205 protein-coding genes, 1 tRNA gene and 12 pseudogenes (1 of these 218 only partly in view) are annotated in these 223,710 nt (G+C 72.4%); 103 read left to right on the top strand and 115 right to left on the bottom strand.

All coding sequences use genetic code 11. The annotated features are described in order from the left end of the window. A protein-coding gene (locus ACIGXP_RS13600; RefSeq protein WP_399767736.1) for a hypothetical protein crosses the window boundary here: on the bottom strand, positions 1-1,090 show its 5' portion. It extends 305 nt beyond the left edge of the window; the window shows 1,090 of its 1,395 coding nt (coding positions 1-1,090); its start codon is at positions 1,088-1,090; its stop codon lies beyond the left edge, outside the window. Next, positions 1,087-1,803, bottom strand: coding sequence for an FCD domain-containing protein (locus ACIGXP_RS13595; protein ID WP_363220667.1), 717 nt, complete (start codon positions 1,801-1,803; stop codon positions 1,087-1,089). Before ACIGXP_RS13595 ends, ACIGXP_RS13600 begins: the two co-directional genes overlap by 4 nt. Positions 1,804-1,959: 156 nt before the next feature. On the opposite strand from ACIGXP_RS13595, the gene ACIGXP_RS13590 reads away from it, so the two are divergent. From ACIGXP_RS13590 to ACIGXP_RS13580, 3 genes are read left to right on the top strand one after another with little or no spacing between them, the layout of a single operon-like run. Beyond that, positions 1,960-3,132, top strand: coding sequence for an NAD(P)/FAD-dependent oxidoreductase (locus ACIGXP_RS13590; RefSeq protein ID WP_399767733.1), 1,173 nt, complete (start codon positions 1,960-1,962; stop codon positions 3,130-3,132). Positions 3,133-3,153: 21 nt separating this feature from the next. Next, positions 3,154-4,551, top strand: a complete 1,398-nt coding sequence (locus tag ACIGXP_RS13585; RefSeq protein WP_399767730.1) for a 2-oxoadipate dioxygenase/decarboxylase family protein — start codon at positions 3,154-3,156, stop codon at positions 4,549-4,551. Between the two features lie 25 nt (positions 4,552-4,576). Next, entirely contained in the window at positions 4,577-6,112 is a 1,536-nt protein-coding gene (locus ACIGXP_RS13580; protein ID WP_399767727.1) for an aldehyde dehydrogenase family protein, read from the top strand. A 275-nt stretch (positions 6,113-6,387) separates the two neighbouring features. Here ACIGXP_RS13580 and ACIGXP_RS13575 read toward each other — a convergent pair whose 3' ends face one another. After that, positions 6,388-7,434, bottom strand: coding sequence for an aldo/keto reductase (locus tag ACIGXP_RS13575; RefSeq protein WP_363220910.1), 1,047 nt, complete (start codon positions 7,432-7,434; stop codon positions 6,388-6,390). Positions 7,435-7,540: 106 nt separating this feature from the next. Between ACIGXP_RS13575 and ACIGXP_RS13570 the strand changes: the two genes are divergently transcribed. After that, entirely contained in the window at positions 7,541-8,155 is a 615-nt protein-coding gene (locus tag ACIGXP_RS13570) for a TetR/AcrR family transcriptional regulator (RefSeq protein ID WP_399767723.1), read from the top strand. Positions 8,156-8,210: 55 nt separating this feature from the next. On the opposite strand, the gene ACIGXP_RS13565 is transcribed toward ACIGXP_RS13570, so the two are convergent. Both ACIGXP_RS13565 and ACIGXP_RS13560 read right to left on the bottom strand, forming a co-directional pair. Further along, on the bottom strand, positions 8,211-8,537 hold the full coding sequence (locus ACIGXP_RS13565; protein WP_399767720.1) for a hypothetical protein: 327 nt from the start codon (positions 8,535-8,537) through the stop codon (positions 8,211-8,213). Positions 8,538-8,681: 144 nt separating this feature from the next. After that, positions 8,682-9,818, bottom strand: a complete 1,137-nt coding sequence (locus tag ACIGXP_RS13560; protein WP_399767717.1) for a CapA family protein — start codon at positions 9,816-9,818, stop codon at positions 8,682-8,684. Between the two features lie 65 nt (positions 9,819-9,883). On the opposite strand from ACIGXP_RS13560, the gene ACIGXP_RS13555 reads away from it, so the two are divergent. The 3 genes from ACIGXP_RS13555 (at position 9,884) to ACIGXP_RS13545 (ending at position 11,624) form a co-directional block, all read left to right on the top strand. Beyond that, a complete protein-coding gene (locus ACIGXP_RS13555) occupies positions 9,884-10,342 on the top strand; it encodes a GNAT family N-acetyltransferase (protein WP_399767714.1) in 459 nt (152 codons plus the stop codon). A gap of 50 nt (positions 10,343-10,392) precedes the next feature. Continuing rightward, positions 10,393-10,905 (top strand): DUF2231 domain-containing protein, encoded by a 513-nt coding sequence (locus ACIGXP_RS13550; RefSeq protein WP_399767711.1) that lies wholly within the window; start codon positions 10,393-10,395, stop codon positions 10,903-10,905. Positions 10,906-11,165: 260 nt separating this feature from the next. Continuing rightward, the gene (locus tag ACIGXP_RS13545; protein WP_363220550.1) at positions 11,166-11,624 is read left to right on the top strand and encodes a cyclic nucleotide-binding domain-containing protein; all 459 of its coding nucleotides are present in this window, start codon (positions 11,166-11,168) and stop codon (positions 11,622-11,624) included. Between the two features lie 92 nt (positions 11,625-11,716). Here ACIGXP_RS13545 and ACIGXP_RS13540 read toward each other — a convergent pair whose 3' ends face one another. Beyond that, a complete protein-coding gene (locus ACIGXP_RS13540; RefSeq protein ID WP_399767709.1) occupies positions 11,717-13,435 on the bottom strand; it encodes a GAF domain-containing protein in 1,719 nt (572 codons plus the stop codon). A 397-nt stretch (positions 13,436-13,832) separates the two neighbouring features. Here ACIGXP_RS13540 and ACIGXP_RS13535 point away from each other — a divergent pair, with 397 nt between their 5' ends. Continuing rightward, positions 13,833-14,222, top strand: a complete 390-nt coding sequence (locus tag ACIGXP_RS13535; protein WP_399767706.1) for an STAS domain-containing protein — start codon at positions 13,833-13,835, stop codon at positions 14,220-14,222. Between the two features lie 105 nt (positions 14,223-14,327). On the opposite strand, the gene ACIGXP_RS13530 is transcribed toward ACIGXP_RS13535, so the two are convergent. Next, positions 14,328-15,200, bottom strand: coding sequence for a universal stress protein (locus ACIGXP_RS13530; RefSeq protein ID WP_399767703.1), 873 nt, complete (start codon positions 15,198-15,200; stop codon positions 14,328-14,330). A gap of 16 nt (positions 15,201-15,216) precedes the next feature. Next, positions 15,217-16,122, bottom strand: a complete 906-nt coding sequence (locus ACIGXP_RS13525; RefSeq protein ID WP_399767700.1) for a universal stress protein — start codon at positions 16,120-16,122, stop codon at positions 15,217-15,219. A gap of 310 nt (positions 16,123-16,432) precedes the next feature. Here ACIGXP_RS13525 and ACIGXP_RS13520 point away from each other — a divergent pair, with 310 nt between their 5' ends. Continuing rightward, positions 16,433-17,134, top strand: a complete 702-nt coding sequence (locus ACIGXP_RS13520; protein ID WP_399767697.1) for a response regulator — start codon at positions 16,433-16,435, stop codon at positions 17,132-17,134. A 324-nt stretch (positions 17,135-17,458) separates the two neighbouring features. Here the strand turns inward: ACIGXP_RS13520 and ACIGXP_RS13515 are convergent, their stop codons facing one another. The 7 genes and pseudogenes from ACIGXP_RS13515 to ACIGXP_RS13485 all read right to left on the bottom strand — a co-directional run bounded on the left by ACIGXP_RS13515 (position 17,459) and on the right by ACIGXP_RS13485 (position 26,957). Then, on the bottom strand, positions 17,459-18,352 hold the full coding sequence (locus tag ACIGXP_RS13515) for a universal stress protein (protein WP_399767694.1): 894 nt from the start codon (positions 18,350-18,352) through the stop codon (positions 17,459-17,461). 111 nt (positions 18,353-18,463) lie between these two features. Beyond that, entirely contained in the window at positions 18,464-19,330 is an 867-nt protein-coding gene (locus ACIGXP_RS13510; protein WP_399767691.1) for a winged helix-turn-helix transcriptional regulator, read from the bottom strand. A 91-nt stretch (positions 19,331-19,421) separates the two neighbouring features. Next, positions 19,422-22,169 (bottom strand): alkaline phosphatase family protein, encoded by a 2,748-nt coding sequence (locus tag ACIGXP_RS13505; protein WP_399767688.1) that lies wholly within the window; start codon positions 22,167-22,169, stop codon positions 19,422-19,424. A 4-nt stretch (positions 22,170-22,173) separates the two neighbouring features. Continuing rightward, a complete protein-coding gene (locus ACIGXP_RS13500; RefSeq protein WP_399767686.1) occupies positions 22,174-23,538 on the bottom strand; it encodes an ABC transporter permease in 1,365 nt (454 codons plus the stop codon). Beyond that, positions 23,535-24,518 (bottom strand): ABC transporter ATP-binding protein, encoded by a 984-nt coding sequence (locus ACIGXP_RS13495; protein ID WP_399767683.1) that lies wholly within the window; start codon positions 24,516-24,518, stop codon positions 23,535-23,537. The genes ACIGXP_RS13500 and ACIGXP_RS13495 overlap by 4 nt, the downstream gene beginning before the upstream one ends. Positions 24,519-24,762: 244 nt before the next feature. After that, positions 24,763-25,297 (bottom strand): annotated as a pseudogene (locus ACIGXP_RS13490) (asparaginase); the annotation flags it as partial. 250 nt (positions 25,298-25,547) lie between these two features. Continuing rightward, complete coding sequence (locus tag ACIGXP_RS13485; protein WP_399767680.1) at positions 25,548-26,957, bottom strand: hypothetical protein; 1,410 nt, start codon at positions 26,955-26,957, stop codon at positions 25,548-25,550. A 280-nt stretch (positions 26,958-27,237) separates the two neighbouring features. Between ACIGXP_RS13485 and ACIGXP_RS13480 the strand changes: the two genes are divergently transcribed. Continuing rightward, positions 27,238-28,146 (top strand): hypothetical protein, encoded by a 909-nt coding sequence (locus ACIGXP_RS13480; protein WP_399767678.1) that lies wholly within the window; start codon positions 27,238-27,240, stop codon positions 28,144-28,146. 46 nt (positions 28,147-28,192) lie between these two features. On the opposite strand, the gene ACIGXP_RS13475 is transcribed toward ACIGXP_RS13480, so the two are convergent. Beyond that, the gene (locus ACIGXP_RS13475; RefSeq protein ID WP_399767675.1) at positions 28,193-28,756 is read right to left on the bottom strand and encodes a hypothetical protein; all 564 of its coding nucleotides are present in this window, start codon (positions 28,754-28,756) and stop codon (positions 28,193-28,195) included. Between the two features lie 164 nt (positions 28,757-28,920). On the opposite strand from ACIGXP_RS13475, the gene ACIGXP_RS13470 reads away from it, so the two are divergent. Next, positions 28,921-29,934: an alpha/beta hydrolase gene (locus tag ACIGXP_RS13470; RefSeq protein ID WP_399767673.1), complete on the top strand. Its 1,014-nt coding sequence runs from the start codon at positions 28,921-28,923 to the stop codon at positions 29,932-29,934. A gap of 273 nt (positions 29,935-30,207) precedes the next feature. Here ACIGXP_RS13470 and ACIGXP_RS13465 read toward each other — a convergent pair whose 3' ends face one another. The 4 genes from ACIGXP_RS13465 to ACIGXP_RS13450 form a co-directional block, all read right to left on the bottom strand. After that, entirely contained in the window at positions 30,208-32,649 is a 2,442-nt protein-coding gene (locus tag ACIGXP_RS13465; RefSeq protein ID WP_399767671.1) for an FUSC family protein, read from the bottom strand. 108 nt (positions 32,650-32,757) lie between these two features. Continuing rightward, on the bottom strand, positions 32,758-33,615 hold the full coding sequence (locus tag ACIGXP_RS13460) for a biotin-dependent carboxyltransferase family protein (RefSeq protein WP_399767668.1): 858 nt from the start codon (positions 33,613-33,615) through the stop codon (positions 32,758-32,760). Then, the gene (locus tag ACIGXP_RS13455; protein WP_399767665.1) at positions 33,612-34,259 is read right to left on the bottom strand and encodes an allophanate hydrolase subunit 1; all 648 of its coding nucleotides are present in this window, start codon (positions 34,257-34,259) and stop codon (positions 33,612-33,614) included. The genes ACIGXP_RS13460 and ACIGXP_RS13455 overlap by 4 nt, the downstream gene beginning before the upstream one ends. A gap of 26 nt (positions 34,260-34,285) precedes the next feature. Further along, positions 34,286-35,035: a LamB/YcsF family protein gene (locus tag ACIGXP_RS13450; RefSeq protein WP_399767662.1), complete on the bottom strand. Its 750-nt coding sequence runs from the start codon at positions 35,033-35,035 to the stop codon at positions 34,286-34,288. Positions 35,036-35,205: 170 nt separating this feature from the next. Here ACIGXP_RS13450 and ACIGXP_RS13445 point away from each other — a divergent pair, with 170 nt between their 5' ends. The 3 genes from ACIGXP_RS13445 to pcp all read left to right on the top strand — a co-directional run bounded on the left by ACIGXP_RS13445 (position 35,206) and on the right by pcp (position 37,615). Then, the gene (locus tag ACIGXP_RS13445) at positions 35,206-35,925 is read left to right on the top strand and encodes a DUF969 domain-containing protein (protein WP_399767660.1); all 720 of its coding nucleotides are present in this window, start codon (positions 35,206-35,208) and stop codon (positions 35,923-35,925) included. Next, on the top strand, positions 35,922-36,896 hold the full coding sequence (locus ACIGXP_RS13440; protein ID WP_399767657.1) for a DUF979 domain-containing protein: 975 nt from the start codon (positions 35,922-35,924) through the stop codon (positions 36,894-36,896). Before ACIGXP_RS13445 ends, ACIGXP_RS13440 begins: the two co-directional genes overlap by 4 nt. Before the next feature lie 68 nt (positions 36,897-36,964). Then, complete coding sequence (pcp, locus tag ACIGXP_RS13435; RefSeq protein ID WP_399767654.1) at positions 36,965-37,615, top strand: pyroglutamyl-peptidase I; 651 nt, start codon at positions 36,965-36,967, stop codon at positions 37,613-37,615. Between the two features lie 269 nt (positions 37,616-37,884). Here pcp and ACIGXP_RS13430 read toward each other — a convergent pair whose 3' ends face one another. Together ACIGXP_RS13430 and ACIGXP_RS13425 are read right to left on the bottom strand one after the other, a co-directional pair. Continuing rightward, positions 37,885-38,901: an NADPH:quinone reductase gene (locus ACIGXP_RS13430; RefSeq protein ID WP_399767652.1), complete on the bottom strand. Its 1,017-nt coding sequence runs from the start codon at positions 38,899-38,901 to the stop codon at positions 37,885-37,887. 96 nt (positions 38,902-38,997) lie between these two features. Continuing rightward, on the bottom strand, positions 38,998-39,885 hold the full coding sequence (locus ACIGXP_RS13425) for an MBL fold metallo-hydrolase (RefSeq protein WP_399767649.1): 888 nt from the start codon (positions 39,883-39,885) through the stop codon (positions 38,998-39,000). A gap of 264 nt (positions 39,886-40,149) precedes the next feature. Between ACIGXP_RS13425 and ACIGXP_RS13420 the strand changes: the two are divergent. Both ACIGXP_RS13420 and ACIGXP_RS13415 read left to right on the top strand, forming a co-directional pair. After that, a pseudogene (locus ACIGXP_RS13420) lies at positions 40,150-40,305 on the top strand (hypothetical protein); the annotation flags it as partial. A 125-nt stretch (positions 40,306-40,430) separates the two neighbouring features. After that, on the top strand, positions 40,431-40,817 hold the full coding sequence (locus tag ACIGXP_RS13415) for a DUF2267 domain-containing protein (protein ID WP_399767646.1): 387 nt from the start codon (positions 40,431-40,433) through the stop codon (positions 40,815-40,817). 30 nt (positions 40,818-40,847) lie between these two features. Here the strand turns inward: ACIGXP_RS13415 and ACIGXP_RS13410 are convergent, their stop codons facing one another. From ACIGXP_RS13410 to ACIGXP_RS13365, 10 genes and pseudogenes are all read right to left on the bottom strand, one after another. Then, positions 40,848-41,552: a dienelactone hydrolase family protein gene (locus tag ACIGXP_RS13410; protein ID WP_399767643.1), complete on the bottom strand. Its 705-nt coding sequence runs from the start codon at positions 41,550-41,552 to the stop codon at positions 40,848-40,850. Positions 41,553-41,827: 275 nt separating this feature from the next. Next, positions 41,828-42,286 carry a PPOX class F420-dependent oxidoreductase gene (locus ACIGXP_RS13405; protein WP_399768410.1) on the bottom strand — a complete coding sequence of 153 codons (459 nt, stop codon included), beginning with the start codon at positions 42,284-42,286 and terminating at the stop codon, positions 41,828-41,830. Positions 42,287-42,383: 97 nt separating this feature from the next. Then, a complete protein-coding gene (locus ACIGXP_RS13400) occupies positions 42,384-42,869 on the bottom strand; it encodes an ATP-binding cassette domain-containing protein (protein WP_399767640.1) in 486 nt (161 codons plus the stop codon). Further along, positions 42,850-44,046 (bottom strand): ABC transporter transmembrane domain-containing protein, encoded by a 1,197-nt coding sequence (locus ACIGXP_RS13395; protein ID WP_399767637.1) that lies wholly within the window; start codon positions 44,044-44,046, stop codon positions 42,850-42,852. Before ACIGXP_RS13395 ends, ACIGXP_RS13400 begins: the two co-directional genes overlap by 20 nt. Beyond that, entirely contained in the window at positions 44,043-45,788 is a 1,746-nt protein-coding gene (gene cydD / locus ACIGXP_RS13390) for a thiol reductant ABC exporter subunit CydD (RefSeq protein WP_399767634.1), read from the bottom strand. Before cydD ends, ACIGXP_RS13395 begins: the two co-directional genes overlap by 4 nt. 196 nt (positions 45,789-45,984) lie before the next feature. Beyond that, positions 45,985-47,091, bottom strand: a pseudogene (locus tag ACIGXP_RS13385) (cytochrome ubiquinol oxidase subunit I); the annotation flags it as partial. Between the two features lie 262 nt (positions 47,092-47,353). Further along, complete coding sequence (locus ACIGXP_RS13380; RefSeq protein WP_399767631.1) at positions 47,354-49,540, bottom strand: MMPL family transporter; 2,187 nt, start codon at positions 49,538-49,540, stop codon at positions 47,354-47,356. A gap of 175 nt (positions 49,541-49,715) precedes the next feature. Next, positions 49,716-50,369, bottom strand: coding sequence for a maleylpyruvate isomerase N-terminal domain-containing protein (locus ACIGXP_RS13375; RefSeq protein WP_399767628.1), 654 nt, complete (start codon positions 50,367-50,369; stop codon positions 49,716-49,718). Between the two features lie 50 nt (positions 50,370-50,419). Then, complete coding sequence (locus ACIGXP_RS13370; RefSeq protein ID WP_399767625.1) at positions 50,420-50,785, bottom strand: 5-carboxymethyl-2-hydroxymuconate Delta-isomerase; 366 nt, start codon at positions 50,783-50,785, stop codon at positions 50,420-50,422. A gap of 94 nt (positions 50,786-50,879) precedes the next feature. Further along, on the bottom strand, positions 50,880-51,752 hold the full coding sequence (locus ACIGXP_RS13365) for an SGNH/GDSL hydrolase family protein (RefSeq protein WP_399767622.1): 873 nt from the start codon (positions 51,750-51,752) through the stop codon (positions 50,880-50,882). Between the two features lie 321 nt (positions 51,753-52,073). Here ACIGXP_RS13365 and ACIGXP_RS13360 point away from each other — a divergent pair, with 321 nt between their 5' ends. Together ACIGXP_RS13360 and ACIGXP_RS13355 are read left to right on the top strand one after the other, a co-directional pair. After that, positions 52,074-53,063 carry an NAD-dependent epimerase/dehydratase family protein gene (locus ACIGXP_RS13360; RefSeq protein WP_399767619.1) on the top strand — a complete coding sequence of 330 codons (990 nt, stop codon included), beginning with the start codon at positions 52,074-52,076 and terminating at the stop codon, positions 53,061-53,063. A gap of 85 nt (positions 53,064-53,148) precedes the next feature. Then, complete coding sequence (locus ACIGXP_RS13355; RefSeq protein WP_363217827.1) at positions 53,149-53,457, top strand: hypothetical protein; 309 nt, start codon at positions 53,149-53,151, stop codon at positions 53,455-53,457. Between the two features lie 4 nt (positions 53,458-53,461). On the opposite strand, the gene ACIGXP_RS13350 is transcribed toward ACIGXP_RS13355, so the two are convergent. Further along, the gene (locus ACIGXP_RS13350) at positions 53,462-54,574 is read right to left on the bottom strand and encodes a sensor histidine kinase (protein ID WP_399767616.1); all 1,113 of its coding nucleotides are present in this window, start codon (positions 54,572-54,574) and stop codon (positions 53,462-53,464) included. Between the two features lie 2 nt (positions 54,575-54,576). Then, positions 54,577-55,320: a response regulator transcription factor gene (locus tag ACIGXP_RS13345; protein ID WP_399767613.1), complete on the bottom strand. Its 744-nt coding sequence runs from the start codon at positions 55,318-55,320 to the stop codon at positions 54,577-54,579. A 111-nt stretch (positions 55,321-55,431) separates the two neighbouring features. Here ACIGXP_RS13345 and ACIGXP_RS13340 point away from each other — a divergent pair, with 111 nt between their 5' ends. Genes ACIGXP_RS13340 through ACIGXP_RS13330 form a run of 3 tightly spaced genes read left to right on the top strand, consistent with a single transcriptional unit; the run spans position 55,432 to position 57,487 of the window. Continuing rightward, complete coding sequence (locus tag ACIGXP_RS13340) at positions 55,432-56,124, top strand: glycosyltransferase family 2 protein (RefSeq protein ID WP_399767610.1); 693 nt, start codon at positions 55,432-55,434, stop codon at positions 56,122-56,124. Further along, the gene (locus tag ACIGXP_RS13335; RefSeq protein ID WP_399767607.1) at positions 56,121-56,735 is read left to right on the top strand and encodes a DUF2064 domain-containing protein; all 615 of its coding nucleotides are present in this window, start codon (positions 56,121-56,123) and stop codon (positions 56,733-56,735) included. The genes ACIGXP_RS13340 and ACIGXP_RS13335 overlap by 4 nt, the downstream gene beginning before the upstream one ends. After that, positions 56,735-57,487, top strand: a complete 753-nt coding sequence (locus ACIGXP_RS13330; protein WP_399767604.1) for a class I SAM-dependent methyltransferase — start codon at positions 56,735-56,737, stop codon at positions 57,485-57,487. The genes ACIGXP_RS13335 and ACIGXP_RS13330 overlap by 1 nt, the downstream gene beginning before the upstream one ends. Positions 57,488-57,800: 313 nt before the next feature. Here the strand turns inward: ACIGXP_RS13330 and ACIGXP_RS13325 are convergent, their stop codons facing one another. Continuing rightward, positions 57,801-59,036 (bottom strand): molybdopterin-dependent oxidoreductase, encoded by a 1,236-nt coding sequence (locus ACIGXP_RS13325; protein WP_399767601.1) that lies wholly within the window; start codon positions 59,034-59,036, stop codon positions 57,801-57,803. Between the two features lie 113 nt (positions 59,037-59,149). On the opposite strand from ACIGXP_RS13325, the gene ACIGXP_RS13320 reads away from it, so the two are divergent. Then, positions 59,150-60,625, top strand: coding sequence for a hypothetical protein (locus tag ACIGXP_RS13320; RefSeq protein WP_399767598.1), 1,476 nt, complete (start codon positions 59,150-59,152; stop codon positions 60,623-60,625). A 54-nt stretch (positions 60,626-60,679) separates the two neighbouring features. Here the strand turns inward: ACIGXP_RS13320 and ACIGXP_RS13315 are convergent, their stop codons facing one another. Next, positions 60,680-61,165: a DUF6083 domain-containing protein gene (locus ACIGXP_RS13315; RefSeq protein WP_399767595.1), complete on the bottom strand. Its 486-nt coding sequence runs from the start codon at positions 61,163-61,165 to the stop codon at positions 60,680-60,682. A 392-nt stretch (positions 61,166-61,557) separates the two neighbouring features. On the opposite strand from ACIGXP_RS13315, the gene ACIGXP_RS13310 reads away from it, so the two are divergent. Further along, positions 61,558-64,770, top strand: coding sequence for an amidohydrolase family protein (locus ACIGXP_RS13310; protein ID WP_399767592.1), 3,213 nt, complete (start codon positions 61,558-61,560; stop codon positions 64,768-64,770). On the opposite strand, the gene ACIGXP_RS13305 is transcribed toward ACIGXP_RS13310, so the two are convergent. Beyond that, positions 64,722-65,165 (bottom strand): DNA-binding protein, encoded by a 444-nt coding sequence (locus tag ACIGXP_RS13305; RefSeq protein ID WP_363218980.1) that lies wholly within the window; start codon positions 65,163-65,165, stop codon positions 64,722-64,724. The genes ACIGXP_RS13310 and ACIGXP_RS13305 overlap by 49 nt on opposite strands. A gap of 58 nt (positions 65,166-65,223) precedes the next feature. Continuing rightward, complete coding sequence (locus ACIGXP_RS13300) at positions 65,224-66,729, bottom strand: long-chain fatty acid--CoA ligase (RefSeq protein ID WP_399767589.1); 1,506 nt, start codon at positions 66,727-66,729, stop codon at positions 65,224-65,226. Between the two features lie 180 nt (positions 66,730-66,909). Between ACIGXP_RS13300 and ACIGXP_RS13295 the strand changes: the two genes are divergently transcribed. Continuing rightward, positions 66,910-68,076, top strand: coding sequence for a PucR family transcriptional regulator (locus ACIGXP_RS13295; protein WP_399767586.1), 1,167 nt, complete (start codon positions 66,910-66,912; stop codon positions 68,074-68,076). Positions 68,077-68,307: 231 nt separating this feature from the next. On the opposite strand, the gene ACIGXP_RS13290 is transcribed toward ACIGXP_RS13295, so the two are convergent. From ACIGXP_RS13290 to ACIGXP_RS13280, 3 genes and pseudogenes are all read right to left on the bottom strand, one after another. Then, positions 68,308-68,841 carry an NADPH-dependent FMN reductase gene (locus ACIGXP_RS13290; protein WP_399768408.1) on the bottom strand — a complete coding sequence of 178 codons (534 nt, stop codon included), beginning with the start codon at positions 68,839-68,841 and terminating at the stop codon, positions 68,308-68,310. A gap of 7 nt (positions 68,842-68,848) precedes the next feature. After that, a pseudogene (locus tag ACIGXP_RS13285) lies at positions 68,849-69,150 on the bottom strand (hypothetical protein); the annotation flags it as partial. Between the two features lie 161 nt (positions 69,151-69,311). After that, entirely contained in the window at positions 69,312-69,977 is a 666-nt protein-coding gene (locus ACIGXP_RS13280) for a ScbR family autoregulator-binding transcription factor (RefSeq protein ID WP_399767583.1), read from the bottom strand. Positions 69,978-70,174: 197 nt separating this feature from the next. Here ACIGXP_RS13280 and ACIGXP_RS13275 point away from each other — a divergent pair, with 197 nt between their 5' ends. Further along, complete coding sequence (locus ACIGXP_RS13275) at positions 70,175-71,164, top strand: TIGR01777 family oxidoreductase (RefSeq protein WP_399767580.1); 990 nt, start codon at positions 70,175-70,177, stop codon at positions 71,162-71,164. A 92-nt stretch (positions 71,165-71,256) separates the two neighbouring features. Here the strand turns inward: ACIGXP_RS13275 and ACIGXP_RS13270 are convergent, their stop codons facing one another. From ACIGXP_RS13270 to ACIGXP_RS13250, 5 genes are all read right to left on the bottom strand, one after another. Beyond that, positions 71,257-72,483 (bottom strand): MFS transporter, encoded by a 1,227-nt coding sequence (locus ACIGXP_RS13270; RefSeq protein WP_399767577.1) that lies wholly within the window; start codon positions 72,481-72,483, stop codon positions 71,257-71,259. Positions 72,484-72,672: 189 nt separating this feature from the next. Continuing rightward, a complete protein-coding gene (locus ACIGXP_RS13265) occupies positions 72,673-73,290 on the bottom strand; it encodes a sigma-70 family RNA polymerase sigma factor (RefSeq protein ID WP_399767574.1) in 618 nt (205 codons plus the stop codon). A 242-nt stretch (positions 73,291-73,532) separates the two neighbouring features. After that, entirely contained in the window at positions 73,533-74,219 is a 687-nt protein-coding gene (locus ACIGXP_RS13260; RefSeq protein ID WP_399767571.1) for a hypothetical protein, read from the bottom strand. Between the two features lie 175 nt (positions 74,220-74,394). Beyond that, positions 74,395-74,958, bottom strand: coding sequence for a copper chaperone PCu(A)C (locus ACIGXP_RS13255; protein WP_399767568.1), 564 nt, complete (start codon positions 74,956-74,958; stop codon positions 74,395-74,397). Then, positions 74,955-75,080 (bottom strand): hypothetical protein, encoded by a 126-nt coding sequence (locus ACIGXP_RS13250; protein ID WP_399767565.1) that lies wholly within the window; start codon positions 75,078-75,080, stop codon positions 74,955-74,957. The genes ACIGXP_RS13255 and ACIGXP_RS13250 overlap by 4 nt, the downstream gene beginning before the upstream one ends. A gap of 572 nt (positions 75,081-75,652) precedes the next feature. Between ACIGXP_RS13250 and ACIGXP_RS13245 the strand changes: the two genes are divergently transcribed. Both ACIGXP_RS13245 and ACIGXP_RS13240 read left to right on the top strand, forming a co-directional pair. Continuing rightward, positions 75,653-76,522, top strand: a complete 870-nt coding sequence (locus ACIGXP_RS13245) for a class II glutamine amidotransferase (protein ID WP_399767562.1) — start codon at positions 75,653-75,655, stop codon at positions 76,520-76,522. A gap of 66 nt (positions 76,523-76,588) precedes the next feature. Next, positions 76,589-76,822, top strand: a complete 234-nt coding sequence (locus ACIGXP_RS13240) for a hypothetical protein (RefSeq protein WP_363218970.1) — start codon at positions 76,589-76,591, stop codon at positions 76,820-76,822. A 42-nt stretch (positions 76,823-76,864) separates the two neighbouring features. Here ACIGXP_RS13240 and ACIGXP_RS13235 read toward each other — a convergent pair whose 3' ends face one another. Continuing rightward, positions 76,865-78,571 (bottom strand): LCP family protein, encoded by a 1,707-nt coding sequence (locus tag ACIGXP_RS13235; protein ID WP_399767558.1) that lies wholly within the window; start codon positions 78,569-78,571, stop codon positions 76,865-76,867. Between the two features lie 278 nt (positions 78,572-78,849). Continuing rightward, positions 78,850-79,212, bottom strand: a complete 363-nt coding sequence (locus ACIGXP_RS13230) for an ArsR/SmtB family transcription factor (protein WP_399767555.1) — start codon at positions 79,210-79,212, stop codon at positions 78,850-78,852. 370 nt (positions 79,213-79,582) lie between these two features. Here ACIGXP_RS13230 and ACIGXP_RS13225 point away from each other — a divergent pair, with 370 nt between their 5' ends. Further along, positions 79,583-79,993, top strand: a complete 411-nt coding sequence (locus ACIGXP_RS13225; protein ID WP_363219515.1) for a hypothetical protein — start codon at positions 79,583-79,585, stop codon at positions 79,991-79,993. A gap of 309 nt (positions 79,994-80,302) precedes the next feature. Here the strand turns inward: ACIGXP_RS13225 and ACIGXP_RS13220 are convergent, their stop codons facing one another. Continuing rightward, positions 80,303-80,905, bottom strand: coding sequence for a hypothetical protein (locus ACIGXP_RS13220; protein ID WP_399767552.1), 603 nt, complete (start codon positions 80,903-80,905; stop codon positions 80,303-80,305). A 353-nt stretch (positions 80,906-81,258) separates the two neighbouring features. On the opposite strand from ACIGXP_RS13220, the gene ACIGXP_RS13215 reads away from it, so the two are divergent. Continuing rightward, positions 81,259-81,777: a pyridoxamine 5'-phosphate oxidase family protein gene (locus ACIGXP_RS13215; RefSeq protein ID WP_399767549.1), complete on the top strand. Its 519-nt coding sequence runs from the start codon at positions 81,259-81,261 to the stop codon at positions 81,775-81,777. On the opposite strand, the gene ACIGXP_RS13210 is transcribed toward ACIGXP_RS13215, so the two are convergent. Together ACIGXP_RS13210 and ACIGXP_RS13205 are read right to left on the bottom strand one after the other, a co-directional pair. Then, positions 81,774-82,508: a TIGR03943 family putative permease subunit gene (locus ACIGXP_RS13210; protein ID WP_363219518.1), complete on the bottom strand. Its 735-nt coding sequence runs from the start codon at positions 82,506-82,508 to the stop codon at positions 81,774-81,776. The genes ACIGXP_RS13215 and ACIGXP_RS13210 overlap by 4 nt on opposite strands. Continuing rightward, on the bottom strand, positions 82,505-83,545 hold the full coding sequence (locus ACIGXP_RS13205; RefSeq protein ID WP_399767546.1) for a permease: 1,041 nt from the start codon (positions 83,543-83,545) through the stop codon (positions 82,505-82,507). The genes ACIGXP_RS13210 and ACIGXP_RS13205 overlap by 4 nt, the downstream gene beginning before the upstream one ends. Before the next feature lie 212 nt (positions 83,546-83,757). Between ACIGXP_RS13205 and ACIGXP_RS13200 the strand changes: the two genes are divergently transcribed. Then, positions 83,758-84,567, top strand: coding sequence for a serine hydrolase (locus ACIGXP_RS13200; RefSeq protein ID WP_399767543.1), 810 nt, complete (start codon positions 83,758-83,760; stop codon positions 84,565-84,567). Between the two features lie 13 nt (positions 84,568-84,580). Here the strand turns inward: ACIGXP_RS13200 and ACIGXP_RS13195 are convergent, their stop codons facing one another. Further along, the gene (locus ACIGXP_RS13195) at positions 84,581-86,137 is read right to left on the bottom strand and encodes a nitrilase-related carbon-nitrogen hydrolase (protein WP_399767540.1); all 1,557 of its coding nucleotides are present in this window, start codon (positions 86,135-86,137) and stop codon (positions 84,581-84,583) included. Between the two features lie 135 nt (positions 86,138-86,272). Here ACIGXP_RS13195 and ACIGXP_RS13190 point away from each other — a divergent pair, with 135 nt between their 5' ends. Together ACIGXP_RS13190 and ACIGXP_RS13185 are read left to right on the top strand one after the other, a co-directional pair. After that, complete coding sequence (locus ACIGXP_RS13190) at positions 86,273-87,499, top strand: sensor histidine kinase (protein ID WP_399767537.1); 1,227 nt, start codon at positions 86,273-86,275, stop codon at positions 87,497-87,499. Then, entirely contained in the window at positions 87,496-88,296 is an 801-nt protein-coding gene (locus ACIGXP_RS13185; RefSeq protein ID WP_399767534.1) for a response regulator, read from the top strand. The genes ACIGXP_RS13190 and ACIGXP_RS13185 overlap by 4 nt, the downstream gene beginning before the upstream one ends. A 61-nt stretch (positions 88,297-88,357) precedes the next feature. Here the strand turns inward: ACIGXP_RS13185 and ACIGXP_RS13180 are convergent, their stop codons facing one another. After that, positions 88,358-90,163, bottom strand: coding sequence for an alkaline phosphatase family protein (locus ACIGXP_RS13180; protein ID WP_399767531.1), 1,806 nt, complete (start codon positions 90,161-90,163; stop codon positions 88,358-88,360). Between the two features lie 247 nt (positions 90,164-90,410). Here ACIGXP_RS13180 and ACIGXP_RS13175 point away from each other — a divergent pair, with 247 nt between their 5' ends. Both ACIGXP_RS13175 and ACIGXP_RS13170 read left to right on the top strand, forming a co-directional pair. Further along, complete coding sequence (locus tag ACIGXP_RS13175) at positions 90,411-90,824, top strand: SRPBCC family protein (protein ID WP_363219525.1); 414 nt, start codon at positions 90,411-90,413, stop codon at positions 90,822-90,824. Between the two features lie 753 nt (positions 90,825-91,577). After that, the gene (locus ACIGXP_RS13170; RefSeq protein ID WP_399767528.1) at positions 91,578-91,889 is read left to right on the top strand and encodes a hypothetical protein; all 312 of its coding nucleotides are present in this window, start codon (positions 91,578-91,580) and stop codon (positions 91,887-91,889) included. 302 nt (positions 91,890-92,191) lie between these two features. Here ACIGXP_RS13170 and ACIGXP_RS13165 read toward each other — a convergent pair whose 3' ends face one another. Continuing rightward, complete coding sequence (locus ACIGXP_RS13165; protein ID WP_399767525.1) at positions 92,192-92,344, bottom strand: hypothetical protein; 153 nt, start codon at positions 92,342-92,344, stop codon at positions 92,192-92,194. 49 nt (positions 92,345-92,393) lie between these two features. Between ACIGXP_RS13165 and ACIGXP_RS13160 the strand changes: the two genes are divergently transcribed. The 14 genes and pseudogenes from ACIGXP_RS13160 (at position 92,394) to hypA (ending at position 103,369) form a co-directional block, all read left to right on the top strand. Continuing rightward, positions 92,394-93,083: a helix-turn-helix transcriptional regulator gene (locus tag ACIGXP_RS13160; protein ID WP_399767522.1), complete on the top strand. Its 690-nt coding sequence runs from the start codon at positions 92,394-92,396 to the stop codon at positions 93,081-93,083. Positions 93,084-93,114: 31 nt separating this feature from the next. After that, entirely contained in the window at positions 93,115-93,669 is a 555-nt protein-coding gene (locus tag ACIGXP_RS13155; protein WP_399767519.1) for a DUF3291 domain-containing protein, read from the top strand. Positions 93,670-93,796: 127 nt separating this feature from the next. Then, the gene (locus ACIGXP_RS13150; RefSeq protein ID WP_399767516.1) at positions 93,797-94,897 is read left to right on the top strand and encodes an aromatic acid exporter family protein; all 1,101 of its coding nucleotides are present in this window, start codon (positions 93,797-93,799) and stop codon (positions 94,895-94,897) included. Further along, the gene (locus ACIGXP_RS13145) at positions 94,894-96,084 is read left to right on the top strand and encodes a PP2C family protein-serine/threonine phosphatase (protein ID WP_399767513.1); all 1,191 of its coding nucleotides are present in this window, start codon (positions 94,894-94,896) and stop codon (positions 96,082-96,084) included. The genes ACIGXP_RS13150 and ACIGXP_RS13145 overlap by 4 nt, the downstream gene beginning before the upstream one ends. Before the next feature lie 10 nt (positions 96,085-96,094). Further along, a complete protein-coding gene (locus ACIGXP_RS13140; RefSeq protein ID WP_399767510.1) occupies positions 96,095-96,421 on the top strand; it encodes a LysR family transcriptional regulator in 327 nt (108 codons plus the stop codon). Beyond that, a pseudogene (locus ACIGXP_RS13135) lies at positions 96,318-96,593 on the top strand (LysR substrate-binding domain-containing protein); the annotation flags it as partial. The gene ACIGXP_RS13140 and the pseudogene ACIGXP_RS13135, both read left to right, overlap by 104 nt. Positions 96,594-96,824: 231 nt before the next feature. Continuing rightward, positions 96,825-98,384, top strand: coding sequence for a hypothetical protein (locus ACIGXP_RS13130; RefSeq protein WP_399767507.1), 1,560 nt, complete (start codon positions 96,825-96,827; stop codon positions 98,382-98,384). Between the two features lie 102 nt (positions 98,385-98,486). Next, positions 98,487-99,575 carry a hydrogenase expression protein HypE gene (locus tag ACIGXP_RS13125; RefSeq protein ID WP_399767504.1) on the top strand — a complete coding sequence of 363 codons (1,089 nt, stop codon included), beginning with the start codon at positions 98,487-98,489 and terminating at the stop codon, positions 99,573-99,575. Positions 99,576-99,638: 63 nt separating this feature from the next. Next, on the top strand, positions 99,639-101,432 hold the full coding sequence (locus ACIGXP_RS13120) for a nickel-dependent hydrogenase large subunit (RefSeq protein WP_399767501.1): 1,794 nt from the start codon (positions 99,639-99,641) through the stop codon (positions 101,430-101,432). Further along, a complete protein-coding gene (locus ACIGXP_RS13115) occupies positions 101,425-101,979 on the top strand; it encodes a NifU family protein (protein ID WP_363219672.1) in 555 nt (184 codons plus the stop codon). Before ACIGXP_RS13120 ends, ACIGXP_RS13115 begins: the two co-directional genes overlap by 8 nt. Next, a complete protein-coding gene (locus ACIGXP_RS13110) occupies positions 101,976-102,566 on the top strand; it encodes a DUF5947 family protein (RefSeq protein ID WP_399767497.1) in 591 nt (196 codons plus the stop codon). The genes ACIGXP_RS13115 and ACIGXP_RS13110 overlap by 4 nt, the downstream gene beginning before the upstream one ends. A 20-nt stretch (positions 102,567-102,586) precedes the next feature. Next, complete coding sequence (locus tag ACIGXP_RS13105; RefSeq protein WP_363219670.1) at positions 102,587-102,793, top strand: hypothetical protein; 207 nt, start codon at positions 102,587-102,589, stop codon at positions 102,791-102,793. Positions 102,794-102,843: 50 nt separating this feature from the next. Next, on the top strand, positions 102,844-103,005 hold the full coding sequence (locus ACIGXP_RS13100) for a hypothetical protein (RefSeq protein WP_363219669.1): 162 nt from the start codon (positions 102,844-102,846) through the stop codon (positions 103,003-103,005). Positions 103,006-103,012: 7 nt separating this feature from the next. After that, the gene (gene hypA / locus ACIGXP_RS13095; protein WP_399767494.1) at positions 103,013-103,369 is read left to right on the top strand and encodes a hydrogenase maturation nickel metallochaperone HypA; all 357 of its coding nucleotides are present in this window, start codon (positions 103,013-103,015) and stop codon (positions 103,367-103,369) included. Between the two features lie 30 nt (positions 103,370-103,399). On the opposite strand, the gene hypE is transcribed toward hypA, so the two are convergent. The 9 genes from hypE to ACIGXP_RS13050 all read right to left on the bottom strand — a co-directional run bounded on the left by hypE (position 103,400) and on the right by ACIGXP_RS13050 (position 112,655). Then, the gene (hypE, locus tag ACIGXP_RS13090) at positions 103,400-104,473 is read right to left on the bottom strand and encodes a hydrogenase expression/formation protein HypE (RefSeq protein ID WP_399767491.1); all 1,074 of its coding nucleotides are present in this window, start codon (positions 104,471-104,473) and stop codon (positions 103,400-103,402) included. After that, entirely contained in the window at positions 104,466-105,620 is a 1,155-nt protein-coding gene (hypD, locus tag ACIGXP_RS13085; protein WP_399767488.1) for a hydrogenase formation protein HypD, read from the bottom strand. The genes hypE and hypD overlap by 8 nt, the downstream gene beginning before the upstream one ends. After that, positions 105,617-105,907 (bottom strand): HypC/HybG/HupF family hydrogenase formation chaperone, encoded by a 291-nt coding sequence (locus tag ACIGXP_RS13080; RefSeq protein WP_363219665.1) that lies wholly within the window; start codon positions 105,905-105,907, stop codon positions 105,617-105,619. Before ACIGXP_RS13080 ends, hypD begins: the two co-directional genes overlap by 4 nt. 3 nt (positions 105,908-105,910) lie before the next feature. Beyond that, the gene (gene hypF, locus ACIGXP_RS13075; protein ID WP_399767485.1) at positions 105,911-108,259 is read right to left on the bottom strand and encodes a carbamoyltransferase HypF; all 2,349 of its coding nucleotides are present in this window, start codon (positions 108,257-108,259) and stop codon (positions 105,911-105,913) included. Continuing rightward, positions 108,256-108,978, bottom strand: coding sequence for a hydrogenase nickel incorporation protein HypB (hypB, locus tag ACIGXP_RS13070; protein ID WP_399767482.1), 723 nt, complete (start codon positions 108,976-108,978; stop codon positions 108,256-108,258). The genes hypF and hypB overlap by 4 nt, the downstream gene beginning before the upstream one ends. 73 nt (positions 108,979-109,051) lie before the next feature. Further along, the gene (locus ACIGXP_RS13065) at positions 109,052-109,618 is read right to left on the bottom strand and encodes a hydrogenase maturation protease (RefSeq protein WP_363219662.1); all 567 of its coding nucleotides are present in this window, start codon (positions 109,616-109,618) and stop codon (positions 109,052-109,054) included. Continuing rightward, on the bottom strand, positions 109,615-111,324 hold the full coding sequence (locus tag ACIGXP_RS13060) for an enoyl-CoA hydratase-related protein (RefSeq protein WP_399767478.1): 1,710 nt from the start codon (positions 111,322-111,324) through the stop codon (positions 109,615-109,617). Before ACIGXP_RS13060 ends, ACIGXP_RS13065 begins: the two co-directional genes overlap by 4 nt. Positions 111,325-111,390: 66 nt before the next feature. Next, the gene (locus ACIGXP_RS13055) at positions 111,391-111,759 is read right to left on the bottom strand and encodes a hypothetical protein (RefSeq protein ID WP_363219660.1); all 369 of its coding nucleotides are present in this window, start codon (positions 111,757-111,759) and stop codon (positions 111,391-111,393) included. A gap of 365 nt (positions 111,760-112,124) precedes the next feature. After that, positions 112,125-112,655 (bottom strand): hypothetical protein, encoded by a 531-nt coding sequence (locus ACIGXP_RS13050; protein ID WP_363219659.1) that lies wholly within the window; start codon positions 112,653-112,655, stop codon positions 112,125-112,127. Positions 112,656-113,116: 461 nt separating this feature from the next. Here ACIGXP_RS13050 and ACIGXP_RS13045 point away from each other — a divergent pair, with 461 nt between their 5' ends. Then, on the top strand, positions 113,117-113,617 hold the full coding sequence (locus ACIGXP_RS13045; RefSeq protein WP_399767474.1) for a DUF1360 domain-containing protein: 501 nt from the start codon (positions 113,117-113,119) through the stop codon (positions 113,615-113,617). A gap of 43 nt (positions 113,618-113,660) precedes the next feature. Here the strand turns inward: ACIGXP_RS13045 and ACIGXP_RS13040 are convergent, their stop codons facing one another. Then, on the bottom strand, positions 113,661-114,398 hold the full coding sequence (locus ACIGXP_RS13040) for an MgtC/SapB family protein (protein ID WP_363220803.1): 738 nt from the start codon (positions 114,396-114,398) through the stop codon (positions 113,661-113,663). Positions 114,399-114,633: 235 nt separating this feature from the next. Here ACIGXP_RS13040 and ACIGXP_RS13035 point away from each other — a divergent pair, with 235 nt between their 5' ends. From ACIGXP_RS13035 to ACIGXP_RS13025, 3 genes are all read left to right on the top strand, one after another. Next, a complete protein-coding gene (locus ACIGXP_RS13035; protein WP_399767470.1) occupies positions 114,634-115,083 on the top strand; it encodes a DUF2267 domain-containing protein in 450 nt (149 codons plus the stop codon). A 106-nt stretch (positions 115,084-115,189) separates the two neighbouring features. Further along, a complete protein-coding gene (locus tag ACIGXP_RS13030; protein WP_399767467.1) occupies positions 115,190-115,585 on the top strand; it encodes an ANTAR domain-containing protein in 396 nt (131 codons plus the stop codon). 377 nt (positions 115,586-115,962) lie between these two features. Next, entirely contained in the window at positions 115,963-117,129 is a 1,167-nt protein-coding gene (locus ACIGXP_RS13025) for an AI-2E family transporter (protein ID WP_399767464.1), read from the top strand. A 26-nt stretch (positions 117,130-117,155) separates the two neighbouring features. On the opposite strand, the gene ACIGXP_RS13020 is transcribed toward ACIGXP_RS13025, so the two are convergent. After that, complete coding sequence (locus ACIGXP_RS13020; protein WP_399767461.1) at positions 117,156-117,713, bottom strand: TetR/AcrR family transcriptional regulator; 558 nt, start codon at positions 117,711-117,713, stop codon at positions 117,156-117,158. Positions 117,714-117,798: 85 nt separating this feature from the next. Between ACIGXP_RS13020 and ACIGXP_RS13015 the strand changes: the two genes are divergently transcribed. The 3 genes from ACIGXP_RS13015 to ACIGXP_RS13005 all read left to right on the top strand — a co-directional run bounded on the left by ACIGXP_RS13015 (position 117,799) and on the right by ACIGXP_RS13005 (position 121,505). After that, positions 117,799-118,956 carry an FAD-dependent monooxygenase gene (locus tag ACIGXP_RS13015; protein ID WP_399767458.1) on the top strand — a complete coding sequence of 386 codons (1,158 nt, stop codon included), beginning with the start codon at positions 117,799-117,801 and terminating at the stop codon, positions 118,954-118,956. Between the two features lie 500 nt (positions 118,957-119,456). Further along, positions 119,457-120,599, top strand: coding sequence for an aromatic acid exporter family protein (locus tag ACIGXP_RS13010; RefSeq protein ID WP_399767455.1), 1,143 nt, complete (start codon positions 119,457-119,459; stop codon positions 120,597-120,599). 270 nt (positions 120,600-120,869) lie between these two features. Continuing rightward, positions 120,870-121,505, top strand: coding sequence for a LysE family transporter (locus tag ACIGXP_RS13005; RefSeq protein ID WP_399767452.1), 636 nt, complete (start codon positions 120,870-120,872; stop codon positions 121,503-121,505). On the opposite strand, the gene ACIGXP_RS13000 is transcribed toward ACIGXP_RS13005, so the two are convergent. Beyond that, on the bottom strand, positions 121,502-122,332 hold the full coding sequence (locus tag ACIGXP_RS13000) for an alpha/beta fold hydrolase (RefSeq protein WP_399767449.1): 831 nt from the start codon (positions 122,330-122,332) through the stop codon (positions 121,502-121,504). The two genes, ACIGXP_RS13005 and ACIGXP_RS13000, sit on opposite strands and share 4 nt — an antisense overlap. Before the next feature lie 57 nt (positions 122,333-122,389). Between ACIGXP_RS13000 and ACIGXP_RS12995 the strand changes: the two genes are divergently transcribed. Further along, positions 122,390-122,875 carry a MarR family winged helix-turn-helix transcriptional regulator gene (locus tag ACIGXP_RS12995; protein ID WP_399767446.1) on the top strand — a complete coding sequence of 162 codons (486 nt, stop codon included), beginning with the start codon at positions 122,390-122,392 and terminating at the stop codon, positions 122,873-122,875. 33 nt (positions 122,876-122,908) lie between these two features. Here the strand turns inward: ACIGXP_RS12995 and ACIGXP_RS12990 are convergent, their stop codons facing one another. From ACIGXP_RS12990 to ACIGXP_RS12975, 4 genes are all read right to left on the bottom strand, one after another. Next, positions 122,909-123,736 carry a lysozyme gene (locus ACIGXP_RS12990; RefSeq protein ID WP_399768406.1) on the bottom strand — a complete coding sequence of 276 codons (828 nt, stop codon included), beginning with the start codon at positions 123,734-123,736 and terminating at the stop codon, positions 122,909-122,911. A gap of 214 nt (positions 123,737-123,950) precedes the next feature. After that, the gene (locus tag ACIGXP_RS12985) at positions 123,951-125,804 is read right to left on the bottom strand and encodes a M1 family aminopeptidase (RefSeq protein ID WP_399767443.1); all 1,854 of its coding nucleotides are present in this window, start codon (positions 125,802-125,804) and stop codon (positions 123,951-123,953) included. A 229-nt stretch (positions 125,805-126,033) separates the two neighbouring features. After that, positions 126,034-126,690, bottom strand: a complete 657-nt coding sequence (locus ACIGXP_RS12980; protein ID WP_399767441.1) for a 1,4-alpha-glucan branching protein — start codon at positions 126,688-126,690, stop codon at positions 126,034-126,036. Between the two features lie 182 nt (positions 126,691-126,872). Further along, entirely contained in the window at positions 126,873-128,102 is a 1,230-nt protein-coding gene (locus ACIGXP_RS12975; RefSeq protein ID WP_399767438.1) for a hypothetical protein, read from the bottom strand. A gap of 320 nt (positions 128,103-128,422) precedes the next feature. Here ACIGXP_RS12975 and ACIGXP_RS12970 point away from each other — a divergent pair, with 320 nt between their 5' ends. Then, positions 128,423-128,677, top strand: a complete 255-nt coding sequence (locus tag ACIGXP_RS12970; RefSeq protein WP_399767435.1) for a DUF5133 domain-containing protein — start codon at positions 128,423-128,425, stop codon at positions 128,675-128,677. A gap of 326 nt (positions 128,678-129,003) precedes the next feature. Further along, positions 129,004-129,921: an SGNH/GDSL hydrolase family protein gene (locus ACIGXP_RS12965; RefSeq protein WP_399767432.1), complete on the top strand. Its 918-nt coding sequence runs from the start codon at positions 129,004-129,006 to the stop codon at positions 129,919-129,921. Positions 129,922-129,973: 52 nt separating this feature from the next. Here ACIGXP_RS12965 and pgm read toward each other — a convergent pair whose 3' ends face one another. Further along, on the bottom strand, positions 129,974-131,614 hold the full coding sequence (gene pgm, locus ACIGXP_RS12960) for a phosphoglucomutase (alpha-D-glucose-1,6-bisphosphate-dependent) (protein WP_363220418.1): 1,641 nt from the start codon (positions 131,612-131,614) through the stop codon (positions 129,974-129,976). A gap of 227 nt (positions 131,615-131,841) precedes the next feature. On the opposite strand from pgm, the gene ACIGXP_RS12955 reads away from it, so the two are divergent. Further along, positions 131,842-132,258, top strand: coding sequence for a DUF4328 domain-containing protein (locus tag ACIGXP_RS12955; RefSeq protein WP_399767428.1), 417 nt, complete (start codon positions 131,842-131,844; stop codon positions 132,256-132,258). 10 nt (positions 132,259-132,268) lie between these two features. On the opposite strand, the gene ACIGXP_RS12950 is transcribed toward ACIGXP_RS12955, so the two are convergent. Then, positions 132,269-133,105, bottom strand: a complete 837-nt coding sequence (locus ACIGXP_RS12950; RefSeq protein ID WP_399767426.1) for a chitosanase — start codon at positions 133,103-133,105, stop codon at positions 132,269-132,271. Positions 133,106-133,374: 269 nt separating this feature from the next. Here ACIGXP_RS12950 and ACIGXP_RS12945 point away from each other — a divergent pair, with 269 nt between their 5' ends. The 3 genes from ACIGXP_RS12945 (at position 133,375) to sph (ending at position 135,429) form a co-directional block, all read left to right on the top strand. Further along, the gene (locus tag ACIGXP_RS12945) at positions 133,375-133,557 is read left to right on the top strand and encodes a hypothetical protein (protein ID WP_399767424.1); all 183 of its coding nucleotides are present in this window, start codon (positions 133,375-133,377) and stop codon (positions 133,555-133,557) included. A gap of 81 nt (positions 133,558-133,638) precedes the next feature. After that, a complete protein-coding gene (locus ACIGXP_RS12940; protein ID WP_363219651.1) occupies positions 133,639-134,262 on the top strand; it encodes a DedA family protein in 624 nt (207 codons plus the stop codon). 183 nt (positions 134,263-134,445) lie between these two features. Beyond that, positions 134,446-135,429 carry a sphingomyelin phosphodiesterase gene (gene sph / locus ACIGXP_RS12935; RefSeq protein ID WP_399767421.1) on the top strand — a complete coding sequence of 328 codons (984 nt, stop codon included), beginning with the start codon at positions 134,446-134,448 and terminating at the stop codon, positions 135,427-135,429. Here sph and ACIGXP_RS12930 read toward each other — a convergent pair. Then, positions 135,426-137,078 (bottom strand): MFS transporter, encoded by a 1,653-nt coding sequence (locus ACIGXP_RS12930; RefSeq protein WP_399768404.1) that lies wholly within the window; start codon positions 137,076-137,078, stop codon positions 135,426-135,428. The genes sph and ACIGXP_RS12930 overlap by 4 nt on opposite strands. A gap of 152 nt (positions 137,079-137,230) precedes the next feature. Continuing rightward, positions 137,231-137,653, bottom strand: a complete 423-nt coding sequence (locus ACIGXP_RS12925; RefSeq protein WP_399767418.1) for a MarR family winged helix-turn-helix transcriptional regulator — start codon at positions 137,651-137,653, stop codon at positions 137,231-137,233. Positions 137,654-137,793: 140 nt separating this feature from the next. On the opposite strand from ACIGXP_RS12925, the gene ACIGXP_RS12920 reads away from it, so the two are divergent. Beyond that, positions 137,794-137,967, top strand: a complete 174-nt coding sequence (locus ACIGXP_RS12920) for a CsbD family protein (RefSeq protein WP_191873756.1) — start codon at positions 137,794-137,796, stop codon at positions 137,965-137,967. Between the two features lie 282 nt (positions 137,968-138,249). Then, positions 138,250-138,717 carry an ATP-binding protein gene (locus ACIGXP_RS12915; protein WP_399767415.1) on the top strand — a complete coding sequence of 156 codons (468 nt, stop codon included), beginning with the start codon at positions 138,250-138,252 and terminating at the stop codon, positions 138,715-138,717. Here ACIGXP_RS12915 and ACIGXP_RS12910 read toward each other — a convergent pair. From ACIGXP_RS12910 to ACIGXP_RS12895, 4 genes and pseudogenes are all read right to left on the bottom strand, one after another. After that, positions 138,704-141,052, bottom strand: a complete 2,349-nt coding sequence (locus ACIGXP_RS12910; protein WP_399768402.1) for a SpoIIE family protein phosphatase — start codon at positions 141,050-141,052, stop codon at positions 138,704-138,706. The genes ACIGXP_RS12915 and ACIGXP_RS12910 overlap by 14 nt on opposite strands. A 130-nt stretch (positions 141,053-141,182) precedes the next feature. Next, positions 141,183-145,445, bottom strand: a complete 4,263-nt coding sequence (locus ACIGXP_RS12905) for a HAMP domain-containing protein (protein WP_399767413.1) — start codon at positions 145,443-145,445, stop codon at positions 141,183-141,185. Between the two features lie 225 nt (positions 145,446-145,670). Continuing rightward, a pseudogene (locus tag ACIGXP_RS12900) lies at positions 145,671-146,825 on the bottom strand (thiamine pyrophosphate-dependent enzyme); the annotation flags it as partial. Positions 146,826-147,130: 305 nt separating this feature from the next. After that, positions 147,131-147,376: pseudogene (locus tag ACIGXP_RS12895) on the bottom strand (thiamine pyrophosphate-binding protein); the annotation flags it as partial. A 215-nt stretch (positions 147,377-147,591) separates the two neighbouring features. Between ACIGXP_RS12895 and ACIGXP_RS12890 the strand changes: the two are divergent. From ACIGXP_RS12890 to nrfD, 3 genes are read left to right on the top strand one after another with little or no spacing between them, the layout of a single operon-like run. Next, positions 147,592-149,226 (top strand): cytochrome bc complex cytochrome b subunit, encoded by a 1,635-nt coding sequence (locus tag ACIGXP_RS12890; protein ID WP_399768400.1) that lies wholly within the window; start codon positions 147,592-147,594, stop codon positions 149,224-149,226. A gap of 19 nt (positions 149,227-149,245) precedes the next feature. Beyond that, entirely contained in the window at positions 149,246-150,262 is a 1,017-nt protein-coding gene (locus ACIGXP_RS12885; protein WP_399767410.1) for a 4Fe-4S dicluster domain-containing protein, read from the top strand. Further along, positions 150,259-151,272: an NrfD/PsrC family molybdoenzyme membrane anchor subunit gene (nrfD, locus tag ACIGXP_RS12880; RefSeq protein ID WP_399767407.1), complete on the top strand. Its 1,014-nt coding sequence runs from the start codon at positions 150,259-150,261 to the stop codon at positions 151,270-151,272. Before ACIGXP_RS12885 ends, nrfD begins: the two co-directional genes overlap by 4 nt. A gap of 1 nt (position 151,273) precedes the next feature. On the opposite strand, the gene ACIGXP_RS12875 is transcribed toward nrfD, so the two are convergent. The 6 genes and pseudogenes from ACIGXP_RS12875 to ACIGXP_RS12850 form a co-directional block, all read right to left on the bottom strand. Then, positions 151,274-151,957 carry a haloacid dehalogenase type II gene (locus tag ACIGXP_RS12875; protein ID WP_399767404.1) on the bottom strand — a complete coding sequence of 228 codons (684 nt, stop codon included), beginning with the start codon at positions 151,955-151,957 and terminating at the stop codon, positions 151,274-151,276. Next, a complete protein-coding gene (locus ACIGXP_RS12870) occupies positions 151,947-152,468 on the bottom strand; it encodes a hypothetical protein (RefSeq protein ID WP_399767401.1) in 522 nt (173 codons plus the stop codon). Before ACIGXP_RS12870 ends, ACIGXP_RS12875 begins: the two co-directional genes overlap by 11 nt. Before the next feature lie 6 nt (positions 152,469-152,474). Next, positions 152,475-152,834 carry a hypothetical protein gene (locus ACIGXP_RS12865; protein ID WP_399767398.1) on the bottom strand — a complete coding sequence of 120 codons (360 nt, stop codon included), beginning with the start codon at positions 152,832-152,834 and terminating at the stop codon, positions 152,475-152,477. Then, on the bottom strand, positions 152,831-153,214 hold the full coding sequence (locus tag ACIGXP_RS12860) for a cbb3-type cytochrome c oxidase subunit I (protein ID WP_399768398.1): 384 nt from the start codon (positions 153,212-153,214) through the stop codon (positions 152,831-152,833). The genes ACIGXP_RS12865 and ACIGXP_RS12860 overlap by 4 nt, the downstream gene beginning before the upstream one ends. 111 nt (positions 153,215-153,325) lie before the next feature. After that, positions 153,326-154,289 (bottom strand): annotated as a pseudogene (locus ACIGXP_RS12855) (cbb3-type cytochrome c oxidase subunit I); the annotation flags it as partial. Beyond that, positions 154,286-154,912 (bottom strand): cytochrome c oxidase subunit II, encoded by a 627-nt coding sequence (locus ACIGXP_RS12850; protein ID WP_399767395.1) that lies wholly within the window; start codon positions 154,910-154,912, stop codon positions 154,286-154,288. The pseudogene ACIGXP_RS12855 and the gene ACIGXP_RS12850, both read right to left, overlap by 4 nt. Positions 154,913-155,180: 268 nt before the next feature. On the opposite strand from ACIGXP_RS12850, the gene fdh reads away from it, so the two are divergent. Beyond that, positions 155,181-158,441, top strand: a complete 3,261-nt coding sequence (fdh, locus tag ACIGXP_RS12845; RefSeq protein ID WP_399767392.1) for a formate dehydrogenase — start codon at positions 155,181-155,183, stop codon at positions 158,439-158,441. 1 nt (position 158,442) lies between these two features. Here fdh and selD read toward each other — a convergent pair whose 3' ends face one another. Beyond that, positions 158,443-159,462 (bottom strand): selenide, water dikinase SelD, encoded by a 1,020-nt coding sequence (gene selD / locus ACIGXP_RS12840; RefSeq protein ID WP_399767389.1) that lies wholly within the window; start codon positions 159,460-159,462, stop codon positions 158,443-158,445. Between the two features lie 36 nt (positions 159,463-159,498). Here selD and ACIGXP_RS12835 point away from each other — a divergent pair. Continuing rightward, positions 159,499-159,591: transfer RNA gene (locus ACIGXP_RS12835), tRNA-Sec, on the top strand. A 35-nt stretch (positions 159,592-159,626) separates the two neighbouring features. Here the strand turns inward: ACIGXP_RS12835 and ACIGXP_RS12830 are convergent. Then, positions 159,627-160,283 (bottom strand): annotated as a pseudogene (locus tag ACIGXP_RS12830) (SelB C-terminal domain-containing protein); the annotation flags it as partial. A gap of 70 nt (positions 160,284-160,353) precedes the next feature. Between ACIGXP_RS12830 and ACIGXP_RS12825 the strand changes: the two are divergent. Continuing rightward, positions 160,354-160,677: a hypothetical protein gene (locus ACIGXP_RS12825; protein WP_363219246.1), complete on the top strand. Its 324-nt coding sequence runs from the start codon at positions 160,354-160,356 to the stop codon at positions 160,675-160,677. 284 nt (positions 160,678-160,961) lie between these two features. Here the strand turns inward: ACIGXP_RS12825 and ACIGXP_RS12820 are convergent. Next, positions 160,962-161,435, bottom strand: a pseudogene (locus ACIGXP_RS12820) (GTP-binding protein); the annotation flags it as partial. Beyond that, positions 161,435-162,976: an L-seryl-tRNA(Sec) selenium transferase gene (gene selA / locus ACIGXP_RS12815; protein WP_399767386.1), complete on the bottom strand. Its 1,542-nt coding sequence runs from the start codon at positions 162,974-162,976 to the stop codon at positions 161,435-161,437. The gene selA and the pseudogene ACIGXP_RS12820, both read right to left, overlap by 1 nt. A 132-nt stretch (positions 162,977-163,108) precedes the next feature. On the opposite strand from selA, the gene ACIGXP_RS12810 reads away from it, so the two are divergent. After that, positions 163,109-163,456, top strand: a complete 348-nt coding sequence (locus ACIGXP_RS12810; RefSeq protein ID WP_399767384.1) for a hypothetical protein — start codon at positions 163,109-163,111, stop codon at positions 163,454-163,456. A gap of 71 nt (positions 163,457-163,527) precedes the next feature. On the opposite strand, the gene ACIGXP_RS12805 is transcribed toward ACIGXP_RS12810, so the two are convergent. The 4 genes from ACIGXP_RS12805 to ACIGXP_RS12790 all read right to left on the bottom strand — a co-directional run bounded on the left by ACIGXP_RS12805 (position 163,528) and on the right by ACIGXP_RS12790 (position 166,680). Then, a complete protein-coding gene (locus tag ACIGXP_RS12805) occupies positions 163,528-164,550 on the bottom strand; it encodes an MASE1 domain-containing protein (RefSeq protein WP_363219248.1) in 1,023 nt (340 codons plus the stop codon). A gap of 182 nt (positions 164,551-164,732) precedes the next feature. Next, complete coding sequence (locus ACIGXP_RS12800) at positions 164,733-165,557, bottom strand: PP2C family protein-serine/threonine phosphatase (RefSeq protein WP_399767381.1); 825 nt, start codon at positions 165,555-165,557, stop codon at positions 164,733-164,735. A 121-nt stretch (positions 165,558-165,678) separates the two neighbouring features. Further along, the gene (locus tag ACIGXP_RS12795) at positions 165,679-165,999 is read right to left on the bottom strand and encodes a hypothetical protein (protein ID WP_363220299.1); all 321 of its coding nucleotides are present in this window, start codon (positions 165,997-165,999) and stop codon (positions 165,679-165,681) included. Between the two features lie 39 nt (positions 166,000-166,038). After that, positions 166,039-166,680 (bottom strand): DUF998 domain-containing protein, encoded by a 642-nt coding sequence (locus ACIGXP_RS12790; RefSeq protein ID WP_399767378.1) that lies wholly within the window; start codon positions 166,678-166,680, stop codon positions 166,039-166,041. A gap of 264 nt (positions 166,681-166,944) precedes the next feature. Here ACIGXP_RS12790 and ACIGXP_RS12785 point away from each other — a divergent pair, with 264 nt between their 5' ends. Beyond that, a complete protein-coding gene (locus tag ACIGXP_RS12785) occupies positions 166,945-167,196 on the top strand; it encodes a hypothetical protein (protein ID WP_399767375.1) in 252 nt (83 codons plus the stop codon). 15 nt (positions 167,197-167,211) lie between these two features. Here the strand turns inward: ACIGXP_RS12785 and ACIGXP_RS12780 are convergent, their stop codons facing one another. Continuing rightward, positions 167,212-168,441: a hypothetical protein gene (locus ACIGXP_RS12780; protein ID WP_399767373.1), complete on the bottom strand. Its 1,230-nt coding sequence runs from the start codon at positions 168,439-168,441 to the stop codon at positions 167,212-167,214. 166 nt (positions 168,442-168,607) lie between these two features. On the opposite strand from ACIGXP_RS12780, the gene ACIGXP_RS12775 reads away from it, so the two are divergent. After that, entirely contained in the window at positions 168,608-170,053 is a 1,446-nt protein-coding gene (locus ACIGXP_RS12775; RefSeq protein WP_363220295.1) for a glyceraldehyde-3-phosphate dehydrogenase, read from the top strand. Between the two features lie 75 nt (positions 170,054-170,128). Here ACIGXP_RS12775 and ACIGXP_RS12770 read toward each other — a convergent pair whose 3' ends face one another. From ACIGXP_RS12770 to ACIGXP_RS12755, 4 genes are all read right to left on the bottom strand, one after another. Next, positions 170,129-172,099 (bottom strand): collagenase, encoded by a 1,971-nt coding sequence (locus tag ACIGXP_RS12770; RefSeq protein WP_399767368.1) that lies wholly within the window; start codon positions 172,097-172,099, stop codon positions 170,129-170,131. Between the two features lie 232 nt (positions 172,100-172,331). Further along, positions 172,332-174,200, bottom strand: a complete 1,869-nt coding sequence (locus ACIGXP_RS12765; RefSeq protein WP_399767365.1) for a HEAT repeat domain-containing protein — start codon at positions 174,198-174,200, stop codon at positions 172,332-172,334. A 431-nt stretch (positions 174,201-174,631) separates the two neighbouring features. Further along, positions 174,632-175,585: a LysR family transcriptional regulator gene (locus ACIGXP_RS12760; RefSeq protein WP_363220208.1), complete on the bottom strand. Its 954-nt coding sequence runs from the start codon at positions 175,583-175,585 to the stop codon at positions 174,632-174,634. A gap of 184 nt (positions 175,586-175,769) precedes the next feature. After that, the gene (locus ACIGXP_RS12755) at positions 175,770-176,657 is read right to left on the bottom strand and encodes an NAD(P)-dependent oxidoreductase (protein WP_399767362.1); all 888 of its coding nucleotides are present in this window, start codon (positions 176,655-176,657) and stop codon (positions 175,770-175,772) included. Between the two features lie 67 nt (positions 176,658-176,724). On the opposite strand from ACIGXP_RS12755, the gene ACIGXP_RS12750 reads away from it, so the two are divergent. Then, positions 176,725-177,075 carry a helix-turn-helix domain-containing protein gene (locus ACIGXP_RS12750; RefSeq protein ID WP_363220206.1) on the top strand — a complete coding sequence of 117 codons (351 nt, stop codon included), beginning with the start codon at positions 176,725-176,727 and terminating at the stop codon, positions 177,073-177,075. A gap of 101 nt (positions 177,076-177,176) precedes the next feature. Further along, positions 177,177-177,368 (top strand): annotated as a pseudogene (locus tag ACIGXP_RS12745) (Clp protease N-terminal domain-containing protein); the annotation flags it as partial. 85 nt (positions 177,369-177,453) lie between these two features. Here the strand turns inward: ACIGXP_RS12745 and proS are convergent. Further along, positions 177,454-178,866 carry a proline--tRNA ligase gene (gene proS / locus ACIGXP_RS12740; RefSeq protein WP_399767357.1) on the bottom strand — a complete coding sequence of 471 codons (1,413 nt, stop codon included), beginning with the start codon at positions 178,864-178,866 and terminating at the stop codon, positions 177,454-177,456. A gap of 99 nt (positions 178,867-178,965) precedes the next feature. Between proS and ACIGXP_RS12735 the strand changes: the two are divergent. Next, positions 178,966-179,238 (top strand): annotated as a pseudogene (locus ACIGXP_RS12735) (TetR-like C-terminal domain-containing protein); the annotation flags it as partial. A 78-nt stretch (positions 179,239-179,316) separates the two neighbouring features. Then, the gene (locus ACIGXP_RS12730; protein WP_399768396.1) at positions 179,317-180,483 is read left to right on the top strand and encodes a GDSL-type esterase/lipase family protein; all 1,167 of its coding nucleotides are present in this window, start codon (positions 179,317-179,319) and stop codon (positions 180,481-180,483) included. 14 nt (positions 180,484-180,497) lie between these two features. Here ACIGXP_RS12730 and ACIGXP_RS12725 read toward each other — a convergent pair whose 3' ends face one another. Both ACIGXP_RS12725 and ACIGXP_RS12720 read right to left on the bottom strand, forming a co-directional pair. After that, a complete protein-coding gene (locus tag ACIGXP_RS12725; RefSeq protein ID WP_399767355.1) occupies positions 180,498-181,169 on the bottom strand; it encodes a class F sortase in 672 nt (223 codons plus the stop codon). Positions 181,170-181,550: 381 nt separating this feature from the next. Continuing rightward, the gene (locus tag ACIGXP_RS12720) at positions 181,551-182,117 is read right to left on the bottom strand and encodes a hypothetical protein (protein ID WP_399767352.1); all 567 of its coding nucleotides are present in this window, start codon (positions 182,115-182,117) and stop codon (positions 181,551-181,553) included. A 294-nt stretch (positions 182,118-182,411) separates the two neighbouring features. On the opposite strand from ACIGXP_RS12720, the gene ACIGXP_RS12715 reads away from it, so the two are divergent. After that, entirely contained in the window at positions 182,412-183,290 is an 879-nt protein-coding gene (locus ACIGXP_RS12715; RefSeq protein ID WP_399767349.1) for a hypothetical protein, read from the top strand. 237 nt (positions 183,291-183,527) lie between these two features. Here the strand turns inward: ACIGXP_RS12715 and ACIGXP_RS12710 are convergent, their stop codons facing one another. Together ACIGXP_RS12710 and ACIGXP_RS12705 are read right to left on the bottom strand one after the other, a co-directional pair. After that, positions 183,528-184,739 (bottom strand): cytochrome P450, encoded by a 1,212-nt coding sequence (locus ACIGXP_RS12710; RefSeq protein WP_399767347.1) that lies wholly within the window; start codon positions 184,737-184,739, stop codon positions 183,528-183,530. Then, a complete protein-coding gene (locus ACIGXP_RS12705; RefSeq protein WP_399767345.1) occupies positions 184,736-185,446 on the bottom strand; it encodes a tRNA-dependent cyclodipeptide synthase in 711 nt (236 codons plus the stop codon). Before ACIGXP_RS12705 ends, ACIGXP_RS12710 begins: the two co-directional genes overlap by 4 nt. A gap of 188 nt (positions 185,447-185,634) precedes the next feature. On the opposite strand from ACIGXP_RS12705, the gene ACIGXP_RS12700 reads away from it, so the two are divergent. The 4 genes from ACIGXP_RS12700 to ACIGXP_RS12685 all read left to right on the top strand — a co-directional run bounded on the left by ACIGXP_RS12700 (position 185,635) and on the right by ACIGXP_RS12685 (position 188,766). Next, a complete protein-coding gene (locus ACIGXP_RS12700) occupies positions 185,635-186,510 on the top strand; it encodes a fructosamine kinase family protein (protein WP_399767343.1) in 876 nt (291 codons plus the stop codon). A 140-nt stretch (positions 186,511-186,650) separates the two neighbouring features. Next, positions 186,651-186,842, top strand: coding sequence for a putative ATP-grasp-modified RiPP (gene tgmA, locus ACIGXP_RS12695; protein ID WP_014670659.1), 192 nt, complete (start codon positions 186,651-186,653; stop codon positions 186,840-186,842). Positions 186,843-186,859: 17 nt separating this feature from the next. After that, positions 186,860-187,843 carry an ATP-grasp ribosomal peptide maturase gene (gene tgmB / locus ACIGXP_RS12690; protein ID WP_399767340.1) on the top strand — a complete coding sequence of 328 codons (984 nt, stop codon included), beginning with the start codon at positions 186,860-186,862 and terminating at the stop codon, positions 187,841-187,843. A gap of 35 nt (positions 187,844-187,878) precedes the next feature. Continuing rightward, entirely contained in the window at positions 187,879-188,766 is an 888-nt protein-coding gene (locus ACIGXP_RS12685) for a Gfo/Idh/MocA family protein (protein WP_399767337.1), read from the top strand. 197 nt (positions 188,767-188,963) lie between these two features. Here ACIGXP_RS12685 and ACIGXP_RS12680 read toward each other — a convergent pair whose 3' ends face one another. Then, complete coding sequence (locus tag ACIGXP_RS12680) at positions 188,964-189,872, bottom strand: GNAT family N-acetyltransferase (RefSeq protein WP_399767335.1); 909 nt, start codon at positions 189,870-189,872, stop codon at positions 188,964-188,966. Positions 189,873-190,291: 419 nt separating this feature from the next. Between ACIGXP_RS12680 and ACIGXP_RS12675 the strand changes: the two genes are divergently transcribed. From ACIGXP_RS12675 to ACIGXP_RS12660, 4 genes are all read left to right on the top strand, one after another. Continuing rightward, on the top strand, positions 190,292-191,398 hold the full coding sequence (locus ACIGXP_RS12675; RefSeq protein ID WP_399767333.1) for a PP2C family protein-serine/threonine phosphatase: 1,107 nt from the start codon (positions 190,292-190,294) through the stop codon (positions 191,396-191,398). A 204-nt stretch (positions 191,399-191,602) separates the two neighbouring features. Beyond that, positions 191,603-192,070, top strand: coding sequence for a hypothetical protein (locus tag ACIGXP_RS12670; protein WP_399767330.1), 468 nt, complete (start codon positions 191,603-191,605; stop codon positions 192,068-192,070). Between the two features lie 199 nt (positions 192,071-192,269). Then, complete coding sequence (locus ACIGXP_RS12665; protein WP_399767327.1) at positions 192,270-193,514, top strand: serine hydrolase domain-containing protein; 1,245 nt, start codon at positions 192,270-192,272, stop codon at positions 193,512-193,514. A gap of 119 nt (positions 193,515-193,633) precedes the next feature. Beyond that, positions 193,634-194,866: a cytochrome P450 gene (locus ACIGXP_RS12660; protein WP_399767324.1), complete on the top strand. Its 1,233-nt coding sequence runs from the start codon at positions 193,634-193,636 to the stop codon at positions 194,864-194,866. 120 nt (positions 194,867-194,986) lie between these two features. On the opposite strand, the gene ACIGXP_RS12655 is transcribed toward ACIGXP_RS12660, so the two are convergent. Beyond that, a complete protein-coding gene (locus ACIGXP_RS12655) occupies positions 194,987-196,528 on the bottom strand; it encodes a helix-turn-helix domain-containing protein (RefSeq protein WP_399767321.1) in 1,542 nt (513 codons plus the stop codon). Between the two features lie 338 nt (positions 196,529-196,866). Here ACIGXP_RS12655 and ACIGXP_RS12650 point away from each other — a divergent pair, with 338 nt between their 5' ends. The 3 genes from ACIGXP_RS12650 (at position 196,867) to ACIGXP_RS12640 (ending at position 199,744) form a co-directional block, all read left to right on the top strand. After that, positions 196,867-197,487 (top strand): L-threonylcarbamoyladenylate synthase, encoded by a 621-nt coding sequence (locus tag ACIGXP_RS12650; protein ID WP_363220015.1) that lies wholly within the window; start codon positions 196,867-196,869, stop codon positions 197,485-197,487. A gap of 116 nt (positions 197,488-197,603) precedes the next feature. Next, complete coding sequence (locus tag ACIGXP_RS12645; protein ID WP_399767317.1) at positions 197,604-198,359, top strand: dienelactone hydrolase family protein; 756 nt, start codon at positions 197,604-197,606, stop codon at positions 198,357-198,359. Positions 198,360-198,544: 185 nt separating this feature from the next. Beyond that, positions 198,545-199,744: a glycoside hydrolase family 64 protein gene (locus ACIGXP_RS12640; RefSeq protein ID WP_399767315.1), complete on the top strand. Its 1,200-nt coding sequence runs from the start codon at positions 198,545-198,547 to the stop codon at positions 199,742-199,744. Between the two features lie 54 nt (positions 199,745-199,798). On the opposite strand, the gene ACIGXP_RS12635 is transcribed toward ACIGXP_RS12640, so the two are convergent. The 3 genes from ACIGXP_RS12635 to ACIGXP_RS12625 all read right to left on the bottom strand — a co-directional run bounded on the left by ACIGXP_RS12635 (position 199,799) and on the right by ACIGXP_RS12625 (position 204,186). After that, complete coding sequence (locus ACIGXP_RS12635; protein ID WP_399768394.1) at positions 199,799-202,153, bottom strand: M4 family metallopeptidase; 2,355 nt, start codon at positions 202,151-202,153, stop codon at positions 199,799-199,801. 353 nt (positions 202,154-202,506) lie between these two features. Beyond that, on the bottom strand, positions 202,507-203,511 hold the full coding sequence (locus ACIGXP_RS12630) for a MerR family transcriptional regulator (RefSeq protein WP_399767312.1): 1,005 nt from the start codon (positions 203,509-203,511) through the stop codon (positions 202,507-202,509). A 3-nt stretch (positions 203,512-203,514) separates the two neighbouring features. Then, the gene (locus ACIGXP_RS12625) at positions 203,515-204,186 is read right to left on the bottom strand and encodes a HEAT repeat domain-containing protein (RefSeq protein ID WP_399767309.1); all 672 of its coding nucleotides are present in this window, start codon (positions 204,184-204,186) and stop codon (positions 203,515-203,517) included. Positions 204,187-204,326: 140 nt separating this feature from the next. Between ACIGXP_RS12625 and ACIGXP_RS12620 the strand changes: the two genes are divergently transcribed. Further along, positions 204,327-205,829 (top strand): metallophosphoesterase, encoded by a 1,503-nt coding sequence (locus ACIGXP_RS12620; RefSeq protein ID WP_363220248.1) that lies wholly within the window; start codon positions 204,327-204,329, stop codon positions 205,827-205,829. Between the two features lie 72 nt (positions 205,830-205,901). Continuing rightward, on the top strand, positions 205,902-206,930 hold the full coding sequence (locus ACIGXP_RS12615; protein ID WP_399767306.1) for an LLM class flavin-dependent oxidoreductase: 1,029 nt from the start codon (positions 205,902-205,904) through the stop codon (positions 206,928-206,930). 64 nt (positions 206,931-206,994) lie between these two features. On the opposite strand, the gene ACIGXP_RS12610 is transcribed toward ACIGXP_RS12615, so the two are convergent. Then, complete coding sequence (locus tag ACIGXP_RS12610) at positions 206,995-207,969, bottom strand: TauD/TfdA dioxygenase family protein (RefSeq protein WP_399767303.1); 975 nt, start codon at positions 207,967-207,969, stop codon at positions 206,995-206,997. Between the two features lie 185 nt (positions 207,970-208,154). On the opposite strand from ACIGXP_RS12610, the gene ACIGXP_RS12605 reads away from it, so the two are divergent. From ACIGXP_RS12605 to ACIGXP_RS12595, 3 genes are all read left to right on the top strand, one after another. Beyond that, on the top strand, positions 208,155-208,307 hold the full coding sequence (locus ACIGXP_RS12605) for a hypothetical protein (RefSeq protein WP_399767300.1): 153 nt from the start codon (positions 208,155-208,157) through the stop codon (positions 208,305-208,307). Between the two features lie 57 nt (positions 208,308-208,364). Then, complete coding sequence (locus tag ACIGXP_RS12600) at positions 208,365-208,973, top strand: DNA polymerase ligase N-terminal domain-containing protein (protein ID WP_399767297.1); 609 nt, start codon at positions 208,365-208,367, stop codon at positions 208,971-208,973. Between the two features lie 62 nt (positions 208,974-209,035). Then, entirely contained in the window at positions 209,036-209,206 is a 171-nt protein-coding gene (locus ACIGXP_RS12595; protein WP_399767294.1) for a hypothetical protein, read from the top strand. 429 nt (positions 209,207-209,635) lie between these two features. On the opposite strand, the gene ACIGXP_RS12590 is transcribed toward ACIGXP_RS12595, so the two are convergent. Further along, positions 209,636-210,103 carry a peroxiredoxin gene (locus tag ACIGXP_RS12590; RefSeq protein ID WP_399767291.1) on the bottom strand — a complete coding sequence of 156 codons (468 nt, stop codon included), beginning with the start codon at positions 210,101-210,103 and terminating at the stop codon, positions 209,636-209,638. Next, entirely contained in the window at positions 210,100-210,480 is a 381-nt protein-coding gene (locus tag ACIGXP_RS12585; RefSeq protein WP_399768392.1) for a DoxX family protein, read from the bottom strand. The genes ACIGXP_RS12590 and ACIGXP_RS12585 overlap by 4 nt, the downstream gene beginning before the upstream one ends. A 324-nt stretch (positions 210,481-210,804) precedes the next feature. Here ACIGXP_RS12585 and ACIGXP_RS12580 point away from each other — a divergent pair, with 324 nt between their 5' ends. After that, entirely contained in the window at positions 210,805-211,392 is a 588-nt protein-coding gene (locus ACIGXP_RS12580) for a hypothetical protein (protein ID WP_399767288.1), read from the top strand. Positions 211,393-211,577: 185 nt separating this feature from the next. Further along, positions 211,578-212,369 carry an XRE family transcriptional regulator gene (locus tag ACIGXP_RS12575; protein WP_399767286.1) on the top strand — a complete coding sequence of 264 codons (792 nt, stop codon included), beginning with the start codon at positions 211,578-211,580 and terminating at the stop codon, positions 212,367-212,369. A gap of 222 nt (positions 212,370-212,591) precedes the next feature. Here the strand turns inward: ACIGXP_RS12575 and ACIGXP_RS12570 are convergent, their stop codons facing one another. Next, entirely contained in the window at positions 212,592-213,449 is an 858-nt protein-coding gene (locus ACIGXP_RS12570; RefSeq protein ID WP_399767283.1) for a LysR family transcriptional regulator, read from the bottom strand. A 152-nt stretch (positions 213,450-213,601) separates the two neighbouring features. Here ACIGXP_RS12570 and ACIGXP_RS12565 point away from each other — a divergent pair, with 152 nt between their 5' ends. From ACIGXP_RS12565 to hemC, 3 genes are all read left to right on the top strand, one after another. Then, on the top strand, positions 213,602-214,414 hold the full coding sequence (locus tag ACIGXP_RS12565) for an EamA family transporter (RefSeq protein WP_399768390.1): 813 nt from the start codon (positions 213,602-213,604) through the stop codon (positions 214,412-214,414). A gap of 222 nt (positions 214,415-214,636) precedes the next feature. Continuing rightward, positions 214,637-215,593, top strand: a complete 957-nt coding sequence (locus tag ACIGXP_RS12560; RefSeq protein ID WP_363220111.1) for an ATP-dependent DNA ligase — start codon at positions 214,637-214,639, stop codon at positions 215,591-215,593. Positions 215,594-215,634: 41 nt separating this feature from the next. Beyond that, entirely contained in the window at positions 215,635-216,576 is a 942-nt protein-coding gene (hemC, locus tag ACIGXP_RS12555; RefSeq protein WP_399767280.1) for a hydroxymethylbilane synthase, read from the top strand. 81 nt (positions 216,577-216,657) lie between these two features. Here hemC and ACIGXP_RS12550 read toward each other — a convergent pair whose 3' ends face one another. Further along, on the bottom strand, positions 216,658-217,182 hold the full coding sequence (locus tag ACIGXP_RS12550) for a hypothetical protein (protein ID WP_399767277.1): 525 nt from the start codon (positions 217,180-217,182) through the stop codon (positions 216,658-216,660). Positions 217,183-217,605: 423 nt separating this feature from the next. Here ACIGXP_RS12550 and ACIGXP_RS12545 point away from each other — a divergent pair, with 423 nt between their 5' ends. Next, a complete protein-coding gene (locus ACIGXP_RS12545) occupies positions 217,606-218,397 on the top strand; it encodes an RNA polymerase sigma factor SigF (protein WP_399767275.1) in 792 nt (263 codons plus the stop codon). Positions 218,398-218,453: 56 nt separating this feature from the next. Here the strand turns inward: ACIGXP_RS12545 and ACIGXP_RS12540 are convergent, their stop codons facing one another. Then, positions 218,454-218,768, bottom strand: a complete 315-nt coding sequence (locus ACIGXP_RS12540; RefSeq protein WP_363220108.1) for an ANTAR domain-containing protein — start codon at positions 218,766-218,768, stop codon at positions 218,454-218,456. 129 nt (positions 218,769-218,897) lie between these two features. On the opposite strand from ACIGXP_RS12540, the gene ACIGXP_RS12535 reads away from it, so the two are divergent. Beyond that, a complete protein-coding gene (locus tag ACIGXP_RS12535; protein ID WP_399767271.1) occupies positions 218,898-219,707 on the top strand; it encodes a VOC family protein in 810 nt (269 codons plus the stop codon). A 7-nt stretch (positions 219,708-219,714) separates the two neighbouring features. Here ACIGXP_RS12535 and glgX read toward each other — a convergent pair whose 3' ends face one another. Then, the gene (gene glgX, locus ACIGXP_RS12530) at positions 219,715-221,883 is read right to left on the bottom strand and encodes a glycogen debranching protein GlgX (RefSeq protein WP_399767268.1); all 2,169 of its coding nucleotides are present in this window, start codon (positions 221,881-221,883) and stop codon (positions 219,715-219,717) included. Next, positions 221,880-222,392 (bottom strand): pep a2, encoded by a 513-nt coding sequence (locus ACIGXP_RS12525; protein WP_363220930.1) that lies wholly within the window; start codon positions 222,390-222,392, stop codon positions 221,880-221,882. Before ACIGXP_RS12525 ends, glgX begins: the two co-directional genes overlap by 4 nt. Before the next feature lie 327 nt (positions 222,393-222,719). Between ACIGXP_RS12525 and ACIGXP_RS12520 the strand changes: the two genes are divergently transcribed. Together ACIGXP_RS12520 and ACIGXP_RS12515 are read left to right on the top strand one after the other, a co-directional pair. Next, positions 222,720-223,019: a DUF5133 domain-containing protein gene (locus ACIGXP_RS12520; protein ID WP_228622012.1), complete on the top strand. Its 300-nt coding sequence runs from the start codon at positions 222,720-222,722 to the stop codon at positions 223,017-223,019. A gap of 108 nt (positions 223,020-223,127) precedes the next feature. Beyond that, on the top strand, positions 223,128-223,710 hold a 583-nt coding region (locus ACIGXP_RS12515; protein ID WP_399767264.1), incomplete at its 3' end, for a maltotransferase domain-containing protein.

The following is a 223,710-nucleotide window of genomic DNA, read 5'->3' as shown; positions in this document are numbered from 1 at the left end:
GCCACGTGCGCCCGTTTCGGTACAGGCGCAGGAACACCAGCGGGGGCAGCCTGTCCAGTCCTCGCCGCATCGACACCGCGGCGACGATCTCCAGGACGTCACCGCCGCCCAGGTCGGCGTGGAGCCAGGCCCAGCGGCGGGCGTTGCCGTGGCCGTAGATACGGGCGCTCGCTCCGGGCGCGTCCGCGAGCCGTAGCTCGCCGGTGCGGTGCCGGACGGTTCCGCCGTAGCGGGCGCGCGCTGCGGGCAGCATGTGCGAGGCGGGCAGCCACGGATGTCTCCAGGACCAGCGCGGAAAGGTGTACAGCGGCGGCCCCTGCGGCTCCTCCGAGAGCGCCCAGCTGAACGGGCCGGCCCGGCCGGTGAGACGGCCGGGGACGGCGCGGATGTCGTCGGTGCCGAATCCGTCGGGTCGCCGCTCCCAGGGGGTGGGGCCGAAGCGGGCGTGCTCCACCTGTCCGTCCTTGGGGAAGACGGCGGCCCAGCCGTGCGCGTGGGCGGGTGAGCCGTCGCTGGGCGCGACGAGCTCGTGGTGCAGCCAGACGCCGGTGCCCGTGGCCGGGTCGGTCAGGGTGGTGTACCAGACCTCCGTCCGCCCCGGCGTGCCGTCCCAGCGCGGCGCCGGCTCGGGGCCGTCGGCGGGCTCGGCCGCCCGGGGGAACCGGAAGCCGGCGAGGAAGGGCAGCAGGCCTGTGGCAAGGGGGAAGCGCAGGGTGCCCGCGCCGGCTCGGGCACCGTCCTCGTACAGCGTGTACGGCAGTACGGTCATGGAGGTCAGGGGACGCTGCCACGACACCGACTTCCAGCCGTCCAGCAGCAGGCGACGGCCCTCCAGGTCGAAGCCGATCCGGTAGCGGACCCTGCGGCGCGCCAGCGGTGAGATCTCCAACTCGCCCGTGATGCCGGGGTCGTCGGCGCGTCCGGCTATCCGGATCCGTCCCGTCAGCCGTGCCTGCGTCGTCCGGTGGGGCAGCAGCACCCGGTCGGCGCGGGCCACGAGGTCGAGCCGCACGGGGCGGTCGGTCTTCTCGCCGACGAGGTGTACCCGGCCCAGCATGGTTTCCCGGAACACTGTTCCGCGGGAGCTCACCGGGCGGCCTCCCCGCGTCCCGCGGACCGTGCCAGGCCTTCGAGCATGATGCGTTCCGTCGCCGACAGGTAGTCGCCGGCGGCGGCGCGGGCCGCGTCCGGGTCGCCGGCCGCCACGGCTTCGACCACGGGCGCCAGGCGGTCGCGAGCGGTGCGAGCGTCCTCGAAGGGCCCGACCAGGGCGGCGCGCACCGGCATGTACGCGTTGAACAACGTGTTGGTCAGCAGGACGTACACGCGGTTGCCCGTGGCACGGGCCAGTGCCCGGTGCACCTCTGCGTCCGCCAGCTGTGCCGGGTCGCCGCCGTCCGCCGCCCCGACGGCCGCCAGCAGCCCGCGCAGTTCGACGACCTGGTCCGCCGTGGCGCGGGCCGCGGCTCGTTCCGCGATCAACGCGCCTATGCTGCGGCGCACTTCGAAGATCTCGCCGATCCAGTCGGGGCTGTGGCGCACGAGCATCGGCAGCAGGTCCGCACCGCCCAGGCGCAGGAAGTCCCGTACGCGCGTGCCCACACCATGACGTGTCTCCAGCAGGCCGGCGTGCGCCAGCCGGCCGAAGGCGTGCTTGAGAGTGGTGCGGGTGACCCCGAATCCGTCGGCGAGTTCGCGTTCGGGCGGCAGATAGCTCCCGGCCGGATGGCGCCCGGCGAGGATGTCCTCGCGCAGCTTCCTTTCCAGTACGTCGACGATCGTCTCGCGTGGCAGTGCTTCCAACCCGGGCCTCCAACGACGCAGTGGTTCAGTGGCTGAGCCACTCAACCAATGACGGTCCATGGAGTCAATGGCTTCGGCAGCCGACCGGTATCACTCTGTTACTGACAGCCCGTCCTTGGAAAGGAAACCGGGTGGCCTCTGGAAGGGAGTGGCCCGTTGTCCTCCTCCGGCTTCCGTACGATTCCGGACTCCGCCGATGTGGTGATCGTCGGGGGCGGTGTCATGGGGGTGAGCACCGCGTTCCACCTCGCCGAGGCCGGTGTGCGGAACATCGTCGTCGTCGAGCGCGGCGACCTCGGCTGCGGCAGTTCGGGCAAGCCGATCGGCGGCGTGCGCGCCCAGTTCTCCGATCCGCTCAATATCGAGCTGGGCAACCGCAGCCTGCGCGCCTACCGGGAGTTCCCCCGGCGGCCCGGCGCCGACATCAGGCTCGACACCGTCGGCTATCTCTTCCTGCTCGACAGCGAAGAGCAGGCGACCGACTTCGAGGCCGGCGTCGAGCTGCAGAACAGCCTCGCCGTGCCGAGCCGCATGATCAGCCCCGACGACGCCCGGCGCCTGTGTCCCTACCTCAGCACCGACGGCCTCGTGGCCGCCGCGTACTCCCCCGCCGACGGGCACGCCCGCCCCGGACTGGTCGTCCAGGGGTATGCGCGGGCCGCGGCCCGGGCCGGTGTCACCCTCGTCACCCACACCGCGGTCGTGGGCATCGACACGGCCGGGAGCCGCGTCGTCGCGGTGCGCACCGGTCACGGTCGTATCGCATGCTCCACCGTGATCTGTACGGCGGGGGCCTGGTCGGCGCGGATCGGTGCCATGGCCGGCGTGGACCTCCCGGTCCGGCCCGTGCGACGGCAGCTGGCGTTCACCGAGCCGCTCGCGCCGCCCGTCCCGCGCATCCCGTTCACCATCGACTTCTCCTCGACCGCGTACTTCCACAACAGCGACGACGGTCTGCTGTTCGGGCTGGCCGACCCCGGCGAGGAGGACGGCTTCGACACCACATGGACCCCGGACTGGCTGGAGCTGTTCCGCACGGTCGCCCGCCACCGTGCCCCGGCCCTGGCCGGCCTGCGGACCGCAGGCGGATGGGCGGGACTGTACGAGGTCACGCCGGACCACAACGCGCTCATCGGCCGCTCCGCCGAGCTGCCCGGCTTCCTGTACGCCACCGGATTCTCGGGCCACGGCTTCCTCCAGGCGCCCGCGGTGGGCGAGGTGGTACGCGACCTGTACCTGGAGCGCGAGCCGTTCACCGACGTCTCCCCGCTCAGCGCCGACCGGTTCCGGCACGGCGCCGGGACCCGCCCCGAAGCCCACGTGGTGTGAACCCCGATCGAGAGGCGAACCATGTCGACGATCAGTCAGTGGCAGCTGCGGGCCGCCTTCGCGGCGCGGCTCTCGCAGATGTACGGGCAGGAGGTTCCCGCCTACAGCACGCTCGTGGACGTCTCGCGCGAGGTCAACGAGGACGTCCTGCGCGCACGGGGAGCCGACGCGGAACGCCTCGGGTCCATCGGCCGGGTGACCGCCGAGCGGCACGGAGCAATCCGCGTCGGCACACCGCGGGAACTGCAGCAGGCCGCCCGGGTCTTCGCCGCCCTCGGCATGCACCCGGTCGGGTTCTACGACCTGCGGGAGGCCGCGGCCGGCGCCGTCCCCGTAGTCTCCACCGCGTTCCGTCCGGTCGACGGCGAGGAGCTGGCACGCAACCCCTTCCGGGTGTTCACCTCCATGCTCACCGCGGCCGATCCCCGTTTCTTCGACACCGATCTGCGCCAGCGCCTGGAAACCTTCCTCGCGGCGCGCGAACTGTTCCCCCCGGAGCTGCTCGCGCTGGCCGACCGTGCGGCCGTCGAGCGGGAACTGCCCCAGCAGGAGGCCGAGCGGTTCCTGCGGCTCGCCGTGCAGGCCTTCGAGCTGTCGCCCGAGCCCGTCGACAAGGCCTGGTACGAGACCCTGGAGCGGATCTCCGCGGTCGCCGCGGACATCGGCGGCGTCCGCAGCACACACATCAACCACCTCACCCCGCGTGTCCTGGACATCGACGAGCTGTACCGGCGCATGACCGAGCGCGGCGTCGAGATGATCGACACCATCCAGGGCCCGCCGGCCTGGAAGGGCCCCGACGTCCTGTTGCGGCAGACCTCCTTCCGGGCACTGGCCGAACCCCGCGCCATGCGCACTCCGGACGGCGACGTCGTCAGCGGTGCCCTGCGGGTCCGTTTCGGCGAGGTCGAAGCCCGCGGCATCGCCCTGACCCGCCAGGGACGCGCCCTGTACGACGACCTCCTCGGCCGCGTCGACGAGCAGGCGGCCCGTAACCCCTCGGCAGCCCGCGGCGACCTGGCACGCGCCGTGTGGGAGCGGCACATGCCCGGCAGCGAACAGGAACTCGCCGCCGGGAAACTGGGGTACTTCACCTACCGGCCCGGTCCCGGCCTGCCGGGCGACGGCAGCGGGCCGCCCGCCGGCCTCGACGCGCTGCTGCGGCAGGGCTGGGTCACCGCCGAACCCATCGTCTACGAGGACTTCCTGCCCCGCTCCGCCGCCGGCATCTTCCAGTCCAACCTCAGCAGCGAGGGCACCCGCCACGACGACCAGCAGGGCGCCGCCTACGACGCCGCCTGGCTGTCCGGCGCCCTCGGCCGCGACGTCCTGGACCCCTACGCCCTCTACGAGCAGCAGCAGACCCGCTCCCTCACCCGCGTCGCCCGCGAGCTCGGCCTCCCGCACGTCCTCGGCTGACCGACCCCTCACCCCAAGGACCGCCATGACCAGCACCGCACTGCCCACCACGGACGACCTGCGCGCCCGCGCCCGTGCCGCCCTGGAGAACGTCGGCGCCGGCGTGCCCCGGGGCAGCGACCTGCACGCCCGTACACCCCTCACCGGCGAACACCTCTTCGGGCTGGCGGCGGCCACGGCCGCCGACATCGAAGAGGCCGTCGCCGCCACCCGTACGGCCTTCCTCACCTGGCGCACCACGCCCGCACCACGCCGCGGTGAACTGGTCCGCCGGCTGGGCGAGTTGCTGCGCGACCACAAGGGCGACCTGGCCGACCTCGTCACCATCGAGGCGGGCAAGATCCGCTCCGAAGCGCTCGGCGAGATCCAGGAGATGATCGACATCTGCGACTTCGCCGTAGGCCTGTCCCGACAGCTGTACGGCCGCACGATCGCCTCCGAACGTCCCGGTCACCGGCTGGCCGAGACCTGGCATCCGCTCGGCGTGGTGGGCGTCATCTCCGCCTTCAACTTCCCCGCCGCCGTGTGGTCCTGGAACACCGCCATCGCCCTCGTCTGCGGCGACACCGTGATCTGGAAGCCCTCGGAACGCACGCCGCTGGTCTCCCTGGCCTGCGACCACCTGCTCGCCCGCGCCGCCGACGAGGCCGGCGCACCACGGGACGTGCACCGCCTGCTGCTCGGTGACCGCGCGGTCGGCGGAAAGCTCGTCGACGACCCCCGCGTCGCCCTGGTCAGCGCCACCGGCTCCACCCGCATGGGCCGCGAGGTCGGCCCCCGCGTGGCCGCCCGCTTCGGCCGCAGCCTGCTGGAACTCGGCGGCAACAACGCCGCGATCGTCGCTCCTTCCGCCGACCTGGACCTCGCCGTCCCGGCCATCGTCTTCGCCGCGGCCGGCACCGCGGGCCAGCGCTGTACGACACTGCGGCGCCTCATCGTCCACCGTGACATCGCCGACACGGTCGTCGAGCGGCTGACCGCCGCCTACACCAGGCTGCCCATCGGCAACCCGTTCGACGACACCACGCTGGTCGGCCCGCTCATCTCCACCGAGGCGCTGGACGCCATGCGCGACGCGCTGTCCCGCGTACAGGCCCAGGGCGGCAAGATCCTGGCCGGCGGAAACCGGCGCCTGACCGAGGCCGCGCCCGCGGCGGCCTACGCCGAACCGGTCCTCGTCCGCGTCGGCGAACAGAGCGACGTCGTGCGGGAGGAGACCTTCGCACCGATCCTCTACGTCCTCACCTACGACACCCTCGACGAGGCGATCGCCGTGCACAACGACGTTCCCCAGGGGCTGTCGTCCAGCATCTTCACCCGCGACCAGCAGGAAGCCGAGATGTTCCTGTCCGCCGCCGGCTCCGACTGCGGCATCGCCAACGTCAACATCGGTACCTCCGGCGCGGAAATCGGCGGTGCCTTCGGCGGCGAGAAGGACACCGGAGGCGGCCGGGAGTCCGGCTCCGACGCCTGGAAGTCCTATATGCGCGCGGCCACCAACACCATCAACTACTCCAGCGAGCTCACCCTGGCCCAGGGCGTGAGCTTCTTTGCCGACTGACGTCGTGGACCAGGACAACCCGTGATCGCCTGCCGCCTCCCGCACAACGGTGCTCCGCCGTCGGGTCTCGACCAGCCGGTGAGCAGTTCGATCTTCGTCTACGCCGCGCTCCCGGCCCGGACCGGACCCACTCCTGTCGCCTCACTGCCGTGAGCGGCAGGCTGCCGCGTTCCCGGGGGGTGGGACGACCATCCCTACGCCTACCTGCTGGTCGGCACTCAGATCGTCGATCCTGCCGGCACGGCCCGCCGTCTCGTCGAGCCGGCCCAGGTTCCTCAGCGCGGTGCGGCGAAGAGCGGAGGGTTCAGACGGGCGAAGCCTTCCTGACGCTCGTAGGGGAAGTAGGGGTAGGGCGCCGGCCGATGGCTCGCCGCGTCGAGTTTCGCCATCTGCTCGGCAGTGAGGCTCCAGCCGACGGCACCGAGGTTCTGGCGCAGTTGCCGCTCATTGCGGGCGCCGATGATGACCGAGGACACGGTCGGCCGCTGGAGCAGCCAGTTGAGGGCGATCTGCGGCACGGCCTTGCCCGTCTCCTCCGCGATCTCCTCCAGGACGTCCACCACGCCGTAGAGGTGTTCGTCGCCGACCGGCGGGCCGTAGTCGGCGGTGCGGTGCAGTCGGCTGTCGGCGGGCAGCGGTACGCCGCGGCGGATCTTGCCGGTGAGGCGGCCCCAGCCGAGCGGGCTCCAGACGATCGCACCGAGGCCCTGGTCCTGGGCGAGCGGCATGAGCTCCCACTCGTAGTCGCGGCCGATGAGGGAGTAGTACACCTGGTGGGCCACATAGCGCGGGTGGCCGTTCTTCTCCGCGGCCGCGAGGGACTTCATCACCTGCCAGCCGGAGAAGTTGGAGACGCCGACGTAGCGCACCTTTCCCGCCTGTACGAGGGTGTCGAGAGTGGCCAGCACCTCTTCGACCGGTGTTCCGGCGTCGAAGGCGTGGAGCTGGAAGAGGTCGAGATAGTCGGTGCCCAGCCGGCGCAGGGCGTCCTCGCAGGCGGTGATCAGCCGGGAGCGCGAGGAGCCCGCGTCGCCCGGTCCGTCCCCCATCGGCAGGCTGGTCTTGGTGGAGACGATCACCTGGTCCCGGCGGCCTTTGATCGCCTCCCCCAGCACCTCCTCGGAGGCGCCGGCGGAGTAGACGTCAGCGGTGTCGAACATCGTGATGCCGGCGTCCAGGCAGATGTCCACGAGGCGGCGGGCCTCCTGGGCATCCGTCGTGCCCCAGGCGCTGAAGAGCGGCCCCCGGCCGCCGAAGGTGCCGGCCCCGAAGCTCAGCGCGGGAACCATGAGTCCGGACGCACCCAGTCGCCTGTATTCCATGTCAGATCCTTTCCGAAGGCCACGGACGGCAACTAACGGAGCTATAGTTCCGTTAGCAGTCACCAAGGTAGCAGGCCGTGGCGATTAATGGAACTGGAGTGCCGTTATGACTGGCGAGGCTGAGCCGGGAACCGTACGACCCGGAGGGCGCACGGCCCGGGTACGGGAGGCGGTGTTGCGGGCAGCCGAAGACGCGCTGACCGAACAGGGCTTCACGGGGCTTGACCTGGCCGACATCGCCCGGCGCGCCGACGTGGGCAAGACGACCGTCTACCGCCGCTGGGGAACGGTGACGGGGCTGGTGGCCGACCTTCTTGCGGACATGGCCGAGCAGTCCGCACCGCGCACCGAGACCGGCTCACTGCTCGGAGACCTCAAGGCCAACGCCCGACTGGTGCAGCGAACCCTCACGGACCCCCGGCAGGGGCCGCTGTTCAAGGCGCTGATCGCCGCGGCCACTGGCGATGCGAGAACGGCCGCGGCCCTGCAGCGCTTCTACGACATCCGCGTCGGCGAATGGGCGCCCTGCGTCCGGCAGGCCGTCGAACGGGGCGAGGTGCCCGAAGGCACCGATGACCGGGAGGTGGTCCGCGCCGTCTCCGCCCCGCTCTACTACCACCTGCTCATCAGCGGCGGCCCGCTCGACGAGGCCGCCGCCGACCGGGCCGCCGAGGCCGCCGCGATCGCCGCACGCGCGGGCGCGTACGTACGCAACGTTTAGTCCCGCGTGACGGGCAGTCAGTCCGGACAGCCACTGCGGCTTCGGTCTTCAGCGTTCAGGCCCGCGCCCCCGGCCCTGCCGGCCCTGTCGTCCCGCCGAGCGTGGTCGTGTCCTGCCTCCTGTGGGTCCAGGGCGCGCGAGGGCCGCGGTGGCGGCTGCGGTGGGTGGCGCTCGTGGCCAGCATCGCCAGGCCCAGGCAGAAGATGAGCGCCAGCGCGAGGCCGGAGCTGAACAGGGCCAGGCCATTCATCGTGGCGATGTCGTGGTCGAGGACGGAAACGGTGTATTCGGGCCCGCCGGACATGTTGCCGACGATCGCCAGGGCGGTGAAGGCGCCCGTGCCCGCGAGCAGGAGCAGTCCGAGGAACAGCATCCGAGTCATCTCCTCAGCAAACGTCTGCGACCGAACGGGTACCCGCGGCTCTATGGCCATACCGCCACCCGGCGCGTGCGCTCCCCCGCCCGGCACGAAGGGTGCATCCGGCACCGCTCCGTGCGCCGAGCAGCGTCAGCCGCAGTCGTCGGCTCAGCGGCGGGGCTCCGGCCGGGAGGCGGCGGCGCCGGGTGCGAGGCTGAGCACGCCGTCGGCGTCCACATCGATCCGTACGCCGCGGCTGATCCGGTCGAGGGTCGCGCGCAGCCATGCGCGGTCCCGGTCCGCTGCGGGTTCCAGCCGCATCCGCCGCGCCTGCAGGGGAAACATCCGGGTGCCGGTCGTACACCCGGTGTCCGCGTCCACCGAGACGAGGTAGCCGAGCCGGAGGTCGTCGCGGTACTCCTCGTAGCCCGAGATGCCCTCGTAGTCGTCGATGAAGTCACCGCAGCCGTAGAGGATCAGCCGGCCTCGGTACATCTCGACGGGGCGGGGGTGGTGCGAGGAGTGTCCGTGGACGATGTCGACGCCGCCGTCTACCAGGGCGCGCGCGAAACGCGTCTGGTCGCGCGGGACGAGGTAGCCCCAGTTGGATCCCCAGTGCACCGACACGACCACGATGTCGCCCGGCCGCTTCGACCGCCGCACCCGCCGGACGGCCTCCTCGGCGGCCGACGGCGACAGCTCACGGACGTAGGCGACGCCGGGCCGGTCCGGCGTCGCCGCCCAGCCGGACGGGATGCCGCTGGACAGTGCGCCGAGGGCGAGGACCAGGATGCGGCGGCCGGGACCGAGGGGGACCGCCACAGGTGCGTAGGCCTCGTCGGCGGTGCGTCCCGCGCCCGCCGTCCGCAGGCCGGCCCCGGCGAGCGAGTCCAGTGTTTCCTCCAGCCCCCGCCGGCCGAAGTCCAGCACATGGTTGTTGGCCAGTACGCACACGTCGGGCCGGGCCACCGTCAGAGCGGACAGGTTGGCCGGGTGCATCCGGTAGTGGACCGCCTTGCCCTGCGCAAAGTCGTCACTTACCGTGACAGCCGTCTCCAGATTGACGATCCGGGCGTCCGGGGCGGATCGGTCGAGCAGCCGCAGCGCTTCACCCCACGGCCAGGCCGGGTCGACGGGCGCGGGAATCGGGCCGCTGACGGCCTCGACCAGCTCCACGTACGACCGGGCATCCGTCATGTACCCCTCGCGCAGCACCGGACTTCCGGGGTGCGGAAGGATCTGGTCGACGCCGCGCCCGAGCATCACGTCCCCGCACAGGAACAGCGTCATCACACCGCCGCCCACAACCCCACACTAGGCTCGTTCTTTCGGACGTACGTTGTGCCGCACTGGACCTCGCGTCTTTCACCATGATCGGATGGCGTGAGGAGCAGGCCGTCGCCACGCCCGACGGTGACTGCTTCCAACTCGCCATCGAGGCCGTCGACTCGGGGGAACTGGTCGGTGCTGTCGGCTCGTACCACGCCGACCCGCGCGCGGGCTGGTTCGAGTACGGCATCACGATCGGCGCGGAACACCGGCGCAAGGGCTATGCGGCACAGGCCGCGGTGCTGCTGCTGCGCTTCATGTTCGCCGAGCGGCGTTTTCACCGGTGCGAAGCACGGATCTTCGCGCACAACGAGGCGTCGCTCGCGCTGCACCAGCGGTTGGGTTTCGTCGAGGAGGGCCGACTGCGCGATCGCGTGTTCCTCTCCGGCAGGCACCGCGATCTCGTCGTCATGGGGATGCTGTCCGAAGAGTTCAGCCGACGGCATCCGATGCACGAGGCACGAGGCACGACCTTCATCGACGGGCTGAGAGGCAACTGAGAGGTTGCCGTGCCAGGCTGACGCGCTCTCGCCCTCTCTGGAGTCCACTGATGAATCTGGTCAACGGTCTGCCCACCCATGTCCTGCTGGTCCATGTGGTCGTCGTGCTGATACCCCTCACCGCGCTGGCCCTCGCGACGGCCGCGCTGTGGCCGCGCGCCGGCCGGCGGCTGGGTCCCCTGCTGCCGCTGCTGGCTCTTGTGGCCCTGGTCAGCGTTCCGCTGACCACGCACGCAGGTGAGTGGCTCGAACAGCATGTGGACGACGACGCCCTGGTACGCCGGCACACCGAGCTGGGTGACGGACTGCTGCCCTGGGCCCTGGGGCTGTTCGTGCTGGCGGCGCTCGTGTGGTGGGCGGGTCGGAGTGCTCGGGCCGAGCGTGGAAAGGGCGGCGCCACGCGCTGGTCCGCCCTCCCGGTGCGGATCCTCGTGGGCGTGCTCTCGCTGACGGTTGCTGTGGGGGCGGTCGTGGACGTCTACCGGATCGGCGACTCGGGGGCGAAGGCCGCCTGGCACGACGCGTACTCCAAGACGCCGACGCGGTCACGGGGCGGCTCCTGATCCACGGGCGGCCGCGCGGACCCATCACTGCGCCGTTCCGGAGCGAGGCTCCCGCGCCATCGGCCTCGCCCATGATGCGTGCGCGAGCGGGCACGGAACCGCCACCGGGACCAGCCGTGCTCCGCGCGGCGGTCGTCCGGTGTCTCCGGCGCCGCAGACGTGGGTCGAAGGACCCCCCGGTCGGGCCCGAGCGGCCCGTGGCGTGGCGGGCCGGGCGGGCCCAGGCTGGACGCACAAGCCCATGGAAGGGAGCCGGTGCGATGACCTCCGCCACCACCTTGACCACGGCTCTTGCGCCCGTGCACCGCGAACGGCTGATGCGCCTCGCCCGCGAGGTCTCCTTCGAGGCCGGGACCCGCCTGTTCGAGGAGGGCCGGCGCGCCGACCGGTTCTGGATCGTCCGCACCGGAACCGTCGCCCTCGACCTGCACGTGCCCGGCCGCCGTCCCGCCGTGATCGAGACCCTGGGCCAGGGCGAACTCATCGGCTGGTCCTGGCACTTCGCGCCGTACATCTGGCATCTCGGCGCCGAGGCGATGAGTCCGGTGCGGGCCTGGGAATTCGATGCCGAGGCGGTCCGGGCCATGTGCGCCGGTGACGCCGAGTTCGGGCGGGCGACGGCGGTCTGGGTGGGGCGGGTGGTCGCTCAGCGGCTGCACGCCTCCCGGATCCGCTTGCTCGATCTGTACGCCCCCTACGGCAGCGGTGGCCTGACGTGACCGCTCGTCCGTGCGAGGAGGGGCTCTGCGGGCCGGCGCCGGGTCAGTGACGCGTGCCGTCGTCGCGGTGGGCCGCAGGGCGCTGCAACCGCCTACCCCACGGGCAGCGGGGCGTGCCACTCCAGCGTGGTACCGGCGTTGTCGTGGGTGGCCAGCTCCAGACGCCCGCCGAGTTGCTCCGCCCGCTCGGCCATGTTCCGCAGCCCGCTGCGCCGGCCGTCGGCCGGGATGCCGACCCCGTTGTCCGAGACCTTCAGGCGGACCTCACGGCCGTCGGTGGTCAATGCCACGTCGGCTCGGTCGGCGTGCGCGTGCCGGGCGATGTTGGTCAGGGCCTCGGAGAGCACGGCCACGACATGGTCGGCGATGTCAGGCGGCACATCGGTGTCGAGCAGCCCTTCCATGCGCACGCTGGGCGCGAACCCCAGGACCGCCGCGCCCTGACCGGCCACGTGGACGACCCTGACCCTCAGCCCGGTGCCACCGCCGCCCTCGCGGGCGCGCAGGCCGAAGATCGCCGACCTGATGATCTTTATGGTCTCGTCCAGGTCGTCCACGGCCCGCAGCACCCGCTCGGACGCCACCGGGTGCTCGATGAAGCGGCCCGCGCTCTGCAGCGTCATCCCGGTGGCGAAGAGCCGCTGGATGGCGAGGTCGTGCAGGTCCCGGGCGATCCGGTCGCGGTCCTGGAGCACCGCGATCCGCTGGGCGTCCTGGCGGCGCTCGGCCAGTTCCATCGCGATCGCGGCCTGCGCGGCGAACCCCAGCAGTGTCTCGGTCTCCTTGGGGGTGTACACCGGCCGGCCGACCTCGCGGGCCAGCAGCACCACACCTCGCACACCGCCCTCGCCGGTGCCGATGGGAACGGCCACGGCGGGGCCGAGCCCCTCGAAGCGCGGGGGCTCGGGAGAGACCCGCTCGTCGTGGCCGACGTGGTCGCTGCCGACCGGGGCGGCGGCGGAGAACGCCAGCCCCATCAGGGTGTCGTGCAGGGGCAGCACCAGTCCTCGGTGCGCCTCCGCGTCCACTCCGACAGCGATCTCCACGCTGAGCGAACCACTGCCCTCCAGGGGCATCGCGACCGCGGCCAGGGCCGAGCCGGAGATCTCCCGGGCGCGTTCGGCGATCAGGCCGAGCGCCTCGGCGGGGTCGCCTCCGGACATCAGGCGGTGGGTGATCTCCACGTTCGCCCGCAGCCAGCGTTCACGCAGCCGGGACTCCTCGTACAGGCGCGCGTTGTCGATGGCGACGCCCGCCGCCACGGCCAACGTGGACAGGACCGACTCGTCCTCCTCGTCGAACTGCGCCCCGCCCCGCTTCTCGGTCAGGTACAGGTTGCCGAAGACCTGGTCGTGGACCCGGATCGGCACGCCCAGGAAGCTGTTCATCGGCGGGTGGTGGTCCGGGAAGCCGTACGAGGCGGGGTGCTGGGAGATCTTCTCCAGGCGCAGGGGTTCCGGATGGCGGATCAGCTCACCGAGGATGCCGTGCCCCTCCGGCAAGGAGCCGATTTCGGCGATCTGCTGGGTGGTCACGCCGACGGTGTGGAACGCCGACAGGGTCTTTCCGTCGGGTCCGATGACGCCGAGGGCCGCGTATGCGGCGTCCACCAGCGTCGCAGCCGCCTCCACGATGGAGTGCAGGGCCTGTTCCAGGTTCAGTTCGCGGCCGACGGCGAGGACCGCTCCCAGCAGGCTGTGCACACGGTCCCGGGTGCCGCGGGCGGCGTCGATCCTGGCCTGCAGTTCCTCCAGCAGTTCATCGAGCTTCAGCTGCGGCAGCAGTACGCGGAGCTCCTCCGGGGTTTCCACCGTGCTCCTCCCGGTCCCTCGGCGCACGCGTCCGACGCCGCCGGAACGCCACCACTGTATCCCTCTGCCATCGGCACGGTCAGCCGACCACCTCACCGGGACGCCCCGGGTGCGCCCGCCGCCCGCGGCCCGGCCGCGCCCCCTCCGGAGGACCGGGTGCACCTCCCGGGCCGTCCGGTCCGCGGCCGACGCCCGGCCGCCCCGCCCGGCGGCAAGGGCGCCCGTCCGGCCGAGACGACCCGGCCGACCGGGCGGTACCGCCGGGGTTCACCGTCACACGCGGGCCGGCAACCCGATGCGCGCGGTCCACGCCGATGGCACGGGCGGGCCGGACGGACCGTTGGCCGGGGCCGGATGGCCCTTCCGCCGCTCCCTGCGGCGCGGGTTCGCTTTTCCCATGTCCGAGAACGACGCCGCTCGCCCGCCGGACCACCCCGCACGGGAGGTGGTCGTGGCCCATGGCGTGGCAGACGGGACCACGTTCGTCTCCCTGCAGGGCGAGATAGACGTGCTGACCGCGTCCGCGCTGGGCGAACGACTCGATGCGCTCACGGCCGGCTCACGCCCCGATCTGGTGCTGGACCTGCGACTGGTCACCTTCATCGACTGCACCGGCATCGGTGTCCTGTGCCGCGCGCGCAACCGGACGCTCGCCCGGCGGGGCCGGCTGCGCCTGGTCACGGAGAGTGCGGTCTTCCGTCGGATGCTACGGGCCACGGGACTGTGGGGGGTCTTCGAAGTGCACACCCGGCTCCCGCTGCCTCTGCCCGAGGCCAGTGGCTCGTGACGATGGCGCACGGCCCGGCAGTCCGCGTCGAAGCCGGCCTGTTCGCCGTGCGGCGCGTGGACGTGACACCACCGCAGGGCCCTGCGCACACGACGGTCCCCGACGTCAGGTGGATTCGGGTACCACGGCCACCGGGCACGCGGCGTGGTGCAGCAGTCCGTGGGTGACGGAGCCGAGGTGGAGTACGTGGTGACCGTGCCGGCGCCGGGCGCCGACGACGAGCAGGTCGGCGTCGTAGGACGCGGCGATCAGGGCGTCGCGGGGGTTGCCCTCGACGGTGCGGCGCTCCACTTCGAGGCCGGACGGTGCGTCGCGCAGGGCTTCCTCCACCACCTCGGCGGCCTCCCGCTGGTCGAGATGCGCCGGCTCGCCGACGAGCAGAGGATGCCCCGTGGTCGTGTGCACGGGGCGACGCCAAGCCCGTACGGCTGCCAGGGCCACGCCACGCAGCCGGGCCTCCTCGGTCGCGAACCGTACGGCCGCCGAGCCCGCCGGTTTCCCGCAGACGCCGAGGACGATACGGCCGTGGATCCCGGCGCGCGCCTGGTTGTCGTGGCTGCCGCGCAGCACGATCACCGGGCAGTGCGCGTGCCCTGCGACCGTCAGGCTGACCGAGCCGAGGAGCGCCTCCGTGATCCCTCTGCGCCCTCGGGACCCCACGACCATGGCGAGGGCCGTGCGGCTCTCCCTGACGAGCCCGTGCTCCGCTTCCTCGGGCAGCACGTCGGTGGTGACCTTCAGGCCCGGTTGGCGGCGCTCTGCGCGGTGGCGGGCGACGCCGACGACATCCAGGGCCATGACCTCCTCCAACGGCTTGTCCAGTTCCTGGGCGAGCAGGGCGCCTTCGTACCGTTCCCACAGCGAGGCATGGACCAGCCTGAGTGGCTCCCCGCGCAGGGCGGCCTCGTCGGCCGCCCAGTCCACGGCCCGCAGGCTCGGCTCGGATCCGTCCACTCCGACGACGATCGGCAGGTTCATCGGGCTCACCTGTGTCTCAGTCGTGCGCGACCACGGCCACGGGCGCGACGACGTGGTGCAGAACGGCGTGGGTGACATGCCCGATGTGCGCACCGAGCGGGCTGATACGGATGCGCCGGCCGACGACGGTGAGCGAAGCGTCGCGGGAAGCGTTGACGAGGGCCTGTGCGGGGCTGCCGCAGCGGCTGGCCTCGATCACCGGGACGTTCGGGTACTTCTGCCGCCAGGGACGCAGTACCTCGGTCAGCGTGGTGGCCTGCCGGCGCGCGAGCGAGCCGCGGAGTTCCTCGTCGCCGTAGAAGCGATAGAAGGAGGTGGGCGGCTCGCTCCAGCCGTGGACGACCCTGAGGGGCGCATCCCGGAGCGCGGCGGCGTCGAAGGCGAAGTCGAGGAGCGCCTCGGCCGGGTCGCCGGTGTCGAGGCCGAGGACGACGGGCCGGAAGGGGGTCGCGGCCGACGGCACACCCGCCGGGTCCGTCCGGTGTTCGTCGGCGGCCTGCTCTCCGGCCCGGACCAGCACCACCGGGTGGGCGGTGTGCGCGATGACGGACAGGCTGACCGAGCCGACCAGGAATCCTCCGATGCCGCCGACGCCGCGTGAGCCGAGCACCAGAAGCTCTGCGGCGTCCGCCGCCTCGGCCAGAGCCTCGGCCGGGTCGCCGGTCACTCGGTCAGTGATCACCTCCAGGCCCGGGTGGCGCAGCCCGATGCCCTCCGCAGCCTCGGCCGGAATCCTCTCGGACCAGTCCTGGCCGGTTTCGGCGCCGAGCAGAGCTGCCTGGGCCACGGGCACGGGAACGGGGTCGAAGACGTGCAGCATCTTCAGCGGCAGGGCACGCAGCCGTGCTTCACGGGCCGCCCATTCGGCGGCGGCCCGGCTCTCGGGCGAGTCGTCGAGACCTACGGTGACGGTTCGGGTCATGGTGTCCACCTCCCGGGGCGTGTGATCCGATACCAGCGTGCTGACATGGCCGTCGCGGGATCAGGGGCCGCAGGTCCCTGTGCCGGGCCGACCGGCCCTGGTACCCGGGACCCGAGGGCCGGGCGGCCCTGGCCACGGCTTCTTCAAGGTGATCGTGCGCCTGATGCCAGAGTGGCGGGTCAGCGCTCCGCGCGCGACGACCATGGAGCAACTGGGGCCGGTCGGCCCTAGTCTGGCGGCGGCGGACACGTGATGATCGGCCGCATGGGCAGTCCGCAGTCCGTCCGCCCCCGGGGAACGAGAGGTCCTGATGACCGAAGCACGCTCCTTCAGCGAGCAGGACCCGATCCGCGTGTTCCTGCTGGACGACCATGAGGTCGTGCGACGGGGTCTGACCGACCTGCTCGACGCCGAACCGGACATCCGCGTGGTGGGCGATGCCGACACCGCCGAGCACGCGCTCGCCCGGGGCCCCGCGCTGCGCCCGCACGTCGCCGTGCTCGACGTCCGCCTGCCCGACGGTGACGGCATCACGGTCTGCCGGGAGCTGCGCGACAGCATGCCCGAGCTGGCGTGCCTGATGCTGACCTCGTTCGACGACGAGGAAGCGCTGCTGGACGCGATCATGGCCGGAGCCTCCGGCTACGTCCTGAAGCAGATCAGGGGCTCCGATCTGGTGTCGGCGGTCCGCACCGTCGCCTCGGGACAGTCGATGCTGGACCCCGCGACCACGGCCCGCCTCATGCGGTCCCTGCGGGCCGACCCGGCCGCGGCTCCCTCGGTGCCGCCCGAGCTGGCCGGCCTGTCTCCACGGGAACGCGACATCCTGGCGTTGATCGGCGACGGTCTGACCAACCGCGAGATCGGCAAGAAGCTGTACCTGTCGGAGAAGACCGTCAAGAACCACATCTCGCGCCTGCTGGCCAAACTGGGCGTGCAGCGCCGGGTCCAGGCGGCGGTCCTCGCTTCTCACCTGGAGCCACAGGAGTCGGCGGGGAACTCGGAGCGCTGAGCTCTCCTGAGTGCCGTTCGGCCGCACTCGGCCGGGTACCCGGCCGGTGATGCCGGAAGGTGACATTGCGGACGGGGAGGACCATGAAGAAGCGCACACACGCCGGCCGCCGTGCAGAGCACGCCCGCTGCGGTGCCCGTTTGCCGCCGACCACGAGGGCGCGTCGACCGGCCGCACGTCCGGCTGCCGGCTCCGTCCGCGTCGGGGTCCGCGGTGCGGACGGCGACTGGATACTGCTGCCCGACGGCACCTGGCGGCGTGTCGAGACGCTCCGGGTGAGGAGCCTGTTCGGCTGAGAGCGGGGCAGGCAGGGCATCGCGCCCTTCACTGCCGCTGGGGCACGACCGCGACCGGGCACTGGGCGTGGTGCAGCAGTGCATGGCTGACCCGGCCGATCTGGAGCCCGAAGTGACCCGTTCTGCGCTGTGCCCCGACGATCACGAGATCCGCGGCTGCCGACCGGTCCACGAGGATCTTCCCGGCCGGTCCCTCAAGCGTCGTCCGGCGCATCCGGACCTGCGGATGCTCGGCAATCGCGGCCTCGAGCCGAGCTTCGACAGCGGCGGGGGCGCCCTCCTCGGACGAGTCCGCGTCTTTGTCTGCCGGTGCGTCGGTCCGTGTCCGCTCACCGCTCCTGTCGTGGGCGGGCCTGCGCCAGGCGCGCACCACGTCCAGGACGCAGCCGCGCACCTCGGCCTCCCGGAAGGCGAAGCGCACGGCCTCCGCGCTCGTGTCGGCTTCGCCCAGGCCCAGCAGGATCCGCTCATGCGTACCCGCCAGGCCCGCCCGATCGCCCCGCACCACGATCACCGGGCAGTGCGCCCGGGCCGACACGGCCAGACCGACCGAGCCCAGCAGCAGTCCCTTGAGCCGGCCACGGCCACGCGAGCCCGTCACCAGCGCGAAGGCACCGTTGCCCGCGCGCACGAGGGCGTCCACGGCGTCGTCCGGAACGATGTCGGTGGTGACCTTCACATCCGGGTTGCGGCGCTCGGCGCGGTCGGCCGCGGACGCCACGATGTGCTCGGCCAGCGCCTGCTCGGAGGGACGCCCCGGGCCCACGGCCATGGCGGGGAGGCCGCCCTCGTAACGCTCCCACAGCGAGCCGTACACCAGCCTGAGCGGAACACCGTGGCGTACGGCTTCGTCCACACCCCAGTCGACCGCCGGCAGACATGAGTCGGAGCCGTCGACGCCCACCACCAGAGGAAGTGTCATGTTCCCCACCGCCTTTCATGGGGCCGCCGCGTCGTGCACCACACGGGCGTGGTCTTCACCGTCTCATTGTCGTGGCAGCAGTCGCCAGGGCGCTTCGGGAGCGGGCCTGGCTCAGGCTGTGCTGGTGCAGTCGGTGGCCAGGCGCAGGCTCTGGGTCACCGCGTGCGGGATGTCGACGACCGGGAAGAGTGTGTGCCGCACGGTGTGGTCGGCGTCGACGACGAGGATCAGTCGCTTGTGCCGCAGGCGACCCGCGGCACGGAACGTCGGCAGCCGCAAAGCGGCGGCCAGCTGGTGCCGGGCGTCGGAGAGGAGGTCGTACGGCAGCCCCTCGGCGCGCGCGAACTCGTCCTGTTCATGAGGGAGCTGGGTGCTGATGCCGCGCACCTCGACGCCCGACCGCCGGAACTGTGGCCAGGCGTCCCGGAAGAGCCGGTTCTCCAGTGTGCAGCCGGCGGCGCCGGGGATCGGCTCGGGCCACTCGACTCCTGTGCCGGGGTAGGTGAACAGTACGGTCGCGGCGGCGTCGGGGGCGACGAGCGGCAGGACGGCACCCCGCGTGCCCGGCAGCCGCAGGCCCTCGGGTATGCGGGTGCCGGGCAGGGCGTGGACTCGGGCGTGCTCGGCGCTGTCCTGCGTGGTCGTCCCCGTGAGGCTGCCGTCGCCCAGCACCCAGCGGTCGCCCCAGTCCTGCATGGCGACGAGCAGCGGCAACAGCGCGACTCCCGCGTCCGTGAGCAGGTACTCGTGACGTACCGGCCGACGCTGGTAGACGCTTCGGTGCAGGACGCCCTGGGCGACGAGCCGGCCGAGCCGCTCGGTGAGGACCTTGCGGGACAGGCCGATCTCCGTGGCGAGCGCGTCGAAACGGACGTGTCCGCGAGCGACTTCCCGCAGCACCAGCACGTTCCACCAGTCCCCCAGGACCAGGGCGGCCTGGGCGATGCCACAGGTCTCGTCAGCGTCGCGCATCCTCATGCCCCCATAGTAGGTTCCCTTTCGGGACTCACCGCAGACCCCTGGCGGGCGGTGGCCTGCCAGGGGTCTGCGACGGGGTGGCCGGTCTGCGTCAGCCGTCGGACTCCGACGACGGGATGTAGGCACCCGGCACGTCGTTCGGTGCGTGGATCCTCTTCTCGCCGGGGTACGGCTTGGTCCAGTTGTGCGTCTGGTACCACGTGAGGTGGTTCATCTGCGCCGGGTTGGCGAAGTCGGGTATGGCGTGCGGGCCGGTCAGGTGCTGCTTCGACTTCCAGGCGTCCCACTCGGCCGCGAGCTCCCGCTTGTCCGCCGGCACCTTGGCCGACGGCACGGCCGCCGCGCTCGGGTTCTGCGGCGCGGGGGTGTCCACGCCGCAGGAGGGCGGGGTCTTCAGGCCGTCGGTCAGCGAGGTCCGGTTGGGCAGCGCGGTGAACGGCGTGTAGTCCGGGTGCCGGGTGAAGGCGCGGGTCATCGGGGTGGCCGCGCTGTCCTTCTGGTTCATCGGGTGGATCCCGAGGATCTGCTCGATGGTACGGATCGCCGTGATCTGCGAGTAGTAGTGACTGTCGACCGTGCCGCGCCGGGCCCAGGGGCTGATGATCTGGATCGGGGCCCGGTGACCGTCGACGTGGTCGAGGCCGGCCTGGGAGTCGTCCTCGACGACGAAGATCGCCGAGTCCTTCCAGTACGGGCTGTGGGAGATCTCGTCGACCATCCTGCCGACCGCCAGGTCGTTGTCCGCCACCTGGGCCGCCGGGCTCGCCGGACCACCGGTGTGGTCGTTCGAGAGCCAGAACATGTTCAGGTTCGCCGGCCCGTTCTTCTCGAAGTCCTGCTTCCAGATCTCGTACTTGTAGATGTCCGGGACGTCGAGGTCGAACATCGGGAAACCGGGCACGGACACGTCGTTGAGTGACGGGATCGCCGAGCCCGTCTGTATGGGATAGGCGGTGGACTGGCCGGTCGCGTCCATGTTCTTGGCGTCGCAGTACAGGTTCTGCCAGGTCGCACCGGACGGCTTGCTCTCGATCGACTGGAACTCGCCGAAGTCCCGTACCGTCTTCCCGGCCGCCTGCGCACCCGTCCAGATGAAGCCCGACCTCTGGTGGCCCAGGGCGTCGTTCTCGGTGTCGTAGCTGCGCGCGTACTCACCCGCCGAGGACTCGGTGTACTCCGGGTCGTCGGCCTGCATCAGCCAGTTGTGGCCCTCGGCGGAGTTGGTGCCGATGTCGTACGTGTTGTCGTACAGGCCGAACTGCCGGGCCAGCTCGTGCTGGTTCGGCGTCACGTTCTCGCCGAACTGCGTCACCGACGGGTCGCCGTTGCCTTCGGGCATGTCGCCGTAGACCTGGTCGTAGGTCCGGTTCTCCTTGACGATCAGGAAGACGTGCTTGATCGTCGAGGGGTCGCCCAGCCGCGCCGGGACCGGTACCGGGCGGGTGTGGCCCTTGCCCTTGGCCAGCTGGACCGAGCCGGGGGTCCAGCCGTTCTGCCGGAACACCTTGACCGTCTCGGACCTGATGACGCTGTCGTCCGGCAGCGTGAAGCGCTGCACGCTCGACGTGGTGTCGTGGGTGCCGCGCCCGGCGGGGTTGTTGGGGCGGCGGGCGTCGATACCCCGGGTGTTGGAGACCAGCACCTGATCGCCGACGGCCGTGATCTCCGCGGGGAAGTAGTCCGTCGGGAGCAGGCCGACGAAACGCACCGGCTCCAGGGGGCTCTCGTACCGGTAGACGGCGACCGCGTTGGCGCGGCCGAGCGTCACCAGGAGGCGGCCGTCCTCGGTGAGCGTCACCGCATTGGGCTCGTAGCCCACCGACGCCTCCGGCCACGGCTGGGTGGAGATGGTCTGTACGACCTTGTCCCGGGCGGTGTCGATGACCGACACGTCGTTGCTGGCCGTGTTGGTGACGAACACGGACCTGCCCTTGGCGTACAGGGCGGTCGGGTGCAGACCGACGTCGATGCTCGCGGGGGTGGCGGCCGGGTTCGCCAGGTCGATGACGCTGACCGTGCCGGTGGTGGTGGCACCGGTCTTCGGGTCGGCCGGCACCTGGGTGCCGTACGAGTTCATGGTCGTGTCGCCGGACTGTGCCGGGCGGCCGCCCTCGTTGCTGACGTAGAGCTTGCCGTCGGCCAGGACCATGTCGCGCGGGGCGTTGCCCACGGGCCAGCTCTGTTCGATGGCGCCGGTCGCCGCGTCGATGGCGACCACCCGGTTCTGGCCGTTGACCGCGGCGTACACGGTGGAACCGTCGGACGAGAACACGGCCTGACCGACCAGGGCGTGCTTGGATCCGTCCGCCGGGATCCTGACCGGCACGGGGTTGGCGACCGTGCCGTCCGGGTTGACCGTGAACCTGGTGTAGCCGTCGGTCTGACTCAGCCACAGCTGCTTGCCGTCGGGCGAGTACGTCGGGCCTTCCTGGCCCACGGAGTTGCTGCTGAGCCGCGGGGTCGACGACGCGGCGGCGCCGACGACCTGCTGCACCTGCCAGTTCTGCACGTCCACGACGGCCAGTGCGCTGCCGCCGTCGGTGACCGCGGCGGCGAGGTGGGTGCCGTCCGGGCTGACCGAGGACGACATGATCTTGCCGTTGTTCAGGACGAGGCGGTCGCCGTACGGGGCGATGTACTGGTCGCTGGAGATGACCTGGCCCCGGTCGGTCATCTGGCCGACCTGATCGGTGCCGAACTGGCAGGTCTGGGCGTAACCGATGCCGGCGGTGACGGCGAGGACGACCGCGGTGGCGCCGGCCGTGAGGGTGCCCCGACGACCGATGCGTCTGCCGGGAACCGACCTCTCGGCGGGTCGGCGGTTGCGGGTTACCTGCATGAAGTCATCCCTTCGAGGTACGGAGAAGCCCGACGTTGCCGTCGAACTGCCAAAGCGGGTTCGGTGCGTCCCCGACGGGGGTCCGCACCAGGAAGTAGCCGTTCACTTCCTTCGGTCCGTCGCCGTCGGCCGTGAACCGACCGTCCGAGGTGACGTCGAGCTGGTAGACGGCCGTCCCGGTGGCCTCGACGCCGGGAAGGTGCCAGGAGACGACGCAGCGCCAGTCGTTGCCGGGCCCCTCGGCGGCGACCCTGACGCTGCCCTTGTCGCACGTCGCCGTGGCCTTCAGCTGCGCTTCGGTGACGGCAGGACGGTTGAGCTGCTCGGTCTGCATGCGGTAGAGGTGGGCGAACTCCGTGGCGAGCGAACGCTGCACCTTGTCCTGCGAGATCCCGGAGCCGGTGGCCCCGGTCGTCGCCGCGACCACGGCGACGGTCGCGGCGGTCAGCCCGGCGAGCGGCAGAAGTCCGGCGGTGACAGCGCGGCGTCCCGAGCCGTCGTCGGTCAGGTTGGTGAAGTCGCGCCGCAGGAAGAGGAGATACGCGAGCACGGTGGCGGTCCCGGCCCACACCAGGCTGACCATGATGCCGGTCATGAGCGGACCCAGCTGTGCGGGGCTGGTGAACAGACCGTTCCAGGCGATGAACGCCCAGCTGGGCAGGGCGAGTCGTACGGCGACGGGCAGCGGCAGCATCTGGGCGAGCTGCAGCACGAGCGCGACGACCGCCGGCAGCAGCAGTCCCATCGGGGATCGTCCCATTACCACGGACCCGAGAAGGCCGATCCCGGCGAGTGCCAGGGTGGGTGCGAGGACGCAGGCCCAGGCGAGCAGCACCTTGCCGGCGGCGTCCCCCGGGGCCAGCAGGTGGCCGTCGAGGCCGACGAGTGGCCGGTTGCCGACCGCCATGAGCCCACCGGCCGTACTGGAAACGGCCAGCCCGACCACGAGCAGCAGGATCACGGTGAGGCTCGCCAGGGTCTTCGCGGCGAAGATCCGTCGCGGCGACCGGACCGCCACCAGCAGGTGGCGCCAGGTGCCCAGCCGGTCCTCGGAGGCGAACACATCACCGGCGACCACGGAGGTCAGCAGCGGGAGCGCCCAGGTGCCCGAGAAGCCGAGGATCACCAGGGGGCCGGCCCACCCCGTGGCGAGCATCCAGCGGCCGAAGAGCGTGTCGGAGGGGAGGGTGCTCTGCTGACTCACCCCGGCGACAAAGAGCGCCGGTGCGATCCAGCAGGCCGGCACCAGGAGCCGGATTCGCCATTGCGAGACGAGCTTGACCAGTTCGAAGCGGTAGCCGCGGGCCACCGAGACTCGTCCGGCGCCGGCGGTGGGGTCGGTGGCCACGGCGGTTGTGGTCGCGGTCATCGGCCGGCCCTCCGCGGCTGGTCGGTCTCCTGTGGCCGGGCCCCGGGGTCCCGCTGCTCGGTCAGGGCCAGGAAGGCGGCCTCCAGCGGGGAGACCTCGGGGGCGAGTTCACGCACGGCGACGCCCGACTGCACGAGACGTACGACCAGTTCGTCGAGGGCGGGCACCAGTGCGTGTACGACGAGTGCGTCGCGTCCCTGGCGCCCTCCCGTGCCGTCCGCCACGTGGATCCCGGGCGTCTCGGCGGCCAGCCGACGGGCTGCCTGTGCGTCGGAGGTGACCAGGCGGTAGTCGAGTTCACGGTTCTCTGCGGCCAGCTTGCCCAGCGGGCCGGAGAAGACGACCCGTCCGGTGGCGAGGATGGTGACCTCGGAGCACAGCGCCTCCAGGTCGTCCATGCGGTGACTCGACAGCACGACACTGGTCCCTTCCGCCGCAAGCCTGCTCAGCACACCGTGGACGTGTTTCTTGCCGGCGGGGTCGAGGCCGTTGGACGGCTCGTCCAGCACGAGGACCCGAGGCCTGGTGAGCAACGCCGCGCCGAGGCCGAGGCGTTGACGCATGCCCAGGGAGAATCCGCGGACCCGGTCGTCGGCGACCTCGGTCAGCCCGACCTGGTCGAGCACCGCGTCGATGCCTGCCGCGCGCGTGTCCTGGCCGTGCAGAGCGGCCAGCGCGGCGAGATTCTGCCGGGCGGTGAGCGAGGGATACAGGCCCGGACCGTCCACGAACCCGGCGACACCGTCGGGAGCGGCGAACGTCCGGCCCACCGGCGTACCGAGGATCTCCAGTTGACCGCCGTCGGCCACGGCCAGGCCGAGCAGAAGCCCGAGGAGTGTCGTCTTGCCGGCGCCGTTCGGTCCGACCAGGCCGTGGATCTGTCCCTGCGCCACATCCAGATCGATGCCGTCGAGTGCGACGACATCACCGAAACACTTGGTGATCCCGCGCGCCCGGACCGCGAGGAATGAGTCGTCCATGAGCCCCTTCTTTCCGAAACCTCAAGGAGGCTAGGGAGAGCACACAACACTCACAGGGATTCCCGGTTGAACGCTCAGAGAACGGAAGACAACAGCCGTTTGGCATGCCAATAGACGGCAAATCCATTCATGGGCAGTCAAGTTGATGACACATCAGCTGCGCGGGGCGGGGCGAATGCCGCATAACGGCTGGGCTCGGGTCCCGCCGTCATCGACCTTGAGGGCCAGGGAGCGGGCGTCGGGCAGCGCGCATGGCGTCGGGGACCCGCCGTTCGGGCGTTCCGGGCGCGGCGAGGACGTACGAGCGGAAGGCACGGGCGAGCCCGGTCAGGCTGATCGCCATCAGCGGGGCCCCGCAGCCGTCCACACCGACAGCGGTCACCGGTTCGCCGGCCGCCTCCTCCACCACCACCGTGCGGATGAGCAGGTGCAGCGGATGGTCCGGGTCACGGTAGGACTCCAGCGGCCGGCCCCGCAGCGCGGCGGCGGCCGGCATCGCCGTGTGTTTGCCGGAGCAGTTCATGGCCACGGGGTCGCGCCGGCCGCCCGCTGTCAGCCGAGGCCGGCCCGCAGCACGCCGCGGCCTGCATCGGTTTGTTGGCGGACCGCGGGAAGACGGGGGACGTCATGTCACCGACGGCCCGCTCCACCGAACCGTCCGCGGCGAGCAGCACCGCACTTCCCCGGTGGCGCCCTTCGACGAACCCGGAGCGGACGACCTCGGCGAGGACCGGGTTGCAGGGTTCCCCCGAGGTGGTGGCTGTGGCGGGCTGAGGCATCGGCAGATCACCATCCGGGGGACATCGGCTCGCGTCACGGTACCCACGGGCCGGTCACGGTGCCGCGGGCGAACTCAGCCGTTCGTGCACAGCTTTGCGCGCCGCTGCGGAGGTGGTAGCGGTCGCGGGTCGCCGTCGACGCAGTGGAAGGTGGTGTCGGCGAGCGTGAACGATGGACGCCTCGGTGCGGCGAGGCGGGGCCGCCCGAGGCGGGCGACCCCGTCCGTGTGTGCGCCGCGGCCGTCGAGGCTCAGTTCAGTGTGAGCGCCGCGGAGTCGTTGCGGCTGTCCGGGTCGAACGCCGGCCGGTGCGAGTGGGACGGATCCGGACCCCAGACCACCTGGACGCCTCCCTTGGCATGGGTGACCACTTTGTCGACCCGGAGCGTCAGGGTGAATCCGGTGACCTTCCCCTTCGGCAGGACCAAGTCCGGCGGGCCGCAGACGTACGGGCCGTGAGCCTCGGCCGTCGGATTGTTCACCTGCCATGGAGAGCAGTTGGCCGAGTGGCCGACCGCGGTGGTACCGGCCGGGAGCGTCACCCGGACGGTGGGCACTCCTTCACCGCCGCTGCGGTCGTACAGGGTCGCCGGACCGTTCGCGGTCAGGCGGAAGGCGAAGGTCGCGTTCTTGCCCTGCCCGGCTTGTGCGCGGGCGCCGGTGACACCGAAGTCGGCGGTGTTGCGGGCCTTGAGGGAGGCGATCCGGTAGGCGGTGACCTCGCCCGTCTGCGGCAGGGAGACGGAACCCGCCGGAGCCGAGGACCGGCGGCCCGCCTTGATCACCTTGAGTCCGAGCGTGGTGCCCTTGCCCCACGTCCACTTGATGCCCTGATCGTCCGGCCAGCCCGGCCGGCCGAGGGGCGCGGTGAGGGTGTCGAGGTAGGTGTACAGCGCCGCGGAGTTCACGTGCAGCCGCACCGGTGCGGCCAGGGCCGCCGTCTCTCCGATGCCGATCGCGCCCTTGGGGTAGCACTCCGCGAAGTGGATGGTGCCGTTGGACCCGTACTTGCAGTTGGCGTAGTGGTCGGCGAAGTCGAGGCCGGGTGAGGCGGCCAGGACCGTCTGGACGCCCTTGGCGGGACGGTTGCCCACGTTGCTGAACCGGACCGGTTCGGACACGGTGCTGCCGACCTTCAGGTCGGTGTGGTCGGTCAGGTTGTCCAGGCCGAAGGAGGGGCCGCCCACCTCGACCTTGCCGGTGCCGCCCACGATCTGCGCGTGCGCGGACCGCCCGGTGACCTTGTACGTGCCCACCGCACCGAGCGCGGCGCCCTTGAGCGGGGTCAGGGTCAGCCCGGTCATGGCGCCCATGTGCGTGGTGGGAGAGGAGTCGGACTCGAACTCGTCCGAGCAGGTGGCAACCAGGCCCTCGGCCGTGCAGTTGTGCGAGAACGTCACCTTGGCAATCTTCGACAGGCCCCGGGCGTCCACGGTCAGGGTGGCGTCGTCCGCCCGGAGGTTCTTCGCCGTGGTCTGGAATTCGAAGTGCACGTCCGCGGTGGCAGGCGCGGCCGGAAGGGCAATCGGCGCGGGGGTGTCCAGGGTGATCACCGGCCGGCCGGTGACGGCACCGGCCGGGGCGGCGCCCAGCAGTGCCGCGGCCAGGCCCGCGGCGGACATGAACACCGCGGCCGTACCGGTGAGGGATCTTCGTCTCATCAACGTCCTTCGGTCGCACGGAGCTTCACACGCAGGGACTGCGCGATCAGCTGGACCCTAGCCCCTGGGCACCCCTCGCTCACCACCGGTGTCGCCGCTCACCGTGTTACGCCCCTGTGACACCGAACGGACGGTTCGAGGATCACGGCCTGTCAGGCTGGGCTTCATACAGAGCGGCAGGCGGTCGCGTGGCCTTCAGCGACCAGGACGACGCCGGAGCGGCTCTGGCGTGGCTTCACCCAACGACCTGACCTGTCGACGTTCCTGGGGGAACTCCGTCATGACCACCCGTACCCGCACCATGACCGCCGCCATCGCCGTGGCCGCGGCCGTCACCGGCTCGGCGCTGCTGGGCGCCTCGGGCGCCGCCTCGGCCGCCACCAGCGCCTCGCACGGCACCCTGACCATCAGCAACGGCACCAAGTACGTGCTGATCGGCGGCCACACGGTGAACTTCGGCGTCCCCGTCCGGGACCTCGCCTGGTCCCCGGACGGCAAGAAGGCCGCCTTCGTCGACGGCTCCGGCAACCTGGACATCGCCAACCCCGACGGCAGCGGGCGCGTCGTCGTGGCCAAGAACCCCGGAAACCAGAACTGGTCGCACCCGACCTGGCAGGTGACCGCGAAGGACACCCAGAACGGCATCCCCGCCAAGAACAACCTCATCTTCGCGGCGCGCGCGAACAATGTCTCCCGGCTGAAGGTCATCTCCGCCAAGGCCGTCCACGGCACGCCCAAGACGCTGTCCCTGTACGGCGAGCCGGGTCCGGGCGGTGCGCTTCCGCAGACCGGCAACGTCTGGCCGAACGCGGCCGGCCACTACGGCACCTCGGTGTACGCCAACGACCACACCGGCGCCGTCTACATCCGGGACGACTACCTCCGCCAGCAGGGCAGCAAGCTCACCAAGGGCTCCCAGCCGGCCCTGTCCCCGAACGAGGAGGAGGTCGTCTTCGTACGCTCCGTCGCCGGCCACGACCACGTACTCGTCGAGGACTTCACGCACGGCAACCACATCAAGGACCTCACGCCGCACGCCACGACCGACTACACCGAGCCGGCCTGGTCGCCCGACGGCAAGACCCTCGCGGTGCGCACCCCGTCCGGCACGGTGACGCTGCCGGCCGACGGCACGGGTCACCCGGCCAAGGTCACCTCGACGGTCGGGCTGGCGGCGTACCGCCCCTGACCCGGGCCGACGGAACGGGCCGGGCACTTCCGGGGCGAGGTACGGGTCACTTCGCGGTCCGGGCGAGTTCGGCCCGCAGTTCGTCCAGGTGTGCGTCGGCCGTGTCGTGCGGCAGGTACTCGACGACGTCGAGGAACCGGAAGAGCACCCGGCTTCCGGTGACGGCGTACTCGTACTCGCCGAAGCCCACCACCGCGCCCATGTCGCCCCGGACGGCGCCCCGCACCACATGAGAGGTCATGTCGTCCGGCTCCGCCGCGGACATGCCGCGCCGGGCGTTGGGCCGGGCCAGATAGGGGCACACCATCGAGGCGTACAGCATGCACGCACGGTGCCCCGGTCCTTCGAGGGTCGGTGCCAGATTGCGGTAGGGCCGACCGGCGGCCAGCGCCGTCCCGATCGCCGCGCTCTCCTCGGCGCCCACCACACGCCACACCGGCCCCTGTGGCATGCCCTGGTTGCACACCGAGCACAGACGCTTCCTCGCGCACACGGCGCTGCGCTCGTAGTCGGTCAGCGCGAACTGGGGCTCCTCCCCTTCCCAGGGAGTGATCGCCGGCACGGGATACCCACGAGCGTCACGGGGTCGCGCCTCGACCGCTGCCGGCATGGGAACACTCTCGAATCGCACAGGCCATGCCTACCAGGCCCGACGGCTCCCGGCCAAGGCCACGGGGAGACGACCGCCGGGGGACGGACGGACGGCCCGTACCCGGCGTGGTCGGCCCCTGCCCGGCAGGTGGTTGGCTACACCGTATGAACCTCGCGGATGACATGCCGTCACCGAAAGCCGGACGTGCCTCGACAGGGTGGCACGCGCCGCCGTTCGCTCCCGAACTGGCCGCCGGGCTCAGCGGTTTGGCGGAGGGGGCCCGGGAACCGCTCACCTGGCAGAACCTGGCGGAACGGCAGGAGCGGGATGCCGTGGCCCGGCCCAGACCGACGGTCCGGGAGCTGCGGGCCGAGGGCCGTTTCGAGGTGGAGGAGCTCTGTGTGCCGGGGCCGCCGGGCGGGCCGGAGGTCACGCTCGTGAGCGGACGGCCCGCCGGGATCGCGGGACCGCTGCCGCTGCTCTACTACATGCACGGCGGCGGAATGATCACGGGCAACGCCTGGTCCGTCCTTCCGCGACTGCTCCGTGAGTGGGCGCTGCCCCTGGAACTGGCCGTCGTCTCCGTCAAGTACCGGCTGGCCCCCGGGGCCCAGTACCCCGCGGCGCTGGACGACTGTCGCGCCGGACTCGCCTGGGTGGCTGCGCATGCGGCCGGACTCGGCATCGACGCCGAGCGTGTCGTCGTAGGGGGCAAGAGCGCCGGCGGCGGACTGGCCGCGGCACTCGCCCTGCTCGCCCGCGACCGGGGCGGGCCCCCGCTGATCGGGCAACTGCTGCTGTACCCCATGCTCGACGACCGCAACGACACGTTCTCCAGTCACCAGATGGCCGGTATCGACCTCTGGGACCGCACCTCCAACGCCACGGCGTGGCAGGCGGCGCTGGGCGGCCGATACGGCGCCGCGGACCTGCCGCCCTACGCCGCTCCCGCGCGTGCCACGGATCTGTCCGGGCTGCCCCCGGCCTACATCGAGGTGGGGTCGGCGGAGACCTTGAGGGACGAGGACGTCGGCTATGCGCAGGCGATCTGGCGGGCCGGAGGCCAAGCCGAGTTGCACGTGTGGCCCGGTGCCTTCCACGGCTTCGACACCTTCGCACCGGGGGCGGCCCTCAGCCAGGACGCCCGCGACGCCCGTACCCGCTGGCTTCGGCGGATCCTCACCCAGACGCGATGACTCCGTGAGTGACCGGGCCGCGTGCCGTCGGAGCGCCGGTCAGGGCCGTCGCCAGGGCTCCGGCCGACGTGCCGCCCAGCCACGCGGGTGGCCGTACGCCGGCACGGTGGCCGCTTCGGCGGTGGCCCTCTCCGCCCTTGTCCCCGGAGTGCTGCTCGCAGACCGGCCGCGCGGTGCCATGTCCGGGAACGGTGTTCGACGCCGCGCGGCCGGGCCCGCGCCGCGGGTCGAACGGTTCCGGTGCCGTCCCGGCCCGCCGGTGGGGCGGCGCTGTCACGGCGCCTCGGGGCTGCCTCGTGGGATCCGTCTCAGGTCGGTCATCAGCGAGTCCAGCCACGACACGGTCGCGTAGTAGAGGCGCGGCGCGCCGGGCGGCTCGCCGCCGGGTCCTTCGAGGACCGGATCGACCAGCGGGATCCGGCCGGTAGGGGTGTCCGCTCCGGGATCCAGGGCCGCCGACACCAGCAGCATCCGCCCGGCCACCCGCTCCCCCAGCCCGCTGACGCACCCGGCCGCCGCGGGGCCCAGTCCGGTGAGCGGAGGTGTCAGCAGCCGGTCGGCCCCCCACAGGGTGTGGTGACCGGCCATCAGCGTGGCCTGCCAGTCCACGGTGCGCAGCCCGGACCGGCGCGGCGCGCCGCCGAAGGGCGTCGGCTCGCTCAGGAACTGCGCGTACGCGGACTCGGCGAGGATGATCGCGCGCTGCAGCGACCGGTGACCGGGCACGCCCGAGGACGCGGCCACCGCCCCGCCGGCCGCCACCGCGGCGCCGGTCGCCACCACGATCTCGGCTGCGCGGCGCAGCAGTTCCGCCGCGGCGTGGCGCAGCTCGTCATGGGCGCCGCGCGGCCAGGCCAGCAGTCCGAAGACGGCTCCGATCACGCTGCCGACCAGCACGTCCAGCATCCTGACCTCCGCCAGTCGCCAGGTCGGCGGGGCCAACTGCGCGAAGACCAGCGCCACGAGCACGGTGAAGAGGCCCTGCGCCCAGCCGACACCCTTGACCGGACCGACCGTGAAGGCGAACAGCATCCACACGGGCAGTACGACGGCGTAGACGAGGGTGTCGGTCCCGGCCAGGCTCAGTACGCCGGCCGTGACGAGTGCTCCCGCGAGGGTGCCCGTGAGTGCCAGTCGGATGGTGTGCCAGGTCTCGTCCATGGTGGTGCGGGTGAGGGTGAGCGTGGCGAGCGTGGCCCAGAAACCGTGGGGCAGCGTGTCCACCCCCGCCACGAGGCGGGCGGCGGTCAGGGCCAGGGCGATACGGACCGCGTTCTGGAAGAACACCGACCGGCGCCCGGCATGACCCCGCACCCGGTGCCACCACAGCATCGGCGCCCAGGTTCTGGCGTACCAGAAGCGGCCGTGCGGGATCCCCATCGGGGTGTGTCTGCCGTGGACCGACAGATCGGCCGCCGTGGCCATGGCGAGCGCGGCGTCGGCGATCTCCAGGACGGCGGCGTGCCGACGCAGCACGGCAGCCGAGAATTCCGGTACGCGAGCGGTTCCGGGTGCGCACTTCCTGGCGAGGGGCGGGCCTGCGGACGCGGAACCCCCGGCGGGGGGCGGGCCTGCGGACGGGGAATCCCCGGCGGGAGCCGGGCAAACGGATGCCGACTCGCCGACAGGGGTCGGGCAGGCGGACCCGGGCTCCCCGGCAGGGGCTGCGCAAGTAGACGCGGACTCCCCAGTGGGAGCCGGCCCGGGGGACGCCGGACCCGCGGTGGCGGCCGGCCCGGTGGCCGGGGAACCCCCGATGGGCGGGGAACCCCCGATGGCCGGGGAATCCGCGGTGGGAATAGGGCCCGCGGACACCGCCGACAGCTGGGCCCGCGTCCTGACCAGGTCCTCGTACGCCGCGATCGGCGACGCCCCGGCGCGCAGGCAGGTCGCGGTCGCCGTGGCCAGTCGTGCCACGGCCCGCAGTACGGCGGTCACCTCGCGGCCCGGTTGCCCGCCCGGCGCGGCGGGCAGCTGGACCAGTCGGCTGAGGAGGGTGCGCGTGGCGAGGCCGGTGTGGGCGAGGGCACGGTCGCGTACTCCTGGTCCGGCCGGGCGTTCCGCCTCCGGCACGGTCAGGGACCGCAGTGACCTGCCGGTCTCCCAGGCTGCCCGGATGTCCGGACCGGTCAGGGCGTACGGCGGTGCCGCGAGGAGGGTCGCGCAGTGTGCGGCGGTGCGCGCGGCGTGGGTGGCCCGTGCCCGGTAGGACGGCGGGCTGGGCTCGGGAAGGATCAGTGCCTCGGCGGCGACCAGCAGGGCCAGTCCGGTGGTGGTACCGATCAGGCGCTCGGCGAGCGTGCCGGGGGCGTACGGAGGGAACGACGGCAGGATGTAGAGGAGTTGCAGGCCTGGCGCCGCTCCTGCCGGGCGCGGGCCGCCCACGGCGGCGAATGCCAGCGTGAAGCCGACCGCCAGCATGCCGACGACGGCGCTCCAGGTCCGCACCGACAGACAGGTGCCGACGACGACCAGCAGCCAGCACACCGGAAGCAGCCGCAGCACGGTCGCGGCTCGCTGCCGGCCGGTGCCCGGGATCTTGGCGAGTCCGCCCAGGGCCACGGCCGCGAACAGGGCGTACGTGGCCGCCACGGGACGATCGAGGCCGTAGCGGAAGAGGTTGAAACCGGCCGCGGCGACCAGCGTCACGCGTACCGCCCGGCGGCCCGGGGCGGCGTAGACCGCCGGAATCCGACGGGCTGGGACTCGACCCACTCCTCCAGAATCGCCCACCGCCGATCGCCCGGCACGCCGCCGGCGGGCTCGGTGTCGGAGGGCTCGGTGTCGGAGGGCGAACCCCGGCGAACCCGCCCTGCCGAGGCGTCACCCCAGGGTGAAGCGGATCGGGGTGCCCGCCGCGGCCTGGGCGGCCGCCGCCAGGGCTGTCTCGGCGACGACGCCGATCACCGGGTAGCCGCCGGTCGTCGGGTGGTCGTGCAGGAACACCACCGGGCGCCCGTCCGGGGGCACCTGCACGGCGCCGAGCACCATGCCCTCGCTCGGCAGCTCACCGGCCGACACCCGCTCCAGCGACGGTCCCTCGGTGCGCAGGCCGATGCGGTTGCTGTGCTGCGACACGCGGTACGTCGCCGAGGTGAGGGTGTGCAGCGCGGCGGGTGAGAACCAGTCGGTGCGGGGGCCGAAGCGCAGCGGCAGGGTCAGTTCGGTGGGCGGAGCCGGCCACGGAGCGCTGTCGGGCAGCGCCGGCTGTGGGGCGGGAGTGCCCAGCGGGAGGACGTCCCCGTCGCGCAGGGGCGCCGGGCCGAGCCCGGACAGCAGGTCCGTCGCGCGGCTGCCGAGGACGGGCTCGACGGCGATGCCGCCGGCGACGGCCACGTAGGAGCGCACGCCGGCCGTCACGCCGCGCACGTTCAGGACGGCGCCCGCGGGCACCCGTACGGGCAGTCCCCAGGCGACCGGCCGGCCGTCGACCGTCACCGGGCACGGCGCGCCGCCGACCACGACGGTCACGCCGCGGTCGGGGCGCAGGGCACAGCCGGTCAGGGTGGTCTCCAGGACGGCGGCGTCGGGGGCGTTGCCGAGGAGCCGGTTGGCCAGCCTCATGGCGGGGGCGTCCAGGGCGCCGGAGCGGGGCACGCCCAGGTGCGCATGGCCGCGCCGGCCGCGGTCCTGGACGGTGGTGAGGGCGCCGGAGCGTACGACGGCGAGCTTGACGGTCATGGTGTGCCGCCCTCGGCCACGAACCGCACCCGGGTCCCCGGCGTGAGAAGTGCCGGTTCCTCCCGGGTGAGGTCCCACAGCGGGGTCGGGTCCGGCATGGTCCCGATCAGCTGCCAGCCGCCGGGGGTGGCGCGCGGGTACACGGCGCTGTAGGGGCCGGCGAGCGCGACCGCGCCGGCCGGGACCCGGGTGCGGGGTGTGTCGCGGCGGGGCACGTGCAGCGCGGCGGGCAGGCCCGTGAGGTAACCGAAGCCGGGGGCGAATCCGCAGAAGGCGACGCGGTAGGTGTACGAGGTGTGCCGGGTGGCGACCTCGTCGGCGCCGACGCCCCACAGGGCGGCGACGCGGGCCAGGTCCGGGCCGTCGTAGCGCACGGGTATCTCCACCACCGCCCCGTCGTCGGCCGCGTGGGCGGGCAGGTCCCAGTCGGTGATCCGGCGGGCCAGTTCCTCCGGGTCGGTGACACCGTCCAGGAGCACGGTCCGCGCGCCCGGCACGATCTCCTCGACCGGTGGCAGGGTTCCCGCGGCACGCCGTCGCAGGAGTTCGGTGTGGAAGGCTCCGGTGCGCTCGGCGTCGGGCAGTTCGACGAGCAGGGCGTGCCGCCCGGCGGGGCGCACTTCGACGGACCGGCTCTCGGTCATGCGCCCCTCATCGGACCGGCTCTCGGTCATGCGAATGCCCTTACCTCGACTCCGGCCGCGTCGAGTGCGTCCCGGACCCGCGCGGCGATCCTGGCGGCGCCCGGGGTGTCGCCGTGGACGCACAGGGAGCGGGCGGCCACCGGGACGGTCGTACCGTCGACGGCTGCTACGGCCCGGTCCACCGCGAACGCCAGCGCGCGCCGGACCACCGCGTCCTCGTCGGTCACCACAGCGCCCGGCTCGCGGCGTGGCACGAGGGTGCCCGCGGGGGTGTAGGCGCGGTCCGCGAAGGCCTCCGGTACGGCGGTGAGGCCCGCCTCCTCGGCGGCGGCGAGCAGCCGTGACCCGGGCAGGCCGAGCACCGGCACCCCGCCCGCCAGGCGCACGCCGGCCACCACGGCCGCGGCCTGCTCGGCGTCGTGCACGGTGCGGTTGTAGAGCGCGCCGTGCGGCTTGACGTAGGCGACCTCGGTCCCGGCGGCCTCCGCGAAGACCCGCAGCGCCCCGATCTGGTAGGCGATCTCGGCCGCCAGCTCGTCGCCGGGCACGTCCATGGCGCGGCGGCCGAAGCCGGCCAGGTCACGGTAGGAGACCTGGGCCCCGATCCGGACGCCGCGTTCGGCGGCGAGGCCGCAGACGCGGCGCATCACCGAGGGGTCGCCGGCGTGGAAGCCGCAGGCGACGTTGGCGCTGGTCACGACGGAGAGCAGGGCGTCGTCGTCGGTGAGGGTCCAGCGGCCGAAGCCTTCACCGAGGTCTGCGTTGAGGTCGATCACACCTTCAACGTAGGCGATTGTTGAACGATCCGACAAGGGATTGATTTTCCGTGTCCGACCCCTTGTTCGATCGTTGAACGATCCCCTAGGGTCCCGGGCATCCTCACGGATTCGGACCCCCGGATCCGCGCCGCTCGGGCGTCCCGCCCGCTCACGCCAAAGGCAACCGCATGATCGTTCTCCTCGGCGTGGTCGTGGTGATCCTCGGATTCGTCACGCGCCGCAATCCCGTCCTCGTGGTCGGTGTCGCCGGTGTCTTCACCGGACTGATCGGCGGGATGAACCCGCTGGAGGTCCTCGCGGCCTTCGGCCGGTCCTTCGCCGACAGCCGCTCGGTCACCGTCTTCGCCGTCGTCCTCCCCGTGATCGGCCTCCTGGAGCGCTACGGCCTGCGCGAGCAGGCCCGCAATCTGATCGGACGGCTCGGCAGCCTCAGCGCCGGCCGGTTCCTCACCGTCTACCTCCTGATCCGTCAGATCACCGCGGCGCTCGGCCTCACCAGCATGTGCGGTCCCGCACAGACGGTACGGCCGCTGGTCGCGCCCATGGCCGAGGCCGCCGCCGAGCGCACGGCCGGCACGGCGCTGCCCGAGCGCGTGCGCGAGAAGGTGCGTTCCTACGCCGCGTCCTCGGACACCGTGGGCCTCTTCTTCGGCGAGGACTGCTTCATCGCGATCGGCTCGATCCTCCTGATCACCGGCTTCGTCAACTCGACGTACCACCAGAATCTCGAACCGACCCAGCTGGCCCTGTGGGCGATACCGCTCGCCGTCTGCGCCTTCCTCGTCCACGGTGCCCGGCTGCTGCTCCTGGACCGGCAGCTGCAGCGGGAGATGGCGCTCGCCGCCGCCGAACACGACGTGCCGCTTCCGAAGGAGAACAGCAAGTGATCAAGGTCGAGTGGCTCTACTGGCTGGTGGGTCTCGTCTTCGTCGTCATGGCCGTGCAGATGGCCGCAGACCGCAGCAACCCCAAGCGGTGGACGTCCGCCGCCTTCTGGGGCCTGCTCGGGCTCACCTTCCCCTACGGCACCGGCGTCGCCAACGCCACCGCGAAGAACGGCGGCTGGACGCTGCCCGCCGAACCGCTCGGCGTCGCGGTGCTCGCCCTCATCGTGCTCGCCGGTTTCAACTTCCTGGGCAGGGGCGCTCCAGCCACCAGCCCCACCGAGGAGCGCGAGGCCTCCGCCGCCCGGCTCGGCAGCAAGATCTTCATCCCCGCCCTGACGATCCCGCTCGTCGCCATCGTCTGCGCCTCCGTCCTCGACACGTCCGGTCTCTTCGAGACGGGCAAGGCCACCCTCCTCGGGCTCGGCGTCGGCTGTCTCGTCGCCCTCGTCGTCGGGATGCTGGTCACCGGTGAGCGGAAGCTGTCCGTGCCGCTGCACTCCGGGCGCTCCATGCTGGAGGCGATGGGGGCCGCCCTGCTGCTGCCCCAGCTCCTCGCCGTACTCGGCTCGATCTTCGCACTGGCCGGGGTCGGTACCCAGGTCGGCAAGATCGTGCACGACGTCCTGCCGGACAACGCGAAGTACCTCGCCGTGCTCGCGTACTGCGTCGGCATGTTCCTGTTCACCGTGATCATGGGCAACGCGTTCGCCGCGTTCCCCGTGATGACCGCGGCGATCGGCTGGCCCGTCCTCATCGGGCAGATGCACGGCAATCCGCCGGCCGTGCTGGCGGTCGGCATGCTGGCCGGATTCTCCGGAACGCTGTGTACGCCCATGGCCGCCAACTTCAACATCGTCCCGGCCACCCTGCTGGAACTGAAGGACCAGTACGGGCCCATCAAGGCACAGATCCCGACGGCTCTCCCGCTCCTGGCCTGCTCCACCGTGATCATGGCGCTGTTCGCTTTCTGAGCGGACGGATGCCCCTCGTGCAGACCGACGCCCTCGGTGCAGACCGACGCCCTCGTGAAAGAAGTGCCATGGCCCACGTGCTCATCACCGGCTTCGCCCCCTTCGACGGCCAGCAGGTCAACCCCTCCTGGCAGGCCGCCTCGCTGGTGGCCGCCGAGGCTCCGGCCGGGCTCACGGTCACCGCCACCGAACTCCCCTGCGTCTTCGGCGAGTCCATCGCCACCCTGCGCGACGCCATCCGTGTCTCCCGCCCCGACCTGATCCTGTGTCTGGGTCAGGCGGGCGGCCGCCCCGGCGTCACCGTCGAACGCGTCGCCATCAACCTCGACGACGCCCGCATCCCCGACAACGCCGGCAACCAGCCCATCGACGAGCCCGTCGTCCCGGGCGGCCCCGCCGCCTACTTCTCCACCCTTCCGGTGAAGGCCTGCGTCGCCGCGCTGCGTGCCGCCGGTGTGCCGGCCGCCGTCTCCCACACGGCCGGCACATTCGTCTGCAACCACGTCGCGTACGGCCTCGGTCACCTCATCGCCACCGAATTCCCGCACGCCCGGGGCGGTTTCGCGCATGTCCCCTGGGCGCCGGAACAGGTCGTCGACGGCACCGCCCCGGCCCTGGAGCCCACCACGGTCGCCCGCGGACTGTCCGCCCTGCTGCTGGCCGCCGCCCGCACCCCCGAGGGCCACGACCTGAAGGTCACCGAGGGAGCCACCCACTGATGCCGCTCACCGCATACGCGGCCGGCTTCACCCGGCTCGCCCTCGCCGGCATGCTGCAACCCGCCCTGCGCTCCGGCGCACCCTGCCCGGTGCTGGAGGTGCCCGAGGTGGGGGTGGTCTCCTGCACGGGCTCGACGGCGGCCGGACGCACGTTGCGCGGGGGGAACCCCGACCGGCGCCGCCCCGGCCGGCCGGCGGCCGTGATCGTGGAAGGCCCGCACGGGATCTTCATCCGTCCGGTGCGGCCGACCGGTGCGTCTCGTGTTCGGCTAGCGCGTGGACGTCGCCGCGTTGCGACTCGTGGCCGTGACGTCCGTCCGCAGGACCGCGCGTCGACCCCGCAGCTCGCCCCTCTCCATCCGGGCGTGTACGTCGGCTGCCGCGCTCAGCGGGAACACCTCGGTGCTCCTCGGGCGCAGAGCACCCTGGCCGAACAGGCCGTTGATGTATGAGGCGGCTGCGGCGAGTTCGTCGGGTGTCGCGTGCGAGATCACGAAACCCATGACGGTGCGGTCGTTCACGTACAGCGCCCTGGCGGGCAGTACGGGGCGGGTTCGGATGCCGGCCAGGAGCACCACGCGGCCCCTGAGGGCGAGGAGTTCGACCGTGGTCTCCAGGTCGTTGACACCCGCCGTGTCCAGGTACAGATCGAGCCCCGCCGGCGCCGCCCTGCGGATCCTCTCGGTCAGTTCCGGATCCCGGTAGTCGAACACCTCGGCCGCGCCCAGCTCCGCGCAGTACTCTGCGTCCCGGGCACCGGCCGTGGCCAGCACACGGGCGCCGGCCCGTACCGCCATGGTGACCAGTGCGCTGCCGACATTGCCCGCGGCGCCGGCCACCAGCACGGTCTCCCCCACGCTGAGCCGCCCGTGGACGAACAGCGCCAGATACGCGGTCGCCGCCGGATGGACCACCGCAACCGCATCGTACGGATCGGTTCCCTCGGGCAGGTGGTAGAGCCGATCGGCCGCCACCACCGCCTGCTCCGCCGCCGCGCCCTGCCGTCCTCCGTGCCCGAGGCTGTTGCACCACACCCGGTCCCCTGCACGGAAACCGGTGGCGCCGGGGCCCGCCTCGGCCACCGTGCCGACCAGGTCACGGCCCACGACGAAGGGGAAGACCACCTGTGTGGGGAACAGCCCCGACCGTACGAAGGTGTCCACCGGGTTGACCGTGGTGGCGAGGACGTCCACCAGTACGTCGGTGGGACCCGGCCGGGGCGCCGCGATCTCGCCGTACCGGATGACGTCCGCGGTCCCCAGCTCATCAATGTACGCAGCACGCATGGCATCGCATGCTTCCACCCGCGCCCCCGGAATCGGCTCAGGAAGCAAGGGACACAGCGCCGGGCAACCCGCACGGACCCGTCCGGCAGTCGCCCGTCACCAGCGCACTGCGGTGAAGTCGACGGGCCGGGGCCGCAGTTCCCGGGTACGTGCTGTCAGCCGGCGCAGTCGTCGGGCCATCTCGTCGGCAGGGAGGCGGCGGCGGTCGCCGTGGCCGGGCAACAGCCACTCGAAGCGCAGGCCGCCGGTGGTCCGGGCCAAGGAGGCGGCCAGCTCACCGATGGAGTACCAGGTGACGCTCTCCACCACCTCGATGTCCCCCGTGCTGCGCGACCAGTAGAAGCTGTCGCCGCTGAAGCAGTACCGCTCGTCTGCGACGAAGAGCACGCTGCCACGGGTGTGGCCGGGCAGGGGGTGGGCGATCACGCCCTCGGCGATCTCGGCCGGGTCGGTGCCCCGAAGCACCCGGTCGGCGTCCGGGGCGGCATCGAGGTCTCCCTCGTGGATCCAGAGCCGGGCACCGAAGCGGTCGGCGTAGCTGCGCCCGTGCGCGGCGTGGTCGCGATGGGTGAGCAGGACGTCGGTGACGGGGCCCAGCGCCTCGTAGCGCGCGGCCAGCGTGCTGCTCCAGCGCGGCGTGTCCACCATCATCGCGGTGCCGCCGGGGCGGCGTAACAGGTAGGAGTTGGCTCCCGCGGTCCGCCTGGAGTTGTGTCCGCACAGGTACACGGTGTCGTCCAGGGCCATCGGGAAGGGGTCCAGCGCTGCGTCCAGCCGCCCGCCCGGGGGATGCACCGACCGGGTCTGGCAGGCATGTGCGGCGGCATGCAGCTGCAGCACCTCGGTCCGGTCACGCGGCTGGCGCAGCACCGCCGCGCGACCGTCGACCTCACCGATCAGGCCGGGGGCGAGCTGCCGTGCGACATCGCAGTTCGTGCATCGTCCGTCCACATACCAGCCGTCCTCGAACCGTTCCTCGCCCATGGTGGATTCCTCCCGCGTCGTCGCCGTCCGGCCCGGCTTCTCACTCTCCAGGGGTATCCGGGCCGCACGGAGAAAGGAAGAGGGGCCAGATCTTGAACTTGCGGTATGGCGCTGCTCTGAGTGATGGTGCGTCGCCCGCACAAGACATCCCAAAAGGGCCGAAAAGCTGATGTGTCTCACCTCACCGTCCGGAACCGGAAACTGAAGAAGGCGATCGAGGGCTACTGGAAGGGCCGCGTCACCGCCGACGCCCTCCGGACCACCGCCGCCGAACTGCTCCGCACCGGCCTGCGGGCGGTCCCGGCCGAACGGCTGTGGGTCAACCCCGACTGCGGCTCGAAGACACGCAGCCGGCCGGAGACCCGCGCCTCCCTGGAGAACCTGGTGGCCGCCGTCCGCGCGGTCCGAGCGGAGCTGTAGCCGCAGCGGTCCGGGACGCTCCCTGTTGATCGTCACAGGTGATGCTGTCGGGGATGTCGGAGTGCGCGGCAGACTGGAAGGAAGCGGCTCGCCGTGATGGCGTGCGACGACATTGGGAGGCCGCCGTGCGATTGGAAGAGTTCCTGGCCCAAGTCCGTGATCGCGGGGAGTACCGCAGCCGGGAGGAGGCCGAGCAGGTCTGCGAGGCGGTGCTGTGGGTGCTCGCGACCCGGATCTCTCCGGAAGAAGCCGACGAACTGGCGGCACGATTGCCCGCGCCCCTGGACGAGGCCCTGCATCTGGACCGGGGGCGTCCGGAGTCGTTCGACTGTGACGAGTTCCTGCGGCGCGTGTCCGTGCAGACCGGCGCCCGGCCGCGCACCGCGGAGTGGGACGCGGACGCCGTGCTGTCCACGGTCGCCGACGCGGTCCCGGACCTGCAGCTCGACCACCTCCTGTCCCAGCTGCCGGCCCGCTACGCCGAGTACTTCGGCAGGCCGGAGCCGGGCTGACGGGCGAGCTGATGCGTGGGACCGGGGTGGTCACTCGTCCGTCTGCGGGGCCGCCCTGGACGCTCCGGGCTCCCCTGGCTCCCGCGGGGTGCGGCGCAGCTGGTCGTCGCACCACTGCCTGGCCGTCTCGGCGACCTGTTCCAGGGTGCCGGGTTCGCCGAACAGGTGCGTCGCCCCCGGAACGACTGTCAGGGAATGCGGTGCCCGCAATCGCCGGGCCGCTTCCTCGTTCAGCTCCTGCACCTGCTCGTCCAGGCCTCCGACGATCAGCAGCACCGGGGCCCGCACCTGTTCCAGGGCGCCGGCCGCCAGATCGGGACGGCCGCCCCGGGACACGACGGTCAGTACCCGGTCCGGCCGCTCGGCCGCGGCGACCAGTGCCGCGGCGGCACCGGTGCTGGCGCCGAACAGGACGACCGGAAGGCCGCGGGTGTCGGGCTGCGTGTCCAGCCAGTCGATCGCCGCCACGAGGCGCCGACCGAGGAGGGGAATGTCGAAGCGGTGCTCGCCGGTCAGCGCGTCGTGCCGCTCCTCCCGTTCGCTGAGCAGATCCATCAGCAGCGTGCCGAACCCGGCGGTGCGCAGCTCGGCGGCCACCATCCGGTTGCGCGGACTGTGCCGGGAGCTGCCACTGCCGTGTGCGAAGAGCACCACGGCCCGCGCCGCCGTCGGGACGACGAGGTCACCGGAGAGCGTGGCGTCGCTGGTGGGTACGAGAACCATGTCGGAGATCATCGGCATCACTTCTTCCACGCCTGCCGATCCGGCGGATCGCGACGACCCGCATGTCCCCCACCGCGTACCACCATATCGGCCGGCACCTCCTCGTGCCGGGTCGGAGGCGCATGAGGACTGCGGGGGGACCGCCGGGACGCGATCAGCCAGGAGTCAGCCGTGACACCCAGTGACCGTCAGGCCGGTGAGGTGACCGCCCGCCCGAGGTGCGCGCCGGCGGACCCGCCGGCCCGGAAAGGGACCGTACGAAGTCGGCTGCTCCGAATGAAGAGGCGTCAGCCGTTGATGTCCAGGGCCGTCCCGTAGAGCTGCTCCACCCGCAGGCGGATCACGATCCGGCGCTCGGCGACCTGCTGCTGGAGGAAGGCGTCCGTGTCCTCCGGTTTCGCGGCGGGCGGGATCATCGCGAGCAGTTCCCGACCGACCGCGTCGCCGGGCACCGTGGTGATCTCGGAGACCTCGGCAGTGCCCTCGGCGACAGCGAACGACCATACGTCGCCGCCCTGCACATGCAGGGCCGCCCGTGGGTTGCGGCGCAGATGTTTCGCCTTCACGCGGTCGGCCGTCGTGGACAGCCGCACGATGCGGGCCTCGGGGTCCCAGGTGTAGAGCATGGTGGTCAGGTGAGGATGACCACTCTGCTTCACCGTGGCGAGGGTGCCGAACTGCTGCTTGGCGAGCAGCTCCGAGAGGGCGTCGTCGGACAGGGGTCGGGGCGCGGGTCCTTGGGTCATGTCGTGATCAACTCCCGCCGACGACACGGATATTCCTGCGCCGTCGGCATTCCGCCCGAACTCCCCCGGCCACTCATGGGTGATGTTCATGTCCGGATCACAGGGTCACGATGGCGTCGGCCGCTTCCAGGCCCGCCCGTTCGTGGGTGACGAGGAGTGTGGTGCGGCCGCGGGTGGCGTCGAGGATGTCGGCGAGTACGGCGGCCGCTGTGTCCGGGTCCAGCCCCTCGGTGGGTTCGTCGAGGACCAGGACCGGAGGGTCGGCGAGCAGTGCCCGGGCCAGCAGGAGGCGCTGTCGCTGGCCGCCCGACATCGTCGCGCCGTCTGCGCCGAGCAGGGTGTCCCAGCCGTCGGGCAGGGACTCGATCCAGTCCATGAGCCGGGCCCTGGTCGCGGCCTCGCGCAGTTCCGCGTCCGTGGCTCCGGGGCGGGCCGGCAGCAGGTTGGCGCGGATCGTGGTCTGGAAGACATGCGCGTCCTGGGTCATCCCGGTGATGACCCGGCGCACGTCGGCGCCCGCGTACTCGCGCAGTTCGCGCCCGCCGAGGCGGATACTGCCGGTCTCATAGGGCACGAACCGCATGAGCGCCGCGATCAGCGTCGACTTGCCGGACCCGCTGGCGCCGACGAGCACGACCGGGCGGCAGGCTCAGGCTCACCCCCTGCAGGGCCGGGGGCCCGCCGGGGCGGTGCCGTACGCACAGGTCGGTGATCTCCACGCCGAGCGGCTCACCGGCCGGGAGCGGGGCCGGAGCGGACGGGTCGGTGACGGGGTGTGGTGTGTCGAGGAGGTCGGCCAACCGGCGCGCCGACACCCGTACTTCGGCGAGGCGCCGGGCAGCGGCCGGCAGCGGCGCCAGGGCCTCGAAGGAGACCAGTGCGAGGACCGCGAGCACGGTGAGGTGCACGGCGGGCAGCGCGCCGGCAGCGTGGGCGCGCAGCGCCGGCCAGGTGACGCCGACCGTCGCCGCACCCTGGAGCAGCAGCACCACGGCCGAGGCGAGGGAGGTGGTCAGGGCCTTGTGGCGCTCCAAGGCGGCGATCCGGGCGGAGGTGCCGTGGATCCGCTCGTGGAACCGGTCCAGGGCCCCGTAGGCGGCGAGGTCCGCGGCTCCTCGGGTCATGTCCACACAGGCTGCGGCGAGTTCGGCGCGGGCTGCTTTCCCGGCGTGGCCCGCGTGCCAGGGCAGCAGCAGTACGAGGGCGGGCACGAGGAGCCCCGCCATGAGCAGGAGCGAACCGAGCACGAGGCCGGCCTGCGGCAGCAGCGCCGCGGCCACTGCGGTCGCCGTCGCGGTGACCGCGCAGGCGGCCACGGTCGGCAGGAGAACGCGCAGCAGCAGATCCTGCGCGGCGTCGACATCGTCGACGAGGCGGGTCAGCAGGTCACCGCTGCGGAAGGCGGCGGCACCCGCCGGGGCGAGCGGCCCCAGAGCCTCGTACACCCGGGTGCGGAAGCCCGCGACCGCGCGCAGCGCGGCGTCGTGGCCGAGGAGCCGTTCGGTGTAGCGGAGCGCCCCCCGCCCGAGCGCCAGGGCGCGTACGGCGACGATGGCGACGGTGACCGAGGCGAGCGGCGGCTGCTGGGCGGCCCGGGTGATCAGCCAGGCGGCGGTCGCCGTCAGCGCGGCTGCGGCCAGTTCGCTGCCGGCCGAGGCCAGCGCGGCGGGCAGCAGGCGGCGCCCGTACGGGAGGAGGTGGTGCAGGAGGCGGAGAGTGGGCCGGGGTGTGGCGGTGGTGCGTTCGGCATGGTGGGTCATGAGGCGAGCAGCCCTTCGGCGGGCGCGGATGCGGGGTCGGGCAGGGCGAGGGTGCCTGCTCGTACGGCGATGATCCGGTCGGCGTGCGGCAGCAGGCTGGTGCGGTGGGCGACCACGATCGAGGTGCGGCCGCGCATGAGGGCGACCGTGGCCTGGGTGACGGCGGCCTCGCTCGCGGGATCGAGGTGCGCGGTCGGTTCGTCGAGGAGCAGGACCGGAGCGTCCTTGAGGAAGACGCGGGCCAGGGCGATGCGTTGGCGCTGGCCCGCGGAGAGCCCGGCGCCGTGTTCGCCGAGCACGGTGTCGTACGACTTGGGGAGCTCCTCGATGAAACGGTCGGCGAAGGCGGCGCGGGCGGCCTCCCGGACCTCGGCGTCGCTCGCGTCCGGGCGCCCGAGGCGGATGTTGTCCGCGACGGACGCCGCGAACAGATGCGGGCTCTGCGGCACCCAGGCCACCTGGGCGCGCCACTCGTCGGGGTCCAGGTCCGCTAGGTCGGTGCCGCCCACCACGACCCGTCCGGAGGCGGGGGTCACGAAGCCGAGGAGCAGCGTCAGCAGGGTGGACTTGCCCGCGCCGCTCGGTCCGATCAGGGCCACGTGCTCGCCGGGTCGGACACAGAGGGAGACGTCCTTGACGGCGGGCTCGGCCCGGCCGGGGTAGTGGACCGTGACCGCGTCGAGGCACAGGCGCGCTGTGCGCGGGTCCGCTGCCAGGACGGTGCCGGGACCCGCTGCCGGGGCAGTGCGCGGGTCCGCTGCCAGGGCGGTGCGGCTCGGGGCTGCCGTGGGCGTGTCCGCGCCGTCCAGGACGGTGAAGACCCGCTCGGCCACCGCCACGCCCTCGGCGCTGTGGTGGAAGGCCCCGCCCAGGGCTCGCAACGGCTGACAGGCTTCAGGGGCGAGGAACAGGACGGTCAGGGCCGTACGCAGGTCCGTCCCGCCGCCGAGCAGCCGCAGCCCGACCGGTACGGCCACGAGCGCCACGGAGAGCGTGGCGACGGTCTCCAGGACGAAGGACGACAGGAACGCCACGCGCAGCGTCCGCATGGTGGCCCGCCGGTGTGCGTCCGCCATCTCGGCCACGACGCGGGTCTGGTGCCGCTCGCGGCCGAACGCGCGCAGGGTCGGCAGTCCGGCCACCACGTCGAGGAAGTGACCGCCCAGCCGGGCGAGCAACCGCCACTGCCGTGCGGTGCGGCGTGCGGTGTGCATGCCGACCAGTGCGCCGAACACGGGGATCAGCGGCAGCGTCACGAGCAGGATCAGCGCCGAGGTCCAGTCCGTCCACAGCAGCCAGGCGACGATGGTGAGGGGTACCACCGCCGTGGCCGCCATGGTGGGCAGACAGCCGGTCACGTAGGGGTCCAGGGCGTCGAGGCCGCGGGTGAGCAGCGTGGCCGTCTCGCCGTGGCGGTGGTCGGCAGCCCGCAGGGGTCCGGCGTGCCGCAGCCGGTCGGTGATCCGGTCCCGCAGGGCGCGTTTGGCGTCGGCGGCGGCTCGCTGGGCGAGCACCCCCCGGACCCAGGTCAGCAAGGCGCGTCCCATCATGACGGCACCCAGCGCGGCCACCGGCCCCATCCGGAGCCGGTGCCCGGCGAAGCCGTCGGCGAGCACCGTCGCCAGCAGGGCGGCCTGCGCGACGACGAGTCCGGGGCCGAGCAGGGCGGACGCCGCCGAACACGTCAGGTGGCGGCGCAGCAGCGCAAGTTCCCGTATCAGACGGCGTTCGACCGGCTTCATCCTTCGAGTCCTCTCGTCCTTCGCGCGCCTCGGAAGCGATCGAGCTCAAGCAGAAGTGGGTGGCTTTGAGTAGCTGTGGGCTCGGAAGTGGCCGGGGCTCAGAAGTAGTTGGGAGGGCGGCGGCCGTCCGGCCCCGGAAGGCCCACCAGCTCCCTGCCTGGTACGCGAGGATCACCGGGACCAGTACGATCCCGAACGCGGTCAGGATCTTCAGCGTGGCGGCGTCCGTGACCGCCTCCTGCACCGACAGTCCCGAACCCGGCGCAGTGGTCAGGACGTACGGATAGTGCCCGGCACCCACGAGCGGCACGGGCAGCATCACCGCGCAGCAGGTGGCCGTGAAGGCACGGGCGCGGTGTCCTCGGGAGAGACACCAGTTCGTCAGCGCCAGCGCGAGGAAGACGGTGATGAACACCGAGCAGGACACGGCCAGTGAGGTCCTGCCGACCTGGGAAACGGCGTCCTCGACCTTCAACTGACCGTAGATCAACCAGGGTTGGCGTCCGACCTCACGGAAGATCCAGCCGCCCGCCGACGCGACGAAGGGGAGCGGAATCATGGCCGTCATCAGGTGGGCGAGGGAGCGCCGGCGCACCAGCCGGTCCTTCCACAGCAGGAAGACGGCGATGAACGTGACGGTGGAGACGGTGTTGCCGATGATCGTCATGGTGTCCATCGCGATCCGCAGCCAGTCGTGCGGCGGCACATAGTCGCCCGGCCCGTGTTCCTTGACGAGCTGGGCCTGCAGTGGTCCGACACCGCTGCCGTCCAGGGCGGCCAGCTTCATGGGCTGGGTCCGACGGAGCAGCGGGATCTGCAGGTTGCCGACGATGACGACGAAGAACGAGGCGAGCATGCTCACCCAGACCCCCAGCCGCAACGAGCCGCGGAAGTGAGCGCTGTCCTCGGTGCGCCGGGCGAGATGATGGGCGCTGAGACCGGCGACGAAGACACCGCCCGTCGTCAGCGCGGCCAGCGTGACGTGACCGAGCGCGAACAGGGCGCTGGGGTTGGTGAGCAGCTCGCCGAGGTCGGTCAAGTACGCGGCGCCACCACGCAGTTCGTAACCGACGGGGTGCTGCATGAAGCCGTTGGCGATGAGGATCCAGTAACCGGAGGCGTACGCGGTCAGGGCGACCAGCCAGATGAGGGTGACGTGCACGCCCCTGCGCAGGCGGCCCCAGCCGAAGATCCACATGCCGAGGAAGGTGGACTCGGCGAAGAAGGCGATGAGGGTTTCGAGGGCGAGCGGGGCGCCGAAGACATCGGTGCAGACCGCCGTCGGCCCTCCTGGCGAGCGCATGACGACTCGCCGGCTGACCGAGTCGGGGGCCGAAGGGCACCTCGCCGGACTCCGGGCAGGGTGCCCCCGGCTCTCTGCGGTGCGTGTGGCCGCCGGGCCGCTCATCTCGCGGCCCGGCGGCGGGGTCCTGCCGGACTGTGATGGCCTGGCAGGACCCCGTGTCGAGCTGTCGGCGGGCTAGGGTGTGTCGTTTGGATCATCCCGGCGTCGCGGGGTCTGCCGGCACCGCTCGTCACGGCCGGCCTGATCCAAACGACACCCCCTAGTTGCGGCGTCCCGCCGGATCGTGGGCCACGGCGTCCCGGTCGCTGCCGGGTGCCGGTACGGAACCATGTGCTCCGGCGCCGGTCACCGTCGCCTCGGCCCGGTCGCCGTGCCCCGGCCACCACGCGGCGTGGCCGATCAGCGCGGTGAGGCTCGGGGTGAAGAACATCGCCATCACGAAGGCGGCGACCGCGATGCCGAAGGACACCGCGAAACCCATCTCCGTGAGCAGCGAGTTGCCCGCCAGCATCATCGTGGCGAAGGTCGCCGCCAGGATGAAGCCGGCCGCGGCGACGGTCGGCCCGGCGTGCCGCAGCGCCATGCCGGCCGCCTCACGCGGCTCGCGGCCCTCTCGGGCCTCCTCGCGGAGCCGGGCGATCATGAGGATGTTGTAGTCGGTGCCGATGGCGACCACGAACAGATACATGATCACCGGGAGCATGAACATCAGCCCCGGGTGTCCCTGTCCCTTCTGGAAGATCCACACGGTGGCGCCGAGGGTGGCTCCGAAGCCGAGACCCACCGAGGCCATCAGATACCAGGGGGCGACCACGCTGCGCAGCAGCAGGCCCAGGATGACCATGATGAGCACGGCGGCCACCGGGAAGACGGTCCGGTAGTCGTGGTTGACCGCGGCGTTGATGTCCTTGTAGATCGAGGACATGCCACCGACGACCGCGTCGGTGCCGTCAGGCGCGTCGGAGTGGGCGACGTCGCGCACCCGGCCCACGGCGTCGATCGCCTTGTCCGTCGACGCCTCGTACTTGAGCGTGACGGTGAAGTCGGCGGTGGTGCCGTTCTTGTTGAGCTGGGTCATACGGGCGCTGGCGACACCGTCCACGGCCCCGAGCTTCTGTGCGTACGCGTCGAAGCCGGACTTGTCCAGCGGCTTTCCGTCGGTGCTGGACAGGTAGACGTCGGTGGGTGCCGCGGCGCCCGCCGAGTAGGCCTTCTGCATCTGGTCCTGGACGACCATGGACTCCTTGGTCTTGGGCATCGAGCCCGAGGCCAGGTCGAACGTGGCATGGAAGCTGAGGATGCCGAGCGACAGTGCGACGAGGGCGAGACCGGACACCGCGGCGGTGAGTGCCGGTCGGCGCTGCACACCCCGGCCGAGTGCGGCGAACCGGGCGTTCTCCGGCTCCTTCTGCCAGGACTTGGAGGGCCAGAAGACCTTCGGCCCGATGAGCGAGACCACGGCCGGGATCAGCGTCAGGCCCGCGACCAGTGTGGCGGCGACCGCGATGGCGAGCGCCGGGCCCATCTGCTTGAGGAAGCCCAGCGTGGAGAGCACCAGCGCGAGGAAGGCGATGATGACGGCGCCGGCGGCGGATGCGATGGCCTCGCCGACCCGGTCGACCGCGTTGATCATGGCCTGCTTGGGCTCGTCCCCCGCGCGCAGCCGTTCGCGGTAACGGAACATCAGGAACAGGAAGTAGTCCGTGCCCACGCCGAACAGCACGACGATCAGGATCGACGAGATCGAGCTGTTGGCCTGCAGGTCGAACAGCTTCGTGGCGTACGCGATCAGGCCGTTGGCGACGGCCGACACCAGGCCGATCAGCACCAGGGGCAGTACGGCGAGGATGGGCGCCCGGAAGATGATCAGCAGGGTCACCAGGATGATCACGAAGGTGCCGATGCCGATCAGCGCGTCTCCGCGTTTGGAGGAGTCCTGCTGGTCGAGGGCCTGCGCGGCGGAGCCGCCGAGCTTGACGTCGAGATGCGTGCCCTTGGCCAGCGCCTTCACGTCGTCGCGCAACACCTTGGCCGCGTCCGCCTGTTTGGGCTGGCCGGCGTTCTTGCTGTCCATCTGGACCAGGGTCATGGCATACCTGCCGTCCTTGGACGGCGGGCCGGGGACGACCTTCTGCACCTGGTCGATGTGTTTCTTGCCCAGTTCGGTGGTGATCCGGGTGATGTCCTGCTTGTCGGCGGCGGTCAGCCTGCCGCCGTCCGTGCGCTGGTACAGCGCTATCGCGGACGGGGTGAAGGCGCTGGGGAACGCCTTCTGCTGCAGGTCCGCCGCTTTGATGGATTCATAACTCTTGGGTAGGAAGCTGCTCTCGTCGCTGTTCGAGGGCAGACTTGGCGCGGTGGCGACGATCGCCACCGCGGCGATCAGCCATGCCACGATCGTCCACACGGGATGTCGGACGACGGTGTTGCCAATACGTCGGAACATGCGGAAGGTCCTCCTGGACAGGAAGATCACCGCAGCCCGGGGAGCGGTCCCTGGCATCGGCGACCCCGAACGGCACCTGGGTGGCGGGCCGTTCGAATGGTTGTCTTGAGGCCATATGGTAGTGGCCGGATAAGAAGATCATCTCATGAGGCCCTCGGTCGCTCGGACGGGCCGTTCAGCCGAGGACGAACGGGAGTCGGGCGGCGAGGTCACCCAACGCGGTCCGCTCCGCGTCGGTCGGCGTACGGCGTCCGGTGCCGAGGAGCAGCGCGTCCTGGTCGGAGAACGAGGCGGGGAACGAGGTCCCGGCGATCTTCTCCAGCGACGCGCGCGCCGCCGCGAGGGTTGCGGCCGGCGGCTCGGGGGCCGACGGCAGCTGGGCGATCAGGTCGAGATGGTGCAGGGTCCACTCGACGACGTACGCGGACAGGTAGTCACCGACGGTCAGCACCTCGTCGCGGGTGCTGACGCGGAGGGCCGGATCGGCGAGCCGGGCGGCGCGGGCCGCCGCGGAACCGACGTCGTCCAGGTGGAACTTCAGCAACCGTGGTTCGCCGTATGCGGCGGCCAGCCGGGGGATCAGCGCATCGAGCGGGTCCTCGCCGGTCGGGGGCTCCACCAGCTTCCAGTAGGTGACCGCGTCCACGGTCGGTTCGGTGTCGGCGGGCGTGGCGAGGGTGATCAGGACGTCCTGGGCGTCGATGACCAGGTGGCACACCAGGTCCCGTACCAGCCAGCCGGCACAGTCGGACGGCTGCTGGAAGTCCTCGTCCGGGAGTTCGGCGACCGCGGTGAGCAATGCCGCCCAAGAGCGTGAGAAGAGGTCCACCGCGGCACGGTAGTGCGGGAGCGGAGGGGCGGACAAACGAATTCGGACGCTCACCGCACGGAGGGCGACAGCCGGTAGGAGCCGGCGAGGTCCCGCACCTCCACCGAGACGACCGCCTGCTCCTCCAGGCCGTCGGCCGCCGGCAGATGCTTGGCGAGCAGCGCGAGTACGCTCTCGGACAGATGGGCCTTCTGCGCCTCGGGACGGCCGGGCATGAGGCCGATCTCCACGTGTACGAAGGCGGTCTGTGCGCTCGCTCTGTTCCCGACGTACGTCGCCACCGGACGGACCAGCGTCTTGCAGACGCCGGACGTGCCGGATTCCTCGGCCACGAGCGGATGCAGCTCCTTCACCAGGGCGCCGGCGTCGAAGGTTTCGGCCAGGTGGGAGGAGTAGTCGATGGTGAGGTGCGGCATGAAGGACCTTTCCCCGGTGCCCGTAGTTTCACTAGGCAACTATTTTCCCTCATGCCGCCAGGGGCCTTTCACCGCACCCCTCCCCCGGCTCCGGTCAGCCGAGGCCGAGCACGCTCATCGTGCGCTCGGCCATGCGCTGTTCGCCCAGCGCGTTGGGATGCACCGGGACGATGTTCTGCCCGAACAGGAGCGGCTCGATCCACCGGGTTTCGACGGCCTGACACGCGTCGTGGCCCTCGGAGACCTGCGCGAAGTCGACGTACGTGGCCCCGGTCTCCGCGGCCGCGCGCTGTACGACGTTGTTGAGATGGGCCTGCAGGGCGTGCAGGTACGGCACGTCGCCGGAGGCGACCGGCAGTTGGGCGAAGCAGGACGGGTCGGCCTTGGCCGGGGTGATCCACGGGTAGCCGAGCACCGCGACCCGCGCGTCCGGCGCCTTGGCCCGGACGCTGCGCAGCGCGCTCTTCAGCGCGGGGTAGGTGTTCGCGTCGATGGCGTCGTCGAACGAGCTGCCGTAGGTGTCCTTGCAGGGGCTGCCCTGGCCCCCGCTGAGGATCCCCGCGGCGCCGCAGGCGAGCATGGCGCCGACGAAGGTGTTGTTGTCGTTGCCGCCGATCGTCAGCGTCACCAGGTCGGTGTCCGCGGTGACCGCGTCCGCCTGCGGGGCGACACCGGGGTACTGGGACCGGGTGAAGTCCTTGGTCTGGGCGGCGCCACAGGTGACGTCCGTGAGCCGGGCGCCCGTGCGGGCGGCGATGACGTGGGGGTAGTTGGCCGTGGAGCGCAGGCAGATGAGGTTGCCGGCGTCGACGGGCAGGACCCCCGAGGCGGCGCTGTAACTGTCGCCGAGGGCGGCGTAGTTCAGGGTGGTCGTGGCGTGCGCGGGGACGGCGGTGACGCCGAGGGCCAGGGCACCGGCGAGTGCGGAGGTCACGGCGATGGCACGGCGCAGGGCAGGCAGGGGCATGGCTCCCTCTTCTCGGGGGTGGGGACTCGGAGCACAGCAGGCGGGCATGGGGGTGCCCGGGCGTGTGCTGATGCGCGAGAATGCGGCGGCTCAGAAAAGGTGGGCGTACCGGCCGTCGGGACGTGGGCGCGTGTGCGCACGCACGGCGAGGGCCGCGAAGTGGGGGTTCGCGGGATTACCGCTGGGTGCTACCGATAGGTAATGTGCGGCTGCGGCAGCACCGAGTCAACGTTGTTGACAGGAATTCTTGAAACCTTACGGAGTCGTGACGCGGCGGCCGTGTCCCGCGGTCGTGGTGGCGTGCGCGTCTAGCGTGGCCGTATGCGTGTACTGGTCACCGGCGGTGCCGGGTTCATCGGGTCACATGTCGTCGAGGCGCTGCGGGCGAACGGGCACGAGCCGCTCGTGTACGACGTCCGGGCCGATCCGGACGCCGACGTGCGCGATCGCGCGGCGGTCGCCCGCGCCCTGTCCGGCGTGGACGCGGTCTGCCACCAGGCGGCCATGGTGGGCCTCGGCAACGGCGTCACGGACGCGGCCGAGTACGTCTCCCGCAACGACCTGGGCACCGCCGTCCTGCTCGCCGCGATGGCCGAGGCGGGCGTGGGGCGGCTGGTGCTGGCCGGGTCGATGGTGGTGTACGGAGAGGGACGCTACGACTGTCCCGCGCACGGCGTCGTACGCCCCGGGCCGCGGGCCGCGGCCGACCTGGAGGCGGGCCGCTTCGAACCGCGCTGCCCCCGGTGCGGCGCACCGCTCAGCCCCGGCCTGGTCACCGAGGACGCCCCGCCCGACCCGCGCAACGTCTACGCCGCGACCAAGCTCGCCCAGGAGCACCTGTCGGCCGCCTGGGCCCGCGCCACGGGCGGTACGGCGATCTCGTTGCGCTACCACAACGTGTACGGCCCCCGGATGCCCCGCGACACCCCGTACGCCGGCGTCGCCTCCTTCTTCCGCTCGGCGCTCGAACGCGGCGCTGCTCCGCGGGTGTTCGAGGACGGCCGGCAACGGAGGGACTTCGTCCACGTACGGGACGTGGCCGCGGCCAACGTCATCGCGCTGGAGGCCGCGCCGCGCCCCGGAACGCTCACGGCGTACAACACCGGCAGCGGCGAGCCGCACACGGTCGGCGACCTGGCCCGCGCCCTGTCAGCCGCTCACGGCGGCCCGGAGCCGGTCGTCACCGGCGAGTACCGCCTGGGCGACGTCCGCCACATCACGGCGGACTCCTCCCGGCTGCGCGCGGAACTCGGCTGGAAGCCGGAGGTGGGCTTCGCGGAGGGAATGCGGGAGTTCACGCGAACGCACTGAGCGTGTCCGCCCCCACAGGACGGCGTCGCCGTCGATCATGGCGTTACTTCGGGGAAATCCACATGAACCAGTCGAAAGGACAGCCATGTTGCGACGGACTCTGAGACCAACCCGCGCGCAGGTCGCGGCGCTGCTCACCGCACCGGTGCTCGGCCTGGGCCTCCTCGCCCCGTCGGCCTCCGCAGACACCCCGCCGCCCGGCCAGAAGCTCAGCAGCAGTGACGTCATCGGCAGGGTCTGCCGGCACGCGGGCGCGGACGACGACGGGGAGGGCTCCGGCCTGTCCTGCGAGAAGGACATCGCACCCCTGCTCTCCCGCATGATCGGCCCTGGGAGCGGGATCACCTGCCGGAACGAGTCCGCGACCGACATCGTCTGCCGCCCGGACAAGTGACCGTTCACGCCTCCGCCGTCGGCAGGGTCACCTCGAAGCGGCAGCCGCCCGGGATGTTGCGGACGGTCGCCCGGCCCTGATGGGCCTCGACGATGCCCCGTACGATCGCGAGCCCCAACCCCGCCCCGGCAGGCGGGGTCCGGGCGTCGGTGCCGCGCCAGCCGGTGTCGAAGACGCGGGGCAGGTCCTCCTCCGGGATGCCGCCGCAGCCGTCCGTCACCGACAGCACCACACCGTCCGGCGCCCGTTCGGCGGCGATCGCGACCGTGCCGTCGGCCGGGGTACGGCGGATGGCGTTCACCAGCAGGTTCCCCAGCACGCGGCTCATCTCCTTGCCGTCCACCTCCACCGGCACGGGTTCGACGCGGTCGCCCACCAGCCGCACCCCGTGTTCCCGGGCGAGCGGGTCGGCTCCCGCCATCGCGTCGCCGACCAGGTCGTACAGGGATATCCGGGAGGGGCTCAGCGGGAGGGTGCCCGCGTGGATGCGGGAGAGTTCGAAGAGGTCGCCGACCATGTCGTTGAGCCGTTCGACCTCGGTGCGGATCTGCTTGAGGTAGCGGCCGGGGTCGGCGGCCACGCCGTCCTCCAGCGCCTCCGCCATCGCGCGCAGTCCGGCCAGCGGGGTGCGCAGGTCGTGCGAGATCCAGGCGACCAGCTCGCGCCGGGACTTCTCCAACGCCCGCTCCCGTTCGCGGGATTCGGCGAGCCGGGCACTGGTGGCGGCCAACTCACGGCTGAGGGCGTCCAGTTCGGCGGTGGCCGGGCCGTGCGGGGCGGCGAAGGCACCGGCGTCACCGAAGGAGCGGGCGGCGTCGGCGAGTTCGCGGCTGCGGGCGACGACCCAGCGGCCCAGCAGCAGTGCGGTGGCCAGGGACACCACGGCCGCCATCGCGACAACGGTGGTGACCACGGTCAGGTCGTGCGAGGAGAGGAACATCGCCCAGGCGACGGCGAGCGTGCCGGCGAGCATCGCGACGACGCCGACCGCCGCGACCACGGCGAGGGAGGCGGTCAGCGAGCGGCGCCGGAGCAGGCGCAGCGCACCGGCTCCCGCGGCTCCCGCGGCCGCGGCGCCGGCGAAGGCGTAGAGGGCGATGAGGAGGGTGTCGCGCATGGTCAGTGCACCGCCTCGCCGGTGTCGAGGCCGGGCTCGAAGCGATAGCCCACGCCCCACACGGTCTGGATCAGGCGGGGCCGGGCCGGGTCGTCCTCGACCTTGCCGCGCAGTCGGCGGACGTGGACGGTGACGGTCGACAGGTCGCCGAAGTCCCAGCCCCAGACCTCGCGCATCAGGTCCTCGCGGCTGTAGACCCGGCCGGGGTGCCGCAGGAAGAACGCGAGCAGGTCGAACTCCCGGAGTGTGAGGGCGAGTTCGGTGCCGTTCTTGGTGGCCCTGCGGGCGTCGGGGTCGACGGAGAGTCCGGCCGCGGCCAGCCGGCGCCCGGTGGTGACGGGGCGGCTGCGGCGCAGCACGGACTCCACGCGCAGGACCAGTTCGCGGGGGCTGAAGGGCTTGGTGACGTAGTCGTCGGCGCCGACCTCCAGGCCCAGGATGCGGTCGTCCTCGTCACCGCGGGCGGTGAGCATGATGACCGGGACGGGACCCCGGTCCCGCATCCGCCGGCACACCTCCAGGCCGTCCATGCCGGGCAGCATCAGGTCGAGCACCACCAGGTCGGGCCGGTGCGCCGCGGCACGGGTGAGGGCGGTCGGGCCGTCGTCGGCGCGGTCGACCGCGTAGCCGGCGCGGTGCAGATATCCGGTGACGACCTCGGCGACGGTCGGATCGTCGTCCACGACCAGGATCCGGGCCGCCTCGCCTGCGGCTTCGGTCCCGTGGGACTCGTAGGGCGGTTGCATGCCTCCAGCCTCGCACCACCCGGTGCCCGCCGCCGGGCCGCGGGCCGGGCGTCCGCGTTTCGTAAGGACCTTGAGTCCGATATGCCCGATTGGCGTTCGTAGGGTGAAACCGTGACGACCACTTCCACGGACGTCGACGTGGTGCTGCCCTGCCTGGACGAGGCCGAGGCCCTGCCCTGGGTGCTCGGCCGGATCCCGGCCGGCTGGCGCGCCCTCGTCGTCGACAACGGTTCCACCGACGGCTCACCCGACCTCGCCCGCGCGCTCGGCGCGACGGTGGTGCACGAGCCGCGGCGCGGCTTCGGCGCCGCCTGCCATACCGGCCTGACCGCGGCCACGAGCGACATCGTCTGCTTCTGCGACTGCGACGCCTCGCTCGACCCCGCGCTGCTCGTGCCCTTCGTGCGGGAGATCCGGGAGGGCGCGGCCGACCTGGTGCTCGGCCGGCGGCGGCCGGAGGGCCGGGGTGCCTGGCCCGCACACGCCCGTGCGGGCAACCTGGCGCTGGCGCGGATGCTGCGCCGCCGCACCGGGCTGCGCCTGCACGACCTGGGCCCGTTGCGCGCCGCCCGCCGCGAGCCGCTGCTCGCGCTCGGCCTCACCGACCGGCGCAGCGGCTATCCGCTGCAGATGGTCGTCCGCGCGGCCGACGCGGGCTGGCGCATCACCGAGCACGACGTGCCCTACCGGCCGCGGAGCGGCGCCTCCAAGGTGACGGGCACCTGGCGCGGCACCTGGCAGGCGGTGCGGGACATGAGCCGCGTGCTGGCCGAGGCACCGGCCGACGGGAGGGTCGTACGGTGACCACGCTTCTCGTCATCGCCAAGCAGCCGCTGCCGGGCCGGGTCAAGACCCGGCTCACCCCGCCGTTCACCCCGCAGCAGGCGGCCCAGCTTGCGGAGGCGGCGCTCGCGGACACCCTGCACGCCGTCGCGGCGACGCCCGCGACGCGCCGGGTCATCGTGCTGGACGGGGCGCCGGGGCCATGGCTGCCGCCCGGCTTCGAGGTGCTGCCCCAGTGCGCGGGCGGCTTGGACGAGCGGCTGGCGGACGCCTTCGCACACTGCTCGGGCCCGGCGCTGCTCATCGGCATGGACACCCCGCAGGTGACGCCGGAGCTGCTCACCGTGGACTTCGAGGGCTGCGACGCGTATCTCGGCCCGGCGGAGGACGGCGGCTTCTGGGCGATCGGCCTGGCCGAGCCGGCTCCGGCGCTGCTGCGGGGCGTGCCCATGTCGACACCCGAGACCGGGGCCGTGCAGCGGCAACGCCTGCTGGCCGCCGGGTTGCGGGTGCGCGAGCTGCCGCGGCTGCGGGACGTCGACACCGCCGCCGACGCCCACGCCGTCGCCGTGCTGGCCCCGCACGGCCGGTTCGCGGCGCGGCTGGCCCGCTGTACGTCGGCCGTCCGGTGATGGGCGGCTCTGTCGCCTGGGCGGCCGCCGACCCCTACACGGCCGCACTGCGCACCGGCCGCGGCCCGCTGTTCCTGCGCCGCGCCGACGGCTGGCTGCTGCCACTGGAGGTGGAGCGCTGGTGCGCCCGCGCGGACGCCGTGGACCGGGCGGTACTGGACCGCTGCGAGGGCGCCGTTCTGGACGTCGGCTGCGGTCCTGGCCGGCTGGTGGCGGAGCTGGCCGCCCGGGGCCGTACCGTGCTCGGCATCGACGTCAGCGAGGCCGCAGTCGACCACACCGTCCGGCTCGGGGGGCAGGCGCTGCGGCGCTCGGTGTTCGACGGGCTGCCGGGCGAGGGCCGCTGGGACACCGTGCTGCTCATGGACGGCAACATCGGCATCGGCGGGGAACCGTCGGTCCTGCTGGAGCGGGTGGCGACGCTGCTGCGCCCGGGCGGTCTGCTGATCGCCGAGACGGTGCCGGGACACGTCGACGAACGCGCCCGGGTGCAGGTGGTCGACACCATCGGCGCCGCCCGGCCCCAAGGTGCGCCGTTTCCGTGGGCGCGCCTCGGCACCCCGGCCCTGCTGCGCTACGCGCGCAGGGCCGGCTGGCGGTCCGTCGCTCAGTGGGGCGCGGGGGGCCGCTGCTTCGCCGCCCTGCGCACCCGCCATCCCCACACCAGCGCCGAGCCGCCGAAGAGAACGGCGGTGATCAGCAGCCAGCGGGTGAGGAAGCCGTCCGGGGACAGGCCGGTGGCCGACCGGTAACGCCGCTGCGCCATGCCGCTGATCAGCGGGAACCACACCAGCAGGAGCAGCCCGGACAGCATCGCCGGGACGCGCACGTACAGCGTCCGGTCGCGCCGTCCGGCCGCTCCGAGAGCGCGTACGGCCGCCCGGTCGGCCGCCGTGTACAGCGGCAGCAGCACGAGGTCGTGCAGCAGTGCGGCGCCCACGATCCACAGCGCCACGCCGAACCAGTCACCGGCGAACAGCCGGAGCCCGGCGTACGCGGCGAGCGCGAACGAGCAGGCGAGCAAGAGCAGCTGGAGGGGACTGCCAAGACGTACGCGACGGCGCATCACAGGTCTCCGAAGGTCAGCCGGGCCACCCACTTGGTGTTGAGCACACCGGGTGCCGCGGGGACGATGATCCGCGCCGGGCGGCCGTGGTCGGGGGACAGTTCCTCGCCGTTGACGTACAGGGCGAGCAGGGAGCGCCCGTCCGCCACCTGGTTGGCGCGCAGGGCGGCGCGGCGGAAGGCCCCGTGGCGTTGCAGGGACTCCACGAGCACGTCCGGCGGGTCGCCGTCGTACCCGACGAGCGCCGCGAGGTCGCGCAGCCGCACCCCGCGCCACCACTGGTCGGCGGTCGACCAGCCCTCCACGCAGGCGATGGGCAACGACGCGCTGTGCTGCGGCAGTCGGAGCAGCTCGGCACGGCTGAGCCGGACGGTTCCGGTGCGCCCGGTGACGACGAGCCGCCAGGCATCCTCGTGGGTGTCGGCCGCCGTGATGCCGGCGTAGGCGGCGGTCTTGTTGATCTGGAATCCGTTCGGGCCGCCGCCGGGATCGGCCGTGCCGTGCGGAGCGAGCAGGGCCGTACGGCGCAAGGGTCCGCCGAGACTCTGCCCGACCGTGGTCAGGAACAGCAGCAGGGATCCGCCGCCGACCAGCCACAGGGCGCCGCGCCGGGAGACGGTGGGCGCCGTGGGACGCGGGGAGACCAGGTCGCTGGGCTCGTGCTGCCGGCGCCCGCGTACGGTGCGGACCGCTGCCGGTGTCTTGAGTGCGGCGTGGGCCACGAACGCGGCGAAGAACACCCATGCCCCGTAGAAGTGCAGCGGGTAGAAGGAGCCGGGGAAGACATAGTCCAGCTGGACGTTGAGGACCCCTGTGGTGAACTCGAACAGTCCTCCGCCGACCAGCAGCACCAGGGAGATCCGCTCCAGCGCGTGCGCGAGGGAGCGGGCCGGAGGCAGCGTGAACAGCCTCGGCACCACCGACCACAGTTTGGCCAGCAGGACGGGAATGAGGGTGATGCCGAGCGTCACATGGACGCCCTGGGTGAGCCGGTACAGCCACACCGGGTCGGTGGGCCAGGCGAAGAGGTAGAAGCCCAGGACGCCCTTGTCCGGGGTCGTGTCGTTCACCCGGGACAGGTCCGGGTTGTAGGCGGCGTACGACACCAGTCCTGTCACGAACAGCACGGTGATGCCGATGAGCAGGACGAGGCCGAGCACCGAGGTGAACCAGGGGCCGCGCAGCGGGCTGCGCCAGAAGCCGGGGGAAGTGGGAAGCCGGGGATGGTCGCGCATGTCCCGACCGTAGGCCGGGGCACCCCCGGAAACGGGTCCACGACCGGTGACGAAACGCTGACGTCCTGCCTGGCGGGCGGCCGGTCGGCGGTGCCCCGGCCTAGCGTTCCGGTGTGACTCGATCTCTCCGCCGTGACCTGTACGCCGCCGGTGCCGCCGTCTTGCTCGTGACGGCGGCCGTCCTGATCGGCCGGCACCTCCAGGACACCCGCCACACACTGTTCGTGCACTGGCCGCCGGTGTTCGCCGAGTGGGAGCCGCACGTCGGCCCCGGAACCCCGGCGGCCCTGGCGGTGGCGGCGGCCACCGCGGCGTACGGGCCCGGCGTCGCGGCCCGTCTGTCCTGGCGGGCGCTCCTCGCGGTGGCCTGGACGGCCGCCCTGGCCTGGATCCTGGCCCTCGCCCTGGTCGACGGCTGGCACCAGGGCGTCGCGGTGCGGCTGACCACCCGCGAGGAGTACCTCCGGGTCATCGGCCGCTTCCAGGACATCCCGGCGACCCTGCGCGACTTCACCCACCACATCGTCAGCGGCTCCCCTGCCCCCTGGCCCGCCCATGTCGCCGGCCATCCGCCGGGCGCCACGCTCACCTTCGTGCTGCTGGACCGGATCGGGCTGCGGGGCGGTGGCTGGGCCGGGATGTGGTGCATCGCCATCGGTGCGACGGGATGCGTGGCCGTGCTGATCGCGCTCCGCGCGCTGGCCGGCGAGACCCTCGCGCGCTGGGCCGCGCCGTTCCTGGTGCTCGCCCCGGCCGCGGTGTGGCAGGGCACGTCGGCCGACGGCTACTTCGCGGCCGTCGCCGCCTGGTCCCTGGCACTGCTCGCCCTGGCACTGACGCGGCGGTCCCACGGTTGCGCGGCGGCGTCGGGCCTTCTGTTCGGGCTGACCTGCTATCTCTCCTACGGCCTTGCGCTCGTCGCGCTGATCGGCGCGGCGGTGCTCGCGCTCGCTCGCTCCGGCCTGCGCGCACGCCCCGCCCTGCTGCTGTCCCTGCTCGCCGGACTGGCCGTGTGCCCCGTGGTGTTCACCCTCGCCGGCTTCGACTGGTGGACTGCCTACCACCTTCTCGTCACCCGCTACTACCAGGGCGTCGGCGGCATCCGCCCCTACGGCTACTGGGTGTGGGCCAACCTCGCCTGCACCGCCCTCATCACCGGCCCGGCCACGGCGGCGGCCCTGAGCAGGACGACGGCGGCACTGCTGCCCGGGGCCGGCGTCCGACGCCCGGCGACACTGCTCGCCAGGACCGGCTCCCGGCATCCGGCGGCGCCGCTCCCCGGTACCGGCTCCATCCACCCCGCGCCACGCCCCACGATCAGCAGCCGCCCCCCGACGGCGCAGCTCCCCGCGGCCGGCCGCCGGCTCTCCGCGGAGGCGCGCCTGGCGCTCCTCGTCTCCGCCGCGCTGCTCGCCCTGCTGGTCGCCGACCTGTCCGGCATGAGCAAGGCGGAGACGGAACGCATCTGGCTGCCCTTCGCCCTGTGGCTCCTGCCGGCCTGTGCGCTCCTCCCCCGCCCCCGAGCCTGGCTCACCGCCCAGGCCGTACTGGCCCTGCTCCTCAACCACCTGCTGGTGACGGGCTGGTGAGGCCGACGCTCCAGATGACCGGCCCGTTCCCCACCGCCGTCCCCGCCGTCGGCCTCAGCCGGCATCCGGCAGTGCCGTCGGACCGCCCTCCTCGTCCGCTCTCCGCCGTGCCCGGTGGGCGTTCTCCGCCCGGACCGCGGTCAGCCACCGCCAGGGCCGGATCTCGTCCAGGCTGAGCCCCGGACACGCCAGGTGGTGCGGGATGCGGCACCGGGCGCCGGTCAGGGGCTCCTCGAAGCCGCCGTTCCAGGCGACTCCGTTGCTGTCGATGTGCCAGCGGTGCCCGCCCGGAACCAGGTGCGCGGGCAGTACGAGGCCGGGTTCGAGGAGTACGTGCTGCCCCGTGTAGGTGGGGCGCCGTTCTCCGGCGAGCCCGCAGTGCGGGCAGTGCGGCGGGCTGGGCGGTTCCGGGCCGGTGGCTCCGTCGAGGGCCGCCTGGGCGCGGTCCGTGTTCTCCCATGAGCGTGGCGCGCCGCCGGGCGGCCGCCCCTGCTCGTCGTGACCGGCCAACGGGATGATGCTGTCGTCGTATGCCCCCATGTACGCCAGCATTCCCGTCCGGACGACATCCCAGGAGGGCGCGACGAGGGCGCACCGGGAGCAGGCCGGCTGCCAGACCCGCCGAGGACTACGACCACCGCCTCGGCCGCACGGTGAACACCCTCGCGCGCCTGCCTGCCCGCCGCCGGACGGTCCGTCAGTCCCAGTTCGGCGCAGATGAGTTCCGCGGCATCCGCCGAGCACCGCACCGAGGACGGGCGCCGCCGGCCGTCCCCGTGCACCCGCTCCGGGTGACCCGGCGTGACCGCCGTACGGTCCGGGCGTTGCGCTGGGTGTGGGAGGGGCCGCTGTGGCCGGAATCGCGTACTGGTGCCGGGCGTACCGCTGCCGCTTCGCTGAACCGAAACGGCACGAAGAACAGGGGACAGGGCATGGACTTCGGCAGCGTCGATCGGCGCAGTTTTCTGGGGACGGCCGCGGCAGGGCTGGTCACCGCCGTCTCCTCGCGGCCGACGGCGGCACCCGGAGTGCCGGACGCGTCCCGTGCGCAGGCCGGCCGAGCCGAGCGGCTCCTCACCTACACGCGGATGACCGGGGGTTCGGTCACTTCCGGCCGGGCCGGCGCGTTGATCGCCGAGGTGCAGGGGGTGTTGTGGCGGATTCCCCGGGACGGCGGAACGGCCGTACAGGTGACGGGCTGGGAGCTGGAGGCGACGCGTCCCGCGCTGTCCCCCGACGGGGAGACCCTGGCCGTGTGCGGGTATCGCGGGGGTGGCTTCCATCTGTGGACGCTGCGGCCGGACGGCGGCGGGCTGCGGCAGGTGACGGACGGACCCTGGGACGACCGCGGTGTGGCCTGGTCGCCGGACGGCACCCGGCTGGCCTTCTCCTCCGAACGCGGCGGCGACGCCACGGCGGGCGCCTCCTACGGACTGTGCGTGCTGGGCGTGACCGACGGCCGACCGCGCCGGCTCACCGGCGGGGCCTACGAGGACTTCGATCCGGCCTGGTCGGCGGACGGGCGGTCGCTGGTGTGCGTGCGCGCCGCCCACACGCCGGGCGGCGGCAACGACGGCGGTCTGTCGCTGGTCCGGGTACCGGTCGCGGGCGGCCCGGCCCGGGTGCTGCGCACGGTGACCGGGGGCCGGCTGCTGTGCCCGTCGGTGTCGCCCTCGGGGCGGATCGCGTATGTGCAGCTGACCGGCGCGGCCTCCGCGGGGCTGCCGGCCGACGCGGCGCTGCTGATGGTCGACGGAGAGGTCGTCACGGCGGACGAGGACCTGGCGGCCGCTCCGCCGTGCTGGCTGAACGAGGACGAGCTGCTGTACGTCGGTGACGGCCGGATCCGTGTCCGCTCGCTCGCCGACTCCTCCGTGCGGGAGGTGCCCTTCACCGCCCACATGCCGGTGCCCGGTCCGTCCCGGAAGCGCCCACGGCGTCCGCTCGTACCGGAGCGGCCGAACCCGGTGCGCGGTGTGCACCGGCCGGCCCTGTCCCCCGACGGCCGCAGCGTGGCCTTCGTCGCGCTGAACGCCCTGTGGCTGATGCCGGTCGGCGGCGCTCCGCGCAAGCTGCTCCAGGCGGCCGACGTCCACCTGGTGCAGATGCCGGCGTGGGCGCCGGACGGGCGCAGCCTGCTGTACTGCACCGACCAGGACGGGCTGGTGGCCGTACGCCGCCGTCACCTGGACAGCGGCGCCGACGAGCCGTTGACCGAGGGCGGCCGGCTGTATCCGGCACTGTCCCCGGACGGCTCCCGCCTGGCCTGCCAGGACCTGACCGGGAACCTGCTGCTGCGCACCCTGGCCACCGGCAGTGAGCAGCAGCTGGCCAAGCCGCTGGCCACCGACGGGCCGCCCGGCGCCCCCACCTGGTCGCCCGACGGCCGGTACATGGCCTTCTGCGACCGCAACCGGCTCAACCAGCGGTTCCGCGAGGGATACAACCTCATCCGCGTCATCGACACCCGCACCGGCGGCGAACGCCGGTACCTGCCCGCCGAGCACCAGTCGCTGTCCGACCGGGTGGCCTGTGGGCCGGTGTGGTCCCCCGACGGCCGCTGGATGGCGCTGGTGGCCGAGTCGGCGCTGTGGCTGCTGCCCGTGACGGCCGACGGCACACCGGCCGGTCCTGCACGCCGGCTCACCGACGAGCCGGCCGACCACCCCAGCTGGTCCGCGGACTCCGGCACGCTCCTCTACCTCTCCGACGGCCGGCTGCGCCGCCTCTCCCTGCCCACCGCCCGGGCGCGCACCCTCCCGCTCCGCCTCACCACCGGGCGCGCCGCGAGCGACGGGGCCGGGCCGCTGCGGATCCACGCCGGTCAGCTGTGGGACGCCACCGGCGCGCCGCCGCGGCACGACGTCGACATCCTCGTCACCGGCAAGCGGATCACCGCCGTCGAGCCGCACCGGGCCCGCCGCCCCGGACACCGCACCCTGGACGCCTCGGACCGGACCGTCCTGCCCGGCCTGTTCGACAGCCACACCCACCCCTATTCCGCGACCTACGGCGCCCGTCAGAGCCTCACCGCGCTCGCGTACGGCATCACGACCACGGCCTGTCTCGGCGCTCCGCTCTATGACGCGGTACGGCTGCGCGAGGCGGCCGGGGCGGGGGAACTGCTCGGGCCGCGGCAGCTCGCCTGCGCGGAACTCATCGACGGCGCGCGCACCGCGTACAGCATGGGGCGCGCCCACCGCACCGGGGAGGGGGTCCGGCGCACGCTCCGGCGTGCCACCGCTCTGGACGTCGACTTCGTCAAGACGTATGTGCGCGCCCCGGGCGGGGTCATGGCCGAGGCGGCAGAGGCCGCCCACGCGCTGGGGGTGCCCAGCGGCAGCCATCTGTGCGCACCGGGCCGGGCGGCGGGCCAGGACCTGACGACCCATCTGCAGGCCACCCAGCGCCTGGAGTACGGGCATGCCGTCACCCCGCTCGGCCGGGTGGGCCAGGATCTGGTGCAGCAGTACGCCGACGGCTCCTTCGCCCTGATCATCACGCCGTTCAGCGCGCAGATCCTGCTCGCCGCCGACCCCTGGCTGGCCGAGGATCCACGCGTGACGCGTCTCATGCCGCCCTGGGACGTCGCCGTCGTCCGCCGGCACGCCCGGACCGCGCCCACCGACGCGCAACGGCGCGCCCTCACCACCGAGATGGCCGGCTACCGGCAGCTGGCGACGCACGGCGCCCGCATCGCCCTGGGTACCGATGCTCCCCTGGTCCCGGTCGGTCTCTCCCTGCACCTTGCGCTGCGCGCCCTGCACGCCCACGGCTTCACGCCGGCCGAGGTCCTGCACAGCGCGACCACCGTGCCGGCCCGTCTCTTCGGCCTCGACGCCGACCTCGGCACCGTGCAGGAGGGCAGGATCGCCGATTTGACGGTCGTCGACGGCGACCCCTTCTCCGACTTCGGCACCCTGGTCGACATCCCGGTCGTGGTACGTGAGGGGGTTCCCCACACGCAGGGCGACCTGACGTCCGCGCACCCGCAGGACGGGGCGGCAGGTCAGGAGCCTCCCCGCGGCATGACGTGGCTCGAGGTGGCCGGTCACTTCCGGCGGGGCTCGTGCTGCCATCCCGGCACGGACGGCGCTCAGGCGGATTCCTCCTCGGTGGCGATGCGGCCGGCCAGTCGTTCGTAGCGCTGCCGGGCGGCCTGCGGAGTGCCGAGTCCGAGGCCGAAGGCGATCTCGGGCCAGGTCATGCCCCGGCCCCGCGCCATCTGGAGGAGTCCCGCCTCCAGTTCGTCCAGTTCCGCGCGCACCAGCGGGACGAGGGTGAGCGCGGCCGTGATGTCGGCGTGGTCCACCTCCGGCTCGCCGTCCTCGCGCAGCGCGGCCCCGCTGAGCAGGAAGGTGACGAGCCTGACGGCTTCGTGCGGCGCGAGGAGCGACGGGTTCGTCTGCCGCCGCCGTTGCTCCTCCGTGGCCGCATGCCGCTCGGCGATGCGGAACAGCGAGGCGTACACCCGTTGGGCACGGGCCTGCTCCGGCTGCGGAGGCGTGAAGGGATCGGTGTGGTCGCTGGTCGATGACATGCCATCAGGATCCGACCACACACGACATGACGTCAACGGAATATTGTGAACGAGTTGTTCACCCCTCTTGGGCGGAGAGCGGCGCGGTGATCTCCCGCTTGAGGATCTTGCCGCTCGGGCCCAGCGGCAGGGCGTCCGTCAGCCACAGCCGGCGCGGGTACTTGTAGGCCGCGACCCGGTCCCGGACGAAGCGCTGCAGTTCCTCGGTGCCGGCCTGGGCTCCGGGCCGCAGCACGACCGCGGCGGCCACCTCCTCGCCGAGCCGCTCGTCGGGCACCCCGAGGACCGCGGCGAGGGCGACGGCGGGATGCTCGTGCAGCACCTCCTCGATCTCGCGCGGGTAGACGTTGTAGCCACCGCGGATGATCATGTCCTTCTTCCGGTCGACGATGAACAGGTAGCCGTCCTCGTCCTGGCGGGCCAGGTCCCCGGTGCGCAGCCAGCCGTCGGGGATGGCAGCGACCGTCTCCTCGGGGCGGTGCCAGTACTCCTTCATCAGGTTGGGCCCGCGCACGACCAGTTCACCGACCTCTCCCGGTACGACGTCCCGGCCGGCGTCGTCGAGCAGCCGGACCTCGACGTCGCGGATGGGTGTGCCGATGGAGCCGGGCTTGCGCGGGCGGTCGGGGTGGTTGAAGGAGACGACCGGGCTGGTCTCGGACATGCCGAAGCCTTCCAGCACCATGCAGCCGAAGCGCCCCTCGAACCCGTGCAGGATCTCCACCGGCAGGGACGCGCCGCCCGAAATGCACATGCGCAGACTGGACACGTCCGCCGCGGCGGCGCCCGGGTGCTGGAGCAGCGCCGCGTACATGGTGGGGACGCCCTCGAACACGGTCGCCCGGTCACGGGCGATGGCATCGAGCACCGTCTGCGGCTCGAAGCGCGGGACGAGCGTGAGGGACGCGCCGCTGCGGACGGCGACGTTCATGGTGCAGGTCTGCCCGAAGATGTGGAACAGCGGCAGGCAGCCGACGATCACGTCGTCGGAGGTCAGCCGCTGGACCTCGGCGACATTGACCTCGGTGTTGTGGCGGAGTCCGGCGTGGGTGAGCGCGGCGCCCTTGGGCCGGCCGGTGGTGCCCGAGGTGTACAGCAGTACCGCGATGTCGTCGCCGGCGGCGGCGGTCACCTCGTACCGCGGTTCCAGCCGTGCCAGTTCGGTGGCGAACGCGCCCGGTTCGACCACCAGGCGCCGTACACCGGCGGCGTCCGCCCCGGCTGCCCCCTCACCGGGCGCGAGGTGCCACTCGAAGAGCAGGACGGCGCCGGAGTCCCGCAGGTGGTACTCGGTCTCGCGCTCCTTCAGCAGCGGGTTCAGCGGCACCACGATGCCGCCGGCGCGCAGGACCGCGTAGTACAGGACGACGAACTCGGGCACGTTCGGAAGCATCAGCGCGACCCGGTCGCCGGTGCGCAGGCCCTCCGTGCGCAGCAGCGCGGCGGCCTGGGCGCTCAGCCGGTCAAGATCGGCGTAGGTGGTGGTCGCCGTCCCGAGCCGCAGCGCCGGGCTTCCGGGCAGCCGCCGCGCCGTCTCCACCAGGAATTCCGCCAGATTGGCCATGATGCCTCCTCGCACACATGCGCTCACCGCGCTCGTCGGGGTCCCGCCCCCGACGCGGGGTCCCGCCCCAACGCTCACGGCATGGTCGCCCGCACGGTCGCGGGGGTCCATGGCGACGCCCACAGTTCCCTCCTGGCCGAGTTGTTCCTGGGAACAAACCGACCCCCGTACGCTGCGGACATGGGTCTGCAGAATGTGGTCGCCGCGTTGCGCGTGCGCCTTCCGGAGCTGGGCGAGCTGATGACCGAGCGCATCCGTGCGGAGGTCGAGTCGTACGCCGACGACTCGCTCATCCCCTTCGCGTCGCTCAGGGAGTCCTGCGCGGGCAACGCCGATCTGCTCCTCGGCCGTTTCGCCCACGGCGCCGAACCCGACGTGGGGGCCGCGCAGCAGACCGGCCGGCTGCGTGCCGAACAGGGTGTGCCGCTCGCGGACACGCTGCACGCCTACCGGGTCGGATTCGAGCTGCTCTGGTCGGAGATGGTCGACGAGGCGCGGCGGCACCCGGAGGTGACGGACGCCGAACTGGTGGCCGGTTCCTCGGAGATCTGGGCCCTGTTCGGCCGGTACGCGGAGGCCGTGGCGGCCGCCTACCGTGAGGCCAGTGCGGAGCTGGCGCTGCAGCGCGAGGCGCGCCGCTCGGCTTTGGCCGAGGCGCTGTTCACGGGCGCCCTCGCGGATCGTACGACGCCGTGGGAGGCGGCCCGGCAGCTCGGTCTGCCGGAGCGCGGCCCGTACACGGTCGTGGCCGCGGCGGTGCCGGATCCCGGCCAGGAGCCGCTGCCCGGCATCGAGGCGGCGCTGCGCCGCTCCGGGGTGCCGTCAGTGTGGCGGCTGCTGCCGGACCAGCAGATCGGGCTGGTCTCGCTCGCGCACCGGGACGCGGAGAAGGTGAGCCTGCGGGCGCTGCGGCGACGGCGGGCGCGGGTCGGCGTCAGTCCCCGGTTCGACTCGTTGCGGGACACTCCGCAGGCATTGCGTTTCGCCCGGCTGGCACTGGCCGGACTGCCCGCCGACGGGCCGGGGGTCGCCCGGTTCGACGACAGCCCGCTGGCGATGCTGATGGCCGCGGCGCCCGCTGAGGCCAGCCGGCTGACGGAGGTCGCCCTGGGTCCGCTCCTCGACCTGCCGGAGGCGGAGCGGACACGGCTGCTGCGGACGCTGGGGCACTGGTTCGGTGCGGGAGGGGTGGCCGCCGAGGCCGCCGAGCGGCTCTTCGTCCACCCGAACACCGTGCGCTACCGGCTGCGGCGCATCGAGGAGTTGACCGGTCGCTCGCTGTCCGACCCGATCGCCCTCGCCGACCTGGGTGCCGCGCTGTACGCCCTGCGGCTGCTGCCTTCCTGAACAGTCGGCTGCGGTGCTCGGCGGTCCGTCGCCGTGAGTCGGTTTCCCCGGCGCTCCCGCCTCCCGCGTGGCATTGGCGCCGTCTGGCTACCGGGACCCGTACCCGAAGGCATCGGTCGACGACTTCCGGGTCTGCGGCAGGACGCTGACCGCGGCCGAGGTGGCGGCACCGGCCCGGGGCGCGCAGCCCCACCCGCCCGGCGCTCGCGCTCGGCGCGGCGGTACCGACGGTCAGCCCTTCGCCAACAGGCGGATCACCTCGCCGAGTTGGCGGCGTACCGCCGGATCGGCGATGAGTCCGTCCTCGTCGAGCGCGTCCCGGCCGACCGGAATCCGCACACAGGCCGGCTCCACCACCTTCGCGCCCGTGTAGCCCAGCACCCTTCGCAGCGTGGCCTCCGCGCCCTGGCCACGGCCCGGGGCGGCCGCGTTGATCCATGCCGCCGGCTTGTCGCAGATCTCCGTGCCGCCCACGGTCCAGTCGAGCAGATTCTTGAACGACCCCGGCAGAGTGCCCGCGTACTCGGGGGTGCAGATCAGGACTCCGTCCGCACGGTCGAGCGCCGCACGCAGCGCGGCGACCGGAGCCGGCAACGGGTCGGTGTCGTCGTCGGGGTTGAAATGCGGAAGCCGGGCCAGGTCCTCGTAGCTGACCGTGTCGACGCCCACGGACGGCGCCACGGTCTGTGCGGTACGCAGCACGGCCTCACTGGTGGAGCCCTTCCGCAGACTCCCGGACAGCAACAGGATCACCGGCGATGACATCACCCGCTCAACCTACCGCCCTTCGGGTCGCGGGTTCGCGCCAGATGAACACCTCGGTGCTGGTGGCCCGTTCGGAGAACGGGCCCGCTGGTGAGGCCTGGACGAGCAGGCGGCGCAGGAAGCCGGCGGCAGCAGCCCTCGGCCGGCGCGGTGGACCGGCCCCAGGTATCGCCCGACCAGTTCATCGATGTCCCGGTACGGCACAGCGGGGTACGGCAGCCCCTCGACCGTACGGGTCTCCGTCCTCGCGTCCGACAGGTGTACCAGCGCCGCGCCGGGGCGCAGCATGCCGCGTACGGTCCTGGCCACGGCTCGTGGCTTCGGCAAAGTTCGCAGGAGGCAGCCGCACCCTCGAAGAGGGTCTCGTCCCGCTCCCAGTCGTCGTTCATCGGGAGGGGATCCATTCCGTCGAGAAACCGACTCAGCGGTTTGGTCAGGCCCGTCATGTCGAGGGCCACGCGGTGAGGGACTCAGCTGTTGGCGGCGGCCAGAGGCGTTGCCGACTTCTGCCGCGCCTCCGCGATCACCCGGGCACCCCGGTCCGGTGCGGTGTCGAGGCGGACGAGGACGGCCGGCGCGGCGATCGCGGGGAGCAGATGGTCGAAGAGGGCCGACATGCGGTGATCGAGGTCGGCCCAGCCCGCGACCGCCTGGGAGACGAACTGCACGCCGATCCACGCGCCGAGGAACACCTCGGCGGTCTGCTCGGGCACCACGTGCGGAAGCACCTCGCCGCGCTCCTTGGCCTCGGCCAGCACGGCCCCGGTCAGCTCGGCCCAGGCCGGCCAGGCACTGCCGAAGACATCGCGGCCCTGGAGGTCCGCCGAGAGCCGGACGCCCGCGAGCAGCATGGGTTCCTGGGGCAGCCGCTGGGCCAGGGTCATGCCCGTGTCGACCCACTCCTGCAACTTCAGTTCCCGGGTGACGTGGTACTCGGTGGTGATCTGCTCCTGCAGCACGCCCTGGGCGAGGGCCGCCTTGGAGTCGAAGTGGAAGTACAGGGCGCCCTTGGTCACACCGGCGCGGTTGAGGATCTCGGCGATGGTCGCCGCCGCGTATCCGCGCTCGGCGAAGACCGCTGCGGCGGCTTCGAGAACAGCACGTCGGGTCCGGACAGCTCGCTCCTGCTGAGCCATGGACCCTCCTCAAGCTGAAAATTAAACCAAACAGGTCGTACCTTACCGCAGCACATGTCAACGCCGAGGTGCAGCGGGTCAGTTGTCGTGGACTTGGCACATGCGCCTGACATGAGCCTCGAAAGGGCTGGAACCCAGGATTTTTGAACGCGTTCAAATATGCGGCTACGCTGGGCGCAGCGAACCGAGGAGGCTCGATGAAGGTGGTTCTGCCCGGGGGAACCGGACAGGTGGGCACGATTCTCGACCGGGCACTGACGGCAGCCGGGCACGAGGTCACCGTGTTGACCCGGCGACCGACGCGGGAACGACAGGTCGCATGGGACGGGGTCACGCTCGGTCGCTGGGCCGAGGTGGTCGACGGCAGCGATGTCGTGATCAACCTGGCCGGGCGCAGCGTCTCCTGCCGCTACACCGCCGAGAACCTGCGGGCCATGATGGATTCACGGGTGGACTCGGCGCGGGTGGTCGGGGAGGCGATCGCCGCCGCCGCGCGGCCACCGCGGGTGTGGCTGCAGATGAGTACGGCGACGGTCTACGCCCATCGCTTCGACGCGGCGAACGACGAGGCGACAGGGGTGATCGGCGGCTCGGAGGCCGGAGTCCCGGAATACTGGGCGTACAGCGTCGACATCGCCCGGAACTGGGAGCGCGCGCAGTCCGAGGCACCGACACCGGCGACACGAAAGGTGGCGCTGCGCGCGGCGATGGTGATGAGCCCCGACCGGGGTGGCGTCTTCGATGTGCTGCTGGGACTCACCCGGTGGGGGCTGGGCGGACCGGTCGCCGGTGGGGCACAGTACGTCTCCTGGATCCACGACGAGGACTTCGTACGCGCGGTGGAGTTCCTGATCGAGCGGGACGACATCGACGGACCGGTGAACCTCGCCTCCCCCGGCCCACTGCCGCACCGGGAGTTCATGCGGGCGCTGCGCGCGGCGTGGGGCGTCCCCGTGGGGTTGCCGGCCACACGGTGGATGGCGGAGCTGGGGGCGCTCGCACTGCGCACGGACACGGAGTTGCTGTTCAAGAGCCGCAGGGTGGTCCCGGGCCGACTGCGGGAGGCCGGGTTCGACTTCGCGTATCGCCAATGGCGGCCGGCCGCCGAGGACCTCGTACGACGGGCGAGGTCGTCCCGGGCCGGGCACAGGCGGGCAGGGGCGGCGGCGTCCGCACGGCGGAACTGACCCCTCACGGGCGACGGCCTTCGCGCGGCGGCTCTGTCCCGGTCACCCGCATCGGATCCGACCCCGGTCACGGATGACGCAGTGGGCTTCGGTCACGGACCACGGAGTGGGCTCCGGGTCGCCCGGGTGGCTGCCAGCAGCGCCAGCGCGACCACCTGGATCGCGGACACGACCGTGATCAGCAGGGGAATCGAGTAGCCGTACAGGCCGCCGGTCAGCGCGCCGCCCGCCAGGCTCGCCGCGCCGACCACGCCGGCGAAGAGGCCGTACGCGGTCGCGCGCCGTCCGCTCGGCACCAGGTCCGCCACGGTGGCGCGCAGGGTGGACTCCTGGATGCCCAGGGCGGCGCCCCAGACCAACGCCCCGGCCACCGCGACGGCGACGGTGTCCGTGAACGCCAGCAGCGCCACGCCGGCCGTGAGCACGGGCAGGCCGACCAGGACGCGCGGGCCGAACCGGTCGTACAGCCACCCCGTGGCCAGTGCTGCCACGGCGTCCACGAGCATCGCCGCCGCGTACAGCACCGGCACCCACACGGCGGCCATCAGACGGTGCTCGACCAGGTGGTAGGAGAGGAGACCGAAGGTGGCGAAGCCGGTCGTGGTGGCCGCCGTGAACGCGGCGTAGGTCCAGAACGCCCCTGGCAGCCGCCCGCCTTGAGACTGCTCCGGCGGCGTCGCACCGACGGTCGTCCCACGCTCGTACGCCTCCGGGTCCGGCACCCGGGCCCTGAGCCACAGCAGCAGCACCAGAACCGCGACACCGGGCAGTGCCAGCACGCCGAGCGCCGGCCCGTAGTCGCCGCCGGTCAGGGCGAGCATGCCGGCCACGAGCAGGGGGCCGACCAGTGCGCCGATCTGGTCCATGGCCTCGTGCACGGCGAAGCCACGGCCCCGCCCTGTCGCCGCCGTCGCGTGCGACAGCAGGGTGTCCTTGGCCGGAGACCGCACCGCCTTGCCGACGCGCTCCGCGGTCACCAGGGCACAGGCCGCCCACAGGACACCGACGACACCGAGAAGCGGAACGGACGCGACGGTCAGCGCGTACCCGGCGATCGCCAGCCCCCAGAAGCGGCCGGTGCGGTCGGCGAGCGGGCCCGAGACCAGCCGCAGACCCAGCGCGGCGGCCTCCCCCGCGCCCGTCACCACGCCGACCACCAGGGCGGACGCGCCCAGCGAGGCCAGCAAGGGGCCGGTGACCGAACGGGCGCCCTCGTAGACGAAGTCCGCGAGCAGACTGACCGTGCCGAACCACACCACGAACCGCCAGGGCCCCATCACGGGCCGCTCCGGGTCCGGACCTCGGTCTCCCGCTCTCATGGTCTCATCGTGTCGTCCCGCTCACGTCTGCCGGAAGTGGCCCGGTCTGCCGTCGACCGTCACCGGGCGGCCCAGCTGTGCGGCCCTGGTACGCGGCATCAGCGTCCAAGTCCGTCCTCTCGGTGCAGGGCGGCCGAGTGGGGGAGGGCGGCGCCGGCCGTGTGGATGCGGCGCCGCCCTCCGGACGGCTCAGGCCACCAGCGTGGTGGCGGGCCGCTCCGCCGCTTCGAGCAGGGCCGTCAACGTGGCCCGGGCGCGGGCCACTCGGGAGCGGACCGTGCCGATGGGACAGTCGCTGAGCTCGGCGGCTTCCGCGTAGGGCAGGCCGAGCAGCTGGGTGAGGACGAACGCCTCCCGGCGCTCGTCCGGCAGACAGGCCAGCAGGTCCAGCAGGGCGATGCCGTCGTCGAATCCGGGCAGGTCGCGCGGCTGGGCCGACTCGACCGCCAGTTGCCAGTCCGCCACGTCCGACAGCCTGGGCCGCGCGGCGGCGTACCGGTAGCTGTCGATCACCGCGCGGCGTGCGATGGACAGCAGCCAGGCGCGTGCCGAGGAGCGGCCCTCGAAGCGGTGCAGGCTGCTGATCGCGCGCAGGAAGGTGTCCTGAGCGAGGTCGTCGACGGCCTGGGGATCGGTGCAGAGGTGGGCGACGTAGCGCTGGACGTCACGGTGCAGGGCACGGACGAAGTGCTCGACCGCGTCCGCGTCGCCGCCACGGGCGGCCAGCGCCCAGGCGGTTATCGACTCGTCGGCAGATACCGCCGGGTCGCACGCGGTCCGCGATGCGGGCAGGACAGGAGTGATCACCTGGTGTCCTTCTCGGGTCAACTGTGACCGGACCGGGGCGCGGGTGAGCGCGGAGGGTCCGGTGAGTGAGGAGACGGTCCTACGGTGCGCGGCACCACAGCAGGAGGCTGCGGCCGGATCGTCACGGCACGGCGGAGTGCTACGACACGGAAGTGCTACGGCACGGGCGTGCTACGACATGCGCACGGACGTACGACCGTGGCCCGAGGCGCACAGGGGCGGCCCCGGGATACCGGCTGTCTTCAGACGACAGCGGTCCCCACGGGAGGCCCGCGCGAGGTGATCGCGTGGATGAGGAGATCGAGGCTGGGTGCCCGGTCGGAACGGGGCCGGCGCGGACGCCGGTCCGGGCGGTCGCCGGTGACGGGCAGGGCCAGCAGCAGCCTCAGTGGCGCGGCCAGCCGTCCGGCCACGGCCCGCAGGATGCGGAACGCGGCCTTCTCGCCGTACGCCAGCCAGAGCCCGGTGAGGAGCGCGGCCAGCAGGTGGGCGGCAGGCATCCCGAACGACGAGGTGCCGCCGTCCATGGAGTGCCCCATGTGCGGCATGGTTCCCATGGGCATGTGCCCCATGTGACCCATGTCCATGGAGTCCATCGGCACGGACCCCATGTCCATGCCGGTGCCCATGGCCATGCCCGCGTGTCGGGGCGCCGTGGAGGGAGAAGTCCCGGCTGCCGACTGGGCGAGGGAGAAGGCCGAGTGCAGTGCCGTCTGGGCGGCGACCACGAGCGGGACGATCAGCCACGGCCCGCGCTCACGGCCCGTCAGGCACCAGCCCACGACACCGGTGCCGGCGAGTCCCGCGGCCAGCGCCCAGGGGGGAACGTCCCGGCCGGACATGAGGACGTGGCCGAGGGCGGCGAGCACGACACAGACGGCCGCGAACACCGCGGCCCGTACTGTGCGCGAACACCACCCTGCTGTCATGTCGACCCATCCTCGCATCCCGGCTTTCGTCGTCATGCAGAGGTACGGATGCTGCCCCGCCGTCACACTCACCGCACCGGAGGTGACACACGTCATGACTCGGTGCGGGAACCAGCAAGCCGTCGCACACGACCCCCAGGAATGGGGCTCTGCCGGGTCGTCACCTGCGGGGTCGTCAGAGGATGCCGTCGCCCGGGCGGACCACCACCGCGAGCGTCCTGACCGGGCCGCTGCGGGCGAAGTGCAGCGTGAACGGCACGAGGTCGCCCGTGCGCCATCCGGGGCGCGCCCGCAGCGTCACGTCGAGCCCGCGCGGCGCCATGGATACCGTGCCGCCCGCGGGAACGGGCACGGAGTCCACCACGTCCCGGTAGGCGGTCCCGGGGCCGCTCATCCGGTGCCGGCTGAGTCCGGCCTCCCCACCGGTGCCGGGGGACGTCACCGCGAGCAGCCGGTCGTCCGCACCACCGCTGTTGGTGATGACGAAGAAGGCGGCCGTCTCGGTGGTTCCGCCGTAGGGCAGCAGGACGCGTCCCGACGAGACGGCGATCCGGGCCGGCCGGCCCGCCTGGCCGGCCGTCACCCAGGTGGTCAGTCCGGCCAGCGCGGTACTGAAGGCGACCACGGGCGCCAGTGCGGCGAGCAGCGCGTCGGTCAGCCGGCGGCGACTGGGACGCCAAGAGGTGCCGGCCGTGTCGTCGGTCGTGCCGGCCACGTCGCCGGTCGTGCTGGTGGTCATCGGGGGGTCCTTCGGGCGGGCGACGGCTGCCAGGCGCGCAGGCGCGGGCTGTGGCCGACGACCAGCAGGGAGCCGGCCGACGTGGCCGCCGCGGCGGACATCGGGGTGAGCGGGCCGGTCATGGCGGGGGGGAGGGTGACGAGGCTCGACGAGGGCCTCGGTGGCTTCTCGACGCGCTTGACGCAGGCCGCGCAGGTCGTTCGGCCGACGGTCAGGTCGGTCGTCGCCGGGGATGAACATCAGCGCCGGCAGCACGAGGAAACCGCACGGGGCGGGAGGTGGTACGGCCTCGCGCCACACCCCTTCCGCGCCCGAGCCGGATCGCCGGGGCTCGTCCCTCAACTGCCTCTCCTCGTCCTGCTGTTGAGCGGCGACCGGACGGCGCCGCGACGATTCAGAGGTCGGGCCGGAAGGGAGGCAAGTTCCCGGCGCCACATGTGGCTCCTGTCACTGCCCCACAGCGGGCTTCGCGTTCGCTCACCCGACGGTCGGCAGGGCACTCGACTCGGTGCTGCGCGCGGCTGGTTGAGGAGCCTCCCGGATCTCTGTGGGAGTCTGCAGCCCCCCGGCGGGCGGGGGCGGGACCGAGCACCGGCCGGTGCGCCGGGTGCGGGGACGCCCCCCGCGCGGGACCATGGGCGTCCGGGCGCCGCGCGGCGGGTCCCGGCGGAGGACGGGCGACGAGGAGGATGCCGTGTGCCGACTGTTCGGACTGATCAGTTCCCCGCTCCGCACGCACGCCACGTTCTGGCTGCTGGACGCCCCCGACAGTCTCAGCGCGCAGAGTCACCGCGAACCCGACGGCACCGGTCTCGGCTTCTTCGACGCGGACGGCACGCCCGAGGTGCACAAGGCACCGATCGCGGCCTATGAGGACCGAGTCTTCGCCAGGGAGGCACGGGAAGTCGAGTCGGCGACCTTCCTCGCGCACATCCGGTTCGCCTCGACCGGCGGGCTGGACGTACGCAACACACATCCCTTCGAGCAGCGGGGGCGGCTGTTCGCCCACAACGGTGTGATCGAGGGGCTGGACGAACTCGACCGCCACCTGGGCGAGGACCGGGCGCTGGTGCACGGCGACACCGACTCCGAGCGCTTCTTCGCCCTGGTCACGCGGGAGACCGCGAAGCACCGCGGGAACGTGTCCGCCGGTCTGGAGTCGGCCGCACGCTGGGTGGCCCGGAACCTGCCGCTGTTCGCGCTCAACGTCGTCCTCGTCACCGCCCGGGAGCTGTGGGCGCTGCGCTATCCCGCCACCCACGAGCTGTACGTCCTGCGGCGCCCGGCGGGCGGTCACCAGGGCTCACGGCATCTGGACCACAGCGGCCGGGGCGGTCACCTGCGGGTGCGTTCGGCGCATCTGGGAGATCGTCCGTCCGTCGTCGTGGCCAGCGAGCGCCTGGACGAGAGCCCGTACTGGCAGCTCATGGCGCCCGGCGAACTGCTCCACGTCGGCCCCGACCTGCAGGCGGCCTCCCGCATCGCACTCGCCGATCCCCCGGCCCACCCCCTCACCCTGTCCGACCTGCGCCCCGAGGCGGCGGCCTCCCAGCGGCCCGCGTAGCCCGGCAGCCGTCCCAGTGATCCGCCTCACCGGCTCAAAACTTGCGCAACCCGTAAAATTTCCGTCGTGGAGACTACCGAAGTGACGGGTTGGGAGACCGCCGTGCTCGACGGAGGGCCGGCGGACGGGCTGCGGATGAAGGTCTCCGACCGGCCGCGCGTGATCCAGGTGACGTACCCCTGCCCGGTCGAGGCCGCACCCCCCGGCGGCATACGCGCGGACGCGGTGTACCTGTACCGCCGCGACTACGCCGTCACCAGCGAGCCGCTGCGGTACGGCTTCGACGTCGCCAGTCCCTGAACCGGTGGGAGACCTCCGCCGCGCGCAGGTCCTCACCGGCGGTCAGGCGTCCGAGTCGGGCTTTCCGCGCGCCGCCTCGTAGGCCTGGGACGGTGTCATGGAGACCCCGTTGAGCTCGACGGTCTTGTAGGGGCTGACCTTGGCGCAGGTCTTGGCCTGGTCAGCCGTGGAGGCGTGGGCGTTGGAAACGGCGGCGTGGGTGTCCGCGGGCGCCGGCGAGGAGCTGCCGCCCGGGTAACTGCTGCCGCTGGGCCAGTCGCTGCCGATCACCAGGGTCAGGCCCGTGCCGGTGCCCTGCTTCAGGTGCGAGGAGGACAGGCCCAGCGCCTTGGCGGCCGTCTGTGCCTCGCCCTTCTGACCGGTGCCGTAGGTCAGGGTCGTGGTCGTGGCGGGGCTCGGCGCGTTCGCCGTGGACGTCTCGGGGCTGAAGCCCTGGTCGGTCAGCGTGGTCGCGATGTCCGAGGCACGGCCGGTCACCGAGGTGCCGTTCTCGACGGTGACGGCGATCCGCGACGCCGGTACGGCAGGGGCGGTGGGCTTGGTCGTCGCCTGGGCCGCCGCGGACTTCTTGCCCGAACCGGTGGTCAGCGACTGGTCGTCGGCGATGGTGGAGAACAGCGTCCTGGCGCCGGGGCCCACGACGACGCGGTCCTTGTTGTTCGGGTCGGGGGCCGTCTGCATCGTCGTGAAGGTCATCCGGTTCGTCGGCACCTTGTTCACGTCCGACGCGAGTGAGATCAGCTTCTTCACGCTGCCCAGGCCGTCGTCCACGGTCAGCGCCTTCGTCGCCGCGTCCGCCAGGTCGTACACCGCCGTCGGATCGGTGAGCGTGCCGGCGCTCTTGAACTTGCGGATCATCGCGCTGAGGAAGATGTGCTGCGAGATCGTACGGCCGAGGTCGCTGCCGTCGCCGAAGCCGTGCCGGGAGCGGACGAACTCCAGCGCCGCGACGCCCTTCAGGGTGTGGGTGCCCTTGGACAGCTTCAGGTGCGAGTAGGTGTCGTAGACCTTGTCGCTGACACAGACGGAGACACCGCCGACGGCGTCGGACATCTTCACCACGCCGGAGAAGTCCAGCTTGACGAAGTGGTCGATCGGGATGCCGGTGAGCTGGTGGACGGTGGCCACCTGACAGGCGGGGCCGTACTGCAGGGCGCTGTTGATCTGCCCGTAGTAGCCGTTCGTGGACTGGCCGCTCTCGCTGTCCTTGCAGGCCGGGACCTTGGCCATGGTGTCGCGGGGGATGCTCATGACCGTGGCGTTGGAGCGGTCGGCGGAGACATGCACCACCATCTGCACGTCCGCGTTGCTCCCGGTCTGCACCCCGGTCTTCGAGCAGCCGCCGCCGAGCTTGCAGTCGGCCGCGCTGGTACGGCCGTCCGACCCCATCACCAGGATGTTGATCGGGATGCGGCCGAAGGCGTCCGCCTTCTCGGTGCCGCCCTTGCCGTCGAGCGCGACGCTGTGGAGGTTGCCGTTCAGGTGCTCGTAGAACCACCAGCCCGCACCGGCCGTGACCACGATGAGGGTCGACAGGCCTATCGCGAGTATCTTCAGCACCCGCCTGCCCCGGCCCGCCTGACGGGCCCTGCGCCCCCGGCTGCCGCCGTGCGAGCGGGCAGCCGCCCGGGCCGCGGCCCGTCCGCCCGGCGGACGCGGCCCGTCGGGCTCGGCCGCTCGCTGTCCGGGCACCCTCGCGCTACGGCTGCGGGTGGCCTGGCCGGCGGGCCCGTCCCACGGGTCGCTCATCTCCCACTCCCCTGAACGGTCGGGCCGTCAGGCCGGGCCGTGCGGCGTACGGCCAGACCCGCACGGCGAGGTACGGGCGGGCGGAACACGCGGCTCCGCCTTGCTTGCGTGGTTGCGCAATCTAACAAACCCGTGGCCCGAGCAGTGCAGCTCCACACAAGATTGCACAGGTGAGGCATCTCATGGAGCGGGATGCGGACCCGGGAGGGTACGGGAGCGGGAGTCTACGCGCCTTGTATAAGAAAGGACCCCGATGTGAGTGAGAACGGCCGGCGCCGTCAGCCACCGATTCTGCGCAGGCCCTGGGCGGGGAGCCAGGCGTGCCGGGAGCGGGCGGTCAGCTGTCCGACCATCACGCGGACCAGGGTGACGACGTCGGGGTCGTCGATGTAGTAGACCTTCCGTCGGCCCTCGCGGCGGGAGCGGACGAGGCCACCGAGCTTCAGCTTCGCCAGGTGCTGGCTGACCGCGGGCAGCGCGCCGCCCACCCGGTCCGCGAGATGGGTGACATCGCTCTCCCCCTGCGACAGGGCCCACATCAGGTGCAGCCTGGCGGGCGAGGCGAGCAGGCCGAACGCCGCGGCGGCCTCCGCCAGCACCTCGGCGGGCGGGTCCTGGAAGCCAGCGGCGTTCTCCGTCACGGTTCTCTCCCGTCCCGCCCTCGTCACAGTCGACGCACACGCGCCCACCCAGTGTAGGCGTCCGGATTCCGGGGGCGGGCGCCGGCGATCGGTCTTCGTGGCAGTGCCCGACGCATCGCACAGGCGTCTCCTGGGGTGCGGCGATCGGCGGCTCCCTTGCGCTGCTCATCGGCTACCGCATCCCCTTCGGAAACTCCCGCGACTGATCCGGTTCGGGTGCCACAGCACTGCAGAAGCGGCACTTTTCATCCCTACGGGTGAATCAACGGATGGATGTCCGGACTCCTCCCGCTCTGTGCGGTGTGCTGGGCCACGTAGCCCTGACGCCGTCACAGGGCCCGGCCGTACCAGGACAGGGGGAACGGACCGTATGGGTGTCTTCGTTCTGTGCGCGTGGCTGCTGACCGCCGGTCTCGGCGGGTACCTCGCCACGGTGTGGGTCCGGCACGGTGGACTGCGGCAGCGCACGCCCGGTGTGACACGGCTGCCGTTGTGGCTCGTGCTCGGCCATGTGGGCCTCGCCGTGGCCGGACTCGCCGCCTGGACCGCCTACGTGGTGCGAGGGGTGCGGGGTTCGGCCTGGGCCGCCTGCGCGGTCGTGCTGATCGTGGCCGCGTTCGGCTTCATGATGCTGCTGCGCTGGCTGCCCAGTTCCGGACGGCACTCCCGCGGGGCCGCCACGGCCGAGCGGCACTTCCCGCTCACGGCCGTCGTCGCCCACGGTACGACCGCCGGCGCCACCGTACTGCTGGTGCTCCTCGTCGTCCTGGACAAGGTGTGAGCGGTCCAGGACCAGGTGTGAGCGAGCGTAGGTGCGCTTCGCCGGCCGCCCACGGGGCGGGGCTTGCCGGGCTCAAAGTCGCCGGACGGTGGCTGCCGGGCCTGGTGGGGCGGCGGAATCCGTGGTGTGCTGGTAGTGGCGGGAAGGACCGAGAACAGACGCGGGGAAGCGGCTGGGAGCCGTGCACCGCGCAATCCGGATCCGCGAGAAGCGGGTGGCCCTTCCCGCCCTGTCGTACCGCCTTCCCGAACAGCCCAGGGGACATGGAGAACCGGCCGGCGAAGCTCCCGCGGCCCGGTGGTCGGCCGCTCAGCCTCGTCCGCCGCTGAGGTTCCCCCACCGCGGCCCGATCTGCTTCCACTCCTCGTCCCACTCGGCCATGCGCCGCCGGATCAGCCGGCTGCGGACCAGCCATCCCGCGGCCCAGACCGCCGCACCGGCCGACGGGGCGACGAGGGCGCCGGTGAGGGCTGTCTGCAGGTCCGCCGCGGCGCCGGTGACGGGCGCGGAGACCACGTGGCCCGACCGGTTGGTCCACACGGTCACCTGGGATCCGGCGGGGGCGCCGGGCCGGACCTTCGCCTGGTCGGTGTGCACCCTGCCGTGGTCGTCCGTCCAGCGCACGGCGGCCCATACCCGCCCGTCGTCGTAGCCGCTCGCGGAAGTCGGGGTCCTCGCCGCGCCGTCGATGAGCACGGCGGACACGGCGTGCACCTGGGCCTGCCGGGCGGAGAACGCGGAGTCGGCGGTCTGCACCGCCGCCAGACCGGCGACGGCCCCGCCGAGGACGGCGAGCACCCAGGTCACGAGGACGATCCAGGCCTCGACCACGTCGCTGTGCCGCCTGAGCGGATTGCGCCGCCAGCGCCACAGCCGTACCCGGGCGACCGTCGTGGGAGGTGTCCGGTTCATCGTCACCGCCTCCTCTCGCGCACCGGCGGCTTCGCCGCACACTCCGCGGGGTGCCACGACACCATCGTGCACCTCAAACCGGCTGTCGGCGGTGCGAGCGCCGAAGAGGGCATGAAGAGGGGCACAACGACCTCACGCCGGCCCGCGGAGTCGGGACGTCCGGCCCTGCTGCCGAGGACCGAAGGGCACTGTGCGCACGGCAGGAGGCCGGCGGAGGGTTGGTTCAGGAGCGGCATCGTCCCCCGCGGTGCCGCTCCGTCCCCCGCGGTGCCGCTCCGTCTCACTGCGCCATGCCGCGCGCACCGGGGCCGGAGCAGGCGAGGAGACAGTCACGCACCCAGAAGAAGCCGGCCATGACCCGTAACGACGCCCGCGCGCACCGACGCGTCGACCTCGACCCGGTCGAGGCGCTGCGGCTGCTGGGCAGTGTCTCCCTGGGGAGGATCGTCTTCACCCGGCAGGCGCTGCCCACCGTCCGTCCGGTCAGTCACGTCCTGGACGACGGCGACATCGTCATCCGCACCCACGAGGGTGCGGAGCTGACTGCGCAACCGCGGCAGGGCGGCGGCGAGGGCGTGGTGGTCGCCTACGAGGCCGACGCGCTCGACCCGGACACGCACCTGGGCTGGAGCGTGGTGGTCACCGGCTACGCCCGGCTGGTCACGGACCCGGCGGACCTGGCCCGGATCCGCACGCGGCTCGCCCCCTGGTCACCGCAGGAGGGCATGGACCACGCCGTGCGCATCAACCCCTGCCTGATCACGGGCGTACTGCTCACCGACACGGCGGCCACGGCCTCTCGGTACGGGACTGTGGACGCTGAACACCGTCCGGCGTCCCGGCCGCCGGGTTCGTGCCCGTGCGGCGGCTAGGACGGCGTGAGCGGCAGATCGTCGGTGTAGGCGTTCACCGGCTGGGCGATGGGGCGGGTGGCCTTGGCGTCGAGGGCCGCCTGCGCGGTCCTCGTGCCGAGACTGCCGTGGGGGTGCCAGGTGCCGGTCACCGCGAGCCAGGTGTTCGCGGGCGGCGCCTCGGTGCCGTACACGCGGACCTTGACGGTCTGGGAGTCCGCCGCGCAGCACGTGAAGATGATGCGGGTCAGGTAGAAGCCGTCGTCGTCCTCGGCGGGGGTGACGAAGCCCGTCAGCCGGACGATCCGGCTCCCGATGGCACGGCTGCGGTCTTGTTGGACGCGTTTGGTGAAGTCGGTGAGGGTCAGGGGCAGCGGTGAGGTGGCGGGCAGCGCGGCGAACCCCTTCTGCACCGCCACGGGCTTGCTGTTCGAGCGTGCCGCGGTGTACGCGCCCAGGGCGGGCGGCGCGTAGCACAGCAAGCTGATCGCCGGGAGGAACAGCAGCCAGGCGATGCGCGGGGTGCCGGCGTGGTCGTGGCCGTGCTCGTGGCCGTCGTGGCCGGTGTGCCGCGGTTGGTCCCGTACGGCTGCCGCGGCCAGGCCGAGCAGCAGGAGGACGGCGCCGGAGACGATCAGCAGCGGGCGCAGACCGGCCTTGACGTAGCGCAGGTAGATGTCGGTGAAGAGGGCGGTGTGCAGCAGGCCGGTGCCGGTCAGCGTCAGGAGCAGGGTCTGGACGGGGCGTTTCACAGCAGTGCGCCTCCGATCAGGACGCTCGCGGCGACCGCCACGACGGTGGTGGCCGTGGAGAAACGCCAGGCGAAGGCCCGCCCGAAGGTGCCGGCCTGAAGGGCGATCAGCTTCAGGTCGACCATGGGCCCGACCACCATGAACGTGAGCCGCGCGGTCGGCGAGAACCCGGTGAGGGAGGCGGCGACGAACGCGTCGGCCTCCGAGCAGACCGCCAGCAGCACGGCGAGTCCGGCCAGGAAGAGCACCGAGAGCCAGGGTGAGCCGGAGAAGGCGTCGAGGACGGAACGCGGCACGGCGACGTTGAAGGTGGCGGCGGCCATGGCCCCGAGCACGAGGAAGCCGCCGGCGTGCAGGAAGTCGTGCTGGAAGCCGAGCCGGAACTCGTTCCAGCGACTGCGTCCGTGCTCGTGGCCGGTGTGCCGGTGCCGCAGGACCGGCCGCAGCCACTCCTCCTTGCCCAGCCAGAGCCACAGCCAGCCCATCACGGCCGAGGCGGCGAGGGAGGCGAACAGCCGCGCGGCGACCATCGCGGGGTTGCCCGGGAAGGCGACGGCGGTGGCGGTCAGTACGACGGGGTTGACGGCGGGCGCGGAGAGCAGGAAGGCGAAGGCGGCGGCGGGGGTGACTCCCCGTCGGATCAGGCTGTGGGCGACGGGGACGGAGGCGCACTCGCAGCCCGGCAGCACCGCGCCCGCGACACCGGCGACCGGCACGGCGAGGGCGGCTCTCTTCGGCAGGACCTTGGTGAACAGGCCGGCCGGCACGAACGCGTTGATGGCACCGGACAGGGCGGTGCCGAGGAGGAGGAAGGGCAGGGCCTGGACGGTGATGGCCAGGCAGACGGTGCGCCAGGCCTGGACGGCCGGCTGGTTCAGCCACTGGGCGCCGCCGAGGAGGAGCACGGTCGCGGCGCCGGCCGCGATCGCGAGGGCGGCGCCGAGCGGCCACGGCCGGATGCGGCGCAGGGACGGCGAGCCGACGGGGACGACCGCCACGCCGTCGACCACATCAACCAATTCATCCGATTTTTCCATTATCACTCCGGATGTCGGTGTCTGGCCGACGATAAGCGAGACACGCGATCCGCCCGCGCGTACACGCCGCCGCATGACCGGCTCATGCGGCGCAATGCGTCCCATTGGTGGCGTCGGCGGCGTCGGTGGCTCTTCTCACAATTCGCCGGCGACCGGCGGGAAGGTGACGGCTGCCACTTCGCCCCGGACGCGATTTGTCTACGTTCGGGGCCATGCCGTCTCGCCTCTCCCCCACCGCCGCACGCACGCGGACCGGCGTCGTCCTGGCCTCGGTCGGAACCCTCCTCTCGGCCGGCGCCCTGCACCCGGCACCGGCCGCGGCCGCCTCCGCTCCCGTCGCCTCCCCGCATGTCACGGCCGCCGTGCTCGACCTGGACGGAGCCGGCCGCACCCCCGTGGTGCACGGGAAGGACACTGCGTACGACACCGCCAGCATCGTCAAGGTCGACATCCTCGCGGCGCTGCTCCTCCAGGCCCAGGACGCGGGACGGCGGCTCACCGCCGATGAACGCGGGCGTGCCGAGCCGATGATCGAGCGCAGCGACAACACGGCGGCCAACGCGCTCTGGCGGCAGATCGGCCAGGCCCCCGGGCTGGCCGCCGCCAACAAGCGCCTGGGCCTGACCTCCACCACGGGCGGGTCCGGTGCCAGGTGGGGGCTGACGCGGACGACCGCGAGCGACCAGATACGGCTGCTCCGGGCCGTGTTCGACGGTACGCCGGCGAAAGCCGGCTCCGGCGGGCTGACCACGGAGTCCCGGGCCTACATCCGTACCCTCATGGGCCACGTCGTCCCCGAGCAGACCTGGGGGGTCTCGGCCGCCGGCGGCTCCGGCTCCCCGCGGGCGCTGAAGAACGGCTGGCTGCAGCGCAACACCTCCGGCCTGTGGGACGTCAACAGCGTCGGTCAGGTCACCGTGAAGGGGCACCGCTGCCTCGTCGCGGTCCTGTCGAACGGCAGCGCCTCGATGCGTGACGGGATCTCCCTGGTGGAGAAGACGGCCCGCCGGGCCGTCGCGTGAGCTCGGCCCGTCGTCACCGGTCCACCGGGCGGCGCGGGCGGACGAGGGCGGTGCCGGTGAGCGCCGCCAGAGCGGCCAGACAGAGCCAGGCGAAGGTGTCGCCGACGCGGTCGTAGACCGTGGTGACGCCTCGTACGGGCACGTAGGCGACCGTGGTCTGGCGGCCGCTCGTGAAGTAGTCGGTGGTGGCGAGGACGTGACCCTCGTCGTCGAAGGCGGCCGAGACGCCCTCCGCGTCCTGGCGGACCAGGGAGTAGCCGCCCTCGACGGCGGCCAGGGCCGCCTTGTCGGTGTGGGCGCCGCCGTACTCCTTCCAGTCGTGCGCGGGTACGAGCATGATGTCGGCGCGGGTACGCACCAGGGCCGGGAAGTCGGCGTCGTAGCAGATGACGTTCGCGAGCCGGCCGTACGGGGTGCGGACCACCGGCACCTGGCCGTCGCCGGGCGTGAACCGCTCCGAACCGGGGATGGGGCGGGCCTTCTGGTAGGTCCACAGCACCGTGCCACGCGGGTCGATGAGGAGTGCCTCGTCCCGGCCGTAGGCGGGTGCGGTGGTGCTGTAGACGCGCACCCCGATCTCCAGGTAGATGCGCGAGCGGCGGGCCTCTGCCCGGGCGGCGGCGAGGGCGGCGGACCTTTGCGGCTCCTGGGTCCTGACGGCTTCCTCGGGCCAGATCACGATCTTCGCGCCCGCGGCGGCCTCGCGCCGGGTCGCGGCCAGCAGGTCGTTCTCGACCGCGGTCATCGCCGGCCGTACCGCCGAGGCGGGGGCAGCGGCGACGCCACCGGGGCCGTCGGCCAACCGGGCGAGCGTGGCCCGCAGCCGCTCGGTCACGGCGCGGGACGGACTGATGCCGGCGATCCGTACGGTCGTGCCCTGGGGCGGGAGGAAGGCGAGCCGGGCACCGCCGGCGAGCAGGACACTGAGCAGGACGGCGATGCAGACGAGGCCGCCGCGCCAGGAGGGGCGGTCCCCGTGGCCCCAGATGCGGTTGACCGTGCTCGCCACGTAACCGATGAGGAAGCCGATGCCCCAGGGGCCGGTGACCGAGACGACCTGGAGCAGGGGCAGGTCCGCGTGCTGGGTGACGGCCAGGGAGCCGTAGGCCGTGCCGAACGGGGACAGCAGGGTGATCAGGAACTCGGCGGCGGCGACACCGGCCGGGAAGACCAGTGCGGCCGGCGCCGGTCGCAGCCGGTTCGCCAGCAGTCGGTCGGCCAGGAAGGGCAGCGTCTGCAGGGCGGACAGGGCGAGGGCCCCGGCGAGCACCACGGCGTTGAAGCCGATCGCCGACTCCTGGATCCAGAAGACGGCGGCCCCGAGGTGCGCCGGCCAGATCCACAGCGCTCCGGGCCAGGCGCGGCTCAGCCGTGTGAAGCGCAGGAGGAGGACGGGGAAGATCCAGGCGGCGGCCGTGATGTCCCATCGGCCCCCGACCGCGAAGAGCATCGTCCCGGTGCCGAGCAGCAGGAGAGACCAGACGTGCCGGTGGGCGCGAGCCGGCGGCGAGGACGGTTCTTCCGTCCGGTCCGTCGGGCGGGGCGGTGCCGGTGGGGCTGTGTTCGTCATGGTCCGGACGCTAGGGCGGCTCACCCCCGCCGGGCCTCGGCCCGGATGCCGATCCTCGGCGCGCTGACGCATCTTTCGATGCGCGCCCCACGGCGGATCCGGCCCTGCGTCCGCGTCGTCTAGCCTGACGGACCGATGACCACCCAGGTGAACGCCCTGCCCCGAGCCGCACAGCTGTGGCTCGCCGACCGACCGCGTCTGACGGATGCGCTGTGGGGCGGCGGCCTCACCCTGCTCGACATGGCCACGGTGCTGGACCGCACCCCACGGCCGCCGGTGTGGGGCGTGGCGCTGTGGGGCGCGCAGACCGTGCCGCTGCTGTGGCGGCGGACGCATCCGCGGACCGCCCTCCTCTCGATGACCGCGGTGTACGTCGTCTTCCAGGCGCTCGGTCCGATCCCCGGGAAGATCCCCGGGCCGTTCCTGCTGATGATCGGCGTCTACGCCGTGGCGCGGCACGCACCCGCGCCGGCGAGCGTGCCGCTCACCGGGTCCGTCCTCGTCACCGCCGCCGTCACGGACGCCCTGACCGGACACTGGCAGCCGCCCCGTCCCGGCTCCCTGGAGCCGATCAGCGTCACGACGTTCGCGTTCTTCTTCGCCCTGGCCTGGCTGCTGGGCCACGGACGGCGCCGGATCGACTCCGCCGCGGAACGCCTGCGCGAACTCAACCGGCGGCTCGCGGCCGAACGGGAGCTCAACGCCCGGCAGGCCGTGCTCACCGAGCGGGCCCGCATCGCCCGCGACCTGCACGACGTCGTCGCCCACCACGTCAGCGCGATCGCCCTCCAGGCACGCGCCGCCGAGGACGTTCTGACCTCGCGTCCGCCCGATGCGGACGAGGCCGCGCACGGTGTCGGTCTCATCGCGCGGACCGCGGACACGGCGCTCACCGAGATGCGGCGGCTGCTCGGGCTGCTCTCCTTCGGTGAACGCGGCCTCGCGCCCGAGCCGTCCCTGGACCACCTGGACCTGCTCATCGGCGTCGCGACCTCGGCGGGCTGCCGGGTCACCTGTGTCTGCGAGACACGCGCCGGGGACGCGCTGCCGGCCGGGATGCAGGTCTCGGCCTACCGCATCGTCCAGGAGGCGCTGACCAACGTGGTCAAGCACGCCGGTCCGGTCGGCGTGCGGATCGCCGTACACGGTGACGAGGCGCGCCTGACGATCGAGGTGGACAACGACGCGCCGGCCCCGGGCCACCGGCCGGTGCCCGGAGCCGGACGCGGGCTCGTCGGAATGCGGGAACGGGTGGCGGCATTCGACGGCACCCTGCACGCCGGGCCCGGTCCGGACGGCGGCTGGCACCTGCGTGCCGTCCTGTCCGCGCGGGGTCCTGGATCGGCTCAGGAGGACGGATGACCGTACGCGTGCTCGTCGTGGACGACCAGGAGATCGTGCGGACCGCTCTGCGTCTCGTCATCGACCGCCGGGAGGGGCTGTCGGTGGTCGGCGAGGCAGCCGACGGCGAGCAGGCCGTCGCCCGGGCCGAGGCGCTGCGGCCGGACGTGGTGCTGATGGACGTACGGATGCCGGGCACGACCGGCGTCGAGGCGACCCGGCGTATCGTCCAGGACTGGCCCGGCCCGGGGCCGGTGCCGCGGGTGCTGGTGCTGACCACCTTCGACCTGGACGAGTACGTCCATGCCGCGCTGCGCGCCGGGGCCGTCGGCTTCCTGCTGAAGAACAGCCGGCCCGACCAGCTCGCCGAGGCCATTCGCGCCGCGGCCGACGGCGAGTCCGTGCTCGCGCCGAGCGTCACCCGGCGTCTGATCGACACGGTCACCGCACTGCCGCCCGCTCTCCTCTCCCACGCGCCGGCCCCGGACCCGGAGGCCGGCGCACTCACCGAACGCGAGATCCAGGTCCTCGTGCTGGTCGCGCGGGGACTGTCCAACGCACGGATCGCCGCGGACCTCGGGCTCAGCGAGGCGACCGTCAAGAGCCGGATCAACCGCATCCTGACCCGGCTGGGTCTGGAGAACCGCGTCCAGGCCGCCCTGTTCGCCCATCGGGCCGGGCTCGCCGCGCACACGGCGGACGGCAGGCCGCCCCGGCCGTCGCACGGGTCGGACCGCTCGGCGAGGCCTTCGAGTACGGCCACCGGGCCCACGCGCTCACCGAGTGGCGACGGCAGAGAGCGGCCGGCCAGGGGTTGAGGTCACCCCGTGGGCTGCTTCACCGCGCGAATGCGCGTGGGCCCGTTTCTTTCCGGAGCGGTCAGCCGACGGCCAGGGAGAACGGGCCGGCCAGGACCGAGTAGCCGTCGTTGGCCAGGTAGTACACGTCGTACTTCCCCGCTCCGTTCAGTTTGCCGGTCGAGAAGGTCGGGGCACCGCTGGCGTTCGGGGCATAGGACCAGGTGAGCGAGGACTGTTTGCCCGGGGTGACGCCCGCCGGATAGATGCCGATCCAGTTCTTGGTGTTCACCTGGGCCGTCGACGGCACCGAGTAGCGCACGGTGACGTTGCCGCCGTCGGAGACCGCGTTCAGGTCGCCGGTGAGCGTCGGTGTGCTCGCGCTGGACGGGGCGAACGCGGCGTTGAGCGGTGTCGCGTAGGTGTCGTTGGCCGTGAGACCGGGCAGGCCGAGGGCCGCCTCGATGGTGCGGCCGATGCCGTAGTGGTCGTAGTGCAGCGGGCTGCTGGTGCCGGCCGGGACGGTGCCCTGGGAGCCGACGAGGGTGGTGACGATGTGGTTGTAGCCCTCGTTCTGGCTCTCGTCCCAGGTCAGGATCAACAGGGAGCGCTGCTGGGTCCAGGCCGGGGAGGCGAGGACCGGGGCGAGGGTCTGCTTCAGCCAGCCGTCCTGTGTCCTCAGGCTGGTGGCGTTGCCGTTGCCGGAGGCCTCACCGTCGTAGTAGTCGTCGGCGGCGATCCAGGAGAAGTTCGGTGTGGTGGCCGCGGACTTCAGGTCGGTGGTCAGCTGGGTGGTGTCGAACAGGTGGGCCGCGCAGCGTGGGGCGTCACCGCTGATGTCGGTGTAGTTGATGAAGGGCGCGTCGTCGGGCTCGTAGTAACTGTCGTTGTTGTTCTTGGTGTTGCAGGGCGTGCCCATGCCCTGCTCATAGGCTTTCCACGTCTTGCCGGCCGCTTCGACGGTGTCGCCGAGGTTGCGCTGGGGGGAGTTGATGTCGGGGAAGTAGGTGGCGCCCTTGGCGTAGGTGTCGCCGCCGGCAATGGCGAGGTAGTTCTCGTCGCTCGGGTGGTAGACGCCGTGGAAGTCGGTGAGCGTGGCGCCCTGGGACATGAGGCTGTGCATGTACGGCGTGTCCGCGGGGTCGTTCATGACCTCGGAGTAGTCCGTGTTCTCCATCATGACCATGAAGACATGGTCGTAGCCGGGGACCTTGGAGACGGGCGGGGCCAGCGGGGCGGGTGCGGTGACCGGGGTGTCGAGGGTGAGGGAGAGGTTGTCGAGGTAGCCGGTCTCGCTGCTGGTCGACAGGAACTGCACCTCGACCTGGATGGACCGGGTGCCGCCGGGGACCGCGCCGGTGGCGCTGCGCGAGAGGAACTTGGTGGCCAGGCCCCGGTCGCTCGCGGACACGGTGGGCAGCTTGGCGGTGGCGCCGACCGGACGGCCGCTGCCGTCGTGGAAGTGCAGGCTCACGGCGGCGTGTCCGCTGTAGGTGGTCCAGCCGCCCAGCCAGCCGGAGAGGTCGTAGTGCACACCGCCGCCGTCGATGGCGGCGGCGGCCGAGGAGACGTCGACGGTCTGGCTCATGGAGCCGTCGCCGAAGTTGCCCGGCCCGAAGAACGCCCTGCCCGGTGTCCCGCCGTCGCTCGGCAGCCCGAACGAGGCGACGCTGTGACACATGACGTCCGGTCCGCCGGCCTGGGTGGTCCAGCCCGGGACCGTGGTGGCCGCAGCCCAGTCCTGGGTGCAGTAACCGCCGCTCTCCGCATCGCCGTTGACGATCAGGTTGCCGCTGCTCCCGGCCGCCCGTGCGGGGGCGGGAGCGGCGACGATCAGTGCACCGAGGAGGGCCAGGAGCCCGCCGAGGGATCTGGAGCGCAGTCTCATACGTGGTACCTCGTCGTGTGGGTGAGGATGCCGTGAGGAGTGCTGTCCGCACGGCCTGGCTGTGCGCAACGAACGGGACATGAGTACGGGACGCCGCTGTCGAGCGGAAGAACCACGACCAAACTTGACCAGACAAGTTGGCGGCGCACGCGGCTCGTTCCGTGGGGCCGGCCGGTGGGGCTTTTCGCTCGCGCCGGAAGGGGCACGCGGTGGGGGTACGACTTCCGAGTGGAGGGGCGGTAGCACCATGGGCGAGTACGAACGGTCCCGCACGATGCCCGCACAGCCCGAGCAGGTCTTCGACCAGGCGGCCAACCTAGGCCAGCTCGACGCGTGGCTCCCGGACGCCCTGCACGTGGACGCCGAGGACCCGCCCGCCGTGACCGTGCACGAGGACATCTCCGGCGAGGACATGCCCGCGCTGCTGCGATCCGAGCCCGACCAGATGCGGCTGGAGTGGGGGACCCGGGAGCAGGGCAGCTACGCCGGTTGGCTGCAGGTGGCCGGGATCGGCAGCGGCGCCAGCGAGGTGACGGTGCACCTGTCGTTCTTCGACGACGGTCACGACCCCGGCGAGCAGGCGGTGTACGACGCACTCGACGGCAGCCTCAGGCGTCTGGAGGAGCAGGTACGCCTACGCGTCGACAACACGGCCGGCTGAGATGCCGGGCCCGGTGACCTGGTATCCGCCGGGCCTCAGCACACCGGTCGAGCAGCATGTCTTCGGCGGTCGGGCTCTGGCCGGCCGGCTGGGGCGCACGGGTCTGCCGGCGGGCCGGGTCGCCGAGACCTGGGAGGTGAGCGGTGTCGACGGCGAGGGCGCACGGTCACCGAGGGCCCGCTCGCCGGACGGAGCCTGCGCCGGCTCATGGCGGAGCACCCGGACGCCCCGCTGGGCGACCGCCCGCACGGCCCGCGCTTTCCGCTGCTCACCAGTTCATCGACGCAACCGGGCCCCTGCCCGTGCATCTGCACGCCGACGACACCACCGCCCGGCGCCTGGAGGGCGAGCCGCACGGCAAGACGGAGGCCTGGCACGTCCTGGACGCCGTACCCGGCGCCACCGCGCTGGTCGGGACCCGCCCCGGAGTCGACCGCGAGCGGCTGCGCCGGGCCCTGTTCGCGCAGGACTTCGACGCGGTCATGCGCCGTCTGCCGGTACGCGCGGGCAGACCGTCTACGTCCCCGGCGGGACCCTGCACAGCTTCGGGCCGGGCACGCTGGTGTACGAGATCGAGCAGACGTCCGACATCCAGCAGCACGCCATGCCGTGGCGGATGGAGGACGGCGCGCCCCTGGGCGAACGGGAGCGTGAGGCGAACATCGAACGGTTGCTGGAGGAGTGGCGGCCCGGTCCGCGGCCGGAGTTCCAGCCGGGGCTGAGCATCCCGCAGGCGGACTCCGTGGTGCGCACGTGTGCGGGGCCGTATTTCGCCCTGGAGCGCTGGGCCGCCGGCAGCACCGCTTCCCTCACCCGCGGCTTCACCACGGCCCAGGCCTCACCAACGCCGGTCCTCCGGTCACCGTCGCTGCCGGCGGCTGGACCGGCCGCCTGGACCGGGCGCGGACTCTGCTGCTGCCGGCGGCGCTGGGAGAGGTGCGGGTGGACGGGCCCGCCGACGTCCTCTTCGGCCATCTCCCCGACCTGGCGGCCGACATCGACAAGCCCCTGACAGCCGCCGGGCACGGTCCCGCCGCGATCTCCGCCCTCGGCGACGTGCCGTAGGGGCGGCAGCTTGCCTCGCACGGGCGGCGGCGACCCGTGGGCCCTGGAGGCGATCGTCATGCCCCGCGCCAGGCAGCTCGGCGTTTCTGCCGGCCGACGGCACGTGGGAACGCCTGCTGCAGCAGGTACGGGCCGCGGCTGACGCCGTGGGCGGGATCGGCTGGGACATCGCTGTGGACTCCACCGTTGTGCGGCCGCATCGGCACGCGGCTGGGGCCTGCAGCAACGGCCCGTACCGCGGGTATCTACGACGTCGCGGCGTCCGCCGCACGATCCCGGCAGCAGCGATCAGCTGGCTCCGCTCATGACGGACCGGACATGCTCGGCTCAAGCGCCAGGGTCTGGCCGACCGCCGCGAGCAGTTCGAGCGGAAACCCCTTGTCCGCCTGCCCCATGGCGAGCCCAAGCCACCGGCCCAGATCCTCGTCGTCCCGGGACTCCTGACATGCGCACACGATGTTCCGCGTTTCTATCTCCGACCTGGGTTGTTCCTAGAATGGCCGGGTGGAGGACATCGAAGCGATCGCGGCGCTGCAGGATCCCGTGCGGCGGCGCCTGTACGAGTACGTGGTGGCGCAGGGCCGCGAGGTCGGCCGCAACGAGGCCGCCGAGGCGGCCGGGGTGGCGCGCACTCTCGCTGCGCACCATCTGGACAAGCTCGCCGACGTCGGCCTGCTGGAGAGCGGCAGCCGGCGCCTGACGGGTCGCTCGGGGCCGGGGGCGGGCCGTCCCGCCAAGGTCTACACGCGGGCGCGGGCCGAGCGAACGGTGTCGCTGCCGGCCCGCGACTACCGCACCGCCGCGGAGCTGCTCGCCGAGGCCGCCGAGGAGGCCGGGCTGGATGCCGGCCTCTGCGCGGCTGCGCGACGCCGGGGTGAGGCGCTGCGCGGCTCGGCGGCACCCTGCGGCGGTCTCGAAGAGGCCATGGAGTTGCTGGCCGCCCGCGGCTACGAACCGCACATGGAAGGCGCCGAAGGCGCCCAGGGGGCGGCCGGGACAGCCGCGCACGTCGTGCGCATGCGCAACTGCCCCTTCCATGCCGTCGCCGAACGCTTCCCGCCGCTGGTCTGCGGCATGAATCTGGCATTGCTGGAGGGGCTGCTCGGCACGGACGGTCCGGTCCGTGCCCGCATGGACGCCCGGCCCGGGGAGTGCTGCGTGGTGGTCGAGGCTTCTAAAGACAATCATCATTGACATAGAAAGGGGGCCGTGCTGGGATGAGGCCATGACCTCATCCCCGCGCGCCGTCCACCTGGCCCACTTCAACGTCGCCACGCTCCGCCACCCCCTCGACGACCCCCGCACGGCACCTTTCGTGGACATGCTCGACCCGATCAACGCCGCCGCCGACGACGCACCCGGCTTCGTGTGGCGGCTGACGGAGGACGGGAAGCCCGACGCCACCGGCCTGCGCCCGGCGGGCGAGAACGTCATCGTCACCCTGTCGGTGTGGGAGAACCAGCAGGCCCTGTGGGACTTCACCTATCGCAGCGGGCACCTTGAGGCGATGCAGCGACGCCGCGATTGGTTCGAGCGGCACGTCGAGGCGCACCTCGTGCTCTGGTGGATCCCCGCCGGTCACCTCCCGACCGTCGACGAGGCCATGGAACGACTGGCGGACCTACGAGCCCACGGACCATCCCCCCGCGCCTTCACCTTCGCCTCCTCCTACACCGCCGCCGAGGCCGCCCAGCACCCTCGGGCCATGCCGCCGGCGGACGCGACGACCCCCGCCGGCACCACCAGAGGCCCGAACACGCGCCTAGCTGTTGAGATTTGAACGGGACATACACAAGCCGAGCAATGACCGCCCCTACATATTCCTTATTTGCCATATTTGGCATTTGTCCGATTATCCTTGGCGGCCTTGTCCGACCGGATACGGAAAGGGAAGGGGAGGGACGAGCATGCACAGCGCACGGTTGCCCGCTCTCATGGCACGGATCGGACAGGCCGGCGGCGCCGAGGCCGCGCGCGCCACGGTGGCGGCCGGTCTGACCTGGCAGACCTGCGCGACGCTGCTGCACATCTCCGATCCCTACGCGGGCGCCGTCGCCGCGCTGCTCATCGTCGAGACGACGGTGGTGGCCACGGTCTCCGCCGCCACCCGCTACACCGTCGGCTGCCTGCTCGGCGTGCTGGTCGCCGTACCCGGCGCGCTGTACGCCGAGCCCGGCATGGCGGGCCTGGCCCTCGTCGTCTTCGTCTCCGTGCTGCTGGCCCGGCACGGCTTCCTCGGCCACCACGGCCTGCACGTCCCGGCGACCGCCCTGCTCACCTTCGCCCTGGTCCGTGGCCGCCACCCCGGTGAACTGGGAGCACACCTGGCGGAGATCGTGCTCGGCATCGGCTTCGGGTTGGCGTGCAGCGTGCTGCTGTTCCCCGCCGTGCGCGTACGGTCCGCCGAACGGGCGCTGGAGGAGCTGCGGCTGCTGATCGCCCGGCACCTGGACGGCCTGGCCGACGCGGTCGTACGGCACGAGCGGCCGAGCAACAGACTCGGCGCGGCCTGGGAGGACGACCTCGGCACGGCACTGACCCGGGCCCGCACCGCCGTGGACGAGGCACACGAGAGCCTGCGCTGGAACGTCCGGCCGACCGCCCGGCGCCGCCGCTGGCACCTGGATCACCGGGTGCTGCGCACGCTGACCGACGTGGCCGGGCAGGTGACCGCCACGGGCCGGCTGCTCGACGTCCACCCCGGCGCGGCCGAGGGCACCCGCCCCGGGCCCGCCTTCGCGCAGCCGTACGCCCGTCTGCTGCGGACGACCGCCCTGTGCGCCTACTCCTGCCGCGGCGGCCGGCCGCACCCCGCCCTGCCCGCCGCACGCCAGGCCCTCGCCCGGCTCGGCGCCCCCGGCCGGGGTCCCGCCGGCACGGCCGCCCCGGACCAGTGCCTCCTGCGCCCCCTGGAGTCGGCCCTGACCTGCCTGTCGGCGCCCGCACCCGCCCCGCCCGACCGAGCCCACCGGCTCCTCGACCCGCTTCGGCCCTCACCGCGACGATGACCCCTCACACCACCGGCCTCCCGGACACGACCACCGAGCGGGCCGCCGCACCCGCGCGCCGTACACCGGCACCCTGGACCTGCCGCCCGGGCTCCCGCGCGCTCCTGGCCCCGGCCCCCGTGCTGCTCATGGTGGTCGTCGCCCTCACCGACCTGCTCACCCCGGACTGGCTGCACGTGTCGCCGGTGATGGCCGCCGTCCCGGTGCTGGCCGCCGCCCTGCTCCCCTGGCGGGCGACGGCGGTACTGGCCTGCGCCGTGCTCGTGATCACCGGGCTGCTCCAGTGGGACGCCGGCAGCTGCGGACGCCCGGACGCCGACGTCACCCTCGGCAGCCTGTTCGTGGTCGGACTCGCCTCGCTGGCCGCGTGCTCCCTGCGGCAGCGCCGGGAACGGCAGCTCCGTCAGGTCCGCTCCGTCGCCGAGACGGCACAGCGCGCCCTGATGCACCCTCTCCCCCACCGGATCGACTCGATCGCCCTGAGCGGTGTGTATCTGCCGGCCGAGTCGGAGGCGCGGATCGGCGGCGATTTCTACGAGGCGCTGCCGACGCCGTACGGCACGCGGATCGTGATCGGCGACGTACGGGGCAAGGGGCTGGAAGCCGTCGGCGCGTCGGCGACCCTGCTCGGCGCGTTCCGCGAACTGGCGTACCGCGAGCCGTCGTTGATGCGGGTGGCGGAGCACCTGGACGAACGGGCTCGTCGGCACATCGCCGCGCTGGACGGCGCCCCGGACACGGGCGGACCCGACGGTGGTGACGCGGGCGCGCTGTTCACGGAACGGTTCGCGACGGCGCTCCTGGTGGAGTTCCCGCCCAGCGAGTCCGTGGCCCGCATCGTGCACTGCGGTCATCCCGAGCCGTACGTCGTGCACGCGGGCGAGGTGAGGGCGTACGAGCCCGACCGGCCCGGCGCGCCGCTCGGCCTGGGCGATCTGCTGCAGGCGGAACCGGTCGCCCAGACGGTGCCGTTCGCCCCGGGCGACCGTCTGGTGCTGTACACCGACGGCTTCATCGAGGGCCGCGACCGCCGGGGGCGCTTCCACGACCTGGCCGCCCCGGTGCACGCACACGCCGGCCGACCGCTGGAGGCGATGGTGACCGCCCTGCGCCGCGACCTCCTGCACCACGTGCACGGCGACCTCGACGACGACGCGGCCCTGGTCGCCCTGGAGCACCTGCCGTGAGAGTCGGCCCGTGCGTCATGTGAACCTACATGGGCGAGTTCCACGACAACGGACCTTTCGAGCGAAGGGGCTTCGAGCGAAGGGGCAGCCCGGCGGGGCGCGCCCGAGACGGCCAAGGCGGTATTTCCTGACCCTGACCAAGCGGATCCGGCAGCTGGAGACCCAGCTCGGTGTACGGCTCTTCGACCGCTCGCCCACCGGCATGGCGCTCACGGACGCCGGCTGGGAACCCGCGCGCCGGGATCGCCTTCCGCGAGCTGTGGGACGGGCCGTTCGTCGCCGCGCCCGAGGGGACCGACGCGTGGCGCGAGCACTGGCCGGCCGCGGACGAGCGTGAAAGCCGCCCGGTGCGCCTCGGCGCGGTCACCGAGCAGCCCGACGACTGGCTGAGCGCGATCGCCAACGGGGACGGCATCGCGCTCGCCCCCGAGTCCGCGGCGCGGTTCTACTTCCGCCCGGGCGTGGCCTGCCGACCGGTCACCGGAGTGAGCCCGACGCGGGTGGGACTTCGTCCGCTGCTGCCTGGACCTCGCACGGTCTGCCTGACGGGATGGAGCGGGGGACGGCAGTCCCTGGGGTTCTTCAGTGCGGCGTGCCAGGCGGCGGGGACGCGCGAACCACCCGGATGTGCCGCCGTCCCCTGCTTGGCCCAACCGACGTGCGCCGGAGGGGCGAGCGGCTGTGACGGGTGTGACCGTGGTGGAAGGCATGTGCGAACTGACCCGTGATGAGGAGGCGGCATGTCGGTCGGAACCGGCGAGGACGGCGCGGTGCTCGCCGCCCTGGAGGACGGCGACGACGCCGGCCTGCCGTGCGGTGCCTTCGAGCAGATGGGAACCGTCGCCGACGCCGTGCTGTACGAGGGGTACCTGCTCTACCCCTACCGCCGGTCCTCGGCGAAGAACCGGGTCCGCTGGCAGTTCGGCGTGCTGCTGCCCCGCGCCTGGGTGGAGCGGGACGGGCCGGTCACCCCGGGGATCTCCGGCTCCGCCGACTCGTGGTACCAGCAGACCGAATGCCTCCTGCGGGCACCGCGCGCCGACGCGGTCGTACGGGTGAGGGTGCGGTATCTGCAGATGCAGGACAAGCAGGTCGAGGAGGCCGACGGGGACGGACTCCACCGGCCGGTGGAGTCGTTGCGGACGGCGGACGGCGTGGCGCATCTGTCGTTCGAGGAGGCGGTGCCGCGCGAGTCGGAGCTGGTGCTGCCGCTGGCGGAGCTGGTGCGGGGTGGTCGTACCGCCCCGGTGGGAGCGGCCGGCGGAGCGGAGTCCGAGCCGCTGCCGGGCGGTACGGGGCGGACGGTGCGGCGGCGCCGGGAGGTGCTGGCCGCGACGACGGTGGTGGCGGAACCGCTCGCGCCGGGGCTGTACCGGCTGCGGGTGCGCACCGAGAACACCGGCGAGGCACCGGACACACGGGCCCCTCGCCATGAGGCACTGCGACAGGCGCTGATCGCCACGCACACCCTCGTGGGCGGGGAGGGCGTGGAGTTCGTGTCGCTGATCGATCCGCCCGAGGGCCTGGCGGAGCAGGCGCGGGAATGCCGGAACGCGTTCACGTTCCCCGTTCTCGGCGGTCCGCCCTCGGGGACGGGGACCGCGGACGTCCTGCTCTCGGCCCCGATCATCCTCCCCGACCATCCCCAGGTGGCGCCGGAGAGTCCCGGTGATCTGCACGACGCCGCGGAGATCGACGAGATCCTCACGCTGCGCACGATGCTGCTGACCGACGAGGAGAAGGCCGAGGCCCGGGCCACCGATCCGCGGGCCGCGCGGATCCTCGACCGGGTCGACACCATGCCCCGCGAGGTCTTCGAGCGGTTGCACGGTGCGATCCGTTCCCTGACGCCGGTGCCGCCGCCCGCCGAGCGGCCCGCCTGGTGGCAGGAGGGCGGCGACGACGGGCTGTCCCCGGCGACCGACACCGTGCTCGTGGACGGCGTGTCCGTCGGCGGCGGCAGCCGGGTACGGCTGCGCCCGCGCGGCCGGGGCGCCGACGCGCAGGACATGTTCCTGGAGGGGAGGACGGCGCGGGTCGGCGCGGTCTTCCACGACGTGGACGGCAGCGTCCACCTGGCGGTCACGGTCGACGACGATCCGGCCGCCGAACTGCACGGCTGGTACGGCCGTTTCCACTACTTCCGGCCCGACGAGGTCGAACCGCTCGGGCGCACGGTCGCGCCGGAGCCGACGGGACCGGTGGGATCACCCGGGCCGCGGTCCCCGCGGCCACAGCGTCCGGCCGACCGGCCGGAGGAGCGGCGGTTCGCCGGACGACGGTTCGGCGGACGCCCCTGAGATGACGGCCCACGACCAGCGCATGCCCGAGCGGCTGTTCCGCGCCTGCGGCGCGGCAGCCCACGACCCACTCCGAGACCGGCTGCGACGGAGGTTGCAGACATGACCACACAGAGCGGTACCACCGAAGTCCGCGGGGAGCCCAGCCGAGCCGAGGCGCGGCAGGGCTTCGACGAGATCACCATCCTCTGGATCTCGGAGGGCATGAGCTGCGACGGCGACACCGTGTCGCTGACCGCCGCGGGCCAGCCGTCCATCGAGGACGTGGTGCTCGGGCTCATCCCGGGCCTGCCGAAGGTGAACCTGGTCAACAAGGTGCTGTCGCCGAGCCTGGGCGGCGAGGACTTCCTGGCTCCGTACCGGGCGGCGGCCCGCGGTGACCTGGCCCCGTTCATCCTGGTGATCGAGGGTTCGATCCCGAACCAGAACATCATCCAGGGGGACGGTTACTGGACGTCGTTCGGCAACGACCCGGACACCGGTGAGCCACAGACCCTGAACTGGTGGATCGACCAGCTCGCGCCCAAGGCCTGGGCGGTGGTGGCCGCGGGGACCTGCGCCACGTTCGGCGGGATCCACGCCATGGCCGGCAACCCGACCGGCTGCATGGGTCTCGCGGACTACCTGGGCTGGGACTTCAAGGCGCAGTCGGGGCTCCCTGTCGTCAACGTGCCCGGCTGTCCCATCCAGCCGGAGAACTTCATGGAGACCCTCGTCTGGGTGCTCCAGCACGCGGCCGGTGCCGCTCCCCCGCCGCCGCTGGACCACATGCTGCGTCCCCAGTGGCTGTTCGGGAAGACCGTCCATGAGGGCTGTGACCGGGCCGCGTACTACGAGCAGGCCGACTTCGCGAAGGACTACAACTCCCCCAAGTGCCAGGTGAAGGTGGGCTGCTGGGGCCCGGTCGTCAACTGCAACGTGCCCAAGCGCGGCTGGATGGCCGGCATCGGCGGCTGCCCGAACGTCGGCGGCATCTGCATCGGCTGCACGATGCCCAGTTTCCCCGACGCCTTCATGCCGTTCATGGACGAGCCCCCGGGCGGCACGCTGTCGTCGATGGTGATCCGGCCCTACGGGGCGGTCATCCGACGGCTGCGCGGCCTGACCAACGACATGGTGAACCACGAGCCCAAGTGGCGCCACAACAAGCGCAAGCTCACCAGCGGTTACAACCCGCACTGGCGTGCCTGACGCCGCCCCACCCCGTCCCGCCAACGACCCGCCCGACCCGAACAGCGAGGGGCAGAACCGCAGATGACCACCACCGAATCGCGGCCGACAGGACGCAAACCCGCCCAGATCGTGGACATGTCCTGGGATCCGATCACCCGGATCATCGGCAACCTGGGCATCTACACGAAGATCGACTTCGCCAATCAGGAAGTCGTGGAGTGCCACAGCACCTCATCGCTGTTCCGCGGCTATTCGGTGTTCATGAAGGGCAAGGATCCGCGCGACGCCGGGTTCATCACCTCCCGGATCTGCGGCATCTGCGGCGACAACCACACCACCTGCTCGAACTACGCCCAGCAGATGGCCTACGGCGTCAAGCCGCCGAAGCTGGCCGAGCACATCACCAACCTCGGCGAGGCGGCGGAGTACATCTTCGACCACACGATCTTCCAGGACAATCTGGTCTTCGTGGACTTCTGCGAGGCGATGGTCAAGGCCACCAACCCCGGGGTCCTGGCCCGCGCCGAGCGCACCGACGCGCCCCGCGGCGACATCCACGGCTACCGGACCGTCGCGGACATCATGAAGGCCTTCAACCCCTTCGAGGGCGAGGTCTACAAGGAGGCGCTGAAGGTCAGCCGGATCACCCGGGAGATGTTCTGCCTGATGGAGGGGCGGCACGTGCACCCCTCCACGATGTACCCGGGCGGCGTCGGCACGATGCCGCAGCCGAACACCTTCACCGACTACCTCAGCCGCCTGATGCGCGTCATCGACTTCATCAAGAAGGCGGTGGCCATGAACGACGACGTCTTCGACTTCTTCTACGAGGCCCTGCCCGGCTACGAGGAGGTCGGCAAACGCCGGATCCTGCTGGGCTGCTGGGGGGCCTTCCAGAACCCTGACGTCGTGGACTACCGCTACGCGTCGATGAACGAGTGGGGCCGGGCCATGTACGTCACGCCGGGCGTCGTGGTGGACGGCAAGCTGGTCACCAACAACCTCATCGACATCAACCTCGGCCTGCGCATCATGTTGGGCAGCTCCTTCTACGAGGACTGGGTCAACGAGGACCCGTTCGTCACCCACGATCCCCTCGGCAACCCCGTGGACATGCGCCACCCGTGGAACCAGACCACGGTGCCGGTGCCGCAGAAGCGGGACTTCGAGGGCAACTACAGCTGGGTGATGAGCCCCCGCTGGTACCACCCGGACACCGGTGAGCACCTCGCACTGGACACGGGTGGCGGACCGCTGGCCCGGCTGTGGTCCACCGCGCTGAGCGGCCTGGTCGACACGCCGTACGTCAAGACGACCGGCGGCGCCATCCGCATCACCCTGCCCAAGGGCGAGAAGCTGCCGGAGACGACCCTGGAGTGGCGCATCCCGAAGTGGAGCAACACCCTCGAACGGGACCGCGCCCGGCCGTACTTCATCGCCTACGCCGCCGCCATGGCCCTGCAGTTCCTGGAGGAGGCCATGGGGATGCTCAGGAGCGGCGACACCAAGGTGTACGAGAACTTCGAGGTGCCGGACGAGTCGATCGGCTGCGGCTTCCACGAGGCGGTGCGCGGCGTCCTCTCCCACCACCTGGTGATCCGGGACAAGAAGATCGCCAACTACCACCCGTACCCGCCGACCCCGTGGAACGCCAGTCCCCGCGACATCTACGGCACCCCGGGCCCGTACGAGGACGCCGTGCAGGGCCAGCCGATCTTCGAGGAGAACGGTCCGGACGACTTCAAGGGCGTCGACATCATGCGCACCGTGCGCAGCTTCGACCCCTGTCTGCCGTGCGGCGTGCACATGTACATGGGTAAGGGCAAGACCCTGACCACCGTGCACTCGCCGACGTACGGGGCCAACCATGGCTGAGACCGCCGTACGGCTGGCGGACCCGGAGGTGGAGGCGCGGCTCGCCCGTCTCGACGAGGTGCTGGCCGGGCTGGAAGCCACGCCGGGCCCGGCCCTGGAGGCGGTGCGGCTGCTGACCGAGGTCTACGGCGAGGCTCTCGCCCGCGTGCTGGACCACGCCGACGCACCGTTGCGGGAGCGGCTCGCCGACGACGAACTGGCAGGGCATCTCATGGTGCTGCACGGGATCCACCCCGAGGCCCCGGAGCGCCGGGCTGCCCGCGCGGTGGAGAAGCTGCGGCCCGTGGTGCGCGACCGCGGCGGTGACCTGGAGTGGGCCGGGGTCGACGGGCAGGTGGCGCGGGTGCGGCTGAGCACCGGCGGCGGATGCGGCTCCGGGTGCGGTGGCGGCTCCTCCGACGTCACCGAGGCGGTCCGGGCGGCGGTGCTGGCCGTCGCTCCCGAGCTGACCGCCGTGGAGACGGTGCCGAGCGAGCGCAGGGCGGCACCGGCGTTCGTACCGCTGACCACGATCAAGCGCCGGGCCACGCCGCAGGAGGCGCGGTGACCGTGGACGGTGCGCTCGCCCGCGTCATCCGCTCCGCCGCCGACCGCGCGGCGACGGCCGAACCCGAGGTCTGCGAGCTGTGCGCCGCCCGTGTGACCGAGGAACACGCTCACCTGTACGACACCGCCGCAGCCGAAGTGCGGTGTGTGTGCGGCCCGTGCTCGGTGCTGTTCGCCGACGACGCGGCGGGCCGCTACCGGCTCGTGCCCCGCCGCCGGCTGCGGCTCCCGCCGGTCGACACCGGCGTGCTGGGCGTCCCGGTGGGCCTGGTGTTCTTCGTGCCGCGCTCCGACGGCACGGTCACCGCACAGGGTCCGAGCCCGGCCGGGGCCATGCGCTGGGAGGTGGACGCGGCGGCCTGGCAGCGGCTGGCCGCCACGGTCCCGCAGCTCGCCGCCATGGCACCCGACGTCGAGGCGCTGCTCGTGAACACCGTGCGCGGCCTCGACGAACACTGGATCGTGCCGGTCGACGACTGCTACCGGATGATCGCTCTGGTCCGCCGCGAGTGGCGGGGCCTGTCCGGTGGCGGCCGGGTCTGGCCGGCCGTAGAACAGTTCTTCAGGGAGCTGACCGAGCGGTCGTGAGACCGGGAAGGAGAACCGACATGGGGAGCATCCGAGTGGGCCGCCCCCAGGCGAAGCCCGATACGCCCTCCCACGTGCGCGGACTGCACCAGGGCAACAAGGGCCCGTACAAGCACCAGCCCGGACACCACAAGGACGGCAGTTCCGACGCCCGCCGCTCCACCGGTATCCACTGGAAACGGCATGACGCCCTGGTGAAGGACATGCCGAACATCTCACCGGGATGAGGGAGCAGACAGTGACAGTCATGAACATGGCCATGCGAAGAAGAAGGCCCGTGCGTGCGGGGATGTCGGGACGGCAGCTGCTCGCGGCGCAGGCCGCGCTGGTCGGCAGTCTCGTGGCCGCCCTGTTCGTCAGGGAACTCCCGGGCATCCTGCGGGAATTGCGCATCTACCGGATGACCGGTGGGCTGCGCGCCAACCGCCGGTACCCGTGAGCCGCTCGTGCACGAGCTGTCGATCGCGACCGCGATCGTGGAACAAGCCGAGGAGATCGCCCGCGCGGACGGCGTGGACCATGTGGCAGCGGTGACCGTCCGCGTCGGGGAGCTGGCCGGTGTCGTGCCGGACGCGCTGTGCTTCGCCTTCGAGGTGGCCCGCGACGGCACGCCGCTCGCCGGGGCGCGGCTCGTCGTGGAGCAGGTGACCGCGCACGCCTGGTGCGGCGGGTGCGCCGAGGAGTTCGCGGTCGGCATGCCGCCGTTCTTCTGGTGCCCGCGCTGCGACCGGCCGTCGCAGGAGCTGCGCAGCGGACGGGAGCTGGAGATCACGGCGGTCGATCCGGTACCGGCCCCGTCCTGACGGGGCCGGTCCGCTCGGCAGATCCTCCGCTCAGCAGATCCGGGGCAGTTGCTCCCCGAGCGGCAGGTCCACCACCCGGGTGCCGCCGAGGCCGGTGGCGACGACGACCATGCCCGGGTGGTCGGCCACGCACTCGCCGATGAGGGCGGCGCCGTGGCCCTGCGGGTGCGCCCGCATCGCCGCAAGAACCGCTTCGGCGTGCCGCGCGGGTACGAAGGCGACGAGCCGGCCCTCGTTGGCGACGTACAGCGGGTCCAGGCCGAGGAAGCCGCAGGCGTTCGCGACCTCCTCCGGGACCGGGATGGCCCGCTCGTGCAGCCGCACGCCGGTGCCGGAGGCACGGGCGATCTCGTTCAGGGACGTTCCGAGTCCGCCCCGGGTCGGGTCACGCAGGACGTGGAGGTCCGTGGTGACCGCCAGCATGGCCGCCACGAGGTCCGCCAGGGGCGCGGTGTCGGAGGCGATCTCGACGCCGAACTCCAGGCCCTCGCGGACGCTCATGATCGCCACGCCGTGCAGCCCGATGGGGCCGCTGACGATGACGGCGTCGCCCGGCCGGGCGCGCTGCGGGCGGATGTCGACTCCGTCCGGTACGAGGCCCACGCCGGCGGTGGTGACATAGACGCCGTCGCCGTGTCCGGACTCGACCACCTTTGTGTCGCCGGTGGCGACGGTGACCCCCGCCGTCTCGGCCGCCGCGCCGATGGCCTGCGCGATGCGGCGGACGACGTCCAGTTCCACGCCCTCTTCCAGGACGAAGGCGGTGGACAGGTAGGCGGGCCGGGCTCCGCTCATCGCCAGGTCGTTCACCGTGCCGTTGACGGCGAGGTCGCCGAGGCTGCCGCCGGGGAAGAACAGCGGCCGTACGACGTAGGAGTCCGTGGAGAAGGCCAGCCGGGCCCCGCCCAGGTCGAGGACGGCCGAGTCGGTGAGCGCGGCCAGGGTGGGGTTGCCGTAGGCGGGGGCGAAGACCTGCTCGATGAGTTCGGCGGACAGGGCGCCGCCTCCGCCGTGGCCCATGACGACGACCGGCTGGTCGCGCAGGGGCGCGGGACAGGCCCAGTTCGCGGGGTCGACGGCCGCTTCGGTAGCCAGGTCAGCCAACGGGGTTCATCTCCTCCTGCTGGGACTGCAGCGTGCGGGATCCCTGCGGCGTGGGGGCGTTGTGCATCCGGCGGTACAGGTAGTAGGCCGCGCAGGCGCCCTCGCTGGAGACCATGGTGGCGCCGAGCGGGGTGCGCGGGGTGCAGCTGGTGCCGAACGCCTCGCACTCGGTGGGCTTGATCAGGCCCTGCAGCACCTCACCGGCGCGGCACACGGCGGGTTCCTCGGTGCGGATTCCGGCGACGTCGAAGCGGTGTTCGGCGTCGTAGGCCCGGTAGGCGTCGGACAGCCGCCAGCCGCTGGCGGGGATGCGGCCGATGCCGCGCCAGTTGCGGTCGGTGACCTGGAAGACGTCCTCCAGCATGCGCAGGGCCGCCGGGTTGCCCTGCTCGCGTACGGCGCGCGGATAGGCGTTCTCCACCCGGTGCTCGCCGCGCTCCAGCTGGTGTACGGCGCGGCGGATGCCTTCCAGGATGTCCAGCGGCTCGAACCCGGTCACGACGATCGGCACCCGGTGCCGGTCGGCCAGCTCCGGGTACTCGGCGGTGCCCATCACGCTGCACACGTGCCCTGCGGCGAGGAAGCCCTGCACCCGGCATTGCGGTGCCGTCATGATGGCCTCGATCGCGGGCGGGACGCGGACGTGGGAGACCAGCAGGCTGAAGTTGTCCAGGCCGAGGCGGCGGGCCTGGTGGACGGCCATGGCGTTGGCGGGTGCGGTCGTCTCGAAGCCGATGGCGAAGAACACCACCTGGCGGTCCGGGTGCTTGCGGGCGAGGTCGAGCGCGTCCAGCGGTGAGTACACCACGCGGACGTCACCGCCCCCGCCCTTGACCCGGAACAGGTCCCGGTCGGTGCCGGGCACGCGCAGCATGTCCCCGAAGGAGCAGAAGATCACCTCGGGGCGGGCGGCGATCTCCAGGGCCTTGTCGATGACGTCGAGCGGGGTGACGCACACCGGACAGCCGGGCCCGTGGATCAACTCGACCTTCTCCGGCAGGAGTTGGTCGATGCCGTGCCGGATGATGGAGTGCGTCTGGCCGCCGCAGACCTCCATCAGCGCCCAGGGCCGGGTGACCGTGGCGTGGATCTCGTCCAGCAGCCGGCGCGCCAGGTCCGGGTCGTTGAACTCGTCGATGTACTTCACCGGGCCTCACTCCCGCTCTCCTGCCGGGCCGCCTGCTCCCAGGCGTCCCCGAACTCCTCCTCCAGCAACCCCAGTTGCTCGAACAACTCCAGGGACGCCCGGGCCGACTCCTCGTCCAGGCGCTGCAGGGCGAAGCCGACGTGGACGATGACGTACTCCCCCACCCGCACGTCGGGCAGGTACTCGAGACACGCCTGTTTCTGCACTCCGCCAAAGTCGATCATCCCGGTCAGGGGGTCGGCGCGGTGGTCGATGGACACGACCTTGCCGGGCACTGCCAGACACATGGGTCACTCCGTCTCGTGGTGGTTCGCTGTTCCCGCGACCATGAGCTGACCGAGCGCCAACCCTCCGTCGTTCGGGGGGACTTCGCCGTGCCGCAGGATCGTGAAGCCGGCCGTGGCCAGCCGTGCGGTGCACTCCTCCTCCAGCAGGCTGTTGGCGAAGACACCTCCGGTGAGGGCGACCGTGGTCAGGCCGGTCTCGGCGCGGGCACGGTGACAGATGCCGGCGACGGCCGCCGCGACGCCTCGGTGGAAGCGGGCGGCGAGGACCGGTGCGGGGGTGCCGCGCCGCCGGTCCTCCAGGAGTGCGCGCAGCATGGGCGCCGGGTCGATGTCCCGCTGCCGGGCGAACCCGAAGGGGTACGCCACCCCGTCCGCGTCGCGGGCCTCGGTCGCCGTCGCCTCCAGCTCCATCGCGGCCTGCGCCTCGTATCCCGCCCGGTGACACACGCCGACCAGGGACGACACCGCGTCGAAGAGGCGGCCCATGCTGGACGTGGGCGCACATACCACCTGCCGGTCCAACTGCCGGCGCAGTATGGCGCGTTCGACGTCCGTGCAGGCCCGGACGCTGGGCAGGTCCGGTTCCCAGTCCAGTCCTGCCGCCCACAGCCGGGCCAGCGCCAGCCGGCACGGATTGGCCACGCCTGCGTCCCCGCCGGGCAGCGGTGCGGGTGCGAGGTGGGCGAAGCGCCGGTAGCCGGTGTAGTCGGCGAGCAGGATCTCGCCGCCCCACACGGTGCCGTCGTCGCCGTACCCGGTGCCGTCGAAGGCGACTCCGATCACCGGGGTCGTACCGTCCAGGCCGTGTTCGGCCATCGCGGAGGCGATGTGGGCGTGGTGGTGCTGGACCAACCGCAACGCCTGGTCCGGCAGTTGGGCGGCCCGGGTGCGGGCTCGGCGGGTCGAGTGGTAGCCGGGGTGCCGGTCGGCGGCGACGAGGGCCGCGGCGACTCCGGTGAGGCGGGCCAGGTGTCGCTCGGCGCGCTCGGCGGCCTCCAGGCCGGCCAGTTCGCCCATGTCACCGATGTGCGGCCCGAACCAGGCGTGGTCGCCCTCGCCCAGGCACAGGGCGTTCTTGAGGTCACCGCCGACCGCGAGGACGGGCCGTACCGGAACCGGGAGGCGCACGGGGCGCGGGACGAAGCCGCGGGATCGTCTGAGGACCTGTCCGGTGCCGTCGGGGCGGACCCGCAGCAGGGAGTCGTCGCACGGCGAGGCGATGGGCCGGTCGTGGGCGAGCCAGGCGTCGGCGAGTCCGGCGAGCCGGGTCAGCGCCTCGGCGTCGTCGGTGACGATGGGCTCGCCGGAGCGGTTGCCGCTCGTCATGACCAGGACCCGGGGGCCGGGCGGATCGCCGGGCAGCCCGAACAGCAGGGTGTGCACCGGGGTGTAGGGCAGCATCACGCCCACGTGCGGGCTGCCCGGGCAGACCTGGTCGGCGAGGCGGAGGCCGTCGGCCGGGGTGCGCCGGCGGAGCAGCACGATGGGGCGCCGGGCGCTGGTGAGCGCGGCCCGTTCGGCGGCGGAGACGTCCGCGAGCCGCTCGGCGGTGGCGAGGTCGGCGCACATCACCGCGAAGGCCTTGCCGCCGCGTTCCTTGCGGTCGCGCAGCGTGGCCACGGCCCGGGCGTCGGTGGCGTCGCAGGCCAGGTGGTAACCACCGAGGCCCTTGACGGCGACGATCCGCCCGGCGGCCAGCAACGCCCGTGCCGCCGCCAGGGCGTCCGCGTCCCGGGCCGGGCGGACGCCGAGATCGTCGGCCGGGACCAGGGTGAGCCGCGGTCCGCAGTCGGGGCAGGCGACCGGCTGGGCGTGGAAGCGCCGGTCGCCGGGATCGCCGTACTCGCGGGCGCAGGACGGGCACATCGGGAAGCCGGCCATGGTCGTGGCCACGCGGTCGTACGGCATCGCGGTGGCGATGGTGAAGCGCGGGCCGCAGTGGGTGCAGGTGACGAACGGGTGCCGGTGCCGGCGGTCGGCCGGATCGGCGAGTTCCCGCAGGCAGTCGGCGCAGGTGGCGGTGTCGGGCGGGAGCTGGGTGCGACCCGCGGCCCGCTCGGTGGAGCGGATGGTGAAGGCGCCGGTGTCGCCGGTCGCGGGCAGGGCCATGTCCTCGACGGCGGTGACGGTGGCGAGCGGCGGCGGCTGCTCCGCGAGCAGGACGCAGAAGCGGTCCACCTCCGGCGCCGGGCCCTCGATCTCGATGTGCACGCCGTCGCCCGTGTTGCCGACGAATCCGGCCAGACCGAGCCCCGCGGCGAGGCGGTGCACATACGGCCGGAAGCCGACCCCCTGCACGGTTCCCCGCACGGTGAGGACGCGGCGTACCGGTCCGGCGGCGGGGGCGGTCATGCGACGGGAGCGGACGCGGTGGGGTGGTGGCCGTGCGGCTGCGGGGCCAGGGGCGGTCGGTGCGGGGCACCGTCCCGGGCGGCGAGGGCGCGCTCCAGGAGGGTGCCGACTCCGTCACCGGTGCGGGCGCAGGACCGTACGATCTCCACGCCCGGGTTGACCCGCTGCATGTTCGTCCGGAACGCGGTCTCGTCGAAGCCGGCCGGCTCCGCGAGGTCCGCCTTGGTGATCACCACCAGATGGGCGGAGCCGAAGGCGGTGGGGTACTTCAGCGGCTTGTCCTCGCCCTCGGTGACCGCCATCAGCACGACCCGCAGGGTCTCGCCGAGGTCGTACGCGGCCGGACAGACGAGGTTGCCGACGTTCTCCACGAAGAGCACCGAGGTGTCCGGCGGCAGCCAGCCGTCCAGCCTGGCGCGCACCTGACGGGCCTCCAGGTGGCACAGTCCGTCGGTGAGCAGTTGCTGGACGGGGGCGCCGGAACGGGCCAGCCGGACCGCGTCGTTCTCGGTGGCCAGGTCCGCGGTGAGCGCGGCCACCGGCACGCCCTGCTCCACCGCGCGGGCCAGGACCCGGCCGAGGAGTTCGGTCTTTCCGCTGCCCGGGCTGGACAGCAGGTTGACGACGGTGACGCCCTGCCGGGCGAGGTCGCCGCGCAGATCCGCGGCCAGGTCGTCGTTCTTTGCCAGAACGGCCTGCTTGACGTCGGACCGGCACATGGGCACAGCTCCTCGGATACGGCGGTGGGGCCCGGGCCGCGTCCCTGTGGCCCGGGCTCCCCCGATCTTCCGCTCAGCCTGCCGTCGTACCGGGCAGCGCAGCCGGGCGCGGGGGCCCGGATTCCATCGGGCGGCCCAACGGGGGTGCGGGCGCGGCGGGGTCGGCGAGCAGGACCGGGATCAGGGCGTGCAGCGTGTCGACGGCCCGGGGGACGGCTTCCCGTACCGGTGTACTGAGCCCCGGCAGCAGGTCCTCGTCACCGGCCGGCAGCACCTGCGGCTCGCAGGCCAGGACGAGGACGCGGGGCAGTGGCTCCTCGCCCAGGTGCGCGGCCAGGGCCAGCACCTTCGCCGGGTCCATGCCGTGGGCCTCGGGCACGACGGTGCCGTCGGGGGGTGCGGCCTCGATCAGCGAGAGGGTGCCGGGGCGGTGGCCGCGCCGTGCCGCGTCGACCAGAACGGCGGTGTCGTATCCGTCCAGCAGGGCGTAGGCGAGGTCCATGCCGCGGATGCCGTAGTCGTGCACCCGTACCCGGGACGGCAACGGGCGATCGCCGAGGGCGCGGATCACCTCGGGGCCGAAGGCGTCGTCGGCGAGGAAGATGTTGCCGACGCCCGCCACCAGCAGGCGCGGCGTCAACGGACGTCTCCGGCGGGCAGCGCCAGGGGGCGGGCGGTGCCGCCGGGCACCTTCCGTACGAAGGCCGACCGCAGCGCGTGGTACGGGGCTTCGGGATCGAAGAAGACGGCGTGCATACGGGCCAGTTCGACCTGTCGGTACTTCGCCAGCGGTCGCACCTTCTCGTCCGAGCGGCGGGCCGCCGCCTTTTCGGAGATGCGCCGGGCGATGTTCGGCGCGGCCGCGACGTCCGCCGCCATCCGCTCGACCTCTGCCGCGAAGTCCTGCGCACCGGTCGGCACCAGCCGGTCCACCAGCCCGATCCGCTGGGCCGTCGTGGCGCTGACCGGCAGCGCCTCGGTCATCAGCCGGTGGGCCGTGTCCGCTCCGACGCGGCGCGGCAGCGTGTACGTCCAGAACTCCGAGCCGTACAGGCCCATCCGCCGGTAGTGCGGGTTGAGGACGGCGCCCGTACGGCACCAGACCTCGTCGGCGGCGAGAGCGAGCATGGCGCCGCCCGCCGCCGCGTTGCCGGCGAGCGCGGCCACCACCAGCCGGTCGGTGGTGCACAGGACCGCCTCGACGAGGTCGTCCATGGCGTTGAGGTTGGCCCAGGACTCCTCGGCCGGGTCGGCGGCCGCCTCGATGACGTTCAGGTGGATGCCGTTGGAGAAGAAGTCGCGGGCTCCGCCGAGCACCAGGACCGACGTGCGGCGGGCGAGGGCCGACTCGTAGGCGGCGAGCAGCCTGCGGCACTGGTCGGTGCTCATGGCCCCGCCGGGGAAGGAGAAGGCCAGGAATCCGACGTCACCGCGCTGCCGGTAGCGGATGTCGGTCCAGGTGCGGCGGTCCGGGGACAGTTCGAGCGGCAGGGGGCAGGCCGCGAGCCGGAGGGAGGGCTGGTACGAGGCGAGCACGGAGGCGGCCGGGCGGCGGAAGGGCGCCGGGTCGCCGGAGTTCTTGCGCGGGCGCAGTTCCGGGATCCACACGGCGCCGTCCCGGGTGGCCCGGCAGACGGCGCCCGCCCGGGTCGCCAGCAGGGCGCCGGGGCGGCCGCGCAGCCGGTCCTCGGGGTGTCCGCCGTGCAGGAACACCTCACGGCCGAGGAGTTCGTCCAGGACGCCCGGCTGTGAGTCGGCGCCGCGGAGTTTGCGCAGGACCGTTTCGGTGTCGTCCCGCTCCCAGTCGATACGGCGCCGCTCCTGACGGAAGGCGTCGCGCCAGACCACGCTGATCGAGTCGTCGGTCTGCCGCTGGGGCTTGTAGGACCCCTCGGCATAGCGCCGTACGGCGGTCAGGACGGCGGTGACGGCGGCGTCGGAGGCCTCGTTGCGGTACAGGCCGCTCTTGCCGACCGGCGCCACCGGGAAGGGTTCCGCCGCCCAGATCGCACCCGCGTCCATCGCCGCCTCCGCCTGCAGGACCGTCACCCCCCACTGGTCCGCCCCCTCGGCGATGGCCCAGTCCAGCGAGGACGGGCCGCGGTCACCGGGCGGGCCGGGATGCACGATCAGGCAGGTGTGCTCCCGCCACACGTCCTCGGGCAGGGCCGTCCTGAGCATCGGCGCGATGACCAGCTCCGGCCGCAGCTCGCGCACGGCGGCTCGGACCGGGTCGGCGCCCTGCGCGGCGAGGACGACGTCCACGCGGTGCCCGAGGTCCGACAGTTCGGCGTACACACGCTGGGAGAGGCTGTTGAACGCGCTGGCGACGAGCAAAATGTCCATGACATCGCATGGTCGTCCCTGGCCGGGGTGCCGTGAAGAACCGCCGCGCGGATTTGTCCCCCTCTGTCAGGTCTCTTCCTCCATACGGATCGCATTGCGCAGATCCTCGAAGGCCTGGCTCCGGTCGTCGGAGTGGGCCTCCAGCAGGGCCCCGGCGATCGCGTCGAGCTTGCGCTGGATAGCGTGCTCGGCCCGCATCTCGGCGTTCTTCAGGAGCGCCAGGAGCAGCAGGGTGACCGCGGTCATCGACTCGCCCGCGAGCAGCAGCAGCTCGATCCGCAGCTGCGCGAGGTGCGCGGCGACGAAGAAGCCGACGAGGAGCAGGCAGAAGAGGAAGAACACCGGGGAGCTGGTGAAATTGGAGGCGTATTCCGCGAACTGCTCGAACCGGCCGCGGCGCGCCCCGCCGCGGTGCACGGGATTCTTGAAGGTCATGACCGGGCCTTCCCTTTCGGCCGACGCCACCGGCCACTCGGCCGACTGGACCGGCTTGGCCGACTCGACCGGCTCACTGGCCGCCGGGCGGTCATGCGGCGGCCCGGGCCGCGGCCCGTATCCGGTTCGGCGCCCCCATGCCCGGGCCCACTGCCCCGTCCGCCGATGTCTCGTCGCCTTGCGCGCCCATCGCCTTCTCCTGCCTGCCGCCACTCGGGCCGGCCGCCGCCGGCGAACGGCCCACGGATCAGCTCCGCAGTACCCCGGCAAGGGCGTACGACACCGGAGGGGGCCCGACGGCACAGGGGCTCAGGCGGAGGGCGCCCAGGGGGAAGGGCACGGGAGAGGGGCGGTGGAACACGGGCTCAGGCGGCGAGGGCGCCGTCCGGTCCCAGGCGGTCCAGGAGCTGGTCGAGGTGCAGCTCGGCGACGGGGGCGAGAAGGTCGGGGTGGCGCAGCAGCGCGGCGGCGCGGCGGTCACCGTCGTCGGGCGCGAGCAGGCGCCGGAACTCCACCGGTGCGCCCGAGGCGTGCTCGCCGTCGGCGAGTGCGGCGACGGCCAGCCCGGCCAGCTCGGGATCGGTGAGCAACCCGGCCGCCCAGCTCGCGACGACCTCGTCCACCCAGGTGCGCCAGGCCCAGTCGTCCACCGGGCCGTCCTCACCGGCCCGCTCGGTACCGGTGATCCAGTCGAGGCGTGCGGCGCCGCCGGGACCGGCCATCGTGACCAGGGCCGCGTCGATCTCCGTCGGGTAGCGCAGCCACGCGGCGACGGTCACGGCCTGCCGGGCCTGTGCCTCGCACAGGGCGGAGGCCAGCGCGCCGCCACTGGGTGGGTAGGCGACCGTCAGCCAGCGTGCCGTCGCGGCGATGAGAGGGGACAGATCAGTGAGCACAGCCGGGCCGTCCGAGAGGCGAGGGGAAGGGAGAACAGGGGCTCGTCGCAACGGTAGCCCGGCGCGGGTACGACGGGGAGGGGGTTGCGAACCAGGTCATATGTGGCATTGCCCACGTCGCAGGGGGTCTCGCATCGCGCATCGGGTGGACGCCGCCCCGCCCGCGGGTCGGCGCCGTCCCGTCGGCGTCGGCAGCCGTCGCGGGCATCGGCGTGGGCCCAGCGGCGGCGGAGCGGTTCGGACGACCCTGACCCAGTCCACCGGTGCCGCATGCCGTCCCTGCCCGTCCACCCGTGCCCAGCCGGTGTCCCGGCCCGTCCACCCGTGCCCGGTCGGCATCCCGGCCCGCCCTCTCGCGCCGGGCCCGGTGCCCAGGGGGACGTGTCGCCACCCCGGCCCGGGGAACCCGAGGCGGGCCCGCTGCCGGCTGGGCGGACGTGCGGGGAGGTTTGGGAGGTCTCATGACGACGGACGCCGTGCGGTACGACGACCAGGGCGACGTCCCGCTCGCCGGGTATGCCGTCCTCGCCTCCGTCTTCACGGCGGGCGCCGGCACCTTCGCGGTGCTGGCCCGGCGCCGGGGGGTCCGGCTGCCGGACGAGGTACCGCCGTGGGACGTCGTACTGATGGGTGCGGGGGCGTACAAGGCGTCCAGGCTGCTGGCCAGGGACAAGGTCACGAGCTTTCTGCGGGCGCCGTTCACCCGCCGCGCGGACGAGGGCGAGGCGAACGAGGTCATCGACGAACCGCGGGGCCGCGGGATCCGGCGAGCCGTGGGCGACCTGCTGTCCTGCCCGTTCTGCATCTCGGCCTGGACCGCCGGCGCTCTGGTGTGCTCGTACGCCGCGACGCCGAGGCTCACCCGCCTCGTCTGCGGGGGCCTCGGCGCGCTGACGGTCGCGGACTGGCTGCAGTACGTCTGGACATGGACACAGCAGACGGAACAGACGCAAGGGAGCTGAGCGGCACGGGACCGGCGCTCCTGCGCCGCAGCGGCCGTACGCGCTATTCGTCGTCCGCCGCGGCGCTCACCTCGACGTCGAGCACCCCCGCGTCCTGGAAGAACTCCGACGCCAGCCCCGATGAGTCCCCGGTGCCCTCCAGTTCCAGCAGCACCCGGGCCGCGTCGTCCGCCCGGCCGGGCAGCCGTTCGACCTTGACCTGCACGATCCGGAAGCCGCGCCGGGTGCAGGTCTCCATCAGGCGTGGCAGCAGTGCCGCACCGGTCCGGTAGGTCAGCCGCGCCTCGAAGGTGCCTGCGGCCGTGCCCGGGATCAGACGGGACGTGAGGAGCGGATAGCCCCGCACCACCAGGAAGTGCAGGGCGGTCACCGCCAGCGCGAGGAGGGGCAGTCCGCCGCCGCAGGCCATGCCGACCGCACAGGTCAGCCAGATGGTGGCGGCCGTCGTCAGCCCCCGTACGGCGTCCCGCCGCACGAAGATCAGGCCGCCGCCGATGAAGCCGATGCCGGACACGATCTGCGCCGCGACGCGGGAGGGGTCGAAGGAGACGTTCTCCAGCCCGAGCACCGCCGTGAACCCGTGCTGGGACACCTCCATCATCAGCGCGCTGGCGATGCCGACGAGCGTATGGGTGCGCAGTCCGGCGCTCTTCTGCTGGGCCGCCCGCTCCCAGCCGATCAGGCTGGACAGCAGCAGCGCCAGCCCCAGCTCGGCCAGCTGCCGCAGCCCCTGGCCGTTGTGCACGTCCCACAACGGTGCCGCCAGTCCCGCTCCTATCATGCACACCTCACATCTCGCTCCGCCGGTGTCCGGTCGTTCGATGGTCCGCCGCCGGCGCCTACCCCGCGACGGGAGCGCGACTCCACCGGGGCGGACACCGGCCGCAACCGGGTACTGGGCCGCGGCAACCGGGTACTCGGCAGGCCCAGGTACCCGGACGGGCCGAGGCTCGCGCCTCACCCGCGGCGAGGGACGTACCACTGCGTCAGGACTTCGTGCGGAAGGAACCGGCCTCATGCGGCACGACGAGATGATCGGAAAGGTGCAGGAACTGGCCCAGCTGCCGGACCGGGGTTCGGCCGAACGGGCCGCGCACGCCGTCGTCAGCACGCTGTCGGAGCGGCTGCCGTCCGGGCTGGCCCGGCATGTGGCCGCCCAGCTGCCGCCCGACATGGCGGCGGCCATGCGGGAGGCGGCCGACGCCTCGGCCGCCGCCGACTCCGGCGTGGCGGGCGAGCGGTTCGGGCTGACCGTCTTCGCCGGACGCATCGCCGACCGGGCGGGCACCGACGAGGACACGGCCCTGCGGGAGGCCGCCGCGGTGCTGGAGGTGCTCGACGCCGCGCTCGCGCCGGAGCTGACCGAACGGATGGCCGGCGCCCTGCCCGCGGACATCCGTGACCTGCTGCCGGTGGGCCGGGCGACCGAGAGCGCCGAGAACACCCGTGGGGGCGGGCAGGGTTGACACCTGGGCACCTGCGCGACCCGGCGCGCTGCTGGTTCAATCTGTGTGTCGGCGCCCACCGAGGGCAGGCGTAGCAGTGACGCCCCCACTCCTGCAAAGGTGCTCCATGGCCTTCTTCGCGCTCTCCCGGCATCAGCCACTGGTCCTGCTCTCCTCCACCGACCTGGCAGCCGAGTACGAACGGCTGATGACCGAGAACGAGCAGCTGCGCCGCGCCGTGTCCTCGCACGCGGTGATCGACCAGGCCATCGGAGCCGTGGTCGTCATCGGGCAGATCGCCCCGGAAGAGGCCTGGCGGGCGCTGCGGGACGTCTCCCAGCGCACCAACACCAAGCTCCGGACGGTCGCCGAGCACATCCTGCAGTACGCCCGGGGCGGGTCGCTCCCCGAGCCGGAGCGGCTGGAACTCGCCAGGGCGATCGCGCGCTACCGGAGAGCCGCCGACCTTGACGAGATCCCGACGGGACGTCGGGCGACGGGGGATCCGGCACCGGATCAGTGACGGCCCGCCTTTGTACGGTTCGTCTTTGTACCGTTCGCGCGGCGAAGTCGGCGGTGCCTGCTGTGCCGGGCGGCCGGAGGCCGCAGGATCCACCGGTCCTCGACCTGGTCCAGCCCGTACAGCAGGATGCTGAGGATCGGAAGCAGCAGTACGGCGATGGTGATCACTGGTGGATCCCTCTCTGCCGGCGGCAGCTCCCGGGTGCCCCGCTCGGTCCGGCCCACCCCGGGCTGTTGTGAAGGTCCTGTGACGCACGCTCCGGTCACATCCCGAAGAGGCGCCCGGGCGTATTCCGCGCGCTCCACCGGCCACGTGCGCTTACGGTGCTGTATGAGTGACCGACCGTCATCAGGGGTGGCGGAGAGGAGCCGGAATCGGTGGAGGGCGATGGGCCGCGGGTGGCCGGAGCGGGCGGCCGGCGCCGCGGGAGGCGGGTACTGGGCAGCCGGCCGGCGTATGCGGTGCGGATCCCGGCCGCCCCGCGGCCCGAACCCGTGCCCGTGGCCGAGCGGACGGTGCCCTGGCTGCGGGTCGGGGCGGCCTACTCCTGGCGGCTCATCCTCGTCGGGATCGTCGTCTACGGCGTCTTCAGCGTCCTCGGCAGCTTCCAGCTCATCGCCGTCGCCCTCTTCCTCGCGTTGATCGTGACCTCCGTCCTGCGCCCGCTGACGGACCTGCTCAGCCGGATCGTGCCGCGGCCGCTGGCCGTCGCCGTGACGCTGGTGGGCAGTGTGCTGCTCCTGCTGGGCCTGCTGGCCCTGGTGGGCAATGCCGTGGCGGGCGAGTCGGCCCGGCTGGCGGGTGAGTTCCGGGGCGGGGTGCACCGCATCGAGGAGTGGTTGCGCAGGCCGCCGTTCAAGCTGAGTCCCGGACGGCTGTCCGAGCTGGAGAACCAGGTCACGCACTACATCTCCACGCACCGGTCCAGCCTGCTCAGCCGCGCCGTCAGCGGACTGAGCAGGGTGGTCGAGCTGGTCACCGGGATCGCGCTGGCGCTGTTCGCCTCAGTGTTCTTCATCCACTCCGGCGAGCGCCTGTGGGGATGGATCCGCGACCAGCTGCTGCCGAGCGGCGCCCGTACGGCGTGGGACCGGGCCGGTCACGCGGCCTGGCAGGCCTTCGCCGGGTACACGCGCGGCATCATCATCGTGGCGGCCACCAATGCCATCCTCGTCGGAGTCGCACTCCTCGTGCTGCGGGTGCCGCTCGCGCTGCCGCTGACGCTGCTGGAGTTCTTCGCCGCGTTCGTGCCCCTGGTGGGCTCGCCGGTCGCGCTCGCCGTCGCCACGGTCGTCGCGCTGGCCGGACGCGGGCCGATCACGGCGGTGGCCGTGCTGGCGCTGATCGTCGTCATCGGCCAGCTGGAGGGGCATGTGCTGCATCCGCTGGTGATGAGCTGGGCCGTACGGCTGCATCCGCTCGTCGTCGCGGTCTCGGTGATCGCCGGCAGCATCATCGCCGGTGTGATCGGTGCGGTGGTGGCCGTGCCGCTGGTCTCGGTCGTGTGGGCGGTGCTGCGCGCGCTGCGCGCGGTGCCGCCGTGAGAAGAAGCGCGCCGCCGTCGTACCGCTCAGCGCAGAGCCGCCGCCACAAGGCCCCTGATCTCCTCCTCCGACACACTTCCGCCGTTCACCAGCCGGTCGAAGATCAGGCCGTCCACACAGGTCAGCAGCGTCACCGTGCGTTCCTCCGGGTCCGCCACACCCTGAGCTGCGAGAAAGTCGCATGCCGCCTGCCGCGCACGGTTCTCGCGCGGCAGCAGGATCTCGCGCAGTTCGGGATGACGCGCGCTCTCGACTGCACACGCGTAGCGCGCCAGGGAACGTCTGCGCCCCTCCCCGGTGAGCCGCGCTGCGGCGAACTGCGCCAGTCCGGCGACCATGTCACCGACGGTGCGCGGCACCGGCACCCGGGCGCCGATCTCCTGCAGCTCGGCCTGGTCGAGGGCCACCAGGCGCCGGACCAGCGCGGTGAGCAGGGCCTGACGGGTGCGGTAGTAGGCGGAGGTGGTGCCGTCGGGCAGTCCTGCCGCCCGGTCCACGGCGCGGTGCGTCAGCCCCCGCATACCGGTGTCGGCGAGCACGGCGATGGCCGCGTCGGTGAGGACAGTACGTCGATCTGTGGACACCCCCTCTTTCTACACCCCCGTTTCTACAGCCGTAGAACACGCCTGTACGCTCTTCTACATCTGTAGAAGACGAAGGGGAACCGGCATGGGCGGTACGGCGGTGGTGGTCGGCGGCGGCATAGGCGGGCTGGCGGCGGCGATCGGTCTGCGCCGGATCGGCTGGGAGGTACGGGTGGTGGAGCGGTCCGCGACCCTGGCCGACGCGGGAGCGGGCATCTCGCTGCACGCGAACGGTCTGCGCGCCCTGGACGCGCTCGGCGTCGGAGCAGCCGTGCGCGCGGCGGCCCGACCGCAGTACAGCGGCGGCACCCGCACTCCCGAGGGCCGCTGGCTGGCCCGGATGGACGGCACCGCCCTGGAACGCACGCTCGGCACGCCGATCGTCGGCATCCGGCGCGCGGTCCTGCACCGCCTGCTGCGCGCGGCCCTGCCGGCCGAGTGCCTGCACACCGGGATCACCGTGCCCGCACTGGACCGGTCGGCTCCGGACCGGGTGGCGGTGCCGGTCGGGGACGGCGTTCTGGACACCGACCTGGTCGTCGCGGCCGACGGGGTGGGCAGCCGGCTGCGCGGACTGCTGTTCCCCGGCCATCCCGGTCCGGTCTACGGCGGCTCGACGGTGCTGCGGGCGATCACCGCAGGGCCGCTGGAGCTGAGCGGCGACTTCGAGCTGACCTGGGGCGGGGGTGCGGAGTTCGGGCACATCGCCTTCGCCGACGGCCGGGCCGAGTGGCACGCGGTGCTCACCGCCCCGGCCGGGGTCCGCCACCCCGACCCGCTCGGCATGCTGCGCCGGCGCTTCGGCGCCTGGCACGATCCGATCCCCGCGCTTCTGGAGGCGACCCGGCCGGAGGATGTGCTCCACCACGACATCCACGAGCTGGCCACGCCCTTGGGGTCGTTCGTCGCGGGTCGGGTGGCGCTCCTCGGTGACGCGGCGCACGCGATGACGCCGAATCTCGGCCAGGGCGCCTGTCAGGCGCTGGAGGACGCGGTCACGCTGGCCGCCGCGCTCGCCGGTGAGCCGTCGGTCGGCGCGGCACTGGCCCGCTACGACGCCGAGCGCCGCCCGCGCTCCCAGGCGGTCGCCCGCGCCGCCCGGCAGGCGGGCCGCATGGGTCAGCAGCTGTCCCACCCCCTCGCCGTGACCCTGCGCAACACCGCGCTACGGCTCGCCCCGTCCCGGGCGACGACGCGGGCGATCCTGCGCCACGCCGACTGGACACCGCCCAGCCTGGGTTGACCGCCGACCGCCTGTTCGGCGGTGCGCGTCCCCCGTCGCCTTCGCTGCCCGGCCCCGGCCTCCGCATGGGCGATCGCCCGACCGGCGGCTGCCGGTGCTGATCCTGGCCGGCCGGGCGCCCTCCGGACACGCCACAGACGTCGGTGGACGCCGGGCAACGGTTGATGCCTCGGCTGCACACGTACAGGCGGACCGGAGGCAGGCCCGCTCCCGCGCGGCCGACGTGCTGCTCGTCCGGGCTGCGTGAGCCGCAGGCACCGGGCAGGCCGTTGGACGTCTGCGATGCGGGCGCCGGCATGGAACGAACGATTCAGGTGGGCGGCATCGAGCGGGTGATTGGGCCGGCCGGCGTGGAGCGGAGGATTCGGGCCGCCGACACCGAGCAGAGGATTGCGGCAGCCGACGCGAAGCAGGTGATTGGAGCGGCCGGCACGGAGCACAGGATTCGGGCCGCCGGCATGGAGCGCTGTCCGGGGTGGCACCCGGGCTCGGTGTGTGGCATGCGAGTGAGATGGCAGGCGCTGTGGCGTGAGGTGAGGGCCGCGGCGCACGGTGCGGCACGGGCCTGGGCGGGGCCGTGCCGGGAGCGGGATCTGGCCGCCCAGGCGATGAAGGCGGCACTGGCCGCATGGCTGGCGTGGGCGGTGGCGGGCTGGTGGCTGCACGCACCGGTGGCGTTCGTCGCGCCGTGGGTGGCGGTGGTCCTCGTGGAGTCGACCGTGTACCGGTCGATCGCGCACGGGCTGCAGCAGCTCGCGGCGATCGCGGCCGGCACGATCGTGGCCACCGCGATCGCGCTGCCACTGCACGACACGGTGGCCGCGATGGCCGTCGTCCTGCCCCTCGCGATGCTGCTCGGCCAGTGGCGGCGCCTGGGCAGCCAGGGCATCTACGCCGCCACCGGCGCCCTGTTCGTCCTGACCAACGGGTCCGTCACCGTCGCCACCTCCGCGGCCCGGCTCGCGGAAGCCCTGTTCGGAGCCGTGGTCGGCATCGCGGTCAACGCCCTGGTCCGGCCTCCGCTGTATCTGCGGGACAGCCGGGCCGTCCTCAAGGACGCGACCGAGGAGGCCCACGACATCCTGCGGGCCGTGGCGCAGGGGCTGGCCGAGGGACGCTGGGACACCGACGAGGCCGGCGCCTGGCACGAGCGGGCCCTGCGGCTGCACCGGCTCGTGGAGCAGGCCCGCTCGGCGCTCGCGTGGAGCCGGGAGAGTCTGCGCGGCAACCTGCGCCGCAGGCGCCCCCGTGCCGCGCCACCGCCCGGCAAGGGGTACGACGACGCGATCGTGGTGCTGGATTACGCGGCCGTGCACACGGCGGGCGTGACCCGCACGGTACTGGAGGCCGCGACCGAGCACCGCGCGGCATCCCGGCCGCACCCCGAACTTGCCCGCTGCTACGCCGAGTTCCTGCGCCGCACCGCACACGCGCTGCGGCTCTACAGCCACAGCCGGTTCGGCGACGAGACGTGCGACGGAGAACTGCGCACGGCCGTCGCGCGGCTGCGCGGGACGTTGGACGAGCTGCGACGGGACCTGGTCCACTCGACGACGGACGACCCCGACGAGGTCGCCACATACGGCGCGCTGCTCGCCCAGGCACACCGGCTGGCCGATCAGCTGGCCGCCTCGGGGACGTGACGCGGGGACCGGTCACCGAACGGCACGACGCCGAGCAGGCCCGCTCGGCGCTCGCTCGATGCCGCCCGCCATGCGCTCGTCAGTGCCGTTCCGGGGGCCGTGGCCGGCCGCGAGCTGCTGTGAAAAGGAGTTGTCCGGGCGGACGCGCCGCCGTCATGCTCGGCCCATGACCTCGCTGACCGTCCTTCCGCCGTCGACCACCGCCGACCGATCGGTGTGTGGCCGACAGCAGCAGCCCGGTCGCCCGCGGAGGCCGCTGCCCGTCCGCGCATGACGGCGGCGCTGGTCGCGGGGCTCCTCGCGGGGTACGGCATCGCCGTTCCCGTGGGGGCCGTCGGGACGTATCTGGTGGCGTTGACCGCCCGGACCTCGTGGAAGACCGGCGCGTGCGCCGCACTGGGGGTGGCGGCCGCTGACGGCCTCTACGCGTTGATCGCCGTACTCGGAGGCTCCGCGCTGGCGGGCGCCCTTGAGCCGATCACGCACCCTCTGCGCTGGATCGCCGGCTCGGTGCTCGTCGTCCTGGCCGTACGCGGCGCAGCACAGGCGATGGCCCACTACCGGGAGCCACGGACGGCCGCACGGAGCGAGGAGGCTCCGCCCCGCCCCGCACGGGCCTTCATCGGACTGTGGGGCGTCACGATGATGAACCCCCTCACCGTGCTCTACTTCGCGGCTCTGGTCCTGGGCGGCCAGACCTCGGCGGAGCCGAGTCACCTGGAGCGGGCCGTGTTCGTGGTGGCCGCCTTCGCGGCGTCCGCCAGTTGGCAGCTGCTGCTGGCCGGCAGCGGAGCCCTGCTCGGCCGGCTCCTGACCGGCAGCCGCGGGCGGCTCGGCACGGCCCTGGCGTCCAGTGCCGTGATGACCGCCCTCGCCCTTCGCATGCTCTTCGCACACGCCTCCTAGTCGGGCAGCCGCTCCAGGAACGCCGCCAGTTCGGCATCGAAACGTGCCGGGTCCTCCATGCTCGGGTAGTGCCCGACGCCCGGCACGGTGACGGCCCGTGCGCCGGGCACGAGACAGGTCAGCCGGGTGGCCGCGGCGAGGTGATCGGGGGCGTCGAGGGCGCCGTTGATCGCGTACACGGGGACCGTGATGCCCGCTACGCGCTCCCAGGTGGCGGTGACGGGCACCCGGTGGTCGGGCTCTTCGGGCGTGTGCTTGGCGAGTGTGCCGTGGGCCATCTCCGCTATGCGGCGGACGACTTCGGTGGCGACGTCGGCGAGGTCGCGGTGCGGTCCGGCGGTGAAGCGCTGGAAGGCGTCCACCCAGCCGGCCACGTCACCGGCGACCAGGGCCTGCTGCTGGGCGGCGAACACGTCCAGGGCCCAGGGATCCTCGAAGACGGGCTCGCTCGTCCCGACGCCGCTGACGACGACGGCGCGGACCAGTTCGGGGTGCTCCAGCGCACAGTCGACCGCCGTGGCCCCGCCCATGGAGACGCCGACGAGCACGGCGGGGGCGGCGTCGAGGCCGCGCAGCAGCGCGGCGAGGTCGTCGACGGGCCGGAAGGGGCCGGTCGCGTTGGCCGATCCGCCGTGGCCGCGGGCGTCGTAGGCGATGACCCGGTGGTGGGGCGCGAAGGTGCGGACCTGTTCCTCCCACATGCGGTGGTCGAGGAAACCGGCGTGCAGGAAAACCAGGGGCGAACCGGAGCCCGCCTCGCGGTAGGCGAGGGAACCGTCGGCGGTCGGCAGCAAACGGGTGGGCAATGAGGCGATGTCCACAGTCATGACAACCAAGGTGTCATTTCTCGCGCGCGTTGGCAACCGAGGTGTCATCCTGGTGCCATGAAGGACGACCGCACCGCAGCCCCCGCCGAACGCTCCCCTGACGAACTGGCCGAACGCCTCACGGAGGTGTTCGACCTGGTCGGTCCGCTCTACCGGCGGGTGCACCGCAAGGTGGAGCAGACGGCGCCGATCGAGGGCCTGTCGGTCGGCGTGCGTGCCGTACTGGATCTGCTGCGCACCCAGGGGCCCATGACGGTGCCGCAGATGGGGCGGGCCCAGGCGCTCAGCCGGCAGTTCGTCCAGCGCATGGTGAACGACGCCGCGCGGCTCGGTCTGGTGGAGAGTGTCGCGAACCCCGCCCACCGCCGGTCCTCGCTCATCCGGCTCACCGGCCCGGGCCGGGCCGCGATCGGCGCGGTACGGGCCCGTGAGCACGCACTGCTGCGCCGCGTGGACGGGGATCTGACCCTGGCGGACGTGGACGCGTGTCTGCGCGTGCTCGGCGCGATGCACGCGCTGTTCGAGGACGTGGACGTGGACTGACCCAGGGCCGTCGGCGGTGCAGCCGGTGCCGGGTCAGCCGTTCACGAGGGCCTGCAACCGGTCCTGGGTGCCGTTGAAGCGGTCGTGATCGCCGACGGTCTTGCCGGACGAGGTGTACTGCCACATGGTGTGATACGGCCAGCCCGCCGGCAGTGTCCCGGCGGTCGAGGCATAGCGGGCGATCCACAACGGGTTGGTCTTGCCGAAGCCCGAGTAGTTGCCGGTGCACTCGGTCCACCAGCTGGTCGCCGTGTAGATGACCGCGTCCCGGCCGGTGCGGGACTTGTAACGGTTCACGAAGTCACGGATCCAGCTGACCATGCCGCTCTTGGACTTGCCGTAGCAGGAGCCGCCGTACGGATTCCACTCGATGTCGAGCACGCCGGGCAGGGTCTTGCCGTCCTTCGACCAGCCGCCGCCGTGCTTCAGGAAGTAGTCGGCCTGGGCGGCGCCGCCGGATGTGTCCGGGGTCGCGAAGTGATACGCGCCGCGGACCATGCCCGCGTTGTAGGAGCCGGTGTACTGCTGGGTGAAAGAGGGGTTGGTGTAGGACGTCCCCTCGGTGGCCTTGGTGTACGCCCATTTGACACCGTCGCCCCACAGCGTCGCCCAGGCGACGTTCCCCTGGTGGCTGGAGACGTCGACGCCCTCGATCTGGTTCGCGCGGGCAGGGGCGGGCGTGGCGTCGGGGCCACTGGCGCGTCCGTCGTGGGCGAGGACGCCGATGCCCATGTACGCGCTGCCGCGGGGAGGGACGTCCGGGGCCGACGCGGACTGGGCCGCGGGGCCGGGCAGGGAGAGCAGGAGGCCGGTCAGGACGCCCGTGACGACAAGGCGTGAGCGGCCGCGGGAGAGGGACATGACGCTTCGCACGAACACCATCTGACCCGTGGTCGGGCCACGGCGCACTTCGGGTTCCCCCCAACGAAGCCATTGCGGGCCGTGTTTGGTCCGTTCGGGTGGCCGCGGGGTGGCCTGCGAACGGTGTGCGGGCGACCTACGAGTGGTGGCGAGCGGTGTGCAGGGCCGGTCGTGGGAGCCACCCGGGGCGCTCCCGCGACCGGCCCGCACCCGTTCAGCCGTCGATGCGGTGCTGGGTCCAGAACGAGGTGAGGTCGGTGCTCGTGGCGGCCTGGGCGGCGGCCTTGAACTCGGCCGTGGTCGACACGCCGTACCAGTGGGCGGTCGCGTAGTCCTTCATCAGCTTGGTCATGGCGGTGTCACCGAGGACGCGGCGCAGGTCGTGCAGCGCGCACTTGCCGTAGCCGTAGACGACGGTGGAGTAGCGGGAGGAGTGCGCGTCCCAGTAGGCCATGGAATTGGTGATCTTCTCGGCGCTGGAGGCCCAGGAGACACTGCTCCAGCAGTTGGTACCGCTCTTGCCGAGGGCGAGGTCGGTGGCGTAGTCGGTGAACGCCTCGTCCAGCCACGGGCTGTTGTACTCGTCGTCGCCGACGATGCCGTACCACCACTGGTGGCCTATCTCGTGGGTGAGGGCGGTGGTGCTGACCAGGTCCAGGACGAAGCCGGGGTACTCCATTCCGCCGAACCAGTAGTTGTTGTCGATGACGGCGTCGAGCTCGCCGTAAGGGTAGGCGCCGAAGCGGGCCGCGTGCGCGTCGACGGCGGTCTTGGCGGTGCTGAGCATGGACTGGGCGCCGGAGGAACTGATGCCCGAGACGGAGTACACGTTCACCGCGACACCGGCCGACGAGGTACCGGAGATCTTGGTGAAGGGCCCGGCGGCCCAGGCGAAGTCGCGGACCTTGGACGCGGTCGCCGTGGTGACGGTACGGCCGCTGGAGCCGGGGGTGTCGGTGGAGGTGCCGGTGGCCGGGACCAGCAGGCCGCTGGGGTGGTCGAGGGTCACCTTGAAGTCGGCGGCGAGGGAGTAGAACGACTCGCCGTTGTTCGTGTACGGGTCCAGGTGCCAGCCGGCGCTGTCACGGACCGCGAGGACGGGCAGGGCGTTGCCGATGAAGCTGTAGGCGCCGTCGTGGCCGAACCGGTCGGCGCCGCTGGGGACGGTGATGCCGAGGTCGAAGCCGATGGTGGCACTCTGGCCCTGGGCCAGCGGGGCCGGCAGGTCGATCTTGAGCGCGGTGCAGCCCACGGAGAGCGCGCCCGCGGTGCCGCCGGTGACGCCCGTGACCCGGATCGGCATGGCGTCGCAGGTGCCGTGGTAGTTGTCCCACAGCCTCAGGTAGACCTCGTTCAGCGCGGTGGCCGAGGCGTTGGTGAAGGTCGCGCTCTCGTGGCCGGTCCACAGGGTGCCGCTGGTGTCGCTGCTGAGGTTCACGGTGTACGAGGGCGCGGCCGGGGTGCGGGTGGAGTCGCCCGGCGGTGTGGTGCCGCCGGAGGTGGCGAGCGCGATGTCGTCGAGCACAAAGCTCGTCTGGAGGCTGGAGTCCTCGGTCCCGGTGAAGGAGAGGCTGACGGTCTGCCCGGCGTACGCCGACACGTCGATCGACTTCTGGACGTAACCGGTGTTCTCGTCGAGGTTCGAGTAGGTGGCCAGCGTCGTGCTGCCGATCTTGGCCGTGAGCTTGTCGTACGCGATGGACGAGGTCGTCTCGTCGGTGTCTATGTGCAGCCAGAAGGTGAGGGTGGCCGCATCGCAACCGGCCGGGATCGTGACGCTCTGGCTGAGCGTGTCCGTGTGGGTGCTGCCGGTTCCATCCAGCCAGGCGTAGGAGCTGCCACCATGGGCGGCCTCACCCGTGCGGCTGGTGATGACGGTGGAGGAGGACGTCGACCAGGGCGATGTCCCGCTCTCGAAGCCGCCGTTGCCGACGACCTGCGCCGGAGTGCAGGCGGCGGGTGCCGTGGCCGGGCGGGCTGCGGCGGGCGTGCCGGGGAGCACGAGGGCGGCGACCGCGGCGACGGTGAGCGCACCGGCGCCGAGGGCCTTGTGGGGGGTCGATCTCACACGCTACTCCTTTGCGGCGGCCGGGATTCCCGGCCTGCTCGATGGCCGACGGCTGGGGTGAGCCGGGGCGGCCACGGACGGGGCTTGCGCGATCGCTGCACCGAGCGGTGCGCCGCGCCCTCACAGGCGTCAGGGCGCGGAATGCCGGACCTTCGAGAGAGTGCCAGATTTGACCGGGCCATGCCAGAAGGCGCGGAGTTTTGTGTGAGCGTGCCGGGTCAGGTGCCGGTCAGGGGGTGCGCAGCGTCACGAAGACCGCCGACAGCCCGGCACCCTGCGGGTCCTGCCAGCCGCGCGCGACATGGCCGATCGCTCCCTCGGGGCGCTGCGGCGGGTTGTCGGGGGCGGGGTTCAGGACGCGATGCAGGTGCAGGACCGTGCCGTGCGGGGTGCGCAGCCGGGTGCCGTCCTGGTCGTCGGCCGGCTCGGGGGTGAAGCCGTCCACGCCGAAAGGGGCGCCGGTGTAGGAGCGGACCACCTCGGAGTCGAGGGCGCCGTCGATGCTCTGGGCGTGCGCCTGCGCCTTGCCCTCGATCAGCGACAGCAACTCGCCGACCAGCACCGGATCGTGGCAGCCGTCGTAGACCCAGCGCTTGCCCAGCACGCCGTGCTCCATCGTGCCGACGAGCGCATGCTCCGCACCCTCCAGCGGCGCACCTCGATAGGACAACACGGCCAGGTATGCGGTCGGTTCGGGAGTGGAGGTGTCCGTGGCCACCATGAACTCCATACCGACCTCGCCCTCGGGATCCTCCAGCCGGAAGCCGCCGGACTTGGTCAGCACCGGGGCGTCCGGGCCGCCGCGGTACCAGGGGCGGGTGGGCAGCCAGTCGGTGAGCAGTTCCAGCTTTGTGGGCTTGAGCGTGGTGTGATGGATGACGGCCATCCCGGCCGCTCCCTTCCGTCGTACGCAAGTTGACCAGCGCAGCTTCGCACACCGTTCGCTCTGTGCGGGGCGGAGGCCTGGGCCTACGGCGTCAGGGCGGCGCCGGGAGCGGGTCCGGAGGCCGAGTACGCAAACGCGCGACTGGGCCGCCCCTGCGGGGCGGCCCAGCGCGCCTCATGCTCCTACTCCTTCTCACCGCCCGACTTCGACGACTTCTCCGGGTGCTTCGGGTACTCGGGCTTCTCCGGGTGCTTCGGGTACTCGGGCTTCACCGGGCGCTGCGGGTACATGGGCTTGACCGGCTTCTCGGGGTAGACGGGCTTCACCGGAACCGCAGGCTTGACGGGCTTCTCCGGATACACCGGCTTGACCGGAACGGCCGGCTTCACCGGCTTCTGCGGATACACGGGCTTGACCGGAACCGCGGGCTTCACCGGCTTCTGCGGATACACGGGCTTGACCGGAACCGCGGGCTTCACCGGCTTCTGCGGATACACCGGCTTCACCGGGACAGCGGGCTTCACCGGCTTCTGCGGATACACGGGCTTGACCGGATACGCAGGCTTCTCCGGATACACCGGCTTGACCGGCTTCTGCGGATACACGGGCTTCACCGGAACCGCAGGCTTCTCGGGGTAGACGGGCTTGACCGGCTTCTGCGGATACACCGGCTTCACCGGAACCGCAGGCTTGACCGGATACGCAGGCTTGACCGGGTAAGCAGGCTTGACCGGCTTCTCCGGATAGACGGGCTTCACCGGAACAGCGGGCTTCACCGGCTTCTCCGGATACACCGGCTTCACCGGGTACACAGGCTTTGCGGGACTACGCGGGTAAGCAGGCTTCTCCGGATACACGGGCTTCACCGGAACAGCCGGCTTGACCGGCTTCACCGGGTACGCGGGCTTCTCCGGGTAAACGGGCTTGACCGGCTTCTGCGGGTAAACGGGCTTCACCGGAACGACCGGCTTGACCGGCTTCTCCGGGTAGACGGGCTTGACCGGAACCGCAGGCTTGACCGGGTAGACAGGCTTCACCGGAACCGCAGGCTTGGCCGGCTTCTCCGGATACACCGGCTTGACCGGATGCGCAGGCTTCTCCGGATAGACAGGCTTCACCGGATACGCGGGCTTCATCGGATGAACCGGGTACACGGGCTTCACCGGATGAGCCGGGTACACGGGCTTCACCGGCGTGACAGGCTTCTCGGGATGCATCGGATACGCCGGCTTCACCGGGTACGCGGGCTTCTCCCGGTGATGCGGATAACCGGCCTTCTTCGGGGCCGGCGGGTTCGGGGTGGTGTGGTCCTGGGCGTAGGCGGCTCCCGCGTTCGCCAGCGTGGCTGCGGCGAGCGCGGCTACCGTAGCGGCCGACGCCAGAACGTATCGCCGTCGCGGCGATGTCGTCATTCTTTCCACTCTCCTCGACTTGGGTCAGAGCTTTATGACGGCTGGTCAGTCCCAAGGGCTCGATAGTGGAATGATCAGGAAATCCGAGACACGAATAACGCTGCGGCGGCCATAAGTCACCGGATGGGGTAGCGCAGGGCGCCAGTTGGCCCGGTCGGCGACGGCAATCGGTGCAAGCCGGTGACGACGGGAGATACGGGCCGGCACATCGCCGCGGCAGCGCGGCACCCCGTGATCGCCGCCGTGGCATGCCGCGCGACGCTGCGGGTAGTCGCGCTTGCGACTTCGTACACCGGCGACCCCCCAGGGAGGCGGAACCCATGCTGATGGCACACCCCGCGGTACTGCAGGACCTCATCGCCCAGTACGAGACCCTCACCCTCCTCGGGGCCGGGAAGAGCACCCCGCAGGCCCGGCAGCGACTCGCGGACATTTCGTACACGCTGTGCGTGGCCACGGGGACGGGCGACACCGACATGGCCCTGATCGCCGCCCGGCACCGTCTCTCCGGGGCCCGGCCCGACGACGACTCCCTGCTGCAGACGTCCGCCTCGCCGGCGGCACCCGCTGTCTGATGCAAGAGACGTGAGAGATGCGAGAGATATGAGACGGGCCTCCGGCCGAACCCGCGGCCGGCCGGGCTCGGCCCGCTGAACACACCGGTTCCTCGGCGCGGTTGCGCCCGATCCTCCGCCCAGTCGCCCCCGCGCCTCGGCGCCCCTGCCCCCTGCCTCCGCCCGGTTGCTCCCCCGCCACGACGTCGGCGCACCCGCCCCCGAACTCGTTGCTTCCCGCTTCTGGTCGGCGAGACCTACCGGGCGGTATACAGAGCCGGTCGAACACGCGAGGGACGTTCTACGGTCCGTCCCCGCGCGAGATACCGGTCTCAGGGGGAGGACTCATGGCGAACGACACGCGTCCGGCGGACGGTGCGAGAGGCCGACGGCGGGTCGCCGTGCTGGGTACGGCGCTGGGCGGTTGCGCGCTCGTCGCCGCCGCCACGGCACCGGCCGCCGCACACCCCGCCGGACACGGCCGCGACCTCGATTACGTGGCCCTCGGCGACTCCTACACCTCGGGCCCCGGCATCCCGCGCCAGGTGGACGCCGGCTGTGCCCGCTCCGACCACAATTACCCCTCGCTGGTGGCGGCACAGCGCCAGGTGACCGCCTTCACGGACGTCAGCTGCGCCGGAGCGACGACCGCCCAGATGTGGCAGGCGCAGGGCACCAACCCGCCCCAGCTCGACGCGCTGGGCCGGGACACTGATCTGGTGACCGTTCAGATCGGCGGCAACGACGTCGGGTTCGGCTCGATCATGACCACCTGCGCCCGCCTGGCCGGCCAGGATCCGACGGGCAACCCCTGCGAGCGCTCCTACGAGGCGTCCGGTTACGACGAGCTGGCCCTGGCTGTGCTGCGGACCGCGCCGAAGGTCGACCGGGTGCTGCGGGCCGTGCACGCGAGGGCGCCGCACGCGCGCGTGGTGGTCGTCGGCTACCCGGACCTGCTGCCCGACGACGGCAGCGGCTGCTTTCCGCAGGTGCCTTTCGCGCAGCAGGACTTCGCCTACCTGCGGGACACCGAGAAGCGGCTCAACCTGATGCTGCGCGTGGTGGCCGTCCTCAACCGGGCCGAGTACGTCGACACCTACGGCCCCACGGTCGGGCACGACATGTGCAAGGCGCCCGCGGACCGCTGGATCGAACCGCTGCAGCCGGCCTCGCCCGCAGCCCCGGCCCACCCCAACGCCACGGGCGAGCAGGCCATGGCGCAGGCGGTCCTGGGCCGGCTGGACAGGCGGCACGGGCGCGGCTGAACCGGCGGCGGCCACCGCAAACGCCCGCCGGGGGCCGCCGTATCCCTGCCTCTCAGTCGCCGAGGGCGCCCAGCACCACGGCCTGGGCCTCCTCCTGCACGCGGGCGAGGTGCTTGGGGCCGAGGAAGGACTCGGCGTAGACCTTGTACACGTCCTCGGTGCCCGAGGGGCGGGCCGCGAACCAGGCGTTGTCGGTGGTCACCTTGATGCCGCCGATGGCGGCGCCGTTGCCGGGCGCCTCGGTGAGCACGGCCCTGACCGCCTCTCCGGCGAGCGTGTCGGCGGTGACCTGGGCCGGGGACAGCTTGCCGAGCAGGGCCTTCTGTTCGCGGGTCGCGGGCGCGTCGATGCGGGCGTAGGCCGGTGCGCCGAAGCGGGCGGTCAGGCCGGCGTAGTGCTCCGACGGGGTGCGGTCGGTGACGGCCGTGATCTCGGAGGCGAGCAGCGCCAGGATGATGCCGTCCTTGTCGGTGGTCCACACCGAGCCGTCGCGGCGCAGGAAGGAGGCGCCCGCTGACTCCTCGCCGCCGAAGCCGAGAGTGCCGTCGGCCAGTCCGTCCACGAACCACTTGAACCCGACCGGAACCTCGACCAGGTGACGGCCGAGGTCGGCGGCCACCCGGTCGATCATGGTCGAGGACACCAGCGTCTTGCCGATGCCCGTGCCGGCGGGCCACTGCTCGCGGTGCCGGTAGAGGTAGGAGATGGCGACCGCGAGGTAGTGGTTGGGGTTCATCAGGCCCGCGTCCGGGGTGACGATGCCGTGCCGGTCGGCGTCGGCGTCGTTGCCGGTGGCGATGCGGTACCGGTCGCGCTGCTCGATGAGCGAGGCCATCGCGTACGGCGAGGAGCAGTCCATACGGATCTGGCCGTCCCAGTCCAGCGTCATGAAGCGCCAGGTGGGGTCGGTGTGCGGGTTGACCACGGTGAGGTCGATGCCGTGCTGTTCGGCGATGCGGCCCCAGTAGGCGACGGAGGCCCCGCCGAGCGGGTCGGCGCCGATGCGCACGCCGGCCGCGCGGATGGCGTCCAGGTCGAGCACGCTCGGCAGGTCGCCGACGTAGGCGCCGACGAAGTCGTACCGCCCGGTGGTGTCCGCGGTGAGGGCCCGGGTGTAGGGCACCCGGCGTACGTCCTTCAGGCCGCCCGTGATGATCTCGTTGGCCCGGTCCTGGATCCAGGAGGTCGCGTCGGAGGCCGCCGGGCCGCCGCTCGGCGGGTTGTACTTGAAGCCGCCGTCGGCGGGCGGGTTGTGCGACGGCGTGACGACCACGCCGTCGGCGAGGCCTGAGGTGCGGCCCCGGTTGTGGGTGAGGATCGCGTGCGAGACGGCGGGGGTGGGCGTGTAGCCGTCGGCGCTGTCGATGAGCACGGTCACGCCGTTGGCGGCGAACACCTCCAGCGCGGTGACCTTCGCGGGCTCGGACAGGGCGTGGGTGTCGGCGCCGAGGAAGAGGGGGCCGTCGGTTCCCTGGCGCGCGCGGTACTCGCAGATGGCCTGGCTGGTGGCGGCGATGTGATCCTCGTTGAAGGCGCTCGCCAGGGACGAGCCCCGGTGCCCGGAGGTGCCGAACGCCACCCGCTGTGCCGGGTCGGCCGGGTCCGGGTGCAGTGCGTAGTACGCCGTGACCAGCCGGGCCACGTCGACAAGGTCCTCGGGACCGGCCGGCCGGCCGGCGCGCTCGTGCGGCATGGGTCCGCTCCTCCGCGTGGGTGTGGTCGATCGCTCACTGCCCATCTTTCCTCGTCAGGGCCCTGACACGCGAGTCCGCCCCGCCTCATGATCCGGTGCTTCGATCTTCCCGCCGTCCCGCTGTCCAGACAGGACGCCTTCCCCAGACAGGTCTTCCACCGCGCTCGCCGTGTCGGCGGCGGCCGGGGCCGACGTGGTCCGGGTGCTGAAGGCGCGCGCTGTTCCTCGTGCGGTTCGCCCGCCGGCGGCGCAACGCCGGCCTTCTCTCCCCCGACGCGGTGCGCGGCTCGGCCGGGTGGGCCGTGGTCGCCTGGCTGATACCGGTGATCAATCTCTGGGCCCTGCGCGGGCTGGTGCTCGACGTGCAGCGCGCAAGCGAGCCCGCAGGCGCTGACCCGGGCCGCGGGAACGTGCTGGTGAACGTGTGGTGGGCGGTCTGGGCCGGGCACGGGTTGCTCGCCTTCGCGGGCTTGCACCTGGCCGGCCGGACGTCGCTGCCCCTGCTCGTGGCGACGGAGGCTCTCGACCTCCTGGCCGCCGCCCTGGCGGTCGCCGTGATCCAGCGCATCACGGCACGGCAGGCCGCCGCATTCGGCTCCGGGAACCCGGTGCCCGCGTCCGACGGCCTGCCGCACACGCCGTAGCACGCGCGCGTCAGCCGATGTGGTAACTGTCCCCGTACACCTTCCAGTCGAGCGGGGTGTGCAGGTCGAGGTTGCCCTTGCGCAGGAACACCCGCTGCTCGGTGTCGACCCGGCTCGTGTCGCTGTGCGCCTCCTCCTGCTTCATGGCCCACACCCTGGCGTCGAGGAAGGCGTTGAGGTACGTCGTCTCGTTGCCGCCCTGCGCCGGCGGCTTGGCGCTGCGCAGGGCGCGCTTGCGGATGTTGCGGAAGCTGGTCGGGTCGTCTCCGTCGCCGTGCATGACGATGGCGTCGTAGTAGCAGAACTGGCCGAGGGCACGCAGGCCGTCCGCCTTGCCCTGGGTGACCGCGGGGTCGAAGTAGACGCGGTCTCGCTCGTCGTTCTGGCACTGCTGGAACACGGTGTCCTGGGCGGCCCTGCGCCAGTCCTTGGGGAAGTTCGGGTCGAGGCCGGCGTGCGAGTCGGTGCCGTTGACCTTGCGCAGGGCGGGCAGGTACGCGGCGAGGACGTTGCCGGGCTTGCGGTCGGTGTAGAGCTGGACCACATCGAGCATGTCGCCGGTGCCGGAACAGAAGCCGATGATGCCGCCGGTGTAGCCGCGGCCGTCGCCGATGTCCTCGATGTACTTGTACTGGGCCTTCCAGTCGAGCGAGGAGTTCTCCGCGCTCGACACGAGTTCCATGGCGATCTCCTTCTTCGCCGGGTCGTCGAGGCCCGGCGCGGCCGCAGGGGCGGCGAGGGCGCGCTGGGTGCCTATCAGGGCACCGGAGGCGAGTGCGCCGAGCGCGGCGACGACGGTCCGGCGGGAGAGGCGGGCGGGGGCTGTTTCGCGGTCTGCGTGCACCACAGGGCTCCAAGGAGAGGTGGGGGGTGGCGAGTTGGTCCGTACGCCTACTGGTAGGAAAGTTTCCTATCAAAGCCAGCCGGCCCAGGTAACCCGGATGCGACAAGTTCGTAGGTTCGAACAGCTGGCACCGCGTGTCAGAAAACCCTGGACAGAAGGAAAAAGTAGGACATAATGGAGGTAGCTCGGACAGCGTTGTCATCGGGTGGCCACTGTCCCCTGCCTCTCATTCCCCCGCGTTCGTCCCGCGACTTCGAGGAGCCGCTCACCGCATGGCGTACGGAGCCCACCGCAGCCCCCTTCTGCCTCCCCACCCCGATCTGACCCTCGCCCGCGACTGCGAGCAGTGCCTCGGCTGGGGAACGGTCGTCACCCGCGACGGGGACCACGAACTGTGCCGCATCTGTCAGCCCGCCTCCGGCGACGACGAGGACACCTACCCCGCCGGTTCCTGACACACGTCAGCCCGCCACGTCGGCCGGTGAGCCGCCCGGGCGAGAACCTGGCCGCTGATCGCGGCGACGTACCGTGGAGGCATGGCCGCCCCTCCGCTCCCGGGTCCGCTGGCGCACCTGGCGCCTCTGCTCGGCCACTACGGCTACTGGGCCGTGGGGGCCGTCGTCTTCGTGGAGGACTTCGGGATCCCTGCGCCCGGCGAGACGATCTTGCTGGCCGCCGGGGTGTATGCGGGCGCAGGGCGGCTGAACGTCGTCGCCGTGGCGGTCGTCGCGTTCATCGCGGCCGTCGCCGGGGACAACGTCGGCTATCTGATCGGCCGGGTCGGTGGGCGGGCCTTCGTGCACCGGTGGGGCCGGTACGTCTTTCTGACGCCGAAGCGGTTCCAGGCCGCCGAGGCGTTCTTCGGCCGGCACGGCGGCAAGATCGTGACCGTGGCCCGCTTCATCGAGGGCCTGCGCCAGGCCAACGGCATCATCGCCGGCACCACCGGCATGCGCTGGCGCCGCTTCCTCGCCTTCAACGCACTCGGCGCCGCCCTGTGGGTCGGTCTGTGGACGACGCTGGCCTACCTGGCGGGCCGGCACATCACGACCGTCTACGACGAGATCTCGCGCTACCAGCTCTACGTCCTGATCGCCGCCGCCGTCCTGGTCGCGGCTCTTGTCGCATGGCACTTCGTACGACGGCAGCACGAGCACTGACCCGCCCCGCGTGCCCCGCCCAGCCGCCCGCGGCGCACTGGCGGGGGCGTCGAGCGTTCCCGACAGCCCACTGACCGGAGGTCCGGGAGCGAACTGGTATGTGCTCAGGTGTTACCTGTGGGTAATCGCGGGTGGTTTGATGTGCGGCGCCACTTCGCCCCCTTCGTCCGACAGGGAGATCCAGTGACACCCTTCGCATCGCGCCGCGCACTCGCCGCTGCCGTGCTCGCCCTCGCCCTGCCCGCTGCCGCGCTCGCCGGCCCGACGCCCGCAGCCGCCGCCGAACCGGCACCCGCGCTGAAGGTCCTGACGTACAACGTCTTCCTGATGAGCAAGAACCTCTACCCCAACTGGGGGCAGGACCACCGGGCCGCCGAGATACCGAAGGCGTCCTTCTTCCGGGGCAACGACGTCGTGGTGCTGGAGGAGGCGTTCGACAACTCCTCCTCGGACGCGCTGAAGAGCGCGGCGGCAGCCGCATACCCCTACCAGACACCGGTGGTGGGGCGCAGCCGCACCGGCTGGGACGCGACCGGAGGGGCGTATTCCTCGACCACGCCGGAGGACGGCGGGGTCACCGTCCTGAGCAAGTGGCCGATCCTCCACCGGGAACAGTACGTCTACAAGGACGCGTGCGGCTCCGACTGGTGGTCCAACAAGGGCTTCGCCTATGTGGTGCTGAACGTGAACGGAACCAAGGTTCATGTGATCGGCACCCATACGCAGTCCACGGACTCGGGCTGCGCCGCGGGTGAGGCGGCGCGGGACCGCAGCCGCCAGTTCCAGGCGATCGACGCCTTCCTGGACGCCAAGAACATCCCGGCCGACGAGGAGGTGCTGGTCGCGGGAGACCTCAACGTCGACTCGCGGAGCGCCGAGTACACCTCGATGCTCGCCGACGCCGGCCTGACCGGGGCCGACGCGCGCACCGGGCACCCGTACTCGTTCGACACCCAGGAGAACTCCATCGCCCGCTACCGCTACCCGGGCGATCCGCGCGAGGACCTCGACTACGTCCTTCCCCGCGCCGGCCATCCCCGTCCCGCCAGGTGGACGAACGAGGTCGTCCAGGAGGAGTCGGCGCCCTGGACCGTGACCAGCTGGGGCACGTCGTACACCTACACCGATCTGTCGGACCACTATCCGCTGCGGGCCTGCGCCGGCTAGGACGAGGTGCGTGTGGGCCGGGCCCCGGCCGGGTCCGGCCCGGGCTGCCGGGTGTCGTCGTCGGCGCGCTCGTGGCCGCCGCGCAGGGCGGAGGCCAGCGCGGCGGCCAGTGACATGACCGCGGCCACCGTGAAGACGATGGTCAGACCGTGGTGGAAGGGTCCGGAGACCAGCTCAGGAAAGAAGGTGTGGCCCGTCAGCCCGGCCCGCTGGGCGGCGGTCAGGTGGCCCAGGGTGCCACCGGAGCCGAGCAGATGACCGATCGGGTTGTTGCCGAGGAACGTGGCGAACAGAGTGCTGACCGGCGGCAGCGCGGCCACCTCGTGCGCGGTCCCGGCGGGCACGCCGTGCGCCTGGAGTCCGCTGCTGAGGGTCTTCGGCAGGGTGCTCGCGAGGCCGGAGACCATCAGGGAGAAGAAGACGCCGATGGACAGGGCCGTGCCGGAGTTCTGGAAGGTGGCGCGCATGCCGGAGGCCACGCCCCGGTGGCGGGCCGGCACGCTGCCCATGACGCAGGAGGTGTTGGGCGAGGAGAACATGCCCTGGCCCAGGCCGTTGAGCAGCAGCAGCGTCGCGAAGAGGCCGTACTCGAAGTTCACCGGGAGGGCCAGCAGGCCGAGGAAGGAGGCGGCGACGATCACCAGTCCGGCGGTGGAGAAGACACGCGCGCCGAACCGGTCGGACAGATAGCCGGAGACCGGCCCGGCGACGAGGAAGCCGAAGGTGAGCGGCAGCATGAAGATGCCCGCCCACAGCGGGGTGTCCTCGAAGTCGTAGCCGTGCAGCGGCAGCCAGATGCCCTGCAGCCAGATGATCAGCATGAACTGCAGTCCGCCACGGGCGATCGCGGTCAGCAGGGCGGCCAGATTGCCGGCGGCGAACGCCCGCACCCGGAACAGCGAGAGCCGGAACATGGGCTCGGCGGCCCGCGTCTCGACGAGGCAGAAGACCAGCAGCAGGCACACGCCGCCGATCAGGCCCGTGAGCACCCAGGGGTTGGTCCAGCCGGTGGCATGGCCGCCGTAGGGCTGGATGCCGTAGGTGATGCCGGCGAGCAGGATGCCGGCGCCGGAGGCGAAGGTGAGGTTGCCGAGCCAGTCGATGCGGCCGCGCCCGCCGGCCGAGGTCTCGCGCAGGCTCAGGTACGACCACACGGTGCCGGTGACGCTGACCGGGACGCTCACCCAGAACACCGCCCGCCAGTCCACCGCCGCGAGCAGGCCGCCGGCGAGCAGGCCCAGGAACTGCCCGGCGAGCGCGGTGATCTGGTTGACGCCGAGGGCCATGCCGCGCTGCCGGGCCGGGAAGGCGTCGGTGAGGATGGCGGCCGAGTTGGCGGTGAGCATGGAGCCGCCGAAGGCCTGCACGATGCGCCACAGGATCAGCCAGAGCGCGCCCGCACCCGCCCGGAACGGGTCGAGGGAGAGAGCGACGGAGGCGCCGGCGAAGACCAGGAAGCCCAGGTTGTAGATCCGCACCCGGCCGAACATGTCGCCGAGCCGGCCGAGGACGACCACCAGGACGGCAGAGACGAGCAGATAGCCCAGGATCATCCACAGCAGATAGCCGATGTTGCCGGCCGCGAGCGGGTCGAGGCCGATCCCACGGAAGATCGCCGGCAGCGAAATGATCACGATGGAGGCGTCCATCGTGGCGATGAGCACGCCGAGCGTGGTGTTGGAGAGGGCGACCCACTTGTAGCCGGGGCCCGGAGGTGTGTCGCGCAGGCGGGCGGAGCGGGCGAGCAGCCGGGCGCGCAGACCGCCGGCCGGGGAGCCGTGCGGGGCGGAGGCGGGGCCGGTCACAGTCGTTCCGCCAGCCGGTCGAGCAGGGGCAGGGCATCGTGCAGGGTCTGCCGCTCCTGCGGGGTGAACTCCTCCAGGGCGTGCGCGAGGCGGCTCACGGACTCCGAGCGGCGCTGTTCCAGCACGGTCCGTCCCTCGTCGGTGATCGACACGATGGCCCGGCGGCGGTCGGCCGCGTCCGGGGTACGGCTCACCAGTCCGCGGTGTTCGAGTCCCGTGAGCGTGCTGGCCATCGCCTGCGGCCGGACCCGTTCCAGCTCGGCCAGCGAGCCGGGCGAGTCGGGACCGGTGCGGGCCAGCCGGGCCAGCACCGAGGCGCCGGACAGCGTCACGTCCCCGACCGCGTGCGCCTGCCGCAGTCGGCGGACGACCCGGCCCATGGCCAGCCGCAGCGCGGCGGCGAGTGCAACCGTGTCCATGGGTACTAACGATAGGCTTATCAGTTTGGACTGTTCAACCAAACGTAAGTAGTCACGGGTCCGGTTACTGGTTTGGATGGCGTCCCAGTGGCAAGCCGAATGTCGTCCAGACACCGCGAACACGTTGGGATGTGACACCGATGGCTGGCAACCAGAAGGCGAAGGGCAAGGTCGAGCAGGCCAAGGGCAAGGCCAAGGAGGCCGTGGGCCGCGCGGTCGGCAACGAGCGCCTGGAGGCCGAAGGGCGCATGGAGGGTGCCCGTGGAGACGCGCGGCAGGCCAAGGAGAAGGCCAAGGACACCTTCAAGCACTGACGCATGCCGGTTCAGGCGGCTGTTCGACTCCGAGCGGGTCCGGGAAACCCAGCGGACGCTGGCCTCCCGGGCCCGTTCCGCCGTGTACGGGGGATCGTTTCCGCTGCCCGTGCCCGTGCGCCTCGCACGGCCGCGGCCCCTCACCAGGGGGGCCTGCGCAACCGGAGGATTCCCCGCGAACGTGCCCTTGACCGATGGCTCAGCGGGTAACCGGGCAAGGACGGCACGACCCCCGTGTGCGCAGGAAGGGACCCTGATCCCGGAGGAAAAGGGCAACGACGTATGGACATCTCGCTCAGGACCCTCGCGACGACGCAGGCGCGCTCCGCGCCCCTGCGCTACAGCCGCACCTGGGACACCGGCGTGACCAGCATCGGCGACGCCAGAGACGCCGTCGCCTCCCTGCTCTCCCGGGCCCGGCCCGCACTCGCGCGACGCTCGGTTCAGGATGCCCAGCTCGTCGTCAGCGAACTGGTCACGAACGCGGCCAAGCACGCGCCCGGCCCGTGCGCCCTGTGCCTGGAACTGCTGCCCGACGCCGCGGCGTTGCGGATCACGGTGACGGACACCTCCGCCGAGCCACCCCGGCGCCGCCCGCCCGATCCCGGCCGGGTCGGCGGCCATGGACTGCACCTCGTCGCCATGATCTCCCGCGACCTGGAGGTGACCCGGCTCCCCCGCGGCAAGCGGGTCACCGTCACCGTACCGCTCACCGACGGGGAGACCGGCCCCGCGGTCAGCCGACCCTGATGCCCACGATGCAGGTGTCGTCGTCGGTGTCCGACTTGCTGTAGGTGAGCAACCGGTCCAGCTGCTGGTCCAGGGTCGTCGGCGCCGAGCGCGCCATGTCCAGCAGATGGGACAGCGACTCCTCCACCGAGCGGTCCCGGCGCTCGATCAGCCCGTCGGTGTACATCAGCAGGGTGTCCCCGGCGGCCAGTTGCTCCTCGGTCTCCTCGTACACCGCCTCCGGCAGGGCGCCCAGCAGCAGTCCCTTGAGCGCGGGCAGCGCGGTGGCGTCCCCCTCACGGACCAGCACCGGCGGGAGATGGCCCGCGCGCGCCCAGCGCAGGGTCCGGCGCTCGCCGTCGTACAGGCCGCAGACGGCGGTGGCGGTGACGGCACCCGTCAGATGGTGGGCGACGATGTTCAGCCAGGCCAGCAGCTGGGCCGGACCGGCTCCGGTGACGGCGAGCCCGCGCAGCGCGTTGCGCAGCACGACCATGCTGGTGGCCGCCTCTATGCCGTGCCCGGCGACGTCCCCCACGCACAGCAGCACCAGCCCGGAGGGCAGCACGACGGCGTCGTACCAGTCGCCGCCGACCAGCTGCTCGGTCTCGGCCGGTCGGTAGCGCACCGCCACCTGCAGGCCGGGCACTCGCAGCGGTGCCTGGGCGGGCGGCATGATGGCGTGCTGGAGCTGGAGGGTGAGCCTGTTGCGTTCGTGGGCCTGCTGCTCGGTCTGGGCGAGCTGGTCGCGGGTCGCGGCCAGGGCGACCTCGGTCCAGTGCTGGGCCGAGATGTCCTGGTAGGCGCCCCGGACGACGAGCAGCTGACCGCCGGTGTCGAGGACCGGTTCGGCGACCACGCGGATGTGCCGGGTCACCCCGTCCGGACGCAGCAGCCGGAACGCGGCCGACGCCGGCCTGCGGTGGTGCAGCAGCGCGCGCAGGAAACGGCCGATGGTGACGGCGTCGTCGGGGTGGGCGTGGGCGGGCAGGTCCTCCAGGGGGACCGGCGGGCTGGTGGTCGGGCGCCCGTACAGGTTGAACAGCTGGCCGTTCCAGGTGATCTCACCGGTCAGCTGGTTCTCCTCGAAGCCGCCGATCCGCCCGAGCCGCTGGGCGTGCTGCAGCAGGCTGGCCAGCCGCGCGGCCTCGTCCTCGATGCGCCAGATGAGCAGCACGCTGCAGCCGTGCCGGCTGATGCTGATGTCCGCGACCGCGGAGAGCGGCACCTGGTCGACCAGCGCGGTGAGCCGCATACGACTGGCGCGGAACGGCTCGCCGGTGGCGTAGACCCGCTCCACGCGCTGGAACAGCTCGCTGGAGCCGGCGGCCATGGGATAGGCCTCCAGCAGCAGGGCGCCCCCGACGACGGCCCGCGGCCGTCCCGCGGGGTCGAGGAAGCGGCTGTTGACGTGCTGGATGCGGAAGTCGACGAGCTGCCCGGTGTGGTCGAGGTGCGGCACCAGGACCAGCGCCGGGTCGTGCAGGCCGTCCGCCAGGTCCATCAGCTCCACCACGTCGGGCAGCACCCGGAGCTCCTGCGTGGCCGCGGAGGGCAGTACGAAGGTCTCCAGGGTGTGCGCGCAGAGCTCGGCAAGCGCTTCCACCTGCCGCACCACTGGGCGCGGCAACGGCTCCTCGGGTCCCGGCCAGGCGATCTCCAGGACGCCGTGGATCCGCCCGCCCGCACCCGCGGGTACGGCGATCCGGGCGCCGTCGGCGTAGTCCCGTCGGCCGATCGTGGGCAGCCCGGAGGCGGTGAGCGAGGGCAGCCACTGCCCGTCCGGCTCGGTCAGGCCGCGCCGGGCCACCGTGGCCACGTCGGGTGGGACGTAGCGCCAGCGGGCTGCCTCGGCCGCAGGGAATCCGGCGCTGCCCGCCAGGGTCAGCGACCCGTCGGAGCCGGCAGCCCAGATCGCGACGGCGACCGCGCCGAGCGGGCGCAGGGCGTGGTCGAGCAGCGAGTCGGCCATCGCCTGGGTGTCGGGCGCGGCGAGGACGCCGCTCTCGGCGGCACGCAGCCGTACGGCGGCCGACTCCTCGACCGGCCCGGCGGGGTCCGCGGCGACGGACAGGAACGCCTCGCTGACCTCCGTGACCCGGTCCCGGGCCGCCTGGTTGATGACGTCCACCGCGAACTCCAGCGGGGTCACCTGGGCCTGCTCGGCGAGTTCGGCGAGCTGGCGGGCGGCCTGGGCGGGGCCACAGCCCAGGCGCTCCACCAGGATGCCCTTGGCCAGCTCGATCAGCGCCCGGCCCTCGGCCTCCGCCTGCGCGGACCGCACCTCGCGGCGCAGCCGCTCCACGGTGGCGGCGAGCCTGCCCACCGGCGACGTCGCCGGAACGTCGGCCGTCATGGTGTCCACGGCCGGCAGTTGAGCGGGCGCGCCGGTCGGCGCGTCCGCTCCGGCCGGCGGTTCATGGCGGTTCACCGGTTCGGTACTCCTCGGCCTGCGGACGGGCGGGTGAGCGGTGTCGTCGCCGCCGTCATGCGGGGAGCCAACGCCGGACGCAGGCGATGAGGTCATGGGTGTCCACCGGCTTTGTGACGTAGTCGCTGGCGCCGGAGGCGAGGCTCTTCTCCCGGTCACCCTGCATCGCCTTGGCGGTGACGGCGATGATCGGCAGGTCGGCGTACTGCGGCATCTTGCGGATCTCGGCCGTTGCCGTGTACCCGTCCATCTCGGGCATCATCACGTCCATCAGCACGAGTTCGACGTCCGGGTTGTTCACGAGCGTCTCGATGCCCTTGCGACCGTTGTCGGCGTGCAGGACGCGGAAGCCGTGCAGTTCGAGGATGCCGCTGAGCGCGAACAGGTTCCGCGCGTCGTCGTCGACGACGAGGACGGTACGGCCGCGGGTGTGCTCGTCGGCGAAGTCCGCCGCCGCGTGCTGCGGTTCCTCGGTGCGGACCAGGGTGAGCACCTCCCCGGGCTCCTCGGCCGACAGGTGCAAGGCGATCCGCTCCCGCAGCTCGTCCAGGCTGGACAGGTACTCCAGCGAGCCGCCCGGCTCCCCAGCCGGGTGCTCGGCACGCAGGGAGCTGTGCACCAGCACGGGGACGCCCGAGAGAGCCGAGTCCGCGCGCAGTGCCTCGAGGAACCGGGCCGACTCCCCGTCCGGCAGCCCCAGGTCCACGACGACACAGTGGCACGGCTCGGCAGCGAGGGCGCCGGCCGCTTCTTGGGCGCCGACCGCGGTGATGATGTCGACGGCCACGCCGGCGCCGTCGGCGCGGCTGTGCCGGAGGTCGCCGACCACGCTCTCGGCAACGAGCGTCAGCAGGCCGCGCGGCCGCTCCTCGACGACCAGCAGCCGGCGCGCACGCTGCCTCTTCCCACTGCCGAGCGGCGCCGCTGCCGTCGGCTCTCCCCCGGTCGCTCCGTCCGTTCGCTCCGGTTCGGCCGCCTTCGGCGCCGTGCGTCCACTGCGCAGGAGCGTGTCGAAGTCGGGCCGGGCGACGGGCAGGAAGAGTGTGAAGGTGCTGCCCTTGCCCGGTGTGCTGTCGACGGCGACGGCGCCGCCGAGCAGGTGGGCGATCTCCCGGGTGATGGACAGGCCGAGCCCGGTGCCGCCGTACTTGCGGCTCGTGGTGCCGTCCGCCTGCTGGAACGCGCCGAAGACGGACTCCAGTTGCTGTTCCGGAATCCCGATGCCGGTGTCCTTCACGCGGAACGCGACGACCGCACCGCCGCGCATCACCTCCTCGGGCACCTCGTCGTCGGCAGCGGGCTCCACGCGCAGTTCGACACCGCCCTGTTCGGTGAACTTCACCGCGTTGGACAGCAGGTTGCGCAGGATCTGCCGCAGCCGGGAGTCGTCGGTGAGCAGGTCGGCGGGTGCGCCGGCGGCCGTGCTGACGGTGAACTCCAGGCTCTTCTGCGAGGTCATGGGCCGGAAGGTGGCCTCGACGTACTCGAGCAGTTGCCTCAGCGACACCCGCTCGGGGGTGACGTCCATCTTGCCGGCCTCGACCTTGGACAGGTCAAGGATGTCGTTGATCAGCTGAAGCAGGTCCGAGCCGGCCGAGTGGATGATGCCCGCGTACTCCACCTGCTTCGGGGTGAGGTTGCGCGACGGGTTCTGGGCGAGCAGCTGGGCGAGGATGAGCAGGCTGTTGAGCGGGGTGCGCAGCTCATGGCTCATGTTGGCGAGGAACTCGGACTTGTACTTGGAGGCGAGCGACAATTGCTGGGCCCGCGCCTCGAGTTCCTGCCGAGCTTGCTCGATCTGCAGGTTCTTCGCCTCGATGTCCCGGTTCTGCTCGGCCAGCAGCGAGGCCTTCTCCTCCAGTTCGGCGTTGGACTGCTGGAGCTCCTCCTGCCTGATCTGCAACTCCGCCGAACGCGACTGCAGTTCACTGGTCAGCCGCTGCGACTCCTCCAGGAGTTCGTCGGTGCGGGCGTTGGCGACGATCGTGTTGACGTTGACGCCGATGGTGTCCACCAGCTGCTGCAGGAAGTCCCGCTGGACCGCGGTGAACCGGGTGACGGACGCCAGCTCGATGACGCCGAGGAGTTGCTCCTCGAACACGATGGGGAGCAACAACAGCGCGGTCGGCTCGATCCGTCCGAGTCCGGACGAGATGGTGACGTAGCCGGGCGGCAGCTCGTCCACCGCGATGGTACGGCGGCTGCGCGCGGCCTGGCCGACCAGGGAGCGGCCGAACGGGATGACGGCGGGCCGGGTGTCCTCCTCGGGCCTGCCGTAGGAGCCGACGAGCCGCAGCCCGGGTCCCGACGGGCCGTCCTCGGCGAGGTAGAAGGCCCCGTACTGGGCCAGGACCAGGGGCGCCAGCTCGTCCATGATGAGTTCGGCGACGACGGGCAGGTCACGGTGACCCTGCATGAGGCCGGAGATCCGGGCGAGGTTCGTTTTCAGCCAGTCCTGTTCCTGGTTGGCCCGGGTGGTCTCGCGCAGCGACTCCACCATGGAGTTGATGTTGTCCTTGAGGTCGGCCACCTCACCGGAGGCGTCGACGGTGATGGACCGGGTCAGGTCGCCCTCGGCGACGGCGCTGGCCACGTCGGCGATGGCACGCACCTGCCGGGTGAGGTTCCCGGCGAGTTCGTTGACGTTCTCCGTGAGGCGCTTCCAGGTGCCGGAGACGCCCTCCACCTCGGCCTGACCGCCGAGCCGCCCCTCGGTGCCGACCTCGCGGGCCACCCGGGTCACCTCGTCCGCGAAGGCGGAGAGCTGGTCGACCATCGTGTTGATGGTGGTCTTCAGTTCGAGGATCTCGCCGCGCGCGTCGACGTCGATCTTCTTCGACAGGTCGCCCTTGGCCACGGCCGTCGTCACCAGCGCGATGTTGCGCACCTGGCCGGTGAGGTTGTTGGCCATGGAGTTGACGTTGTCGGTCAGGTCCTTCCAGGTACCGGCCACGTTGGGCACGTGGGCCTGCCCGCCGAGCCGGCCCTCGGTGCCCACCTCGCGGGCCACCCGGGTCACCTCGTCCGCGAACGCCGACAGAGTGTCGACCATGGTGTTGATGACGTCGGCGAGGGCGGCGACCTCGCCCTTGGCCTCGACGGTGATCTTCTGCGAGAGGTCGCCCTTGGCCACGGCGGTGGCGACCTGGGCGATCGAACGGACCTGGCCGGTGAGGTTGGAGGCCATCACGTTGACGTTGTCGGTCAGGTCCTTCCAGGTGCCGGCGACCCCGCGCACCTGCGCCTGCCCGCCGAGCCGGCCCTCGGTACCGACCTCGCGGGCCACCCGGGTCACCTCGTCCGCGAACGCGGAGAGCTGGTCCACCATCGTGTTGATGGTGTTCTTCAGCTCCAGGATCTCGCCGCGCGCGTCCACCGTGATCTTCTGGGACAGGTCACCCTGCGCCACGGCCGTGGCCACCTGGGCCACGTTGCGCACCTGGGCCGTCAGGTTCCCGGCCATGAAGTTCACCGAGTCCGTCAGGTCCCGCCAGGTGCCCTTGACGCCCTTGACGTCCGCCTGGCCGCCCAGCCGGCCCTCGGTACCGACCTCGCGGGCCACCCGGGTCACCTCGTCCGCGAACGCGGAGAGCTGGTCCACCATCGTGTTGATGGTGTTCTTCAGCTCCAGGATCTCGCCGCGCGCGTCCACCGTGATCTTCTGGGACAGGTCACCCTGCGCCACGGCCGTCGTCACCTGGGCGACATTGCGCACCTGGGCGGTGAGATTCCCGGCCATGAAGTTGACCGAGTCCGTCAGGTCGCGCCAGACGCCGGCGACGCCGGGAACCTGTGCCTGTCCGCCGAGCCGGCCCTCGGTGCCCGCCTCGCGGGCCACCCGGGTCACCTCGTCCGCAAAGGCCGAAAGCTGATCGACCATCGTGTTGACGGTCTCCTTCAGCTGAAGGATCTCGCCACGCGCGTCGACGTCGATCTTCTGGGACAGGTCACCCTTGGCCACCGCCGTGGCGACCTGGGCGATGTCACGGACCTGGGTGGTGAGATTGCCCGCCATCGCGTTGACGGAGTCGGTCAGGTCGGCCCAGGTGCCGGAGACCCCGGGCACCCGTGCCTGCCCGCCGAGGGTGCCCTCGGTGCCCACCTCGCGGGCCACGCGGGTGACTTCGGAGGTGAACACGGACAACTGGTCGACCATGCCGTTGAAGACGGTGGCGATGTCCCCCATGAGCCCGGTGGAGTCGTCCGGCAACCGGGTGCCGAAGTCTCCGTCGCGCACCGCGGTCAGCCCCGCGAGCAGTCTTCTCAGTTCCTCATCGCCCGGGACCACGTCCGTCGTCCCGCTAGCCCTGCCGGCCATGCACACCCTCGTTCCACTCCCCAGGAGCCCTCGTGCGGAAGGCTCGGAACCACTGCCGGGCACACGGCCTGACCCGGCGGCTGGCATGTGCATTTCCGCAGTTCACGGACGTGCACGATGAGAAAGTACGCCGCAGGTTAACCCGACTGCACCGGCTCGGACAAAGCATTCGGCCAACCTTCGACGATCATGAAAATCACCCGGGGAGACGGGAATGAGGCCGGATCAGCCGGGTATCCGAAAGGGTTTGTCCAAGGCGGTCGGGCGGCGCTTCTCCCCCGTGCCCGCGATGCGCGTCCGGGCCCCGCCGGACGCCCAGTCGGGCGGGGTCTCCCCGTCCACCACGAACTCCAGCACCGTGGGCCCCGGCTGGGCGAGCACGTCGGCCCAGACCGAGGCGACGTGCCGGGGCCGGTCGCAGCGGACCGCCGGCAGACCCGCCAGCCGCGCCCACTCGGCGTACGGCATGGCGGGGACCTCGGCGGACAGCGGGATCAGCGGATCGCCGGCCGCGGCGCGGCGTTGCCAGGTCAGCCGGTTAAGGTCGCCGTTGTTCAGCACGCAGAACACCAGCGGGGGAAGACCGGCCAGCCGGTCCGAATGGCGGCGGACCGTGATGAGTTCGTTCAGGCCGCCGCTCTGGAAGGCGCCGTCGCCGACGAGGGCGACGACCGGGCGGTCGGGGGCGGCGAAGCGGGCGGCGACGGCGTAGGGCACGGCCGCGCCCGGCATGGCCAGCCGGCCGGACAGCAGCGCGCGCATCCCGCCCCGGAGCCGGAGGTGGCGGATCCACCAGTCCAGCGAGGTCCCCGAGTCGGTGACGACGACGGCCCGGTCGGGCAGCCGCTCGGACAGCTCGGCGACCACGGCACGCGGGTTGACGGACGTACCGAAGTAGCGGCCGGCCTTGGTGTGTCCCTCGGCCCGCCAGGCCCGCACCGCGTCCTCGACCCGCGTGCGCCAGGTACGGTCGGCGGCGCGGTGCAGCAGCGGGATGAGCGCTTCGAGGGCCGCGGTGGCGTCGCCGTTGACCCGCACCGCCGCACGTGCTCGGTCCAGGGGGCAGTCGGCCGGTTCGGGATCGACCGTGACGATCCGGCACCGGTCGGGGCCGGGCACCAGCGCGGGGTCCAGGTCCTCCGCGCCGACAAGCAGCAGGGTGTCGCAGTCCCGCAGCAGCGCGGCGGCGGCCTCGCTGCCGAGGGTGCCCGCCACGCCCGTGAGGTACGGCAGGTCGCCGGGCAGGGCGTCACGGGCCAGGGCCGTCGTGGCGACACCCGCGCCGAGCAGCGCCGCCACGCCCACCGCCGGCCCGGACGCGGCGCGCCCCGCGTTGCCCACGACCACGGCCGGTTTCCCGGCGCCGTCCAGAACTTCGGCCGCGCGCCGGACGTCCCCCTCGCCGGGGTGCGCACCGGCGGGCGGAAGTCGACGGGTACCGCGCCGTCCGGCCCGTCGGGCGCCGGCGCCGCGAGGACATGGCGGGGTACGACGAGGCCCGCGACGCCCCGGTCGGTGAGCGCGGCCCGCACGGCCCGGTTCAGGGCGTCACCCATCAGCTCCGGCGCGAAGACCTCCTCGCAGAAGACACAGACCTCCGCCAGATGGCGCACGATCCGTCCGCCAGGACGACGGGTGCTCGCCGTGTCCCCCACGACGGCGAGCACCGGAGCCCGGTCCGCCGCCGCGTCCCACAGCCCGCCCAGCAGCCGCAGCGCGCCCGCGCCGGGCGGGGCGAGGCAGCAGCCGAGGCGGCCGGTGAGCTTGGCGTCGGCGCACGCCATGAGGGCGGCGGACTCCTCGCCACGCGTCTGCACGAACCACGGCGCCGCCGGCCCGCCGCCGAGGGCGCCGACCAGCGGATCGACCTCCACTCCCGGCACGCCGTAGACCCGCTCCGCGCCCCAGGCCCGCAGCCGGACGGCGAGCATATCGGCCACGTTCACCACGCCGGCCTCCTCACACCGGGACACCTGTCCGGGCGCCGGGTAGCCGCGCGCCGGTCCGGGCAAACGGACAACGGCACCGGGTACCCCGTCCGACCGTGCCGTTTCGAGCGAGCGGAGCAAGGGCACCCGTGCCAGGCTCGGGACAGAGCAACCGAGAGTGAGGGGCCCGGCACGGGCGGAAGGCGGGCGCGGTGGCGGTGTCCGAGGAGCGGCGGTCGGTCCGGAACGAGGGACGCGGTGAGCGCCTGGTGTCGGCGCTGGACAAGCGGCTGCCGGTCGCCTCGGCCGGCAAGGAGTTCCTCCGCAAGGCGTTCCCGGACCACTGGCCCTTCCTGCTGGGCGAGCTGGCGCTGTACAGCCTGCTGGTGCTGGTGCTGACGGGCGTCTGGCTGACGTTCTTCTTCCACCCGGACATGACGGAACGGCCGTACACCGGCTCGTATCTGCCGCTGCGCGGCACGATGACCTCCGAGGCGTATGCGTCGGTGCTGCACATCAGCTTCGACGTGCGCGGGGGCCTGCTGGTCCGGCAGGTGCACCACTGGGCGGCGCTGGTGTTCGTGGCGGCGATCGGGGTGCACCTGCTGCGGATCTTCTTCACCGGCGCGTTCCGGCGGCCTCGGGAGGTCAACTGGACGGTCGGGGTGACCCTGTTCCTGCTGTCCCTGCTGGAGGGCTTCTGCGGCTACTCGCTCCCCGACGACCTGCTGTCCGGCACCGGTCTGCGCACCTCCCAGCGCATCGTGCTGTCGATCCCTGTCGTGGGCACATATCTGTCGTTCTTCATTTTCGGCGGCCAGTTCCCGGGGCACGAGATCATCTCCCGGCTGTACGTGATCCACATCCTGCTGGTGCCCGGCCTGCTGCTGGCCCTCGTCGGGATGCATCTGACGTACATCGTGGTCCACAAGCACACCCAGTGGGCGCAGCCCGGCCGCACCAACCGGAACATGATCGGCAAGCCACTGGTCCCGCAGTACTCCGCCAAGTCCGCAGGCCTGTTCTTCGTCCTGGCGGGCATCCTCACCCTGATGTCGGCCCTTTTCCAGATCAATCCGGTCTGGGCCTTCGGGCCGTACCGCGCGGACCATGTGTCGCTGGACGCGCAGCCCGACTGGTACGTCGGCTACCTGGAGGGCGCGCTGCGGCTGATGCCGGCGGCGGAGACGAACATCGCCGGACACACGATCGTCTGGGACGTCCTCCTGCCGGGCGTGATGCTGCCCACGGTGCTGTTCCTGATCCTGTACGGCTACCCGTTCTTCGAGCGCTGGCTCACCGGCCCACAGCCCGAGCAGCACCTGTGCGACCGGCCGCGCAACCAGCCGACGCGTACCGCGCTGGGCGCGGCGGCCGTCTCGGCGTACGGGGTGCTGCTGATGGCGGGCGGACAGGACGTGCTGGCCTACAAGTTCGGCCTGCCGGTGGAGTTGCTGACACGTGCCTTCCGTACGGCGCTGTTCGTGGTGCCGTTCCTGACGTACCACGCCACCAAACGCGCCTGTCTGGGTCTGCAGGCGGCGGACCGGCGGCGGCTGCTGGACGGCGAGACGACGGCGGAGGTGCGGCGCACGGCGGGTGGCGGCTACGAGGAGGCGCACACCCTGCTGTCCCGCGAGGAGGCCTATCGCATCCTCGTGCGCGACACGCCCCGGCCGCGCGCCGAGGGCACGGAGGCCTGGCGCTGGTTCCGCAAACACCGGCTGCGCAACGCCCTCAGCCGCTGGTACTTCGCCAAGAGCGTGGAGATGCCGGCCACCGCCTGGCAGAAACACCGGGTGGAGGTCGTGCGGGCGGCGCCGGGCGAGGTACCCGGGGAGGGCGAGGAGTGATGGGCGAGGAGGTACGGGGATGAGCGAGGGCGACGAGGTCCGCGGAAACCTGCTGTACGGCCCGCAGCCGGACGTGGCCGGTGACTCCGGCTGGCCGGGCGCCCCGCCGCGGATGGGCTTCTTCACCGACACCTCCGTGTGCATCGGCTGCAAGGCGTGCGAGGTGGCCTGCAAGGAGTGGAACGCCATCCCGGAGGACGGCCTCGAACTGACCGGCATGTCCTACGACAACACCCAGGGGCTGGGTGCCGACACATGGCGGCACGTGGCCTTCATCGAGCAGCGCAAGCCGTTCGGCGGGCAGGAGCCCGGGGTCGCGCACGAGGACGTCGACGTGTTCGCCGCCGCCGCGCGCCTCGGCACCGATGCCGCCTCTCCCGGTCCCGGCGCCACCACTCCCCCGCCCGGCCGGGCCCCCGGGGGCGCGCCCGCCGGGCAGATCTCTCCCGTCTCCCCCGACGGCCGCACCGAGCTGCGCTGGCTGATGGCCTCGGACGTGTGCAAGCACTGCACGCATGCGGCCTGCCTGGACGTGTGCCCGACCGGGGCGCTGTTCCGCACCGAGTTCGGCACGGTCGTCGTGCAGGAGGACATCTGCAACGGCTGCGGCTACTGCGTGCCCGCCTGCCCGTACGGCGTCATCGACCAGCGCGAGGACGACGGCCGGGTGTGGAAGTGCACGCTGTGCTACGACCGGCTCGGCGTCGGCATGGAGCCCGCCTGTGCCAAGTCCTGCCCCACGGACTCCATCCAGTTCGGCCCGCTGGAGGAGCTGCGCGAGCGGGCCCGGGCCCGGGTGGCGCAGCTGCACGCGGCCGGCGTGACCGACGCCCGGCTGTACGGCGAGAGCCCCGAGGACGGGGTCGGCGGCGACGGGGCGTTCCTCCTGCTGCTGGACGAGCCGGAGGTCTACGGCCTGCCCCCGGACCCGGTGGTCACCACCCGGGACCTGCCCGACATGTGGCGGCACGCGGCCCTGGCCGCCGCCTCCCTGGCCGCACTCGCCGTCGGCAGTTTCGTACGGAGGCCGCGATGAGCGAGTCGGACGTCACGCGGAACGGCGTACAGGGCGCGCGGCCCGGCCGGGAGGCGACGACGGGCGCGCACGCGGGTCGCCGCCGGCGTCGGCGCGGGCGGGGCGAGCAGCCGATGGTGCCGGACGCCGCCTTCTCGTCGTACTACGGCAAGCCCGTGCTCAACAAGCCGACATGGAAGCCCCTGGACATCGCGGGCTATCTCTACCTGGGCGGCCTGGCCGGGGCGTCGTCGCTGCTCGCGGCCGGGGGCCAGGTCACCGGCCGGCCGGGGCTCGCGGCACCGGCGAAGCTCGGGGCGGCCGGGGCCATCTCGCTCTCGCTGGCCGCGCTGGTGCACGACCTGGGCCGCCCGGCACGCTTCCTGAACATGCTGCGGGTCCTCAAGCCGACCTCCCCCATGAGCGTGGGTTCCTGGCTGCTGGCGGGGTACGCGCCGCTGACGCTGACCGCGGCGGCCACCGAGGTGACGGGCCGCTGCCGGCTGCTGGGCTCGGCGGCGACGGCGGCCGGCGCCGTCCTCGGCCCGGCGGTGGCGACGTACACCGCAGTCCTGCTCTCGGACACGGCGGTGCCCTCCTGGCACGAGGGCTACCGCGAACTGCCGTTCGTGTTCGCGGGTTCCGCCGCCACGGCCGCGTCGGGTCTGGCCCTGGCGGCGGCTCCGACCGCTCAGGCGGGGCCCGCGCGCCGGATGGCCGTCCTCGGGGCCGCGCTGGAGCTCGGGGCCTTCCGGACGATGAAGCGGCGCATGGGCCTGGCCGCCGAGCCCTTCGAGCGGGGCGGGCCGCACCGGTTTCTGCGCGCGGCGGAGCTGCTGACGGCGGGCGGCGCGGCCCTCGCCCTGTTCGGCGGACGGGACCGGCGCCCCGCCCTGGCGGCCGGAGCCGCCCTGCTCACCGGCTCGGCGGCCCTGCGCTTCGGCGTCTTCCACGCCGGGGTGGCCTCCGCCGAGGACCCCAAGTACACGGTCGTACCACAGCGCGAACGGCTCGCCGCACGCGGCCACTGACCTACTCGGCCCCGAGCCGGGCCGCCAGGTCGGGCAGCGAGGTGGCGGTCAGGCCGGCGGGGTGCGCCACCGAGGGGTAGGGGTGCGATGTCCGGCGCAGCCAGGCGGTGGTCAGGCCCGCGCGGGCGGCGCCGTCGATGTCCCACGGATGCACCGAGACCAACAGGGCCTCACCGGCGGTCACTCCCACGGCGTCCAGGGCGTAGGCGTAGGCCTCGCGCGCGGGCTTCCAGCGGCCCGGGCCCGCCACGTCCAGGTGGGTGGTGAAGCACTCGGTCAGTCCGGCCCTGTCCAGCACCGCGCGGGTGGTGTCGGCCGAGCCGTTCGTCAGGGTGGCGAGTCGGAAGCCGGCCGTGTGAAGGGCACGTACCCCTTGGGGCACGTCCGGGTGCAGGGGCAGCTCCCGCAGCCCGGCGAGGACGTGGGCCGCGGCCTGTTCCGGGTCGGTGGCGCCCTCTTCGCCGGCCGCCAGCGCCCGCAGTCCGTCCCCGGCGACGGCGGCGAAGGACGCGTGGCCGCCGGCGAGGGTGAGGGCCACGCCGTCGCGCAGCACTCCGGCGAACCAGGTGGCGAGGAGATGGCCGGGCAGACCGACGTGCTCCAGACGGGCGGCGAGCGGGGCCATGTCGGTGAGTGTTTCGTTGACGTCGAACAGCAGGACGCGGGGGCGCAGGTCAGCGGGCATACGGGTCACCTCCGTGCGCGGGCAGGGCCGGGCTCTGTGCCTCGCGCTCCTCCCGGTTCACCCAGGACCAGGTGAGGGCCGCCGCCGCGACACCGAGGGGCAGCATGCCGACGATCATGGCGAGGCCGGCCGCCGAGTGGCCCGTGGCGACGACGCCCACGGCGGGCAGGTCCAGCAGGGGTGTGGCGAGGAACAGGTACAGGCAGCGGCCGGGGTCGTCCAGGCGGTGCCGGGTGCGGGCGGCGACCGGGAGCCAGAACAGCACGGCGGCCGCCAGGAGCACCGGTTCGGTGACGAGGGCGCCACCGGGAGCACGCAGGCCGGCGAACGCGCCGAGTACGGCCCACGCGTGGACCAGCACCAGCAGGGGCAGGGCCACGGGCGCGGGCACGCTGATCCGCTCCCACAGCGGGGAGCGCCGCAGGACATGGACGACGCCCGGGACCACGGCAGCGGCCAGCAGCGCGGAGGCGGCCATCGGGACGACGGACATGTGCGCCATACGGTCCATCCGGCGTCACCTCTCCCGGGCCGTCGTGCCCCGCACCGCCATGGCCGCCGACACGGCCAGCAGAGGTACAGCGACGACCAGCAGCCAACGGCCGTAGACGAAGCAGAGCGCCACGAGCAGCAGGCCGAACGCGGCGGGCGGGACCGCGCCCCCGCCCCGGTCCGGGACGTGGTAGCGGACGTGCTGGTCGGGCGCCCTGCGCGAGGACAACAGCACGAGCAGTGCCGCCAGTTCGAGGACGAGGACGACTCCGCCCCACAGCCGGAAGACCAGCGCGCTCTCGCCGTAGACCGCGAGCACGGCGAGGAGGACACCGTTCAGCAGGCCCCAGCCGGCGACCAGCACGGCGGACAGGTGCCGTTTCATGTGCCGCTCCTCTCCCGCCGCCTCAGGTCGAGCAGCGGGGCGAAACTGCTGACGGGCACGAGCGGGCGGCCGGCGGGGAAGTTGAGGGGCGGCGGGGGTGAGGCGGTGGTCCACTCCAGGGTGTGCGCCTCCCACGGGTCGTCACCGGCCGGCTCGGCCCGCCCGAGTGAACGCCTGCGCAGTGTCCGGAGCACATTGACGGCGAACACGGTCATGCCGGCCACGAGGAAGGCGGCGCCGATGCTCGCCAGCAGATTGAGCAGTCCGAAGCCGTCGAAGACGGCGTAGGTGGCGACCCGGCGTGGCATGCCGAGGTAGCCGAGGGCGAACATCGGCAGGAAGGTCAGGTTGGTGCCGATCACCAGCAGCCAGAAGTGCAGCCGGCCCAGGCCCTCGTCGAGGAGCGTGCCGGTGACCTTCGGGAACGCCGAGGATCGTGCCGAGCATGCCGAAGTACTCCACGCCCGCGGGGACGAGCAGGGCGATGGAGGTCAGGGAGTAGTAGTCGTTGGCGGCCTGGCCGGTGGCGAACATGTGGTGGCCCCACACGCTCATCGACAGCGCGGCGAACACCAGCAGCGACAGCGCGGTGCCCTTGTAGCCGAAGAAGCGGCGGCCGGAGAACACGGCCAGCACCTCGGCGACGGCGGCGAGATAGGGGAAGAACATCACGTACACGACCGGGTGGCCGTAGAACCAGAAGAGGTGCTGGTAGCCGATGTTCCACACGTTGGACGCGAAGACGGAGGCGTCGGCGCGGCCCACGGCGAGCAGGATGAGCGCGGCGAGCAGGGCCGGGAAGGCGCCGATCACCATCAGACAGGTGGCGATCATCGCCCAGCAGAACACGGGCAACCGCAGCATGGTCATCCCGCGGGTGCGGCGGCGCAGGACGGTCCACAGCACCGCCCAGCCCATGAGGATGGTGCCGGTGACGGCGAGGAGGACGCCCGCGATCCACAGATCCGTGCCGGCGCCCGGCGAGTGCTCGCTGTCGGCCATCGGCGGGTAGGAGAACCAGCCGTCGGCGTGCGCCCCGGTGGGTGTGGCGAAGCCGGCGAGCATGGTGAGCGCGCCGAGGACGTAGAGCCAGTGGCCGAGGAGGGTGAGGCGGGGCAGCGCGATGGCGGGGGCGCCGATCTGCAGGGGCGCCAGGTAGACGCCCATGCCGAGGGCGAACGGCGTCATGACCAGGTAGATCATCCCGGAGCCGTGGAGGGTGAACAGCTGGTCGTAGGTCTGCGGGGTGAGGAGGTTCTCGTCGGGCTGGGCGAGCTGACTGCGCATGAGCAGGGCGAACACGCCGTAGACCAGCAGGAGGACCAGGGATGTGCCGACGGTCAGCAGGCCGATGCGCTTGTGGTCGGTGGTGGTGACCCAGCCGAGCCAGCTGCCCGGCGGGACGGGACGGCCGGCGTCGTCGCGCTGACCGGCGGCGGGCGGCGCGACCGTCATACGGCACCGGTCCCGCCGTGCGCCCAGCGGTCGTAGTCCCGGGGCGGGACCGCCTTGATCCAGAAGTCCATGGCGTAGTGCCGCTGCCCGCAGAACTCCGCGCACCTGCCGCGCCAGCGGCCCTCCCGGTCCAGGGTGAGGGTGAAGGTGTTCTCGTGGTGCGGGAAGGCGTCCATCTTGTAGCGCAGGTCCGGCACCCAGAAGGAGTGGATGACGTCCCGCGCGGTGACGCGGAACTGCAAGGTGCGCCCGGTCGGTACGACGAGCGTCGGGATGTCCTTGCCCTTGCAGGTGCCGGAGACGCGGCGGTGGGCCGGGGACTGCGGATGGCCGAAGGTCCAGCACCACTGGAAGCCGGTGATGTCCACGCGCAGGGGCCCGGGGTCGGCCGTGTGCTGTTCCTCGTGGTTCTGCCAGGCGGTCCAGGCCACCAGGAAGACGGCGAAGGCGACGAGGGCTCCGGCGTAGAAGGCCTCCAGCCGGGGGCGCTCGGGCCGGTCGGAGGCTTCGGTCCGCCGTCTCACCAGCGCCCGGACGAGCACGCCGAGGATCACCAGGAACACGCCGCCGGCGACGATCCACTCCAGCGTGAAGACGGTCCCGAAGACATGACGCTGCCTCACCGCGCCGCCGCCCACGCCTCGATGACCCTGACGCTCATGCGATCACTCCCGTCACCTCACTCAGGGCCGCAACCAACCGGACATTACGATCATCGGGTACGGTCCGTGCGCCGACACACCAGCGGCGGGGTTTCCCGGCTGGGGGGACTCACACCTGCCGGCGCCGTTTGGCCCCGCCCGGCCGGGGTACTCCGCGGCTCACCAGGGCGCGAGATGCCGTGGCCGCGCGCATGCGGGAAAATCAGGGGACCGGGCGGAAGGAGTGGTCGTGGGCGTACGCACCTGGATCGACTCCTGGCCGGTCTACCGCCAGCTGACGGGCACCGACCCGCTGGGCCGGGGCGCTGCCGCGAAGAGCGGGCGCAGTGAGCGCCTGCAGCCCCGGGTGGCCACGGCCGACCGCGTGGTGAAGTCCGTCTGCCCGTACTGTGCGGTGGGCTGCGGCCAGAACGTCTACGTCCAGGACGAGCAGGTCACCCAGATCGAGGGCGATCCGGACTCCCCCATCTCGCGCGGCCGGCTGTGCCCCAAGGGCGCGGCGAGCCTGCAGCTGACGACCGGCGACGCACGCGAGCACCAGGTCCTCTACCGGCGCCCGCACGGCACCGAGTGGGAGCGCCTGGACCTCGACACGGCGATGGACATGATCGCCGACCGGGTGATCGAGGCGCGCAGGGCCGGCTGGGAGTGGGAGGTCGACGAGACCCGCACCCGGCGCACGCTCGGCATCGCCAGCCTCGGCGGGGCCACGCTCGACAACGAAGAGAACTACCTGATCAAGAAGTTGTTCACCGCGCTCGGAGCGATCCAGATCGAGAACCAGGCGCGTGTTTGACACTCCTCCACCGTTCCCAGTCTGGGAACCTCGTTCGGACGCGGCGGCGCGACCACCTTCCAGCAGGACCTGCAGAACGCGGACTGCATCGTCATCGAGGGCTCGAACATGGCCGAGTGCCATCCGGTCGGGTTCCAGTGGGTGATGGAGGCCAAGGCGCGGGGCGCGAAGGTGATCCATGTCGATCCGCGCTTCACCCGCACCAGCGCGCTCGCGGACCTGCACGTCCCGCTGCGTGCGGGCAGCGACATCGCCTTCCTCGGCGGGATCATCCACTACGTCCTCACGCACGAGAAGTACTTCCGCGACTACGTCGTGGCGTACAGCAACGCCCCGGTGATCCTGCGGGAGGACTTCCGCGACACCGAGGACCTGGCGGGTGTCTTCTCCGGTCTCGACGCCGACAGCCGCTCCTACGACAACAGCAGCTGGCAGTACGAGGGCACCGAGATCCAGGCGGCCTCCGGCGAGCGCGACCAGGAGTACGAGGAGCGCACCGGCGGCGGCAGTTCGGTGACCGAGGCGGCGCGCGGCGAGGCGCACGGTTCCGGCGGCGCGGTGATCGGCGAGGGCGAGCCCGAGCGGGACGAGACGCTCACCCATCCGCGCTGTGTCTTCCAGGTGCTCAAGCGGCACTACGCCCGCTACACACCGGAGATGGTCGAGCAGGTCTGCGGGGTGCCGCAGGATCTGTTCCGGCAGGTGTGCGAGCTGGTCACGGAGAACTCCGGGCGCGAGCGGACCACGGCGTTCGCGTACGCGGTCGGCTGGACGCAGCACACGGTCGGAGTGCAGTACATCCGGGCCGCCTGCGTGCTGCAGACCCTGCTCGGCAACATCGGCCGGCCGGGCGGCGGCATCCTCGCGCTGCGCGGACACGCCTCGATCCAGGGCTCCACGGACATCCCGACGCTGTTCAACCTGCTGCCGGGCTACATCCCGATGCCGCACGCCCACCAGAACCAGGACTTGGACGCCTTTGTGCAGGCCGAGGCGGCTCACAAGGGCTACTGGGGCAACATGCGCTCGTACCTGGTGAGTCTGCTCAAGGCGTACTGGGGCGAGGTGGCCACCGACGAGAACGACTTCTGCTTCGACTACCTGCCCCGGCTCACCGGCTCCCACTCCGCGTACGAGACGGCCATGGCCCAGCGGGAGGGCACCTGCAAGGGCTACTTCCTGTTCGGTGAGAACCCCGCGGTGGGCAACGCCAACTCCAAGCTGATGCGGCTCGGCATGGCGAACCTGGACTGGCTGGTGGTCCGCGACTTCTCGCTGATCGAGTCGGCGACCTGGTGGAAGGACGGCCCGGAGACCGAGACCGGGGAGCTGCGTACGGAGGACATCCGCACCGAGGTGTTCTTCCTGCCGGCCGCCGCGCACACCGAGAAGGACGGCAGCTTCACCAACACCCAGCGGCTGCTGCAGTGGCACCACCAGGCCGTCGAACCGCCCGGCGAGGCGCGCAGCGACCTGTGGTTCACGTACCACCTGGGGCGGATCATCCGGGAGAAGCTGGCCGGGTCCACCGACGAGATGGACCGCCCGGTGCTCGATCTGGCCTGGGGCTATCCGACGCGGGGGCGGCACGCCGAGCCGGACGCGGAGGCCGTCCTCGCCGAGATCAACGGCCATGACGCCGACGGCAACCCGCTCTCGTCGTACGAGCAGCTGAAGCCCGACGGCTCGACGACCTGCGGCTGCTGGATCTACTGCGGTGTCTACGCCGACGGCGTCAACCAGGCGGCCCGCCGCAAGCCCGGACGGGAGCAGGACTGGGTGGCGGCCGAGTGGGCGTGGGCCTGGCCCGCCAATCGGCGCATCCTGTACAACCGCGCCTCCGCCGATCCCGACGGCAGGCCGTGGAGCGAGCGGAAGGCGCTGGTGTGGTGGGACCCGGAGAAGGGCGAGTGGTCCGGGCACGACGTGCCCGACTTCAAGAAGGACAAGTCGCCCGATCACCGGCCGCCCGAGGACGCGACCGGCCCGGAGGCGCTGTCCGGTACGGACCCGTTCATCATGCAGGCCGACGGCAAGGCCTGGCTGTACGTGCCGTCCGGGCTCACCGACGGCCCGCTGCCGACCCACTACGAACCGCAGGACTCGCCGTTCCCGAACCTGCTCCACGACCAACAGCGCAACCCGGTACGGCAGTTGATGCCCACGGTGCGCGACAACCGCTACCAGCCGAGCGGTGACGAGCCCGGCGCGGAGGTGTTCCCGTACGTGGCCACCACCTACCGGCTGACCGAGCACCACACGGCGGGCGGCATGTCCCGCTGGCAGCCGTACCTGGCCGAGCTGCAGCCGGAGTTCTTCTGCGAGGTCTCCCCCGAGCTCGCGGCCGAACGGGGTCTGGAGCACACCGGGTGGGCGACGATCGTCAGCGCGCGCGGGGTGATCGAGGCGCGGGTGCTGGTGACCGACCGGATGGCGCCGCTGACCGTGCAGGGGCGGCGGCTGCACCAGGTGGGCCTGCCCTACCACTGGGGTCCCAACGGCTACAGCACCGGCGACGCGGCCAACGAACTGCTGCATCTCTCCCTGGACCCGAACACGCACATCCAGGAGTCGAAGGCGTTCGCCGTGGACATCCGCCCGGGCCGCCGGCCACGGGGTCCGGCGTCCGTGGAACTGGTGCGTGCCTACCGGATCCGGGCGGGCATCGACGAGCACACGGGCACGGAGCCCTGAGTCACCTGAGCACCAGGGAGTGGGAGCCGCGCGGCACCAGTTCCCCCACCACCGGCGCTCCGGGCACCTCGCCCGCGACGAGCAGCCCGCCGGAGGTCTGGGCGTCCGCCAGCAGCAGCCGGGTGTCGGCGTCGGTGGTCCCGAAGTCGGTGTGCGGGGCGACCCATTCGAGGTTGCGCCGGGTGCCACCGCTGACGTAGCCGTCCCGGACGGCCTCCCGCGCCCCGTCCAGGTAGGGCACGGCGGCCGTGTCGACCACGGCGGTCACGCCGGAGGCGCGGGCCAGCTTGTGCAGATGGCCGAGGAAACCGAACCCGGTGACGTCGGTGGCGCAGGTGGCCCCGGCCGCGAGCGCGGCCTCGGCGGCGTCCCGGTTGAGCGCCGTCATGGTGGCGACGGCCTGCTCGAACCGCTCGCCGGTGACCTTGTGCCGGTTGTTCAGCACCCCCACGCCCAGCGGCTTGGTCAGCGACAACGGCATGCCCGGCCGTCCGGCGTCGTTGCGCAGCAGCCGCTCGGGGTCGGCGAGGCCGGTGACGGCCATGCCGTACTTCGGTTCCGGGTCGTCGACGCTGTGCCCGCCGCCGACGTGACAGCCGGCCTCGGTGGCGATGTCCAGGCCGCCGCGCAGCACCTCGCGGGCCAGGTCGAAGGGAAGCCGGTCGCGGGGCCAGGCCAGCAGGTTCACCGCGAGCACCGGCCTGCCGCCCATCGCGTACACGTCGGACAGCGCGTTGGCGGCGGCGATGCGTCCCCAGTCGTAGGGGTCGTCCACGACCGGGGTGAAGAAGTCGGCCGTACAGACGACCGCCGTGCCCCGGTGGGTGACGACGGCGGCGTCGTCCCCGGTGGCGAGTCCGACGAGCAGCGGGGTGTCGCCTCCGGCGAGCGGGGGCACGGTCAGCCCGGCGACCACCTCCTCCAGCTCTCCGGGCGGGATCTTGCAGGCGCAGCCGCCGCCGTGGGCGTACTGGGTGAGCCGGACGGGCGCCCGGCCGATCGGCGGGGATGTCGATGTCATACCGGCGGTCTCCTGGGGCAGTAGCCTGACGTGCGGGGAGGCGTGTGGGTGCCTGGTGGCCCTCCCGGTCTTCAAAACCGAGGGGCCCGAGGATCTCGGGCCGGCGGGTTCGATTCCCGTCCGCCTCCGTTCACCGCGTCGGTGCGGCAGCGTCTGCGCTGGTCGTCGACGCGTTCGGTGTGGCCGTGGACGTCCAGGAACTCCAGCAGCGGTACGGCCACCCGGCGGGTGGTGTCCAGGGCGCGCCGGGCCTCGCTGAGCGTGAACGGCTGGGGCAGGGTGCGCAGCACGGCGGCGGCCTCGGTGTCGGCGCCGGGCAGCAGCACGATCCCGTCGGCGATCCGCAGCAGGGCGCCGGCCGTGACGGCGGCGGCCAACGCCTTGCGGTCCAGGCCGAGTTCGGCGAGCCGGCCGGCCTCCGGCGCGCGGAACGGCGCACGGGTGAGGTCGTCGCGCACCGCGTCCACGCCGGCCTGGACGGGCGGCGGCAGGGCGGGCCGGAGGCTGTCCGAGCGGTACAAGCGGCCCTGGCGGGCGTGGAGTCGGGGTGTTGCCCCGGCCAGCGCGTCGACCAGGGCACGGTCGGGCAGGCCGAGCAGCCGGCGGGCCGCCTCGGCGGGCAGACCGGGCTCCAGCGGGTGCGCGCGGGCATGCCGGCCGACCTCGGTGGCCAGCCGGTCCTTCAGGGCGTTCCAGTAGGCCGCATCGGCCACCCAGTCCCCGGCGACGGTGTGGGCAGGGGACCGCCCTTCGCCGGTTCGCCGGCCGGCGGTGCCCGCTGGGGCCTGGACCTCGGGTGCGGCAGGTGGCGGAACGCCCATCGCCCTCAGGTCGGCGCACCGGATCAGCTTGCGGCGGCGCAGTTCGGCGGTGCCGTCGGGACGGCCGGTCATGCCCGCGAGTTCCGCCGCGCGGGCCCGGCCGGCGCCGCGCCGGGTCAGCCGGGGCGGCCGTACGTCGAGGACCGTGACACCGCAGGGCATGCGGCTGCCACCGGGTTCGCGCAGCACCGCGCGGTCGCCGACCCGCAGGGGCAGCCCCCGGGCGAGGGTGAGCCGGGCGGTGTCCTCGCCGAGCGGGCGTACGGCCACCGGTACGGCGGCGGTGCCGATGTGCAGGGTGACGGAGCGGGGCAGGTCGGCGACCGGCTCACCGGTGACCCGGACGTCCGTCACCTCACTGCTCAGCCAGCGGTCCGGGGTCAGCAGCACCTGACCCCGGCGCAGGCGGTCGTCGCCCGGTCCGTGCACGTTGACCGCCACGCGGGCCACGCCGCTGACCTCCGTCCGCTCCTCCTGCAGCGTCTGCAGCGCGCGCACCCGGAGCACGGCCGTACCGTCCCCGGTGACCAGCCGGTCGCCGATGCGCAGGGTGCCCGCGCCGAGCGTGCCGGTCACGACGGTGCCGTGTCCGCGCACGGTGAAGGCCCGGTCGAGCCAGAGCCGTACATCGGCGTCGGGGTCGGGGTCCGTCAACTCACCTGCCAGTCGCGCCAGTTCATCGCGCAGCTCGTCGAGTCCGGCGCCGGTGACCGCGCTCACCTCGACCGCGGGCACCTTGCCGAGGGAGGTCCGGGCCAGCCGTTCGACGGCGTCGGCGCGCACGGGTCCGGGGTCGGCGAGGTCGCTGCGGGTCACCGCGAGGACGGCGTGCCGGACGCCGAGCGCGTCGAGGACGGCCAGGTGCTCCTCGGACTGGGGCTGCCAGCCCTGGTCGGCGGCGACCACGAACAGCACGGCGGGCACCGGTCCCACTCCGGCCAGCATGGTGGGCACGAAGCGTTCGTGCCCTGGGACGTCGACGAAGGCGAGGTGGTCCCCGTCCGGGCCGAGCCGGGTCCACACGAAGCCCAGATCGAGGGTGAGTCCGCGGCGGCGCTCCTCCTCGTAGCGGTCGGGCTCCATGCCGGTGAGGGCCTGTACCAGGGCGGACTTGCCGTGGTCGACATGGCCGGCGGTGGCGAGCACCCGCATCACGCCCGCCCTTCCCCGGCGGGCCGGGCCGAGCGCACGGCATCGGCCAGCCGTTCGTCGTCCTGCTCGGGCACCGCCCGCAGATCCAGCAGGCAGCGACCCGCCTCCAGCCGTCCGACGACCGGGTCGCGGCCGGTGCGCAGCGCGGCGGCGTACGGCTCGGGCAGGGACAGGGCGGCGCTGGGCAGGGTGACCCCGGGGGCTCCGCCGCCGCCGACGGTCGCGGCGGACTCGACGGCCCGTACGTCGATGCCGTCGGCGGCGAGGCTGTCGGCCAGCCGGTCGGCGCGGGCGCGCAGGCGGGCCGGGTCGGCGGTGAGGGCGAGGGCGGTCGGGGTGGGCGGGCCGGTGAGGGTGGCCTCCAGCGCGGCCAGGGTCAGTTTGTCGACGCGCAGGGCGCGGGCCAGCGGGTGCCGGGCGAGGGCGCGGACGAGGTCCCGGTCACCGAGCAGCAGTCCGCACTGGGGGCCGCCGAGCAGTTTGTCGCCGCTCGCGGTGACGAGCGCGGCGCCCGCGCGCAGCTGCGTCTCGGCATCGGGCTCCTGAGGCAGCGCCGGATGCGGGGCGAGCAGCCCCGAGCCGATGTCGACGACGACCGGCACACCGAGAGCGGCGAGGTCGGTGACCTCGGCGGACTGCGTGAAGCCGGTGATACGGAAGTTGGACGGATGCACCTTGAGCACGAACCCGGTGTCCGGGCCGATCACGGTGGCGTAGTCGGCGGCGGTCGTGCGGTTGGTCGTACCGACCTCGCGGAGCCGGGCGCCGGTCGTGACGAGCAGGTCGGGCAGGCGGAAGCCGTCCCCGATCTCCACCATCTCGCCCCGGCTCACGACGATCTCCTTGCCGGCTGCGAGGGCGGTGGCGGCGAGCACCAGCGCGGCGGCGCCGTTGTTGACGACGTGCACCGCCCCGGCGGCCGGCACCCGCTCGCGCAGGGCGGCGAGGGCGGAACGGCCACGGCGGGCGCGTACGCCGGTCACCAGGTCCAGTTCGACGTCCGTGGGCCCGGCGGCCTCCTGCACGGCCTGCCGGGCGGCATCAGACAGCGGGGCCCGGCCGAGGTTGGTGTGCAGCAGCACTCCGGTGGCGTTGAGCACCGGGCGCAGCCCGCTCGCGGTACCGGGCAGCAGGGCGAGGGCGGTCTGCAGGACCTGCTCGGGCGGGACGGTCTTCTCGCGGGCCCGCCGCTGCGCCTCGTGCACGGCAGCCTTGACCACGCCGACGCCGAGCCGGTCCACGGCTGCGGCCAGGCGGGGGTCGCGCAGCAGACGGTCGGTGCGCGGAATACGACGGCGCACGTCGGCGCCGTCCGGCGGCCGTACGGAATCCTCCGACAGCCGTGCACAGTCCTCCGGCGGCCGTGCGGAATCCCCCAGCGGCCGACCACAGTCCTCCGGCGGCCCTGCGGAGCCCTCCGGCGGCCGTGCGGTGTGATTCCGTGGTCCTGCGGTCGTGCCGGAACGCCGTTGCGGGGCGGCCGGGCCGGGCTGGGCCGCCCCGGTCCGCTGTTCGGCCGCGCTCGCCGTCCGCTGCTCCATGCCGCCGCTGTCCCTCCGGTCCGGCCCGGGCCCGTCCGGGCTGCGCCCATCGTCTCCCAGTGCCCCGGACCGGCCGTTCGACACGCCGGGAGCCGGGTTGGCGGCGGCCACCGCCCGGGTACTCGACGCCGCATGAACGACAAGGAGCGCGTACACGCCGGCGAGGACCGCGGCCGGCAGGACGAAAGGGCCACGGCCGCCGAGCGCGCCGCACACCGCCGGCGCGAGACGGAGCGCGAGCGTGCCTCCGCCGAGCCGTTCGACCACCCGTACCCGGAGCGCCGGGCGGGGATCCGGGCCCGGCGGCACGTGAGCGAGGCCCACGCTGTCGCGGACGCGCCGCCGGGCATCCCGGGCGGCTACGGCACGACCGGCGGGGGCCAGGCCGGCGCCACCGGCTCCGCACATCCGCCGGTGCAGCGGGACACCACGTCAGGTACGGGCTCCGCGGAGCCGGGCGGCGACGACGAGGGCCGGTGAAGCGCTCCGGCCGGTGAAGCGGGACCGCGGTGTCCTGGCTCTCCCGTTCCTGTGTGACGGGGCCCGGTCGGTCAGCCCCGGCCGTCCGTGTTCGGGAAGTTCTCGGCGTTCTCGGCGTCCGGCTGCGGCCGGGGCGGCGGGGCTTCGCCGGCGGTGAGGTGTTCCAGTACCTCGACCAGTTCCTGGCAGGCCCTCTCCACCGAGCGCCGGGTGTTGCGCTGCTCGGTGATCAGCGCGGACAGCAGGAGCGCGGTCAGGGCCATGGAGCCGTTGAACGCCTGGAGCTTCGCCATGACCTCGATCCGGCTGAGCCCGGTGAAGGAGCCGACGCCGTCCGTCGCCGCGACGGTGGCCAGCACGGACGTCAGCAGCGCGGACAGCGCACTGCCCGCCAGCTGGAAGCGCAGGGCGGCCCAGATGAGGAGCGGGTAGACGAGGAAGAGCAGGCTGACCGTGCTGTAGACGGCCAACGGCACCAGACAGCAGGCGACGACGGTCAACGCGGTCGCCTCCTTCCACCGGGCCAGGGGCAGCGGCCGGCGCGCGCGGTGCAGCAACAGCAGGAGCGGGGTGACGATCAGGACGCCCATGGCGTCGCCCACCCACCAGGCCAGCCAGACGAGCCAGAAGTCCGCCGCGTCGAGCTTGTCCGTGAGAACCAGGAGGCCCACGCCGACGGTGGCGCTGATCAGCGTGGCCGTCAGTGCGCCCAGGAACACCAGGGCGATGCCGTCCCGCAACCGGCCGAGGTCGGTGTGGAAGCGGGCGCGGCGCAGCAGAAGCGCCGCGCACACCGGTGCGCCGGTCTGGCCGGCGAGGGTGATCAGCACGTCGGGGCGGAAACTGGTGACGGACATCACGGCGAAGAAGGCGCCGATCGTGATGCCGGGCCAGCAGCGCAGCCCCAGGATCAGCAGGGCGGCGACGGCGACGCCCGTCGGCGGCCAGATGGGGGTGACGACGGCGCCCTCGACGGTGAGTTCGCGCACGAGTCCGAGCCGGGCGGCGGCGTAGTAGCAGGCCGCGACCGCCAGTACCTGGACGGCGTAACCGCCTGGCCGGCGCAGAACCTGGAAACCCACCACAGCAGCCATCTCACACCGGCGGCCCCGGGTCGGCGAGGCGAGAGGCGGTGCCGTCCGGCCCTATGGCTGAATCCCCGCCCCGGTCGAGCGGCGGCGGGCCGCCCCGGTCGGCGCCGGATCCGGACGACGCCGGACCCACGGCTCCGTCACGATGGGGCCGAATGGCGCGGTGGCCCGGCGGTCGGGGCGGGTCATGTGCGGATTCCGTCCAGGCCGACGACGAGGACGGCCGCGTCGTCCTCGTGCCCGACGCTCTCCGCGCCCTTGATCACGGCGGCGGCCAGCGCGGGCGCCTCCAGGCCGGCGACGGCGGCGATACCGGCGAGGCGCACCACTTGGTCGAGGCCGTCCTCGACGGTCAGCGAGGGGCCCTCCACCACGCCGTCGGTGAGCAGCACGAACACACCGCCCGTGGTGAGCCGGTGTCGGCTGACCGGGAACTCCATGCCCTTGTCGATGCCGAGCGGCGGCCCTCCCTCCGCGTCGACGACGCCGGACCTGCCGTCCGCCGTGGCCCACACGAACGGGATATGGCCGGCCCGTGCGCTCTCCAGCACTCCGGTGGCCAGGTCGAGGCGCATGAAGGTGCAGGTGGCGAACAGTTCGCTGCCCAGCGAGACCAGCAGGTCGTTGGTGCGGGCGAGGAGTTCGCCCGGCTCGCCGGTGACGGAGGCGAGGGCGCGCAGTCCGGCCCGCACCTGGCCCATGAAGGCGGCGGCCTCGATGTTGTGCCCCTGGACGTCGCCGATGGACAGCCCGATCCGGCCGTCGGGGAGGGTGAACGCGTCGTACCAGTCGCCGCCCACATTGAGACCGAGGTTGGCCGGTGCGTAGCGGACGGCGAGATGCAGGCCCGGTGCCGTGGGCAGGTCCCGGGGGAGCATGCCGCGCTGCAGGGCGATGGCCAGCTCGACCTGGGTGCGCTGCAGCTCCGCGCGCTCCCGTGCCTGGGCGGTGAGCGAGCCGAGCCTGGCCAGCAGCTCGTCGCCTTCGTCCGTGGAGCGCTTGCGGGGCATCGATCACTTCCGGCGGGGCGGTGGTCTTCCCTGACCGGCCGCCTGCATGTTCGGCAAACGCCTAGATTTTACCTATATCGGAAGATCTCGCCCTGCGGGTGGGGCGCGGTACGGCTCCCGGTCAGCGCACCTCGGAGTCGATCCCGGTGATCACGGCCGGTCCCAGCGGCGCGCTCCGTTCGTCCAGTCCCGCGTCGTGCAGAGCGGAGTCGGCCAGCCGACGGGCCTCCTGCTCGGCATGCGGACCGGTGTCGGCCTCCACGGTCAGGCGGAGCGTGAAGGTGTTGTCCTCGTTGACGCTGAGCACGTCGAGATCCTCGGCGCTGCCCATCCGCGTGCCGTGCGGATCGGCGGGCCTGAGCGACGCGGCCAGGCGGCTGCGGGTACTGGTCCCGACATCCGCGGTGAAGGTGCCGGGAACGCTGATCACGTAGGTCGTCATGACGATCCTTTCCTCGGGCGTCCCCCCGCCTACCCCGATTCACGGCGTTCGCACGGTGCCCCCGCGGATCAGCCCGTGCAGGCCGGAGGCGGCCGTCCACACCAGGAGCGGCAGCACGGCGACCCGTTCCATGCCGCCCATGCCGAGCCCCGGGTAGTGGTGGGAGAGGAAGAGCCCGAAGGCGACGAGAGCGACACCGCCGAGCACCGCACTCCCCCACCGCAGCAGGCGCGGCACGCCGTCGGCGAGAACGAATCCGGTCAGCAGCAGGCCCGTGTTGCCGGTCACCATGATCAACACGGCGCCGAGCACGTGCTGGTTCTCGTGCACGTCCGCGGGTGCCGACCCGACCAGCACGAACCCGACGCCGGCCCCCGCGAGCAGCACCCGGCACAGGACCGCCGCGCTGCCGCGCCGCCAGAGCGAGCCCGTCAGCGCGACACCGGCGACGAGCAGCAGGCCGACGGTGACGAACGAGGTGTTCATCAGGGCGTGGCGGGGAGAGCAGACATACCGCGGCTCGGGCTCGGCCTGCCAGGCGCAGCGCGCGTTGCCGAGATCGCTGATGTTGTTCCGCGCCCAGCTGTACGGCCGTGCCCACGCCGACTCGGCGAGGCCGTGGCACACGAAGAACTGCGCCACCCCCGCGATCCACGCCGCACGCCCGACCCTGTCCCGCATCCGTTCGCCTCCCCGTCCCCGGCCTGTGTCACGGCAAGCCGATCACGAGGCGGGCGAGCGGCACACTGCGGCAGGCCCCCGTATCCCCGGTGCCGGTACCCCCCGGCACCTGTCTGGCCCGGATCCGCCGTAAACCGGGTGGCAAGCACGTGCGCTTCAGGGTTGGCGGGCCGGGGCCGCGTTGCTCACCGGCCGGCCGCTGCTCGCACCGGCCGCCGGGCACACCGTGGCGACCGTCCTCCTCGTCCTGCCCAGGGCCTCTCCGTGTTCGGGGTCGGTGCGACGCTGATCAGCCGGATGCTGTACGAGGCCACGGACGACCCGTCGCTCGCGGGTGCGTTCGCGACGTCGGCGCTGAACGCCGGCGCCGCCCCGGGGCCGGTGCTGGGCGGCGCCGTGATCGACGGCGGCCTCGGCCGCCGCTCGCCGGGCTGGGTCGGCGCCCTGCTGGTGACCTTCGCACTCGCCGCCCTGGGCGGCGTTCGTCGGGGCGGGCGGGAGCGGCAGTCCGTGTGACGAGCCGGCGGTGGCTCACAGCGGGGAGTGGGCCACCGCCGTCACATAGGCGCCGAACAACAGGGACACGACGGTCAGGGCTCCGTAGACGACCACGGCGTGGGCCGGCCGGTGCCGCCAACTGCGGGCCAGGGCGCGGGCCATGGGGATGAGGAGCGGGAAGGCGGGCAGCAGGAACCGCGGCTTGGAGGAGAAGGAGCCGGAGCCGCCGACCACGAGCAGGACCAGGACCCCGGCGAAGACCACGAGGACCAGCGGGGCCCGTTCCAGGCACAGCAGCGCGAACAGCAGCACACCGATCACGACGATCATCAGGGCCGCCGGGTAGACGACACCCCCGCCGTACAGCAGCAGGGCTTTGAGGAAGCGCACCGATCCGGCGCCGAAGTCGAAGCGGGAGTCCCAGGCGCTCTGCACCTTGAAGTAGCCGCCGAGCATGTCTCCTATCCGGCTGCCCACCCACAGCACATAGCCGAGCCAGCCCAGCGGCGCCAGTACGGCACCGGCCCACAGGCTCACCGGGACCCGGCCGCGCTGCCGCAGCGCCTCGTACCCGGCGGCGAGGGCGACGGCCACGGCGATCGCGAAACCGCTCGGCCGCGACAGTCCCGCCAGCGCGGCCAGCGCCCCGGCCCACAGCCAGCGGCCTTTGAGCACGCAGTACAGGGACCAGATGGCGAGCGCGGCGAACAGCGACTCGGTGTAGGCGATGGTGAGTTCGACGGAGTGCGGCAGGGCGGCCCACAGCGCGACCAGTGCGGTGGCCACCCCGCGGCCGTAGAGGTGGTGGCCGATGACGTACACGCCGTACGCCGCCACACCCGCGGCGATCCAGGCGATGAGCAGCGCGGCCTGGCCGGGGGTGAACGGCAGGACCGTGGTCAACGCCCTGATGAGCCACGGATACAGCGGGAAGAACGCCCAGTCGCTCTGGACGTCGCCCTGCGGTGTGATCCAGATCTTGTGGCCGTAGCCCTGGGCCGCGATGTGCAGGTACCAGCGGGAGTCCCAGGAGTGGGCCAGGGTCTTGAGGAGCGGGTGGCCCCTGACCGCGTTCATGAGGATCACCGCGAGGACCCCGGCGAACCGGACGGCCACGAACAGGGCTAGAGCCGGCAGCGCTCCCTCGGGGATGCCGCGCCGGGTGATCCGCGGCAGGCCGGGGCGGCGGAGGGGACCGGAAGGGGCGGCCGACTCGGACGGCCGGGGTACGGAAGAGGTGCTCACTCTGTTGACCTTGGGCACGCCGGGTAAGACGTGCAAATCGCGACCCGGGTTTCTTACGCACTTCCACCCCGATTCAGGAATTGGTCAAGAAATGGGTGCACATCCCTTACCTCACCACCCCCGGGAGGAGCACCTGAGAGGTGTGGTTACCATATGAGCGCTGCCTAGCTCGAAAGATGGATCCGTGACTGTCAACGACGACTCGTTCACCAACTGGAAGATCCGCGAGGAGATCGCGGAGTCGATGATCCCGCTCATCGGGAAGCTGCACCGCGAGCGGGACGTGACCGTCCTGCTGCACAGCCGCTCCTTGGTGAACAAGTCGGTGGTCAGCATCCTCAAGACGCACCGTTTCGCCCGGCAGATCGCCGGCGCGGAGCTGTCGGTCACCGAGACCATGCCGTTCCTGCAGGCCCTGACCGCGCTCGACCTCGGGCCCTCGCAGATCGACCTGGGCATGCTGGCCACCACCTACAAGGCCGACGACCGAGGCCTGAGCGTGGCGGAGTTCACGGCCGAAGCCGTCGCCGGCGCCACCGGTGGGAACAAGATCGAGCGCCGTGAGCCGCGCGACGTCGTGCTGTACGGCTTCGGCCGCATCGGCCGGCTCGTGGCCCGCCTGCTGATCGAGAAGTCCGGCTCCGGCAACGGTCTGCGCCTGCGCGCCATCGTGGTCCGCGGCGGCGGCGCCGAGGACATCGTCAAGCGCGCCTCGCTGCTGCGCCGCGACTCCATCCACGGCCAGTTCCAGGGCACCATCACCGTCGACGAGGCCAGCAGCACCATCGTGGCCAACGGCAACGCCATCAAGGTGATCTACGCCGACGACCCGTCGGCCGTGGACTACACCGAGTACGGCATCCGGGACGCCATCCTCATCGACAACACCGGCAAGTGGCGCGACCGCGAGGGCCTGTCCAAGCACCTGCGCCCCGGCATCGAGAAGGTCGTGCTGACCGCGCCGGGCAAGGGCGACGTCCCGAACATCGTGCACGGCGTCAACCACGACACCGTCAAGCCGGACGAGCAGATCCTGTCCTGCGCCTCCTGCACCACCAACGCCATCGTGCCGCCGCTGAAGGCGATGGACGACGAGTACGGCGTGCTCCGCGGCCATGTGGAGACCGTCCACTCGTTCACCAACGACCAGAACCTGCTGGACAATTACCACAAGTCCGAGCGCCGTGGCCGCTCCGCGCCGCTCAACATGGTGATCACCGAGACCGGGGCCGCCTCCGCCGTCGCCAAGGCGCTGCCGGACCTCAAGGCGAAGATCAGCGGCAGCTCGATCCGCGTCCCCGTGCCGGACGTCTCGATCGCGATCCTCAACCTGCAGCTGGCCCGCGAGACGACTCGCGAGGAGGTCCACGACTACCTCCGTGAGGTGTCGCTGACCTCGCCGCTCAAGCGCCAGATCGACTTCATCACGGCGCCCGACGCGGTCTCCAGCGACTTCATCGGCTCGCGCCACGCCTCGATCGTGGACGCCGGCGCGCTGAAGGTCGACGGCGACAACGCGATCCTGTACCTCTGGTACGACAACGAGTTCGGCTACTCCTGCCAGGTCGTCCGCGTCGTCCAGCATGTGTCGGGCGTGGAGTACCCGACGTACCCGGCGACGGCGGTGTGACGCCGAAACCCTGAGCATGTGTGCGGCCGCCGACCGGGGTTCCGGTCGGCGGCCGCCGTGTTCGGGCGGGTGCGGTCAGGCCTTCGTCGGCTTGGCGCACGCGCCCGCGGCGCACGCCGTGAGCCACTGGTCGAAGTCGGCGTCGTAGCGGGTGCCGATGCCGTCGTGGTAGACGGCGTATCCGCCGGCGAAGTCACCGGCCCGGAAGCGGGCGAGCATGCGCTGCAGGTCGTCGGGGTGGTTCTCGGCCATGTAGCGCACGGCGAGGTAACCCCACGGGTAGGTGCGGATCACATCGCTGTTCTCGTAGGTGTTCTCGAACAGCGTGCTCAGCTTGTAGGTGTGCTTGCCGGCCTCCTGGATCGCCTGGTCGTCGGCGAGGCCGCGGTAGCTGTACGAGATGTACTCGGCCACGCCCTCGATCCACCACACGTCCGGCACGGTGGTCTCCTGGGCGAAGTCGCCCTTCATGTCGTCGCGGCCGTCGAGGAAGTGCGTGTACTCGTGGTTGAGGTTCCAGATCCGGGCGGTGAAACCGTCGTCGTAGTTCTTCTGGTACATGATCGACGTGACGTGGTTGGCCGGGTCGGTCGGGTCGCCGTCCAGGGTCATGCCGCCGTTGTCGGTGCTGATGCCGTAGATCGGCCCGGCATAGGTCTGGTAGTCGGCGCGGCTGGCGAAGACCACGAGCTGGATGGTGGAGACGTACTGGCCGGGTATCGCTGCGTCGGCCTTCACCACACCACGGAAGTAGGCGCTCTGGTTCAGCACGCTCGCGCAGGCGGCGTCGAGGTCGGCGGCGGTCAGCGACTGGGCGAGGACGGTGACGTTCCCGTCACAGTGGCGGCTGACCGGCAGGACTGCCCGGGTCAGCTTGCCCGCCAGGTCGCAGACGTCGTAGTAGGCGCAGTTGGCGCCGTCGTAGGAGTTGGCCTGTGTGGCGACGGAGACCCAGAGCCCGGCGGTGGGACCGGTGATCGCGGTCCGGTCCAGGACGTCCTTGGCCAAGGGCCGGACAGCGTCCTGAAGTTCGGGGTGCTCGACGTAACGGGCCAGGTTCATCCCGGCATTGGAGTCCAGGAAGGCCAGATCGGTGCCGAGCTGGTCGGTGTTGGCGAGCGCGAAGTCGTACAGGGTGTCGATGACGCGCGGGTCGGACTCGACGGCCTTCACGTACTCCGGGTTCCAGTTGCCGCGCCACAGCGGGGTGTAGACGTCGTTGACGGCCCGGATCATGCTGTCGACCGAGTCGTAGGAGCTGTCGTAGTCGTTCAGCAGCCGCCGGTAGACGTCCAGGTAGCGGCCCTGCTGGTCGGCGCTGTCGGTGAGGATGACGCTCTCGCCGAGGATGTCGCCGTTGGCCGCGCTGACGTCCCGGGAGTGGGAGCGGGCGAAGAAGGCGTCCAGGCCGGCCGTGACGGCGGAGGTGAGGCGGGGCGTGTACGACCCCACGTCGCCGGAGTGGTTGAACTGCACGTAGTAGCCGGCGCGCAGGAAGAGGACCAGTTGCTCGACGCTGCCGGAGTTGTCGCCGCGGTACTGTCCGGCCGCACGCGTGTACGCGTTCGCGACGGTCAGCATCTGGGCCTGGCGGAAGATGTCGTGCGCGTCCCTGCCGGTGACCGAGAACAGTGTGTTCACGCAGTCCGTGGACGAGGCCTTCACGAAGGAGACGAGAGCGGATCCGGTACGGCGGCCGAAGTCGGCCGGGGTGCACGAGGCCGCCTTGGTCACACCGCGCGGTGCGGCTTCCATGCTGCGGGTGAACGCCGGTGCCCGCGGCGGGAGCTGGGCCGGACTGAGCCGCCGGGCCTGGTTTGCGGAATGCTCGGTGACGGCGGTGGTCGCGCCCGCCGGCGACGGCACGGACGTGTGCCGGTGGGGAGCGGCGGTGGCAGCGGAGTGCGGCATCGGTGCCGCCGGTGCCGGCGTGGCCAGCAGACCGGTCACGGTGACGCAGACGGCCGCGGCGCCGGCCAGGCGTCCGCCGGTGCGGGGGTGCCTGCGGCCGGGCATGCGTCTGGGCAGCGCGAAGCGATAGCGCATCTGGATTCCTCCACGAAGGGATGCGCCTCTGTGGGGTGTTGAGGCGTGTGAGGCACTGTCTCAGCGGGCCGCCCGGCTCAACAATGCCGTGTGACATAGCACATGCCACTACCCGCTCATAACATCACGGTGCACCTTTGACACACCATTCCCGCATCTCCGCCACGATCCGCCGGACAGGCCTGGTACTCCAGTCGGAAGTCGTTGCCCGAGCTGGCCGGCTTTGTTGTCCCTATGACCCGGCGTCCTCATCGGCGGGGCCGTCGGGCGCGGGCGCAGCCGGCCGCGGGGCCAGGGCCTGGACCGCCGCCAGCCGGACGGTGTCATCCGGGTCGTGTTCGGCGCAGTCGCGGAGCACTCCACCGGTGCGGGGATCGTGCCTCCAGCCGGCCCCCAGCGCGGTGACGGCGGCCTCCCGCACGGAGGCGGCCTCGTCGTCCGTGGCGTGCCGGACGAGGGCGGACGCGGTGGCGGGGTCGTCGGGCCAGCCGGCGGCCAGTTCGGCCAGGGCGACATCGCGGACCATCTCGTTCCAGTGCCCGGCGTTGAGATGGTGGTGCAGGACGGCACGGGTGTCGTACTCGCCCGGCCATCGGGCGCACAGGGCACGGACCGCTTTGCACTGCGCGGTCTGACTCTCGTCGGTGAGGGCACGCTCGCGCAGGAACGGCGCGGTGTGCGGATCGTCTTGCCAGCCGGCGGCGAGCGCATCGAGCGCCGCCTCGCGCACGTCCAGGCTGTCATCGGATGTGGCGCGGTCACGCAGGAACGCGGCGATCGCGGGGTCGCCGGGCCATTGGGCCCCGAGAGCCCGCATCGCGCCCTCTCGTATCCAACTGTCCCGGCACTTCACCGCCTGGTCGCGGAGCCATTCGACCGTTTCCGGGTGGTCCCGCCAGCCCGCGGCGAGCGCCTCGACGGCCGTCATCCGCACGTCGGGGACCGGATCCTTGCGGGAGCGCCTGCGCAGCAGGCGTTGAGCCTTGGAGCTCCCGGCCGCGATCACCGCCAGGGCGGAGATCGCCGCAGCCCGGACATCGTAGAAGGGGTCCTTGACGGCGATCGTGCGGATCAGGCGCTCGGTTCGGCGATCGTCGCGCCACCAGGTGACCAGCGCGTCGAGCGCCGCTTCCCGCATGGTCCGCCAGTCATCGGCGCACAGCGACGCCAGCGATTCGAAGGAGACGTCACCCGCTCCCCCGGCATGTTCGGCGCCCCTGCTGTCCCCGGCGAACAGCGCGAGCCGGGTTTGCAGGGCCACGACGCGCACACGGGCGTCGAGGGCCGGACGGATCATGAGCGAGGACAGCTCCCGACGGAGCGCCTCCCCTTCCAGGCGGACATCTGCCGCGTCAAGGGTGCGGAGATAGTGCAGGGCCTGATGTATCGCCACCTCCCTTCCAGCCTCGCCGCACCTGAGCTCCGCCAGCACCAGTGCCACCCGTTCGGCGCCGTCGAAGTCGTCGTACTGGCCCTCCATCAACGCCCAGAAGGCGTGGCTGCGCACGTCCGGGTCGGTGTCGTTGGCGGCGCGGTCACGCAGCAGTGCGCCGGTGTCCGGATCACCGGCCCAGCCCAGGCCCAGTGAAACGACGGCCGTGAGGCGCAGGTCGTAGGGCTTGGCCTCGGTGGCCAGTCGCCGCAGAAACCCCCCGATCTCCGGGTCTCCCCGCCAGGCGTCCAGCGCGGCGATGGCGGCCTTCCGCACCTTGCGCGTACGGCCCCGTACGGCCAGGCCGCGCAGCGTACCGCCGACCTGCGGGTCGCCCGGCCACCCGGTGCCGAGATCAGCGGTGGCGAGATCGTCCCCGTGTTCGGCGTGCGCCTCCAGGAGGGCACGCGCCTGAGGGTCGCCGGGCCACGCTGTCGCCAGCGCGTGGCGGGCGGCCTGCGCCTGGTGGACGCGCCGGATGTCCCGGTCGTCGGCGAGGTCGAACAGCAACTGCCGTGTCTCGGGGTCGTTCCGCCACCCCTCGGACAGCGCGGCCACCGCGGCCTGTCTCACTGCCGGATATTCGTCGCTCGTGGCCAGGGCACGCAGAATCCGGCCCGTGTCACCGTCTCCAAGCCAGTCGGCGGCGTCCTGCACCGTCGCGGTCATCGGCCCCTCCCCTGACGACACGTTACCCCTTGGTCGCCCCAACGGGCCGTCCCGGGAGCCGCAGTTCGCAGTGATACCCGCCGATCGGAGCGGTACGGTGAACCCTACTGATCAGATCATCTGTCAGGATACGCCGTGGTACGGGTGGGTCGCTGCTTCTTCCCAGAACCCAGGGATGCCAAGTGGAAGACGAGTCGGACGAGTTGCACGAGCTGTTCGTGATCGCGTCCCTGGCCGCACAGGAGGGTGCTCGCCTCCTCCGGGACACCGACAAGACCGTGAGCGGTGCCGACCGGCCGACCCGAGCGGGGTCGGGTGCGTGCAGCTGCAAGGCGGAGGAGGGAGTCGACGCGGAGCGTCGGCGAGTGACGACAACGCGGCAGATGCGCGTGCCAGGGCCCGCGACGCCGGGATGATCCAGACGACACCCCCTAGGCGCCGGTGACGCTCCAGGTCCGCGAGGCCCAGGCCCGCAGGTGAGGTGCCTGGGCGACGAGGTCGCTGTAGGCCGCCGTCGCGGACTGGGACAGCGCCTCCACGACCTCCTCGGTGACGGTGTCTGGCCGCCAGGCCAGCACATAGCGGCACCACAGCGGGGAGCCGACCAGCGGCTTGACCACGACGTGCGGGATCGGCCGCAGCGTCGGCTGCACGAGGGACACCCCCAGGCCGTCGGCGATCATGCTCTGCAGCTGGGTCTGGTCACCGAGGAACTCATGGACCGTGACCGGGGTGAACCCGGCCGCCGCGCAGGCGTCGTAGAACACCCCGGGCCAGCCGGCGCCGTCGTCCGGGGTCACGAACCACGCGTCCTCGGCCAGATCGGCGAGCTGGACCTGGGCGCACTGACGCAGCCGGTGCCGGGAGGGCAGGGCCACGAACGTGGGTTCGGTGACGATCCCGCGATGCCGCACCGCGCCCGAGTGGCGCAGTTCCATGCCCGGATAGTCTGCGGCGATGGCCGCGTCCACCGCGCCGTCCTCCAGCAGCTCGACGATCCGCGAGGAGGCGTAGACGCTGGTGACCGCGAGGGCCAGTTCCGGCAGCCGGGCGCGGACGCGCGAGACCGTGCCGGACAGCATGGGTGAGTTGGTCGCCGCCACCCGCAGGGTACGGCGGGCTCGGGCGGCGGCCGGGCGGTGGCCGATGGCGTCGGCGCGGGCCAGTACGTCGCGGGCCTGGGCGACGACCTCGGCTCCGTAGCGGGTCGGCCGTACTCCGCTCGTACCGCGCTCGAAGAGCGGCTCGCCGAGGTGGCGCTCGATGCGCCGCAGCTGGGTGCTCACGGCGGGCTGCGAGTAGCCGAGCTGTGCCGCGGCCCGGCCCACGCTTCCTGCGTCGGCGATCGCGCACAGCACCCGCAGGTGCCGCAGCTCCAGCTCCATCGCTCCACTCCTCGTTCCGTCCACGGCCGCCCCGGAGATCCGTCCGCCTCCCGGGAAAACCACTGCTCACAGCCACCGCCGGCCGAGGTGCGGCCGGCGGACCGAAGCGTCGCACTGTGCCGCGCCCGGCACAAGTCGCAGGTCCGCCGAGCTGGGGCACCGCTTCCGAGCGGACCGGTCCGCGTCAGTGGCGGCCCAGCACCTCCGCGACCCGGATGAAGCCGTCCGCGCCGTGGCCGAGGCCGATGGTGCGCCGGGCCATGCCTTCCACGGCGCGCATCACGCCCGCGTCGATCCCGTGGTCCTCGGAAACGGCCACCACATGGGCCATGGTCGACGCGGCCGAGGTGAGGGGATTGACCGCCCCGGAGTAGGTGCCGTCGTCGGCGTCCTGCGCGAACTCGGCGAAGAGCGGTGGCAGGATCGCGCCGATGCCCTGGGCGAAGGGTGCCAGTTCCCCGGCGGTGACACCCTCCGCACGGGCGATCGCCACGGCGTGCGCGTAACCCGCCATCGCAGTCCAGAAGAGGTCGAGCAGCGCGATGTCGAACGTTGCGGCGCGCCCGATCTCCTCGCCGAGGTGGGTGTGGGTGCCGCCGAGCACCGCCAGTACGGGCCGGTGCTCCTCGTACAGGGCGCGCGGTCCGCTGTGCAGGAAGACCGCCTCGGGTGTCCCGATACTGGGGGCCGGCGTCATGATCGCGCCGTCCAGGTAGCGGATGCCGTGGGCGGCCGCCCAGTCCGCCGTCTCCCGGGCGCGGGCCGGGGTGTCGGCGGTGAGGTTCACCACGGTACGGCCCTTGAGGGCGGTGCTGACGGGCTCGGGCCGCAGAAGGGCGTCGACCGCGTCGTAGTTCACCACGCAGACGACGGTCAGGTCACCGGCGGCCACGGCCTCCTCGGCCGATCCGGCGCCGACCGCGCCCTGCTCGATCAGCTCCCGGTCCCTGCCCGGTGTGCGGTTCCAGACCGTGGTGCGCAGACCCGCCCGCAGGAACGCGCCGGCCAGCGAGCGGCCCATCGGGCCGAGACCGAGCACGGTGACGGCAGGAAGATTTGTGGACGTGGACATGTTTCAACTCCCGTATGTGTAAAGGACTGTGGCCGTACGGCCCGACGAGGAACAGAAGAGGACGCCGATGACACGCAGCCGCGCCCAGGATCCGAACGTCTGCGGGGTGACCGCTGCGATCGCCGTGATCGACGGCAAGTGGAAGACGTCCCTGCTGTGGCTGCTGGAGTCAGGCCCGCACCGGCCCGGCGAACTGCGGCGCCGGCTGCCGGGGTTGAGCGAGAAGGTGCTGACTCAGGCGCTGCGCGAGATGGAGGAGGACGGCCTGGTGCACCGTGAGGTGTACGACGTGCTGCCGCCGAAGACCGTGTACACGCTGACCGGTTTCGGCCGCGACCTGTCCGAGGCCCTGGGCCCTGTCTCCGAGTGGGGACACCGCCATGTGGAACGGCTCCGCGAACGCGGGGCGGCGTCCTGACGCACCACCGCTGTCACCTCCTCCCGTGCCGTCGCCGTGGTCCCTGACCTTGGAAAACAGCCTCTCCCGGGCGGGTCGCGCTGCCAAGTACGCACAAAAAAGTGGGTGTGCGGGCGGCGGTGCAGCACGGCAACCACCACATCGGCACGGAGCAGGCCGCCGAGCGCGTCGTTCGGACCTCGTACTCCCGCGGGGCGCGGGACACGGAACTCACCGACTGCGACCACCTGTTGCTCGGCCTGGCCGGAGTCGGGCGCGGGCCGACGGCCACCGTGCTCGCCGAGGCGGGTTTCACCGCGGACACCTGTACTGCCGGTTCCGCGGAGCACCAGTGCGGGCGGGCGCCCCCTCCCCCGGCGGCGGAGGCGCCCGCGTCCGTCAGTACGCCCGCGCCACGACCGCCACGTTCCCCGGCTGGTCGTCGCTCTCCGGGACCGAGCCGTCCGCCGCGACCAGGCACCGCACCGACACGCCCTGCTCGGCGAGCCTCGCCTCGCCCTCCGGGCCCAGCGTGGCCCAGGGAATGCGGGCCCAGCCGGTGCTCGCGGCCTCCACGGCCTCCTCCAGCGTGGTCACCTCGACCGTGCGGTCCTCGCGGCGTCGGCGGGACTGCTCCAGCAACAGCGCCTGGTCGTCCTCCAGCACCCCGGGCAGCAGCGTGGGCAGCGCCCCGATCGCGGTCGGTTCCTTGGTGCCCGGGACACGGCGGACCAGCACGGCGGTGCCGTTCTCCAGGTCGCGGGGCCCCACCTCGATCCGTACGGGCACGCCCTTCAGCTCCCAGTCGACCGCGCGCCGGCCGAACGGTACGTCCGTGCGGTCGTCGACGTGGACCCGGACACCCGCCTCCTTCAGCCGGTCGCCGATCGCATGGACCAGGTCCAGGACCGCCGCGTCGCCCTTGACGGCGAGGACCACCGCCTGCACCGGGGCCAGCCGGGGCGGGACGCGCAGCCCGTCGTCGTCCCCGTGCATCATCACCAGCGCGCCGACCATGCGTGTGGTGGAGCCCCAGGAGGTCTGCCAGACGTATTCCTGGGAGCCGTCCTTGGACAGGTAGCGGGTGTTGAACGCCCTCGCGAAGTTCTGCCCCAGCTCATGGCTGGTGACCATCTGGAGGGCCTTTCCGTCGCCCATCATGCTTTCCAGGGTGAGGGTGTTGACGGCGCCCGCGAAGCGCTCCTTGACCGTCTTGCGGCCGGAGACGTGGTCCGCCGCGAGGACGTTCTTCAGGAAGTCGCCGTAGACCTCGCTCTGGATGTGCGCCGCGAAGGCGCGCGCCTCCTCGTACGTGGCGTGCGCGGTGTGGCCCTCCTGCCACAGGAACTCCGTCGTGCGCAGGAACACGCGCGGGCGCAGCTCCCAGCGCACCACGTTCGCCCACTGGTTGATGAGGAGGGGCAGATCGCGGTAGCTGTTCACCCACTTGGAGAAGTACTCGTTGACGATCGTCTCGGAGGTGGGGCGGACCACGACGGGCTCCTCCAGCTCCTTGCCGCCCCCATGGGTGACGACGGCCAGCTCGGGAGCGAAACCCTCGACGTGCTCGGCCTCCTTGGTCAGGTAGGACTGCGGGATGAGGAGCGGGAAGTACGCGTTCTGGGCGCCCGTGTCCTTGATCCGGGCGTCCATGTCCTGCTGCATCCGCTCCCACAGACCGTACCCGTACGGTCGGATGACCATGGTGCCGCGCACCGGGCCGTTGTCGGCCAGCTCGGCCTTGCTGATCAGGTCCTGGTACCAGCGCGGGAAGTCGTCCGCGCGGGGTGTGAGTACGGGTGCCTTCGCCATGCCCGGCAGGCTAGGCCCCGCTCACCGCCGCCTGCGAACCAATTAAGGCCCCCGCCGGCCCCTCATGCCCAAGCCTTTCAGGCAAGTCCATAATGGCTCATGGCAGAAGGGGAGGCACGGAGACGTCCACCGCGACTAAGGGCCCGCGACGCCGGGATGATCCAAACGACACCCCCTAGGCCCGCGCACACCCCGGCCGCCGCGAGCGCCGGTGCATGGCACGCGCAGCTGACCCGGGCCGTCCTGCGCGGCTACGACCTGGCCGAGCCCGACCAGGCCCAGGCGGTCCGTCTCCTCGGCGGCGTCCTCCACGGCTACGTCGGCTTCGAACTGGCCGGCGGATTCGGCCACAGTGTCCCCGACTTCCAGGAGTCGTGGACGCGATCGCGGACGCCCTGGGCCCCCTGCTGCGCAATTGGCCCGCCCCCTGACCCCCAGGACAGCCGCATGATGCACACCACGCCCCTGACCGCCGATCTCGTCCGCGGCGCCCTCGATCTGGAGCGCACGGCCATCGGCCTGCTGCCGCACCGGCTGCCGGCCCGCGCCCGCGCGCAGTGCGCCGATCCGCAGCTGGCCATGGCGGAGTCCCAGCCCTCCGGCGTACGACTGGTCTTCCGCACCCGCGCCACCACCATCGAGCTGGACACCCTGCCCACCAAGCGGGTCTTCGTCGGTGCACCGCCCCGCCCGGACGGCGTGTACGACCTGCTCGTCGACGGACGTCCGGCCGGCAGCGCCCGGGTCGCCGGCGGCAGCACGCTCACGATCGACATGGCCGCCGGGACCGCCGAACACCGGCCGGGCCCCGTCGGCACCGTGCGCTTCACCGGTCTGCCCGGTGCCACCAAGGTCGTGGAGGTCTGGCTGCCGCACAACGAGACGACCGAACTCGTCGCCCTGCGCACCGACGCGCCCGTCGAACCCGTACCGGCGCGGGGCGCCAAGGTGTGGCTGCACCACGGCAGTTCCATCAGTCATGGCTCGGACGCCGCGAGTCCGACCACCACCTGGCCCGCGCTCGCCGCGTCCCTCGGCGGAGCGGAACTGATCAATCTGGGGCTCGGCGGCAGCGCCCTGCTCGACCCGTTCACCGCACGCACCCTGCGCGACACGCCCGCCGACATGATCAGCGTCAAGCTCGGCATCAACGTGGTCAACACCGACCTGATGCGGCGGCGCGCATTCGGCCCCGCCGTCCACGGCTTCCTCGACAGCATCCGGGACGGCCACCCGGACACCCCGCTCATCGTCGTCTCGCCGATCCTGTGTCCCCTCCACGAGGACACGCCCGGTCCCACTCTTCCGGACTTCTCCGCCCTGAGCGAGGGGCGGCTGCGGTTCCGGGCGGCCGGGGACCCCGCGGAGACGGCGAGCGGGAAACTCACCCTGGGAGTCATCCGCGAGGAGCTGGCCCGGATCGTGCGCGAGCGGTCGGCCGAGGACCCGCATCTGCACTACCTCGACGGCCGTGACCTGTACGGCGAGGCCGACTTCACCGAACTCCCACTGCCCGACGGCCTCCACCCGGACGCCGCCGCGCACCGCCGGATCGGCGAACGGTTCGCGGCGCTGGCGTTCGCGCCGGGCGGTCCCTTCGCGCACTCCGCCGTCTGACCGTCCCGGCCGGTTCACACCAGGTGGGCGAAGACGACTAGGTTGTCGGTGTAGTCCCGCACGTCGTGGTCGTAGTCCCCCGCGCAGGTGATCAGCCGGACCTCGGGGCGCCGGGCGTCGGCGTAGACCCGCTTGCTGGGGAAGGCGTCCTTGGCGAAGGTCTCGACGCTGTCCACGACGAACTCGGCGTCGCTCCCGTCGGCACGCTGCACGGTGAAACGGTCACCGCGCTCCAGCTCGTCGAGGCCGGCGAACACCGCCGCGGAGGTCGTCGTGTCGACGTGTCCCGCGATGACGGCGGTGCCCCTCTCGCCGGGCGAGACACCCTTGGCGTACCAGCCGACGAGGTTGGTGTCGCCCGTCGGCGGGGGCTCGAGCTGGCCGGAGGCGCCGATGTCCAGGGTGGTGAAGGGGGCGTCCACGGAGATCTTCGGGATGACCAGGCGGGTCGGCGCGGACCGGGGCAGCGCCTCGCCGGCCTGCCGCGGATCGGTCTGTGCGGCGGCGCTCGCGCCCGCGGCACGGGACGCATGCGAGCTGCCGTCCGAGCCGTGGTGTCCGCCGAACATGGTGACGGCGAGGATCGCGATCGCCGCGCCCCACAGCGTCAGCCGCCCGCCACGGCCCGAGCTCTGCCCGTCCGCCGGCGGTTCCGCGGGGGGTGAAGAGGAGGAATCTGCTGCCATCGGACACCACCTCACTCGGGCACGGCAGCACGGGGATCAGAACAGGAGGGCGCCGGGGCGCATGGCGCGGCGCGGGAGTGGGACGTACACGGGCGTCGGTGTGCAAGGCCCCGGGTGCGGGGCGGGACGTACCGGGTGCCGGCGCAGGGGCCGAGCGCCGGGAGGAACGCTCACGGGGCACCGGTGCGCATGGCCCGGCCGGGGGGGCGTACGGGGCGCGGGCGCGGCCATGCCCCGGGTGTGGGGGGCGGGACGTGCCTGGGCGCGGTGCACATCGCCCGGCGTGGGGCAGGGTCGCAGGGCCGGGTCGCCGCAGGTGCGGGCCGCCGACGCGGTGAGCGCGTCGGCGGCGGCCGCAGCCTCTGGTGACGAGTCGTCTGGTCAGGACGCCGGCTGGCCGGCCTTCTTACGGCGCAGCGCGTACATGCCGGCGGCTCCCACGCCCAGCACGGCCAGACCGCCCGCGGTGACACTCGGAGTGGCAAGCGCGCCGCCGCCGGTGTGCATACCGCCGCGCGGCTTCTCGTGGTCGTCGCCTCGCTCGTCGCTGTCGCGACCGCTGTCCCGGCCGCCGCCCTTGCCCCCGTCGCGGTAGCTGTCGGGGTCGAACCGGCTGTCGTCGCGCCCCGAGTCCGAGTCCGAGCCCCAGTCGTCGCCCTGCACCATGGCGAGCGCTCCGCCACCCGTGTGCATTCCGCCGCGCGGCTCGTCGTGTCCGCGGCCCTTGTCGTGGTCGTCGCCGTGATCATTGTCCTGGTCGCGCCCCGAGTCGTCGCCACGGTCACCGCCGTGGTCGTCGTCGGAGCCGTGGTCGCGCCCCTGGCTGTGGGAGGAGCTGTCGCGGCCTCCGTCGTCACCCGCGGGAACCGCGAACGCGGCGCTGGGCGCGCCGAAGGCGAGGGCTGCAGTGGCGGCAGCCGTCGCCAGAATCATGCGGGCAGAACGCATAGTGATGTCCTTCCGCCGTGGTCGGGCAGCGGATACCTCATCAGCTGAACAGACCCGGCCTCGACATGAACCACCGTCAGTGAGCCCTCCGGCTCCCACCATCCGAGCCGCCCAGCCGGGTCACTGCGCCACCCGTCTGCCTCACTTTCCCCACCCGGCGTACCCCTCGTCCGGGCGTATCCGTTTCCTTCGAGGGCCGAACGGCGCTCGGGACACCCCCCTCTTGTTATGACCGTCGTCATAACGCAGGCTGGTGCCGGCAGCACGGAACGTCGACGCGGTGGGAGGAAAGCGGTGGCTGACGGGATGGCGCGGCACCTGTGGGAGCGGTACGAGCCGGTGCACGATCTGGTGTACTTCGCGCCGGAGGTGCGCCGGGAGGCGGACGCGCTCGGGATGCGCGGGTTCTGGATGGGCTACTTCGCGCTGCGCGCCGCACCGCTCGGCGCCGTTCCCCCGTCCGTCGTGACGAGCTGCTTCTACGTCTTCCACCCGGCCCGGGTGACCCGGGCGCTGCCGGACGCCTGGGCGTACGCGACTCCCGCCGATGTGCTGGCCGCCCGTCAGGATGCGCTGAATGCGGCCATGACAAGCCTGTTCGGACCGGACGCCGTGGGCTCGGCCGAGTTCGCCGAGGCCGCCGACCTCGCCTGGGAGGCCGCCGCCGTGGCGGACACCACGGGCCGGGTGCTGGCCGCCGCGAATCAGGCACTGGAGCGGCCGGACCGCCCCACCGCGCGGCTGTGGCAGGGCCTGACGACCCTGCGCGAGCATCGGGGCGACTCGCATGTCGCGGTGCTGGTGAGTCGGGGGCTCGGCCCTGTCGAGGCCATGGTGCTCAAGGCGGCGGCCGGCGAGTCCGACGGGGCGCTGCTGCGGGAGACCCGCAAGTGGGAAACGTCGGACTGGGAGGCGGCCGGGACACGGCTGCGCGAGCGCGGGTTGCTCGCGGCCGACGGCTCGCTCACCGCGGCCGGGGCGGCCGCACGCGCGGAGGTGGAGGCGCTCACGGACGCGGCGGCCGAAGGACCGTGGACCGCGTTCGGCACCGAGCGCACCGCACGCCTGGCCGAGCTGCTGGAGCCGTTGGCCCGCATGGTGGAGAGCTCGGGCCTGCTGCCGTCGGGCAACCCGGTGGGCCTGACCAGGGGCTCGCACCGCGTCGGCCGCTGACCGGCGACCGGCGACCGGCGACCGGCGACCGGCGACCGGCGACCGGCGACCGGCGACCGGCGACCGGCGACCGGCGACCGGCGACCGGACAAACCCGTCGGCGCGCCTCGGGTCACCCTCCGCCTTCCAGGGAAACCCCGAGGACCGACCCGGTTGCCCGGCCGTCGGCCGGGCGCTCGGCGTCCCCGCCCCGGGTTCCGGGTCGGGGACGTCGCAGGGACGGCGGGGTGTCCCGCCTTACCAGGTCACCGGGAGCCGCTCGGGGATGCGCTTCATGAAGCCGGTGCGCCAGACCAGTTGGCCGGGCGGTACGGCGAGCGCGAGGTCCGGGAACCGTTCGAGGAGGACCTCCAGGGCGATCCGGGCGTGTGCGCGGCCGAGCGCGGTGGCGGGGCAGTAGTGGGCGCCGCCGCCGAAGGAGAGGTGGTCGGCGGTGTTGTCCCGGTGGATGTCGAAGCGGTGCGGGTCGGGGAACTTCTCCGGGTCGAGGTTGGCCCCCTCCACCAGCACCAGGACGAGTTCGCCCGCGCGGATGTCCACGTCGCCGAGCCGGACGTCCTCCAGGGCGAGGCGTGGCAGGCCGTCGCCGATGGAGAGGTTGACCCGCAGCAGCTCCTCCACACCCGGGCCGATCAGGTCCGGGCGGTCGCGGAGGAGGTCGCGGGCGATGGGGTGGGTGAGCAGGTACACCAGGGCCATGGAGAGGAAGCCCGAGGTGGAGATCACTCCCGCGCCGAACATCGTGACACCGACGGTGGCCAGCATCTCGTCGGTGAGGTGAGCGTAGTCGGGGTCCTCGCGCAGGGCGGCGAGTTCGCCCATCAGGCCGTGCGTCGCCGGGTCGTCGAGCAGGGCCGTCATACGGGCGATGTCCCGGTCCCAGTTGATCTTGGCGCCGGTGATCGGGCACGGGGAGTTCATGAAGGCGATGTCGAGGCTGCGCAGAAAGCCCGGGGCTTCGGTCTGCGGGACGCCGAGGATGCGGCAGTGCATGCCCGCCGAGTACGGCTCGCAGAACGCGCCGCGCAGATCGGCGGTCGGGCCGTCGGCCGCCATCCGGTCCACCAGCCGGTACGCCTCCTCGCGCAGCCATTCCAGCAGGCCCGGTGACTTCGGGTTGAGCGCCTTCAGCACGGCCCGGCGCAGCCCGGCGCCGGTGATGTTGCCCATGTTGTTCACGACCTCGGGCGGGATCGTGAGGGCGTACTGCCGGGGCACTCCGGGGGCGGAGGTGTCCTTCAGGGAGAACCGGTCGTCCTTCAGCACCTGCGCGCACAGGTCGTACGACGACACCAGCCAGGCCTCGTCGCCGGCGATGGTCCGCACGCGCCGTACGGGGGTGGCGGCGCGTACCTCCTCGACCTCGGCGGGGACCCGGGTGCCGTCCCAGGAGAACGGGAATTCGAGCAGGGGCGGGTGGTCGGTGCGGGTGTCCGGGGCGGTGGTCATGCCACGGCTCCTTCCAGGGCGGTAGGGGTGACGATGGCGTGGCCCTGGTTGCGGGAGGCGCGCAGGCCGGCGCCGCGGGAGTACAACAGCTCGGCCATCGGCAGCAATTGGTGGTAGCAGTTGAGCGAGGAGGGCACCTTGAGAATCGCGGGGGTGTCCAGGAAGAGCGGGGCCTCGGCGCAGACGTACTCCAGGCACACCGCGCGCTGCCGCTCGGTCGGAGCCTCGCCCCGGGCACTGAGGAAACGATTCACCAGGGCGTCGCACACGGCCCGGAAGGCTGCGTCGGAGGCCAGGCGCGCCTGGAGTTGCCGGTGGATGTCCTGGTAGGCGGGATTGGTGCGGAACTCCGACATCGGGTGCCAGTCCAGCCGCAGGCCCTCTGGGTCGGCCGCCGACACGGCGTCACGAACCTTGGCGCGCACCCCGCGCAGGTTCTTCACCGCCTTGCGCCGGGCCTCGTCCGGCGGGTAGCCGGAGGCCTCGTACATCTCGGCGACGTACAGGTCGGTGTACACGAAGTCGACCCTGTCGAAGTGGTCCAGTCCCCAGCGGGCGAGGTCGTGCAGGCGACGGGCCGAGAAGTAGCTGTTGCCCGGGGACACACCGATCACGGCGTGCGCGCCCTCGCCGAGGATGACTTCGCAGTGGGATGTGTACGGCTGGACTTCGAAGACGTCGGCCATCAGCACGGATGCTGTGGTCAAGGGGGATTTCCTCCGCCGCGCGCTAGTCCCTGCGGAGCCCTGTGCCCCTGGTGTGGCAGCGCGGCGTGCTCACGCTAGCCGTACGGAATCAGCACGGGTAGTTACCGCCGGGGTTTGGCTGAAAACAATCGTAGTAATGGTTGAAGTCCCGCACTACTGCCCCTTGTTGCGGGCCGTAGGCTGGAGCCGTGCTCAACCGAGACGAGGATCAGGAGGATCCGCGGCGGGCCGCGTCCCGGCTCACCGGACGCCCGGTCACCGGCGCACGGCCGGCTCCCGGGTCACCGGCCCAGGTCACGCTGGACGGGGGGACTTCGGTGATGGTCAAGCGCGGCAACGCTCCCGGGGCCGTACGCGCCGAAGTGGCGGGACTGCGCTGGCTGGCCGCCGCGAACGCGGTCAGGGTGCCGGCGGTGCTCGGACACGACGAACACTGGTTGGTGACGGAGCGGGTGCCGACCGGTCGGCCGGATCCGGCGGCAGCATCGCGTTTCGGCCAGGCACTCGCCGCGCTGCACGCCGCGGGTGCTTCGGATTTCGGAGCGCCGCCGCCGGACGGCCCCGAGGACGCGTTCATCGGCCTCGCCCCCATGCGCAACACGCCGGGCACCGACTGGCCCGGCTGGTACGCCGAGCACCGGGTGCTGCCGTATGTGCGTGCCGCGGTCGACCGCGGCACGCTGCGCCCGGACGAGGCGGCCGTGTTCGAGCGGGTCTGCGCGCGGCTGCCGGAGCTGGCCGGACCCGCCGAGCCGCCCGCGCGACTGCACGGGGACCTGTGGAACGGGAACGTACTGTGGGGCGCCGACGGCGAGGTCCGGCTCATCGACCCGGCCGCGCACGGCGGCCACCGGGAGACCGACCTGGCGATGCTTCAGCTGTTCGGCTGCCCGTACCTCGACCGGGTGCTCGCCGGGTACGAGGAGAGGGCACCGCTCGCGGCCGGCCGGCGGGAGCGGGTGGGTGTGCACCAGCTGTTCCCACTGCTGGTCCACGCGGTGCTGTTCGGACGCGGGTACGCCGAACAGGCCCTCACTGTGGCCCACAGCACACTCGCGGCCTGACGCGGACACCGGCCGTTGCCCCTGCCCTGTTGTCCGGGCGGCCCTTCCGGTGCACCCTCGACCTGCGGTTACGCAGCGTAAGGAAACCAATCACCCGTTCGATTCGTATAAGGACGTGAAAGCCGAATCAGGGAGAGACCATGCAACCGTTCACGCTCAACTACGCGCGGCCCGCTGTGCAGTTGGACGTCACCGCACCGTACGCGTACGACTCCGGACTGCAGTTGAACGTCCTCCCGGACGGGCGGATCGCCGCCACCGACCATGCGACTCTCAGGGCCCTTGGGACCACGACCTCGACGGCCGGTTCCAAGACGCACTTCGACGACTGAACCGCGGGCCCTGGAAGATGACCGTGCTCATCCTGACCAGTGAAGAAGACGTGACGGCCGACATGGTGGTCCTGCGACTGGGCGAGGCCGGCGTGCCGGTCGTCCGGCTGGACCCCGCCGACCTCACCAACGGGGTGGCGCTGTCGGGCGAGTACGTGCAGGGCGCCTGCCGTGGACACCTGTCCGCCGGCGGGCGCCTCGTGAGCATGAACGGCCTGCGCTCCATCTGGGTACGCAGACCCGGGGAGGCCGCCGCCCGCGCCGCCCAGCCGTCCGCCTGGCTGACGGAGGAGTCGTCACAGGCGCTGTACGGCATGCTGCGCGCCACCGACGCGCGCTGGATGAACCATCCGGACGCGGCCCGGAGAGCCCGCCACAAGCCCTGGCAGCTGCGCCTGGCACAGGACAGCGGCCTGGCGGTGCCGGCCACGCTGATCACGACGTTCCCGCAGGCGGCGCGGGAGTTCGCGGAACGCTTCCCGGACCTGGTGGTCAAACCGGTGTCGGGTGCGCATCCGCAGGAGCCGCCACGTGCGGTGCCGACCAGCCGGGTCGCGCCGGACACCGACTTCTCGGCGGTGGCCTTCGGTCCGACGCTGCTGCAGCGGCGGATCGCCAAGCGCGCCGACATCCGGCTCACCGTCGTCGGCGACACGCTGCTGGCCGCGCGCAAGCCCACCGCCCCGGACGCCCACCCGGACGACGTGGACGTCCGTTTCGCCCCGTCGGTCTCTCCCTGGCTGCCCGCGGACGTGCCGCCGCGCGTCGCCGAGGGCGTACGGCGGTACATGAGGGGCGCGGAACTGGCGTACGGCGCATTCGACTTCGCGGAGGACGCGGACGGGATCTGGTGGTTCCTGGAGTGCAACCAGTCCGGCCAGTTCGGGTTCGTCGAGATGGACACAGGTCAGCCCATCTCCGCCACGATCGCCAAGTGGCTGGCCGAGGGCGGGGACCGGGACCGCAGGTGTGCGGAGGGCGAGCGGAGCGCAGCATCTTGAGGGTGCGGGGATCGGCTGGGAGGAAGGAACGCGACATGCGTATCGGACTGCTGGGGACGGGTCCTTGGGCCCGGGCGGCGTACGCCCCCGCCCTCGCCGGGCACACCGGCGTGGAGTTCGCCGGGGTGTGGGGCCGCCGGCCGGAAGCGGCCACGGCACTGGCCGAGCAGTACGACGTCGCCGCGTACGCCGACGTCGACGCACTGCTGGCCGACGTGGACGCGGTGGCCGTGGCCCTGCCGCCGTCCGCCCAGGCCGAGTTGGCGGTGCGCGCGGCTCGGGCGGGCCGTCATCTGCTGCTGGACAAGCCGCTCGGGGTGTCGGTCGCCGAGGGGCGGGCGGTCGCGGAGGCGGCGGAGCGGGCGGGGGTGGCGTCGGTGGTGTTCTTCACCGCGCGCTTCCAGAAGGAGCCGGAGGCCTGGATCGAGGAACAGGCGGGGGAGGCGGGCTGGTTCACGGCGCGTGCCCAGTGGCTGGGGGCCGTGTTCACTTCCGACAGCCCGTTCGCGGCCTCGCCGTGGCGGCGGGAGAAGGGGGCGCTGTGGGACGTCGGCCCGCACGCGCTGTCGGTACTGCTGCCGGTCCTCGGTGACGTACGGCAAGTGGTGGCGGCGGCGCACGGTCCCGCGGACACCGTCCATCTGGTCCTCGACCACGCCACCGGCGCGTCGAGCACGCTCACGCTGAGCCTGACGGCGCCGCCGGCGGCGGCCGGGGCCGATGTGGAGCTGCGGGGCGAGGCGGGCGTGGCGCTGATGCCGGGGAGTTCCGAGGGAGCGGTCCCCGCGCTCGCCCGCGCCGCCGACGCCCTGGTGCGGGCCGCTCGCACGGGCCGCCCGCACGCCTGCGACGCCGCGTTCGGCCTCCGCGTCACCGAGATCCTGGCAACGGCGGAGTCCCGCCTCACAGCCCCCAGGGACTAGGGGGTGTCGTTCGGATCAGGCCGGCCGGCACCCCCAGGGGGTGTCGTTTGGATCACCCCGGCGTCGCGGGCCCTGGCACCCCCTGGCCCCGGACGCCCGGACGCCACCGCCCGCGCACGGCTCCTGCTCCGCTCCGGCCACTCGGCGCGGAGCAGTGGCGCGGGCGGTGCCGTCTCGATCACCGCCCCGTCAGCATGTCACCCGGCGCTGACAACTCCGTCGGCCCAGTAGTTGATCCGCTCCCGCACCACGGGGTAGCCGGCCGTGGTGAAGTGGGCGGCCATGGGGACGTTGGTCCGGTCGGTGGCGGCGGCGATGAACTCGGCCCCCTGAGCCGCCAGGAAGTGGGTGCATTCGGCCAGCAGGTCGTAGGCGTAGCCGTGGCCCCGCTGCTCGGGCACGACGCCGACGAAGCCGACGCAGGGCCCGGACGGATTGCGCGCGGGGATGTGGACGCCGACCGTCTCGCCCTCGGGTGTGCGGGCGATCCGCCACCACGTGCGCGGGGACGGAAACCAGTGGAAGACGTCCAGCTCCTGTTGTGCCGCCCGGTCCGGTCCGCCCTGCTCGATGGCCCGGCGGGCGTGGGCGTCGAGGGTGACGGAGTGGATCCGGCGCAGCAGGCCGAAGAACACCGCGTCGTCCGGCTCTCCCTCGAAGAGCAGGCGCCCGGGCCGCTCGGGCAGTCCCCGGTCCGGGGTCCAGCGGTACACGAACCGCTCCGCCAGGGGTGCGTAACCGGCTGCGCGGGCGGCAGCGGCGCACGCGTCGGCGGCGGCCCGCTGCCGGGCGTCGGCCCGCCAGCCGGCGGGCAGGTCGAGTTCGAGTTCGTCGGTCCGCCAGGGTGCCGTGCGCAGGAGTTCGGCTCCGGCCTCCTCCTCGCCCTCGGCCACGTCGAACCAGTTGATCACGAGCGGCTCGGGGTCCTCGGGGCGGCCCCACCAGGCGGCGCGGGCCACGGTACGGCCGTCGCGTACGGCGATGCGCTGCCAGTCGGGGCGGTAGCGGGTGCGCCGGTGCTTGTCCTGGAACGCCAGCGGGTCGGGCATGGTGTGGAAGAGATGCGCGGTGCTCTCGTCGAGCGTGCGGATGACCGTGGTGGTCATGGATTCCTCCGGGTTGCGTGCCGCGGTGCGGCGGGGACGCGCTCCCGGTCAGGCGTGGCACACCCGGGTGACGGAGTGGCGGGAGCGCGGGATGACAGTGGCCATGACGCTCGCCTCCTTCCTTCCGTCTCGGGCGTGCCGGCCACAGGCTATGCGGCCCACCTCCGGGGCGTCCACCGCTTATCGCCGCCGCCGGCTCATCAGTGCCGGCGCCCGGCGACCCGCCCCGGCCGCGCGACTCCGGGTCCGGGCCCGGACCACGACGCGGCTCGGCAACAACCGAACGCCGCGAGCAGACGGTCCAGGCGCGCCGAACTGGGCAGGAGGCGTCGGTGCCGTCCCAGGCGGGCGGCGGCAGAAGGCCTCCCTGCCGTTCCAGGCGGCAGGCCCGGGTGCGGTGGGCGGCGTAGGTTGGGGGTGTGCGATGGGTGCGCGGCGGGTCGTCGCGTGGGGACCTGGAGGATCGCGGCTGGCTGCGGGGCGCCCCGCCGCCGTGGTGGGTGCGGGTGCTGCCCGTGTTGCTGCTCGTGGCCGTCAGCACGGCCACGATGGTCACTGTCCACGCGCGCGATCTGGGCTTCCTGCTCGGGGCGATCCCGCCGCTGGCCGTCCTGTCGTACGGCCCGCTGGCCACCGCGCTCCTCGGCCTCGGGGTGGTCGTGGTGCTGAACGTGCCGGCCACCCATCTCGACCGTCCCGGCGACACCGATCTGCTGACCATCGTGTTCGTGGCCGCGCTGAGCGTGTTCGTGTCGTTCGTGCGCAGTCACCGGGACGCCCAGCTGGACACGGAGCGGGCGATCGGCGAGGCCGTGCAGCGGGCGGTGATGCCGCTGCTGCCGCAGCGGGTCGGGGGCGTGGGGTGCACGGGCTTCTACCGGGCCGCGCAGAACGGGACGCTGGTGGGCGGGGACTTCTTCGACGTGCGCGACGGACCGTACGGGGTGCGCGCGGTGATGGGCGACGTTCAGGGGCACGGACTGTCGGCGGTCGCCACGGTGGTGTCGCTGCTGGGCGCTTTCCGGGAGGCGGTGCTGGACCAGCCGGACCTGGAGTCGGTCGCCGCGCGGATGGACCGCAGGCTGACGGTGGACTCGGCGGGTGTGCGGCACACGGAGCTCTTCGCCACCGGGGTGCTGCTGGAGTTCGCCCCCGACGGGCGTGTGGTTCGGGTGGTGGCCTGTGGTCATCCGGCCCCCGTGCTGCTGCACGAGGAGCACGCCCGGGAGCTGACGGTCGTGCCGGGACCGCCGCTGGGGCTCGGGCTGGTCGGCGTCGACCCGCCGAAGGAGGTCACGGTGACGCTCGGGCCGGGCGACCGGCTGTTCCTGGCCTCGGACGGGGTGTGGGAGGCACGGGACGCCGGCGACGCCTTCTATCCGCTGCCCGCCCGCCTCGCCGCCCTGGCCCGTACACCGCCCGCCGAGTTGCCGGGGGTGGTGTGGGCGGACCTCATGCAGTTGCGTTACGAGGTCCGGGACGACGTCACGATGCTGGTGCTGGCACCCGAGCCGCCGGCTGCCTGATCGCCCCGTCTCCTCCCCCAACCGGCGAACTCCTGGCCGTGGTTCGAACGTCCCGTCTCAAACGCCACGGTTCGCCACCCCTTCCGCCCCGTAGAAATATCTACGAGCATGCATATGCCGGGTCGGTGTGCAGGCGCACGAAGTGCCCGGTCACGGTCGTTCCCTGCGCCGGGCGTGGGCGAGCGAGGACACCCGGAGCAGTGCATGACGAACACGATGTGGATGCGGGGCGTGGAGTGGCTGGCCGCGGCGGCGGCCGACCCGCGGTCCTGCAAACGGGAGTGGGATAACGGAGAGGGCATCGCGCTGCTGGAGGCCGGCCGCTTCTGGGACGTGCTGACAGTCCCCGACAAGCTGGGACTGCTCACCCTGGACCTGTTGTGGCGCCCAGGGAGGCCGGCGCCGGGACCCACGCTGGTCGACACGGCGGCGGGCCGGGTCGGGTTCTTCCTGCCGCCGGACCCGTCCGGGGGCTGGGTGGGAGCAGGTCTGCGATACGCGACCAAGGGGGCCTGGCTCGCCGTACCGCCGCCGTACCGGCCCGCCCGCTTCCTGGAATGGCTCGTGCCACCCGACGGCACCGGCACGCTCCACTCACCCGGCGCCCTCGAGGACGCGCTGCGCCAGGCCAACGGCACCCTCGCCGTCCTCGCGCCGGTGTGCGGCCAGTGAAGGCTCAGTCACCCTCCGACGCGGACGGCACACCGGAAGCGAGCCCGGGGCGAACGGGCAACTGCGGGGGTGGGGGGCCGCTCCGGTACGACCGTCCGGTCGGCGGGCGGGGCCGGATGGGCGCTCCTATGCTGGGGAGGTCCGGGCTCCGACGTCCCGCTCACCGCACGTTCGGCTCTCCCGTGCTTGGAGTCAGACCATGTCGCCATCCCGCCGTCTGCTGAGGGGGGCCGCGGTCGCCGTCACGGTGGGGACGCTGATGGCACCACTGGCCGCCGCACCCGTCTGGGCCGCACCGGTCTCCGTGCCGGCCACCGTCGCCGCCGAGCAGCCCAGCCCGACGCCCTCCGGACCGGCCGTCCGTGACCTCACCCCCCGCGTGGCACGCCAACTCGACGCAGCCGTACGGAAGGTGATGCGCGAGGCGAACGTGCCCGGCGTGACCGTCGGCGTCTGGACGCCGGGACAGCCGGACTACGTCCGCTCGTTCGGGGTCGCCGACAAGCGCACGGGGCAGAGGATGGCGCCGGACATGTACATCCGCATCGGCAGCGAGACCAAGACGTTCACCGTGACCGCGCTGCTGCAGCTGGTGGACCGGAAGAAGGCCGGTCTGGACGACCCGATCGGCAAGTACGTCGACGGCGTACCCAACGGGAACAGGATCACGTTGCGCCAGCTCGCCGAGATGCGCAGCGGGCTGTTCAACTACTCCGAGGACCCGGGCTTCTTCGAGGCGCTCACCTCGGACCCGCAACGGCCCTTCACGCCCCAGCAGTTGCTCGCCTACTCCTTCAAGCACCCGGTGATGTTCCAGCCGGGGCAGAAGTTCGACTACTGCAACACCAATCTCATCCTGCTCGGTCTGGTGGTGGAGAAGCAGAGCGGGCAGCACCTCGGGGACTACATCGCGCGGCACATCCTCGCCCCGGCCGGCATGAAGCACACGCTCTTCCCGTCCGGCAACGAGTTCCCCGCCCCGCACGCGCAGGGCTACACCCGGCAGACCGCGAACGGCAAGGAGGCCGACTCGGCCGACTGGAACCCGTCCTGGGGCTGGGCGGCCGGCGCGATGATCTCGACGCTCGGGGATCTGCACACCTGGGCGCGCACCGTCGCCACGGGCCAGTTCCCGGACGGCAGGCGGATGGTCGCCGCCGCCACCCAGAAGGAGCGGCTGATCATGCCTCCGACCGGCTTCAAGGGCGCCGGATACGGTCTGGGCATTTTCGACGTGCAGGGCTGGATCGGCCACAACGGCTCGCTCCCGGGCTACGAGACGGTGACCATCCATCTGCCGCCGTCGCGAACGACGCTCGTGGCCCTCCTCAACACCGACACCGGCTACCGGTCCCAGGAGCCGAGCACCGTGCTGGGCGAGGCCATCACGCGGATCATCTCTCCGGCGCACATCTACAACTTGCCAGTCACGCGGACCGGATGACGCACAGACGCGGCCGGTTTCCGACCCCCGCAGGGCCCGCGCGGTGTGCCGGGCGGCGATGACGGCGTCTACTGAGGGCGACCGCCTCGCAAGAGGGCCGCTCGGCCAGGAGAGCAGACGTGACCGTCACCGACCGCATCGCCCTCGATCCCTTCGGCTCGGACATCGTCGCGCAGAGCGCCCGGCTGCGCGCGCTCGGTCCCGTCGTACCGGTCGAACTGCCCGGCGGCATCCCTGCCTGGGCGCCCACCGGCCACGGCTGCCTGAAGGAGCTGATCCTCGATCCCCGGGTCAGCAAGGACGCGCGCCGCCACTGGCGACTGTGGCCGGAGCTGGCCCAGCACCCGTCCTGGAGCTGGATCGCGACCTGGGTGGGGGTGGTCAACATGCTCTCCACCTACGGCGCCGACCACGCCCGGCTGCGCAAGCTGGTCGCGCCGAGTTTCACGCACCGGCGTACCGAGGCGATGCGGCCGAGAGTGGCGGCCCTGACCGCCGAGCTGCTGGACACACTGGCGGCCGACGGGGCCGACGGCCGCGTGGTCGACCTGCGGGCCGGGCTGGCGCATCCGCTGCCGATGCGCATGATCTGCGAACTGCTCGGGGTACCCGAGGAGCTGCGGCCCGCCGCGGCACGGCTCATCGCCGACATCATGGACACCTCCGACTCCAGCCCCGAGTTCGCCGCGTCCGTGCACGAGCGGATCGGCTCGGTGTTCGGCGCGCTGATCGCGCACCGGCGGACGCATCCGGGCGACGACGTCACCACGGAGCTGATCCGGGTTCGCGACGAGGACGGAGACCGGCTCTCGGACGAGGAGTTGCTGCACACGCTGCTGCTGGTGGTGGGAGCCGGGTTCGAGACCACCGTCAATCTCATCGGCAACGCGGTGGTCGCGCTGCTGACCGGCCCGGCGCAGCTGGCGGCGGTGCGCTCCGGGGTGGTGGGCTGGGGCGCGGTGGTCGACGAGACCCTGCGGGTCCATCCGTCCATCGCGGCGCTGCCGCTGCGGTTCGCGATCGAGGATCTGAAGGTGGGGGACGTGATGATCCCGGCCGGTGACGCGATCATCACGACCTATGCGTCCGCGGGCCTGGACCCCGCGCACTACGGCCCCGACGCGGCCGTCTTCGACGCGGCCCGGGACGCCGAGGACCATCTGGCGTTCGGGATCGGTGCGCACCGCTGCATCGGTGCTCCGCTGGCCCGGCTGGAGGCGCTCACGGCGCTGCCCGCGCTGTTCGCCCGGTTCCCGGGCCTGCGCCTGGCCGTGGACGCCGGTGAGCTGCGGCATGTGCCGTCGTTCATCGCACACGGCTGGGAGGAGATCCCGGTCCTGCTGGGGTCCTGAGCCGGAGCGCGGGGCCGCGACCGGTCCCCCGTGCCGGTCGTGCCCCGCGGCCTGCCGAACCTATGTCCCGCTGCCGTACCCGGGACAGTGCACCGGTGCCCGGTGCGGCCCGCCCGGCACTCACCGGTGCACAGACGCGTCCGGTTGGTCCTGGTCCGGCGCACCGAGGCCGGGTACGGGCAGTTCGCCGGTGACGAGCTGGGCGAGGACGACCTCGTACAGGTCGGTGCCGCCGGCCGTCAGCCGGCGCTCCAGCACGGGTTCGGCCGCACGGACGCGTTCGCGGACGGTCTGGGCGTGTACGCCGAGTGCCTGGGCGGCGCGTTCGGCGTGCGCGTCGGCGGCGGTCCAGGCGCGCAGGGTGCCGCGCAGGTCGCGGCCGTCCGTGTCGAGGCGGCCGAGGAGCCCCTCGGCCCAGGAACGCAGCGCGCTCGTGTCGAGCAGCTCGGCGAGCCGGGTCCGGGCCGGCGGACCGGGGGCGCCGCCGCGTGGGTCGTACGTGCCGTGGGCGGCCTCGGTGTTGAGGGCGGCGTGGACGATGGCACGGGCGGTCGCCCGGGAGAGGTCGGCGCCGAGCAGCGCGGCCACCCGGTCCATCCGGGCGCGGACCGTGTTGCGGCTGACGCCCAGCACCTTCGCCGCGTTCACGGCGGTGAACTCCAGGCCCAGCCGGGTGGTGGCGAGCAGTTCCGCGCGCACATGGTGCGGCAGCGCGTCGAGCGGGCGCAGCACGGCGGCGGCCCAGGCCCGTAGCGCGGCGGTGTCCATGAGCTGTGCGGGGCGGGTGCGGGCGGCGTAGACGGCGGCCCGGTCGGGATGGAAGCGGGCCACGGCGAGCGCGGTGACGGCCTGCCCGTAGGCGGTGGCGGTCAGCGCGAGGCGCTGGCGGGGGCTGCCGCCGAGGAAGGTGCCGGGCCGGTCGGCGACGAGGGACCGCAGCCGCTGCCCCACCTCGGCGGACGGGCCGACGACGATGACGTGTTCGTCCACCGCGGGACAGCGCACGACCAGCGCCCGGCCGTCGGTGGCGGCCACGCACGCGTCGGCGAGCCGGTCCCGTTCGACGGCGGTGCCTTCGAGGACGTACACGCGGGCGGTGTCCTCCTCCAGCAGGCCCGGCCACAGCCCGGCGGCGACCCGGCGGGCGGAGACGGTGTCCTCCACCATGAGCAGCTGCAGGATCGCCAGCCGCAGATCGGCCGTGGCCCGCCGCAGCCGCCGCCCGGATTCGGCCAGCTCCCGTTCCCTGAGCAGCAGTTCCAGTACGCCCGCGGTGTGGCCGAGGATGTCTGCGGTGCGCCGGTCGAAGGGCGCCGGGCGGGCCACGGCGAGGACGGCCCGGGCCGCCGGGCCGGACCCCGGATGCCGTATCCCGAGCAGGCGCAGGTGCCGTTCGCCGTCCTGCAGGGCCGCGGCGGAGACCCGGCCGGAGGTGACGTCGGCGACGACGGCGTCGTCGAGCGGCAGGCGCTCCCCGGCCAGCAGGCCACCGCCGGCGTCCTGGAGACACACCGACGCGCGCACCGTCCGGGCGAGCCAGGCGACGAGCCGGCGAAGATCGCGTCCGGCGGGCCGCAGATGGCCGAGCAACTCCTGGGTCCAGGCGTTGTCGCCGCCGTACGGCTGCGGGAACGCCTGGCCTTCGTCCGGTCGGCCGGCCACGTGCCCCTCTCCTCGTCACCGCGTTCACCTGGGTGTACGCGCCGCACGCTACCCCACGCGCCGGACATGGCTCCGCCGGCGGCCCGGGGGGGGTGGGCCGCCGGCGGAGACGTCGCGTCCGGGGCCGGGGGGGAGGCCCGGGACGGCTCACGGGTCCGATGCCCCGGAAACACGGGACGTACGCACGTCGATTCAAGGGTCGGCCGGCCGCAGGCGGCTCGGTCCGTCCCGACCCGCGGCCGACCCGACCGCGCCACACCGCCACGGGCCGGCCTCGCGAGTGGGGCACGTGGGTGTGTGGGTGCGTGTGGGGTGCGGGGACGGCATAAGCTCGACACGTGGCGAAGTACTTCGACGTGCATCCCGACAACCCGCAGCCGCGCAGCATCGCGCAGATCGCCGACGCGGTGCGCTCGGAAGCGCTCATCGCATACCCGACCGACTCCTGTTACGCGCTGGGCTGCCGGCTGGGCAGCCGGGACGGCATGGACCGGATCCGCTCCATCCGTCATCTGGACGACCGGCACCACTTCACCCTGATGTGCCGGGACTTCGCGCAGCTCGGCCAGTTCGTGCGGGTGGACAACGACGTGTTCCGGGCCGTGAAGGCGTCCACGCCCGGCAGTTACACCTTCATCCTCCCGGCCACCCGCGAGGTGCCGCGCAAGCTGCTGCACCCGAAGAAGAAGACCGTGGGTGTGCGCATCCCCGATCATGTGGTGACCCAGGCGCTGCTGGCGGAACTGGGCGAGCCGCTGCTGTCCAGCACGCTTCTGCTGCCGGACGAGGAGGAGCCGCTGACGCAGGGCTGGGAGATCAAGGACCGGCTCGACCACGCAGTGGACGCGGTGGTCGACTCCGGCGACTGCGGCACCGAGCCGACGACCGTCGTGGACTTCTCCGGCGGCGAGGCGGAGATCGTGCGGCGGGGGGCGGGAGACACCAGCCGGTTCGAGTGAGCACGCGGCACACCGGGTGCGGGGTTGCGGATCTTGCATGACAGCATGGTCCGCAGTCCTGGCGCCGGGGGGTGACTGCCATCCGGCGCCCGTTCCCCCAGGGAGGCCTGCTCACCATGATCGATGTCCAGGGAACCGACCTCGACATCCAGACCGAGGACGGCGTCGCCGACGCCTACCTCGCCCATCCCGCCGACGGGCGCCCGCGTCCGGGCGTGCTGTTCTACCAGGACGCCTACGGCCTGCGCCCGCACCTGAGGTCGATGGCCGACCGGCTGGCCGCCGCCGGCTACACCGTGCTGGTGCCGAACGTGTTCTACCGCCTGGGCCGGACCCCGGTCGTCGAACTGCCCGAGTTCATCGACCCGGGCGCCGATCCGACCATCTGGGACCGGCTGGGCCCGGTCGTGGGCTCGCTGACACCGGATCTGGCCGCGCGGGACGCGGGCGCCTATCTGCGCTGGCTCGCCGACAGCCCGCTGGTCGCCGACGGACCGGTCGCGCTCACCGGTTACTGCATGGGCGCACGGCTGGCCCTGTGGACGGCGGCCGCCCACCCGGAACGGGTCGCGGCGGCGGCCGGGTTCCACGGCGGTCGGCTCGCCACCGACGATCCGCACAGCCCCCATCTGAGCGCCCCGAACATCACCGCGGAGCTGTACTTCGGGCACGCCGACAACGACCACTCGCTGCCCCCGGAGCAGATCGAGCGCTTCGAGAAGGCCCTGACCGAGGCCGGGGTCCGGCACACCTGCGAGGTCTACCCGGGCGCCCAGCACGGCTACACGCAGGCGGACACCCCGGTGTACGACAAGGAGGCCGACGAGCGGCACTGGGCGGCCCTGCTCGGCCTGCTCCAGCGCACCTTCTGACGGTACGTCGACTGCCGGGCCGGTGCCGGTCGAAGGCGTCCACCGCATGGTGGCGCCTTCGACCGGTCCCCTCTGTTTCCCGTTCAACTCATTGACACGGACGCGGCCCACGGCCACGCTGAGAGCGCTCTCAAACAGGTACGGACCAATATCCGTACGACCCCGACCCCACACGGAGGTGGAGAGTGCCTCACGCACGCACACGCCCAGCACTGGCCCTGGCGGCCACCGCGGCCCTGACCGGCGGAGTACTCGCCCTGGGCGCCCCGGACCGCGCCGGTGCGGCCGTGGCGGACACCCTCCCGCTACGGATCACCAACAACTCCGGCCGCTCCGAACCGGTCTACGTCTACGACCTCGGCACCCAGCTGTCCTCCGGGAAACAGGGCTGGGCCGATGCGAACGGCGCCTTCCACGCCTGGCCGGCGGGTGGCAACCCCCCGACGCCCGCTCCGGACGCGGCGATCGACGGCCCGGCCCCCGGACAGTCCAAGACGATCCGGATACCGAAGTTCTCCGGGCGGATCTACTTCTCCTACGGTCACAAGCTCGACTTCCGCCTGACCACCGGAGGCCTCGTGCAGCCGGCCGTGCAGAACCCCTCCGACCCCAACCGGAACATCCTGTTCAACTGGTCCGAGTACACCCTCAATGACTCCGGACTGTGGCTGAACAGCACCCAGGTGGACATGTTCTCGGCGCCGTACGCGGTCGGGGTGCGGCGTTCCGACGGCAGCGTGAGCAGCACCGGACACCTCAAGTCCGGCGGCTACAACGGATTCTTCAACACGCTGCGGGGCCGGTCGGGCGGCTGGGCCGGGCTGATCCAGACCCGCTCCGACGGCACGGTCCTGCGCGCGCTCTCGCCGCTGTACGGCGTGGAGACCGGGGCCCTGCCGGCGAGCGTGATGGACGACTACGTCAACCGGGTCTGGCAGAAGTACACGACGTCGACGCTGACCGTCACACCGTTCGCCGACCAGCCGGGCACCAAGTACTACGGCCGGGTGTCGGGTGGCGTCATGAACTTCACCAATGCCTCGGGCGCGGTCGTCACCAGCTTCGCCAAGCCCGACGCGGACAGCGTCTTCGGCTGCCACAAGCTGCTCGACGCGCCCAACGACAATGTCCGGGGCCCCATCTCCCGCACCCTGTGCGCCGGTTTCAACCGTTCGACCCTGCTCGTCAACCCCAACCAGCCGGACACCTCGACGGCCGGCTTCTACCAGGACGCGGTGACGAACCAGTACGCGCGTGCGGTGCATGCACAGATGGCCGACGGCAAGGCCTACGCGTTCGCCTTCGACGACGTCGGCAACCAGGAGTCGCTGGTCCACGACGGCAGTCCGCAGCAGGCGTATCTGACGCTGGATCCGCTCGGCTGACAGGACACGTCACAGCCCCGCACCACTTCCGGGTGCGGGGCCGCGACGGGTGACTCAGCCGGTCGTCAGGGCGGTGTCGTCCACGACGAAGCTGGTCTGCAGCGAGGAGTCCTCCACGCCGTTGAACTTCAGCGTGACCGTCGAGCCTGCCAGCGAGGACAGGTCGAAGGACTTCTGGCTGTAGCCGGCGGCCTTGTTGAGGTTCGAGTAGGTCGCCAGCGTCTTCGAACCCGCGGTCACCGTCAGCTTGTCGTACTGCGTGCCGGTGGTGGTCTCCGCGGTGTCGATGTGCAGGTAGAAGGTCAGGGTCGCCTTGCAGCCCGCGGGGATCGTCACCGACTGGGACAGGGTGTCGGTGTGCGAGGAGCCGTAGCCGTCGAGCCAGGCCTTGTACGAGCCGCTGTGGGCGGCCTCACCGGTGTCGTTGGTGATGACGCCGCTGGTCGCACTCCAGCCGGAGCCTCCGGACTCGAATCCGGGGTTGCTCAGCAACTGGGTCGAGGTGCAACCGCCGCCACCGCCGGAGTTGACCGTCCAGGTGAAGGTCGCGGTACCGGTGGCGCCCGTGGAGTCGGTCACCGTCACCGTGGTGTTGTACGTGCCCGCCGTGGTCGGCGTGCCGGTGATCAGGCCGTTGGAGCTGTTGATCGACAGACCCGCGGGCAGACCGGAGGCGCTGTAGCTCAGCGCGCCGCTGTTGGTGCTGCTCGCCTGGATCTGCAGGCTCACGGCCGTACCGACGGTCGAGGTCTGGCTGCCCGGGTTGGTGACCGTCACTCCGCTGCTCGGCGGAGTGATGTGGCTGCCGACGTTGATACCCGCGAAGGCGTTGCCGACTCCCGCGTACTGCGTGGAGTTGGTGCCGTACAGGGCGGCCGCCGCGTTCAGGGCGGCGGTGCGGGCGGCGGCGTAGTTGGTGCTGGACGTCATGTACGTCGTCAGCGCCTTGTACCAGATCTGCAGCGCGGCGGCCCGGCCGATGCCGGTGACGGCGACGCCGTCGGAGGTCGGGCTGTTGTAGGTGACACCGTTGATGACCTTGGTGCCGCTGCCCTCGGACAGCAGGTAGAACATGTGGTTCGCCGGGCCCGAGGAGTAGTGCACGTCGAGGTTGCCGACGCCCGAATACCAGCTGTCCGCCGAGCCGCCGTCCTTGCTGGGCTTGTCCATGTAGCGCAGCGGGGTGCCGTCGCCGTTGATGTTGATCTTCTCGCCGATGAGGTAGTCACCGACGTCGGTGGAGTTGTTGGCGTAGAACTCCACGCCGGTGCCCATGATGTCCGAGGTGGCCTCGTTCAGGCCGCCGGACTCACCGGTGTACTCCAGGCCCGCGGTGTTGGAGGTGACACCGTGGCTCATTTCGTGCCCGGCCACGTCCAGCGAGGTCAGCGGGTCGTTGTTGCCGGACCCGTCGCCGTAGGTCATGCAGAAGCAGCCGTCGTCCCAGAAGGCGTTGACGTAGCCGCTGCTGTAGTGGACCCGGCTGTAGGCGGCGACGCCGTCGTTCTTGATGCCGCTGCGGCCGAAGGTGTTCTTGTAGAAGTCCCAGGTCTCCTGCGCGCCGTAGTGGGCGTCCGCGCCCGCGGTGGCGGCGTTGGAGTTGGTGCCGTCGCCCCAGGTGTCGCTGGACTGCGAGAACAGTGTGCCGGTGCCCGAGGTGCCGTGGTTGAGGTTGTACGTCTTGTGGCCGCCGCGCGTCCCGTCGTTCAGCGTGTACGTCGAACCGGACTGGGTCGTGGTGAGCGTGACCTGCCCGCTGTAGCGGGTGTTGCCCGTGCCGGTCCTGATCGCCTGGTAGCGGTACAGCTCCTTGCCGGTGGTGGCGTCGGTGATGACGTGCAGCTGGCTGGGCGTGCCGTCGTCCTGGAAGCCGCCGACGACGGTCTCCCAGGCGAGTTTCGGAGTACCGGTGCCCGCCCAGATCACCTTGCGGGCGCTGTCGGTGGTGGGCTTCTTGGCGTCGAGCGCCTTGGCGGCCTTCAGGGCCTTGGTCTCGGCGGCCGACTTGGCGAAGGCCGCGGTGGTGGAGGCGACCTTGATCCTGTGCTTGTTGTTGTACGTGGTGCTCACGGTGCCCGCGGCCAGGGAGGCGGGCGGGGTGTGCACGACGAGGTCGCCGCCGAGGACGGGGAGGCCGGCGTACGTGCGCTCGTACCGCGTGTGCAGGGTGCCGTCGTTGTCCTTGACGACGTCCTTGACGACCAGCTTCTCCTTGGCGCCGAGGCCGAGGGTGCGGGCGGTCGCGGCGGTCTTCTGCCGGGCGCTCTCGATCAGCGCCTGGTGCTGGGCCGGGCTGAGCCTGGCCTCCAGGCCGCCGGCGCGCAGCGGGCTGGGGTGGGGAGCGGCGGGCTTGGCGGCCGCCGGGGTGGCCTGGAGGCCGACGGCGAGGAGAGCCGCGGTGGAGAGCAGGGCGGCTCCGACCGCGGCACGCTTGTGACCGCTGGGGGAAAGGGGTCTGTGGCGAACGGGTCTGTGGGGAAGACGTCTCACTCGTACTCCTCCTGCTGCGGTCGCCGGGTCGCGACCGGTGACAGACGGGCAGACGGGTCTGCTGCCCGGGTGAGCTGAGCTGTGCGGGACCGTGATCCGTGCACACACCGGGGATGTGCGGTGTGTGGGGGAAGGATTCCAGCCTTGACCCGCACATGTCAGCCATGGGCGGGTATTCAAGGGTTTTCCCTATGCCGGTCCCCACCGGTGCGGGGGCCGTCGTCGACGCCCGACTCCCGCGGCCGCGTACGCGGCATCCCCGGAGGGATCCGTCACCGTTCGTCGCGTAGCCGAAGAAGGTACACCGCAGTCAGTGCGACGGCACGGTCCTCGTCATGCGACAGCTCCACGAGGGCATGTGACGCCGTTGTCCCCGGGATGTCCGCCAGCGCCTGGGTCAGCCGTCCGCGTGCAGGCGCTTCAGTGGTGCTGTGAGCGAGGCGGTCGACGAGCCTGCTCGCGATCTGATCCGCTGTCGCGGTGTCGCTCGCCAGCACGCTCAGGGCATCGGCTGCATCGGTGTCGTTCCTGCCCTCCACGATCATCTCGATGAGCGTGGGGACCGCATCGGCCATTCCCCGTGTCCCGAGTGCCACAGCCGCACACCCGCGGACCGCGGCGTCGGGGTTCGCGAGAGCCTCCTGCAGCCGCGCGGTGGCCTCACCCCCCGGCAGCTCGGCGAGGGACCGGACGGCACGTTCACGCACCGCGGCCACCGGTGAGCCGAGGCCCTCCGCCAGCAGTGCCGGTACGCCGTCGCCCGATCGCGCCAGCGCCCATCGCAGGGCTCCGGCCACGTTCGGCTCCGTCTCGCTCAGTGCCGCCTCGACCAGGGCCTCCACCGGCACCGGAACCTCGTCGACCGAGCAAAGGGCCGCGCGCTGGCGCGCGTCGGCGCTCTTCGAACCCAGTGCCTGGAGGAGCGCGACGATCTGGAGGACGTCCTCCCAGCCGGCGGGGTCCGCGGCATCGATCCGGCGGAGCCGTGTGAGCAGTTCGGTCTCGGCTGCGATGCGGTCGCGTGTCTGGCGGATGAGGCCGTCGACGAGCCCCGAGGGGGTGAAGCCGGGATCGTCGAGCGCGCGCCCGATCTCACGCAGTGACAGCCCCAGCGATCGCAGGCTCTCGACATGGAAGATCCGCCGGATGTCGTCCTCGGAGTACTCCCGATAACCGGAGCCCGTACGCCCCGTAGGCCGCACCAGACCCAGCGACTCGTAATGCCGGAGCATGCGAGCACTGACCCCGGACCGTCGCGCCACCTCACCGATCAACACGCCCTATCGTCCCTCCTGGCCGGACCCGCCGAGGGCCACGACGCGCTTCGCCTCCTCGATCGCGAACTCGAATCCGGTGTCCGGCTCGCGCAGCAGCCGTTGTGTGGCGAGCGCGTGCGCGCGCACATGCGGGTCAGGGGCCGTCGTCGCAGCATGCAGAGCCGGCAGAACCACTTCACCCAGCGCGACCAGCGCCCGGCTGAGACTCAGCTGCGTCTCCCGCTCACCGCGCCCGAGCTGCGTGGCCAGCACCGCGGCCAGCGCGGACTCCTCGCCTTCCGGCACGAGCACGACCGCGGCCCGCCAGGCGCTCCGTGCCACCTCGTCGTCCGCGTCGGACAACAACGCCCGTGTGATCGCCGGCCACGCCTGCCGGTCCCCGATCTTGGACAGCGTGTGCAGCGCCTGGCTCCGCGCCTGCGCACGTTCCGAGCGCACCTCACGCAGCAGTCCGGGAAGCGTCATGGACACCGGGTGGCGGGTGAGCGCCCAGGTCAGCATGTCGCGGACGAAGAACTCGGGCTCGATCGCGCATCGTTCGACGAGCTTGTCGACGAAGCGCGGGTCGGGCGTCGTGCCGACCGCCAGGGCAGCCCGCAGTCGCACGGACGAACGGCCGTCCTCCAACCCCTGCAGCGCCCCTGTCGCATCCGGGTCCTGTCTTGTGATCGTCATCGAGACCACCTCCTCGGCAAGCAGTGAAGACCCTGTCACCGTGTCAAGGTCAAACAGGCGTGGACGGCGTCCTCTCCGGAGGCGCACGACGCCGGGCCCCGCCAACCGGCGCTGACCGGCGCGTTGTTACCGTGCGGTGCGTGTCTGACTCCTCGCGCGATACCGCACAGGGCGCCGGCTGGGGCTCGGCCGAGCCCGGTGCCTACCAGCAGCTGATGCCGGACCACGTCGAGAAACTGTCGTGGCTGAATCCGCGGACTCTGTGGGCCGCCCGCAACGGCGTGCTGGCGTCCTGGTTCGGTGATCCGACCGGCCGCACCCGCAGTCGCTGGGTGGCGCGCCGGGAGGCGGCCGGGGCGCCCGCCGACAAGGTGATCCGGCGGGAGGTCTCCGACTCGTTCTCGTTCATGGTCATCGGAGACACCGGCGAGGGCGACGACTCCCAGTACGCCGTCGTGCCAGGGTTTCTGAAAGCAAGTCGGGGCACCGACTTCGCGGTGATCGCGAGCGACGTGATCTACCCGGTGGGCAGCGCCGACGACTACGGCAGCAAGTTCTTCCGTCCCTACCAGGACTATCCGGCGCCCATCTTCGCGATACCGGGCAATCACGACTGGTACGAGGACCTGGGCGCCTTCATGCGCGTCTTCTGTGCCGACACCCCGCCGCTCGCCCCCGAGCCCCGGCCGCGCCCGCTCACCCGCGCCTGGTGGCGCGCCCTGCTGTGGCACCGGCCCCGCCCGGCCGACGAGCAACGGCTGGCCGCCGCACGGGCCTTGCGGTCGGCCCCGGGCCAACAGGCCGCGCAGCCCGGGCCGTACTGGGCGATCGACGCGGGCCCGGTACGGATCGTCGGCATCGACACCGGTCTGCTCGGCACGCTCGACGCCGAACAGGGCGCCTGGCTGCGCGAGGTGTCGAAGGGGCCGAAGCCGAAGATCCTCATCACCGGGTCGCCGCTGTACGTCGACGGCGAGCACCACCCGTGTGCGATCGGCGGTGGTGGGACGGTGGACGACATCGTCCGGGACCCGGAGCACCACTACGTGGCCGCGATCGGCGGCGACATCCACAACTACCAGCGCTACCCGGTCGCCGTGGACGGCCGCACCATCCAGTACGTGGTCGCGGGCGGCGGCGGGGCGTTCATGCACGCCACGCACACCATCCCGCGGGTGTCGGTCGCGGGCGTCACCGAGCGGGACTTCCGCTGCTATCCGCTGCGCGGCGACTCGCTGGCCTTCTACAGCCGCCTGTACGGCCGCCGGCTGCGGCTGCGCCGCTTCTTCACCCTGACCGAGGCGGAGGCGACCGCGGTCGTCGCCGAACGCCTCGGCATCGAGCCGGGCCGCAAGGCCGACCCCGACGCCCGGATCACCCGGCGCACCCGTCTCGTCGCGAGCCTGCTCGGCACCGGTGGGCGTCCGGATCGCACATCCCGGTTCCGGCTGCCCGTGCGCAAGGTCTACACCCAGTTGTTCTCGCCCGGCTCGGCCACCTACAGCCCGCCGTTCTTCAAGTGCTTCCTGCGGCTGGACGTCACCGCGGAAGCGGTCCGGCTGCGCTGCTTCGCCGCGACCGGCAACCGGGCCCAGGAAGTCGATCCGCCGGTCGAGGACGAGATCGTCATTCCGCTGAAGTGATCACACGGTTGTCACACTCGCCTGCGAGAATCACCTGCAGCCGGAAGCGACGTACGACCGCTGGAGGAGCCCGTGCCGTCCACCGCCCGCCCGCTGCGCAAGCTGGGTTTCCTCACGATCGGCCTGTTCGACCCGGCGGACCCGGCCCGGGGCCACGCGTCCACGCTGGAGATCATCGAGCTGGGCGAGCGGCTCGGCTTCGACACCGCGTGGCTGCGCCACCGTCACCTCCAGTACGGCATCTCCTCGCCGGTCGCCGTCCTCGCCGCCGCTTCCCAGCGCACCCGCCGGATCGAGCTGGGCACCGCGGTGACCCCGCTCGGCTGGGAGAACCCGCTGCGGCTCGCCGAGGACCTGGCGACGGTGGACATCCTGTCCGGGGGCCGGCTGAACCCGGGCGTCAGTGTGGGCCCGCCGATGCACTTCGAGCAGGTCAAGGGCGCCCTGTACCCGGACACGGCCGACACCGAGGACTTCTCCTACGAGAGGGTGCGGCGGCTGCTGGACCTGGTGCGCGGCAAGCCCGCGAGCGACTTCAGCGGGGTCGAGGGCTTCGAAGTGTTCGCGGACGTGGTGCAGCCGCAGTCGCCCGGGCTCGGCCGGCGCATGTGGTACGGCGGCGGCAGCCTCGGCTCGGCGCGCTGGGCGGGCGAGCACGGCATGAACTTCCTGACCAGCAGCGTGGTCAAGGCCGAACAGCCGGACGGCCCCTGGGACTTCGCCGAGATCCAGCTGTCCCTCATCCGGGAGTTCCGCGCCCGTCACCCCGACGGTGAGGCAGCCCGGGTCTCGCACGGCCTGGTCGTGATCCCCACCGACTCCGCGAGCCCCGAGCAGCGCGCCAAGTACGAGGCGTACGCGGCGAAGCGGCTGCCGCGTACGGCCTCCCCGCAAGGGCCGGCCCGGCTGCTGTTCGCCCCGGACCTGGTCGGCACCTGCGACGAGATCGCCGAACGGCTGCGCGCGCACGCCGCGTTCCGCGAGGTGGACGAGGTGGCCTTCGCCCTGCCGTTCACCTTCGAGCACGGGGACTACGTACAGATCCTGACAGACATGGCGACGAAGCTGGGCCCGGCGCTGGGGTGGCGACCGGCGGCCTGACCCGGGTGTGCCCGCTGTGGGCGCGGTCACGAGACGTCCGCTGCCGCCGGCACCGCCCAACCGCCTACCAGCGGCCCACCGCCGTACCCGTGACGGCCTCGGACCGCCGGCCGTCCACCCCCACCGGCACGTCTCCGGCGAGCATCACCCGGTGCATGATCCGGGGGAAACCGAGGTGGGCGTTGTCGCCCGGGGCGAGGTGGATGGTGGCCCGGTTGTCCCAGAAGGCGACGCTGCCCGGCTCCCAGCGTAAGCGGACGGTGTACTCGGGGCGCACGGCCTGCTCCAGGAGCATCTCCAGCAGGGCCGCGCTCTCCGGCCGGGAGACGTCGGTGATCTGTTCCACGTAGTAACCGTTGACGAACAGCACCCGCTCCCCCGTCTCCGGGTGCACTCGGACCAGCGGGTGCACCGAGGCGACCTGGTGGTCGAGCAGATGGCGCAGGTACGCGTCGTCGCCGGCACGGGGCTGGTAGCCCACGCCCAGCCGGTGCTCGGCACGCAGCCCGTCCACGAAGGCCCGCACCGGCGCCGAGAGGCCGGCGTAGGCGGCGGCCAGGTTGGCCCAGGTGGTGTCGCCCCCGTAGGGCGGTACGGTCTCGGCGCGCAGGACGGTCGCGGCCGGCGGGTCGATCCGGGCGCCGTGATCGCAGTGCCAGCCGCGCAGCAGGGTGTGCCGGCGGCGCCGCAGCCACTCCTCGTGGTCCATGCCGAAGCGGCCGCCCAGTTCCAGACGGTCGGCGGTCGTCTCGATCTCGGGGAAGTCCTCCGGTGAGGCACTGCCGCGGCGGCCCAGGACGACGGGCTCGCCGAAGCGGCGGGCGAAGGCGACATGCCGGGCATGGTCCAGTTCCTGCCCGCGGAAGAACACCACCTTCCAGCGCAGCACGGCCTGCCGGATCAGGGCCACCACGGAGTCGTCGAGCGGTCCGGCGAGGTCGACGCCGGTGATCTCGGCTCCGATGTGCCCGGCGACCGGCCTCACCGCCACCCCCTCGATCCGATCCGTCTGATCCGCGGTGGCCCTGTGCGTCGTCATGCGCGCTCCGATGCTCGTCCGAACCGGCTGCACTCCCGATCGTGTCACCCCGGGCCTCACCCGGTCGCGCGGATCGCCGTCGGGCACGGGGTGACACCGGGGCAGGTACGGCCTGACCCTGACCCGGGTCGGGTACGGCGCCATGCCGCCGGCCGGGCCGCACGTCTTCGGCCCGCCGAAGGACCGTGACCGGGCGGTGGCGGTGCTCCGCGCGGCCCCAGGCCCTGAAGGCGCAGCTGTACGACAACCTGCGGAACCTCGGGGTGGAGGCGCTGGACGTCGTCACGACGCGGTCGCCGGCTGAACGCCATCGGGGGCTGAACGTCAGCGCGGGCTGAACGACCCGGCCCGGGGTACCCGGGGCCCGTGAGGCGGACGTAGGGAAGGAGCCGCAGGTGGCAGCGGAGGACCGGCTGCGGACGTACCGCGGCAGGCGCGACTTCGAGCGGACCCGTGAACCCTCGGGCCACGAGCCCCGGGCCGGGAGCGACGAGCCCCACTTCGTGGTGCAGATCCACGACGCGCGGCGGATGCACTTCGACTTCCGTCTCCAGGTCGACGACGTCCTGAAGTCCTGGTCCGTCCCGAAGGGACCGTCCACCGATCCCGCCGACAAGCGGCTGGCCGTGCCGACCGAGGACCATCCGCTGGAGTACGAGGACTTCGAGGGCGTGATCCCGAAGGGCGAGTACGGCGGCGGCACGGTGATCGTGTGGGACCGCGGCACCTACGAGCCGCTCAGCCACGACCGCCGGGGGCGCCCGGTGGAGTTCGCGGAGTCCCTGGAACGCGGGCATGCCACCTTCCGGCTGCACGGGACCAAGCTGCACGGCGAGTACGCGCTGACCCGGTTCCGCAGCGGCGAGGGCGAGGAGGAGGCCTGGCTGCTGGTGCGCAAGGGGCCGGCACGCTCGGACGGGCACGGCACGCCGGATCCCCGACGGGCCCGCTCGGTGCGCACCGGCCGCACGCTCGCGCAGGTCGCCGCCGACGGGGACGGGTGAGCCCCGGTGCCGGGGCTGCCGGCGGCACTCCCGGCCGACCGGCGGCGGCTGCGGCGGATGGGGTGACCCGGCGGCGGGACATCGAGGCGTCCGGGGTCGCGGTGACGTACTGCGTCTTCGGTCTGCTGCGCCGGGCACTGTCCTTCCGTGCCCCGCTGCGGCTGACCCCGCATCGCAACGCGGGCGGCGCCGAGTTGCTGGACCGGGCCTGTGCCCGGGGCTGGAGGGGCTGATCGCCAAGCGGGCCGACGGGCCGTACCGGACGCGCCGGTCCACGGACTGGCTGAAGCTCACGTGCGCACGGGGGCAGGAGTTCGTGATCGGCGGCTTCACCGACCCGGCGGGCAGCCGGGTCGGGTCGGGTGCGCTGCTCCTCGGTCACTACGAGGGTGACCGGCTGCGGTCCAGTGATCAGGTGCCGGGCAGTGCCTGTTCGGCCCCGTGCGGACAGCGCTGCCGGCATCGGCGGCCAGGTGTCCGGGCGACGCGTCGGGGCAGGCGGTGAGGGCCACCTCATCGAGGTGGCCCTCCCGGTGGGGCAGCTGGACTGTGCCGGCCCGTGCGGCGATTGGGTCCGACGGGAGGTCCTCAAGGACGTTCCGGTTGCACGGGCGCATCAAGCGCGCGAGCGGTCCCGCTCATCCGGCGCCGCAAGGGGCGGATCAGCCCTTGTGGACGCGCAGGGCGGCGAGGGCCCGGTCGGCGTGGGTGTTCATGCGCAGTTCGCTGCGGACGATCTCCAGCACCGTGCGGTCCTGGGCGATCACGAAGGTGACGCGTTTGGTGGGGGCGAGGGAGAAGCCGCGCCGGACGCCGAACCGCTCACGGACCGTGCCCTCGGCGTCGGAGAGCAGGGGCATGCCGAGGCCGTGCCGGTCGGCGAACTCCTGCTGCTTGGCGACGCCGTCGCCGCTGATACCGACGGGCCGGGCACCGGCCGCGGCGAATTCGGCGGCGAGGTCGCGGAAGTGGCAGGCCTCGGCGGTGCAGCCGGGGGTGAGCGCGGCCGGGTAGAAGAAGAGCACGACCGGGCCGTCGGCCAGCAGCTCGGTGAGCCGGCGGATGGTGCCGGTCTCGTCGGGGAGGGCGAAGTCCTCGACCTTGTCCCCGACCTCGATGCGTTCCGTCATGACCGTCCCTTCTCGTTGCGGGCAACTCCTCGCGCCCACAGGACCAGCGGCACCTGCAGCGGCAGCCGCGCGAGAGCGGCCGTCCGCAGCGGCGCGGGCCGGTGCCGCCAGTCCGCGGCCATCTGCACGTTCGCCGGGAACACCCCGACGAAGAAGGCCGCGGCCGCCTTCGCGGCGACCGCGCGCGTCCGGGGTGCGGCGATCCCGGCGGCGAGCGCCAGCTCCACGACTCCGCTGCCGTAGGTCCATGCCCTGGGCGAGCCGGGCAGCCGACGCGGAATGGTGGCGTCGAAGGGGCGCGGGGTGGCGAAGTGGGCGACCCCCGCCGCGGCCAGCAGGCCGGCGAGCAGCAGGGGCGAGCGTTCGGACCGGGGCACGTTTCCTCCTGTGGTGGCCTGTCGCCGGATACTACTGGACGGTAGATCCGTGGTGTCCCGCTGCAGCCCCCAACTGATCGGGTACGCGAGGAAGTCGTCGACCATGCAGTAAAAGAGGCTCGCCATCTGCCGCAGGCCCTCGGGCCGCCCGTCGGCGAGAGCGAGCTGCACACCCCGGGTTCCGTGCTGCGGCGCGCGCACCCGTCCCGGGGGACGTCCCGCCGTCCCCGGGGACGGCGGGACGGCATGGCGACGGTCCGTCACGGAAACGCTGGCTGTCGTGATCACTGCTCGTGGTCACGAGAACGACAGCCGGAGGTTTCCATGATCCGACGGACCCTCAAGAGCGGTTTGCTGGCCACGGTCGCGGCGCTCGCGCTCCTGCCCACGGCGGCCGGGGCCACCGCGGCGAGCGCCACCACCCAGCACCCGGTACCCAGCGCCGCCACCCAGCACGACCCCCACCACCGCACCCACGCCCGCGGACCCGTCACACACCGCGCCCACCACCGCGTCGCCCTCCGCGGCCACCAGACGCGCCGCGTGCACCGCCTGACGCCCCGGGGAACGGCGTACCGCTCCGCCCACCGGACGACGGCCCACCGCTTCACCCCGTACGCGGCTCCGTACCGCCTGCAGTACCGACTGGTGGTGCGGTGGGTGCCGTACCGACACCTCCAGCCCGTCACCGGCCGCGTCACCACCCGGCACGCCCGGCTCAACGTCCGTTCCGGACCGGGCACCGGCTACCGGGTGATCGGCCACCGGCACACGGGCCGGCACCTGGCGCTCGTCTGCAGGACGCGCGGCTCCTCCGTGTACGGGAACCACACCTGGTACCGGCTCTCGCGCCACCGGGGCTACGTCTCGGCGCGCTACGTCCGCGCCAACCACACCCTGCCCTGGTGCTGACGGCACGTCACCGCGCACCACATGTCACCGAAGGCCCGTTCGGCGATCCCCGAACGGGTCTTCGGTACGTCCGCGCTTCTCCTTTCCTCCTACCTGCGCGTGTGTTGCGGACGCCGCACTCCGGGAAGTCATTCCGACAACAGGGGCTAAAACGCCCATAGCGGAAAGGGAGTCGAGGACGCACGATGCGGCACCCCCATGCAGCGACCACGCCGGACGAGGCACTGGTGACGGGACTGCGCGAGCTGAAGGACCGTACAGGGCTGAGCCTGGCGGCGCTGGCCGCGCGCACCCCGTACAGCAAGTCCGCGTGGCACCGCTATCTGTCCGGCGGTGCGCCGCCGCCCAGACCCGCCGTGGAGGCGCTCTGCCGCCTCGCCGGCGCCGATCCCGACCCCGTGCTGGCCCTCTGGGAGGCCACGGACGTCCCCCCGCCCCGGGTCGAGCCCGAACACCCCGCGCGCAGGCGGCGATCGGGGTGGATCCGGCCGTGGCGAGCGCCCTGGCTGCCGCTGTCCGCGCTCGCGCTCCTCGGGGCGGCGACAGCGGTGACCGCCGCAGTCGCCCTGTGCGGGCGCCCGGACAGCACGCCCACCGCGCAGCACCTGCCTCCGGCGCCGCGCTGTCACGGCCGGTCCTGCCAGGGCGCGTTGCCCGACGCGTCGGCCTGCGCCCGGGACGCGCGGACCACGAGCACGGTCACCGGCCCCGCCTACACCGTGCTGCTGCGCTACTCGCCGGCCTGCGGCACCGCCTGGTCCCAGGTGCGGCTGCGGTCGGCCAGGTCCCGCGAGGTGTCGGTGCGGACCGGCCAGGACGTGCTGTCGGCCCGCTACCCGGCAGACGACCCGGCCGGGAACAGCAGCCCCATGCTCTCGGTGTCCTCGCCACGGGGCGTGGAGGCGTGCGCCGAGGTGGACGGGGAGCTGGCGTGCACGGGCCTGGACGCGGACCCGGAGCCAGACGCGCAGGAATGACAGTCACACCGCGCTTACGGCGCCGCACTCGAAGGCCACGTACGGCGCCGCGTGCCGGCCCGGGTCAGCCGGCGGTGACGAGGTGGAGGGCGTGCCGGGGCGGGCCGGTCTCGGTGAACACGCCGGTGTCGACGACGAGATCGGAGGCGCGCAGCAGGGTCACCTGCCGCAGCTGCGCCGGCGCATGCTGTTCGGTCTGCTCTCCGGTGGCCGGACGGCGCCTCAGGCGGTCCGGTACAGCTCACTGAGCAGTTCGAGGACCGCCTGCAGGGCCGGGTGCGGGTCGTCGCGCCACCAGGCGAGCCGTACGGCGACGGGCTCCGCGTCGCGCACCGGCCGGTAGACGACTCCGGGCCGCGGGTACTGGTTCGCGGTCGACTCGGCGGTGACACCGATGCCGCGTCCGGCGGCGATGACGGTCAGCCAGTCGTCGACGTCGTGCGTCTCCTCGACGGCGGGACGGGCGTCCGGCGGCCACAGCTCAGGGGTGGTGGTGCCGGTACGCCGGTCGACGAGGAGGATCCGCCCGGCGAGGTCGGCCAGCCGTACGGACCGGCGCCAGGCCAATGGGTCGTCGGCGGCCATGGCACACAGCCGCCGCTCCAGGCCCACGATGGCCGTGTCGAACCGCCGGTCCGGCAGGGGCCGGCGCACCACGGCGAGGTCGCAGGCGCCCTCGCCGAGGCCGGCGGACGCCGTGTTGACGCGGACGAGATGCAGATCGACCCCGGGATGGGCCGCGGTCCAGCGCCGCTGGAAGGCGACGGTGTGGCGGCCGACGGCCGACCAGGCGTAGCCGATCCGCAGCCGGGTGTGCCCCGAGGCGGCCTCCTCGACCAGGTCGGCGACGTCCGACAGCACCCGCCGGGCCTGCGCCACCACCCGCAGCCCGGTCGCGGTCGGGGTGACCTCGCGCGAGGTCCGCCGCAACAGCCGTACACCCAGGGCCCGTTCGAGGGCGGCGAGGGTGCGGGAGACGGCGGCCTGGGAGACACCCAGGGCGATCGCGGCGTCCGTGAAGGTGCCCTCGTCCACGATGGCCACAAGACAGCGCAGCTGCCGCAGCTCGATATCGTCCATACGCCCAGCGTATAGATCGGCAAGGTCATGCATTTTGCGCAAGCGCGTGGTCGGCGCACCATCCGGCCATGCGACGCGCTCTCGAACGCCCTGCCATGGCCGTGCCCCTGGCCACGGTCCCTCCCCTGCCGAAGGCCCGGCGGCTCGCCGGTGTGGCCGCCATGGCCGGCAGCGGACTGTCCAACCAGACCGGCGCCGCGGTCGGCGCGCTGGCCTTCCCGGTCCTCGGCCCCCTCGGGGTGGTGGCGGTGCGCCAGTACGTCGCAGCGCTCGCCCTGCTCGCCGTGGGCCGGCCCCGGCTGCGGAGCTTCACCTGGCGGCAGTGGTGGCCGGTCCTGCTGCTGGCCGGGGTCTTCGGCACGATGAACCTGAGTCTGTACAGCGCTGTCGACCGGATCGGCCTGGGCCTCGCGGTGACCCTGGAGTTCCTCGGGCCGCTCGCCATCGCGCTGGCCGCGTCGAGGCGCCGGCTGGACGCGGGCTGCGCGGCGCTCGCCGCGGGCGGAGTCGTGATCCTGATGCGGCCACGTCCGTCCGCCGACTACGCGGGCATGGCCCTCGGCCTGGTCGCCGCGTGCTGCTGGGCGTCGTACATCCTGCTCAACCGCCTTGTCGGGCAGCGCATACCCGGGGCACAGGGTGCGGCGGCGGCCGCGACGGTCTCCGCGCTGGCCTTCCTGCCCGCCGGTGTCGCCGTCGCGCTGCGTCATCCGCCGACGGCCGGTGCGGTGCTGTGCGCGGTGGCGGCCGGCGTTCTCTCCTCCGCCGTGCCGTATCTGGTCGACCTTCTGACACTCCGCCACATCCCCACGCAGACGTTCGGACTGTTCATGAGCGTCAACCCGGTCCTGGCCGCCGTGGTCGGCTGGGTGGTGCTCGGCCAGAACCTGGGCGATGCGGAGTGGGCGGGCGTCGGGGCGGTGGTGCTGGCCAACACGGTGAGCATCGCGACGACGCGAGCGTGACCCATCGGCCGACGGGAGTCGCCCTGCCGGCGGAGAACGCCGTGGTGGGGAGGACGGGCAGCGGACCGCAGGTGCTTCCACCGGCCCCTCTCGGACACGCGTGGTGCCGCCTTGCCGCCTGGGGCCCGTTCAGGGGAACCGGCGGCTGAAGGGGCGTGACACCACCGGGAGCGGTCGAGACCTTCAGCCGTGACCGCCCTACCCCTGCCGCTCATCGCGCCGATGCTCGCCACGCCCGGCACCCTGCCACCGGCAGCTCAGGACCGGCGGTGGGCCTACGAGACCAAGCAGGACGGCCAGCGGGTGATGGTCTATCTGCCCGGCGACGGCAGCGTGCTGATGCGCGCCCGCTCCGGCGAGGACATCACCGCGGCCTATCCCGAACTGCGCCCGCTCGGCGGCGCGCTGGGCAGCACGCCCGCCGTTCTGGACGGCGAGGTGCTGGCCCTGGACGACCGGGGACGAGCCGACTTCCAGCTGCTGCAGAGCCGGATGGGCCTCGCGCACGCCCCCGCGCGGGCGGCCCGCCGGGCCGCCCAGGTGCCGGTGCACCTGGTGCTGTTCGACGTGCCGTACTTGGAGGAAGCCCTGGTGCGGCTGCCGTACGTACGACGGCGGGCGCGGCTGGAGGAGCTCGGGCTGGCCGGGCCGTACTGGTCGGTGCCGCGTGCGGTGACCGGGCACGGCACCGAGGCGCTCGCGGCGACCAGGGAGCACGGCCTGGAGGGCCTGGTGTGCAAGCGGCTGGATTCGGTGTACGAGCCCGGCGTGCGCTCCCGCGCCTGGATCAAGATCCGGAACATGCGCGCCGAGGACGTGATCGTCGGCGGCTGGCTGCCCGGCAAGGGGCGGCTCGCCGGGCTGCCCGGCGCGGTACTGGTCGGGCAGCGCGACGCGGGCGGCCGGCTGCGGTACGTCGGCGGGGTGGGCACCGGCTGGAGCGAGACGGAGCGGACGGAACTGGCCCGGCTGCTGGAGGATGCCACGAGCGGCCGGTGCCCCTTCGACCCGGTCCCGCGGATCCCGGACGCCCGCTGGGTGCTGCCGCTGCTGGTGGGCGAGGTCAACTACAGCACCCGTACCCGCGCCGGACTGCTGCGCCAGCCCTCGTGGCTGCGGCTGCGCCCCGATCTGACGCCGGAGGAGTCGGCGGCGGACCTGCCCGAGGGCTTCGGCTGAGACCGGGCGTCGAGTCCGGCTCGGGCGCGGGGGTCTATCGTGTGCGCATGCCGGTTCCCGAACTGATCCGTATCGTCTCCCGCGACTCGCCCATGGCCCTGGCCCAAGTGGAACGGGTCCGGGCCGAGTTGGCCGTCCTGCACCCGGGTGTGCGCACCGAGGTGGTGCCGGTGAAGACCACCGGCGACAAGTGGCTCGGCGATCTCTCCAAGGTCGAGGGCAAGGGGGCGTTCACCAAGGAGGTGGACGCTGCACTGCTGGCCGGCGAGGCCGATCTCGCGGTGCACTGCGTCAAGGACGTGCCCGCCGACCGGCCGCTGCCCGCCGGGACCGTGTTCGCCGCCTTCCTGAAGCGGGACGACATCCGGGACGCCCTGGTGCACCCGGGCGGCCTCACCCTGGACGAGCTGCCCGCCGGCACCCGGATCGGCACCTCCTCGGTGCGCCGGGTGGCCCAGCTGGCCGCCACGCACCCGCATCTTCAGTGCGTGCCGTTCCGCGGCAACGCCAACCGCCGGCTGGAGAAACTGGCCGCGGGGGACGCGGACGCGTTGCTGCTGGCGGTGTCCGGGCTGGAGCGGATCGGCCGGACGGACGTGATCAGCGAGGTGCTGTCACCGGAGACGATGATGCCGCCGATCGGCGCGGGCATCCTGGCCCTGCAGTGCCGTCAGGACGACACCGATCTCATCGACGCCGTCAGCGGGCTCGGCGACCCGGACACCCACCGGGAGGCGACGGCCGAGCGGATGTTCCTGCATGTGCTGCAGGGCCACTGCAACAGCCCGATCGCCGGCTACGCGCGCGTGGACCGCAGCGGGGAACTGTCCCTGCGGGCCTGTGTGTTCACCCCGGACGGCAAGACCAGGCTGAACGCCCACGAATGGGCGGGCCGGCTCGATCCGGCCACCCTCGGCACGTCGGTCGCGGTGGCGCTGCTGCGGCAGGGTGCCCGGGAGATCATCGACGGCATCCCGCACTGACCGCAGGAGGGCACGGCGTCGCGGCGCGAGTCCCGGGACGCCGTGCGGACCGGTCGTACGGCGGGGGCGCCACCGCCCGTGTCAGGCGGTGCCGGGCTCCGTCTGGTCCCGCAGGAAGGCGCTGACCTGGTGGGCCAGGCTGCCCTGGCCGGCGGCCATGGGGGCGGCCGCCGGGGTGGCCTCCAGGACGCCGATGCCGCCGGTCCACAGCCGGCGGTCGGCCCACTCGTCGTCCACGCGAAGCTGCACCTGTACGTCCACCTGGGTGAGGCTGGCCTCGGGGGCGGCGGCGTAGAGCACGGCGGTGACGCGGCGCAGGGGGTAGACGTCGAAGCCCTCGATGAACTGTGAGTTGCGCCAGTCGATGAAGGCACCCTCCCCGTCGGCGCCGACCCGGACGTCGAGCTGGCCGTCCTCCAGGTGGATGCCCAGGGGCCGCGCGCCGCGGTTCTCGACCGTCACCCGGACGCTGAAGTACGTCAGCCCGGCAGCGGCGTCGTCGCGTCCGCGTGGCGGCTCGGCCGCCTCCAGGCGGTGGACGCGGACCCGCAGACCGGCATGCTCGTCGTACTCGTGCCAGTCCCCGACCACGTTCGGCTCGTACACAGTGCCCCTCTCGCCCTTCGAGAGCTGCTGTCTATCTGTGCGTCGAGTGCACTGTCAAATGAGCAGAATGCGCTGTGGCCAGGGGATTCGCCCGCTTTGATCGGCGATCAAGCGCTGCCCAGGAAGAATCCGTTCGCGGCACCTCCGAGGGGGGTACACGCGCGTGCCGCACATCACGTCCACGTCAAGATCACCGAGCCGCCCGACCGAGCGGTCGGCTACAGACGGGCGGCACGCTCAGTCGTATCCTGTTTGCACCTATTTGTTTGATGATGTCCCCGCGCGGGAAAATCAACGGCAGTGCTTCGGACAGGAGGCACGTCCGTGGGAGCCGGCATCGCCGGACGCCCCGGTGTCCTTTCCATGGTCCGAGCGCACCTCCCACGGTGTCTGTCCATCCGGCACCTGAGAGAGGTGCGCACGATGCGTGTCACCGGTAGCACGTCCCCCCATCCCCACGATGACGCCCCCGACACGGCGGAGTGCTTCGAGCGGCTCGCGGAGCTGCCCGACGGCCCCGAGCGGCGGGCTCTGCGTGACGAGCTGGTCCGACTGTGGCTGCCCATGGCCGAGCGGATCGCCGTACGGTTCCGCGGTCGTGGGGAGTCGCTGGAGGACCTGTACCAGGTGGCTGCCCTCGGCCTGGTGAAGGCGGTCGACCACTACGACCCGGAGCGTGGTCGCGCCTTCGAGGCGTACGCGGTGCCCACCATCACCGGCGAGATCAAGCGCCACTTCCGCGACCACATGTGGACGCTGCACGTGCCACGCCGGGTACAGGACCTGCGCAACCGGGTCCGCACCGCCACGAAGGAGCTCTCCCAGAGCACCTCGGGTCGCCCGCCCTCCGTGGCGGAGATCGCCGCCCACGCGCGGCTCAGCGAGGACGAGGTGCGCACCGGCATGGAGGCGCTGGAGTGCTTCTCCGCGCTGTCCCTGGACGCCGAGGTGGCCGGCACCGACGGCTTCGCCCTGGGGGACTCGCTCGGCGCAACCGACCCCGGATACGACCTCGTGGTCGACCGGGCGGCCGTGAAACCGTGCCTGGAGGCGCTGCCGGAGCGCGAGCGCACCATCCTCTATCTGCGGTTCTTCCGCGGGATGACGCAGAGCCGGATCGCCGAGCAGCTCGGCATCTCGCAGATGCACGTCTCGCGACTGCTCAGCGCCTGCTTCGACCGGATGCGGGAGGAGCTGCTCGCCGAGGCCCGCTGAGCCGGCGCCGGGCCCACAAGATCCCCGTCCACGGGCCGCAGTGGCTCCGCGGGGACTCACTCCTGCGCGGTTCCGGGCACCTGCGTGGGCCCGTATCGGTCCAGGGCGTCCTCCAGCGCGGCACCGACCTCGGGGGGAATGTCACCGCGGCGGCCCCAGATGAGGATCAGTTCCGCGATGTTGCGCAGCTTGATGTTGGTGTGCTGGGAGACCTCCTTGAGGATCTCCCAGCCCTCGTCCGGGGTCACTCTGCCCAGCGCCACCATCATTCCGATGGCCTGGTCCACGACCGCATGGGATGCGACGGCCTCCTTCAGCTGGTTGACCCGCGCCTGCAGCTCGGCGATCTGTTCCGGCTCGCTCGCTCCCATACTCCCCATCGTCCTCGGCGGCCTGGGGCGGTGCCACCGGGGGTACTCGACAGGCACGTCACCCCCTTCCGGTTGGACACTGGTCCCAGAGCGGTGGCCGCCGGGCCCCGAGAGCAGGACGCGACTGCCATGAACCACGACGCCCCTGTAAGCGGTGGACCGCGGAGGCGCGACATCGTCTCCACGCACTCCGTCTTCGGTGCCCCCTGCTGGGTGAGCCTGACCAGCCGTGACCTCGCGGCCACCCAGGACTTCTACTCGGCCGTCCTCGGCTGGCGCTGGCGCGGCGTAAAGCTCGGCGAGCACTTCCGCATCGCGCTCGCGGACGGGGTGCCGGTGGCGGGAATCGCCGCGGTCGCCGCCATGTGGCAGATGGCGGTGGCCTGGACCCCTTACTTCGCCGTGCCGGACGCCGACGTCGCGGTGGCCCGGGCCCGTGAGCGCGGCGGTACGACGGCCGTCGGGCCGCTGTCCTTCCCGCCGGGCCGGGCCGCGCTGCTCGCCGACCGGGACGGGGCCACATTCGGCATCTGGCAGGGGGAACTGGTCTCCAACTGGGAGGCGTGGCGGCGGGCGGCTCCCACCTTTGTGCGGCTGCACACCCGTAACGCATTCGACTCCGCGATCTTCTACGGCGAGATCCTCGACTGGGCGTCCGGGGTGCCGGGCTGCTGCGAGGTGGAGTACGAGGGCGGTGAGGTGGTGCTGCGCAGCCAGGGCGACGTAGTGGCGCGGATCGACTCGGGCGCGGTGGAGGCGGCGCCTGATCCCTCCGTACGGCCGCACTGGCAGGTCCACTTCGCCGTGGCGGACGTGCCGGGGTGTGCACGGGCGGCGGAGAAGCACGGCGGCAGCGTGCTGAGCGAGGACGAGACCGAGGCGATCCTCCGCGATGCCGACGGGGCCCAGTTCACGGTGACGTCCCGCCGGGCACGCTGACCAGGGGCTACGGCGCGGGGCTGCGGCGCTCCTGGCGCGCCACCCGGGACGGACGCGACAGCAGGATCAGACTGCGGGCCTCCAGGCGAAGCCTCGTCCCGGCCTTCCGTTCGCGTTCGTCGGGGATGCCGTCGGGGTCGGCGGTGTCGATCAGGGTCGTCCAGCGCTCCCCGAAGGAGTTGTCGGGCAGGCGGAAGTCGACCGGTTCCCAGTAGCCGTTGATCAGCAGCAGGAAGGAGTCGTCGACCATGCGGCGCCCGTAGGGATCACGCTCGGCGATGGCGTCGCCGTTGAGGAACACGCCCATCGAGTGCGCGTCCCCGCGCTGCCAGTCCCGCTCGGTCATCTCGCGGGCGTCGGGCCGCAGCCACATCAGGTCGGGCAGCGGCTGCTCGGCGTTGGTCACGGTCTCGCCGCGGAAGAAGCGGCGGCGGCGCAGGACGGGGTGTGCGGCGCGCAGGGCGATCAGGTGCCGGGTGAAGTCGGTGAGGGATTGCTGATTCTCCGTCAGCTCCCAGTCGATCCAGGAGATTTCGTTGTCCTGGCAGTAGGCGTTGTTGTTGCCCCGCTGGGTGCGGCCGAGTTCGTCGCCGTGGCACAGCATGGGGATGCCCTGGGAGAGCAGCAGCGTGGCGAGCAGGTTGCGCTGCTGGCGGGCGCGCAGTTCGAGGACGGCCGGATCCCGGGTCTCGCCCTCCACCCCGCAGTTCCAGGACCGGTTGTGGCTCTCGCCGTCCCGGTTGTCCTCGCCGTTGGCCGCGTTGTGCTTGTCGTTGTACGACACGAGGTCGCGCAGTGTGAAACCGTCGTGCGCGGTGACGAAGTTGACGCTCGCGCGCGGCCGGCGCCTGCTGTGCTGGTACAGGTCCGAGGAGCCGGTCAGCCGGGAGGCGAACTCGCCGAGGGAGCCGGGTTCGCCCCGCCAGAAGTCCCGGACGGCGTCGCGGTACTTGCCGTTCCACTCCGACCACAGCGGCGGGAAGTTGCCCACCTGATAGCCGCCCTCGCCCACGTCCCACGGCTCGGCGATCAGCTTGACGCGGCTGATCACCGGGTCCTGCTGGATCAGGTCGAAGAAGGCCGAGAGCCGGTCCACCTCGTGGAACTGCCGGGCCAGCGTGGCCGCGAGGTCGAAGCGGAAGCCGTCCACGTGCATCTCGGTGACCCAGTACCGCAGCGAGTCCATGATCAGCTGCAGGACGTGCGGGTGCCGCATCAGCAGGCTGTTGCCCGTGCCGGTGGTGTCGTAGTAGTGCGCCCAGTCTCCGTCGACCAGGCGGTAGTAGGAGGCGTTGTCGATGCCGCGGAAGGACAGGGTCGGACCCATCTCGTTGCCCTCGGCGGTGTGGTTGTAGACCACGTCGAGGATGACTTCGAGGCCGGCCGCGTGCAGCGCCTTCACCATGGCCTTGAACTCGTTGACCTGCTGGCCACGGGTGCCGAAGGCGGCGTAGGCGTTGTGCGGGGCGAAGAAGCCGATGGTGTTGTATCCCCAGTAGTTGGACAGACCCCGGTCCTGGAGCACCCCGTCCTGGACGAACTGGTGCACCGGCATCAGCTCCACCGCGGTCACGCCGAGCGAGGTCAGGTGCTCGATCACGGCGGGGTGCGCGAGGCCGGCGTAGGTGCCGCGCAGGCGCTGGGGGACGTCGGGGTGGGTGCGCGTCAGGCCGCGTACGTGGGCCTCGTAGATCACCGAGTCCGAGTACGGCGTCCGGGGCGGGCGGTCGTCGCCCCAGTCGAAGTACGGGTCGGTGACCACACCCAGCATGGAGTGCCCGGCGCTGTCGGCGGGGGCGGGGCCGTCCGGGGCCCGCTCGTACAGCGAGGGATGGTTGTCGATCTGGCCGTCGACGGCCCGGGCGTACGGGTCCAGCAGCAGCTTCGCCGGATTGCACCGGTGGCCGAGCGAGGGCTGCCAGGGGCCGTGCACCCGGTAGCCGTAGCGCTGCCCCGGGGCGATGCCGGGCAGATAGGCGTGCCAGACGAACCCGTCGACCTCGTGCAGCCGTACGGGCGTCCCCTTGCCCGCGTCATCGACGAGGATCAGCTCGACCCGCTCGGCCACCTCGCTGAACAGGGCGAAGTTGGTGCCCTGTCCGTCGAACGCGGCACCCAACGGATAGGGCTGCCCACTCCACACGGGCAGCCCTTTCCTTCTCCTGCGGGCGGTCACCGGCTGCCCTCCAGGGCGTCGTCACCGGCGGGCGCCGGCGCGGCCAGCACCACGACCGGCTCGGTGCGCGGCACTTGGCGGCCCGTCCGCAGCGTGGGCGCGGGGGCGGTCGGCACCAGCGGGACACGCTGGCCGGCACGGGCGCGCTGCGAGAACCAGATGATCTTGGTTCCGGTCTCGGAGGCGCAGCAGCCCCAGCCGTCGCTCATGGCGGCGATGTCGGCGAGACAGGCGCGCAGGTCCTGGTCGGGGCGCAGATCCGGGTCGTCGTCCCCGAACGCGGTGATGAGGTGCTGGCCGTTCCACCACATCTCGATCGACGTGTGTTTGTCGTTGGCGTGCTGGTCGATCGCCCGCAGCAGCAGTTCGGTGCCGCGGCAGACGGGGACCGTGAGGTTCTCGAGGTCCCAGTAGCGGAGGTGGGCGGCCAGGATGCGGCTGACCTGTCCCACCCGATCCGGGCTGACTTCCACGTCGAGGTGGTAGTAGCAGGGCACTGCGGTCTTCATCGTCGCTTGCTCCTCACCGGCGAAGCTCTCGCTCCCCTCGCCCGTCCGGGAGGGATCCCGGATGCCCGTCCGGGACACCACCCGGACACACAGCGTGAGCGCTGATCGCTTCTGAGTCACCTCTACGGTGCGGGCACTACGCCATTCGTGCAACATGAGCACCCGACACCGTGCGTTGTTGAAGGTCCAACAAGACGCTGCGTCGTCGTGCGTGCACCATAAGTGAAAGCCTCGATCGCCGTAACGGTGCCGTGCCCTTCCCGCGTGCGGACACCACCCGACCGTCGGGAACGCGCCCAGTCGAGAGCGTGGAGGGTGAAGAGGGCAATGCTGCTACCCGCCAAGGCCGAAGTGGCCCGGGCGTTGCGGCGTTACCGGGCGTGGGAGCGCGTGATGCTCGCCTCGCCCCACGACCGCACGGTCCGGGCCACCTTCGAGGACTCGGGCTACACACTGTGCGTGCTGATGGGCAAACGCTGCGCCCGCGAGGCCGCGGACGCCGCCGAGCGCTATCTGCGCACCAATCTGGTCACCTACCTGCGCGAGCAGGACGGGCGACCGCGGCCGCGCCGGTCGGCCAGAAGAGCGCCGCCACCGGAGCGGCGTTCCACGGCGCCAAGCCCCTGACCTGGCACCGTACTAGGCGTTCCCCACGGGACCGACGTCGGTCGGCCCCGTCTTGGATCGCGAAGCCGGGCCAGGTGCCCGGCTTCGCGCACGGCGGAGGTGAGATACATGCGCAGGACCCCGGCCATCGGCCGTGTACCGGTACGTGACGTCCGGCCGGCCGTGGAGTGCGGCAGGCGCCCGGCGAAAGCGGTGACCGGGGAGACGTTCCAGGTGACGGCCACCGTGTTCCGCGAAGGGCACGATGCCGTGGGCGCCAATGTGGTCCTGCGCGATCCGAAGGGCCGCCGAGGCCCGTGGACGCCGATGCACGAACTGTCCCCCGGCAGTGACCGCTGGGGCGCGGAGATCACCCCGGACGCGACGGGCCGCTGGACCTTCCGGGTGGAGGCCTGGAGCCATCCGCTGGCGACCTGGCGGCACACCGCCTCGGTGAAGGTACCGGCCGGGATCGACGTCGGGCTGGTGCTGGAGGAGGGCGCCGAGCTCTACGAGCGTGCGGCCGCCGGAGTACCGAAGGGCCCGGAGCGAAACGTTGTCCTTGCCGCCGCACAGGCCCTCGGCGACGACTCCCTGTCGGTGCACGAGCGCCTGAAGGCGGCGCTGGCGCCGGAGGTGGAGGCGTTGCTGGCCCGTCATCCGTTGCGGGAGCTGGTGACCGCGTCCGACGCGATGCCGCTGCTGGTGGAGC

It is taken from the genome of Streptomyces sp. NPDC053069 (genome assembly GCF_044546895.1).
GTDB lineage: Bacteria > Actinomycetota > Actinomycetes > Streptomycetales > Streptomycetaceae > Streptomyces.
Note: the sequence above shows the minus strand (reverse complement) of the source record. Positions and strands in the feature narration are given on the sequence as shown.

Bases quoted from the DNA above. Each gene is read 5' to 3' on its own strand.
- ACIGXP_RS13585 (WP_399767730.1), top strand. From the start codon at position 3,154: ATGTCGACGATCAGTCAGTGGCAGCTGCGGGCCGCCTTCGCGGCGCGG.
- ACIGXP_RS13580 (WP_399767727.1), top strand. From the start codon at position 4,577: ATGACCAGCACCGCACTGCCCACCACGGACGACCTGCGCGCCCGCGCC.
- ACIGXP_RS13575 (WP_363220910.1), bottom strand. From the start codon at position 7,434: ATGGAATACAGGCGACTGGGTGCGTCCGGACTCATGGTTCCCGCGCTG.
- ACIGXP_RS13570 (WP_399767723.1), top strand. From the start codon at position 7,541: ATGACTGGCGAGGCTGAGCCGGGAACCGTACGACCCGGAGGGCGCACG.
- ACIGXP_RS13565 (WP_399767720.1), bottom strand. From the start codon at position 8,537: ATGACTCGGATGCTGTTCCTCGGACTGCTCCTGCTCGCGGGCACGGGC.
- ACIGXP_RS13555 (WP_399767714.1), top strand. From the start codon at position 9,884: ATGATCGGATGGCGTGAGGAGCAGGCCGTCGCCACGCCCGACGGTGAC.
- ACIGXP_RS13550 (WP_399767711.1), top strand. From the start codon at position 10,393: ATGAATCTGGTCAACGGTCTGCCCACCCATGTCCTGCTGGTCCATGTG.
- ACIGXP_RS13545 (WP_363220550.1), top strand. From the start codon at position 11,166: ATGACCTCCGCCACCACCTTGACCACGGCTCTTGCGCCCGTGCACCGC.
- ACIGXP_RS13535 (WP_399767706.1), top strand. From the start codon at position 13,833: ATGTCCGAGAACGACGCCGCTCGCCCGCCGGACCACCCCGCACGGGAG.
- ACIGXP_RS13530 (WP_399767703.1), bottom strand. From the start codon at position 15,200: ATGAACCTGCCGATCGTCGTCGGAGTGGACGGATCCGAGCCGAGCCTG.
- ACIGXP_RS13525 (WP_399767700.1), bottom strand. From the start codon at position 16,122: ATGACCCGAACCGTCACCGTAGGTCTCGACGACTCGCCCGAGAGCCGG.
- ACIGXP_RS13520 (WP_399767697.1), top strand. From the start codon at position 16,433: ATGACCGAAGCACGCTCCTTCAGCGAGCAGGACCCGATCCGCGTGTTC.
- ACIGXP_RS13515 (WP_399767694.1), bottom strand. From the start codon at position 18,352: ATGACACTTCCTCTGGTGGTGGGCGTCGACGGCTCCGACTCATGTCTG.
- ACIGXP_RS13510 (WP_399767691.1), bottom strand. From the start codon at position 19,330: ATGAGGATGCGCGACGCTGACGAGACCTGTGGCATCGCCCAGGCCGCC.
- ACIGXP_RS13505 (WP_399767688.1), bottom strand. From the start codon at position 22,169: ATGCAGGTAACCCGCAACCGCCGACCCGCCGAGAGGTCGGTTCCCGGC.
- ACIGXP_RS13500 (WP_399767686.1), bottom strand. From the start codon at position 23,538: ATGACCGCGACCACAACCGCCGTGGCCACCGACCCCACCGCCGGCGCC.
- ACIGXP_RS13495 (WP_399767683.1), bottom strand. From the start codon at position 24,518: ATGGACGACTCATTCCTCGCGGTCCGGGCGCGCGGGATCACCAAGTGT.
- ACIGXP_RS13485 (WP_399767680.1), bottom strand. From the start codon at position 26,957: ATGAGACGAAGATCCCTCACCGGTACGGCCGCGGTGTTCATGTCCGCC.
- ACIGXP_RS13480 (WP_399767678.1), top strand. From the start codon at position 27,238: ATGACCACCCGTACCCGCACCATGACCGCCGCCATCGCCGTGGCCGCG.
- ACIGXP_RS13475 (WP_399767675.1), bottom strand. From the start codon at position 28,756: ATGCCGGCAGCGGTCGAGGCGCGACCCCGTGACGCTCGTGGGTATCCC.
- ACIGXP_RS13470 (WP_399767673.1), top strand. From the start codon at position 28,921: ATGCCGTCACCGAAAGCCGGACGTGCCTCGACAGGGTGGCACGCGCCG.
- ACIGXP_RS13460 (WP_399767668.1), bottom strand. From the start codon at position 33,615: ATGACCGTCAAGCTCGCCGTCGTACGCTCCGGCGCCCTCACCACCGTC.
- ACIGXP_RS13455 (WP_399767665.1), bottom strand. From the start codon at position 34,259: ATGACCGAGAGCCGGTCCGTCGAAGTGCGCCCCGCCGGGCGGCACGCC.
- ACIGXP_RS13445 (WP_399767660.1), top strand. From the start codon at position 35,206: ATGATCGTTCTCCTCGGCGTGGTCGTGGTGATCCTCGGATTCGTCACG.
- pcp (WP_399767654.1), top strand. From the start codon at position 36,965: ATGGCCCACGTGCTCATCACCGGCTTCGCCCCCTTCGACGGCCAGCAG.
- ACIGXP_RS13430 (WP_399767652.1), bottom strand. From the start codon at position 38,901: ATGCGTGCTGCGTACATTGATGAGCTGGGGACCGCGGACGTCATCCGG.
- ACIGXP_RS13425 (WP_399767649.1), bottom strand. From the start codon at position 39,885: ATGGGCGAGGAACGGTTCGAGGACGGCTGGTATGTGGACGGACGATGC.
- ACIGXP_RS13410 (WP_399767643.1), bottom strand. From the start codon at position 41,552: ATGATCTCCGACATGGTTCTCGTACCCACCAGCGACGCCACGCTCTCC.
- ACIGXP_RS13405 (WP_399768410.1), bottom strand. From the start codon at position 42,286: ATGACCCAAGGACCCGCGCCCCGACCCCTGTCCGACGACGCCCTCTCG.
- ACIGXP_RS13400 (WP_399767640.1), bottom strand. From the start codon at position 42,869: ATGCGGTTCGTGCCCTATGAGACCGGCAGTATCCGCCTCGGCGGGCGC.
- ACIGXP_RS13395 (WP_399767637.1), bottom strand. From the start codon at position 44,046: ATGACCCACCATGCCGAACGCACCACCGCCACACCCCGGCCCACTCTC.
- cydD (WP_399767634.1), bottom strand. From the start codon at position 45,788: ATGAAGCCGGTCGAACGCCGTCTGATACGGGAACTTGCGCTGCTGCGC.
- ACIGXP_RS13380 (WP_399767631.1), bottom strand. From the start codon at position 49,540: ATGTTCCGACGTATTGGCAACACCGTCGTCCGACATCCCGTGTGGACG.
- ACIGXP_RS13370 (WP_399767625.1), bottom strand. From the start codon at position 50,785: ATGCCGCACCTCACCATCGACTACTCCTCCCACCTGGCCGAAACCTTC.
- ACIGXP_RS13365 (WP_399767622.1), bottom strand. From the start codon at position 51,752: ATGCCCCTGCCTGCCCTGCGCCGTGCCATCGCCGTGACCTCCGCACTC.
- ACIGXP_RS13360 (WP_399767619.1), top strand. From the start codon at position 52,074: ATGCGTGTACTGGTCACCGGCGGTGCCGGGTTCATCGGGTCACATGTC.
- ACIGXP_RS13355 (WP_363217827.1), top strand. From the start codon at position 53,149: ATGTTGCGACGGACTCTGAGACCAACCCGCGCGCAGGTCGCGGCGCTG.
- ACIGXP_RS13350 (WP_399767616.1), bottom strand. From the start codon at position 54,574: ATGCGCGACACCCTCCTCATCGCCCTCTACGCCTTCGCCGGCGCCGCG.
- ACIGXP_RS13345 (WP_399767613.1), bottom strand. From the start codon at position 55,320: ATGCAACCGCCCTACGAGTCCCACGGGACCGAAGCCGCAGGCGAGGCG.
- ACIGXP_RS13330 (WP_399767604.1), top strand. From the start codon at position 56,735: ATGGGCGGCTCTGTCGCCTGGGCGGCCGCCGACCCCTACACGGCCGCA.
- ACIGXP_RS13325 (WP_399767601.1), bottom strand. From the start codon at position 59,036: ATGCGCGACCATCCCCGGCTTCCCACTTCCCCCGGCTTCTGGCGCAGC.
- ACIGXP_RS13315 (WP_399767595.1), bottom strand. From the start codon at position 61,165: ATGGGGGCATACGACGACAGCATCATCCCGTTGGCCGGTCACGACGAG.
- ACIGXP_RS13310 (WP_399767592.1), top strand. From the start codon at position 61,558: ATGGACTTCGGCAGCGTCGATCGGCGCAGTTTTCTGGGGACGGCCGCG.
- ACIGXP_RS13305 (WP_363218980.1), bottom strand. From the start codon at position 65,165: ATGTCATCGACCAGCGACCACACCGATCCCTTCACGCCTCCGCAGCCG.
- ACIGXP_RS13300 (WP_399767589.1), bottom strand. From the start codon at position 66,729: ATGGCCAATCTGGCGGAATTCCTGGTGGAGACGGCGCGGCGGCTGCCC.
- ACIGXP_RS13295 (WP_399767586.1), top strand. From the start codon at position 66,910: ATGGGTCTGCAGAATGTGGTCGCCGCGTTGCGCGTGCGCCTTCCGGAG.
- ACIGXP_RS13290 (WP_399768408.1), bottom strand. From the start codon at position 68,841: ATGTCATCGCCGGTGATCCTGTTGCTGTCCGGGAGTCTGCGGAAGGGC.
- ACIGXP_RS13280 (WP_399767583.1), bottom strand. From the start codon at position 69,977: ATGGCTCAGCAGGAGCGAGCTGTCCGGACCCGACGTGCTGTTCTCGAA.
- ACIGXP_RS13275 (WP_399767580.1), top strand. From the start codon at position 70,175: ATGAAGGTGGTTCTGCCCGGGGGAACCGGACAGGTGGGCACGATTCTC.
- ACIGXP_RS13270 (WP_399767577.1), bottom strand. From the start codon at position 72,483: ATGAGAGCGGGAGACCGAGGTCCGGACCCGGAGCGGCCCGTGATGGGG.
- ACIGXP_RS13260 (WP_399767571.1), bottom strand. From the start codon at position 74,219: ATGACAGCAGGGTGGTGTTCGCGCACAGTACGGGCCGCGGTGTTCGCG.
- ACIGXP_RS13255 (WP_399767568.1), bottom strand. From the start codon at position 74,958: ATGACCACCAGCACGACCGGCGACGTGGCCGGCACGACCGACGACACG.
- ACIGXP_RS13250 (WP_399767565.1), bottom strand. From the start codon at position 75,080: ATGACCGGCCCGCTCACCCCGATGTCCGCCGCGGCGGCCACGTCGGCC.
- ACIGXP_RS13235 (WP_399767558.1), bottom strand. From the start codon at position 78,571: ATGAGCGACCCGTGGGACGGGCCCGCCGGCCAGGCCACCCGCAGCCGT.
- ACIGXP_RS13225 (WP_363219515.1), top strand. From the start codon at position 79,583: ATGGGTGTCTTCGTTCTGTGCGCGTGGCTGCTGACCGCCGGTCTCGGC.
- ACIGXP_RS13220 (WP_399767552.1), bottom strand. From the start codon at position 80,905: ATGAACCGGACACCTCCCACGACGGTCGCCCGGGTACGGCTGTGGCGC.
- ACIGXP_RS13215 (WP_399767549.1), top strand. From the start codon at position 81,259: ATGACCCGTAACGACGCCCGCGCGCACCGACGCGTCGACCTCGACCCG.
- ACIGXP_RS13205 (WP_399767546.1), bottom strand. From the start codon at position 83,545: ATGGAAAAATCGGATGAATTGGTTGATGTGGTCGACGGCGTGGCGGTC.
- ACIGXP_RS13200 (WP_399767543.1), top strand. From the start codon at position 83,758: ATGCCGTCTCGCCTCTCCCCCACCGCCGCACGCACGCGGACCGGCGTC.
- ACIGXP_RS13195 (WP_399767540.1), bottom strand. From the start codon at position 86,137: ATGACGAACACAGCCCCACCGGCACCGCCCCGCCCGACGGACCGGACG.
- ACIGXP_RS13190 (WP_399767537.1), top strand. From the start codon at position 86,273: ATGACCACCCAGGTGAACGCCCTGCCCCGAGCCGCACAGCTGTGGCTC.
- ACIGXP_RS13185 (WP_399767534.1), top strand. From the start codon at position 87,496: ATGACCGTACGCGTGCTCGTCGTGGACGACCAGGAGATCGTGCGGACC.
- ACIGXP_RS13180 (WP_399767531.1), bottom strand. From the start codon at position 90,163: ATGAGACTGCGCTCCAGATCCCTCGGCGGGCTCCTGGCCCTCCTCGGT.
- ACIGXP_RS13175 (WP_363219525.1), top strand. From the start codon at position 90,411: ATGGGCGAGTACGAACGGTCCCGCACGATGCCCGCACAGCCCGAGCAG.
- ACIGXP_RS13155 (WP_399767519.1), top strand. From the start codon at position 93,115: ATGACCTCATCCCCGCGCGCCGTCCACCTGGCCCACTTCAACGTCGCC.
- ACIGXP_RS13150 (WP_399767516.1), top strand. From the start codon at position 93,797: ATGCACAGCGCACGGTTGCCCGCTCTCATGGCACGGATCGGACAGGCC.
- ACIGXP_RS13145 (WP_399767513.1), top strand. From the start codon at position 94,894: ATGACCCCTCACACCACCGGCCTCCCGGACACGACCACCGAGCGGGCC.
- ACIGXP_RS13130 (WP_399767507.1), top strand. From the start codon at position 96,825: ATGTCGGTCGGAACCGGCGAGGACGGCGCGGTGCTCGCCGCCCTGGAG.
- ACIGXP_RS13125 (WP_399767504.1), top strand. From the start codon at position 98,487: ATGACCACACAGAGCGGTACCACCGAAGTCCGCGGGGAGCCCAGCCGA.
- ACIGXP_RS13120 (WP_399767501.1), top strand. From the start codon at position 99,639: ATGACCACCACCGAATCGCGGCCGACAGGACGCAAACCCGCCCAGATC.
- ACIGXP_RS13115 (WP_363219672.1), top strand. From the start codon at position 101,425: ATGGCTGAGACCGCCGTACGGCTGGCGGACCCGGAGGTGGAGGCGCGG.
- ACIGXP_RS13105 (WP_363219670.1), top strand. From the start codon at position 102,587: ATGGGGAGCATCCGAGTGGGCCGCCCCCAGGCGAAGCCCGATACGCCC.
- ACIGXP_RS13080 (WP_363219665.1), bottom strand. From the start codon at position 105,907: ATGTGTCTGGCAGTGCCCGGCAAGGTCGTGTCCATCGACCACCGCGCC.
- hypF (WP_399767485.1), bottom strand. From the start codon at position 108,259: ATGACCGCCCCCGCCGCCGGACCGGTACGCCGCGTCCTCACCGTGCGG.
- hypB (WP_399767482.1), bottom strand. From the start codon at position 108,978: ATGTGCCGGTCCGACGTCAAGCAGGCCGTTCTGGCAAAGAACGACGAC.
- ACIGXP_RS13060 (WP_399767478.1), bottom strand. From the start codon at position 111,324: ATGGACATTTTGCTCGTCGCCAGCGCGTTCAACAGCCTCTCCCAGCGT.
- ACIGXP_RS13055 (WP_363219660.1), bottom strand. From the start codon at position 111,759: ATGACCTTCAAGAATCCCGTGCACCGCGGCGGGGCGCGCCGCGGCCGG.
- ACIGXP_RS13045 (WP_399767474.1), top strand. From the start codon at position 113,117: ATGACGACGGACGCCGTGCGGTACGACGACCAGGGCGACGTCCCGCTC.
- ACIGXP_RS13040 (WP_363220803.1), bottom strand. From the start codon at position 114,398: ATGATAGGAGCGGGACTGGCGGCACCGTTGTGGGACGTGCACAACGGC.
- ACIGXP_RS13035 (WP_399767470.1), top strand. From the start codon at position 114,634: ATGCGGCACGACGAGATGATCGGAAAGGTGCAGGAACTGGCCCAGCTG.
- ACIGXP_RS13030 (WP_399767467.1), top strand. From the start codon at position 115,190: ATGGCCTTCTTCGCGCTCTCCCGGCATCAGCCACTGGTCCTGCTCTCC.
- ACIGXP_RS13015 (WP_399767458.1), top strand. From the start codon at position 117,799: ATGGGCGGTACGGCGGTGGTGGTCGGCGGCGGCATAGGCGGGCTGGCG.
- ACIGXP_RS13010 (WP_399767455.1), top strand. From the start codon at position 119,457: ATGCGAGTGAGATGGCAGGCGCTGTGGCGTGAGGTGAGGGCCGCGGCG.
- ACIGXP_RS13005 (WP_399767452.1), top strand. From the start codon at position 120,870: ATGACGGCGGCGCTGGTCGCGGGGCTCCTCGCGGGGTACGGCATCGCC.
- ACIGXP_RS13000 (WP_399767449.1), bottom strand. From the start codon at position 122,332: ATGACTGTGGACATCGCCTCATTGCCCACCCGTTTGCTGCCGACCGCC.
- ACIGXP_RS12995 (WP_399767446.1), top strand. From the start codon at position 122,390: ATGAAGGACGACCGCACCGCAGCCCCCGCCGAACGCTCCCCTGACGAA.
- ACIGXP_RS12990 (WP_399768406.1), bottom strand. From the start codon at position 123,736: ATGTCCCTCTCCCGCGGCCGCTCACGCCTTGTCGTCACGGGCGTCCTG.
- ACIGXP_RS12980 (WP_399767441.1), bottom strand. From the start codon at position 126,690: ATGGCCGTCATCCATCACACCACGCTCAAGCCCACAAAGCTGGAACTG.
- ACIGXP_RS12975 (WP_399767438.1), bottom strand. From the start codon at position 128,102: ATGACGACATCGCCGCGACGGCGATACGTTCTGGCGTCGGCCGCTACG.
- ACIGXP_RS12970 (WP_399767435.1), top strand. From the start codon at position 128,423: ATGCTGATGGCACACCCCGCGGTACTGCAGGACCTCATCGCCCAGTAC.
- ACIGXP_RS12965 (WP_399767432.1), top strand. From the start codon at position 129,004: ATGGCGAACGACACGCGTCCGGCGGACGGTGCGAGAGGCCGACGGCGG.
- pgm (WP_363220418.1), bottom strand. From the start codon at position 131,614: ATGCCGCACGAGCGCGCCGGCCGGCCGGCCGGTCCCGAGGACCTTGTC.
- ACIGXP_RS12945 (WP_399767424.1), top strand. From the start codon at position 133,375: ATGGCGTACGGAGCCCACCGCAGCCCCCTTCTGCCTCCCCACCCCGAT.
- ACIGXP_RS12940 (WP_363219651.1), top strand. From the start codon at position 133,639: ATGGCCGCCCCTCCGCTCCCGGGTCCGCTGGCGCACCTGGCGCCTCTG.
- ACIGXP_RS12930 (WP_399768404.1), bottom strand. From the start codon at position 137,078: ATGGACGCCTCCATCGTGATCATTTCGCTGCCGGCGATCTTCCGTGGG.
- ACIGXP_RS12925 (WP_399767418.1), bottom strand. From the start codon at position 137,653: ATGGACACGGTTGCACTCGCCGCCGCGCTGCGGCTGGCCATGGGCCGG.
- ACIGXP_RS12920 (WP_191873756.1), top strand. From the start codon at position 137,794: ATGGCTGGCAACCAGAAGGCGAAGGGCAAGGTCGAGCAGGCCAAGGGC.
- ACIGXP_RS12915 (WP_399767415.1), top strand. From the start codon at position 138,250: ATGGACATCTCGCTCAGGACCCTCGCGACGACGCAGGCGCGCTCCGCG.
- ACIGXP_RS12910 (WP_399768402.1), bottom strand. From the start codon at position 141,052: ATGACGGCCGACGTTCCGGCGACGTCGCCGGTGGGCAGGCTCGCCGCC.
- ACIGXP_RS12905 (WP_399767413.1), bottom strand. From the start codon at position 145,445: ATGGCCGGCAGGGCTAGCGGGACGACGGACGTGGTCCCGGGCGATGAG.
- ACIGXP_RS12885 (WP_399767410.1), top strand. From the start codon at position 149,246: ATGAGCGAGGGCGACGAGGTCCGCGGAAACCTGCTGTACGGCCCGCAG.
- nrfD (WP_399767407.1), top strand. From the start codon at position 150,259: ATGAGCGAGTCGGACGTCACGCGGAACGGCGTACAGGGCGCGCGGCCC.
- ACIGXP_RS12875 (WP_399767404.1), bottom strand. From the start codon at position 151,957: ATGCCCGCTGACCTGCGCCCCCGCGTCCTGCTGTTCGACGTCAACGAA.
- ACIGXP_RS12870 (WP_399767401.1), bottom strand. From the start codon at position 152,468: ATGGACCGTATGGCGCACATGTCCGTCGTCCCGATGGCCGCCTCCGCG.
- ACIGXP_RS12865 (WP_399767398.1), bottom strand. From the start codon at position 152,834: ATGAAACGGCACCTGTCCGCCGTGCTGGTCGCCGGCTGGGGCCTGCTG.
- selD (WP_399767389.1), bottom strand. From the start codon at position 159,462: ATGACATCGACATCCCCGCCGATCGGCCGGGCGCCCGTCCGGCTCACC.
- ACIGXP_RS12825 (WP_363219246.1), top strand. From the start codon at position 160,354: ATGCCCGCGAGTTCCGCCGCGCGGGCCCGGCCGGCGCCGCGCCGGGTC.
- selA (WP_399767386.1), bottom strand. From the start codon at position 162,976: ATGGAGCAGCGGACGGCGAGCGCGGCCGAACAGCGGACCGGGGCGGCC.
- ACIGXP_RS12810 (WP_399767384.1), top strand. From the start codon at position 163,109: ATGAACGACAAGGAGCGCGTACACGCCGGCGAGGACCGCGGCCGGCAG.
- ACIGXP_RS12805 (WP_363219248.1), bottom strand. From the start codon at position 164,550: ATGGCTGCTGTGGTGGGTTTCCAGGTTCTGCGCCGGCCAGGCGGTTAC.
- ACIGXP_RS12800 (WP_399767381.1), bottom strand. From the start codon at position 165,557: ATGCCCCGCAAGCGCTCCACGGACGAAGGCGACGAGCTGCTGGCCAGG.
- ACIGXP_RS12795 (WP_363220299.1), bottom strand. From the start codon at position 165,999: ATGACGACCTACGTGATCAGCGTTCCCGGCACCTTCACCGCGGATGTC.
- ACIGXP_RS12790 (WP_399767378.1), bottom strand. From the start codon at position 166,680: ATGCGGGACAGGGTCGGGCGTGCGGCGTGGATCGCGGGGGTGGCGCAG.
- ACIGXP_RS12770 (WP_399767368.1), bottom strand. From the start codon at position 172,099: ATGCGCTATCGCTTCGCGCTGCCCAGACGCATGCCCGGCCGCAGGCAC.
- ACIGXP_RS12765 (WP_399767365.1), bottom strand. From the start codon at position 174,200: ATGACCGCGACGGTGCAGGACGCCGCCGACTGGCTTGGAGACGGTGAC.
- ACIGXP_RS12760 (WP_363220208.1), bottom strand. From the start codon at position 175,585: ATGGAGCTGGAGCTGCGGCACCTGCGGGTGCTGTGCGCGATCGCCGAC.
- ACIGXP_RS12755 (WP_399767362.1), bottom strand. From the start codon at position 176,657: ATGTCCACGTCCACAAATCTTCCTGCCGTCACCGTGCTCGGTCTCGGC.
- ACIGXP_RS12750 (WP_363220206.1), top strand. From the start codon at position 176,725: ATGACACGCAGCCGCGCCCAGGATCCGAACGTCTGCGGGGTGACCGCT.
- proS (WP_399767357.1), bottom strand. From the start codon at position 178,866: ATGGCGAAGGCACCCGTACTCACACCCCGCGCGGACGACTTCCCGCGC.
- ACIGXP_RS12730 (WP_399768396.1), top strand. From the start codon at position 179,317: ATGCACACCACGCCCCTGACCGCCGATCTCGTCCGCGGCGCCCTCGAT.
- ACIGXP_RS12725 (WP_399767355.1), bottom strand. From the start codon at position 181,169: ATGGCAGCAGATTCCTCCTCTTCACCCCCCGCGGAACCGCCGGCGGAC.
- ACIGXP_RS12720 (WP_399767352.1), bottom strand. From the start codon at position 182,117: ATGCGTTCTGCCCGCATGATTCTGGCGACGGCTGCCGCCACTGCAGCC.
- ACIGXP_RS12710 (WP_399767347.1), bottom strand. From the start codon at position 184,739: ATGACCACCGCCCCGGACACCCGCACCGACCACCCGCCCCTGCTCGAA.
- tgmA (WP_014670659.1), top strand. From the start codon at position 186,651: ATGCAACCGTTCACGCTCAACTACGCGCGGCCCGCTGTGCAGTTGGAC.
- tgmB (WP_399767340.1), top strand. From the start codon at position 186,860: ATGACCGTGCTCATCCTGACCAGTGAAGAAGACGTGACGGCCGACATG.
- ACIGXP_RS12685 (WP_399767337.1), top strand. From the start codon at position 187,879: ATGCGTATCGGACTGCTGGGGACGGGTCCTTGGGCCCGGGCGGCGTAC.
- ACIGXP_RS12680 (WP_399767335.1), bottom strand. From the start codon at position 189,872: ATGACCACCACGGTCATCCGCACGCTCGACGAGAGCACCGCGCATCTC.
- ACIGXP_RS12670 (WP_399767330.1), top strand. From the start codon at position 191,603: ATGACGAACACGATGTGGATGCGGGGCGTGGAGTGGCTGGCCGCGGCG.
- ACIGXP_RS12665 (WP_399767327.1), top strand. From the start codon at position 192,270: ATGTCGCCATCCCGCCGTCTGCTGAGGGGGGCCGCGGTCGCCGTCACG.
- ACIGXP_RS12645 (WP_399767317.1), top strand. From the start codon at position 197,604: ATGATCGATGTCCAGGGAACCGACCTCGACATCCAGACCGAGGACGGC.
- ACIGXP_RS12625 (WP_399767309.1), bottom strand. From the start codon at position 204,186: ATGACGATCACAAGACAGGACCCGGATGCGACAGGGGCGCTGCAGGGG.
- ACIGXP_RS12610 (WP_399767303.1), bottom strand. From the start codon at position 207,969: ATGACGACGCACAGGGCCACCGCGGATCAGACGGATCGGATCGAGGGG.
- ACIGXP_RS12590 (WP_399767291.1), bottom strand. From the start codon at position 210,103: ATGACGGAACGCATCGAGGTCGGGGACAAGGTCGAGGACTTCGCCCTC.
- ACIGXP_RS12580 (WP_399767288.1), top strand. From the start codon at position 210,805: ATGATCCGACGGACCCTCAAGAGCGGTTTGCTGGCCACGGTCGCGGCG.
- ACIGXP_RS12575 (WP_399767286.1), top strand. From the start codon at position 211,578: ATGCGGCACCCCCATGCAGCGACCACGCCGGACGAGGCACTGGTGACG.
- ACIGXP_RS12570 (WP_399767283.1), bottom strand. From the start codon at position 213,449: ATGGACGATATCGAGCTGCGGCAGCTGCGCTGTCTTGTGGCCATCGTG.
- ACIGXP_RS12560 (WP_363220111.1), top strand. From the start codon at position 214,637: ATGCTCGCCACGCCCGGCACCCTGCCACCGGCAGCTCAGGACCGGCGG.
- ACIGXP_RS12545 (WP_399767275.1), top strand. From the start codon at position 217,606: ATGCGTGTCACCGGTAGCACGTCCCCCCATCCCCACGATGACGCCCCC.
- ACIGXP_RS12540 (WP_363220108.1), bottom strand. From the start codon at position 218,768: ATGGGAGCGAGCGAGCCGGAACAGATCGCCGAGCTGCAGGCGCGGGTC.
- ACIGXP_RS12535 (WP_399767271.1), top strand. From the start codon at position 218,898: ATGAACCACGACGCCCCTGTAAGCGGTGGACCGCGGAGGCGCGACATC.
- ACIGXP_RS12525 (WP_363220930.1), bottom strand. From the start codon at position 222,392: ATGAAGACCGCAGTGCCCTGCTACTACCACCTCGACGTGGAAGTCAGC.
- ACIGXP_RS12520 (WP_228622012.1), top strand. From the start codon at position 222,720: ATGCTGCTACCCGCCAAGGCCGAAGTGGCCCGGGCGTTGCGGCGTTAC.